This is a genomic window from Muribaculum gordoncarteri (genome assembly GCF_004803695.1).
GTDB classification, from domain to species: domain Bacteria; phylum Bacteroidota; class Bacteroidia; order Bacteroidales; family Muribaculaceae; genus Muribaculum; species Muribaculum gordoncarteri.
On sequence record NZ_CP039393.1, the window covers coordinates 346029 to 576714 of the forward strand.

193 protein-coding genes, 1 pseudogene and 2 riboswitches (2 of these 196 only partly in view) are annotated in these 230686 nt (G+C 49.2%); of the genes and pseudogenes, 107 read left to right on the top strand and 87 right to left on the bottom strand.

Translation table 11 applies throughout. The features are described from left to right. On the top strand, positions 1-1067 hold the end of the coding sequence (gene rpoC / locus E7746_RS01525) for a DNA-directed RNA polymerase subunit beta' (RefSeq protein WP_123395288.1). Its footprint begins 3223 nt before the window's first position; only the last 1067 of its 4290 coding nucleotides appear in the window; its start codon lies beyond the left edge, outside the window; it ends in the stop codon at positions 1065-1067. Positions 1068-1144: 77 nt separating this feature from the next. On the opposite strand, the gene E7746_RS01530 is transcribed toward rpoC, so the two are convergent. From E7746_RS01530 to E7746_RS01545, 4 genes are all read right to left on the bottom strand, one after another. Further along, the gene (locus E7746_RS01530; RefSeq protein ID WP_123395289.1) at positions 1145-1627 is read right to left on the bottom strand and encodes a thioredoxin family protein; all 483 of its coding nucleotides are present in this window, start codon (positions 1625-1627) and stop codon (positions 1145-1147) included. A 122-nt stretch (positions 1628-1749) separates the two neighbouring features. Next, entirely contained in the window at positions 1750-2685 is a 936-nt protein-coding gene (locus E7746_RS01535; RefSeq protein ID WP_135946557.1) for a malate dehydrogenase, read from the bottom strand. Positions 2686-2820: 135 nt separating this feature from the next. Continuing rightward, positions 2821-3429: an L-threonylcarbamoyladenylate synthase gene (locus E7746_RS01540; RefSeq protein WP_123395291.1), complete on the bottom strand. Its 609-nt coding sequence runs from the start codon at positions 3427-3429 to the stop codon at positions 2821-2823. A 145-nt stretch (positions 3430-3574) separates the two neighbouring features. Beyond that, positions 3575-6832, bottom strand: coding sequence for a S41 family peptidase (locus E7746_RS01545; protein WP_136409622.1), 3258 nt, complete (start codon positions 6830-6832; stop codon positions 3575-3577). 208 nt (positions 6833-7040) lie between these two features. Between E7746_RS01545 and E7746_RS01550 the strand changes: the two genes are divergently transcribed. From E7746_RS01550 to E7746_RS01580, 7 genes are all read left to right on the top strand, one after another. Further along, positions 7041-9491, top strand: coding sequence for a S9 family peptidase (locus E7746_RS01550; RefSeq protein ID WP_136409623.1), 2451 nt, complete (start codon positions 7041-7043; stop codon positions 9489-9491). 63 nt (positions 9492-9554) lie between these two features. Beyond that, a complete protein-coding gene (locus E7746_RS01555; RefSeq protein WP_168184275.1) occupies positions 9555-10289 on the top strand; it encodes a phosphatase PAP2 family protein in 735 nt (244 codons plus the stop codon). 82 nt (positions 10290-10371) lie between these two features. Beyond that, positions 10372-12921 (top strand): glycosyl hydrolase 115 family protein, encoded by a 2550-nt coding sequence (locus E7746_RS01560; RefSeq protein ID WP_136409625.1) that lies wholly within the window; start codon positions 10372-10374, stop codon positions 12919-12921. A gap of 18 nt (positions 12922-12939) precedes the next feature. Further along, positions 12940-14424 (top strand): MFS transporter, encoded by a 1485-nt coding sequence (locus E7746_RS01565; RefSeq protein WP_202877164.1) that lies wholly within the window; start codon positions 12940-12942, stop codon positions 14422-14424. 26 nt (positions 14425-14450) lie between these two features. Then, on the top strand, positions 14451-15863 hold the full coding sequence (uxaC, locus tag E7746_RS01570; RefSeq protein ID WP_136409626.1) for a glucuronate isomerase: 1413 nt from the start codon (positions 14451-14453) through the stop codon (positions 15861-15863). 6 nt (positions 15864-15869) lie between these two features. Further along, positions 15870-17051 (top strand): mannonate dehydratase, encoded by a 1182-nt coding sequence (gene uxuA / locus E7746_RS01575; RefSeq protein ID WP_136409627.1) that lies wholly within the window; start codon positions 15870-15872, stop codon positions 17049-17051. A gap of 17 nt (positions 17052-17068) precedes the next feature. Continuing rightward, positions 17069-17881, top strand: a complete 813-nt coding sequence (locus E7746_RS01580) for an SDR family oxidoreductase (RefSeq protein ID WP_136409628.1) — start codon at positions 17069-17071, stop codon at positions 17879-17881. A 78-nt stretch (positions 17882-17959) separates the two neighbouring features. Here the strand turns inward: E7746_RS01580 and E7746_RS01585 are convergent, their stop codons facing one another. Further along, complete coding sequence (locus E7746_RS01585; RefSeq protein ID WP_238337289.1) at positions 17960-19339, bottom strand: glycoside hydrolase family 43 protein; 1380 nt, start codon at positions 19337-19339, stop codon at positions 17960-17962. 380 nt (positions 19340-19719) lie between these two features. Between E7746_RS01585 and E7746_RS01590 the strand changes: the two genes are divergently transcribed. From E7746_RS01590 to E7746_RS01650, 13 genes are all read left to right on the top strand, one after another. Next, positions 19720-21348 carry a glycoside hydrolase family 43 protein gene (locus E7746_RS01590; protein WP_123395300.1) on the top strand — a complete coding sequence of 543 codons (1629 nt, stop codon included), beginning with the start codon at positions 19720-19722 and terminating at the stop codon, positions 21346-21348. 290 nt (positions 21349-21638) lie between these two features. After that, entirely contained in the window at positions 21639-23360 is a 1722-nt protein-coding gene (locus E7746_RS01595) for a glycoside hydrolase family 43 protein (protein WP_136409629.1), read from the top strand. A gap of 147 nt (positions 23361-23507) precedes the next feature. Beyond that, positions 23508-26642, top strand: a complete 3135-nt coding sequence (locus E7746_RS01600; RefSeq protein ID WP_123395302.1) for a SusC/RagA family TonB-linked outer membrane protein — start codon at positions 23508-23510, stop codon at positions 26640-26642. A gap of 16 nt (positions 26643-26658) precedes the next feature. Further along, the gene (locus E7746_RS01605) at positions 26659-28593 is read left to right on the top strand and encodes a RagB/SusD family nutrient uptake outer membrane protein (protein ID WP_136409630.1); all 1935 of its coding nucleotides are present in this window, start codon (positions 26659-26661) and stop codon (positions 28591-28593) included. 36 nt (positions 28594-28629) lie between these two features. Further along, positions 28630-31488 (top strand): SusC/RagA family TonB-linked outer membrane protein, encoded by a 2859-nt coding sequence (locus E7746_RS01610; protein ID WP_123395304.1) that lies wholly within the window; start codon positions 28630-28632, stop codon positions 31486-31488. A 13-nt stretch (positions 31489-31501) separates the two neighbouring features. Beyond that, complete coding sequence (locus E7746_RS01615) at positions 31502-33277, top strand: RagB/SusD family nutrient uptake outer membrane protein (RefSeq protein WP_202877165.1); 1776 nt, start codon at positions 31502-31504, stop codon at positions 33275-33277. Positions 33278-33304: 27 nt separating this feature from the next. Further along, a complete protein-coding gene (locus E7746_RS01620; protein WP_123395306.1) occupies positions 33305-34348 on the top strand; it encodes a DUF5627 domain-containing protein in 1044 nt (347 codons plus the stop codon). Between the two features lie 10 nt (positions 34349-34358). After that, complete coding sequence (locus tag E7746_RS01625; RefSeq protein WP_136409631.1) at positions 34359-36659, top strand: endo-1,4-beta-xylanase; 2301 nt, start codon at positions 34359-34361, stop codon at positions 36657-36659. Between the two features lie 90 nt (positions 36660-36749). Beyond that, positions 36750-39311 carry a xylan 1,4-beta-xylosidase gene (gene xyl3A, locus E7746_RS01630; RefSeq protein ID WP_136409632.1) on the top strand — a complete coding sequence of 854 codons (2562 nt, stop codon included), beginning with the start codon at positions 36750-36752 and terminating at the stop codon, positions 39309-39311. 30 nt (positions 39312-39341) lie between these two features. Beyond that, positions 39342-40496: an alpha/beta hydrolase-fold protein gene (locus E7746_RS01635; RefSeq protein WP_136409633.1), complete on the top strand. Its 1155-nt coding sequence runs from the start codon at positions 39342-39344 to the stop codon at positions 40494-40496. Beyond that, positions 40493-41611 carry an alpha/beta hydrolase-fold protein gene (locus E7746_RS15415; RefSeq protein ID WP_136409634.1) on the top strand — a complete coding sequence of 373 codons (1119 nt, stop codon included), beginning with the start codon at positions 40493-40495 and terminating at the stop codon, positions 41609-41611. The genes E7746_RS01635 and E7746_RS15415 overlap by 4 nt, the downstream gene beginning before the upstream one ends. Before the next feature lie 21 nt (positions 41612-41632). After that, the gene (locus E7746_RS01645) at positions 41633-44176 is read left to right on the top strand and encodes a glycosyl hydrolase family 8 (RefSeq protein ID WP_136409635.1); all 2544 of its coding nucleotides are present in this window, start codon (positions 41633-41635) and stop codon (positions 44174-44176) included. Between the two features lie 47 nt (positions 44177-44223). Next, positions 44224-45726, top strand: coding sequence for a TolB family protein (locus E7746_RS01650; protein ID WP_136409636.1), 1503 nt, complete (start codon positions 44224-44226; stop codon positions 45724-45726). A 1-nt stretch (position 45727) separates the two neighbouring features. Here the strand turns inward: E7746_RS01650 and E7746_RS01655 are convergent, their stop codons facing one another. Next, a complete protein-coding gene (locus E7746_RS01655) occupies positions 45728-47164 on the bottom strand; it encodes a DUF6057 family protein (protein WP_136409637.1) in 1437 nt (478 codons plus the stop codon). A gap of 166 nt (positions 47165-47330) precedes the next feature. Between E7746_RS01655 and E7746_RS01660 the strand changes: the two genes are divergently transcribed. From E7746_RS01660 to E7746_RS01675, 4 genes are read left to right on the top strand one after another with little or no spacing between them, the layout of a single operon-like run. Beyond that, positions 47331-49286, top strand: coding sequence for a glycoside hydrolase family 97 protein (locus E7746_RS01660; protein ID WP_136409638.1), 1956 nt, complete (start codon positions 47331-47333; stop codon positions 49284-49286). Positions 49287-49318: 32 nt separating this feature from the next. Then, positions 49319-50632, top strand: coding sequence for a glycoside hydrolase family 43 protein (locus E7746_RS01665; RefSeq protein WP_136409639.1), 1314 nt, complete (start codon positions 49319-49321; stop codon positions 50630-50632). Between the two features lie 29 nt (positions 50633-50661). Beyond that, on the top strand, positions 50662-51708 hold the full coding sequence (locus E7746_RS01670; protein ID WP_136409640.1) for a glycoside hydrolase family 43 protein: 1047 nt from the start codon (positions 50662-50664) through the stop codon (positions 51706-51708). Between the two features lie 31 nt (positions 51709-51739). Next, on the top strand, positions 51740-54979 hold the full coding sequence (locus E7746_RS01675) for a glycosyl hydrolase family 95 catalytic domain-containing protein (protein ID WP_136409641.1): 3240 nt from the start codon (positions 51740-51742) through the stop codon (positions 54977-54979). 51 nt (positions 54980-55030) lie between these two features. Here E7746_RS01675 and E7746_RS01680 read toward each other — a convergent pair whose 3' ends face one another. Continuing rightward, a complete protein-coding gene (locus tag E7746_RS01680) occupies positions 55031-59050 on the bottom strand; it encodes a hybrid sensor histidine kinase/response regulator transcription factor (RefSeq protein ID WP_136409642.1) in 4020 nt (1339 codons plus the stop codon). Between the two features lie 131 nt (positions 59051-59181). Beyond that, entirely contained in the window at positions 59182-60405 is a 1224-nt protein-coding gene (locus E7746_RS01685) for an MFS transporter (RefSeq protein WP_136409643.1), read from the bottom strand. A 79-nt stretch (positions 60406-60484) separates the two neighbouring features. Here E7746_RS01685 and dinB point away from each other — a divergent pair, with 79 nt between their 5' ends. Beyond that, the gene (gene dinB, locus E7746_RS01690) at positions 60485-61591 is read left to right on the top strand and encodes a DNA polymerase IV (RefSeq protein ID WP_136409644.1); all 1107 of its coding nucleotides are present in this window, start codon (positions 60485-60487) and stop codon (positions 61589-61591) included. A gap of 16 nt (positions 61592-61607) precedes the next feature. Here dinB and ychF read toward each other — a convergent pair whose 3' ends face one another. The 5 genes from ychF to E7746_RS01715 all read right to left on the bottom strand — a co-directional run bounded on the left by ychF (position 61608) and on the right by E7746_RS01715 (position 67814). After that, positions 61608-62711: a redox-regulated ATPase YchF gene (gene ychF, locus E7746_RS01695; RefSeq protein WP_136409645.1), complete on the bottom strand. Its 1104-nt coding sequence runs from the start codon at positions 62709-62711 to the stop codon at positions 61608-61610. A gap of 75 nt (positions 62712-62786) precedes the next feature. Beyond that, entirely contained in the window at positions 62787-63848 is a 1062-nt protein-coding gene (locus tag E7746_RS01700; protein ID WP_136409646.1) for a M20 family metallo-hydrolase, read from the bottom strand. A gap of 13 nt (positions 63849-63861) precedes the next feature. Beyond that, a complete protein-coding gene (locus E7746_RS01705) occupies positions 63862-65877 on the bottom strand; it encodes a ComEC/Rec2 family competence protein (protein WP_136409647.1) in 2016 nt (671 codons plus the stop codon). A 53-nt stretch (positions 65878-65930) separates the two neighbouring features. Beyond that, the gene (locus E7746_RS01710; RefSeq protein ID WP_136409648.1) at positions 65931-66971 is read right to left on the bottom strand and encodes a YeiH family protein; all 1041 of its coding nucleotides are present in this window, start codon (positions 66969-66971) and stop codon (positions 65931-65933) included. Between the two features lie 81 nt (positions 66972-67052). Then, positions 67053-67814, bottom strand: coding sequence for a shikimate dehydrogenase family protein (locus tag E7746_RS01715; RefSeq protein ID WP_136409649.1), 762 nt, complete (start codon positions 67812-67814; stop codon positions 67053-67055). Positions 67815-68121: 307 nt separating this feature from the next. Here E7746_RS01715 and E7746_RS15195 point away from each other — a divergent pair, with 307 nt between their 5' ends. From E7746_RS15195 to E7746_RS01735, 5 genes are read left to right on the top strand one after another with little or no spacing between them, the layout of a single operon-like run. Continuing rightward, positions 68122-68388 (top strand): carboxypeptidase-like regulatory domain-containing protein, encoded by a 267-nt coding sequence (locus tag E7746_RS15195; RefSeq protein ID WP_238337293.1) that lies wholly within the window; start codon positions 68122-68124, stop codon positions 68386-68388. Continuing rightward, entirely contained in the window at positions 68389-71283 is a 2895-nt protein-coding gene (locus tag E7746_RS01720; RefSeq protein ID WP_238337294.1) for a SusC/RagA family TonB-linked outer membrane protein, read from the top strand. A gap of 33 nt (positions 71284-71316) precedes the next feature. Then, the gene (locus E7746_RS01725; protein WP_168184276.1) at positions 71317-73080 is read left to right on the top strand and encodes a RagB/SusD family nutrient uptake outer membrane protein; all 1764 of its coding nucleotides are present in this window, start codon (positions 71317-71319) and stop codon (positions 73078-73080) included. A 23-nt stretch (positions 73081-73103) separates the two neighbouring features. Continuing rightward, on the top strand, positions 73104-74021 hold the full coding sequence (locus E7746_RS01730; RefSeq protein ID WP_136409651.1) for a hypothetical protein: 918 nt from the start codon (positions 73104-73106) through the stop codon (positions 74019-74021). A 20-nt stretch (positions 74022-74041) separates the two neighbouring features. Beyond that, a complete protein-coding gene (locus E7746_RS01735) occupies positions 74042-75403 on the top strand; it encodes a fibronectin type III domain-containing protein (RefSeq protein WP_136409652.1) in 1362 nt (453 codons plus the stop codon). A gap of 273 nt (positions 75404-75676) precedes the next feature. Continuing rightward, positions 75677-75874: riboswitch (cobalamin riboswitch) on the bottom strand. A 256-nt stretch (positions 75875-76130) separates the two neighbouring features. On the opposite strand, the gene E7746_RS01740 is transcribed toward E7746_RS01735, so the two are convergent. From E7746_RS01740 to E7746_RS01780, 9 genes are all read right to left on the bottom strand, one after another. Next, positions 76131-77633, bottom strand: coding sequence for a lipopolysaccharide biosynthesis protein (locus tag E7746_RS01740; protein WP_136409653.1), 1503 nt, complete (start codon positions 77631-77633; stop codon positions 76131-76133). A 15-nt stretch (positions 77634-77648) separates the two neighbouring features. Then, complete coding sequence (locus tag E7746_RS01745; RefSeq protein ID WP_136409654.1) at positions 77649-78356, bottom strand: GIN domain-containing protein; 708 nt, start codon at positions 78354-78356, stop codon at positions 77649-77651. Between the two features lie 31 nt (positions 78357-78387). Next, positions 78388-79272: a GIN domain-containing protein gene (locus tag E7746_RS01750; RefSeq protein ID WP_136409655.1), complete on the bottom strand. Its 885-nt coding sequence runs from the start codon at positions 79270-79272 to the stop codon at positions 78388-78390. Between the two features lie 19 nt (positions 79273-79291). Then, a complete protein-coding gene (gene dusB, locus E7746_RS01755) occupies positions 79292-80308 on the bottom strand; it encodes a tRNA dihydrouridine synthase DusB (RefSeq protein ID WP_136409656.1) in 1017 nt (338 codons plus the stop codon). Between the two features lie 107 nt (positions 80309-80415). Next, positions 80416-81654, bottom strand: a complete 1239-nt coding sequence (locus E7746_RS01760; protein ID WP_123395334.1) for a M16 family metallopeptidase — start codon at positions 81652-81654, stop codon at positions 80416-80418. Between the two features lie 258 nt (positions 81655-81912). After that, positions 81913-87642 (bottom strand): alpha-2-macroglobulin family protein, encoded by a 5730-nt coding sequence (locus E7746_RS01765; protein ID WP_136409657.1) that lies wholly within the window; start codon positions 87640-87642, stop codon positions 81913-81915. Positions 87643-87742: 100 nt separating this feature from the next. Beyond that, positions 87743-88228 (bottom strand): hypothetical protein, encoded by a 486-nt coding sequence (locus E7746_RS01770; protein ID WP_123395336.1) that lies wholly within the window; start codon positions 88226-88228, stop codon positions 87743-87745. Between the two features lie 18 nt (positions 88229-88246). After that, on the bottom strand, positions 88247-88645 hold the full coding sequence (locus E7746_RS01775; RefSeq protein WP_123395337.1) for a hypothetical protein: 399 nt from the start codon (positions 88643-88645) through the stop codon (positions 88247-88249). Between the two features lie 54 nt (positions 88646-88699). Further along, a complete protein-coding gene (locus E7746_RS01780) occupies positions 88700-89260 on the bottom strand; it encodes an RNA polymerase sigma factor (protein WP_136409658.1) in 561 nt (186 codons plus the stop codon). Positions 89261-89358: 98 nt separating this feature from the next. Between E7746_RS01780 and zupT the strand changes: the two genes are divergently transcribed. Next, the gene (gene zupT, locus E7746_RS01785; protein ID WP_136409659.1) at positions 89359-90156 is read left to right on the top strand and encodes a zinc transporter ZupT; all 798 of its coding nucleotides are present in this window, start codon (positions 89359-89361) and stop codon (positions 90154-90156) included. Here the strand turns inward: zupT and E7746_RS01790 are convergent. Continuing rightward, positions 90142-91662, bottom strand: coding sequence for a mechanosensitive ion channel family protein (locus E7746_RS01790; RefSeq protein ID WP_136409660.1), 1521 nt, complete (start codon positions 91660-91662; stop codon positions 90142-90144). The two genes, zupT and E7746_RS01790, sit on opposite strands and share 15 nt — an antisense overlap. 150 nt (positions 91663-91812) lie before the next feature. Here E7746_RS01790 and E7746_RS01795 point away from each other — a divergent pair, with 150 nt between their 5' ends. The 25 genes from E7746_RS01795 to E7746_RS01915 all read left to right on the top strand — a co-directional run bounded on the left by E7746_RS01795 (position 91813) and on the right by E7746_RS01915 (position 119379). Beyond that, positions 91813-94059, top strand: a complete 2247-nt coding sequence (locus E7746_RS01795) for a TonB-dependent receptor (protein ID WP_238337295.1) — start codon at positions 91813-91815, stop codon at positions 94057-94059. Positions 94060-94089: 30 nt separating this feature from the next. Further along, positions 94090-94929 carry a hypothetical protein gene (locus tag E7746_RS01800; RefSeq protein ID WP_135947755.1) on the top strand — a complete coding sequence of 280 codons (840 nt, stop codon included), beginning with the start codon at positions 94090-94092 and terminating at the stop codon, positions 94927-94929. A 432-nt stretch (positions 94930-95361) separates the two neighbouring features. After that, the gene (locus E7746_RS01805) at positions 95362-95736 is read left to right on the top strand and encodes an NADH-quinone oxidoreductase subunit A (protein ID WP_136409661.1); all 375 of its coding nucleotides are present in this window, start codon (positions 95362-95364) and stop codon (positions 95734-95736) included. Further along, positions 95727-96332 (top strand): NADH-quinone oxidoreductase subunit B, encoded by a 606-nt coding sequence (locus E7746_RS01810; RefSeq protein WP_123395344.1) that lies wholly within the window; start codon positions 95727-95729, stop codon positions 96330-96332. Before E7746_RS01805 ends, E7746_RS01810 begins: the two co-directional genes overlap by 10 nt. Positions 96333-96383: 51 nt before the next feature. Continuing rightward, complete coding sequence (locus tag E7746_RS01815) at positions 96384-98012, top strand: NADH-quinone oxidoreductase subunit D-related protein (protein ID WP_123395345.1); 1629 nt, start codon at positions 96384-96386, stop codon at positions 98010-98012. A gap of 33 nt (positions 98013-98045) precedes the next feature. Then, positions 98046-99122, top strand: a complete 1077-nt coding sequence (gene nuoH, locus E7746_RS01820; protein WP_135947756.1) for an NADH-quinone oxidoreductase subunit NuoH — start codon at positions 98046-98048, stop codon at positions 99120-99122. 52 nt (positions 99123-99174) lie between these two features. Next, a complete protein-coding gene (atpD, locus tag E7746_RS01825; protein WP_123395347.1) occupies positions 99175-100677 on the top strand; it encodes a F0F1 ATP synthase subunit beta in 1503 nt (500 codons plus the stop codon). 19 nt (positions 100678-100696) lie between these two features. Then, a complete protein-coding gene (atpC, locus tag E7746_RS01830) occupies positions 100697-100930 on the top strand; it encodes an ATP synthase F1 subunit epsilon (RefSeq protein WP_135947757.1) in 234 nt (77 codons plus the stop codon). Between the two features lies 1 nt (position 100931). Further along, on the top strand, positions 100932-102050 hold the full coding sequence (gene atpB, locus E7746_RS01835) for a F0F1 ATP synthase subunit A (RefSeq protein ID WP_136409662.1): 1119 nt from the start codon (positions 100932-100934) through the stop codon (positions 102048-102050). Between the two features lie 26 nt (positions 102051-102076). Beyond that, complete coding sequence (gene atpE, locus E7746_RS01840; RefSeq protein ID WP_123395350.1) at positions 102077-102322, top strand: ATP synthase F0 subunit C; 246 nt, start codon at positions 102077-102079, stop codon at positions 102320-102322. 15 nt (positions 102323-102337) lie between these two features. After that, complete coding sequence (atpF, locus tag E7746_RS01845; RefSeq protein ID WP_136409663.1) at positions 102338-102835, top strand: F0F1 ATP synthase subunit B; 498 nt, start codon at positions 102338-102340, stop codon at positions 102833-102835. Positions 102836-102841: 6 nt separating this feature from the next. Beyond that, positions 102842-103387, top strand: a complete 546-nt coding sequence (locus E7746_RS01850) for a F0F1 ATP synthase subunit delta (protein WP_136409664.1) — start codon at positions 102842-102844, stop codon at positions 103385-103387. A 9-nt stretch (positions 103388-103396) separates the two neighbouring features. Continuing rightward, positions 103397-104971, top strand: a complete 1575-nt coding sequence (gene atpA, locus E7746_RS01855) for a F0F1 ATP synthase subunit alpha (RefSeq protein WP_123395353.1) — start codon at positions 103397-103399, stop codon at positions 104969-104971. 14 nt (positions 104972-104985) lie between these two features. After that, positions 104986-105867 carry an ATP synthase F1 subunit gamma gene (gene atpG, locus E7746_RS01860; protein WP_135947760.1) on the top strand — a complete coding sequence of 294 codons (882 nt, stop codon included), beginning with the start codon at positions 104986-104988 and terminating at the stop codon, positions 105865-105867. A 132-nt stretch (positions 105868-105999) separates the two neighbouring features. Next, positions 106000-106557, top strand: coding sequence for a 4Fe-4S binding protein (locus tag E7746_RS01865; RefSeq protein WP_136409665.1), 558 nt, complete (start codon positions 106000-106002; stop codon positions 106555-106557). 44 nt (positions 106558-106601) lie between these two features. Continuing rightward, positions 106602-107093, top strand: a complete 492-nt coding sequence (locus E7746_RS01870) for an NADH-quinone oxidoreductase subunit J family protein (RefSeq protein ID WP_238337296.1) — start codon at positions 106602-106604, stop codon at positions 107091-107093. Between the two features lie 15 nt (positions 107094-107108). After that, positions 107109-107423 carry an NADH-quinone oxidoreductase subunit NuoK gene (gene nuoK, locus E7746_RS01875; RefSeq protein WP_238337297.1) on the top strand — a complete coding sequence of 105 codons (315 nt, stop codon included), beginning with the start codon at positions 107109-107111 and terminating at the stop codon, positions 107421-107423. Between the two features lie 5 nt (positions 107424-107428). After that, positions 107429-109456 carry an NADH-quinone oxidoreductase subunit L gene (gene nuoL, locus E7746_RS01880; RefSeq protein ID WP_136409667.1) on the top strand — a complete coding sequence of 676 codons (2028 nt, stop codon included), beginning with the start codon at positions 107429-107431 and terminating at the stop codon, positions 109454-109456. A gap of 31 nt (positions 109457-109487) precedes the next feature. After that, on the top strand, positions 109488-110993 hold the full coding sequence (locus tag E7746_RS01885) for a complex I subunit 4 family protein (RefSeq protein WP_135947762.1): 1506 nt from the start codon (positions 109488-109490) through the stop codon (positions 110991-110993). 14 nt (positions 110994-111007) lie between these two features. After that, entirely contained in the window at positions 111008-112486 is a 1479-nt protein-coding gene (locus tag E7746_RS01890; RefSeq protein ID WP_136409668.1) for an NADH-quinone oxidoreductase subunit N, read from the top strand. Positions 112487-112559: 73 nt separating this feature from the next. Beyond that, positions 112560-113066, top strand: coding sequence for a GNAT family N-acetyltransferase (locus E7746_RS01895; RefSeq protein ID WP_136409669.1), 507 nt, complete (start codon positions 112560-112562; stop codon positions 113064-113066). 32 nt (positions 113067-113098) lie between these two features. Then, positions 113099-114415 (top strand): glycosyltransferase family 2 protein, encoded by a 1317-nt coding sequence (locus tag E7746_RS01900; protein WP_136409670.1) that lies wholly within the window; start codon positions 113099-113101, stop codon positions 114413-114415. Then, on the top strand, positions 114405-116414 hold the full coding sequence (locus E7746_RS01905; RefSeq protein ID WP_136409671.1) for a DUF4922 domain-containing protein: 2010 nt from the start codon (positions 114405-114407) through the stop codon (positions 116412-116414). Before E7746_RS01900 ends, E7746_RS01905 begins: the two co-directional genes overlap by 11 nt. Next, positions 116389-117678 carry an MFS transporter gene (locus E7746_RS01910; RefSeq protein WP_136409672.1) on the top strand — a complete coding sequence of 430 codons (1290 nt, stop codon included), beginning with the start codon at positions 116389-116391 and terminating at the stop codon, positions 117676-117678. Before E7746_RS01905 ends, E7746_RS01910 begins: the two co-directional genes overlap by 26 nt. Positions 117679-117906: 228 nt before the next feature. Then, on the top strand, positions 117907-119379 hold the full coding sequence (locus E7746_RS01915; protein WP_136409673.1) for an ATP-binding protein: 1473 nt from the start codon (positions 117907-117909) through the stop codon (positions 119377-119379). Between the two features lie 182 nt (positions 119380-119561). On the opposite strand, the gene E7746_RS01920 is transcribed toward E7746_RS01915, so the two are convergent. After that, complete coding sequence (locus E7746_RS01920; protein ID WP_136409674.1) at positions 119562-120878, bottom strand: DEAD/DEAH box helicase; 1317 nt, start codon at positions 120876-120878, stop codon at positions 119562-119564. A 716-nt stretch (positions 120879-121594) separates the two neighbouring features. Here E7746_RS01920 and E7746_RS01925 point away from each other — a divergent pair. From E7746_RS01925 to E7746_RS01945, 5 genes are all read left to right on the top strand, one after another. Continuing rightward, positions 121595-122509 carry a helix-turn-helix transcriptional regulator gene (locus E7746_RS01925; protein WP_136409675.1) on the top strand — a complete coding sequence of 305 codons (915 nt, stop codon included), beginning with the start codon at positions 121595-121597 and terminating at the stop codon, positions 122507-122509. A 359-nt stretch (positions 122510-122868) separates the two neighbouring features. After that, positions 122869-123948 carry a reverse transcriptase family protein gene (locus E7746_RS01930; protein ID WP_136409676.1) on the top strand — a complete coding sequence of 360 codons (1080 nt, stop codon included), beginning with the start codon at positions 122869-122871 and terminating at the stop codon, positions 123946-123948. Beyond that, on the top strand, positions 123945-124127 hold the full coding sequence (locus tag E7746_RS01935; protein ID WP_136409677.1) for an alpha/beta hydrolase family protein: 183 nt from the start codon (positions 123945-123947) through the stop codon (positions 124125-124127). The genes E7746_RS01930 and E7746_RS01935 overlap by 4 nt, the downstream gene beginning before the upstream one ends. A 109-nt stretch (positions 124128-124236) precedes the next feature. Continuing rightward, a complete protein-coding gene (locus E7746_RS01940; protein ID WP_136409678.1) occupies positions 124237-124743 on the top strand; it encodes a hypothetical protein in 507 nt (168 codons plus the stop codon). Then, entirely contained in the window at positions 124734-124952 is a 219-nt protein-coding gene (locus E7746_RS01945; RefSeq protein ID WP_238337298.1) for a hypothetical protein, read from the top strand. Before E7746_RS01940 ends, E7746_RS01945 begins: the two co-directional genes overlap by 10 nt. Before the next feature lie 84 nt (positions 124953-125036). Here E7746_RS01945 and E7746_RS01950 read toward each other — a convergent pair whose 3' ends face one another. Further along, positions 125037-126215 carry an IS4 family transposase gene (locus tag E7746_RS01950; protein ID WP_136409679.1) on the bottom strand — a complete coding sequence of 393 codons (1179 nt, stop codon included), beginning with the start codon at positions 126213-126215 and terminating at the stop codon, positions 125037-125039. A 383-nt stretch (positions 126216-126598) separates the two neighbouring features. Next, a riboswitch (cobalamin riboswitch) is annotated at positions 126599-126834 on the top strand. 149 nt (positions 126835-126983) lie between these two features. On the opposite strand from E7746_RS01950, the gene E7746_RS01955 reads away from it, so the two are divergent. From E7746_RS01955 to E7746_RS01980, 6 genes are all read left to right on the top strand, one after another. Further along, entirely contained in the window at positions 126984-127937 is a 954-nt protein-coding gene (locus E7746_RS01955; protein ID WP_136409680.1) for a DUF4465 domain-containing protein, read from the top strand. A 63-nt stretch (positions 127938-128000) separates the two neighbouring features. Next, the gene (locus tag E7746_RS01960) at positions 128001-129749 is read left to right on the top strand and encodes a PKD-like domain-containing protein (protein WP_136409681.1); all 1749 of its coding nucleotides are present in this window, start codon (positions 128001-128003) and stop codon (positions 129747-129749) included. Between the two features lie 22 nt (positions 129750-129771). Next, complete coding sequence (locus E7746_RS01965; RefSeq protein WP_136409682.1) at positions 129772-131910, top strand: hypothetical protein; 2139 nt, start codon at positions 129772-129774, stop codon at positions 131908-131910. Between the two features lie 87 nt (positions 131911-131997). Beyond that, positions 131998-133071 (top strand): glutaminyl-peptide cyclotransferase, encoded by a 1074-nt coding sequence (locus E7746_RS01970; RefSeq protein ID WP_136409683.1) that lies wholly within the window; start codon positions 131998-132000, stop codon positions 133069-133071. Further along, a complete protein-coding gene (locus tag E7746_RS01975; RefSeq protein ID WP_136409684.1) occupies positions 133071-133490 on the top strand; it encodes a transposase in 420 nt (139 codons plus the stop codon). The genes E7746_RS01970 and E7746_RS01975 overlap by 1 nt, the downstream gene beginning before the upstream one ends. A gap of 100 nt (positions 133491-133590) precedes the next feature. Further along, positions 133591-135594: a TonB-dependent receptor gene (locus E7746_RS01980; RefSeq protein WP_238337299.1), complete on the top strand. Its 2004-nt coding sequence runs from the start codon at positions 133591-133593 to the stop codon at positions 135592-135594. A gap of 36 nt (positions 135595-135630) precedes the next feature. On the opposite strand, the gene E7746_RS01985 is transcribed toward E7746_RS01980, so the two are convergent. Beyond that, a complete protein-coding gene (locus E7746_RS01985) occupies positions 135631-136809 on the bottom strand; it encodes an IS4 family transposase (protein ID WP_136409686.1) in 1179 nt (392 codons plus the stop codon). Positions 136810-136957: 148 nt separating this feature from the next. Here E7746_RS01985 and E7746_RS01990 point away from each other — a divergent pair, with 148 nt between their 5' ends. From E7746_RS01990 to E7746_RS02010, 5 genes are all read left to right on the top strand, one after another. Then, positions 136958-137854 (top strand): hypothetical protein, encoded by an 897-nt coding sequence (locus tag E7746_RS01990; protein ID WP_136409687.1) that lies wholly within the window; start codon positions 136958-136960, stop codon positions 137852-137854. Between the two features lie 76 nt (positions 137855-137930). Then, on the top strand, positions 137931-138446 hold the full coding sequence (locus E7746_RS01995; protein WP_136409688.1) for a hypothetical protein: 516 nt from the start codon (positions 137931-137933) through the stop codon (positions 138444-138446). 284 nt (positions 138447-138730) lie between these two features. Beyond that, positions 138731-138904, top strand: coding sequence for a helix-turn-helix domain-containing protein (locus E7746_RS02000; RefSeq protein ID WP_238337300.1), 174 nt, complete (start codon positions 138731-138733; stop codon positions 138902-138904). Positions 138905-139136: 232 nt separating this feature from the next. After that, positions 139137-140831: a DUF262 domain-containing protein gene (locus tag E7746_RS02005; RefSeq protein ID WP_238337367.1), complete on the top strand. Its 1695-nt coding sequence runs from the start codon at positions 139137-139139 to the stop codon at positions 140829-140831. A 3-nt stretch (positions 140832-140834) separates the two neighbouring features. Continuing rightward, complete coding sequence (locus E7746_RS02010; RefSeq protein ID WP_136409691.1) at positions 140835-142757, top strand: GmrSD restriction endonuclease domain-containing protein; 1923 nt, start codon at positions 140835-140837, stop codon at positions 142755-142757. 92 nt (positions 142758-142849) lie between these two features. On the opposite strand, the gene E7746_RS02015 is transcribed toward E7746_RS02010, so the two are convergent. The 7 genes from E7746_RS02015 to E7746_RS02045 all read right to left on the bottom strand — a co-directional run bounded on the left by E7746_RS02015 (position 142850) and on the right by E7746_RS02045 (position 147287). Then, a complete protein-coding gene (locus E7746_RS02015) occupies positions 142850-143485 on the bottom strand; it encodes a hypothetical protein (RefSeq protein ID WP_136409692.1) in 636 nt (211 codons plus the stop codon). 438 nt (positions 143486-143923) lie between these two features. Then, positions 143924-144148 (bottom strand): hypothetical protein, encoded by a 225-nt coding sequence (locus tag E7746_RS02020; protein ID WP_136409693.1) that lies wholly within the window; start codon positions 144146-144148, stop codon positions 143924-143926. After that, a complete protein-coding gene (locus E7746_RS02025; protein WP_238337301.1) occupies positions 144145-144855 on the bottom strand; it encodes a hypothetical protein in 711 nt (236 codons plus the stop codon). Before E7746_RS02025 ends, E7746_RS02020 begins: the two co-directional genes overlap by 4 nt. A 120-nt stretch (positions 144856-144975) precedes the next feature. Then, entirely contained in the window at positions 144976-145353 is a 378-nt protein-coding gene (locus E7746_RS02030; RefSeq protein WP_136409695.1) for a hypothetical protein, read from the bottom strand. Between the two features lie 37 nt (positions 145354-145390). Beyond that, on the bottom strand, positions 145391-145864 hold the full coding sequence (locus E7746_RS02035) for a hypothetical protein (protein ID WP_136409696.1): 474 nt from the start codon (positions 145862-145864) through the stop codon (positions 145391-145393). 135 nt (positions 145865-145999) lie between these two features. Beyond that, positions 146000-146902 carry a helix-turn-helix transcriptional regulator gene (locus E7746_RS02040; protein ID WP_136409697.1) on the bottom strand — a complete coding sequence of 301 codons (903 nt, stop codon included), beginning with the start codon at positions 146900-146902 and terminating at the stop codon, positions 146000-146002. A gap of 91 nt (positions 146903-146993) precedes the next feature. Further along, positions 146994-147287 carry a hypothetical protein gene (locus E7746_RS02045; protein ID WP_136409698.1) on the bottom strand — a complete coding sequence of 98 codons (294 nt, stop codon included), beginning with the start codon at positions 147285-147287 and terminating at the stop codon, positions 146994-146996. Between the two features lie 402 nt (positions 147288-147689). Between E7746_RS02045 and E7746_RS15060 the strand changes: the two genes are divergently transcribed. From E7746_RS15060 to E7746_RS02055, 3 genes are all read left to right on the top strand, one after another. Continuing rightward, positions 147690-147854 (top strand): hypothetical protein, encoded by a 165-nt coding sequence (locus E7746_RS15060; RefSeq protein WP_168184277.1) that lies wholly within the window; start codon positions 147690-147692, stop codon positions 147852-147854. Continuing rightward, the gene (locus E7746_RS02050; protein ID WP_136409699.1) at positions 147851-149245 is read left to right on the top strand and encodes an MBL fold metallo-hydrolase; all 1395 of its coding nucleotides are present in this window, start codon (positions 147851-147853) and stop codon (positions 149243-149245) included. Before E7746_RS15060 ends, E7746_RS02050 begins: the two co-directional genes overlap by 4 nt. Positions 149246-149309: 64 nt before the next feature. After that, positions 149310-149501, top strand: a complete 192-nt coding sequence (locus E7746_RS02055; RefSeq protein WP_136409700.1) for a metallophosphoesterase family protein — start codon at positions 149310-149312, stop codon at positions 149499-149501. 80 nt (positions 149502-149581) lie between these two features. Here the strand turns inward: E7746_RS02055 and E7746_RS02060 are convergent, their stop codons facing one another. Next, positions 149582-149980 (bottom strand): hypothetical protein, encoded by a 399-nt coding sequence (locus tag E7746_RS02060; RefSeq protein ID WP_136409701.1) that lies wholly within the window; start codon positions 149978-149980, stop codon positions 149582-149584. A gap of 451 nt (positions 149981-150431) precedes the next feature. Here E7746_RS02060 and E7746_RS02065 point away from each other — a divergent pair, with 451 nt between their 5' ends. The 10 genes from E7746_RS02065 to E7746_RS02110 all read left to right on the top strand — a co-directional run bounded on the left by E7746_RS02065 (position 150432) and on the right by E7746_RS02110 (position 157057). After that, the gene (locus tag E7746_RS02065; RefSeq protein WP_128703390.1) at positions 150432-151796 is read left to right on the top strand and encodes a site-specific integrase; all 1365 of its coding nucleotides are present in this window, start codon (positions 150432-150434) and stop codon (positions 151794-151796) included. A 100-nt stretch (positions 151797-151896) separates the two neighbouring features. Then, complete coding sequence (locus E7746_RS02070) at positions 151897-152961, top strand: XRE family transcriptional regulator (RefSeq protein WP_128703391.1); 1065 nt, start codon at positions 151897-151899, stop codon at positions 152959-152961. A gap of 4 nt (positions 152962-152965) precedes the next feature. Continuing rightward, on the top strand, positions 152966-153475 hold the full coding sequence (locus E7746_RS02075; RefSeq protein WP_128703392.1) for a PIN domain-containing protein: 510 nt from the start codon (positions 152966-152968) through the stop codon (positions 153473-153475). 4 nt (positions 153476-153479) lie between these two features. Continuing rightward, positions 153480-154223, top strand: a complete 744-nt coding sequence (locus tag E7746_RS02080) for a hypothetical protein (RefSeq protein ID WP_136409702.1) — start codon at positions 153480-153482, stop codon at positions 154221-154223. 138 nt (positions 154224-154361) lie between these two features. After that, positions 154362-154679, top strand: coding sequence for a helix-turn-helix domain-containing protein (locus E7746_RS02085; protein ID WP_123397026.1), 318 nt, complete (start codon positions 154362-154364; stop codon positions 154677-154679). A gap of 98 nt (positions 154680-154777) precedes the next feature. Continuing rightward, positions 154778-155161, top strand: coding sequence for a hypothetical protein (locus tag E7746_RS02090; RefSeq protein WP_136409703.1), 384 nt, complete (start codon positions 154778-154780; stop codon positions 155159-155161). Next, positions 155158-155397, top strand: coding sequence for a hypothetical protein (locus tag E7746_RS02095; protein WP_136409704.1), 240 nt, complete (start codon positions 155158-155160; stop codon positions 155395-155397). Before E7746_RS02090 ends, E7746_RS02095 begins: the two co-directional genes overlap by 4 nt. Further along, a complete protein-coding gene (locus tag E7746_RS02100) occupies positions 155394-156227 on the top strand; it encodes a hypothetical protein (RefSeq protein ID WP_238337302.1) in 834 nt (277 codons plus the stop codon). Before E7746_RS02095 ends, E7746_RS02100 begins: the two co-directional genes overlap by 4 nt. Beyond that, entirely contained in the window at positions 156172-156834 is a 663-nt protein-coding gene (locus E7746_RS02105; protein ID WP_136409706.1) for a P-loop NTPase family protein, read from the top strand. Before E7746_RS02100 ends, E7746_RS02105 begins: the two co-directional genes overlap by 56 nt. Then, a complete protein-coding gene (locus E7746_RS02110) occupies positions 156827-157057 on the top strand; it encodes a hypothetical protein (RefSeq protein ID WP_123476121.1) in 231 nt (76 codons plus the stop codon). Before E7746_RS02105 ends, E7746_RS02110 begins: the two co-directional genes overlap by 8 nt. A 7-nt stretch (positions 157058-157064) precedes the next feature. Here the strand turns inward: E7746_RS02110 and E7746_RS02115 are convergent, their stop codons facing one another. The 11 genes from E7746_RS02115 to E7746_RS15200 form a co-directional block, all read right to left on the bottom strand. Then, the gene (locus E7746_RS02115; protein ID WP_136409707.1) at positions 157065-157442 is read right to left on the bottom strand and encodes a hypothetical protein; all 378 of its coding nucleotides are present in this window, start codon (positions 157440-157442) and stop codon (positions 157065-157067) included. A 71-nt stretch (positions 157443-157513) separates the two neighbouring features. Further along, on the bottom strand, positions 157514-157894 hold the full coding sequence (locus tag E7746_RS02120; RefSeq protein WP_123476125.1) for a hypothetical protein: 381 nt from the start codon (positions 157892-157894) through the stop codon (positions 157514-157516). Positions 157895-157950: 56 nt separating this feature from the next. Next, positions 157951-158313, bottom strand: a complete 363-nt coding sequence (locus tag E7746_RS02125; RefSeq protein ID WP_238337303.1) for a DUF2958 domain-containing protein — start codon at positions 158311-158313, stop codon at positions 157951-157953. A gap of 14 nt (positions 158314-158327) precedes the next feature. Continuing rightward, a complete protein-coding gene (locus tag E7746_RS02130; protein ID WP_135993058.1) occupies positions 158328-158501 on the bottom strand; it encodes a glyoxalase in 174 nt (57 codons plus the stop codon). Then, positions 158488-158823, bottom strand: a complete 336-nt coding sequence (locus E7746_RS02135; protein ID WP_136409709.1) for a sulfide:quinone reductase — start codon at positions 158821-158823, stop codon at positions 158488-158490. Before E7746_RS02135 ends, E7746_RS02130 begins: the two co-directional genes overlap by 14 nt. Positions 158824-158835: 12 nt before the next feature. Next, positions 158836-159030, bottom strand: coding sequence for a hypothetical protein (locus E7746_RS02140; protein ID WP_136409710.1), 195 nt, complete (start codon positions 159028-159030; stop codon positions 158836-158838). An 18-nt stretch (positions 159031-159048) separates the two neighbouring features. Then, positions 159049-159531, bottom strand: a complete 483-nt coding sequence (locus E7746_RS02145) for a hypothetical protein (RefSeq protein WP_136409711.1) — start codon at positions 159529-159531, stop codon at positions 159049-159051. Positions 159532-160023: 492 nt separating this feature from the next. Further along, entirely contained in the window at positions 160024-160314 is a 291-nt protein-coding gene (locus tag E7746_RS02150) for a hypothetical protein (protein ID WP_123397037.1), read from the bottom strand. Between the two features lie 15 nt (positions 160315-160329). Then, entirely contained in the window at positions 160330-160602 is a 273-nt protein-coding gene (locus tag E7746_RS02155) for a hypothetical protein (RefSeq protein ID WP_123397038.1), read from the bottom strand. Positions 160603-160659: 57 nt separating this feature from the next. Continuing rightward, positions 160660-161283 (bottom strand): hypothetical protein, encoded by a 624-nt coding sequence (locus E7746_RS02160; protein WP_123397039.1) that lies wholly within the window; start codon positions 161281-161283, stop codon positions 160660-160662. A 506-nt stretch (positions 161284-161789) separates the two neighbouring features. Continuing rightward, the gene (locus E7746_RS15200; protein ID WP_238337304.1) at positions 161790-161930 is read right to left on the bottom strand and encodes a hypothetical protein; all 141 of its coding nucleotides are present in this window, start codon (positions 161928-161930) and stop codon (positions 161790-161792) included. Between the two features lie 283 nt (positions 161931-162213). Between E7746_RS15200 and E7746_RS02165 the strand changes: the two genes are divergently transcribed. The 5 genes from E7746_RS02165 to E7746_RS02185 all read left to right on the top strand — a co-directional run bounded on the left by E7746_RS02165 (position 162214) and on the right by E7746_RS02185 (position 168477). After that, positions 162214-163014: a hypothetical protein gene (locus E7746_RS02165; protein WP_123476135.1), complete on the top strand. Its 801-nt coding sequence runs from the start codon at positions 162214-162216 to the stop codon at positions 163012-163014. Positions 163015-163126: 112 nt separating this feature from the next. After that, positions 163127-163582 (top strand): hypothetical protein, encoded by a 456-nt coding sequence (locus E7746_RS02170; RefSeq protein ID WP_136409712.1) that lies wholly within the window; start codon positions 163127-163129, stop codon positions 163580-163582. Further along, a complete protein-coding gene (locus tag E7746_RS02175) occupies positions 163579-165870 on the top strand; it encodes a TonB-dependent receptor plug domain-containing protein (RefSeq protein ID WP_123397042.1) in 2292 nt (763 codons plus the stop codon). The genes E7746_RS02170 and E7746_RS02175 overlap by 4 nt, the downstream gene beginning before the upstream one ends. A gap of 3 nt (positions 165871-165873) precedes the next feature. Next, positions 165874-166857 (top strand): DUF4249 domain-containing protein, encoded by a 984-nt coding sequence (locus E7746_RS02180; RefSeq protein WP_136409713.1) that lies wholly within the window; start codon positions 165874-165876, stop codon positions 166855-166857. Positions 166858-166872: 15 nt separating this feature from the next. Then, entirely contained in the window at positions 166873-168477 is a 1605-nt protein-coding gene (locus E7746_RS02185; RefSeq protein WP_157755851.1) for a DUF3943 domain-containing protein, read from the top strand. Between the two features lie 305 nt (positions 168478-168782). Here the strand turns inward: E7746_RS02185 and E7746_RS02190 are convergent, their stop codons facing one another. The 10 genes from E7746_RS02190 to E7746_RS02235 all read right to left on the bottom strand — a co-directional run bounded on the left by E7746_RS02190 (position 168783) and on the right by E7746_RS02235 (position 178042). Beyond that, entirely contained in the window at positions 168783-170663 is a 1881-nt protein-coding gene (locus E7746_RS02190) for a ParB/RepB/Spo0J family partition protein (RefSeq protein ID WP_068960312.1), read from the bottom strand. Between the two features lie 424 nt (positions 170664-171087). Further along, positions 171088-171279, bottom strand: a complete 192-nt coding sequence (locus E7746_RS02195) for a histone H1 (protein ID WP_068960313.1) — start codon at positions 171277-171279, stop codon at positions 171088-171090. A gap of 64 nt (positions 171280-171343) precedes the next feature. Then, positions 171344-171883, bottom strand: coding sequence for a hypothetical protein (locus tag E7746_RS02200; protein ID WP_068960314.1), 540 nt, complete (start codon positions 171881-171883; stop codon positions 171344-171346). Further along, a complete protein-coding gene (locus E7746_RS02205) occupies positions 171880-172425 on the bottom strand; it encodes a topoisomerase C-terminal repeat-containing protein (protein ID WP_068960315.1) in 546 nt (181 codons plus the stop codon). The genes E7746_RS02200 and E7746_RS02205 overlap by 4 nt, the downstream gene beginning before the upstream one ends. Positions 172426-172467: 42 nt before the next feature. After that, on the bottom strand, positions 172468-173223 hold the full coding sequence (locus tag E7746_RS02210; protein WP_123397074.1) for a hypothetical protein: 756 nt from the start codon (positions 173221-173223) through the stop codon (positions 172468-172470). A gap of 7 nt (positions 173224-173230) precedes the next feature. After that, the gene (locus E7746_RS02215) at positions 173231-174421 is read right to left on the bottom strand and encodes a toprim domain-containing protein (RefSeq protein ID WP_136409714.1); all 1191 of its coding nucleotides are present in this window, start codon (positions 174419-174421) and stop codon (positions 173231-173233) included. Between the two features lie 4 nt (positions 174422-174425). Next, the gene (locus E7746_RS02220; protein WP_128707320.1) at positions 174426-175745 is read right to left on the bottom strand and encodes an ArdC family protein; all 1320 of its coding nucleotides are present in this window, start codon (positions 175743-175745) and stop codon (positions 174426-174428) included. Next, positions 175729-175956 (bottom strand): hypothetical protein, encoded by a 228-nt coding sequence (locus tag E7746_RS02225; RefSeq protein ID WP_123397077.1) that lies wholly within the window; start codon positions 175954-175956, stop codon positions 175729-175731. Before E7746_RS02225 ends, E7746_RS02220 begins: the two co-directional genes overlap by 17 nt. 35 nt (positions 175957-175991) lie before the next feature. Then, positions 175992-177257, bottom strand: a complete 1266-nt coding sequence (locus E7746_RS02230) for a DNA mismatch repair protein MutS (protein WP_202877166.1) — start codon at positions 177255-177257, stop codon at positions 175992-175994. Continuing rightward, complete coding sequence (locus E7746_RS02235; RefSeq protein WP_123612736.1) at positions 177254-178042, bottom strand: DUF4099 domain-containing protein; 789 nt, start codon at positions 178040-178042, stop codon at positions 177254-177256. Before E7746_RS02235 ends, E7746_RS02230 begins: the two co-directional genes overlap by 4 nt. Positions 178043-178119: 77 nt before the next feature. Between E7746_RS02235 and E7746_RS02240 the strand changes: the two genes are divergently transcribed. Both E7746_RS02240 and E7746_RS02245 read left to right on the top strand, forming a co-directional pair. Continuing rightward, on the top strand, positions 178120-178722 hold the full coding sequence (locus E7746_RS02240; RefSeq protein WP_123612737.1) for a glucosaminidase domain-containing protein: 603 nt from the start codon (positions 178120-178122) through the stop codon (positions 178720-178722). Between the two features lie 105 nt (positions 178723-178827). Then, complete coding sequence (locus tag E7746_RS02245) at positions 178828-179769, top strand: Abi family protein (protein ID WP_068960318.1); 942 nt, start codon at positions 178828-178830, stop codon at positions 179767-179769. 263 nt (positions 179770-180032) lie between these two features. Here the strand turns inward: E7746_RS02245 and E7746_RS02250 are convergent, their stop codons facing one another. Then, positions 180033-180764, bottom strand: coding sequence for a TraX family protein (locus E7746_RS02250; protein ID WP_238337306.1), 732 nt, complete (start codon positions 180762-180764; stop codon positions 180033-180035). Positions 180765-180770: 6 nt separating this feature from the next. Continuing rightward, positions 180771-183080, bottom strand: coding sequence for a type IV secretory system conjugative DNA transfer family protein (locus tag E7746_RS02255; RefSeq protein WP_136409715.1), 2310 nt, complete (start codon positions 183078-183080; stop codon positions 180771-180773). A 72-nt stretch (positions 183081-183152) separates the two neighbouring features. Here E7746_RS02255 and E7746_RS02260 point away from each other — a divergent pair, with 72 nt between their 5' ends. Further along, complete coding sequence (locus tag E7746_RS02260; RefSeq protein ID WP_068960321.1) at positions 183153-183410, top strand: hypothetical protein; 258 nt, start codon at positions 183153-183155, stop codon at positions 183408-183410. Continuing rightward, positions 183407-183679: a type II toxin-antitoxin system YafQ family toxin gene (locus E7746_RS02265; RefSeq protein WP_068960322.1), complete on the top strand. Its 273-nt coding sequence runs from the start codon at positions 183407-183409 to the stop codon at positions 183677-183679. The genes E7746_RS02260 and E7746_RS02265 overlap by 4 nt, the downstream gene beginning before the upstream one ends. Positions 183680-183684: 5 nt before the next feature. Here E7746_RS02265 and E7746_RS02270 read toward each other — a convergent pair whose 3' ends face one another. The 14 genes from E7746_RS02270 to E7746_RS02335 form a co-directional block, all read right to left on the bottom strand. Then, the gene (locus E7746_RS02270; RefSeq protein ID WP_068960323.1) at positions 183685-184155 is read right to left on the bottom strand and encodes a hypothetical protein; all 471 of its coding nucleotides are present in this window, start codon (positions 184153-184155) and stop codon (positions 183685-183687) included. 21 nt (positions 184156-184176) lie between these two features. After that, positions 184177-185049: a conjugative transposon protein TraN gene (gene traN, locus E7746_RS02275; RefSeq protein ID WP_123612840.1), complete on the bottom strand. Its 873-nt coding sequence runs from the start codon at positions 185047-185049 to the stop codon at positions 184177-184179. Between the two features lie 20 nt (positions 185050-185069). Beyond that, complete coding sequence (gene traM, locus E7746_RS02280) at positions 185070-186269, bottom strand: conjugative transposon protein TraM (RefSeq protein WP_128707323.1); 1200 nt, start codon at positions 186267-186269, stop codon at positions 185070-185072. Then, on the bottom strand, positions 186256-186750 hold the full coding sequence (locus tag E7746_RS02285) for a hypothetical protein (RefSeq protein WP_107033413.1): 495 nt from the start codon (positions 186748-186750) through the stop codon (positions 186256-186258). Before E7746_RS02285 ends, traM begins: the two co-directional genes overlap by 14 nt. 8 nt (positions 186751-186758) lie before the next feature. Beyond that, the gene (locus E7746_RS02290; protein WP_136409716.1) at positions 186759-187271 is read right to left on the bottom strand and encodes a conjugal transfer protein TraK; all 513 of its coding nucleotides are present in this window, start codon (positions 187269-187271) and stop codon (positions 186759-186761) included. Positions 187272-187294: 23 nt separating this feature from the next. Then, the gene (locus E7746_RS02295) at positions 187295-187789 is read right to left on the bottom strand and encodes a hypothetical protein (RefSeq protein ID WP_136409717.1); all 495 of its coding nucleotides are present in this window, start codon (positions 187787-187789) and stop codon (positions 187295-187297) included. Positions 187790-187798: 9 nt separating this feature from the next. Beyond that, the gene (locus E7746_RS02300) at positions 187799-188995 is read right to left on the bottom strand and encodes a relaxase family protein (RefSeq protein WP_136409718.1); all 1197 of its coding nucleotides are present in this window, start codon (positions 188993-188995) and stop codon (positions 187799-187801) included. 4 nt (positions 188996-188999) lie between these two features. Beyond that, complete coding sequence (locus E7746_RS02305) at positions 189000-189455, bottom strand: plasmid mobilization protein (protein ID WP_135469531.1); 456 nt, start codon at positions 189453-189455, stop codon at positions 189000-189002. A gap of 206 nt (positions 189456-189661) precedes the next feature. Beyond that, a complete protein-coding gene (locus tag E7746_RS02310) occupies positions 189662-190069 on the bottom strand; it encodes a hypothetical protein (protein WP_135469528.1) in 408 nt (135 codons plus the stop codon). Positions 190070-190321: 252 nt separating this feature from the next. Then, a complete protein-coding gene (locus E7746_RS02315) occupies positions 190322-190813 on the bottom strand; it encodes a hypothetical protein (protein WP_123478008.1) in 492 nt (163 codons plus the stop codon). A 39-nt stretch (positions 190814-190852) separates the two neighbouring features. After that, entirely contained in the window at positions 190853-191092 is a 240-nt protein-coding gene (locus E7746_RS02320; protein WP_128703008.1) for a helix-turn-helix domain-containing protein, read from the bottom strand. 225 nt (positions 191093-191317) lie between these two features. Continuing rightward, entirely contained in the window at positions 191318-191728 is a 411-nt protein-coding gene (locus tag E7746_RS02325) for a hypothetical protein (protein WP_123478004.1), read from the bottom strand. Next, positions 191725-192342: a hypothetical protein gene (locus E7746_RS02330; protein WP_128703010.1), complete on the bottom strand. Its 618-nt coding sequence runs from the start codon at positions 192340-192342 to the stop codon at positions 191725-191727. The genes E7746_RS02325 and E7746_RS02330 overlap by 4 nt, the downstream gene beginning before the upstream one ends. A 16-nt stretch (positions 192343-192358) precedes the next feature. Next, a complete protein-coding gene (locus E7746_RS02335; protein WP_128703012.1) occupies positions 192359-193870 on the bottom strand; it encodes an RNA-binding domain-containing protein in 1512 nt (503 codons plus the stop codon). Positions 193871-194223: 353 nt separating this feature from the next. On the opposite strand from E7746_RS02335, the gene E7746_RS02340 reads away from it, so the two are divergent. From E7746_RS02340 to E7746_RS02360, 5 genes are all read left to right on the top strand, one after another. Next, the gene (locus E7746_RS02340; RefSeq protein WP_128703014.1) at positions 194224-194946 is read left to right on the top strand and encodes a hypothetical protein; all 723 of its coding nucleotides are present in this window, start codon (positions 194224-194226) and stop codon (positions 194944-194946) included. Positions 194947-195452: 506 nt separating this feature from the next. Next, positions 195453-197981: a carboxypeptidase regulatory-like domain-containing protein gene (locus tag E7746_RS02345; protein WP_168184278.1), complete on the top strand. Its 2529-nt coding sequence runs from the start codon at positions 195453-195455 to the stop codon at positions 197979-197981. Next, positions 197978-198835 (top strand): GLPGLI family protein, encoded by an 858-nt coding sequence (locus E7746_RS02350; RefSeq protein WP_135472764.1) that lies wholly within the window; start codon positions 197978-197980, stop codon positions 198833-198835. The genes E7746_RS02345 and E7746_RS02350 overlap by 4 nt, the downstream gene beginning before the upstream one ends. Then, positions 198832-199659, top strand: coding sequence for a GLPGLI family protein (locus tag E7746_RS02355; RefSeq protein ID WP_135472763.1), 828 nt, complete (start codon positions 198832-198834; stop codon positions 199657-199659). The genes E7746_RS02350 and E7746_RS02355 overlap by 4 nt, the downstream gene beginning before the upstream one ends. A gap of 10 nt (positions 199660-199669) precedes the next feature. Next, positions 199670-200416 (top strand): formylglycine-generating enzyme family protein, encoded by a 747-nt coding sequence (locus E7746_RS02360; RefSeq protein ID WP_135472762.1) that lies wholly within the window; start codon positions 199670-199672, stop codon positions 200414-200416. 66 nt (positions 200417-200482) lie between these two features. On the opposite strand, the gene E7746_RS02365 is transcribed toward E7746_RS02360, so the two are convergent. The 16 genes and pseudogenes from E7746_RS02365 to E7746_RS02440 form a co-directional block, all read right to left on the bottom strand. Next, positions 200483-201634 (bottom strand): site-specific integrase, encoded by a 1152-nt coding sequence (locus E7746_RS02365; protein WP_128703026.1) that lies wholly within the window; start codon positions 201632-201634, stop codon positions 200483-200485. A gap of 12 nt (positions 201635-201646) precedes the next feature. Beyond that, positions 201647-202771: a site-specific integrase gene (locus E7746_RS02370; RefSeq protein WP_128703028.1), complete on the bottom strand. Its 1125-nt coding sequence runs from the start codon at positions 202769-202771 to the stop codon at positions 201647-201649. 207 nt (positions 202772-202978) lie between these two features. After that, positions 202979-203230 (bottom strand): annotated as a pseudogene (locus tag E7746_RS02375) (conjugative transposon protein TraK); the annotation flags it as partial. A 24-nt stretch (positions 203231-203254) separates the two neighbouring features. Then, positions 203255-204382, bottom strand: coding sequence for a hypothetical protein (locus E7746_RS02380; RefSeq protein ID WP_136409720.1), 1128 nt, complete (start codon positions 204380-204382; stop codon positions 203255-203257). 51 nt (positions 204383-204433) lie between these two features. After that, positions 204434-205123, bottom strand: a complete 690-nt coding sequence (locus tag E7746_RS02385) for a DUF5045 domain-containing protein (protein WP_123477986.1) — start codon at positions 205121-205123, stop codon at positions 204434-204436. A 13-nt stretch (positions 205124-205136) separates the two neighbouring features. Further along, the gene (locus E7746_RS02390) at positions 205137-205826 is read right to left on the bottom strand and encodes a hypothetical protein (protein WP_128703029.1); all 690 of its coding nucleotides are present in this window, start codon (positions 205824-205826) and stop codon (positions 205137-205139) included. A 4-nt stretch (positions 205827-205830) separates the two neighbouring features. Further along, positions 205831-206559, bottom strand: a complete 729-nt coding sequence (locus E7746_RS02395) for a hypothetical protein (RefSeq protein ID WP_128703031.1) — start codon at positions 206557-206559, stop codon at positions 205831-205833. Between the two features lie 23 nt (positions 206560-206582). Continuing rightward, the gene (locus tag E7746_RS02400) at positions 206583-209426 is read right to left on the bottom strand and encodes a TraG family conjugative transposon ATPase (protein WP_128707324.1); all 2844 of its coding nucleotides are present in this window, start codon (positions 209424-209426) and stop codon (positions 206583-206585) included. Between the two features lie 3 nt (positions 209427-209429). After that, on the bottom strand, positions 209430-209717 hold the full coding sequence (locus tag E7746_RS02405; protein WP_107033144.1) for a DUF4133 domain-containing protein: 288 nt from the start codon (positions 209715-209717) through the stop codon (positions 209430-209432). A gap of 24 nt (positions 209718-209741) precedes the next feature. Further along, complete coding sequence (locus tag E7746_RS02410; protein ID WP_123397235.1) at positions 209742-210098, bottom strand: DUF4134 domain-containing protein; 357 nt, start codon at positions 210096-210098, stop codon at positions 209742-209744. 156 nt (positions 210099-210254) lie between these two features. Then, positions 210255-210611: a hypothetical protein gene (locus E7746_RS02415; protein ID WP_123397234.1), complete on the bottom strand. Its 357-nt coding sequence runs from the start codon at positions 210609-210611 to the stop codon at positions 210255-210257. Between the two features lie 4 nt (positions 210612-210615). Next, positions 210616-211203 carry a MarR family transcriptional regulator gene (locus E7746_RS02420; RefSeq protein WP_123397233.1) on the bottom strand — a complete coding sequence of 196 codons (588 nt, stop codon included), beginning with the start codon at positions 211201-211203 and terminating at the stop codon, positions 210616-210618. Further along, complete coding sequence (locus E7746_RS02425; protein ID WP_123397232.1) at positions 211200-211610, bottom strand: hypothetical protein; 411 nt, start codon at positions 211608-211610, stop codon at positions 211200-211202. The genes E7746_RS02420 and E7746_RS02425 overlap by 4 nt, the downstream gene beginning before the upstream one ends. After that, entirely contained in the window at positions 211603-212307 is a 705-nt protein-coding gene (locus E7746_RS02430; RefSeq protein WP_123397231.1) for a ParA family protein, read from the bottom strand. The genes E7746_RS02425 and E7746_RS02430 overlap by 8 nt, the downstream gene beginning before the upstream one ends. 202 nt (positions 212308-212509) lie before the next feature. Further along, on the bottom strand, positions 212510-214072 hold the full coding sequence (locus tag E7746_RS02435) for a relaxase/mobilization nuclease domain-containing protein (protein ID WP_123397230.1): 1563 nt from the start codon (positions 214070-214072) through the stop codon (positions 212510-212512). Between the two features lie 88 nt (positions 214073-214160). After that, complete coding sequence (locus E7746_RS02440) at positions 214161-214550, bottom strand: plasmid mobilization relaxosome protein MobC (RefSeq protein ID WP_107033161.1); 390 nt, start codon at positions 214548-214550, stop codon at positions 214161-214163. Between the two features lie 1570 nt (positions 214551-216120). On the opposite strand from E7746_RS02440, the gene E7746_RS02450 reads away from it, so the two are divergent. The 7 genes from E7746_RS02450 to E7746_RS02480 all read left to right on the top strand — a co-directional run. Continuing rightward, positions 216121-217548 carry a tyrosine-type recombinase/integrase gene (locus E7746_RS02450; protein WP_136409721.1) on the top strand — a complete coding sequence of 476 codons (1428 nt, stop codon included), beginning with the start codon at positions 216121-216123 and terminating at the stop codon, positions 217546-217548. Positions 217549-217601: 53 nt separating this feature from the next. Further along, on the top strand, positions 217602-219161 hold the full coding sequence (locus tag E7746_RS02455) for an ATP-binding protein (protein WP_136409722.1): 1560 nt from the start codon (positions 217602-217604) through the stop codon (positions 219159-219161). An 18-nt stretch (positions 219162-219179) separates the two neighbouring features. Next, entirely contained in the window at positions 219180-220040 is an 861-nt protein-coding gene (locus E7746_RS02460; protein ID WP_317130900.1) for a hypothetical protein, read from the top strand. Between the two features lie 125 nt (positions 220041-220165). Then, the gene (locus tag E7746_RS02465; RefSeq protein ID WP_136409723.1) at positions 220166-222976 is read left to right on the top strand and encodes a TOTE conflict system archaeo-eukaryotic primase domain-containing protein; all 2811 of its coding nucleotides are present in this window, start codon (positions 220166-220168) and stop codon (positions 222974-222976) included. Positions 222977-224097: 1121 nt separating this feature from the next. Then, entirely contained in the window at positions 224098-224361 is a 264-nt protein-coding gene (locus E7746_RS02470; protein WP_238337307.1) for a helix-turn-helix domain-containing protein, read from the top strand. 247 nt (positions 224362-224608) lie between these two features. Continuing rightward, positions 224609-228013, top strand: a complete 3405-nt coding sequence (locus E7746_RS02475; RefSeq protein WP_136409725.1) for a helicase-related protein — start codon at positions 224609-224611, stop codon at positions 228011-228013. Positions 228014-228015: 2 nt separating this feature from the next. Beyond that, positions 228016-230686: the 5' portion of an Eco57I restriction-modification methylase domain-containing protein gene (locus tag E7746_RS02480; protein WP_136409726.1), read on the top strand. The gene runs 641 nt beyond the window's last position; the window shows 2671 of its 3312 coding nt (coding positions 1-2671); it begins with the start codon at positions 228016-228018; the stop codon falls past the right edge of the window.

Below are 230686 nucleotides of genomic sequence, written 5' to 3' on the forward strand. Positions count from 1 at the left end.
CACGCGTTCCCGAGGCCAACATCGTCGATGCCAACGGTCAGGTGATTAAGACCTATGCACTGCCTGTGGGCGCTCACCTCATGGTTGAGAACGGTGCCGATGTCGCTCCCGGCGAGGTATTCGTCAAGATTCCTCGTTCGGCCGGTAATGCCGGTGATATCACCGGTGGTCTGCCCCGTGTTACCGAGCTCTTTGAGGCACGTAACCCGTCCAACCCGGCTATCGTTTCGGAAATCGACGGTGAGGTTAAGTTTGGCAAGGTTAAGCGAGGCAACCGTGAAATATCGGTTACTTCCAAGCTTGGTGAAGTCAAGAAGTACCTCGTTCCGCTGTCGAAGCAGATTCTCGTTCAGGAGAACGACTATGTGCGCGCCGGAACTCCGCTCTCCGACGGTGCCATCACTCCTGCCGACATCCTCAACATCATGGGTCCCACTGCCGTTCAGGAATACATCGTCAACGAGGTTCAGGATGTATACCGCATGCAAGGTGTGAAGATCAACGATAAGCACTTTGAAGTAATCGTGCGTCAGATGATGCGCAAGGTCAACATCCTCGATCCGGGTGACACTTGCTTCCTTGAGCAGCAGGTTGTCGACAAGCGTGAGTTCATGGAAGAGAACGACCGCATCTGGGGTAAGAAAGTGGTTGTCGATGCCGGTGACAGCGAAAATGTAAAGCCCGGTCAGATTATCACAGCACGCAAGCTGCGTGACGAGAACTCAGCCCTCAAGCGTCGCGACCTCAAGACCGTGACTGTGCGTGAAGCTGTTCCTGCTACATCCGAGCAGATACTTCAGGGTATCACTCGCGCTGCATTGCAGACCTCAAGCTTCATGTCGGCTGCATCGTTCCAGGAAACCACCAAGGTGCTCAATGAAGCCGCTATCAACGGTAAGGTGGACACTCTTGAAGGTATGAAGGAGAACGTTATCTGCGGTCACTTGATTCCTGCCGGTACCGGACTTCGTGAATACGACAGCCTTGTTGTTGCCGGAAAGGACGATATCGACACAGTGTTTGACTCAGCCGATGTAATCGACATTGCTCACACTGAAGTTAAGTAAGCACTTTTGATAAAACTATACGAGAAAAGGCTGTCGCATTTGCGGCAGCCTTTTCTGTGTTTAGGATTGTACTTGGTTTATCTCGGCTCTATCTTGGGTGCCGACGGTGCAGGCATGATTGCCGCTACAGCGCCCTCAACCTCTTCCTCGGTCATGAAACCTATGTTGCGGTTGATAACGCCTTCCTTGTCGACAAAGAGGATTGTAGGCACCGATGTCACGCCATATTGCTCGGCCAGTTGCGGAGCCTTATCGATGTCTACATATATGAAGTTTACCTTGCCCTTGTACTTTTTTGCAAGCTTGTGGAATATGGGCTTGAACTGCTTGCAGGGCGGACACCATGTCGCCGAGAAGTCGACTACTACGGGCATAGGCTGTGCACCGCCGAACTCCAGAATGTCATTGGGCCCGAGTTCTATCGGGGCGCCTTCCGATTCGTTTACGGCTTCGGCTGTGGCCTCGGCCTCTTTCACCTCCTTGGATGTCGAGTTACCGCATCCTGTAATCATTGCTCCTGAAATCAAGATCGCTGCTGCTAAAAATGCTATCTTTTTCATTACTTATGAATTTATAAATTGAGTTAATCCTATATATATAAAGAACAAGGTGTCCCAATAAATTGAAACACCTTGCGGAGAAATAAGGTTCACGCCTCATTGGAGGTGTGCCGGAATTTGCATTAGAGTGACGATGCGAGAGCGCCGTTGGTCTTGCGCACTGCTGCTGCGCTCTTGGCGAAGAGAGCTTTCTCCTCTTCGTTAAGGTTGACATCGACAATCTTCTCGATACCGTTGCGGCCAAGCAAGCAGGGAACGCCTATGCAGATGTCGCTTTCGCCATATTCACCTTCTACGAGTGCCGAGCAGGGGATTACTCGCTTCTGGTCGTGGAGCACTGCTGCTACTACGGCTGCCGATGCTGCACCGGGTGCATACCATGCCGATGTGCCGAGAAGACCGGTAAGAGTGGCTCCGCCTACCATTGTGTCGGCTGCTACCTTGTCAAGCGTTTCCTTGTCAAGGAGTGTGCTTACAGGAATACCGCGATAAGTTGCGTAGCGGGTCAAGGGAATCATTGTAGTGTCACCGTGACCGCCTATTACCATACCTTCAACTTCGTTGGGGTTGGCTCCGAGTGCTACGCTGAGGAAGTATTTGAAACGTGAGCTGTCGAGTGCGCCGCCCATACCGATGATGCGGTTCTTGGGAAGACCTGAAGTCTTGTGGATAAGATAGGTCATTGTGTCCATGGGGTTGGATACGCACAAGATCACTGCATTGGGTGAATATTTGAGTACGTTGTCGGTAACTGACTTTACGATACCTGCGTTTACTCCGATGAGCTCTTCACGAGTCATGCCCGGCTTACGGGGTATACCTGATGTGATTACTACTACATCTGAACCTGCAGTCTTCTCATAGTCGTTGGTCACGCCTACCATGTGAGTGTTGATGGTAAGCAGATTGGCGGTCTGCATGATGTCCATCGTCTTACCTTCGGCAAGACCCTGCTTGATGTCGATGAGTACGACTTCGTCAGCTACGTTGTTAGTTACAAGAACATTAGCACAAGTGGCGCCTACGTTTCCTGCGCCTACTACGGTTACCTTTGACATAATTATCTTGATTTATTTGGTTAAAGTAATTGTCATTCGTTTTATATAATTTCCGGTAATACAAAATTAGTGAATAATTCGATAAGGACGAACTATTAACTTAAATTTATGTCGATTGTAAATTAAAATGTCTGATTAGAGCTCAATTTCGCCAAGGCCTTGTCTGATTATTTCAGGATTTGAGCTGTCGGTGATGTCTATAACGGTCGACGGCTCGGTGCCTCCTTCACCTCCGTCGATTACGATATCCACAGTGTCGGAGTATCGCATCGCTATGGACTCGGGATTGATTGCTTCATCCTCGGTGTCCCATTGTATGGAAGTGGTAAGCAATGGCGAGTCCATGCGCATGGCTATTTCTCGGGCTATGGCGTTGTCGGGGATTCTCACACCTACGGTCTTTCGTCCTTTGAACACTTTGGGAAGTGTAGTGGAAGCCGGAAGCAGGAAGGTGAAAGGGCCGGGCAGATTGTCCTTCATGATTCGGAATGCGCGATTGTCGATGCGGGCATATTCGGCCGATTGCGATATATCGTGACAGATAATCGACAGGTTGGTCTTGGCCGGATTTATTCCTTTTATGCGGCATATACGCTCAATAGCCTGATTGTTGAGCGCATTGCAGCCTATCGCATATAGCGAGTCGGTGGGGTATATTATAATACCGCCGTCGCGAAGGGTGTTGATCACGAGCTCCATGTATTTTTCATTGATGCTCGTCGGATACATTGGAAGGATTGTCATGTCTATGTCCGGTTATGCCAGCACCCCCATAGTGCTGACAAAGGCAAATTTAGCAACACTTTTCCAATAATCCAAATAGAAAATACAACACCGCCGCTACGGCATTGACTCGGTAGCGGCGGTGTCGGTGTTGTTACTGTTGTTGTCAGATGGTGTTGAGCATCTCCTTAACGGCGGTTTCAAGTTGTGTGTCACCTCCTTGAAGCTGAACTTCAGGAGTGTTGTAAACCTTGATGTCGGGTTGTAGTTCGTGATTTTCAAGATAGTTTCCGTCCATATCCTTGCATCCTACTTGAGGGATGCCGAATACCAGCGATGGATCTATCTGCGTTTCCCACCACACTGCTGTCATTGTACCGGGAACGGGTGTGCCGATGAGCTTGCCTATGCCGAGTGTCTTGTAGACCCATGGGAAGCCGTGGGCATTGGAGTAGTTGTCCTCACACACGAGCACACATGACGGCTTGAGCCACTTGGTGAACGGGTCGCTGCCGATGTAGTTGTTGCGGGGAGTGTAACGTGCATACTCCTTGCCGTTGAGCAGTGTCGCGAGGTCGTCGTGCAGCCAGCCTCCACCGTTATGACGGGTGTCTACAATAACTGCGTCGCAGTTGCGATAACGGCCGAGAAGATCCGAGAACACGGTGCGGAAACTCGGGCTGTCCATGCCCTTGACATGTACATATCCCACCTTGCCTCCTGAAAGTTGTTCGACACGCTTGCGGTTTTTCTCAACCCAGCGTTTGTAGAGCAGGTCGCTTTGTGTACCGTAGCTGATGGGCTTTACCTTCTCCTCAAATCTCTTGCCTGTCGAGGGGTCGAGCACTGTCAGCATTACGTTTTTGCCTGCTTTGCCTGCGAGCATGGGGTAGTAATCCTTGCCGCGTTCGATTGTCTTTCCGTTGATTTTCTCGATTATGCAGCCTTCGGTTATCTTGTTGTCGGCCTTTGTCAACGGACCCTGTGCTATTATTTGTGCTATCTTCAGGCCGTCGCCGTCGTAGTTTTCGTCGTAGAAAGCTCCGAGTGAAGCTGTTGCGGGTGCCGATGTGGGGGCGTGGTAGCTTGCGCCGGTGTGTGAACCGTTAAGTTCGCCGAGCATCTCCGACAGCATGTCACGGAAGTCGTAGTTGTTGTTGATGTAGGGCAGGTATTTTCTGTAGTCCTCGCGGAATGAAGCCCAGTCTATGCCGTGTATTTGAGGATCGTAGAACTTGTCGTTGACCTGTCGCCATGCATGGTTGAATATATAGTCACGCTCTTCGGCCGGACGGTAGTTGAACTCGGCGGCGAAGGGGATTGACTTTGTTTTGGCATCCTTGACATTGACCTGAGTGAGTCCGCCTCTTGATATAAGATATGCTTTTTCTCCCTCTTTGTCGGTAAGTAACGGACCGTAGCCCACACCCTTTATGAGAAGCTTGGTCGAGTTCTCTTTAAGGTCATGCAGCCACAAGTCATATCCGCCTTCAAATGAGGTGCAGTAATATAGCTTGTCGCCTTTCTTGGAGAGCAGTGCGTCACCGAGGTTCGACGAATTGACAGTGAGGCGCATTATGCGGTCACGACGATTGTCGAGCTCCAGCTTGAGGGGCTTGACTTCGTCCTCTTTTTCGGCTTTGTCCTTCTTGCCTTTGCCTTTTTTATCTTTCTTGTCTTTCTTGTCGTCGTTTGCCGATGACTCCTTATCCTTTTTATCCTTTTCAGCTTCTTCGGCAAGTGCGAGCTCTTCCTTCGAGAGCTGGAACTTATCCCAGGCTTCGTCGTCGAAGAACATTATGTAGACATCGGAGTGCGCTCCCCAGCTGCCGTGGCTGCGGTAGCCGGCTCGGTCTGAATTCCATATCATGGCCTTGCCGTCAAGCACCCATTTGGGATTGGAGTCGGAGTAGCCGCTTTCGGTTAGATTTACCGTTTCACCGCTGCCGTCGGCCTTGATTAGGGCTATGTCCTTGTTGTTCCATCCGCCTATGCCTATGTATTCGGTCAGCAGCCAGCGGCTGTCGGGTGACCATGCAAATGTCTGGTCGCCGTCGGAGTAGGAGTAGTTATACTTGCCGTCCATGACTGTGCGCACCTCTTTGCTCTTCAGGTTGATTACGCGTATGGCCGAGCGGTCCTCAAGGAATGCTACCTCCTTGCCGTCGGGTGAATATAGCGGCTGGAACGATGTCTTGTCGCCTGTCACAAGCGGCTTCTCTTCTATTTCCTGTGCGTAGGTGAAGTATTTGTCGTCGTCACGTACTATCGAGCTTTCATAGATGCCCCATGTTTCACCACGCTCGGCCGAGTAGACGAGAGAGCGTCCGTCGGGGCTGAAGTCGATGTTGCGCTCCTGTTGGGGAGTGTCGGTTATCTGCTTTGTGGTGCGGTATTCTACCGATGTCACGTAGACATCGCCGTGTACGATGAATGCCACTTCTTTGCCTGATGGTGACACGGCAATGTCGGTGGCTCCGCTGCTTATGAGTTGGTTCACGAGTTTCTGCTCGGTGAGATCCGATGTTATGGCCACGTTGACCTTGGCGGGTTGTGAGCCTTCGGTCACGGTGTATATCTCGCCGTCATATCCGTAGCACAGCTTTCCGTCGTTGGAGGCGGTGAGGAATCTAACGGGATGCTTGGGATGTGATGTTATCTTTACGGGATTCTTTCCGTCGATTGTCGACTTGTAGACATTGAAGTTGCCGTCACGTTCGCTAAGATAGTAGTAGGCGCTTCCGTCGGCTTTCCACACCGGGTCGCGGTCCTCGCCGTTGAAGTCGGTGAGCTTGCGATAGCTGCGGTTGCCGTCGGTGGTGCAAAGCCATATATCGCGTGTTATTGACGATGTGTGGTGCTTGCGCCATGTGTCCTCATATCCTTTCATGTCGTTATATAGAAGCTGCTTGCCGTCGGGGCTTATCGACAGGTTCTCCATTGCCAGCGATGAATACAGCTTGGGTCGTCCGCCGGTGGTCGACACGTTGTAGATTTGCGGGAATTGTTTTGACGGGAACTGGCTGTCGTTTACATCGGGCTGTATTGAAGCCGTGTAGAGCACATGCTCGTTGTCAAGGAATGTTTCGGGCATTTCGCTTGCCGAGTGAGTGGTGAGCCGTGTGGGTGCACCTCCCTCGCGGGGCATGATGTAGATGTCAAAACTGCCTTCGCGATCCGAAGCAAAGGCGATGCTCTTTCCGTCGGGCGACCACACAGGGCGTGTGTCGTAGGCCGGATTGGTTGTCAACTGTGTGGCGCGTCCTCCCGTCGACGGGACAGTGAAAATGTCGCCCTGATAGCAGAATGCGATACTTTTTCCATCAGGTGATATGGCCGGATATCGCATCCATAGCGGTGACTCGGCTGCTTCGGCAACAGCTGCCACTGCAATAGCTCCTGCAATTAAAAATAACTTTTTCATTAGTATGTGATAATGTGATTGTATGTAATTATTCACAAAGATAATTATTTATTGTCGCTTGTAACGCTATTTACGCTACGAATTGTTGTTGATGTGACAATAATGCCTGCCGAATTTTAGGGTAGCGTTATTTTCAACTGTGTTAAGCTTTTTAGTGAAATTTTTTATAACTTTGGGGAAGAATCCAATAAATTAAGCTTTAACCTAAATGAAAAGACCAATCATTGGCATGTTGGCGTTATGTTCGTCGGTAATTGCTATGGGCGAAACGGTGGATGTCAAGACGCTTGAGTACACGGGCCCTTATCCCGTGCAGATACCATTAATGTTTGACAGTGAGGATGTTAATTCACGCAAGTTTGATGTGAAGTCACTGCTTGACACTCACGTGTCGCAGGCGACATCACGCAATCCCGTGATGTTTTCGGGTGATGTGGCTCCGGGAAGTGACGATGCCTATGCATTGCATCTGCTCGGTTTTACAGTGGAAAACCGTCACTATTCCAAGGCTTCACTGAATGTGAAGGGACTTAAGAATTACAATGTATATGTCGACGGCCGTAAACTTGAAGGCAATCAGCTTGTGCTTACTCCCGCAACTCACAAGATTACCGTGAAGTATCTCAGCGAGAAAGGTAAGAGCGACTCGATAAAGGTGAGCCTTGACTCGGAGCATCCCGAGCTGCTGAAAATAGGCACCGGAACATCACGCATGTACACGCTCGACGATGTACTGCACGGTACGAGAATATCGTCTACAAGCATCTCGCCTGACGGCAAATACATGATAACATCCTACTATCACACTCGCAAGGGTGGGGCATACGAATATGTGTACCGTATCTCCGATGTCGCTACGGGTAGTGTCGTAACTGAAACATCGGAAGCTATAAAGTGGATGCCTAAGGGAAGCCGCTACTACTATACACGCAACACCAACGACGGCCGTGCGTTATATGCAGTCGATGTCGCCACGGGACGCCGTGACCTCCTTGCGTCAGACATCCCTAATGAATGGTTCACCATATCACCTGACGAGAGCTATCTTATGATTACATCGGTTCAGATTGGTCCAAAGGAGAGCCCCGATGTGTATGAAATCATTCAGCCCGAGGATCGTCAGCCGGGTTGGCGTGACCGCTATATGTTGGCTAAATATGACCTCGCAACAGGTGTTCAGCAGCCTATTACATTCGGACATAACAGCGTTTCGCTATCTGATATATCGGACGACGGCAAGAAGTTGCTCGTGCGCACATCACGCAGTCGCTTGACATCACGCCCCACTACTCTTACATCGTTGTATGTAATCGACCTTGCTACAATGACCTCCACTCCCGTGGTCGAGAATGACGGATTTATTTCGGGTGCTGTGTTCTCACCCGATGCCACAAAGGTGCTTGCTTCGGGTTCGCCCGAATCATTTGACGGCGTAGGCCGCAACCTGCCTGAAGGACGCACTCCGAGCATGGTAGAGGAGCAGCTCTATCTCATAAACATTGCCGACCGCAAGGTGACGCCTCTTACCAAGGAGTTTGACCCCAACATTCAGCAGCGTGTCTGGAGCCGTGCCGACAACATGATCTATTTTACCGCCGAGAACCGTGACATGTATAGTCTTTACCGACTTAATCCCGCTAACGGCGACATAACCATGATTCCCGTGCCCGAAGATCTTGTAAAAGGTATATCGTTACCCGATGCAGGCCGCACTATGGCATGGTTCGGTCAGGGTGCCTCCAATTCCGACCGCCTTTACAAGCTCGACACCAAGACACTCAAGTCGACATTGATCGACGACCCTGTTAAGGATCAGCTTAAGGATGTAGTGCTTGGCGAGTGCCGCCCCTGGAGCTTCAAGAGCTCACGTGGCGACAGCATCCACGGGCGTTTCTATTTGCCGCCTAATTTCGATCCCGCATCAAGTTACCCGATGATAGTTAATTACTATGGCGGTTGCAGCCCCACAAGCCGTAACTTTGAGAGCCGCTATCCCCATCATGCCTATGCGGCGTTGGGTTACGTGGTATTTGTAATCGAGCCCAGCGGTGCTACCGGTTTCGGACAGGAATTTGCATCGCGTCACGTAAATACGGCAGGTGACGGTGTCGCTCAGGATATAATCGAGGGTACCAAGCAATTCTGTGCCGAACATCCCTATGTCAACACAAAAAAGATAGGTTGTATAGGTGCTTCCTACGGAGGATTCATGACTCAGTATCTGCAGACGAAGACCGATATTTTCGCAGCCGCCATATCTCATGCCGGAATCAGCGACCACACAAGCTATTGGGGCGAAGGTTACTGGGGATACTCCTACAGCGAAGTGTCGATGGCCAACAGCTATCCGTGGACTCACCCCGACCTCTATGTGAAGCAGAGCCCGCTGTTCAATGCCGACAAGATACACACTCCGTTGCTCTTCCTTCATGGCGATAAGGACAATAACGTGCCTGTGGGCGAGAGCATCCAGATGTTTACCGCATTGAAGCTCCTCGGTCGTGAAACTGCATTTGTGGCCGTTGCCGATCAGGATCACCATATAACCGATTACGGTAAGCGCATCAAGTGGCAGAACACCATTTATGCATGGTTTGCAAAGTGGCTTCAGGACGATCCCGAGTGGTGGAATGCCATGTATCCTGCAAAATCGTTGTAAAACAGTAAATCCGTTATGATGACGCATAATTGTTGGTCAAGTCGGTCGATCAAGTGCATTTTGATGGCACTGGCATTGTTGTGGACGAGCACGAGTGCTTATTCACAATCCGAGGCTGTCGACAGTGTGACGCTGTCATCAAGGCGGGTTGATGATAATCCTTACCGATTCTCATTGGGACAGCTGGCCGTGCCGGCTGTCCTGATTGGTGTCGGAGCCGCCGGTCTTTCGGGCACATGGCTTAAGCACAGCGGTTCGTCGGGAGGCACTCAGGCACCCGACAACATAGCGCGTTTCGTGCCTCTTGCCGCTATGTACGGTTTAAGACTTTGCGGTGTCAAGGGACGCCACAATTATGTCGACATGACAATAGTGTCGGCCACGGCTTATGCCATCATGGGTGTTACGGTCGCTTCGGTGAAGGGGATTGTGCGGTCGGAGCGGCCCGATGGAAGTGACATGCGCTCTTTCCCGTCGGGACATGCGGCAGCCGCCTTTGTGGGGGCTGAACTGCTTCGACGCGAATATTGGAACGTGTCGCCTTGGATAGGTGTCGGAGGATATGCCGTAGCTGTAGGCACCGCCGCGCTGCGACTGCATCACGGCCGGCACTGGATTAACGATGTCCTTGCCGGTGCCGGAGTGGGAATACTGAGCGCCCAGGCTGCCTATTGGCTCTATCCGGTGATATCTCATGCTCTATTCCCGCGAAGAGATAACACAAACAAGATGGCGGTGACGCTTGCTCCATGTTGGTATGGACGAGGAGGCGGCATTGCATGCGCGATGACCTTTTGATTAATTTGTGCCCATGAAAATTCACATGACAGTTAAAATATTAATGCCAATCATATAACCAAAAACATTAACGCACACAGTTATGAAGTTAATTAAAAGTCTTATCGCGTCGGCTTTTATGGCAATGTCGGTGACGGGTTTCGCTATCGACAATGTCGGAATCACTACGACATCATTGTCGCCCGACCGATTTACATTGATACAGGATGGCAGGTCGCTGCCTGTATATGTTGATGACGCCGACGATTCAGGAGTAAAAATTGCTGTACGTAACCTTGCAGCCGACTTCGGTCGAGTAACGGGGCGTGACGCAGTGCTTGCCGCTGCTCCGTCGGAATCGCGCATGATTATAGTTGGAACTCTCGATTCTCCTGTCATGCAGCGCATCGCAAAAGCGGGGAAGATAGATGCATCACAACTTAAAGGAAAGTATGAGAAATATTTGATGTCGACAGTGCAGTCGCCTCTGCCAGGAGTCGATGAGGCTCTTGTGATTGCGGGTAGTGACCGTCGAGGAGCAATATATGGCGTATACGAGCTTTCGGAGCAGATAGGTGTGTCGCCTTGGTATGACTGGGCTGATGTTCCTGTTGTTCATAACGAAAATATGTCGATGTCACGCGGTACCTACACAGCCGGCGAGCCAGCTGTGAAATATCGCGGCTTGTTCCTTAACGATGAGGCTCCGTGCCTTACCGGATGGGTGAAGAATACCTACGGAACCGATTACGGTGACCATCGTTTCTATGCACGCGTGTTTGAACTCATATTGCGTCTTCGCGGTAATATGATGTGGCCGGCCATGTGGGGCTGGGCTTTCTATGCCGATGATCCTGAAAACAGCAAGACCGCCGATGAAATGGGCGTGGTTATGGGAACATCACATCATGAACCCATGGCTCGCAACCATCAGGAGTGGGCGCGTCATCGCAAAGAATACGGTGCATGGAATTATGATACCAACCAAGAGGTGATAGACCGCTTCTTTGTTGAGGGAATCGAGCGAGCCAAGAACACCGAGGACATCGTGACTATAGGTATGCGTGGCGACGGTGACGAAGCCATGAGCGCCGAGGCCGATGTGAAGTTGCTTAAGAAAATCATAGACAATCAGCGCAAAATCATAAGCAAGGTAACGCACAAGAAAGCGTCGGCCACTCCGCAGGTGTGGGCTTTATATAAAGAGGTGCTTGAATATTACGAAAAGGGATTGCGTGCCCCCGATGATGTGATATATCTTTTGTGTGACGATAACTGGGGCAATGTGCGTCGTCTTCCCAATGCCGAGGAGCGTAAGCATCCGGGCGGATGGGGAATGTATTACCATGTCGACTATGTGGGTGCTCCCCGTAACTCGAAGTGGCTTAACGTGACTCCTATACAGAATATGTGGGAGCAGCTTAGCCTGACTTATAAATATGGTGTCGACAAGCTTTGGGTTCTCAACGTGGGCGACCTTAAGCCGATGGAGTATCCTATAACGTTGTTTATGGACATAGCATGGAGGCCTGAAAAATATTCAGCACATAATCTGCTTGAACATACTTTGGAATTCTGCTGTCAGCAATTCGGTGAAGCACAGGCTCCCGAAGCTGCCCGTATATTGAATCTCTACAGCAAATATAACGGACGAGTGACTGCCGAGATGCTTGATCGCCGCACCTATAACCTTAACACCGGCGAGTGGCGCAAGGTAGCCGACGAATATGTGCGTCTTGAGGCCGAGGCTATGCGACAGTACATGACGCTTGAACCGCAATATCGTGACGCATACAAGCAATTGATACTTTTCCCCGTTCAGGCCATGTCAAATATCTATGAAATGTATTATGCCCAGGCGATGAACCTGAAGCTCTTTGAGGAAGGCAATCCCGAGGCCAATATGTGGGCCGACAAGGTGGAGCGTTGCTTCAACCGTGACGCAGAACTCATGCGCGACTACAACGAGGTAATGGCCGATGGTAAATGGAATGGAATGATGACGCAGAAGCACATAGGCTATCGTAGTTGGAACGACAACTTCAGAGCCGATACAATGCCCATGGTAAAACGCATCGACAATCCCGATGATTGCAAGGGCGGTTATGTGTTCACTCCCTCCAACGGATTTGTGAGCATGGAAGCCGAGCATTACTATTCGCTGACCGAACCGACAAGCGATGCACGCTGGACGGTGATTCCCTACATGGGCCGCACACTTAGCGGAATTTCGGTAATGCCTCCCACCGAGCAGGTCGACGGAGCATCGCTCACCTATCGCATGACACTGCCCGACACCGTAACCAATGTGACTGTACGTGTCATCGTGAAGTCGACACTTGATTTCCTTGACAAGGGCGGACTTTGCTACACGGTGGCTCTTGATGGAGGTGACGCACAGTCGATAAACTTCAACAGCAATCTCAACGAGAATCCCGAAAACATTTACAGCGTGTTCTATCCCACCGTTGCCGGACGCGTAGTGGAGAAGAGCGTTACGCTGCCTGTAAAGAAGGGCGCCAAATATCATGACTTGGTGGTTGCTCCTTCAGATCCGGGAATCGTATTCGAGAAAATAGTCGTTGACTTTGGCGGATACATACCTTCATTCCTGTTTATGGATGAGTCGTCATGCTCACGTAATTCAAAATAACCTCATAACATAAGTATCATGAATAATATACAAGCTACAAGCGGCAAGATGACAAATTACCGTTGGGTTATTTGTACGATGCTGTTTTTCGCATTGGTCATCAACTATCTCGACCGTCAGGTGCTGTCGTTGACTTGGGTCAATTTCATAGCTCCCGAGTTTAACTGGGGCCCCGACGATTACGGATTGATAACCGGATGCTTCTCACTCGTTTATGCCGTGGGAATGTTATTTGTAGGCAAGTTTATCGACTACATAGGCACTCGCCGCGGTTATATGTGGGCGATAGGAATATGGTCGTTCGGCGCTTGCCTTCACGCCTTCTGTGGTGTGCTCACCAACGGCATAGTGTCAGGCGACTGGATTCTGTCGTTCACGGGAGCACGCGAGCACTTGATGGAGCTGCAGTCGGTGGCCAATGTGTCGATGATGATAACCACAGTGAGTGTGTGGCTGTTTCTTGTGGCACGTTGCGTACTGTCGGTGGGAGAGAGCGGAAACTTCCCTTGCTCGATCAAGGCTGTCGCCGAGTATTTTCCCAAGAAGGATCGCGGATTTGCTACAGGTGTGTTCAATTCGGGCTCACAGATAGGTGCATTGCTCGCCCCGTTCACCATACCCTTGATAGCCCGTCACTACGGATGGGAGATGGCGTTCCTGCTCATCGGAGCCCTGGGCTTCGTGTGGATGGGCGTGTGGGTGTTTGTTTACAAGGAGCCGCGCAAGAATCCCCGTGTCAATGAGGCCGAGCTTGCATATATCGAACAGGACGGCATAGGCGAGGACAATCCCGAGTGTGACGCTTCGTCGAAATGCAGCGAGCCTGAGGTGGGAGTGTTCCAGGCGTTTACTTTCCGCCAGACATGGGCGGTGATTTTCGGCCGTTTCCTTCCCGACTCGGTGTGGTGGTTCCTGCTGTTCTGGGCCCCTGCATTCATCAGCAATGTCTACGGTTATCCCACCGATTCAACTGAGGGAATGCTCGCCATATTCACCATCTACCTTATTTCGATGCTTTCGTTGGGCGGCAGTTATTTGCCTACGTTCTTCATCAACCGCAATCGTGTCAATCCTTACAAGGGTCGCATGCGCGCCATGCTGATATTCGCACTGTTCCCGCTGCTCGGAATGCTTGTGATGCCTCTCGGCCAGATGTCGATGTGGTATCCGGTAGTCATAATAGGCATAATGGCCGCCGCTCATCAGAGCTGGAGTGCCAATGTCTACAATGTGGTCAGCGACATGTTCCCGAAATCGGTTGTCGCTACGGTGACGGGTGCTGCGGGTCTTGCCAGCGGTCTTGGAAGCTTCACATCCAACTATGGTGCCGGAAAGCTTTTCAAGTACGCTACCGATACCGACATGCAGTTCCTTGGCTTTTCGGGTGAGAATGCCGGTTACATGATCGTGTTCCTGATTGCGTCGGTAGCCTATCTCGTAAGCTGGATTGTGATGAAGGTGCTTGTACCCCGCTATAAGCTTGTGGAGTTAAAAAAGAAATAGATAAACCAAAAATAAATTCATAGGCAATGAATTCAAAAATCCCATTTATGAATCCCGACTTCATGCTCCAGAACGACACCGCCAAGCGGCTCTACCGCGAGCATGCTGCCAATATGCCCATAATCGACTATCACTGCCACCTGTCGCCCAAAATGATAGCCGAGGACCATCGATTCTCGACAATTACCGAGCTGTGGCTTGGCGGCGACCACTACAAGTGGCGTGCGATGCGCACCAACGGTGTCGACGAGCGTTACATAACAGGTGACGCAAGCGACTGGGAGAAGTTTGAGAAATGGGCCGAAACCGTGTCCTACGTTATGCGTAATCCGCTCTATCACTGGAGTCACATGGAACTGCGGACCGCATTCGGCATTACCGACACGCTGAATGCACAGTCGGCTCGCCGAATCTACGATATATGTAACGAGAAGCTCGCCGGACCCGGCATGACCGCCCGCGGCCTCATGGAGCATTACAATGTAGAGGTGGTGTGTACGACCGACGACCCTGTGGATACTCTCGAATACCACAAGGCGATAGGGGAGAGCGGGTTCAAGGTCAAGGTATATCCGGCATGGCGTCCCGACAAGGCCATGGCCGTGACCGACCCTGAGGCTTATTGCGCCTACATCGCGACGCTTGGCAAGGCTGCCGATGTCGACATAACTTCTTACGCCGACCTGATGAAGGCACTGCGTGTGCGTCACGACTTCTTTGCTTCGCAGGGTTGTCGCATCGCCGATCACGGAGTGTCACAGTTCCCGTGGGCCGAGTGCAGCGAGGCTGAGGCTTCGGCATTGTTTGACAAGGTTATGAGCGGACAGATGCTTGCCTCCGACGAGGTAATCAAGCTGCAGACATCGATATTGCTCGACCTTTGTCGCATGAACCATGAGAAGGATTGGGTGCAGCAGTTCCACTTCGGAGCTATGCGTAACGTTAATACACGAATGTTCCGCAAGCTGGGACCCGACACCGGTTTCGACACGATAGGCAGCTACAACTGCACGGAAGCTGTAGCACGCTTTCTCGATGCGCTCGACCGTGACAATTGTCTTGCAAAGAGCATCCTCTATAATCTGAATCCGAGCGATAACGTTTGGCTGGCAGCCATGATTGGTAATTTCCAGGACGGTTCGGTGCCGGGAAAAATCCAGATGGGTTCGGCCTGGTGGTTCAACGACAACCGTTTCGGCATGGAAGCGCAGCTCAATGCACTGTCGATGCAGAGCCTTCTGAGCCGGTTTGTGGGTATGTTGACCGACTCCCGCTCATTTGTGTCATATCCGCGTCACGATTATTTCCGCCGCATCGTGTGCACGCTGATAGGGCGTGACATCGAGGAGGGCAAGATTCCGGTGAGCGAGCTTACACGAATAGAGAAGATGGTTGAGGATATAAGCTATTATAACGCTAAGTCATATTTTAAATTTTAAATCGATATGGAGAAAACTTGGAGATGGTTTGGCCCTAAGGATAAGATAACGCTTGACATGTTGCGCCAGATAGGCGTAGAGGGCATCGTGACATCGCTGCATCACATAGCCAACGGCGAGGTGTGGAGCCTCGACGAGGTTAACAAGATGAAGGAGTACATCGAGAGTCACGGACTGCGCTGGTCGGTTGTTGAAAGTCTGCCGGTGAGCGAATCCATAAAATACGGCGGCCCCGACCGCGATAAGCTGATTGAGAACTACAAGGAGAGCCTGCGCAATCTCGGTAAGGCCGGTGTGAAGACGATATGCTACAACTTCATGCCCGTACTCGACTGGGCGCGTACCGACCTTGAGTATCCCAACGGTGACGGCACATCCAACCTATATTTCAACAAAGCTGAATTTGCCTACTTCGACATATACATCCTGAAGCGCGAGAATGCCGAGAAGGATTATGATGCCGTGACACTGTCGCGTGTCGAGGACCTTCGTCCCGTGATGACGCCCGATGCCGAGCATCGTCTTGTGGAGAACATCATCGTAAAGACTCAGGGATTTGTCAACGGCAACATAAGCGAGGATGACGAGGCGCCTGTGGCAACTTTCAGAGAGCTCCTCAAGCTGTATGAGGGAATCGATCGTGATGCGTTACGTGCCAACATGAAGTACTTCCTGGAAGCTATCATGCCGGTGTGCAACGAATATGACATCAACATGTGCGTGCATCCCGACGATCCTCCGTTGCAGATACTCGGACTTCCGCGCATAGTGACTTGCGACGATGACATAAAGTGGTTTCTTGATGCCGTTCCCGACAAGCATAACGGCTTGACATTCTGCTCGGGCTCACTGAGCGCAGGAGCTCATAACAACGTTCCCGAGCTTGCCCGCAAATATGCCGACCGCACATGGTTTGTGCATCTGCGCAGCACATCGGTGCTCCCCAACGGCGATTTCCGCGAGGCTCCGCATCTCGGCGGCCGTGCCGACATAATCGAGCTTGTGAGAATATTCGAGAAGACCAATCCCGAGCTTCCCATGCGCGTTGACCACGCTCCGCTGATGCTTGGCGACGAGAAGATGGGCTATAATGCCGGATACTCGTTCCATGGACGAATGTTGGCTCTCGGACAGGTCGGGGGTGTTATCGCAACAGTCGACCGTGACATTAAAGAAGGTAAAATATAAAAAAATACGACATAAATATGAACGAATTGTTTTCAGTAAAGGACCGCGTGGTGGTAATCACCGGTGGAACCGGCGTGTTGGGCGCCTGCATAGGCGAATACCTTGCAAAGCAGGGCGCTAAAGTGGTGCTGATGGGCCGCCGTAAGGAAGAGGGCGACCGCATAGTCGATAAAATACGCGCCGAAGGCGGCGAGGCAATGTTCCTTGTAACGGATGTAATGAATCCCGAGGTAGTGCAGAAGAACTGCGACGACATCATGGCTGCCTACGGTCGTGTCGACGCGCTGCTGAATGCAGCCGGAGGCAACATTCCCGGCGCAACTATCGCTCCCACGGGCACAATATTCGACATAAAGGTCGAGGAGTTCCAGAAGGTGCTTAATGTAAATCTTACAGGAACTGTAATCCCCACTCAGATATTCCTTAAGCCGATGGTTGAGTCCGGTTGCGGCGCAATAGTCAACTTCTCGTCAATGGCCGCATTCCGTCCTATGACACGTGTGCTCGGATATGCTGCAGCCAAAGCCGGTATAAGCAACTTCACCGCATTCCTTGCCAACGAAGTGGCTACAAAATTCACTCCGTCGATACGAGTAAACGCGATTGCACCTGGATTTTTCCTTACCAATCAGAACCGTGCGCTACTCACCAACCCCGACGGCTCGTTGACCGAGCGCGGTGCCGATGTCATCCGTCAGACTCCGTTCAAGCGTTTCGGAAAGCCCGAAGAGCTTTGCGGTACGATTCAGTATCTGATAAGTGACGCTGCATCATTCGTAACCGGAACCGTGGCCGTGGTCGACGGCGGTTTCAACGCTTTTGCGATGTAATCATAATACAATCGGACGAAAAACAAACGGCAGCCTGCATCAACGCAGGCTGCCGTTCTTTCGTTCCAATATACCTAATCAGTGCAAAAATTGCCAAGATTTGAAATTGAACAGCTCGCCGTCGTCACCTCGGAACAGGATGAGCAGGTCGTGTACACCTGCGGCCTTTCCTTTGACTTGTGACTTGAGCTGACCCTTGCTGTCGGGGGCGATTTCGATTTTCGCGATGGGACGACCTTCGAGATTGTCAAGGTAGAATTCGACAGTGCCGTTACGTTGCGCATCGCTCACCTCTACCGTTACAGCCGAAGGAACATTGTTGCCGAAGTCGACCGAACGCACCTTAAGCCAGTCGCCGTTGTTGATGGAGGTGAGGTAGTGGTTGTCCTTTCCGGCGTTACGGTCGGTCTTAAGACCGTAGCTTTCAGCCATTGTGGGGGCCGATACCTTCTGATAGGGGTCGAAGTTGCGCAGAGGCTTCGTAACGCCCTCTTTGGTGAACGGGATGAAAGGAATCTTGTCGCCGTTCCAGTTAAACTCCTCGATCGATGTCGAGCGACGGAATCCTCCGCCGTTGGGAAGAAGTCCGTCATGATAGAACATGAAGTTGCGGCCGCCGATTTCGATGCTTCCGCCATGTATGGTGAAGCTGCCTTTTGCTTCGTCCATTATGCGGCCCTGGTATTTCCACGGGCCGTTTATGCTTGATGAGGTGGAGTAGGCCATGTGTTCGGGAACGCCTCCGGCTGCATATACAATATAATATATGCCGTTGCGCTTGAACACCCACGGGCCTTCCTCATAACCTGTCTTCATTTTGCGTTTTCCGGCCTGATAATCCATTTTCATTACCTTCGGTCCGAAACATTCGGGATCATCGAGTCCGCTCACCGGCATAACTTCGCTTCCGAGCGATATCATGTCACGGTTTAGCTTGGCATACCACAATCCGTTGTTGCCCCAGAATATATAGGCCTGTCCGTCATCGTCGATAAATACCGAGGGGTCGATGTAGCCGAAGCCTCCGGCGACGAGCGGCTTACCGAGCGGGTCGATGTAGGGGCCTTCGGGAGTGTCGGATACTCCGACTCCTATTCCGTGAAGGTGGACTGTGGTGTCCTCGGCGCAGATGTACCAATACCACTTTCCGTCACGCTCGATGGCTTGCGACGCCCACGCGTTGTCGCCCTGCTTGGCCCACTTGAATGTGGCTGTGGACATCGGGGTTCCTTCGTAGGTCCAGTTAAGCATGTCGGTAGAGGTGTAGAGCTGCCAATCCTTCATCTTGAAATATTGGGCATCGTCCTCGTCATGGTCTACAAAGAGGTAGACTGTGTCGTTGTGCACGTAGGGTGCAGGGTCGGGAGTGTAGGAGGTCTGTATGACCGGATTATTCGCCATTGACATTGAAGTCACGGCAGCCATCGCAGCGACGGCGAGCATCTTGTTGAGATTCATCGGGTGTTTATTAAGGTTAATTAACTGAAACAAAGATAACGCTATATTCTACATCATGAAAATGATGTCGTAACGTAAATCTTTGTTTATGTTACGTTGGGTAGATTAATGTGCCAATCATAGCGGATAATTGTGTTGGCGATAGTGGATAAATAAATCAGTTGGGGTGGTGAAATGAATTTATGACAGTAAAATCACGCTTTAATAAATGGCTGTATTGTAATTTATTAAGTATGCGGAGTTACGTGATAAGAGAAATTTGTTACAATGCTTTTGCATGAGGTTACATAGGGAAAGATATGTGTATCATCATAGTTTTGGAGTGTTGTGAGCGGTCATTAATTTTGCGGTACAATTTAAACCATAATTAACACGTTGTAATGCGAAAGCTACTTATTAACTTAACATTCCTTTTATTCGCCGCAACAATCACAAGCAGTGCCGCCGTAGTCGCTGACAAGTCGACATTTGCCAACCCCATGTTGTGGGCCGATGTTCCTGACCCCGATGTAATCAGGGTAGGTGATGATTTTTATATGGTCAGCACAACGATGCATCTTATGCCCGGCTGTCCTATAATGCGTTCCAAGGATTTGGTAAATTGGGAAGTAATCAGTTATGTGTTTGATACGCTTGACGATAATTCACGCTATCGCCTTATCGACGGAAATGTTTACGGACGCGGCCAATGGGCTACTTCGCTGAAGTATCATAACGGACGCTTCTATGTGCTTTTCTCGCCTAACGACCAGCCCTATCGCTCCTATATATATAGTACAGCCGATCCCACCGGAAAGTGGGAACTCGTGAGCCGTACTCCGCACTTCCATGACTCTTCGCTTTTGTTTGACGACGACGGAAGGGTATATGTTTACTCGGGAACTGGTAACCTTCGCGAGCTCAACCCCGACTTGAGCGATGTCAAGGAGGGTGGCGTGGACATGGTGATATTTGAACGTGACTCCACCGAAACCGGATTGCTCGAAGGCAGCCGTGCGTTGAAGCTTAACGGCAAATATTATCTGCTTATGATTTCGTGGCCCAACGGAAAGCCCCGCCGTCAGGTGTGCTACCGTGCCGACAAAATCACAGGCCCCTACGAGAAGAAGGTGATTCTTCAGTCGGAATTCGGCGGATTCCCCTATGCCGGCCAAGGTACCATCGTAGATGACGCCAAGGGCAACTGGTGGGGAGTGATATTCCAGGACCGCGGAGGTGTGGGTCGTGTGCTCACCTTGATGCCGTGCCGCTGGATCGACGGTTGGCCTATCCTCGGCGATGAGAACGGAAAGATTCCCGCCGTTATGGAGCGCCCCGTGGCAGGATGCCCCGACAAGAAGATTGTGACAAGCGATGACTTCGATTCCGACAAGCTCAATATAAACTGGCAGTGGAACCATTGTCCCGTCAATGAAGCATGGTCGCTCACCGACCGTCCGGGACATCTGCGTCTGACCACCTCGCGCGTTGTCGACAATCTCTATAACGCACCCAACACCATAAGCCAGCGAATGGAGGGTCCCGAATGTAACGGCGCGGTGAAGATAGATGTGTCGCACATGAAGGACGGTGACGTTGCCGGATTCGGAGCTTTCAACGGACACTCGGGTCTTCTCTCGATTGAAAAGAACAACGGCAAGACCGAGCTGGTGATGCACACCAATGTCGTGAAGATGGAGCGTCGCACCAAGAATGTGCTCGGTGTCGACAATGAGGAGATTCAGCGCGTGGCTCTGAACTCACCGGTAGTGATGCTGCGAATAAACGCCGATTTTCGTCCGGGTCGTGACATTGCCCGCTTTGCCTACAGCACCGACGGCAAGTCGTGGAATGAAATAGGCCGTGACTTCAAGATGCGATTCGATTACCAGCGACTCTTCATGGGAACCCGATTTGCCATCTACAACTACGCTACACGCGAAAAAGGCGGATATGTCGATGTGGATTATTTCAACTACGAGCGACTGTCCGATGATGCACATTCAATGTCTAAAATTGATACAAAATAGTAACCTATGGTAAAAAAGATAATTCGATTTAGTTTTGGGTAATACTAATGGCACACACATGTTTGGTAGTGAGGGGTTGCCGTCCTCGGCAACCCCATTCATTACTTTTTAGTTAAAGTGCTGTAGGCCAGATGTGGTGTTACGTGAGCAAAGAAGTCTGTTACAAAACGGAAGTGCGATGTAACGTGCGTGTAGAAAAATGAAACAACGTAACATATCTGTTAACACTCATATATCTAAATTTGTATAATTCTTCTTAACATTAAATCGTAAAGACAGTGTACCATTATATGAACTTTTATTTAACCTTAACATTTTTTGCGGTTCTGGCCTTGATGACACAATCTTGTGCAAGCAGCTCGGAGAAGGCTGCGGCAGTAGCACCTCAAGAATCGTTAGCTCTTTTCGATTCGTTCTCTTACAAGGGAATGGACGATTTTTATACCCAGAATACATTGCCCGACGACGGTTCATTCTATAATCCCATTCTGCCCGGATGGTATTCCGACCCCACGATATGCACCAACGGTGAGGGCGACTATTTCCTGGCAACATCCACATTCACCTATTTTCCCGGTGTTCCCTTGTTTCACAGCCGTGACCTTGTCAACTGGAAGCAGATAGGTCATGTGCTTACTCGTGAATCGCAGCTTGTCAACATGAACGGACAGCACGTGAGCGGCGGTATCTTCGCTCCCGCACTCAGCTACAATCCGGCCAACAAGACCTACTACATGATCACCACCAATGTAGGCGCCGGCAACTTCTTCGTGAAGACACAGGATCCCTTCGGCGAGTGGAGCGATCCCATCTACGTTCCCGAGGTGCAGGGCATCGACCCCGCATTCTTCTTTGACAAGGATGGAAAGGGTTACATCGTCAACAATGACGACGCCCCCGACGGAAAGCCCGAGTATTCGGGACACCGCACAGTGCGCATCGTCGAGTTTGATCCCGCAACCGACAAGTGCGTGGGCGAACGCAAAATCATCGTCAATAAAGGATGGCGTCCCCAGGACAAGCCCATCTGGTGTGAAGGCCCACACATATATAATATAGACGGAACATATTACCTGATGACTGCCGAAGGCGGAACCGGTGACTGGCACAGCGAAGTTATATATCGCGGCAAGTCGCCTTTCGGTCCGTTTGAACCCTGGCAGGGAAATCCCATACTCACCCAGCGTACCCTCGACAACGGCCGTCCCGAGCCTATCACCTGTGCCGGACATGCCGACCTCGAGCAGACAAAGGAGGGCGACTGGTGGGCAGTGTTCCTCGCTTGCCGTCCGCTCGACGGCCGATTCGAGAACCTCGGACGCGAAACATTCATGATGCCCGTGAAGTGGACCGATGACGGTTGGCCTTACATGACACGCGGCGAAGAGGTGGTGCCTATGGTGCTCAACCGTCCCGGCGTGAAGCGCGAAGAGAAGGTGACATTCGGTAACTTCTCCGATGTCGACGACTTCGATGCCGACACCCTCGGCCTCCAGTGGATGACGTTGCGCACGCCTGCCGCCGACCTTTACTCACTCACATCCAACCCCGGTTACCTGACTATCAACTGTGCCGACATCAACTCGTCGGAGAAGGTGGCTATACCTTATATAGGACGACGCGTGCAGCATCACAAATATGAGGCCGCAACACGACTGATATTCAACGCCGGCAATGAAAACCAGTGCGCCGGCCTGCTCGTGTTCAAGGACGAGAATCATCAGTTCCTTCTTGCCCGCGGCCGTGACGCAAAAGGCGGATGCGTGCTCCTCCATAAAATCGACGGCAAAGAAGGTGAAGAGCTTGCCAAGGAGCAGCTCAACGACTCTATCTCGGTGCTCGACCTGAAGGTGGTGTCGCAGGGTAAAACCCTCGATTTCTACTATTCGACCGACAACGGTGCAAAGTGGCAGACACTTGCCACCGGAATCGACGCCCAATACACCTCGACGGCCAACGCCGGAGGTTTCACAGGTACTACCGTAGGCCCTTACGCGACCAATAAGAAATAAATAACCTAATTAATTAACCTAAAAAACCAATAAAAACTATCAGAGAGAGAGAAAATTTAACCTTACACCATGTCGCTATTTGCTCCAATCGAGAAATCACGACGCAACCTAATGAAAAAAGTAATTATTTGATTTAAACTAATAACAATGGAAAATGTAAAGAAAATATTTCGATGCATTTCGTTTCTCCTACTCTTCATCGCAGGGACTGCTTCAGTCTATGCCGATACGGTAAGAGGAACTGTGGTAGACGATACAGGCGAACCTTTGATAGGTGCCACAATCGCTCTAAAAGGCGGTAGCGCAGCTACAGCCTCCGACATTGACGGCAACTACTCGTTGCAAGTGCCCGACCTCAAGACGGCTGTCTTGAAAGTATCTTATGTAGGATATTTACCTCAGGAAATCAAGGTTAACGGACGCTCAACTGTAGATGTCACTCTTCAAACCAACGCCGAACAGCTCGAAGAAGTCGTTGTGGTTGGTTACGGTCAGCAGAAGAAAGCCTCAGTTGTGGGTGCAATCACTCAGACAACAGGTGAAGTCCTCGAACGTGCTGCCGGTATTCATGACATCAGTGCTGCTCTTACCGGTAACCTCCCCGGCGTTGTTACAATGCAGAGCTCGGGTATGCCCGGTGAAGAAAGCGCTAAGATCACCATTCGTGGTGCCAGCTCTTGGAACAACAGCGACCCCCTCGTGCTCGTCGACGGTATCGAGCGTGACATGAACAGTGTCGATGTAGGTTCTGTAAAATCAATCTCAGTTCTTAAGGATGCATCGGCAACCGCCGTTTACGGTGTGAAGGGTGCCAATGGTGTTATCCTTATCACCACCAAGCGTGGTGAAGAGGGACGCGCCAAAATCGATGTTAGCTTCACCGCTACATTGAAGTCGGCTTCAAAGCTCCCTAACAAGTTTGACTCTTTCGATGCTCTTGCAGCTCGTAACAAGGCCGTTGTTCACGAACTCGGTCTTATGCCCAGCTCTTGGAGCTACATGACTCCTTATGAAACATTGTTGAAGTACCGCAACCCCGCCAACCTCGAAGAGTTTGAGCGTTACCCCAACGTTGACTGGCAGGACTACCTGTTCAAGGATTACGCAATGGCTTACAACGGTGCGGTTTCTATCAGTGGTGGTACTCGCTTCGTGAAGTACTTCGCCGCTATCGACTTTGTCCATGAAGGTGACCTTTTCCGCAACTTCGACAACCATCGCGGTTACGAAACAGGTTTCGGTTACAATCGTATCAACGCCCGTTCTAACCTCGACTTCCAGCTCACTAAGACTACTGTTTTCAAGGTGAACTTGTCAGGTTCTAACGGTCAGAAGCGTTCTACTTGGCCTAACGACGGTTCAGGCTTCAACCAGAGCAACTGGAACGACGTTCAGGTATGGGCAGGTGCCTACAACATTGCACCTAACGTGTTCCGTCCCGTTTACGCCGACGGTTCCTACGGTTACTACCCCGCATTCTCGTCGCAGGTTACCAACTCTGCCGACCTTCTTGCCAACGGTGGTGCCTTCAAGACAACTGCAACCCGCATCAACACTGACTTCGTTCTCGAGCAGAACCTCGACTTCATCACCAAGGGCTTGAACTTCCGCGGTATGATTTCTTGGGACAACCAGTTCCGTGAACAAGGTCGTGGTGTATCCGACCTCTACAACGGTCCCCAGTACAAGTGGATCGACCCCGCTACCGGTGCCGTTACAAAGAAGAACCCCACTGAAACTACAAGCCAGTTTGACTACCTCCCCGGTTCAAAGTGGTCGACTCAGGCAGGTAGCGTTTCCGACGGCAACACTCTTCGTAACCTCAACTATCAGCTCCAGCTCAACTGGAACCGCGAGTTTGGCGTTCACAATGTAGGCTTGACCGGTGTTTGGACCCGTCAGGAAACAGCTGTCGGTTCAATGATACCTATGTATCGTGAGGACTGGGTGTTCCGTGCAACCTACAACTTCGCCGACCGTTACTTCGTTGAGTACAACGGTGCTTACAACGGTTCCGAGAAGTTCAAGAAGGGCAAGCGTTTCGGTTTCTTCAACTCAGGCGCTATCGGTTGGCGTGTTTCTCAGGAAAAGTTCTGGGAAGGCCTCCGCGACTGGTGGGAAGAACTTAAGATTCGTGCATCTTACGGTGAAATCGGTGACGACTCGGGTGGCCGTTATCTCTACATGGACGAGTGGGGCACAGGTGGTAACACCTCTATGGACATCACCGGCTATGACAACCGTTCAATGTACACATTCTACTACCTCTCTAAGCTCGGTAACCCCGATGCAGGTTGGGAAAAGGTTAAGAAGTTCAACCTCGGTATCGACTATGCATTCCTCAACAACATGTTTGCAGGTTCAGTCGAAATATTCAAGGACAAGCGTGACGGCATCTTGATTAACGGTAACGACCGTGCGATGCCCTCTTACTTCGGTCAGACTCCTCCCACCGCCAACCTCGGTAAGGCTGAGTCAAAGGGTTTTGAAGTTGAAGTTCGCTTCTCTAAGAACATCAACCGCAACATGCGTGTATGGGCTAACTTGAGCATGACTCATGCTGCCAACAAGATTATCGACCGTGACGACCCCGCACTCAAGCCCGCTTACCAGAAGCAGGCCGGATATGTGATCGGTCAGACTCACTCTTATCTTGACAAGGGATTCCTCAACTCGTTTGACGACATCTACGGTAGTCCCTCTCATGATGTGAACGACGCTTCACGCCTCCCCGGCGACTACTATATCGTCGACTTCAACGGTGACGGTGTCGTTGACAACAAGGACTCTGTTCCCTACGGATATTCAGGCACTCCCCAGAACACCTACAACGCCACTATCGGCTTTGAGTGGAAGGGATTCAGCTGCTTCGCTCAGTTCTACGGCGTTACCAACGTTACTCGTGAGGTTAGCCTCGTAAGCTTCGGCAACCACATCGACAACGTTTACAACATCGGTGACTGGTGGAGCGGTGAAACCGGTACAGGCGACATCCTGATACCTCGTTGGTACTCTACCGTCAGCGGTTACTCCAATGGTACACAGTATCTCTATGACGGTTCTTACATCCGTCTTAAGAACGTGGAACTTGCTTATACTTTCACCAACGGATGGATTAAGAAACTCGGTCTTTCCTACATGAAGCTCTACCTCAACGGTAACAACCTTTGGGTATGGTCACGTATGCCCGACGACCGTGAATCAAACTTCTCCGGAGGTTCAGGCTCTGGTGCTTATCCTACCATGCGTCGTTTCAACTTTGGTGTTAGGTTCAGTCTATAAAAAATAGAATAACTATATGAAAACAATATATAAGTCATTTTTGACCTTAGGTGCGGCTCTCACCATGATGTGCGGATTCAGCTCCTGCGAGGACTACCTCGACAAGGACCCTGACTCCAATGTCAGCCCGGAGACTCCGTTTAAGAATTTTCAAAATGCTCAGGGTTACGTAGAGGAAATCTACAACTGTATCCCCAACATTGCACAATGCGACTGGACCACATCGTGGAATCTCGGCGATGATGAGATCCAGAATCCTCAGGCCGATGACATGATGCTTCATCAGGTCGACATAGGTAACTACTATGCTTGGCAGGGTAGTGGCGGTTTCTACTTCGGAAACAAGGCTTTCGGCGGTAACCCGCGCTCCAACAGCCCATTTGATCACGGTATCTACGCTCACGCATGGTATTGTATCGCCAAGGTTAACAAGGCTCTCAACACTTTTGAGGACTACTTCACCGGTACAAAGGAAGAGCACGACCTCATTCTCGGTCAGCTCTACTTCTTCCGTGCTTGGTGGCACTTCGAAATGATGAAGTGGCTCGGTGGTCTGCCTTATGTTGACCAGGAATTTTCAGCTTCTGAAACTCCTCAGCTCGAGCGTCTTAGCTATCTTGAGTGCGCCGATAAGGTTGCCGAGGACTTCAGCCGTGCTGCCAGCCTGCTTCCCGTTGACTGGGACAAGACTACCGCCGGTAAGAAGACCATGGGCCACAACGAACTCCGCATCAACAAGATCACCGCTCTCTGCTATCTTGGCAAGAACTACCTCTGGGCTGCAAGCCCCTTGATGCAGCATGGCGCTCAGACAGGCGGTGCCCGCACCTATGACTACGATGCAGGCTACGCTTCAAAGGCTGCCGACGCTCTCGGCGAAGTTCTCCAGATGGTTGAATCGGGTTCTACCCAGTATGCTCTCGTATCTTTCGATTACGACGACATCTACAACCACAAGAAGTCAAAGACCGCTACCAACTGCTACAGCGACCTCTTCTTCACCACAGGTCAGGCTTGGTTGCAGCCCGGTAGCACCGAAGCTATCTTCCGCGGTCCTTCTACCGGTTGGTCATTCACCCGTTACAACTACTCTCGTACATTCGGCCCCAACGCACTCTGTGCTCAGGATAACAAGATCCACCAGCCCACTGCCAACTATGTTGAGTACTACGGTATGGAGAACGGTCTGCCCCTCGACGATCCCGACTCGGGCTACGACCCCAACTATCCTTTCAAGGGACGCGACCCGCGCTTCTATCACGACATCATCTTTGACGGCGTTCAGTACATCAACGGTGACCCGGGTGCCGATGCTGCCATGAAGTATGCAGGCCTTGCTACTGGCGGTTCGATGCGTGCAGTCAGCAATGCGTCACGCACCGGCTACTTCTATCAGAAGCTCGTGCCCCACACTTGCCAGAAGATCGACCAGGGTTCAGCCGACGACTACGGTCCCAACCCCCACGCTTATATCCCCTATATGCGTCTTGCCGATATATATTTGATGTATGCTGAGGCTTGTGCAGTCAAGGGCGGCCCCGCCGGCAAGTCCGACAAGTGCTCGCTCACCTCTATCGATGCTCTTAACAAGCTCCGCGACCGCGTAGGCGCAGGACATGTAAGCACCAAATTCACCGGCAACGCCTATATGGATGAAGTTCGCCGCGAACGTGCCGTAGAGCTCGCCTTCGAGGGACACCGCTTCAACGACCTCCAGCGCTGGCTGCTCCTCACCGAGCCCAAGTACACCGTTAAGACTTCGGCCGAGTTCATCCGCGTTGAGGACGAGAGCTTCTTCAAGGACAACGACCCCCGCGACGCCCGCATCGCCGAGTATCACCAGGAGGTTATCCTTACCCGCGATTTCTCAGCCAAGCACTATTGGTTCCCCCTCATGCGTGACGACACATACATCTTTGATGGATTTGTACAGAATCCTGGATGGGAATAGTAGGCAAATATTAGTAACTATACATCACAGTCAAATATGATATCAAGAAATACAATACTTTTTCCGGCAATCATCGGAATCGTAGGCGCATCGCTCAGCGTCACGGCTGCCGAGTCGGAAGAACGGGTTGACAGCGTTAAAGCCGACGACCTGGTACAAGTAGCTTTCCGAAAGGTCGACAAGAACGAGCTGCTTGGCGGAGTGTCGGTGCTTGACATGGAAGACCTGCAGAAAACCAATTATACCTACGAGCCTCAGAATCTTGAAGGTTACATTTCAGGATGGAACGGTAATTCTATTTGGGGTATGGACGGCGACAACGACGGTGGTTATCTCGTGTTGGTTGACGGTGTTCCCCGTGACATGAACAACATCCCTTCCGATGAAATAAAGTCTATCTCTTTCCTCAAGGGCGCCCAGGCAGTTGTGCTCTACGGTAGCCGTGCCGCAAAGGGTGTGATTCTTATCACAACCAAGCGCGGTAAGGAAGGTCCCCTCACGGTGTCGGTTCGCGCCAACACCGGATGGCATGTGGCTAAGGCTTATCCCGAATATCTCGGTTCGGCCGAATACATGACTCTCTATAACGAGGCACGCCGTAACGACGGATTGAGCAATCTTTACAGCGACGAGGTTATCTACCACACCGCTGCCAAGACCAATCCCTACCGTTACTCCGATGTCAACTTCTACTCCGACGAGTATCTGAAGAAGGTGTACAACCGCACCGATGCCGACGCTGAAATCTACGGCGGTAACGAGCGCGCCCGCTTCTACACCAACATCAACTACTTCCGTCAGGGCGATTACCTCGACTTCGGCGAAGCCAAGAAGAACTACACCGACCGCTTCAGCGTTCGCGGTAATGTCGATGTCAACATCAGCAAGGTCGTTAGCGCCTACGTTGATGCATCGGCCACCTTCTACGGCTCACGCAGCGGTCACGGCAACTACTGGCAGCAGGCTGCCATGATGCGTCCCAACCGTGTGACTCCCTGGATTCCCGTTGATTTCATCAACCCCAATGTCACCGGCGCCCTTGACCTTATCAACAACAGCTTGAACATTCGCAACGGCATGTTCCCCGCCGGTACTTCAATCGACAAGACCAACATCTTCGCCGACTATGATATCGCCGGTTACACCAAGTTTACAAGCCGTCAGTTCCAGTTTGACGCAGGTGTGAACCTCGACCTCAATCCTCTTGTGAAGGGTCTTACGTTCCACACTCAGTTTGCTGTCGACTACGCTACTACTTACAACACCGCTTATAAGGACACTTACGCAGTATTCGTTCCCGTGTGGGGCAACATCAACGGTAAGGAAGAGATCGTAGGCCTCACTCAGGAAGGTCTTGACAAGCACACCGGTTCACAGTCGGTAAGCAACTCTACCAGCCGTCAGATAATCCACTTCTCGGGTAACTTCGACTACAACCGCACATTTGCCGATGTACACAATGTACACGCTCTTGCAGTGGTTTCGGGCTGGCAGCGCACTACCGCCGGTCAGTATCACCGCACAAGCTCGGCCAACATCGGTTTCGAAGTTGACTACAACTACGACCGTCGCTACTATGCCGACTTCGGCATCTCGGGCATCCACTCAGCCAAGCTGGCCCCCGGCCACCGTCAGGCATGGTCGCCCACAGGTACTATCGGATGGCGCATCTCCAATGAGGACTTCCTAAAGGATTCACAGGTAGTCAACGAGTTGATGCTCAGCGTTTCGGGCGGTATTCTCCACACCGACCTCGACATCTCCAACTTCTATATGTACTCGGCCAACTACACTCAGGGCGGATGGTTCAGCTGGGCAGCCGGCGGTTATGCAGCCACCTATCCTCAGCGTGGTGCCAACGAGGACCTTACATTCATCAAGCGTAAGGAATTTTCGGTTAACCTGCGCGGTCAGTTCTTCAACAACTTGCTCGGTCTTGAGGGTTCATTCTTCGTTATCAACAACGAGGGTCTTCTCATCAACAACTCGACCAAGTTCCCCTCCTACTTCTCGACCTACTATCCCGAGTCGTCACTCGTGCCCTGGTTGAACTTCAACAACAACCGTCGCGTGGGCTTTGACTTCGGTGTGAAGATCAACAAGCAGATAGGTGAAGTAAACCTTATCGCAGGTGTAAACGGAACTTACTACGACACCAAGGCCACCAAGCGCGACGAGTTGAACGCCGACGCTTATCAGAACCGCGAGGGCAAAGCTCTTGACGGAATCTGGGGATATCGCTGTGCAGGCTTCTTCAACTCTGAAGACGAAATCAAGGGTTGGGCCGACCAGTCAGCTCTCGGTGGATCAAACATTCAGCCCGGTGACCTGAAGTATGTCGACATGAACGACGACGGTGTCATCGACAGCAAGGACCAGGTGTTCCTCGGCAAGGGCGGATGGTATGGCAACCCCTTCACCATGGGTATCAACATCACCGCTCAGTACAAGGGCTTCTCACTCTTCATGATGGGTATCGGCCGCTTCGGCAGCTACGCTATGAAGGGCGACACTAAAGTTGACGATAACAACAGTTACAGCTACTGGTGGGTACACGGCGACCGCAAGTACTCGGCTGAAGTCCGCAACCGCTGGACTCCCGAAACTGCAGCTACCGCAACCTATCCTCGTCTGACCACGACCAACGGTGCCAACAACTTCGTTGCTTCCGACTTCTGGATGTACAGCACCGATCGTTTCAGCCTTGCTAAAGTTCAGCTCACCTACGACTTCCCGTCGCGTATGTTTACCGGCCCCATCGTTAAGGGTCTTCAGGTTTACGTTAGCGGAAGCGACCTCCTGACAATCGGCAAGAACCGCAAGATTCTTGAAATGAATGTCGGCAGCGCACCTCAGTCGCGTTTCTACAACTTGGGAGCTAAAGTAATATTCTAATGTTATGTCCAATATGAAAAATATATCGAAACTCATATTATTATCGGCCGTTACAGTATCGCTGGCTTCATGCGACGACTTGTTTGACCCGGCAATCGAGAACATCAAGGATGTTAACTCGATGTACAACGAGCCGACCTATGCCGACGGTATTCTTGGCGACGCCTACATCCTCATGCCTTACAGCAATGGTTCGGTTAACGACGTGGCCACTGACGATGCCGTTTCCAACGACAATGCCAACGGATGGCGTACGATTGCCGGAGGTGCCTGGACTTCTCAGACCGGACTCTCCAACGACAACTGGCGCGACCGTAACGCCTCTATCCAGCACCTCAACACATTCCTTGAGAATGCCGACAAGGTGACCTGGGCTGTCGACGAGAATGTCAACCAGATGTTCATCGACCGCCTTATGGGTGAGGCCTACGGACTCCGTGCGCTCAACCTCTACTTCCTCCTTCAGAACTATGGAGGCAAGACCGCATCGGGCGAGCTCATGGGTGTGCCCATCTGGACATCTTCTTTCACCGCTACTACCGACATGAATGTTCCCCGTAACACTTTTGCCGAGTGTATGCAGCAGATTTTCGATGATGTAAAGATGGCCGAGGAGCTCCTTCCCCTTGACTATGTAAACATCGCCAACGACTCGCAGGTTCCCGCCAAGTACGCCTCACTGGGTGTTAAGAACGACGCTTACAACCGCGTGTTCGGTGCTCCCGTTTGGTGCCGTATGTCGGGCCGTATCGCCAAGGCCATCCGCGCCCAGGCAGCTCTTCTTGCAGCAAGTCCCGCCTTCAACCCCGGTTCGGGTGTAAGCTGGGAGGATGCAGCCAACTATGCAGCCCAGTCGCTTAACGACATAGGCGGCGTGAGCGGTATGCCTCAGAAGGGTCATGTATGGTTCACCGCCGAAGAGGATGCTACTCTCGGTGCTTCGGAAAACCATCCCGAAATCATCTGGCGTGGCGGTTACGAGGACAACTGCTCGGTTGAAACCGACAACTTCCCCCCGAGCCTCTACGGTAAGGGCCGCGTTAACCCCACTCAGAACCTCGTCGATGCATTCCCCATGGCCAACGGCTATCCCATCAACGACGTTCACAGTGCCTATGACCCCGCCAACCCCTATGCCAACCGTGACCCGCGTCTTAGCGAGTACATCACCTACAATGGCGCAACTCAGGGTGTGAAGGGCGATGTCATCAACACTTCGGCCGACAATACCACCAACAATGACGGTATCAACAAGGAAGCCGGTTACTCAACCCGTACAGGTTACTACATGCGCAAGCACTGCCGTAGCGATGTCAACCCCAACCAGTCGTCGCTCCTCTACAAGCGTCACTATGTTAAGCGCATCCGCTACACTGAAATCTTCCTCGCTTACGCTGAGGCAGCCAATGAGGCTTGGGGTCCCACTGCAGGTGGCTCCAACGGCTACAGCGCCTATGATGTCATCAAGGCTATCCGCAAGCGTGCAGGTCTTGGTGTAGGCGGTTCCGACCCCTATCTGGAATCGGCTAAGGCAAGCAAGGAAGCCATGCGCGACCTCATCCGCAACGAGCGCCGTCTTGAACTCTGCTTTGAGAACATCCGCTTCTGGGATCTTCGACGCTGGAACGCTCCTCTCACCGAAACAGCCAAGGGTGTAAGCATCAAGGGCAACACCTACGACTACATTGAGGTAGAGCCGCGTAAGTACAGCGACTACATGATCTACGGTCCGCTGCCCTACAACGATGTATTGAAGTTCAGCAACCTTGAGCAGAATCAGGGTTGGTAATATTCACTATTAAACCTACGAAACATTATGAATCTCATGAAAAATTCGGTGAAATTAGGCATGGCCGCGCTGCTCGTTTTCGGTGTGTCGTCATGTAAGAACTCTGATGTCGATTTTCCCGATTATGAAGGTGGCATCACGGCTTATTTCGCCTATCAATATCCGGTGAGAACATTAACTCTCGGTACCGACCCCGAGCAGGACAACTCGCTCGACAATCAGCACAAGTGCCGCATCACCGCCACTCACGGCGGTAGCTACGACTCTCGCAACCTGAGCATCGACATCGTGGTTGACCCCTCATTGGTCGATAACCTCACTTTTGGCGACGGACGCCCCGTTAAGGTGATGCCCGAAAGCTACTACAAGCTTGAAAGCACCACTCTCACCAAGGTGAAGGACTTCCTCTTCGGTTCTGAGGTTACCCTTACCGACGCTTTCTTTGCCGATCCTCAGGCGCTCAGCGCCAACTACGTGATTCCCGTGCGCATGGTTGCCGCCCGCGGTGCCGATGCTATCCTCTCGGGTACTCCGCTTGAAGGTGTCACTTCTCCCGCCCGTTGCGATGCTTCGGCTTGGTCGGTGCAGCCCAAGGACTTCATGCTCTACTGTATAAAGTACATCAATCCCTGGCATGCAACTTACCTGCGTCGCGGTGTCGACAAGATCACTGAGAACGGTGCTACTTCTACCAACGTGCGTCACGCCAAGTATGTTGAGCAGGACGAGGTTGTTTCGGTAACTACTGCCGGACTCAACAAGAGCATCTTCCCCGTGAAGACTGTCATCACCGACGGTGACACAAAGACTACACTCACCTGTAATCTTGAACTCACCTTCACCGACAATGCCTGCACAATCACTACCTCTACTCCCGGCATGACCGCTTCGGGTTCAGGTAAGTTTGTGGAGAAGGGCGACAAGGACAGCTGGGACCACCGCGACCAGGATGTCATCTATCTTGACTACCAGGTTAACTTCGGCCCCCGCCAGTATGCCACCCTTGACACTCTCGTGGTTCAGTCACGTAACGTGATTATGGAAACATTCACGCCCACCTATAACAAATAAGTAACCGATTATGAATAAATACAGCAAATTACTTTGGGCACTCGCTCTTGCTCCTGCAATGGTGGGTTGCGCCGATGACATAGATACCACTTCCGGTTTCGAGGTCGAAAAACCCGAATCACTGGCTCAGTATGAGTATCTTAACAGCTACGGCACCCTGAAGTCTTATTTGGAATCAGCAAGCAAGGCATCTCCCGACTTTAAGTTGGGAGTGGCCCTTGCCGCCGATGATTACGCTAAGAAAGGGGCTGTCTATATGCTTGCCAACACCAACTTCATGGAAATGACGGCCGGCAACGAGATGAAGTATGCTTCAATCGTGGGCGACGACGGTTCTATGAACTTCGGTACTGTCGAGCAGTTTATCGACAATGCCAAGGCTGCAAATATGTCGATCTATGGTCACACTCTCTGCTGGCATGAACAGCAGAATCTGAAGTGGCTTAACTCTCTTATCGCCGATAAGGAAATTCCCGTTGATCCCGATGCTCCCGGACAGGAAGTTACAGTAGAGCGCCGTTGTATCGAGGTGTGCTCCGACGACATGGTCGATGCCGCTTGGGATACCCAGTTCTGGATTATGACCGATGCTACTTTCGCCGAAGGCGACAAGTGGGAATTGTCGATGAATGTTCGTGCCACCTACGAGGCTTCTATCGGAACCCAGACCCACAAGGGTGCAGGTGAATATCTGCACTGGGCAGGTTGCGGTACCGTTAAGTTCACTCCCCAGTGGACCGAGTACAAAGCCAGCGGTACAATGGACGCTTCAATGGCCGGCGGTCATTCGTTCGCATTCAACATCAATGACTTTGCAGCTGCCAATGAGTATTACTTCGACGACATCAGCTTGAAGATCAACGGTGTCGAGATGATTAAGAACAGCTCTTGCGACGACGACAACATGAAGGACAACTTCGTGTCGAAGGAGAAGCGCGGTGGCACAGTTCCCTCTCGCTTTGTCGACAGTTATAAGGAGATACAGGCTGCTCCCGGTGAATATGAAGTCACTGTTGACCGTCGTTGTATCCGCGTAGAAACCGACGACATGGTTGATGCAGCTTGGGACTCTCAGTTCTGGATTATGACCGATGCTACCTTCGCTGAAGGTGACAACTGGGAATTGTCAATGAACGTTCGTGCCGACTATGAGGCTTCTATCGGAACCCAGACTCACAAGGGCGCAGGTGAATATCTGCACTGGGCAGGTTGCGGTACCGTCAAGTTCACACCCAAGTGGACCGAGTACAAGGCCAGCGGTACAATGGACGGCTCAATGGCCGGCGGTCATTCATTCGCATTCAACCTCAATGACTTCGCAGCAGCCAATGCTTACTACTTCGACGACATCAGCTTGAAGATTAACGGTGTCGAGATGATTAAGAACAGCTCTTGCGACGACGACAACATGAAGGACAACTACATCGCCAAGGAGAAGCGCGGCGGAATGGTTCCTGCTACATTCGTCGACAGCTATACCGAACTTGTAAGCGGCAACTCTATTCCTTTGACTCCTGAAGAGAAGGCTGAAGCTCTTACCAACGAATTGGAGCGCTGGATCAAGGGTATGATGGAAGCCTGCGGCGGTTATGTCAAGGCTTGGGATGTTGTTAACGAGGCAGTATCAGGTGGCCCGTGGGGTCAGCGTTACGAACTGCAGTCGGCCAACAACACCGACGGTGCCGATAAGAAGTTCTTCTGGCGCGACTATCTGGGCGACGACTTCGTTCGCATCCCCGTTAAGTTTGCTCGTCAGTACTTCGAGGAATTCGGAGGCAACCCCGCCGACCTCAAGCTCTTCATCAACGACTACAACCTTGAAAGCGACTGGGACGACAACCAGAAGCTCAAGAGCTTGATTGAGTGGATTGCACGTTGGGAATCTGACGGCGAAACAGTTATCGACGGTATCGGTACTCAGATGCACGTAACCTACTACATGAATCCCGAAACTCAGAAGAGCAAGGAAGATCACGTAGTGAAGATGCTTGAGCTTCTCGCATCAACCGGCAAGCTCATCAAGATTTCTGAGCTTGACATGGGTATCGCCGACGCTGAAGGCAACAGCATCAAGACTGCCGATGTAACATTTGAACAGCAGAAGGCTATGGCCGAGTACTACAAGTTCATCGTGACCAAGTACTTCGAGATAATTCCTGCCGCTCAGCAGTACGGCATCACCCAGTGGTGCATCACCGACTCACCTGACGGATCGGGATGGCGTGCCGGAGAACCTGTAGGTCTTTGGGACATCAATTATGCCCGCAAACCCGCTTACGGAGGCTTCTGCGATGCATTGAGCCAGCAGTAATCTGAAAATTTTTTGATAGCATATTGTCGATTTATTGTCGACAATATGCTATTTTTGTATTCTTAAACTTCATAACCAATCATTTTGCCCATGAGATTCATACTGTCAACATTGTTGGCTATCGTATCGCTTGTCGCTTCAGCACAGGTTTCCGAACCTTACCGTGATGCTTCACTTGGCGCGCATGAACGTGCCGCCGATTTGTTGACTCGTCTTACTCTTGACGAAAAGATATCATTGATGATGGATGTTTCCCCGGCCATTGAAAGGCTGGGCATTCCCGAATATAATTGGTGGAACGAAGCCTTGCACGGCGTGGGCCGCGCCGGACTCGCCACCGTATTTCCTCAATCCATAGGCATGGCCGCAACATTTGACAATGATGCCGTGCTGGCAGCTTTCAACGCAGTCAGCGACGAGGCGCGTGCAAAGTACAACGGCTTCCGACGCGAAGGCCGTCACGGCCGCTATCAGGGATTGACATTCTGGACACCCAACGTCAACATTTTCCGCGACCCGCGATGGGGACGCGGCCAGGAAACCTACGGCGAGGATCCCTATCTGGCTTCGGTAATGGGCGAAGCCGTTGTCAACGGACTCCAGGGACCCGCCGACTCAAAATATATAAAGACCATTGCCGGTGCCAAGCACTATGCCGTGCACAGCGGCCCGGAGTGGAACCGTCACTCATTTGATGCGCGTGACATCGATCCGCGCGACCTTTGGGAAACCTATCTGCCCGCGTTCAAGACCCTTGTCGACGCAGGGGTGGGGCAGGTGATGTGTGCCTACAACCGTTTTGAGGGCGAGCCTTGCTGCAGCAGCAAGAAGCTCCTCATCGACATCCTGCGCAACGAGTGGGGTTACGACAAGATTATCGTGACCGACTGCTGGGCCATGAACGACTTCCACAACAAGCGCGCCCACGCTACCCATCAGTCGGGTGTCGACGCAAGTGCCGATGCAGTGCTGTCGGGCACCGATCTCGAGTGTGGCTCCGACTTTGGCAACCTGCGCGAGGCCATCGACCGCGGTCTTATCACCGAAGAGGCTATCGACGAGAGCGTCATGCGACTTCTTGAAGCGCGTTTCAGCCTCGGCGAGATGGACGATGACGCTTCATCGCCCTGGGCGTCGATTCCCATGTCGGCTGTCGACAGCAAGGCCAACCGAGCCCTCGCTCTCGACATGGCGCGCAAGTCGATGACGCTGTTGAAGAACAACGGCGTGCTTCCGCTGGCACGTAACGCTTCGGTAATCGTCATGGGCCCCAATGCCAACGACTCGGTGATGCAGTGGGGCAACTACAACGGATTTCCGTCCCACACCGTCACCGTGCTTGAAGGAGTGCGTGACATCACTGGGCGTGACATTCCCTATCTGCGTGGATGCGACCACGTGATCAACAATAATTTCGTGTCGTGCTTCAATCTCCTGTCATCTGACGGAAAGCCGGGACTCACCGCAACCTATTGGAACAACAAGTCACGCGACGGTCAATCGGTGGCCGTGGAGCGACTCACCGTTCCCGTCAACAAGTCGACCGGCGGTGCCACGGTGTTTGCCCCCGGTGTCAACCTCACCGGTTTCTCGGCGCGTTACGTGGGCACATTCAAGCCTGAGGAGTCGGGACGCTACACCATGCAGCTGCGCACCGACAACGGCTTCCGTCGCCTTTCGGTCGATGGCGTTACGCTCGTCGACAACTCGACCAAGGGCAACCGCAACACCTACACCTGCACCTTCAACGCCGAGAAGGGCAAGAGTTACGACATTGAGTTGCTCTACGGTGCCGGCGACCGCACCGCGCTGCTCAGCTTCGACATAGGCATGATCAAGGACTACGACACCAATGCAGGTGACGCCGATGTGGTGATATTCGTAGGCGGAATCGCTCCGTCGCTCGAAGGCGAGGAGATGCCCGTGAGCGTGCCCGGATTCCGAGGCGGCGACCGCGAGTCGATCGAGCTTCCGGCTATGCAGCGCAATCTGCTTAAGAGCCTCAAGGCGCAGGGCAAGAAGATTGTCTATGTCAACTGTTCGGGTTCGGCCGTTGCGCTCGCTCCCGAGGATTCGATATGCGATGCCATTCTCCAGGCATGGTATCCAGGTCAGGCCGGCGGTACTGCTGTCGCCGAGGTGCTTTACGGCGACTACAACCCTGCCGGACGACTTCCCGTGACATTCTACCGCGACGACTCGCAGCTTCCCGACTTCCTCGACTACAGCATGGATGGACGCACCTACCGTTACATGAAGGATAAGCCGCTCTATGCGTTTGGTCACGGATTGAGCTATACGACATTTGACTACGAGTCGGCTTCGCTCGACCGCAAGTCGGCCAAGTGCGGCGACAATGTCAATCTCAATATCAAGCTGCGTAACGCAGGCAAGCGTGACGGCGACGAGGTTGTGCAGGTCTACATCCGCAAGGAGGGTGACTTCGGCGGTCCCGTCAAGACGTTACGTGCCTTCAAGCGTGTGACATTGCCTGCCGGAGCAAGCCGTGACATCGCATTCACGCTCACTCCCGACGCTTTCAAGACCTACGACCAGAAGTCGGGACGCATGGCTGTCACACCCGGAAAATATGAGATTCTCTACGGCGGCTCGTCGGATAATCTTAAATCATTGCACCTAACTTTAAAATAAATACTACACCAACCAATCAATCAACCAATTATGAACCATCTAATTACCGCTGTGGTCATGACGCTACTGCCAATGACCGCGTTGGCCGTAGACGACACTCCTCACGGAACTCCCGCTTCGACCAACATCCCCGAAGCGCAGTATCCCTGTGTCGATTCACAGTCACGCGCCACGTTTAAGCTTGCTGCTAAGGATGCCAAGGATGTAAAAGTCGACATCTGCGGCAAGAAGTATGACATGACAAAGGATGCCGACGGCGTGTGGACCGGAACCACCGATCCGCTTGTCGAGGGCTTCCACTACTATTTCCTTGTTGTCGACGGTGTTTCGGTCATCGACCCCGCTACCGAGGCCTTCTTCGGCTGCGGCAAGATGTCGGGCGGCATCGAGATTCCCGAGTCAAAGGAGGCTGCCGCTTACTATACGTTTGACAAGAACGTTCCTCACGGACAGGTGCGCGAGTGCAAGTATTACTCCAATCTGGAGAATGCCGAGCGTCGCTGCTTCGTCTACACCCCCGCCGAGTATGAAACATCGCCTCAGAAGCGTTATCCCGTTCTCTACCTCCAGCACGGAATGGGCGAGGACGAGCGCGGATGGTCGCAGCAGGGCATGATGGCCAACATCATGGACAACCAGATTGCTGCCGGCAAGTGCGTGCCCATGATTGTGGTTATGGACTACGGCAACTGCGGTTACTCATTCGGAGCACGCAAGGGCGAAACGATGGAGCAGTTTGGCGCATCGTTCACTCCCATCATGCTTGAGGAGATCATTCCTTTCATCGACGGCAACTTCCGCACTCTCACCGACCGCGACAACCGTGCCATGGCAGGCCTCTCATGGGGTGGACGCGAAACATTCCAGACCGCGCTTCCCAATCTTGACAAGTTCTCGCACATAGGCACATTCAGCGGCGCGCTCTTCCTCCCGCTTGATCAGATACCCACTCTCTACGGTGGCGTGTTTGCCGATGCCGACGCTTTCAACTCCAAGGTTCACACCCTCTTCATGGGAATGGGCTCGGAGGAGAATTTCGGAAGCGACCGCATCAGCCAGGCTCTCCGCGACAACGGCATCAACTGCATCTACTATGAGTCGCCCGGCACTCATCATGAGTGGCTCACATGGCGTCGTTGCCTCAATGAATTTTTACCGTTGATATTTAAATCTGACAAGAAATGAAAAAGACATTGATATTCATAATGCTTTTGACGCTGGCACTCGGCAACACCATCGTTGCCGGGGATGCCGGCAAGCCCGAAGGGCAGGTTTCGGTAAATGCCGTGCGTCGTTCGCAGGTGCCCCGCATCCTGCCAGGCAATCGTGCGGCATTTGAGGTTAAGGCTCCCGAAGCCAAGAAGGTTCAGCTCGACCTTGGCCGTCTTTATGACATGACACGCGACGACAACGGTGTGTGGCGTTGCGTCACCGATTCGCTTATGCCCGGTTTCCACTACTATTTCCTCGTTGTTGACGGCGCAAGGGTTGCCGACCCGGCAAGCGAGTCGTTCTTCGGCTGCGGAGTCATGGCTTCGGGTCTTGAAGTGCCCTACGCCGAGGGTGACAAGCGATTTGAGTTGGCCGATGTGCCTCACGGCGAAGTGGTGCAGCGTCGCTATCACTCGTCGGTCGACAATGCCGACAAGCGCATGTTCATCTACACTCCGCCGGGCTACAACAGCTCGACCGACCGTTACCCCGTGCTCTATCTTCAGCATGGTGGAGGCGAGGACGAGCGCGGATGGTCGCAGCAGGGCCGCACCGACATAATCATGGACAACCTCATTGCCCAGGGCAAGGCCGTGCCTATGATCATCGTGATGAGCGACGGCAACAGCCGTGACTTCACCGAGGAACTTATCAAGGAATGCATTCCCTTGGTCGAGAGCAACTATCGCGTCATCGCAGGTCCCGAGGGTCGTGCCATCGCCGGCCTTTCGATGGGTGGAATCCATGCGTTGAACGCAGCTATCACGCATCCCGAGCTATTCAGCAATCTCGGCGTGTTCAGTTCGGGCTGGTGGGCCACTTCGGCCGCTCCCGGCGGTATGGGCAATGACACCGAGAAGTATTACGACCGCATCAAGAAGGATACCGATTACTTCAACCGTCAGTTCCGCAATGTGTGGATTTCGATGGGAGGTAAGGAGGATATCGCCTACAATAATTGTCAGGTTATGATGAAGCGTTTCGACGACCTGGGATTGAAGTATGAGTACTTTGAAACTCCCGGCGGCCACACATGGCCCGTTTGGCGCGAAAGCCTATATCGTTTTGCACAGCGAATTTTCAAATAATAGTAATTTTTTAAAGTCACCATGAACCACCGATTTTTAACTATCATTTCTACCGGCGCGTTAGGGTTGGCCTCGATGTTTGCGACGGCCCAGAACCCCATTGTGCGCGACCAGTTTACCGCCGACCCTACGGCGCGAGTTTTTAATGGAAAAATGTATCTTTATCCATCGCACGACATTCCCAGCCCCATCGAGAGCCTCAAGGAATGGTTCTGCATGGCCGATTATCATGTGTTCTCCTCCGACAATCTTGTCGACTGGACCGACCACGGCATGATAATAACTCAGAACAATGTGCCTTGGGTACGCCCCGACTCTTATTCGATGTGGGCGCCCGATTGCGTTTACAAAAACGGAGAGTACTTTTTCTACTTCCCCTCGGCACCCAAGGGTGAGCGTCGCGGATTCCAGATAGGTGTTGCCCGCTCGACATCGCCTACCGGCCCGTTCATGCCCATGCGTGAGGCTATCAAGGGTGTCAACGGTATCGACCCCTGTGTCCTTATTGACGACGACGGCCAGAGCTATATCTACTGGTCGGGAGGCGGCATGATGGGTGCAAAGCTCAAGGACAACATGGTTGAGCTCGCTTCCGATCCCGTGAGAATGGAAGGTCTGCCCGACGGTTTCAAGGAAGGTCCGTTTATCTTCAAGCGTAACGGAAAGTACTACTATACATTCCCCTGGGTACGCAAGGAAACCGAAACATTGGCCTATGCAATGGGTGACAATCCCCTCGGCCCGTTTGAGTTCAAGGGCGTTATAATGGAGGAATCGCCCACAGGCTGCTGGACCAACCATCACTCGATTGTAGAGTACAACGGCCAGTGGTATCTCTTCTATCATCACAACGACTACTCTCCCGAGTTTGACAAGAACCGTTCGGCTCGCATCGACTCGCTTGAGTTCAATGCCGACGGCACTATCCGTCCGGTAGTTCCCACTCTCCGTGGTGTAGGTATATCCGACGCTCGCCGTCACATTGAAATTGACCGTTACAGCTCAATAAGCCCCAAGGGTGTCAAGATTGACTTCCTCAATCCCGACAACAAGTTTGACGGCTGGAAGAGCTCGTTCAGCAAGGGCGGCTCATGGGTACGTTATAATAAGGTCAACTTCGGCGAGAAGCCCGTCAAGACCGTTTCGGCCCGCGTTAAGTCACCTGCCGGAGGCACGCTCAATGTGCTTGTCGACGGTCCCAAGGGCAAGAAGGTTGCTTCGATAAAGGTGCCCAAGTGCAATGACTGGCGTGTAGTTTCAGCCGACATCGTTGGCGATGCTCCTCTTGGCGTTCATGACCTCGTGGTGGCTCTTCAGAATGGCCGCGTCGATGTCGACTGGGTAGGCTTTGACGCTCTTCCCTGGACTGCAGGTGCTATGACCACAGGCCGCTACCGCAACATGTTTGCCGAAGCCGGATATTCTCAGGCCGAAATCGATGCCAAGCTTGCCGCTATCTACGACAGCGTTTTCCACGGTCCTAACAAGGTTTACTTCGAGGTGGGCGATTCGATGGCCTACATCTCTGACATAAAGAACCATGATGTGCGCACCGAAGGTATGTCCTACGGAATGATGATTGCCGTTCAGTTTGACAAGAAGGATGTCTTTGACCGCCTGTGGCGTTGGTGCCGCAAGTACATGCAGCACTCTTCGGGTGACATGGACGGATACTTTGCATGGAGCTGCAAGACCGATGGTACACGTAACTCTCAAGGCCCCGCTTCCGACGGTGAGCTTTATTACATCACATCGCTGATATTCGCCTCCAACCGATGGGGCAATGACACCGGCATCAACTATCTTGCCGAGGCACGCAACATCCTTGACAAGTCGATGCTCAAGACGGGTCACAACCGTGTGGCTCCGTTGATCGATGTCAACCACAAGCTCATCACCTTCACTCCCGACCGTTGGGGTGGACGCTATACCGACCCCTCTTACCATCTGCCCGCATTCTACGAAGTATGGGCCAAGTGGGCCGGCGACAACCGCTCCGAATACTGGCTTGAGTGTGCTAAGGCAAGCCGCGAATATCTGCACAAGTGTACTCATCCCGTTACCGGTCTTAACCCCGACTACAGCAACTACGACGGTACACTGCTCGGCCGCAACGGCATTTTCGGCGACGCTTTCCGCTTCGACTCTTGGCGTGTGCCCATGAACATTGCGCTTGACTACTCATGGTCATGTGCCGACGGCGATTGGCAGCGTGCCTATGGCAACCGCATTCAGGACTTCCTCTACTCTCAGGGTATCGATGACTTCGTTGACCAGTACAATGTCGACGGCTCTACAGTTGAGCGCATAGCATCAGCCGGAGGTAAGACAAAACTGCGTCACTCACTCGGTCTTGTGGCTACTTCGGCAGCTGTTTCGCTCACCTGCACCGATCCCAAGTGCTATGAGTTTATCCACAAGTTGTGGAACTCGGGTCATCAGCCTTACGATGACGGTTATTTCGACGCTTATTACGACGGATTGCTGCGACTCTTCGCATTCATGCACCTCAGCGGCAATTATCGTGTAATTTGTCCCGCTGAAAATAGCTCGGAATCAATTTAATTGTGTAACTTAGCTAAAGAAAAAATTATCACATCGATTCTTTAGTTATGGATTACATTCTCAAATGCCTTTCGGCATTTCTATGTGCGATATGTTTTGCAGGCTGTACCGCAAGTGTGCCTGTCGATAATGTGACGGATGCCGGTACGGCTCCCGAAATCACTCCCGACTATACCGGAATAGTGATACCTCCCAATATCGCGCCGATGAACTTTGAGATTGTAAATCCTGGCAAAGAATACGTAACACGCATCACAGGGGCCGACGGCGGTGAACTCACTGCCGCCGGCCGTGTGGTGAAGTGGAATATCGACGATTGGCATAAACTGCTTGAAGCCAATCGCGGAAAGACACTCGACTACGAAGTGTTTGTAAAGGACGACAGCGGCAAGTGGAAGCGTTACACGTTTTCCTGCACTGTGGCTCCCGACGATATAGACCCTTACATCTCTTACCGACTTATCGAACCATCCTATGAGCAATATGCGCTGCTCACCATCAATCAGCGTGACTTGACATCGTTTGATGAGGATGTGGTGTTCAACAACACGTTGCTTAACGACGACAGCCGAGGATTCTGCATCAACTGTCACGTGCCGCGTAACCAATATCGCGACGGCAGTTCGCAGTTTCATGTGCGTCAGTTCCATGGCGGCACGGTATTGATGACCGACGGCAAGGTGCGCAAGGTGAATCTTAAGACCGACAGCACGTTGGCGGCCGGCGTTTACCCCGCATGGCATCCCACGCTCAATCTCATTGCCTATTCGGTCAACACCACCAAGCAGCGATTCTTTTCGGTGGGCGACCGCAAGGTTGAGGTCTACGACACTAAATCCGACATGATTCTCTACGACATCGACCGCGATGAAGTGCGCAACATCGCAGCCGACACTACATTGCTGGAAACTTTCCCGGCATGGCATCCCGACGGCAAGCGCCTCTACTATTCGGTTGCCGCATATCCTGAAGGTTCCGGTCCCGGAAACATCATTGAAAAGTATGACAGTGTGCGTTACGACATAGTGTACCGTGACTTCGATCCCGAAACCTGTTTCTCCAGCCCCGACACGATTGTCAATGTAGCGTCATCGGGAAAAAGCGCGTTACTTCCCCGAGTGTCGCCTGACGGCCGTTACCTGCTCTACAGCATGGCCCCGTTCGGCACATTCCATATATGGCATCCTGAAAGCGACCTCTATGTAGTCGATTTGGCAACCGGTGAGAACCGTGAACTTACCGAAGCCAACAGTGACGACACCGAAAGTTACCATTCCTGGTCGTCCAATTCGCGATGGATAGTGTTCAGTTCGCGTCGTGACGACGGATCTTATACGCGTCCCTACATAACCTATTTTTCTCCCGAAGGAAAGGCCTCAAAGGCATTCGTCGTGCCGCAGGAGTCGCCCGACTACTATCGTCACCTGATGAAGTCCTATAACGTTCCTGAATTTTTTGTAGCGCCGGTTGAAGTGCCGCGAGCCGAGTTGCTCGATGCAATTCTCGGCGATGCATGTCCCGTAAAGTTCGTTTCCGACTCGGCTGAATAGCTTAATCGGCCGGTAGCAGTTTGGGTATCGACATGAACTCCTGACTCTGCTTCATCAATTCGGGATTCTCGATGTAACGGTTGTAATGTTCAGCCCAGTTGCGGTGAAACATTGTCGACATCAACAGGTCGTTGTAACGCTTGGCAAGTTTGAAGTCATCGTTTAGCAGCGCACATTTCACCATGTATTTGAGGAAATACACGCGTTTGCCGTATTTCACCGAGTGCTCCATCGCCCATCGGTATGACTGGTTGGTCTTGCCGAGGTGGTAGTTCACGGGAACCTGCACGAATGCGGTCATTGTGAATGATTCATTTTTTCGGGGATTGCCGTCGGGTGTGTTTCGAGGTTTTATCGTGCTGTTGGCACCTCCTCCGAGTTTTATCAATGCAGTGTTGTTGAGCAGCGTCATGTTATAGTCAGGTTGTTCCTTCACGCGTGACATAACGTTCACTACATTGTCCCATCGGTTATGGTCGATGTGATACAACATCAGCACCGTAGCACGCAGTTGTTCGCTTTTCTGTCCGGCTGAATATCCGTAGAGAGCTGTCAGCACCACACACGCTATAGTGAAATAGTTTACGCCTTTCGACGACTTGAATTTGTCGCCGATTAATTTTTGTGTCGCAGCCAATATCACCAGCAGCAGGCTTGTGGTAATCAACGGAATCCACAGATACATGTCCCATCCCTTCATCATCAGCTCGGGAAGACCTTTGACATAGAGGCAGTTGTTGTCGACCGTAGTTCCCGGCATATACCTGAAGTAGAGTTGTGGCACTGCTATTATTGCCGCAATCGTCACCACGATGGCCGTAATGCCTTGATAACGGCGCGAGAGCGTGATTGTAACCGTCTCACAGGCAATGCATATTACCCCGGCAAGCAGGGCGAAGAAACCGAAAAGCGGGTATGTCGCAACGATTATCACCCCTGTCACGGCTCTTAACATCGGATTGCCGATAGAGCGATAGGCAAGTAACGCTGCTGTCGACAGCGTAAATCCGAGTGTGTTGGAAAATAGGTAACCGGGAGTGTTGAGCGAAAGCCACGCCTCGTCGAGCTGCACTATGGTTGCAATCATCAGCAGCGGTGCTATGAGTGTGAGCGGATAGGCCGATCCGTCAAGCGAAAATGTGCGCTTGATTACCCATGACATGAAAATCCACAGCGCAACAAGTATCGTTACACCCAGCCAGGGATAGTACATGAATTGGGTTAGGAACGCGCCGATGTAACGCAATATTCCTCCCGGATAGTTCATGAATGAATCGAAGAAGAGCCGGTTGGGCAGGAAGAGTGACATCTCATCATACCATCGTAACATGTACCCGTTTTTCTCTGCAAGCAGCATATATGAGAATACAATGAATGCCGATAATGTGATGATGTTGGGCGTTAATGTGAATTTGACTTTATTTTTTATTGGTGACATAGCGTGACTTTTTTGCAAAAATAGTGAAATTTATTATTATCGGATAACGAATGAGGGTCAAATAGGCGCATCGTAACATGGGTAGAGATTTATGTTACATATTTAGTTGCCCTATTCGCATTTTAGGCTTAATTTTGTTAAATAACCAAAGATTTTCTTTATTGCAATGGATAAATTCAGTTTATTATTTTTAGGATTGGCCACGGCGTTCTCGGCATCTGCTGCGTCAGATGTCGTATCAAGCCCCGATGGCAAACTTAGTGTTGAAGTGACCGATGCAGCGGGCACTCCGAAATACAGTGTGAAATACGACGGAGTCGATTTCCTGATGCCGTCACCGCTGGGCTTTGTAAGCGACTTGGGTGACTACACTTCAGGCATGACCATGACCGAAGTGACGCCCGTGACCGAAATCCATGAGAGCTATTCACTCCCCAATATCAAGAAAAGCAACATTGATTATAACGCCAATCAGCGCACATTCAAGTTCACACGTGACGGCAAGCCCGTATATGATGTCATTTTTCAGGTTGCCGACAACGATGTAGCATTCAAGTATCACATATATCCGCAGCGCGACCGACGCAGCAGCGTCATCAAGAGCGAGGCTACCGGATTTGTCATGCCCGACGGCACAACCACATTCCTGTGTCCGCAGAGCAAGCCTATGGGCGGTTTCGCAGGCACATCGCCGAGTTACGAAACTTCCTACACCGTTGACGATGTACTTGGCAAGAACGGTTATGGCGCGGGTTACTCATTCCCCTGCCTGTTCCGTAACGGCGACAAGGGATGGACTCTCATCTCCGAAACAGGAGTCGACGGCGGTTACTGTGCAAGCCGACTCATGGGAGGTAACGGCAACACCTACAGCATTGGTTATCCCCAGGAGGGTGAGATGAACGGACTCGGCTCGGCTTTTGCCGGAATTCCTCTTCCCGGTGAAACCCCGTGGCGCATAATCACCGTGGGAACCGACCTCGCTCCCATCGTTGAAACCACCGCACCTTTTGATGTAGTGTCACGCAAATATGAACCGTCACAGGACTACGACTACGGCAAGGGTTCGTGGAGCTGGATCATAGGCATGGACGGTGCTACAAATTACGATGAGCAGCGCCGTTACATCGACTTCTCGGCAGCCATGGGCTATGAGTCGATACTTGTCGATGCGCTTTGGGACACCCAGATAGGCTATGACAAGATCGAGGAACTTGCTCGTTACGGAAAGTCAAAGGGTGTTGACCTCTATCTGTGGTACAACTCCAACGGCTACTGGAATCACGCTCCGCAGGGACCGCGTGGCATCATGGATAACGCAATCGCCCGTCGCCGTGAGATGAAGTGGATGCACGACAACGGCATTCGCGGCATAAAGGTCGACTTCTTCGGCGGTGACAAGCAGGAGATGATGCGCCTCTATGAGGAGATTCTCGCCGATGCCAATGATTACGGACTTCTCGTCATATTCCACGGCTGCACACTGCCTCGCGGATGGGAGAAAATGTATCCCAACTTCGCTGCGAGCGAAGCCGTGCTTGCAAGCGAGAACCTGCACTTCTCGCAGGGCAGCTGCGATGCCGAGGCTTTCAACGCAACACTGCATCCGTTCATTCGCAACACTGTGGGCAGCATGGACTTCGGCGGCAGCGCGCTCAACAAGTTCTACAACTATAAGAACGAACCCAACCGAGGCAGCCGACGCGTGACATCCGATGTATTCGCTCTCGCTACAGCCGTGTTGTTCCAGAGCCCCGTACAGCACTTCGCTCTTGCTCCCAACAACCTCACCGATGCTCCGGCATGGGCTATCGATTTCATGAAGAGCGTTCCCACAACATGGGACGACATCGAGTTCATCGACGGTTACCCTGGCCGTTATGTCGTTGTGGCACGCCGCAACGGCGACAAGTGGTACATTGCCGGTGTAAACGCTCAGGACGCTCCGTGCGAACTGTCGCTTGAGCTTCCCATGATTGACCGCGAGCAGCCCGTCATGATGTACACCGACGATAAGGCTCTCAACGGTACCGCCAAGGAGATGAAGCTCAACAAGAAGAAGCCGCTCAAGGTTTCTATCCCGAGCAAGGGCGGCCTTGTCGTAGTTGGCAATGCAAAATAAGTATTAACCATAAATCCATACATGTACATTTTATGAAAATTATTGATTTAATGACTTTTGGAGCACTGGTTGCTTTGGGTGCTCCATTTGCCGCGGCTCAGAATCCGTTGGTTCAGACAAAGTACACCGCCGACCCTGCGCCTATGGTGTATAATGACACTATTTACCTCTACACTACTCACGATGAGGATGATGCCGAGGGATTCAAGATGCTTGACTGGCTGCTTTACACTTCAACCGACATGGTTAACTGGACCGACCGGGGCGCTGTGGCTTCATTGAAGGATTTCAAGTGGATTGACAAGGATAACGGAGCCTGGGCCGAACAGGTTATAGAGCGTAACGGCAAGTTCTACATGTATTGCCCGATTCACGGTAACGGCATAGGCGTGCTCGTAGCCGATTCGCCTTACGGCCCGTTCAAGGATCCCATAGGTAAGTCGCTCGTGTGGCAGAAAGAGCATTGGAACGACATAGATCCTACCGTATTCATCGATGACGACGGACAGGCTTACATGTATTGGGGCAACCCCGACCTCTACTATGTGAAGCTGAACGAGGATATGATTTCCTATTCGGGCGACATCGTGAAACTGCCTCATATCGAGGATTATCAGGAGGGCCCCTGGTTCTATAAGAGAAACGGACACTACTATCTCGCGTTTGCGTCGACATGCTGCCCCGAGGGTATAGGCTATGCGATGAGCGACAGCCCCACAGGGCCTTGGGAATACAAGGGACACATCATGGACCACACTCAGCGCACTCGCGGCAACCATCCCGGTATAATCGACTATAAGGGGAAATCCTATGTGTTCGGATTGAATTATGACCTGTTGCGCATTGAAACCGACAAGCACAAGGAGCGCCGCTCGGTTTCAGCCGCCGAAATGCACTACAATCCCGATGGAACTATCAAGGAGGTTCCCTATTGGAAGGACAACGTTCTCGAGCAGATAGAATTCTTCAACCCCTATCGCAGAGTTGAAGCCGAAACAATGGCTTGGGGTTACGGATTGAAGACCGCTCCTCTCGCCGACGGAGGTATATGCGTCAACAACATCGACAATGGTGAAACGCTCACATTGCGTGGTGTCGATTTTGGCAAGAAAGGCGCCAAGAACTTCAAGGCGGCAACCCGCAACGCCAAGCAGGGAGCAGTAATCGAAGTGCGTCTTGACAGCGACAAGGGTCCCGTGGTGGCAACACTTCCTCTCAAGTCTTCAGCCGACTTCTCGCTGTCGGAGTGCAAGGTCAAGGGCGCCAAGGGTGTACACGATGTAGTGTTCTGTTTCAAAGGCGACGGTGACAATCTGTTTGAATGGGACTACTGGCAATTCAATTGAACGCAGAATAACAAGTTTTAAATAAAAAAATGAAATCTTACATTGCAATGGCTGTACTGTGCATGCTTGCAAGCTGTGCCGGTACAGGAACAAAAAAGGGTGAAGCCAATACCGAAGAGCCAAAGGACAGCACTTTTGCTTTCGTAGGCAATCCTATCGTGAAAAACAAGTTTACCGCCGACCCGGCCCCGATGGTGCATGACGGCCGTCTTTACCTCTATGTAGGACATGACGAGTACTATGCCGGTCAGGACTCGGCTTCGGGCGGCAAGGAGTTCAACATCACCGAATGGTTGTGCTACTCTACTCCCGACATGAAGGAGTGGACCGACCACGGTGTTGTGTTGCGTCCCTCCGACTTTGCTTGGTCGCAGAAGACCCGTGAAGTGGGCGATGCCTGGGCTTCGCAGGTGGTTGAGCGTGACGGTAAGTTCTACTACTATACAACTCTGCAGGGCAACGAGGAGTATCCCGGCTATGCGGTTGGTGTTGCCGTGAGCGACAGCCCCACAGGGCCGTTTGTCGATGCAATAGGCAAGCCTCTTGTGTCGGATGACATGACCGACAACGGTAAGCGCGGATGGTGGAACGACATCGATCCCACTGTGCTTATCGACGGTGACGATGCATGGCTGTGCTGGGGTAACGGAACCTGCTTCCTTGCCAAGCTGAAGCCCAACATGATCGAAATCGACGGCGACATAAAGGTTGTCGATGTACCTCGTTACGTTGAGGGCCCCTGGCTGCACAAGCGCGGCGACATCTACTACCTTACCTATGCTTCAATAGGTAACGGAGGTGAAACTATCGCTTATGCCACAGCCGACAGTGTCAATGGTGAGTGGACTCCGCGCGGTGAGGTGACCGGCGCTGCCAAAAACAGCTTCACAATACATCCGGGAATCGCCGATTTCAATGGCCAGACCTATCTCTTCTATCACAATGCCGATCTTACAATCGACAGCATTCCCGGTGCAATCGGTCGTCGTGCAGTGTGTGTCGACAAGCTCAATTACGATGAAAACGGCTTGATGATACCTGTAGAGCAGACAGTAGGCGGCGGTATCCTTGAATAATTAAAAAGTAACGAATATGAAAATAACGAATATGAAAAGAAGTATTTGGATTTTGTTGATGGTGATGGCTCTTGGCTTGTCGGCCAAGAGTCATCCCGACAAAAACTTTCACATATACCTTTGTTTAGGACAGTCCAACATGGAAGGTAACGCTCCCATTGAAGAGTGTGACCGACTTGGCATAAGCCCGCGACAGCTGATGATGTCGGCGGTGGATTGTCCCGACCTCGGACGCGAAAAGGGCAAGTGGTACACAGCCGTTCCGCCGTTGGCACGTTGCAACACCGGATTGACTCCGGCCGATTATTTCGGACGCACTTTGGTCGCCAATCTTCCCGAGGATGTAAGGGTGGGCGTGATTAATGTCGCAATTGGCGGCTGTAAGATAGAGCTGTTTGACGAAGATATATGCGAAGAATATCTTTCCAAGCAGGCCGACTGGATGAAGAATTTTGCGTCATCCTACGACGGTCATCCCTATCGTCATCTTGTTGAACTTGCCCGTTCAGCTCAGAAGGATGGTGTAATCAAGGGCATATTGGTTCATCAGGGCGAGTCAAATAACGGCGAAATCGAGTGGCTCGACAAGGTCAAGAAAGTCTACAACCGACTGTTGAAGGACTTGAAGCTCAAGGCCAAGGATGTGCCGTTGCTTGTAGGCGAGATGCTTCCTGCCGAATCGGGCGGCCACTGTGCCGGCATGAATACGATCATTGCCAAGATTCCCGAGGTTATACCTACGGGCCATGTCATATCGTCGGCCGGATGCCAGGGTGCTCCCGACGGACTGCATTTCACCGCTCAGGGCTATCGTAAGCTCGGCGAGCGCTATGCGCTTAAGATGCTCGAACTTATGGGCATTCCCGCCGAGGTGTCGATTGTGCCCGGCGACATGAGGCTCACCTACAATGAGCCGGCCAAGACCTGGGTTGAGGCTCTGCCTATCGGAAACTCCAAGATGGGTGCCATGATATACGGCGGAGTGCCGCGTGACGAGATTCAGCTGAACGAGGAAACTTTCTGGGCCGGCGGTCCCTACAGCAACAACAACCCCGCTGCCCGTCAGGCTCTTGACTCGATACGCGGACTGGTGTTTGCCGACAAGTTCGGCGAGGCCCAGAAACTCATCGATGCTACATTCATGACTCCGCAGCACGGAATGCGTTATCTTCCCTTCGGAAGCCTGTTCCTCAATTTCCCCGGACAAAACAACTACAGCGACTACTCCCGTACACTCGACCTTGACAACGCCATGGCAGCCACTACCTATGTTGTCGACGGTGTGCGTTATCGTCGCACAGCTTTTGCTCCATTTGGCAACGACATAATCGTTATGACAGTCGAGGCCGACCGCAAGGGTGCGCTCAATTTCAATCTCGGTTACTCTTGTCAGCTTGAGCACACAGTCAAGGCTTCGGGCGACTCTCTCACTATATCGATAAACGGGGTAGAGCAGGAGGGTGTTCCCGCCGCATTGCATGCTGCTGCAATTGTCAAGGTTGTAACCGACGGACAGCTGTCGTGCAGCGGTGATTCGCTCATGGTAAAGGATGCGGGCAATGCCACAATCTACATTTCGGGTGCCACCAACTTTGTAAGTTACAACAACACAAGCGGCGATGCCCTTGCCTCGGCATCAAAGACACTGGCTGCGGCCATGAAGCGTCCCTATTTCATGCTTGCGGCCATGCACGTGCGCAACTACAAAAACATGATGGGTCGTGTGACACTGAATCTTCCCGGCAGTTCCAAGTCGAAGGCCGACACACGCAGCCGCATTGCGGCCTATCGTGACGGAGGCGACGAGCAGCTTGCCGCGCTGTTGTTCCAGTATGGCCGTTACCTGCTCATCAGCTCTTCCCAGCCCGGCGGACAGCCTGCCAATCTTCAGGGTATATGGAATGCAAGCTCAAATGCTCCGTGGGACAGCAAGTACACTCTCAACATAAATGCCGAGATGAACTATTGGCCCGCCGAGGTTACCAACCTGAGCGAAACACATCAGCCGTTGTTTGACATGATTACCGATCTGTCGAAAACTGGTGCCGTTACCGCCTCCGAGCTATACGGTGCAAAAGGATGGGTTGCCCATCACAACACCGATATATGGCGCGCTTGCGGTCCTGTTGATGCCGCTGCCTGGGGCATGTGGCCCAATGGCGGTGCATGGCTTGCTACCCACTTGTGGCAGCACTACCTCTATACCGGCGACAAGGAGTTCTTGAAGAAGTACTATCCCATAATGAAGGGTTGTGCCGATTTCTGCATGAGCAATATGGTGGAGCATCCCCGTCACGGATGGCTTGTTACCGTTCCCTCTACATCGCCCGAGCACGGTTACAGCAGTGATGGCTCTACAATTATAGCAGGATGCACGATGGACAATCAGATAGCGTTTGACGCGATGAACAACGTTATGCTGGCTGCCGAGGTTCTCGGAGTGGATGCCGCTTACCGTGATTCGCTGCGCCACACCATCGACCGTCTGCCTCCCATGCAGGTGGGCCGTCACGGACAGCTGCAGGAATGGCTTGTCGACGCCGATAATCCACGTGACGAGCATCGCCATGTGTCACATCTCTATGGACTCTATCCGAGCAATCAGATTTCGCCTTATGCCAATCCCGTTCTTTTCGCAGGCTCACGTAACACATTGAACCAGCGCGGTGACAAGGCTACCGGATGGAGTATAGGATGGAAGCTTAACCTGTGGGCGCGACTGCTCGACGGCAACCATGCCTACGAAATCGTGCGCAATCTCATCTCCCTGCTTCCCGACGACCGCAGCGCACGCAAATATCCTGACGGACGATTGTATCCCAACATGTTTGACGCGCATCCGCCGTTCCAGATCGACGGTAACTTCGGATTTACTGCCGGTGTGGCCGAGATGCTTCTTCAGAGTCACGATGGAGCTGTGCAGTTGCTGCCCGCTCTTCCCGACGCATGGAGCGCCGGAAGCGTGACCGGACTGAAGGCTCGCGGAAACTTCGATGTCAACATGACATGGAACGATGGAAAACTCAGTGAGGCGCGCATTGCCTCGCGTAACGGCGGTGTTCTGCGCTTGCGCTCCTATGTGCCGCTGAAGGGCGACAATCTGCGCAAGGCTTCGGGTCCTTGCCCCAATCCGCTTTATGCAAGCGCCAAGGTGGCTAAGCCCATTGTCAACGGTAATGCGGCTGATGCACGTGTCGACCTCCCCGAAATATACGAATACGACATTGACACCGCCCCGGGCGATGTAATAACTGTATATGCCGACCTGTAGCAGGACGGCATTGCGGCTTTTTTATTAATGAAAATTGGGATGACACCCCGCTCACTCTTCCGGTGAGTCGGGGTGTTGTTCCATATATACGGTTGGAGAAACGCCAAACAACTCCTTGAACGATGTAGCGAAGTTGTTGGGATTGCGGAATCCTGTAAGGTCGGCCACTTCGGCCACTGTGAGCTTCTTCTCGACAAGAAGTTTGGCGGCCTTGCGCAGGCGTGTGTTGCGAATGAAGTCGCGGGGTGACTGATTGGTAAGCTCTTTCAGCTTGCGGTGGAGGTGTACGCGGCTTATGCCTATCTCGTTGGCGAGTGTTTCCACCGTTATGTCGGGATTGCCGAGATTCTTGTTGAGAACCTTCATGATGCGCTCCATGAGCTTGTCGTCGCTCGATGTCGTGTCGATGTCGTCGACTTTCTCGTCATGTGTCTGGTTGCCGCTGAATGTGTTGCGTAACCGCTGATGGCTCTTGAGCAGGTTGTTGACTGTCTTTATGAGGATGTCGATGTTGAACGGTTTGGTCAGGTAGGCGTCGGCGCCGGTTTCAAGTCCTTCAAGATTGTCCTCCTCGCGGCTCTTGGCAGTAAGCAGCACTACGGGTATGTGGTTGAGGTTGATATTCTTCTTTATGCGTCGTGTCAGCTCAAGACCGTCCATTTCAGGCATCATCACATCGCTTATCACGAGATCGGGTTGCTGCTTGAATATTATGTCAAGCGCCTCTTTGCCGTTGGCACACGTATCTACCTTGTAGTGGGTCGACAATTCGTGAGCCACGTAGTTGCGAATCTCCTCGTCATCCTCGACCACCAGTACGCGTTCACTCACCTTTACCTTCACGTTGTCGTTGTCGGTTTCATTGATGTCGGGCACGAGTACCATGCTTGTTGTGTGCTTGGGCACTGACGACTGCGCCATAGGGATGTTGAGCTGGTTGACAGGCAGATGCTCGTGTCCGAGCGGTATTCTCACGACGAAGCGGGTGCCTTGTCCCTCTGGATTGTCCTCAATGTTGATTGTGCCGTAATGGAGCTTTATAAGAGAGCTTGTGAGGTGGAGTCCCACGCCGGTGCCTCCGGTCTGGTTGTTGCGCACCTGATAGAAACGCTTGAATATGTGCTGTCGTTCCGATTCGGGTATGCCTATACCCGTGTCGGTGACGCTGATTTCGGCATATTGGTGCAGCGGTCCGGTGGTGTTGTCGTCGGTTCCCGATGTAAGCTTTATGTCAATCTTGCCGCCGTTGGGGGTGTATTTCACCGCATTCGACAGCAGGTTCATGATGATTTTGTCGAAGTTGGCCGGGTCAACCCACAGCTCCATGTCGTCATGCCCCTCGTGGTCAAATGTCAGGGTGATGTCCTTGCTGTCGGCTACGGGTTTAAAGAGGTCGCAGAGGTCGTCGATAAACGGCACTATGGGGGTGTCGGTAAACGACAGCAGCATCTTGCCCTTGTCGATTTTCCTGATGTCCATCAGTTCGTTTACAAGTCGCAGAACTCGTTTGGCGTTTCGGTTGATGGTGCGGTAGTCCTTCTGGCGTGCCGGATTGTCGTCGGATGCCATGAGCTTTTGCAACGGACTCATCACGAGCGTCATAGGAGTGCGTATCTCATGCGATATGTTTATAAAGAACTGGAGCTTGGCCTCGTTGATTTGTGCCTCGTAGTTTCGCTCGATTGCCTCTCTCTTGCGGCGGGCGCGCATCTGAATCACGTAGTAGGCGTAGTATATCACGCCAAGCACGATTATGAGGTAGATCAGCTTGGTCCACCATGAGTTATACCACACCGGGGCGATGTTGATTGTAATCACCGATTCATCTGACTGGATGCCGTTGTCCACGGCTACTATGCGCAGCGTGTGGTTTCCGGGCGACATGTCGCTGAAGTTTACGGCATTGGTTCCGTGGGGTAGGTCGATCCACTTTTCATTGTCGAGCGAATAGCGGTAGATCAGCGATTCGGGACGGTTGTACTCGCGTGTGCCGAATTCAATTGAGAATGAGTTGTCGGTATGGGCGAGCTTAAACTCCTGAGCCTTGAACACCGGAGTTTTTATTATAGTCCTGGAGCCTGATTTCATGCCCGCTTTTATCGCGTTGCCGTGAACATAGAAGTCGGTTATTCTCACTGTCCACTTGCGACCCGGAATTATCACATTCTTGGGATTGAAGTAGGTGATTCCGTTCATTCCGCCGAAGTAGATAGTGCCGTTGGCGTCCTTGAACGACGCGTTTTTGTAGAACTCGTTGCTCTGCAGACCCTCTTCGACATAGAACGTAGTGAATGTTTCCTTTTCGGGATTGAACTGTGCGAGTCCGGCGTTCATGCTTATCCACAGCGATGACGCGTCATCCTCCTGAATTGCATAGATCACATTGCTCGGAAGCCCGTTTTCGGTGGTATAGAGCTTTTCGCTGTTGGTTTTCGGGTCGAAGCGTATCAGGCCGTTGGACGACGCTACCCATATTATGCCCGATTTGCTCTCGAGCATGGAGTATATGATGCTCGACGGCGAGAATTGGCTTATCTTGCGATCACCCGACGGATTCTCTATCTTGTAGAGGCCGCTGTAGGTGCCGAGATAGAGTACATCGTTGGCGGGCGAGTAGTGCAGGGTGCATATCCATGACTCTATTTTGCCCAACAGGTCGTCACAATGCTTGGTCGTCTTTGTGTCGAGATTGTAGCTGAACAATCCCTGACCCATTGTGGCTATCCAGATGTTTCCTTTGTTGTCCTCCGAGAAAGCATAGCATCGCTGCACGTCGCGGTTGTAGATGTCGTGCAGCTTGATGAACTCTATCTGTCCGGTCTTGCGGTTCAGTATGCCGGCTCCGTTCAGATAAGTGCCGAGCCACAGGTTTTGGCGTGAGTCCTCGAAGATGTTTATCACCACCTCGGGCACCGGATTGAGATAGTGGGCATGCTGTGTTCCGTCGGGATTGACTCCATACACGCCGTCGTTGTCGATTCCCACCCACAGGATGCCGTTGGCGTCGCGGCACATCGTCGTGACGCAGTTGGAGCCGATGACATTGTTGGCTACCGACTTGTGGCCGATGTACTTGAATGAGTTGGGATGAGCCGGCAGCATCACGAGCCCCTTCTGGTATATTCCGAGCCACAGGTTGTTGCTGTCGTCCTTGGTCACGCTGTGTACTTTCTGCTTGTGGTAGTCGAGGTCGCCGTTTCCGAATTTCACATCGCTTATCTTATTGCTCATGGGGTTGAATACTTTCAACCCTCGTCCATCTGTGGCGAGATATATTTCACCGTTTACATCGGTGTAAAGTTCTTTAACAAACGAATGGTCGTTATTGGGCGTATTTACAGGTATGAATTTGTCGGACTTCTTGTCAAATTGAAAAAGTCCGTGCTTCATGCTTCCCGCATATATTACACCGTTGCGACCTATGGTAATTGAGGTGAGTACGGGGTCGCCGGGGCGTCCGAAATAGCGATATATGTTATTGTCGGAATCAAGTCGGTAGGTTCCCATCTCCTCTTTCAGTAGCCACAGGTCGCCGTCAATGTCCTCAATGCCGTTGTGGACATACTCTATCTCGGGGTGGTCGGTAAATGCAGGCTCTATTACTATGCCCTTGTTGTCGGCCTTGACTATGCGACCTACTTTGTTGCCTATTACGATTATTTCACCGTTCTTGCGGAATATCAGGTCGTTGATGGCGCTTGCAAACGTTTGTCCGTCAGGTGTCTTTGCCAGCGGTGAAAATGTGTCGGTGGCCGGGTCATGCAACTGCAGACCGGCGTAGGAGCCGATGAATGTGCGACCTTTACTGTCGACATTTATGGTGTTGACAAGGTTGCTTGCGAGCGATGTCGAGTCGCCCGGTATGTTTCGGAACACAATGAATTTGGATCCGTCATATCGGTTCAGTCCGTCTTCGGTGGCTACCCAAATCATCCCGTTATTGTCTTGGCACACTTTCATGACGAGGCTGCTCGATATGTCATGGTCGGAGGTGAACAGCTTATAAGATTGACCAGAGCAAATTAGACAATTTAAGGTGATGAATAGCAAAATCACTAAAGGTCTTATCATATTTTATGTCGGTCTAAGGCTAATTTTTGCTTAATCGGTAGTTCAAAAATATGAAAATATCCCAATTAATCGGTGAAACAGAACTCTGTTTTAAGCTTTTTTAACGGCATTATGACAATGTTAAAATCGCACTAAAGAGTTGTTACTCCATCTTTTTTCAAGTTGGGAAGGAAGTAGGCCACAAGTCCGAGCAGCGGCATGTAGGCGCATGCGTGATACACGGTTTCGATGCCGTAACTGTCGGCGAAATTACCCAATACGGCCGAGGCCACTCCGGCTATGCCGAAGGCAAACCCGAAAAACAGTCCCGAAACGAGTCCGAGCTTGTTGGGAAGCAGTTCCTGTGAGTAAAGCAGTATGGCGGGAAAGGCCGACGACAGCATGAATCCCACGCAGAAGCTGAGAACAACCGTCATTGCGAGTCCGGTGTAGGGCATGAGCATGCTGAACGGTGCCGTACCGAGAATCGATACCCATATCACGGGCTTGCGTCCGTAACGGTCGCCGATCGGGCCGCCCACGAGGGTGCCGACTGCTGTCGACACAAGGAATACGAAGAGGAATATCTGGGAATGTTGGATGCTGACGCCGAATTTGTCGATAAGATAGAAGGTGTAGTAGTTGGTGAGGCTCGCCATGTAGATGTACTTGGAGAAGATAAGCACAAGAAGCACTCCGATCACGAATATCGTGCGCCTCTTGGACAATGGTAGCGGCAGGTGGTGCTGCGACTTGCCGCTTGTGCGTGACTTGATGCCGTTGAGGTAACCGCGATACCAGCGGCATATAGGGCGCATGGCGTAGAAAGCGAGTGCCGATATGATGAGAAACCACATCACGTGATGGCGTCCGTAGGGTGCTACGAGCAGGGCCACAAGCAACGGGCCTGTCGATGTGCCGAGGTTGCCGCCCACCTGGAATATGGATTGCGCAAGGCCGCGCCGGCCGTGACTTGCGAGCGATGTTATGCGTGACGCTTCGGGATGTAGTGTCGACGAACCTACGCCCACAAGGAATACCGACACAAGTACCATGGCAAGCGATGACGACCATGCAAACAGGATGATGCCGAGCGTGGTGGAGCACATTCCCATTGGCAGGCTCCCTACAAAGGGGCGCTTGTCAAATGCCAATCCCACAGCCGGCTGAAACACTGATGCTGCTATCTGGTAAACGAGAGTTATCAGACCTATCTGGGCAAAGTTGAGCGACAGATCGTCCTTCAGCATGGGATACACGGCCGAAATGACGGCTTGAAGAAGGTCGTTGAAGCAGTGTACACAGCACAATGCCATGAGTATGGGGAAATTGGAGTCGGAAGCAATATTCTTAAGCTTAAGTGACAGGTTTGACATAGGTGATATCGTGAAAAAAACAGTGCAAAGTTATAAAAAAATGGGTAAATTTGCACACCCACCAATGATTGCAGGGGCTATGAATGAACGCAAGATAATTCACATCGACATGGACGCTTTCTACGCTTCGGTCGAGCAGCGCGACAATCCCGAGCTGCGAGGCCGTCCGGTTGCTGTTGGTCACGCCGAGCGTCGCGGGGTGGTGGCTGCTGCAAGTTATGAGGCGCGCCGCTACGGTGTGAGGTCGGCCATGTCGTCGCAGAAAGCCAAGCGTATATGCCCCGAACTTATTTTCGTTCATGGACGAATGGATGTCTACAAGAGCGTATCGCAGAGCATCCATGACATATTTCATGAATACACCGACATTATCGAACCTATATCGCTCGACGAGGCGTTTCTCGATGTCACGGTCAACAAGCCGGGCATAGAACTGGGTGTCGACATTGCCCGCGAGATAAAGCGCAAAATTCGCGAGCGTCTTAATCTCGTGGCCTCGGCGGGAGTGTCCTACAACAAGTTTCTTGCAAAGATTGCGTCGGATTACCGTAAGCCCGACGGGTTGTGTACGATACATCCGTCACAGGCGCTTGACTTTATTGCCAGGTTGCCGATTGAGGATTTCTGGGGAGTGGGGCCCGTGACGGCCGGAAAGATGCACTCGATGGGCATTCACAACGGGGCGCAGCTGCGCGACTGTCCCAAGCGCATACTGACGCGTGCTTTCGGAAAGGCCGGATTGGTCTACTACGACTTTGCTCGAGGTATCGACAATCGTCCTGTCGAAGCTGTGAGAATCAGAAAGTCGATAGGGTGTGAGCACACTCTTGACGAGGATATAAACGACTCGTCGTCGGTCGACATCGAGTTTGTCAAGGCCGCCGAGGAGTTGTACAGCCGTCTTGAGCGCAAAGGATTCCAAGGCTCTACGCTGACGCTGAAGGTGAAGTTTCACGATTTTGTGCAGATAACGCGCAGTGTCACGCTGCCGGGACATGAGGCCGTCGACACTCTCGAAAAGATTATCGCCAACGGACGCAAACTTGTCAATGAGGTGGACTATGCGTCACATCCCATAAGACTTATAGGCCTTTCTGTTTCAAATCCGCGTGACATGACAGCCGTCGGGCCTGTGTGGCGTCAGCTGTGCTTCGACTTCGACAATCCCGACGGTGTGGACTCTTGAATGGATGTGGGGGTGACTATACGTTGAATCGGAAATGCATTATGTCGCCGTCCTGTACTACATACTCTTTGCCTTCGATGCTCAGCTTGCCGGCTTCCTTCACGCCGCCTTCTCCTCCGAGTGTCACGTAGTCGTCATATTTTATGACTTCGGCACGTATGAATCCCTTCTCAAAGTCAGTATGTATGATTCCTGCGCATTGGGGAGTCTTGGAGCCGCGCATGAATGTCCATGCTCTCACTTCGTCGGGACCTGCTGTGAAATAGGTCTGCAGGTTGAGCAGCGCGTAGGCCGAGCGTATCAGTCGGCTCACGCCCGACTCCTCAAGACCGATTTCATTTAGGAACTCCTGACGCTCTTCCCAGGTGTCGAGTTCGGCGATGTCGGCTTCGGTCTGTGCGGCAACGATGAGTATCTGGGCGTTTTCGTCCTTGACGGCTTCGCGCACGGCTTCGACATACTTGTTGCCGTTGACTGCCGATGCGTCGTCGACATTGCACACGTAGAGCACGGGCTTGTTGGTGAGCAGGAACAGGTCGCGGGCGAACTTTTGCTCGTCGACGCTCTCAAACTGCACCGAGCGTGCAGGCTTGCCTTGGTCGAGGGCCTCCTTGTACTGTCGCAGTACCTCATATTGCATCTTGGCTACCTTGTCACCTCCGGTCTGAGCCTGTTTCTGAGTCTTGGCCATTCGTGCCTCCACTGTTTCAAGGTCCTTTAGCTGAAGCTCATAGTCGATTATCTCCTTGTCACGCACGGGGTCAACGCTTCCGTCGACATGGGTTATGTTGTCGTCGTCGAAGCAGCGCAGCACGTGAAGTATGGCATCGGTTTCACGTATGTTGGCGAGGAACTTGTTGCCGAGTCCTTCACCCTTGCTTGCGCCTTTCACGAGTCCGGCTATGTCGACGATTTCGACGGTGGCCGGCACCACGCTGCGGGGTTCACACATCTCGACAAGCTTGTTGAGTCGCTCGTCGGGCACGGTTATTACTCCCACATTGGGCTCGATTGTGCAGAACGGGAAATTGGCCGATTGAGCCTTCGCATTGGATAAACAGTTGAAAAGTGTCGACTTGCCCACATTGGGTAGTCCTACTATGCCGCATTGTAAAGCCATGAATATTCGAGTTTAAAAATTTTCTGCAAAGTTACGAAATTCAATCCTTAATATGAAATATTGAAGAACGGAGTCTTAGATGTTCAGTCCGTCGAGCAGGGCTATATATGTAGCTATGGCTTCGCGTATTTCGTCAAGAGTTATGTACTCGTCGGCTGTGTGGGAGCGTGACGAGTCACCGGGGCCAAGCTTTACCGACTGCCAGGGCATAAGTGCCTGATCGCTGAGGGTTGGCGATCCGAAAGGCTCGGCTCCTAATATTGTCATACGCCTTATTATGGGGTGATCGGGCGATATTCCCGACGGGTTAAGGCGTGTTGAGCGTGGCGTGAGCCTGCATTGCGGCACCGCTTCGCGCAGCAAGGCAAGCGTTTTCTCGTTGGTGTAGGCATCGGTTGTGCGAACATCGACAACCATCTTGCACAGCGAAGGCACTACGTTGTGTTGTGTGCCGGCGTTTATCTGCGTCACGCTTATCTTTACCGGGCCGAGAGTCGCCGACTCCTTCGGCAGTCGCAGGTTGCGCAGTGTTTCGATTACGGGAATTGCCTGATAGATTGCGTTTAAGCCCTCGTTGCGGGCTGCGTGTCCGGCTACTCCGTCGATTTCGGCATCAAGCACCATCAGCCCCTTTTCGGCGATGGCGGGATTCATCCCTGTGGGTTCGCCCACGATTGCCACATCGATGTGGGGCAACAGCGGAATCGCAGCTTCGATTCCGTCACGCCCGCTGACCTCCTCCTCACATGATGCGAGAAACACGAGGTTGTAGCTGCGTTGTTGACCGCTCATGAACAGATAGGCGGCAAGAAGCGATACAAGTGACGCTCCGGCATCGTTGCTGCCGAGCCCGAAAAGCCGGCTTTCATCGTCGACTTGCGGAGTGAAGGGGTCGTGCTGCCATCCCGGTGCGGGCTTCACGGTGTCGATGTGGGAGTTTAACAGCAGAGTGGGGCGGCTCGGGTCGTAGTCGTCGGCTATTGTCCACACATTATTATTGTGACGCCGGGTTTGATGTCCCGCATTGTTGATGAATTGTTCCACGATGTCGGCCGCGGCGGCTTCGTCACGGCTTATCGAGGGAGTGGATATGAGTTGCTTGAGCAGGTCAACTGCTTGATAAAATAGTTCGTCCATGATGCAAAATTAGTCATTTTCGCTTAATATGATGCAATGTCGACTGCCTCAGTGAGCGGTGGGGTATGTCGTAACGTTGCAGACTGTCGAGGTAACGGTCGTGACGGCGCACGTGGAGGTCGGCGCTCAGCATTATCGAGTCGGGCTTCAGCCGCCGGTGCGCGTCGAGCACGTTGCCTCGGAATCCACGGCACACTATGGCATAATCTACATGGCTGTAATCACGGTTGAGCAGGGAGTCGGCATTTATCAGCGCATATCTTATTCCGTCGACATCTACAACTGCGTCATGTCGCGACATTCCGGCAACGGTGATCGATGCGGGGGCGAGCTGCAGCGAGTCGACTCCGCGCATGGCGAGAAAGTCACGGTGACGGTTGCGTGAGTTTTCCAGCCGTGACGATGCGTTACGTTCGCCCGCCGTGGTTATTAGCCATGCCTCGGTGCCGTTACGGTAAATTATGTCGGTGGCGTAGCTGTCACGCGCTATGAAGTGTTCCGATTCAGGAAACTTGCGCTGCGTTACGTTCAACGTGACGATGATTGCCACGACACCGGCTGCCGCGACACACCATCCTGCCGCCTTGCGGCGCCATAGCGCCCATGCCACGGCTCCTGCCGAGATAAAATAGGGGATCATGACCCATCCCGAAAAGTATATGCCGCTTACCGCCGAGTGTGGTATGTCGCTCACCATGCGGGCGAAAGCGAATATTGCGTTATACATTGCGTCGATGGCCGAGCATAGCCACACCGGGTTGTAACCCGCCGCTTCGCACACGATCAGCAGCACTCCGGCTCCCATGATGAATGGGAGCATGAGCAGCACGGGCGTGTTGGCTATTACAAAGCACAAGGGGAATGTGTGGAAATAGTAGGCGGCTATAGCACCCGAACCTATCGTGGCCGCGATTGACACTACGACAAGCGATGTGATGTAGTAGAGCAGCCGTTGTCGCGGACTCACAGGGTTGAGCAGCGGCGTGAATAGCAGAATTGCCGCCACCGAGGCAAATGACAGCTGAAATCCTACATTGAACAGCTGCAGCGGATCGAAGGCCAGGATAATCAAGGCGGCCAGGAGCAGCGCGTTCATCGACACGTAACGGCGTTGCAGGATATAGCCTATACCGAGGGTTGTAGCCATGATGACGGCACGTGTTACCGAAGGCGACAGTCCGGTGACGATGGCATATAACCACAGGATTACGATGAGCGACGCCGTCATGGCGTTACGTTTTCGGGCGAGATAGAGGGGCAGCAGGGCTATGCCGACGACAACCGACAATATGCCCACATGAAGTCCGCTGAGAGCAAGGATGTGGGCAAGGCCCGATGCGGTGAAAGTGGCACGTGACTCCTCGGGCATCAATGAATCGTCGCCGGTGAGCGTGGCTGTCAGGAACTCGCATGACCTGCGATCAAGCGAACTGCGCTTCAACAGGTTGCCCATCACGGGACGCAGTCGCTTTATGCGCCACAGCAGCGAATTGTCGGTGGAGGTAACGTGTATGTCACCCGGTCTTACGAATGCGGTAGCCGTGACGCCTCTCTTCATGAGTATTGCTGCATAGTCGGGAGAGTCGGGCGAATCGTCACGACGAGGAGCAGTGAATTTTGCCGTCAACTCCACATTGTCGCCGGGGTTGATTTCCGGGATGAGCGACGGCACCGTTATCACGGCCTTGAAGCGCACCCCGGCGGAGTCGCGTGTGGTTATGTTGAGGTGCTGTCCGCTTTCATTGCACGTTACATCATCGACCGTTGCAGTGTAGACTCCTGCATCGTCAGGCAGCGACAGCTCCTGAATTTGCGGCGGCGATTGCATGAGCATGTCGCCCATTGCCAGTGCCGCGGCCAGCAGTAGCCCTCCTATAGGGCGTAACCCTCTTATGCACAGCAGTGTAATGCCGCCTACCAGTAGCGCGGCAATCCACCATGCAGGTAATCCGTAATACGCAGCCAATATGCCGACGACTACACCTGTGGTCGCCGGCAGAAGCGGAATATAGGAGAGAGGAGGACGCATAATGTGATGATGTTAGTTCCGACGGCCTATGTCGGATAGCCTTAGGTCAGCTTCTATAGCCAGATAGGGGCAAGATACTTGGCCAGCATATACCCGCCGAATATCAGCCAGACATATAGCCAGAACGCGAGGATAAACGGCTTTGCTCCCGCTTTCTTGAATTTGTCGATGCTTGTTTCGGCACCAAGGGCGGCCATTGCCATTGTTAGCAGGAATGTATCTACGTAGTTGATGGCATCCACCACAGGAACGGGGAGCAAGTCAAATGAATTGAAGCCGATTACTGCAAGGAATCCAACCGCAAACCAAGGAACGGCGACTTTTGTTTTCTGGACGCTTCCGTCGGCATTCATTCCTGATTTTGCCTTTTTAGCAACCCAATAGCCTAAAATCAGCAATACGGGTACAAGCATCATGACGCGTATCATCTTCACGATTATTGAAACGTTGGAGATTTCTTGTCCCATTGCGTTGCCGGCACCTACGGCATGTGCCACTTCGTGCAATGTCGCCCCTGAGAATATTCCCATCTGCTGGGGAGTGAGGTCAAGCCATCCTGACCGATAGGCTATAGGATATAAGAACATGGATATTGTTCCGAATATTACGACAGTGGCCACCGCCACGGCTGTTTTATATGGCTTTGTCTGTATGGTCGATTCCGCGCCGAGCACTGCTGCGGCACCGCATATACCGCTGCCTATTGATGTAAGCAATGCGATGTCTTTATCCATCTTCATCAGCTTGCCTATGTAAATTCCTCCGAGTATTGTTACGGCCACTATAATCGAGTCGACGGCGATTCCGGCCATGCCTACATTTACGACATCCTGGAATGTAAGCCTGAATCCGTAAAGGATAATACCGAGCCTAAGGATTTTTTTTGAGCAGAATTGAATGCCGGGCACCCATGTTTCAGGCAGGTGGTTTCGAAGACTGTTGGCATACAACATACCCAAAATAATGCCTATGATCATAGGACTGAATGAAATCTCTTTTAATACCTGTGCTTCGCCTATGTAAAATGCAGCACAAGAAAACAACGCAATAAGCAGTACTCCGTGGAGCATGCTGCTTCTTTTTTCGGTGAACATTGATTGTTTAATGTTTAATGTTTAATTATTCTTGATTTGTAAGCGAAAAAATATACTCGTATTTTCTATACAAACAGATATCTAATCTTGTTCATTCCAGATGTTCCACGATGCGAATGCCTGAAGCAGCAGCATTTCAAGCCCGTTTTTTACCTCGGCTCCGTGTTCTGATGCTTTTTTCATGAACAGGGTGATGTCGGGATTGTAAAGTAGGTCGTAACACAGATGCTTGGATGTCAACAGATTGTAGGGTATGTCGGGACACTCGTCGATGTGAGGATACATTCCCAGGGGAGTGGTGTTGACTATAATTTTGTGCTCATCCATGACTTCGGGGGTGAGGTCGGAATAGGTCAGTATTCCGGGGCGTGCCGTGCGTGAAACATAGGAAGGAGTGATGCCCATGTTCAGAAGCCCTTGATGAACAGCTTTGGCCGCTCCACCCGTGCCGAGAATCAGTGCTTTTTCACGCTCGGGGGTGAGCAACGGGCGAATTGAGTCGCAGAAGCCTATTATGTCGGAGTTGTAGCCCTTGAATTTAAGGTCGCCCTTTTTGCGGATGAACTTTATTACATTCACCGCACCTATCTTGGCCGCGTCGGCATCCATCTCGTCCATGTAGGGAAGCACAAGCTCCTTATAGGGTATAGTCACGTTAAGTCCGCAAAGATTGGGATGCTCGGCAACGACTTCCATAAGGTCGCCTATGTCGGGAATCTCAAAATTTATGTATCGTGCATTGATATTTTCCGATTCAAATTTCTGATTGAAATAGTTTTGGGAAAAAGAGTGGGTCAAGGGATAGCCTATGAGCCCGTACAGACGTTCATTCTTATCGGCCATGATTTATTCAAGTTTTTATTTTCAGATTGCAAAAATACACAAATGTGGATAAATATACATGGATTTTGGCAATAAAATGATGCTAATTTATTATATGCGCGAAAAAGGATATTTTTAGGGAAAATATAAAAATGCCATGGTTTTATTACTATTAAGTTAATTTGGAGCTACTGTAGCGACAAAATGATACTTTTTTTATAAAAAATCAGTGAAAAAATGTTTACGATAAAGAATTGTCATTACATTTGCAATAGTAAATGAAGTCATACATATAAAAACGAATTTAATTCAAACATTTCTTGTTAGTATGAGAAAATTAATATTGATGATGGTGTTGCTGCTTCTTATGGCAGGCAATGCAATGGCGCAAGTAACGCGCACATCAGGACAAGTGCTCTCGCAAGACGACGGCTTGCCCATAATCGGTGCCACCGTAAGGATACAGGGCTCTGATATTGCGACCGCTACCGATGCCGACGGTCGATTCTCTCTTAGCGGATTCAAAGCTTCGAGTAAGTACCTGGAGGTATCGTCTATAGGTTACGAAACGAAAGTTGTGGAGATTAAGCCCTAAGTGACTGTTCATCTTGCCGTGAAGTCGGAGATGATGGACGAGGTCATGGTGGTGGCTTTCGGTAAGCAGAAGCGTGAATCGTTTACCGGTTCGGCAAGCGTGCTTAGCGCCGATGCCATTTCAAAGCAGCAGGTGACAAACCCCATCGAGGCTTTGGACGGACTTGTTACCGGATTGCAGATGACGCAGACCAATTCATTCGGTTCCGATCCCTCGATACTTATTCGCGGTATCGGCTCTATAAACGCGTCAACCGCGCCGCTTATCGTGCTTGACGGACTTCCTTACAACGGTTATTGGAATGACATCAACCCCGCTGACATCCAGAACATAACGGTGTTGAAGGATGCCGCATCCAACGCACTTTACGGTGCCCGCGGTGCCAACGGTGTCATCCTCATTACCACCAAGAGCGCACAGCGTGGAGAAACAAGAGTCAACATCACGGCGAAGTGGGGTGTCAACACCGACGGTCGCATACAGTATGACTACATCGACAATCCCGGTGAATACTATGCCGCTCACTACACGGCATTGCGCAACTACCTTGTAAATGTAAAGAAGCAGAATCCCGGTCAGGCTCACATAAATGCCAACCGTTACATCGGTGAGTCGGCTTCGGAAGGTCACGGCGGTCTTGGCTATATGGTCTACAACGTACCTGCAGGCGAGTTCCTGATCGGTACAAACGGTCAGCTTAATCCCAATGCCGTTCTTGGTAACCGCGTAGCCTATCAGGGGCGGATTTACACGCTCTATCCCGACAATTGGCTTGAGAACGGTACACGTAACGGATTCCGTCAGGAGTACAACGTAAACATAACCGGCGGTAACGACCGTTACACCATACTTGGTAACTTCGGTTACCTTAAGGAGGACGGATTGACCTACGGAAATGATTTCGATCGTATATCGGCACGTATAAAGACCGACTACCAGGCCTATGACTTCTTGCGCATAGGAGGTAACGCAAGTTACAACCACACCGTGACCAACGTGCAGAGTGCGGCTTTCGGAACAACTTACACAGCCCCCATCTACCCTTTGTTCATCCGTGACGCCGACGGTAATATAATGAGTGACGCTCACGGTCTTAGCTACGATTACGGTAACGGTGTCAACGGCGGTCTTACCCGACCTGTCGACACCAATTACAACCCTGTCCAGAATGACTTGCTGTCGGTCAACAACAATAGCAGTAACGCATTCAGTATTCAGGGTTATGCCACAGCCGATTTCTTGAAATATTTCAAACTTACGGTAAACGGTAGTGTGTATGTGACCGAAAACCGTATGAATACGGCTTACGACCCGTGGTACGGTTACAATGCGCTCGTGAAAGGCGGCGTGTGGGTAGGACATTACCGCACAACCGATACCAACTATCAGCAGCTGCTTAACTTCAATCATGTCATAGGAATGCACAGCATCGACGTGTTGCTCGGACATGAGTATTCGATGCGGAGCCAGACATCGCTCTCGGCCGACAAAAAGAACGTAGCACTTTATGGTACAAACTATGAATTGTCGGGCGCCATCATTAACGGTGACATGGGCAGCGACATCAGCAAATACAATGTAGAGGGATTCTTCATGCGTGCCCAGTATGACTACGACAACCGTTACTTCGGTTCGGTTTCATTCCGTCGCGACGGTTCGTCACGCTTTGCTCCCGGTCATCGCTGGGGTAACTTCTGGTCGGTAGGCGGCGCATGGATCATGACCAAAGAGGAGTGGTTCCCCAAAAGCAACATGGTTAATATGTTGAAGTACAAGATATCTTACGGTGAGCAAGGTAACGATGGTATAGGTAACTACCGATATACCGACCGTTACAACATCACCAACTCCAATAATGAAGTGGCATTTGTGTTCAGCTCAAAAGGTAACCGTAACATCACATGGGAAACCGTTGGAAGTTTCAATACAGGAATTGAGTTTGAACTGTTCAACAGCCGTCTGCGCGGTACGGTTGACTATTACGACCGCAAGACACGCGACATGCTGATATGGTTCTCGGCTCCTACTTCAATCGGTTACAGCGGATACTACGACAACGTGGGTGACATGGTGAACCGAGGCGTTGAAATCGACCTTTCGGGCGATATAATCGCAACACGTGACTTCACTTGGACCGTGGGCCTCAACATGTCATGGCAGCATAACGAAGTTACCTACCTGCCCGAGGACAAGAAGGGATACAGCTGTGACGGATATAACGGTTACTCCGACTCCTATTACTTTGTGGGAGAGGGCCTGCCCATGTACACATGGCGAGTTAAGCGTTACGCCGGTGTGAACGACCAGGGCGAACCACTTTACTACCGCACAAATGCCAAAGGCGAGCTTGAAACAACCAATGTTTACTCCAACGGTGACTACTACCTGTGTGGCTCGGCTCTTCCCGACCTCTTTGGCGGATTCAATACTTCGATCAAGGCATTCGGTTTTGACCTCAGCGCACAGTTCAACTACTCAATCGGAGGCCGCAAATGGTATAGCGGTTATCAGTCGTTGATGACTCCCCCTTACGGACAGATAGTGGGACGTTCCTATCATCGTGACATTTACAATGCATGGACGCCCGAGAACCCCGACAGCAATATCCCTCGCTGGCAGTATGACGACATGACATTCGCCAATGCATCCGACCGATGGCTGATCGACGGAAGTTATCTCTCATTGCGCAACATTACGCTGGGCTACACTTTCCCGCGCAGCATAACATCCAAGCTTAAGATGCAGTCGCTTCGCATATATGCATCATGTGAGAATCTATATTACTGGACCAAGCGCAAGGGCTTTGACCCGCGTATGTCGTTGGTAGCAGGAAGCTATAGCGACGACTATTCGCCGATGCGTAACATATCAGGCGGTATATCAGTGCAATTCTAAGTAAAAAATAATACATCATACACAATGATAAATATGAAACGTTATTTAAAACTCATTATATCGGCCGGATTGCTCGGAGTATCGATGACAAGCTGTCTTGAGGAAACATTCCCCACCGACGGGGCAACGAGCGGACAGCTTGAAAGTGCCGACAAGAGCGCGTTCAATGCTGCAATAGCATCTTATATGAACACCATGTCGCTCTATGGTGACGGCGGCGATGCAAGTGATGCGGGTTTTTCGTCGTTCATTATATGGCGTGACGCAATGACTGCCGATTTTGCCATAGTGAACACCGGTTACGATTATTTCTCTTATTATAACCAGCAGCTGTATATTGGAAACGACGGAATATCGGCCACATTTTGGCAGCGTTATTATTATCTGATACAGAAGTGCAACAACCTGTTAAGCATATCGGATCTCGACCCCGACGGATTTGACGCCCTGTATGTGGGAAATGCACTTTCCTATCGAGCTATGGCTTATATGGACTTGGCGCGAATGTTTGAGTTCAAGCGCACAGGCGTTGCTTCGCTTGACGAAGAGGCTGCCAGTCGCGGCATATACGGATTGACAGTTCCTATCGTGACTGAAAATACTACCGAGCGTGAGAGCCGCGACAATCCCCGTGCGCCCTTCTATAAGATGTACCGATTCATAATGGACGACCTGAATCTTGCCGAGGCTTGTCTTGCCGATGTACATTCAGTTGCGGCAAAGAACGATGCATCGCTGGGTGTGGTATATGGCTTGAAGGCTCGCCTTTGGCTGGAAATGGGTTCGCGTTTTGAGCGTTATGCCGAAGACCTGAACACTCTTATAAGCCATGAGGCCGATGAGGATCTTGCCGATTTCGACAAGCTCGGCATCACTACCGCCAACGATTGCTTCGCTCACGCTGCCGAGTATGCCCGCAAGGCCATCAACGAAGGTTATTCGCCGTTGAGCGAAAGCCAGTGGTTTGACCCCAACAGCGGTTTCAATACACCCAACAACTCATGGCTCTGGGCCAACATAATATCGACCAACGACATCGCAGCAACATCGGGTGAATGGCAATCGTTTGTGTCATTCCAGTGTATCGAGGCCAACTGGGGTATCGCTGTTTATCTGGATGAGATAAACTATGCTCACGGATGGATGATAGATGCCCGCCTCTATAGCCGAATCGATGAAGGCGACTGGCGCAAGACCACTTGGATTGATCCCGAAGACGCAGGAGCAAGCAACGCTTTCACAACCAAGTATTCGCGCGGCACCAATCTCTCCTATGACGAGTGGCGCAACTATCAGGGATATGTCGGTATAAAATACCACCCGGCCAACGGCGAGCGCAACACAAGTACTCTCGGTAATGCGGTGAGCATTCCGTTGATGCGAATTGAGGAGATGTATCTTATCGAGGCCGAGGCTACCGCTCACACATCGGGAGTGGGTGCCGGCAAGCAGCTCCTTGAGTCGTTCATGAACACCTACCGCATGTCGGTCGGCGCAAGCTATACCTGCAAAGCCGGTGATATGGAGTCGTTTACCGATGAGCTCTTCAAGCAGAAGCGCGTTGAGTTCTGGGGTGAGGGTCTTGTATATTGGGATTATCGCCGTCTTGAGCTTCCTATCGAGCGCGGATATCCCGGTTCAAATCATGCTCACCAGTATTGGTTCAACTCTTATCCCAATCATGTGGCTCCATGGACCAACTTCTACATACCCGATCATGAGCGTGACCTCAACAAGGGTGTTATTCTGAATCCCGATCCCTCACAGGCAATTCCGTTGTGGGAAGGAGGCAATTAATTAATCAGCTTACTAAATAAATTATGAAATCGATATATAAATTTGCGATTGCGGTGCTGGCACTGCCCTTTGTGCTCATGTCATGCTCCGACGACGATGACTATGAGCCGGGACCTGCACCTGCCGAAAACTGCATGTCGGTCTATTTCCCGATGCAGGCATCGTATAATTATGAGTTTCTTGCCGATGATGATTGCATAGTTCCTGTCACGGTGAAACGTGCAGTGAGCGATGAGGCCGTCACTATTCCGTTGACGGTGACCTCCAGCGAAGATTCACAGGGCGCGTTTGTGATACCCTCTCAGGTGGAGTTTGCCGCCGGAGAGAAGGAAGCAGTGTTCTATGTCGATTGCAGCAAGCTGCCGGTAAGGGCCAAATGCTCGTTTACGGTTAAGCTTCCCGCCGAATATGTGAATCCCTATTCCGAGGGAACCGGCGACCTCACCATGTATGCTTCAATAATAGGCGCATGGGAGCTGTGGGCCGAGAACGTGCCTTTCACCTTCCAGGAGAAATACAACACCGTGTACTCCAACATATATGCCATGCGTGGTACCGGCAAGTTCAAGATTGAGAATTTCATCGGTTCGGGCATCGACCTTCCGTTTGTCGTAGAGGATCCTTCCAAGGAGTATGCCATCATTACTCCCACATCCAACTATGACGACTACTCCAACTATGTCGATCAGGATGATTTCAATTGCTGGTATTTTTACGACTCCGAGAATGCTTATTGGCCTTCATGGAGTCCTGACGGAGTTACGTTCCCGGGTATATCCTATGCTCTCGTGTATGGATATGATGATTCCTACGCTTATACTTATATGCGTCTAAGCAAAAACGAAGGACGATTCTATTTCTCGATGACCTACGATGACGGCACGTTTGGTTGGAACTATGTCGACTTCAGTTATGAGCCGTTGTTTGACCCGTTTGAATGACAAATAAAAATTTTTGAGAAATGAAAAATATCAAGATAATAGCTTTCGCTCTTTTCGGCTTGCTTTCATCGGGACTGGCTGCATGTAGCGATGACGATTACAAGGCGCCGCTTGAGGCGGCCAAGCCAGTTCATGACGGCGCGACCTACAATTCGCTGACATTTCATTGGGACAAGGTGCCGGGTGCGGTTCAATACGGCTATCAGCTGACAGGCCCCGGCGATGTCGAGGTTGTTACCGATGTCACAAATCTCACCGAAGTTTCAATAACCGGTCTTGAGCCTGCCACGACCTACAAGCTGAGCGTGTGGGCCTATGCATTCTTTGAAAGCGACAATACCACCTCGGTGGCTACTTTGGAGGCTACCACCGCTCCCATCATAAAGCTGTCAACTCCGGTGCTTACCGTTACTAATGAGGGTAGGGCGATAGTTGTGACATGGGATGCCGACGAGAATGCCAAGGAGTATGCCTACTCATGCATGATTGGAAATATACTGTATGACGAAGGTACGGTCACCTCTCCGTCAGTTACCTTCCGCAATCTGCCCAAGGGCGACTACTCGGTGAGCGTGACAGCAGTAACCGATGAAGGCGGTTATGAGTCGAGTGCTCCAGGCGTGGCGACATTTGCAGTTACACGTAGTGAACTTTGGCGTGTCAAAGGCACTTATGAGGCTGCATCGGGCAGCAGCTGGGATGCTACACTTGTAGCTTACGACGACAATTCCTACGTGTTGTTGGCGTGGTATGGGGTCGAAGGTTACAACCTTGAGTTTGCCATTGACGAGAACGATGCCGACGGCCCGATGATTCTCACCGGTGATTATAGCTATGACAGCAGTACGGGTTACTATTATGTGCCTGTAGATGACCAGAATGGTGTCTACGTATATCCTTGGAGCGGTTACAGTAACCTCTCGGGCGATGCTGTAGCCGGCGAGCTGACGCTGTCGGTTTATTCAAGTGATTATGGAACCGATGTATTTGTGTGGGGATTGTCTATTGATTCGCTTGTGGGTGAATACGACTATGTTACCGAAGGCAATGATATGTATCTAAGCAATCCTGATTCCGATTGGAATTCATTCAGTTATTCGGGTACGGTAAATGTTGAGAAGGTAGGCGACGATTCGCTGTCGTTTGACGGACTCTTCTGGTCGGGTTATCCCATTGTTGGGAAAGTAGATCTCGATAACCGCACTATAACATTTGAGCCGCAGTCTTGGGGAACCTACGTTTTTGCATCCGAGATTGATTCCAATCAGGCTGTAGTTGCTACAATAGGCGATGACATGAGTGTTACGATAGCAGGTTGGTCGGCATGGTATGATGGATATCCTTATATATATGACAGCCGTTCGGTCTACACCAAGCAATAATTTATCATAGTTATACAGTTTAAGGCAGCCCGGGCATCGGTTACGATGTCCGGGCTGTGTCGTATGTGGCGGGACTAATTGCAAATGTAAACAACAGTGCTCCGAGCTAATCACTTAGACCGGAGCACTCGCATTTTCCTAAAACCTTGAGGCTTGGTTGCAGTCGTCATGCAAGCCTCGATTAGACTATGACCTGTGCATCGACGCACAGAAAAGCGAATTAGTGGGAATAAAGTGATTGACGGTCATCATCGCTATCCCACGAGCGGCGATGCCTGAGTGATGAATGAGGCAGGTATTCTGACTTGCTCGGTGTGCCTGAAGCCTTCCCGGTGATTAACCAGTGGCGATGGGGTGGGGCAACCGTTTAAATGAGCTTACAGCAGCGGGACTGTTGAGGATTTTCACCTCATTCCCTTTTAATGTCGTCGGGCGGATGCCGTCGTGACAACCTCATTCGGTGCAAAATTATATAAAATTCATGAGATTCGGAAATTTTTGTGGAGGGCATGAAATAACAAAGACAGGCTCCCTCATCGGGAACATGTCTTCAACCAACTTAGAGATTATGTGAATATCTTAAAAAAGTGAATCACAGGCAATCCAAATATCCATAAACAGATAGAAAAGATAAAGGTTGTCTTATATATTCATTTTATTAACTGTGCAAAGATAGGAATTTGTCTTGAAAAATGTGTTATAAAACACATAAAAAGATTGTATAAATTTATAATTTAACATCTTTCTTATTTTTGACAAAGCGATAAAAGATGTATTGCAGCATTTCGTGCTGTATTGTTGAATGAAGTATCGCGTTGATTCCCAGATATATTATTGCCGCTGCTGCAAACTGGGCGCATAGCAGCGGAATGTTGCCGGTGATGACATTGCTTAGAGCGAGCATCACAATCGTGATCAGTGCGCCTTGCATCAGGTAAGGCACCAGGTCAACAATGAATCGTCCGGTGCCGCGGCCTGTAAGATTAGATACCATCTTCAGCGTTACAAACCATGTGATAACCGATGCGGCAAGCTGTCCCCACAACATTATGCGCAGTCCCTGAGTGGGGTCGTCGGGTGTTGAGAGCCCCATGTAGGGAAGGGTCGCCACAATTGCTATGATGGAGGCTATGTCCTTGACAAGTTCGGCCACGATGATTTTGGAAGAGCGTCCGAGGGCTACGATGTAGTTGTTGTAGAGCGAAGTCAGTATGGTGAATATGCCACGCAGCAGCAAAATCTGGAATAAGGCGATCGAGGCATCCCATTTTGTGCCGAACAGGAGGTGAAATATGGGTGTGGCCATTGCTATGAGCATGCACATCGCCGGGAATGTCACGTAGGCTGTGAAGCGGTTCATCTTGGCCGCGGCACGGCTGAATCGTTCCCTGTCGTCTTGAAATTGCGACAGTACCGGAAGAAACGAGGCTGTGACGACTTGCGAAAGCGATGCTGTGCCCATTACGCTCCACTTGTCGGCTTGGGTGTAGTAACCGAGCGCACGCATTCCGGTGAAGATGCCTATGATGATTGAGCATATTTTTTGCGACAACGTGTTGAGCAGCGAGCTGCCCATTACGCCTACGCCCACGCCGATTATGCACTTGATTGACTCGAAAGAGAAGGCGAGCGAGGGCAACCAGCGGCTTGTAATCCACAGAATAAGTGACTTTACAGTGGCGAGTGTGATCGTTTGCCACACCACCGCCCATGCTCCGAAGTCGTTAAGTGCGAGATATATGCCTACCACCGAACTTACGATAAGTCCGATGAAGTTGGATATGGCTATCATGCGCACTGTCATCTGCTTCATCAGCCTGTTGGTCTGCACGATGGCGGTTGCATTGATGATGAATGCGAGAAACATGACCCTTGACAGGTCGACAAGCCGCTCGTCGTTGAATGTCAGGGCAATCAGTGGAGCGGCAAGCCATAGGACCGCATAAATGAGTGTGGCTACGGTGATGTTGAACCAAAGCACCGAGCTGTAGTCGAGTTGTGACGGATTTTTGCGCTGAAGCAGTGCCGACGAGAATCCGCTGTCGACAAATATGTTGGCAAATGCCTGGAAAATGAGCACTGTGCCAACGAGTCCGAAGTCCTCCTGCGACAGCCTGTTGGCCAGCACCCAGCCTGTCACGGCATAGAGCACCTGTGATGAAACCTTGTCGATGAGGTTCCATTTTATGGTGCGTGCCGTGCGTAATTTCAGGCTTGGTTCTTCGGCCATCAGCGGGGTGACGGATTATTGGGCGTTATCGATGGGGATGACTTTCACGCCTATGGCCCGTGACTTTATCTTGGGCGAGCCTTTGTGATATACTTTGCCCGAGCTTGCGCCTACCACGTTGAGGGTCTTGAGGGGATTACATTCGATGTAGCCGGTACCGAGAAGCGAACATTTTATGTCGTCGGCATCAAGCTCGTCGGCTTGAATCGAACCGGTGCCTACGAGGCTCAATTTGGCACTTGCAGCCTTGCCGTAGAGCACGAGCACTCCGTTGCCGGTGTCGAGCGATCCGTCAAGGGTGTTGGTGTCGACTCCGCGCACCGACAGTGTGCCGTTGCCTATGAGGCGTGCCTTGAATGAGGGCGAGGGGGCTACCGAGAGCACTCTTACCAGTGAGTCACCGCTGTTTTCCACCTTGTTCAGGAAGCGTGAGTAGACAGTGATTTTGGGTAGGCCATGGTAGTCGATTCCGTCGGTGGAAATCTGAATCTCCAGCTTGTTCTTGTTGTTGGTGAACATGAGGAGCGATGCCATGTCGGGCGATGTCGTGAATACAGCCATGCCGGCTGAATCCTCGCTGCACTTGTAGTCGACCGTCAGGCCTTCGATAACCTTGAGTTCGCTGAAGTCTTTTACATCGATTTCGTAACGCTTCAACTCCTCGGCATTTACGGCGAGGATCGAGGCGGTGATTGCGATTAATGATAGTATCCGTTTAAGCATAGGTATATTTGTGATGAAAGTGAGTTGTCGCTTACTTTATATGAATGTTTTTGGTGCGTCCCGACAGTTTTGTCGTGGCAGGATTGCCGTGACATGTGATTTCGCCTGACAATTCTGTCTTTGCGGTAATTGATTCGCTTGCATGGCAAGTGATGTCGCCTGAACCTGAACAGTTTGCATTAACATCCTTGGCCTTTAACGGGCTGCATGAAATGTCGCCCGAGCCGTTTAGTGCGTAGTTTGCCGAAGAGGTGGTGCCCGACATTGTGAGGTCGCCCGAGCCGTTGACCGATGCATTTACGGTGTTGGCGGTTACCTGCTTAAGCTCGAGGTCGCCCGAACCGTTGACCGATGCGTTGATAGTTTCGCTTTTCAGGGTTGAAACTTCAATGTCGCCCGAACCGTTGACCGAAGCCTGAAGACTGTTTACAGTTATGTTTGCACCGTTGATGTCACCTGAACCGTTTACATTGAGATTCAACTCATTGATGTTCATTGAGGGCAGATTGATGTCACCCGAACCGTTGACTGATGCTGATAAGTTGGATGAGAGTGTCACCTTCTTGCACACCTTTATGTCGCCCGAGCCGTTTACAGCTACTCTCTTCAAGGGAGAGTTGGCAAATATGGTGATGCGGGATATGTTTTCCTTGGTCAATTTCACTCCTCGGTCGGTGGTACATTCAAGTGTGCCGTTCTTTACGATGAAGTGAATTTTGTCTTTTATCTCGGGAGCTATATGATAGACTATCATTCCGGCCGAGTCGGGCTTTTGACACAGCTTTATGTCAGCGGCACAATTAAGGGTTATCGATGAGAATGATTTGGCCTTGAGTGTGATGCGTTGTAGATTCGCTGCCGACAGTGTCATTGTTGCTGTAATGGCGAGCGCAAGAGCAATAAAATACTTTTTCATAATGTATTCGTCTTTTTGTTTAGGTATAATGTGTTGATGTATTGTTCATGAAAGCCGGTATGATATCGGCTTCGATGTGTTGCAGTATGCGGTCGAGTTCATCCCACGTGTCGGCACGTAACATGGCTATGCGGGTGTCGCGGAAGTGGGGTATTCCCTTGAACAGTGGCGATGCCGCAAGGTGACGCCTTATGTGCAGTATGCCTCGATGTTCATCGATATTGGCGATGCTCTCGGTGATTTGTCGTCGCAGAAGGCTGAATTTTTCGGCGGTCGACAGCTGGTTGTCGGTCGAGCCGTTGACGAGCAGTTGCTTGATGTCGTGGAACACCCATGGCGCACCTATGGAGGCGCGACCTACCATAACGCCGTCAACGCCATAACGCGTGAACGCTTCGAGGGCCTTTTGCGGAATAGTGATGTCGCCGTTGCCTATTACCGGGATGTGCAGTCGGGGATTCTCCTTTACGCGGGCTATCATCTCCCAGTCGGCTTCGCCGTTGTACATCTGTGCGCGTGTGCGTCCGTGTACGGTTAGAGCCTGTATTCCGCAGTCCTGAAGCTGCTCGGCAAGCTCGACGATTATGCGGCTGTCATGGTCCCATCCGAGGCGGGTTTTCACTGTCACGGGCAACTTAACGGCGTTGACTACGGCACGTGTTATCTCAAGCATCTTGGGAATGTCACGCAACATACCTGCTCCGGCACCTTTTCCGGCAACTTTCTTTACGGGGCATCCGAAGTTTATGTCAAGAATGTCGGGTGCGGCCTCCTCGACTATCTTGGCGGCCTCTACCATCGGTTCGGTTTCCCGACCGTAAATCTGTATTGCCGTGGGGCGTTCAGCCGGGTTTATGTGGAGCTTGCGTGTTGTAGCGCTTATGTTGCGTATGAGAGCATCGGCCGATACGAATTCGGTGTAGACCATGTCGGCTCCCTGTTCCTTACAGATGAGCCGAAACGAGTGGTCGGTGACATCCTCCATTGGAGCGAGCATCACCGGGCGTTCTCCTAAGTCGATTTGTCCGATTTTCATTTTCCCGATTACAATTTACTTTATTAGACGATTCTTTTGGGCGAATCGGTTTACGAAGATACTAAAAATTAGACAAATTTAAGAATTTATAGGATATAATGGTGAATTTACTGCCCAAATGTTAGAATCGAGCAGCGTGACGGCGTGAGCTTTTCGGCTGCAAGCCTTATATCCTCGGGCGTTATGCCCATTATGCGTTCAATTATTTCATCGGGATGCAGCGCGTGACGGTGAAATAGCGTTGAGCGTCCGGTGGCGAGGGCTACCTGCTCGGCGTTGGCTCCCGCAACGATGGTCTGTCCGAGATACTGCTTCTTTGCCGCATCGAGCGCGCGCATGCTCATTGTCGACTGGGCCAGCTCGTCGAGAGTCCTGAAGATGAGTCGCCGACATGGCTTTACATGGTTTTCATCGCATCCGAAGTAGACGGTGAAGAGCCCGCAATCGGTGAATGACGATATGTAAGAGTCTACTGAATATACGTAGCCGTGACGCTCACGCAGCAACACATTAAGGCGAGAGTTCATGCATGGGCCTCCTATTATATTGTTCAGGAGCGCATAGGTGTGGTTGCTTCGGCTGTATATTCCCGGAATTCGAGCGCCTATCACGGTGTGTGACTGGTGTGTGCCGAGCTTCTTCCTAATGTCGAAGGGCGTTACTTCGCGAGGCGTTTCGTCATGAAGTTCCTTGACGGAATGGTTGAGGAATCCGAGATGACGCTCGACAGTTGACATGACGCGTGAAGGAGCGGTGGGACCGGTGTAGAAAAATACCATGTTGCCGGGCGTGTAGTGGGTCGACAGGAAGTCACGGCAACTCTCGGGCGTGAAGGTTTCTATGGTTTCGGCAGTACCGAGAATGTTGTGTCCGAGTGATGACCCTGCGAATATGAGGTCGTTGAAGTCGTCGAATATTGCATCGGAAGGTGAGTCGAGGTACGAGTCTATCTCGTCGAGCACAACTTCCCGCTCTCGGTCGATTTCGTTTTCGGGGAATCGGGAGTAACCTATAAGGTCGGCCATCAGCTCGACGGCTCTTGTGAGGTTGCCCTTGGGGAAGCATGAATAGAGCATCGTTACCTCCTCTGATGTATATGCGTTGATTTCACCGCCCACCGATTCCATACGATTTACTATGTGCCATGAGCGGCGGCGGTCGGTGCCTTTGAATATGGTGTGCTCGACGAAGTGTGCAAGGCCGTAGTCGGCCGATGATTCGTTGCGACTTCCTGCCTTTATGGCCACGCCGCAATGCTCCACATCGGCAGCCGACGCACGATGCACAATGCGCAGTCCGTTAGCAAGGGTATGGTAGGTGAATATGTCGTTGCTATTGTTTGTCATTGTGTTTTAATTAAACGGGTAATTTTATTGCAAAAAAAAATTACTCGTCATCACGACGAATAATCTTTTTACCTTAAATCTAATACCATGAAAAACTGATGCAAAGGTAATGCTTAATTTTTAAACACAAAAAATATTAGAAATAAATTAGTGTACTATTAACACTAATTAACCTAAAATGCCCGTTGTCGGGCATTTTAGGGATTCATAATACTTAAAACGATATTTATATTGAGTATTTTCACTTAAAATTAGTGATTATTGGGGCATGACTTCTATCATGCTTCCCGACGAGTGGGCCGACAATGCCGGAGCATATTGGCTTTGCAGTGTGGCGATACCCGATGAGTAGGTGCCCGAGTTGTTGACATAGAGCTCGTAGCTCAATCGGTACACACCCTTGGGAAGATGAGTGACAAACATGTTGGTCGATGCGTCACGGTTCTCGCGATAGAAGCATATTCCTTCGCTGAACAACGGCTTTGGAAGTTGCTCGACAGGCTCGAAGCATGCGCCGCGGTCGTCGGTTATTGCCACGTAGTCCATGTCACGTTTTACTGTTATGGTGAGGTTGACCTGAACTATGTCGCCGGTCTTCAGTGAGTCGGCATTCTGCCATGTCACGCCATTCTCGGTGGTGACGCGGCGATAGAGAGCCTTGTCAATGGAAACCTCGGGGCATGACGCGGCTTTTATTTCCGACATCTCGCTGCGGTACTGGCAGTATACGGCTCCCCATGAAGGTGTCTTACCTGACTTTTCGACATAGAGTGTCGCGCCTGAGGGTGACATCGAGGATATGTTTTCACGGAAATAACCGAGCAGTCGGTCGGTCTTGCCCGCGTTGACTTCGCGGTTGTTGACCGTTACGGTTGCCTTTGCAGCGGGGGTTGTCCACTTGCTGCCGGTGAGCAATATCGATGCTATAGCCTGAGAGGTCGTGACCGATGTGCCCCAATCCTTAGCCTCTTTCTGTAGAATGAGCCATTGTCGTATCTTGTCGACATCGGGACTTTGGGGATATATGGCTGCGAATGCGTCGAGCACTATTGATGTAGCACCAATCTTGCCCATCGACCATGTTGTCATGTCATCGAGCGACGGCCACCACATGCCCTGAGAGGGATTTGACACTGAATACTCGTTGAGCGATGCTAAAACGGAGGTGGCAAGTGTGCGGTAGCCGTGATTCTTGAGGGTTATCGCGTTCATTGCCTTTACGGGAATCGAGCGTTTCTTCCACTCCTTAACTATGCGCTGCACTTCGCGTGATGTGAGCGAAGAGAGTGTTGTCGATTTCTTTATATCGGGATAGAAGTCACGCAGGTACACGTAGTAATAGTAGTCGCCGTCGGGGTACTTGGCGTATTCCTCCTGGGTGACACGGTCGATGTATTTAACTGCATTGTCGAGCATTGAACGCAGGCGATTATTGTCGGGCAGGAATCCGAGCTGCTTGAGGTGTCCCATGGTGAGCAGCACGTTCTCGGTTATCCACTGTGAAGGCTCGTCGATGTTGTCAATCCATGTCCAACCGCCGTTACGCACGAGCTTAGACAGTCGGTCGATGTTGCGCGAGTAGGTGTCGTTGATTACTTTTCGGTCAAAGAGGAGCGAAAGGCGAGTCATGCGCTCGGTGTCGCTCTTGGCATCCATAACCCAGGGGGTGGAGTTGAGCAGCACCGTCTTCAGGTCGGCGTTACGTTCAAGCATCGACACGAGCGTTGAGTCGCTGCGGTCGCTTGAATTCCACTCTTTCAATGCTTCGGCAATCTCGGGGCATGTGCGCAGGATTCCGTCGGCTACGGCGGCCGAGAATATAGCTGCCGAGGCGGCCAATGCACTCTCAGAGTCATCGTTACGCAATCCGGGAAGCGCTGTTGCTACATACCACACGGGGTTTTCGCAGAATTGCAGCGTGACGCGGGCATCGGAGGGCATTTCGGGAAGCTGCATGGTAAATGTCGTCGAATCGGGCGAAATGTAGAACGGCTTGGTTTCGATGACGGGTGTGACGGAGGAAAGCACGGGAATAACCGACTGCTCTCCATCGGTGAATCGGCCGTTACCTGCCTTTATGCGATATCCAATCATGTTGGAGTCCCATCCTGCATCGACCGTCACGTTGACCACTTTCGCTTCGCCTGGAGCCATGTCGTCGGAGAAGTCGTTACGTGATATTACGGCACCTGTAGCTGGGTCGAATATCTCCACTACGGTGGTTATCGCAGTCGAGTCGTCGGAGTTATTCATCACCGATGCGCTGATCAAAGCCTTGTCGCCTGTGCGCAGGAAGCGCGGCAGGTTGGGCTGCACCATAACGGGCTTGTTGGATATGATTTCGCGTGACATGGTTGAGGTGAGCATGTCGTCGGTGAAAGCGAGTGCGCAAAGTTTCCATGTGGTGTTGGCGTTGGGGGCGGTGAATGAGAATGTCATATTGCCCTTGTCGTCGGTTGTCAGCATGGGGCGGAAGAATGCAAGCGGCATTTCGGCATCACGGTATTCATTATTGTCACGTGACGCGTCATTGTCAGGGGCTTCGCTCTCGGCATCGGCGGCTTCCTCAACCGCTTCGTCCTCAACGATGGCCAAGTCGGCGGCTCCTGCTCCCGTGTCGGCGGTCGCGGCCATTTTACTTGTTCCTCGTATCATTCTCGGGGCTGCTGATTTTTCCTCACCCATCTCTTCCTCGGTGTTTAGACTGAAATACACGTTGCTGCGAGTGAACGCGTAATTAGGGTGTAGGAACGACCGACCCCATGTTTGCAGGTCAGGCAGAGATATCGGTTCATATTTCAACCACTCGAATGGTATCTCCACACCGGACATGAACTTGCCGAGAGGCGAGTATACCGATATATTGTAGCTGTTGACATGGCCGAATCTCGGATATATTCTGAAATTGTGCATCGACAGCCGGTCGAGGGCCTTGGCATACATATCGAGCAGGATAGCGCTCTTGGTGCCCTTGCCGTTGTTATCGGTCACGTAGAATGTCCATTTTTCGTTGTCGCCCGGCGCGATTTTGTCACGGAAGCTTTCGATGGCTATATTGATTCGGTCGACTGTGCCGCTTGCTGTTGCTGTAACCTCGAAGTCGCTGACTTTATAATCGTTTACTCCGGTGAATTTCACTTTTATGCGGTCGGCGTCGGCCGGTATGTCGTAGTCGAAGTGGTGCATTCCTGCCGCAGCTTCTATCCAACCTTGCTTCAGCAGGGCTTTGTCGGTGTAGACTGCATAATGTATCCATGTAGAGTCGGCCGATGTGCCGTAGAGTATCGAGGCATGTCGACGGTCGGCGGTGTAAGTGGTCACAGGCAGCCATATAGGCATGTCGGTCACGGGTGGCTTGGCATCGGTGACGCGGTAGAGATTCACGTTGTCGACAGTGAAAGTGTCGGCGAGTGACTTGTCGGCGGTGGCAAACACCATGGAGTAGCTGCCGCTTGCCACATCGTTGAAATCGACTGTGGCCACAGGAGGTGTCATGGTGCCTTCCTTGACTACGTGACGGTCGCTCTTGTCAATGAGTTGATAGGTTATGGTGGAGTCAACCGCTTCACCGAGCAGATTGGTGAGCGAAACGTTCATGCGATAAGGCTTTGACGCGTCGATGTCGGCGGGAAGTGACGCATTTATCACACACGACGCTCCTTGCGAGAATGAGCGTGATGCCTGCTGATTCTCGCCTGTGGGCGATGTCGCTGTTAGCGATGCAGAGAATATGCCGCCGGGTATCGGTGACTGTTTAAGTAGCTCGGCCGGGAATTCGATGCTGAAGCAACCTTCGGAATCGGTTGTCACCTCGGTGGAGTAGAACGAAACACCGTTGCCTGCGCTTCTCCACCACCATATACGCGGATTTGCGCTTAGATCAACTGCTATGCGGCAGTCGGCAAGAGGGAATCCGGAGTAGGTCACGGTTTTGCCTTTCAGCGTCACGGCACCTTTGGCGGGCTTGTCAGTGAGCAGTTCGGTAAATTCTATTTCATAGGTGGGGAGCTTGTAGTCCGACACGGTGAATGATGTAGTGCCGTAGCTGTTCCAGCGGTCAGGCTTCAGTGGATCCTTTTTGCGGAACTCAATCGAGAAGTTTCCGGTAAGTCCGTCGGAGGGGAGCTTGAACGAACCCGCAATGCGGCCGTATTCATCGGTCGTGGCGACGTCAGTGTCACACGGTTCATAGTTGGCGTCACGCAACACTACCGAGATTTTGTTGCCGGGCACAACCCGTGCTTCAGCTCCGAGATAGCTTTGCAGGATGCCGACCCACTGCACTGTGTCACCGGGATGATAGATGGCAAGGTCGGTCAATCCATGCATGGCAAATTGCTTATTTTCGTTGCCCGACGGAATGTAGCCGAGGTATTTGCTCATAGAATAGCGGTCGGTGCCTTTCGATGCTGATGCGTTGAAAGCCTTGGATTCCTTTATCAATGCAGTTCCGTCCTTGTCGGTCTCGTAGTTGCGCACTGTGTTGCCGTTGCGGTTAAGGGTTACGGTGAGAGTGGCATTGTCGACCGGACGGCCTGTCTTAGGATTGATTACGATTCCCCATCGCGAAGAGCCGTAATTGGCGCTCTCGACCAATAGGCCGGTGCAGTGTATTATGCTGTAGTAACCAAGATCGGCATCGCGTTTTTGTCCGGTAATGGAGGGCACAACGATGTAACATCCGGGTTGGGTGAGCACAACTTTCTCAGTCGAACTTGATGAAAAAGGCACCTGCTTGTCGGTCACCTTGCGTGATATGGTGTAGAGCGGGGCCGGAAGGTTGGTAGACGGTGTTATTTTGAACGACTCACCGTTGTTTCTGTTGTACGGTATTCTATACACGTTTATCGTGTAGTCGACAGTATTGTTGTTCTTTATGTCAATGGTAAGAGTGTCGCCAGGTGACAGAATCTGGCTGTAACGTGCATTTATGCGCGGTTGACTTAGCGACTTGACGATGTTGTGCAACGCATTGTTGCGGAAATATTCGGGATAGCGTTTTAGCTGATTGTTGACTAATGAATAGTATTCGGCAATGCTCACGGGCATCTCCTCCTTATTGTAGTTGTCCAAATCAATAAGGTAGAAGAGCGATATGAGAGGCTCTGCAGCATATTCGCTTTGGCTGAATCGGTTGTAGAGGTCGAGCATAAGCTTGGCTTCGTTGTCGCGGACGGCATTGTAGCTCGACATGTCGCGATAGACATGCTGTGAGATGAATTTGATGCGCTCGATGTCCCACATTATGAATGGTGCAGCATTGCCGGCATGAGCATCCAACAGTTGTCGGTACAGCTTGAGGATGCGTTGTGCTGCAGGCGACTGATAGTTGAAATTCATCTTTGAGTAGACTGTGAACGGCGACAACATGTCGATGGCGAATATCGGTTGCTGTTCGCCCATGTTCGACAGTATCGCTATGGCTTTTCCTGCTATGAAGTCAAATAGTGTGGGGTAGAAAGTATAATCGTTGTTTCCGGCCTTAAGCAGTTCCTTGAAGTCGATGAGTCTTGCTTCATGGAGTGGTTTTGGATTGGCAAGCGCCGAGTCGAGCAGCGACATTATGCGGGCTCTGAACTGTCGGCCGCTCCACAGCAGGTAGTCATCGGGCAGGGGAGTGTCGGGGATTTCGCGACGGTCATATTTCCATCGGTCATATTGATAAATGTCGTTGTAAATCCTTGCCTTAAGCAGCGTAAGCATTGCCTTGATGCACGGGTCGGTTTCCTTTGACTCCACGGTGGATATGCGTTGCAGGACTTCAGGCAGGCTGTCGTTGTCGACGGCGCATTGTGCAAGTCCGTAGTTGACCAATGCTCTCACGGCAAGTTTGCCGTCGCCGTCGGCTACAGCCTTTTCGAGCATTTCCGAAGCTTGTGACGATACCTGTTTGGGGAATGCGAAGTCAGGTTCGGAATATTGTTTCTGGGAAGCGTTGATTGACATTGAGAATAGAGCTATTAGGATGTATAGAAACTGTTGTTTCATAGCACTTGAAATTTTATAAGTTAATAAAATGTGACAGATACTCTCCCCGAGAGGAAAGTATCTGTCACAGTATCAGGGAGAAAAATAATAACTTTACAGTTTACTTATGTTTGCCCGCTCTCATGCGCGAATGTTGCATCATGAGCTCGTTGGTGAATTTCCGTTCGGCTATCTTGAGCATGAACATCTGCTTGGGAGTCAGCGCTTTCTTGAATTTCGGATAATACTTCATTTCTATATCGGCTTCCTTCCCCTTGATTTCAAACATTGCTTCGGATGCTTTTTCGTATTCAAGGTCCGATATTTCGCCTTTTGTGTTTCTTACCCGGTGTTCAATGTCGCGTGTCTGCTTTTGCAGTTGATATACACTGCTTTCCATCTCATCGTAGAGGGGGAAGAAACTCTCCTGTTGCTCCTTGGTGAGCTTCAGCTCCTTTGTTAGGAAGTCGTGCTTGTATTGACGCAGTTCCTTGAACCACTCCTTACGCTCGACAGGACGCTGGCGTCTTTCGCCGGGCTGCTGGGCGTAGCTTGAAAACGATACAAAAAGCGCTAATATTAATGAGATCAGCGTTAGACGTTTCATATAACTCGATTATTGGTTTTATTTTAAGTTCTCGAGGGTTACACCTTCGTTGTACATCTCTTCCATGAGGTCATACTCGTCGACATTATCGATGCTGTAGTAGTCGTAGAAGTGATCACTGCTTAGAACGCTTGCCATTACAGGATTGTTTTCAATCGACATATCTGCGGTGCGGCTGCCTATGTCGTTAAACACCTTCATCATGCACCATATTCCGGCAAACATGGCTGCAAGATATACATAGGGACGGCAACGCTGCCACCAAGTGCGTGGCAGAATCTTCTTGTCGGTTGATTCAAACTCTTTTTCAGGCAGCTGCTGCATCATTTGCCGAGCAAAGTTGGCAAAATAGTCATCAGGGACGGTCATTCCCGACCGCCTGTCGACTTGCTTGAGTATGTCATTGTCCGGTTTCATACCTGAGTTCTTTTAAGTTATTTTAATGGTTAGACTTAGGCTGTGTCAATAGGTTTAATCATTATCGGCAAAATATTGCTCAATTTTTTTTGCAGCGAGATGATAGGATGCTTTCAGGGCACCTACCGAGGTACCTAAAATCTCCGACATCTGCTCATATTTCATTTCATCGTAGTAGCGCATATTGAACACCAGCCTTTGCTTTTCGGGCAGTGAGGCGATTGCCTTGCGCAGTTTCAGCGCGAGCTGGTCGCCGTCGATGTAGGTGTCGGCTTCTATGAGGTTGACAAGGTGCGACTCCTCGTCGTCGATTGAAATGTTCATCCGTTTACGCTCCTTGGCAAGGAATGTTATGCTCTCGTTGATTGCAATCTTGTAGAGCCATGTCGACAACTTGGCTTCGCCCCTGAAGTTTTCGATTGAACTCCATGCTTTCATGAATGTGTTCTGCAGCAAATCATTGGCATCGTCATGGTCCTCGACCATGCGTCGAATCTGCCAATACAGCGGTTCACTGTACCGGGCAATCACCTTGCCGAAAGCGGTTCGGCAAGTAGAGCTGTCGCGAAGACGCTTCACGAGTTCAGGATCATCGATTGGTGTATCTTTGCTCATTCGGGGAAGAGTAATTGCTTATTGAGTGTCAAAAGTACATAAACTTTTTATAACTTCAACCCCCGATAAGCTTAAATTGTTATAAAAAGAAAAATTTTATGGATACGGTATTGACCACGCAAAATATTTTGACGGCCTTGCTGCTCACTCTCGTGGCCGGACTTTCGACCGGTATAGGCAGCCTCATGGCATTTTTCACAAAGACCTCCAACACCAAATTCCTGTCGGGCGCATTGGGCCTTTCGGCGGGTGTGATGGTCTATGTTTCATTCATGGAGCTGATGCCCGAGTCGCTTGAGGCCATGACCGATGTCTACGGCGACAAGCCCGGCACAATCTACATGCTGCTGTCGTTTTTCGGGGGCATGGGACTTATAGCGTTGATTGACTTCCTGATTCCCGAGGATGAGAACCCTCACGAGCTTCATAATGTAAACACCGGCGGCAACCGGTTGAAACGCACTGGTATAATGCTTGCGCTCGCGATAGGAGTGCACAATTTCCCCGAAGGAATCGCCACATTCGTGTCGGGACTTGAGGGGCTCGACATCGCGCTGCCCATCGTCATAGCTATAGCCATCCATAATATCCCCGAGGGAATTGCCGTGTCGGTGCCTATATATCACGCTACGGGGAGCCGTCGCAAGGCTTTGCTCTACTCGTTTCTCTCGGGACTTGCCGAGCCTGTAGGTGCTGTTTTCGCGTTGATATTCCTGATGCCTATATGGACTCCGCTTGTCAACTCGGTGTGCCTTGCCGCCGTGTCGGGCATCATGGTGTTTATCGCCTTTGACGAGCTGCTGCCCAGTGCCGAGGAGTATGGACACCATCATTATGCCATATCGGGTGTGATACTGGGCATGCTCGTAATGGGGTTCGGACTATTGCTGTTTTGAACCCGAGCCTGAGGCGGGTTGTGACGGAGCCGACGGCTGTGACTGCAGTTTCGGTTCCACCGGCCAATTCTCGGGGCCGACGGGCGATGATGCGTCCCTGTTGAAGAAGGGGTAGGGCATTCCGAACACTCTCTCGACTTTTCCGCCGGGGCTGAGGAAGCCGTCGATGACGGTGTCGCGGCCCGAAGGCTGCTCGAAGCAGTAGAGTCTGAATCGTGACAGCATGGCTGCGAGGTGCTCGAATATGGTGTCCTGCATGGCTTCGTAGGGCAACCATGCCGAAGTGCTTGTGAAACAGTAGATCTGGAACGGGATGCCGCCTCCTGTCTGCTGAAGTGTCGACACGAAGCAGGTGCTGTTGCTATCGACAAACTTGTTGTTGTCGAGCCACATTTTCATGTAGGCGCGGAACAAGCCGAGGTTGGTGTCGATTGTTCCGTCGGGAAGTCCCTCGGAGTTGTTCACATCCTCCACCTTTCCGGCAGCCTTCTGGGCGAGTTTGCGCGTTATGAAGTCGTCCATGAAGGGTATCTTGCGGAATTCGTCGAGCATTTCGGGAGTCAGCGGCAGCACGCTGTCGGCGTCGATCATGTAGGACCGCTGTATGCGTCGTGTGTTGCTCACCTGCATGCTGCGGTAGTTGGTGAAGCTTCCGCTGATGAGGCTGTAGGGCGGCAGCATGGTCGTGGTCTTGTCCCAGTTTTCCACCTTTACCGAGGTCAGCGTCACTTCGGTCACGGTTCCGTTGGCGTCGGTGCCGTTTACTTTTATCCAGTCGCCCACATGAAGGCTGTCGTTTTCCGAAAGCTGCACGCCGGCCACAAGACCGAGTATGCTGTCCTTGAAAATCAACATCAGCACGGCTGCAAATGCGCCGAGGCCGGCAAGCAGTGAGGCGGGCGACTTGTCGACGAGCACGGCCACCGCTATAATTACAGCCACTATGCAGATGATTCCGCGCACGAGCTGTACGAGACCTCGCAATGGCAGATGCCTTTTGTTGCGACTCGCATTGAAGTGTGCCCATATCGCACCCACAAGTGCCGACAAGGCTATCGCCGTTACGTATATTACATATAATAATGTAAGTTTTGTGAGTAAGTTGGCGAGTGTGGAGCGTGTGTATACAAGAGTGAACTGAATCAGAATCAAAAATACTATCGCCGGAATCATGCGACAAAGCTTCAGGAAGAAGTTCTCCTGTCGCAGATATTTATAGAGATCGCTTTGAGTGTGGTTCCCGAAATGCCTTACTGCTCCTATTATTATCCATTTTGCGATGTAGCCTACGATAAAGGCGATTGCAAACACGACAATGGCATAGGCCCATGTTACGGCTGAAGTGCTGTGTTGAAGTCCCAGGGGGCTGAGAATCCAGTCGGATATTTTCATTGCCAGTGATGCAATGAAGTGGCTTCCATTGGTGTCGATGTTCAGTGCATTGAGAGTGCTCTCCGATATGCTTTGCGTGGTCGATGGCTCGGTGTTGGCTAAAAGATACGACATTATGTAATTTTTGGGTTAAAATGTGTTGATATTGTTTATCTAATAGACAATCGACAAGTGGAAATTGTTCTATGTCCGGAATTATGCCTGCGCTGCAACTCACTATAAATAGTGATTGCAGATGACGAAAATATGAACTAATTTTGCACCGTGAGAATAAAGGGTTGTACATCATCAATGTTTTTCTTTGTCACGCTGCTTGCCGGCGTGAGCGCATTGTCGGCTTCGGCGCATAACGTTGCGGTTGAGGAGCCCGACACCATATTGTCGCTTGACGAGGTATCGGTTACGGCCATAAAGCAGTCGGCCGATATGCGTCGTCTGCCCGTGGCCTCGACTGTCGTGGGCGCCTCAGAGGTCGAGCGGCTAAATATTGTGACGATGAAGGATGTGAGCGAGGTAGCGCCGAATTTCTATATTCCCGACTACGGCTCGCGCATGACATCGTCGATATATGTGCGTGGCATAGGTGCGCGCATCGATCAGCCCGTGGTGGGATTGAATGTCGATAATGTGCCGTTCATGAACAAGGACAACTATGACTTCGACCTTGTCGATATAGAGCGCATCGAAATTCTGAGAGGACCACAGAGTACGCTTTACGGACGAAATACCATGGGCGGACTCATTAATATATATACATTGTCGCCGATGCGATATCAGGGATTGCGTGTGATGGGTGAATACGGATCCTACAACAGCGTGAAGGCTGCGGTGTCATATTATACAAAGTTAAACTCCCGCCTCGGAATGTCATGGGCCGGATACTTCACCCACACCGACGGGCATTTCACCAACATGAACAATGGCAAAAAGTGTGACCACGAAAATCAGGGCAGTCTGCGATGGAAAACAGTGTGGAACCCGATGGCCAACCTGAGCGTGGAGAACACTCTCGGAGTACAGATTTCGCGACAGGGAGGATACCCCTACGAGTTTGTCGAAACCGGCGAGATAAACTATAACGACACCTGCTTCTACAAGCGCACGGGAATAACCGACGGACTCACTGCGCGTTGGACGCTTGACAACGTGGTGCTGTCGAGCATCACCAGTTTCCAGTATATCGACGACAACATGACCCTTGACCAGGATTTCCTTCCCGACTCCTACTTCACGTTGACTCAGAAGCGCAAGGAGTGGGCGTTGACGCAGGACTTCATAGGCCGTGGTGCAATAGGCGACTACAGTTGGCTCGGAGGCTTGTTTGCCTTTTACAAGCACACCGACATGAATGCTCCCGTTACATTCCGTGAAACAGGTATAAAGGAGCTTATCGTGGACCATCGTAACGATGCCAATCCTTACTATCCGATTCAGTGGAATGAAGACTCGTTTGTTCTCGGCAGCGACTTCCTGAACAGTGTCTACGGAGTGGCATTGTACCATCAGAGCGCCTATGTCCTCGGGGCGTGGAATGTAGCATTGGGAATGCGCCTCGACCTTGAACACAACCGGTTGCGTTACAACAGTCGATGCAATACGAGCTACACAATATATGACATAACCAAGGATGAACCCGAGGTGTATCGCGTCGATCCCGTAAACATCGATGACGGCGGTAGGCTTTCCAAGACTTTCCTCCAATTTCTGCCTAAGCTGACGCTAACCTATAATTTTGATGCCGGAAACATATATGGCTCGGTGGCTCGGGGATACAAGGCCGGAGGATTCAACACCCAGATGTTCAGCGATGTGCTTCAGCAGCGCATAATGGGGCTGATGGGACTGAGCGAGAAATATGATGTGAACGAGATTATATCCTACAAGCCCGAAACGAGCTGGAACTACGAGATAGGCGCTCACTTCTCGTCGACCGACCGACGGTTTACGGCCGACATGGCGCTCTTCTACATCGACTGTCGCGACCAGCAGCTCACGGTGTTTCCCGACGGAGTGACTACGGGCCGAATCATGACCAATGCTGGCCGCACCCGTAGCTTCGGAGCCGAGCTGTCGATGAGCTTCCGTCCGGCCGACCGATGGTTGCTAAATGCAAGTTACGGATACACAAATGCCAAATTCAGTAAATTTAACAATGGCATAGCCGATTACTCGGGCAACTATATACCCTACGCTCCGCACAACACCGTGTTTGCCGGAGTCAACTACACACAGCCGGTTAAGTCGAAGCTGCTCGATGCTATTGCGCTGAATGTCAACGCGCGAGGCGTGGGTGAAATCGTGTGGGACGAAGCCAACAAAGTGCGCCAGCCCTTCTACGCGCTGCTCGGAGCATCGGTGCGATTTGAAAAAAATGATTTTTCACTTACTTTTTGGGGTGAAAACATCACCGGTACACAATATGACACGTTTTATTTCGTTTCTATAGGGAACACATTCCTGCAGAGGGGTAAACCGCGACATATAGGAGCCACCCTCCGATTACAATTCTAAAATAAATTAAACCTAATATTAACGACAACAATGAACAAAACAAAAACGATTTTAATGTCGGCTCTCGTAGCCGTTGCAATGACAGCCTGTGACACAGACAGCAAAAACGAAAGAACATTCTCATTCCCGATGGCTAACTATGCCGCTCAAGCAGGAGGTGAAGCAGCTTTCTCAAACAGCGCTACAACTACCCGCATTGACTATGAGAACAGCCTTGGAGAAATCAATTATCCTACAATAAGCCTTCCCAACATGTCGTCGGGCAGCATGAAGATAAGCGGCCTTAAGCTTTCGTCACTCCCCAAGGGCGAGGGCCTTCAGCTTTCGGGCACCGGCGTGACTCCTGTAGTAAACGGAGCTACTTCACTCGGCTCGGCCAACGTAACCGCTTACTTCAAGGGTTATAACGGATATTATATGATTGACTTTGCCGACGGAACTTCGGTGACCAGCTTCTCTATCCCCTTGAATTACTTCAGTACAACCACCGTTACTTCGGCTGATCAAAATCCTTATACTACAAATACTGCCGACAAGAACCGCTATTCGGTTATAATCAATGCCGAGAAGAAGACTGCCAACATCGACATCCTCGCTGCAAGTTTTGCTGAAAAGATGCCCTCGATGAGCTTGCGATTCAAGGATGTAAAGGTGTTTATGAACAAGAACTCGGTGACTCTTGAAGCCGACGAACTCATCCCCGTAACCTACAATTCAAGCAATCTTGAGGATCCCCAGCCCAAGTACAAGATTACCAATCTTAAAGCTCACGGCACACCCGAGCATGGCATGTCGCTCACCTTTGAGTGCGCAGGAACATTCCATGTAACGGCTGCCCTCGTTGATGTGTACACCAACAATCAGCAGTAATCGCTAAGAAAAAGTAACTGATAAAATAGAGTTACCATCCCTAAAGAAAGTCCGTCGGCTTCCGTCAAAGGTTGCCGTCGGACTTCTTTTATTGTGTCATATAGGGAGATAATTGAGGCTTTTTGGTGAAAATAAAGACAATCGCTGAGGCGTGCTATTCAAAAAAGTTTTATTATATTTGCATGAGATTTTTGGCAGAATTTAATAAAATGTTAACCTTGAATATTTATTTTGCTGAGAATCAATTTGTTTAATGCAGTTAAGCTACCATTGATGCAGTGCTCTATTTCAAATATTATTTTGGCTCCGGCTTCTCGCATTGGCGGGAAACAGGTGAACCGTGCATGCGTCGGGGAAGAAATATATGTCCGGGTCGCTGTCGGAAACTGTTCCGAAGTGGCCTTTTTTGTTTGAGGAAATTAGATTAACAATATGGTATCAGTAATTTTTGGTATTCAGAATTCGACTCTTGCCGTAGTTGCCGCCCTCACCGGTGTGGCACTTGTGGCATTGGCATTGGTGACTGCCGGATTAATATCGCCGAAGTCCTACAATGCACAGAAAGGTGAAGCGTATGAGTGCGGTATCCCCACACGAGGTGTGAGCATGGCCCAGTTCAAGGTCGGCTACTATCTCTATGCAATCCTGTTTCTTATGTTTGATGTGGAAACGGTGTTTCTGTATCTCTGGGCAGTGCGTATGCGCGAGCTCGGTGTTGAAGGATTGCTTTGTATCGCCTTGTTTTTTGGAATTTTAGTGCTGGGCCTCGTTTATGCCTGGCGGAAAGGAGCATTGGAATGGAAGTAACTACAAAAGGCATGCCCTATTCCGAATGGAAGGACAATGAATATATCGAAAAACTCGTCAAGGAGCTCAAGGACAACGGTACCAACGTTGTTGTAGGCACGCTTGACAACATAATCAACTGGGGGCGTTCCAATTCTATCTGGCCGCTCACTTTCGCCACCAGTTGTTGCGGTATCGAGTTTATCGCACTTGGAGCGGCGCGTTATGACATGGCGCGCTTTGGCTGGGAAGTGGCACGTGCCTCACCACGTCAGGCCGACTTCATGATGGTAGCCGGAACGATCGTTCACCGCATGGCTCCGGTGGTGCGTCGTCTTTACGATCAGCTCGCCGAGCCCAAGTATGTGATTGCCTGCGGTGGATGCGCAATATCGGGCGGTCCGTTCAAGAACTCCTATCACGTAGTGAAGGGTGTCGAGGAGATAATCCCCGTCGATGTCTACGTGCCCGGATGTCCGCCTCGTCCCGAAGCAATGATTTACGGTATAATGCAGCTCTCACGCAAAATTAAGGTAGAGAAGTTCTTCGGTGGAGTGAACCGTCAGGAAAAGCAACGCGATTTCCTTGAAAGCCATCCCATCGACGATGCGCAGTAACAGAGTGACTATAAACGAATTTTAAGAATAATACCCAATATTATCACAATTATGGCAAACATTCAGGAAAAAATAGCCAAACTGTTCCCCGAAGCAACATTTGAGGAGGGCGAATGTCTGTTGGTGAATATTCCCGATGCCAAATGGCATGCTCTTGCTAAGACTTTGAAGGAGGATTCCGAGCTTAGCTACGACTATCTTGTGGCTATAGTAGGTGTCGACTGGACCGAAACACTCGGTTGCATGTACTACCTCACTTCAACCAAATACAACACCCACATATCGGTGCGCGTGTCAACTGCCGACCGTGAGAAGCCCATGCTTCACAGCATAACCGACCTTTGGGCCGTGGCCAATCTCTATGAGCGTGAAGTTTATGATTACTTCGGCATAATCTTCATCAATCACCCCGATATGCGCCGACTGTTCCTGCGCAATGACTGGGTAGGTTACCCCTTGCGCAAGGACTACGATGCGAGTCCCGAGGTGAATCCCGTGCGTCTTGACCATGAAGAGGTCGAGGATACTTCGGTTACCTACGTTGAGGAAGCCGACGGAACTATCGTGAAGAAGGATGTAACCATCTTCGCACCCGAGGACTTCGTTGTCAACATCGGTCCGCAGCACCCCGCAACCCACGGCGTATTGCGATTCCGCACAGCCGTCGACGGTGAAACCATCAAGAAAATCGACCTTTACCTCGGTTATATCCACCGCGGTATCGAGAAACTTTGTGAGGGACTCGGCTATCCCCAGACCTTGCATTTCACCGACCGTCTTGACTACCTCTCGGCTCAGCAGAACCGTCATTGCCTGTGCCTGTGTATAGAGAAGGCTCTCGGAATTGAGGTGCCCCGTCGCGCTCAGGTGATACGCGTCATGATGGACGAGCTTATGCGTATATCATCGCACCTGCTGTTCATCGGCACATTCTGTATGGACCTCGGAGCCACTACAATGCTCTTCTATGCAATGCGTGAGCGTGAACGCGTGCTCGACATATTTGAACGTACTTGCGGAGCCCGCATGACATTCAACTACAACTGTATCGGCGGTATAATGGACGACCTCGATGCCGGATTTGTTGACGATGTCAAGGCTCTTATCGAAATAATGCCCAAGTGCCTCAAGGAGTATGACACCATATTCACCGGCAATGTAATCGCACACAACCGTATGGACGGGGTAGGCGTGCTGTCGCGCGAGGATGCCATATCCTATTCGGTTACCGGTCCTGCCGGCCGTGCTTCGGGTTGGGCCTGCGATGTGCGCAAGACCACTCCCTACGGCATATATTCCGAACTTGACTTCGAGGAGGTTGTGCTCCACGAGGGTGACTCGATGGCTCGCTTCAAGGCTCGTATTGAGGAGATCCGTCAGTCGATTCGCATCCTTGAGCAGCTTGTTGACAAAATCCCCGAAGGCGAAATATGTGCAAAGGTTCCCAAGATTGTCAAGTTGCCTGCCGGACACTGGTTCCAGCAGGTGGAGGCAAGTCGTGGCGCATTCGGGGTCTACATCGAGAGCACCGGCGGCACCAGCCCCATGCGCCTGAAGTTCAATTCGCCCTGCTTCAACCTTGCAGGTGTCGTTGACCACATAACCCGTGGCGGAAAGATTGCCGACCTTATCACCATTGGCGGTACGCTCGACTACGTAGTACCCGATATAGACCGATAGTAAGATTAAGAAAAAGTAAAGACAAAAACCGATATGTACGATTTATCAAAAGGAGCCGACTGGCTCAACCAGTTTCTCACGACCTATATGTCGCCATGGCTTGCGGTCGTAGTGGAATGTGTCATCATAGGAGTGGTTTTACTCTTGGCTTACGCCCTGCTCGCTCTTTTCTACATCTACTTCGAGCGTAAGGTGTGTGCCGCTTTCCAGTGCCGTCTTGGCCCGAACCGCGTAGGTCCCTTCGGAATATTCCAGAGTGTTGCCGATATGTTCAAGATTCTCATCAAGGAGCTCATATCGCTCAACCACATCGACAAGTTCCTCTTCGCGCTCGCGCCCTACCTTGTAATCATTGCTTCGATGCTCTGCTTCGCAGTGCTTCCGTGGGGCAAAGGCATTCAGGTCATTGACTTCAACATCGGTATATTCTTCCTGGTTGCCGTGTCGTCGATAGGCGTGCTCGGTATACTTCTTGCCGGATGGTCGAGTAACAATAAGTTCACACTCATCGGCGCCCTCCGTTCAGGAGCCCAGATGATAAGCTACGAGCTCTCAATCGGCTTGTCGGTAATCACGATGGTGGCTTTTGCCGGCTCGATGTCAATCTCCGATATCGTGAATCAGCAGCAGGATCTCTGGTTCATCTTCTCGGGACACATACCCGCAATCATCGCATTTATCATCTACCTCATAGCAGGAACGGCCGAAACCAACCGTGGCCCGTTTGACCTTCCCGAGGCCGAGAGTGAGTTGACTGCAGGTTACCACACCGAATATTCAGGTATCCATTTCGGATTCTTTTATTTGGCCGAGTACTTGAACCTTTTCATCGTCGCAGGTGTTGCTTCATTGTTGTTCTTTGGAGGCTGGATGCCCCTCCACATCCCCGGATGGGACGCATTCAACCATGTTATGGACTTCATTCCGTCCATAGTGTGGTTCCTCATTAAGGCAATAGCTCTTTCATTTGTGATAATATGGTTCAAGTGGACATTCCCGCGCCTTCGCATCGACCAGCTCTTGTCATTGGAGTGGAAATATTTGCTTCCCATCAATTTGGCTAACCTCGTACTTATGGTAGTGGTAATCTGCTATGGATTGCACTTCTGATAAGTCTGTTTGATAAAAATATAAATCTATATAAACCCTGATTTTCGTAAAGATGAGCGATAAATTCGGAACAGTGACTCAGGTTATCGGCCCCGTGGTCGATGTTACCTTCGAGGGAAAGGACAATGTGATTCCTCCCATTTATACCGCGCTCAAGGTTGACCGCCCCGACGGTTCCACTCTTATTCTTGAAGTGGAGCAGCACATCGGAGAGGACACTGTGCGTTGTGTGGCAATGGAAAGTACCGACGGATTGCAGCGAGGTGTACGTGTTGACAACCTCGGCCGTCCGATTGCGGTGCCCACCGGCGATCAGGTTAAGGGACGACTCCTTAACGTTATCGGTGAAGCCATCGACCACCTTGCGCCTTTGAAGCGCGACAATCTGCGTCCGATTCACCAGCCGGCTCCTCCGTTTGACGACCTCACTATAGGCACCGAGATACTCTATACCGGTATAAAGGTGATTGACCTTCTTGAGCCCTATAGCAAAGGTGGTAAAATCGGTCTGTTCGGTGGCGCCGGTGTGGGCAAGACAGTGCTCATCATGGAGCTTATCAACAACATCGCCAAGGGTCACAACGGATTCTCGGTATTCACCGGAGTGGGAGAGCGTACTCGTGAGGGTAACGACCTCCTGCGTGAGATGATCGAGAGCGGCGTTATGAAGTATGGCGAAAAGTTCCGCGAAGGAATGGAGAAAGGCGAGTGGAATCTTGCTGATGTCAACATGGACGATGTGGCAAATTCTCAGGCTACGCTCGTGTTCGGTCAGATGAACGAGCCACCGGGTGCGCGTCTTCGTGTTGCCCTTTCAGGTCTTACGGTTGCTGAGCAGTTCCGCGACCAGGACGGAGGCGGTAAGGAGATTCTGCTGTTCATCGACAACATATTCCGTTTTACCCAGGCAGGTTCCGAGGTTTCGGCTCTTCTTGGCCGTATGCCTTCGGCTGTGGGTTATCAGCCTACGCTTGCATCGGAGATGGGTGCCCTTCAGGAGCGCATCACCTCGACCAAGCAGGGCTCAATCACTTCGGTTCAGGCCATCTACGTGCCTGCCGACGACTTGACCGACCCAGCGCCCGCCACCACATTCAGCTTCCTTGATGCCACCACGGTGCTCAGCCGTAAGATTGCCGAGCTTGGTATATATCCCGCTGTTGACCCGCTGGAGTCGACTTCGCGTATCCTCGACCCCCACATCATCGGCGAGGACCACTACCAGACTGCACAGGCTGTAAAGCAGCTGCTCCAGAAGTACAACGAGCTTCAGGACATCATCGCCATCCTCGGTGTCGACGAACTTTCGGATGAGGACAAGCTTGTTGTTGCACGCGCTCGCCGCGCACAGCGATTCCTCTCTCAGCCCTTCTTCGTGGCCGAGCAGTTTACCGGCCTTCCCGGCGTGATGGTGCCGCTTAGCGAAACAATCCGCGGATTCAAGATGATTCTGAGCGGTGAGATGGACGAATACCCCGAACAGGCATTCCTTAACGTTGGCACAATCGACGAGGCCATCGAAAAGGGTAAGAAGATGCTTGCCGAGGTGAAATAAGTAAAAGATATTAACGACTATGATACTCAAGGTTATATCGGCACAAGACATTCTCTTTCAGGGTGAGGTTGACAGCGTGACGCTTCCCGGAACCGAAGGAGAGTTCACCGTATTGCGCAATCATGCGTCACTGATCTCCACGCTCGAACCCGGCACCGTCACCTATCATCACGACGGACGAAGCGGCGAGGTGCAGGTCAACGGCGGAATCGTCGATGTCGATAACAATGTAGTGTCAGTGTGCATTTATTGATATGAAGCGTATTGTTTTCTTACTGTCGCTTATATGCCTGGTGATTGCATCGCCGTTGTGCATGTCGGCCGAAGATAACGCCGAGGAGAAAGTCGAGAAGAAAATCAACCCCAAGGAGATTATCTTCGAGCACCTCGGTGACGGTTATGGGTGGGAAGTCCCTTTCTCCCATGACCTGCGTATACCCCTGCCTGTGATAGTGCGCGACTATGAAGGTCATTGGCACTGTTTCAGCTCAAGCCGCATTCAGCACGGCAAGGAGTATGACGGATTCCGGCTCGGCGGTAAGGACAGCAAGTGGCACAATAAGCTCGTGGGGATGAAGCCTGTGACTCAGCCCGACGGCAAGGTGGTGATGGAAGAGTATCGTCCTTGGGACATCTCCATAACCAAGAATGTGCTCGCAATCTTCATCTCGGTATTTATCGTAATGTGGATGGTGCTGAAGGTGGCCGCATGGTATCGCTCGGCCGGCTACAAGGCGCCCCGCAAGTTCACCGGCGCAATCGAGGCTATGATAGAGTTCATCTACAAGGGTGTCATCAAGCCCACCCTCGGAGAGCAGGCACCGCGTTTCGCGCCCTATCTGCTCACGGTGTTCTTCTTCATCCTCGTCATGAATCTGCTGGGATTGATCGTCATCTTCCCCGGCGGCGCCAACCTTACCGGCAACATTGCCGTTACGCTCGTGTTGTCGGTGATAACATTCCTGATTGTAAACATATTCGGAACAAAGCACTACTGGAAGGAGATATTCTGGCCCGATGTTCCGCTGTGGCTGAAGTTCCCGATTCCCATCATGCCCGTAATCGAGCTCTTCGGAATCTTCACCAAGCCGGCGGCTCTGACTGTGCGTCTGTTTGCCAACATGATGGGCGGACACATAATCGTCATCGTGCTCACCCTGTTGATCTTCATCCTTGCCGTCATGGGACCTGTGGTTACCGGCGCAACGACCGTGGTTTCGATTCTGTTCTCCATATTCATGTTGCTCATCGACGTGCTGGTGAGCTTCGTACAAGCCTACGTGTTCACGATGCTGTCGACGCTGTTTATAGCGCTCGCACAGGAGAAGGGACATGAAGAACATAAAACCCCTGAAACAAAAACAAACAAATAATTAATAACTTCAAAAAATTTATCTCTATGTTAGCAATGATTTTAGCAGCCATCGAAGGCACATTGGGAATTGGCGCATGTATCGGCGCAGCTATCGCAGCAATCGGTGCAGGTATTGGTATCGGTAAAATCGGTGCATCAGCCATGGAAGCTATCGCTCGCCAGCCCGAAGCTACCGGCGACATCCGCAGTAACATGATTGTGATTGCAGCTCTTGTCGAAGGTGTTGCCCTGTTTGCGGTTATCGTCTGCCTGCTCTCGTTCTTCCTCTAATATCAAGCTCTAACCATGGAACTTTTCACGCCTGAATTCGGCCTGATATTCTGGATGTTTGTCGCCTTCGCGGTACTGTTCTTTATACTCGCAAAATGGGGGTGGCCGGCTATCATGAAGAGTGTCGAAGGCCGTGCCGACCTTATCGACAAGGGTGTGGAGTACGCTCAAAATGCAAAGGAGCAGCTTGACCATGCCCGTGAAGAGGCCGACAAATACATAGACGAAGCTCGCAAGCAGCAAGCTGAAATGCTACGCGAAGCCGACCGCATGAAGACTCAGATTATTGAGGAAGCACGCGCCGCTGCTTCAAAGGAAGCTCAAAAGGTGATGGATGCCGCAAGGATTTCCATCGAGCAGTCGCGTAAAGAGGCTGAACTGCGCTTCCGCGATGAGGTCAGCTCATTTGCCCTCGACATTGCCACCAAAGTGGTGCGCAAGCAAATGGCCGATGAGAAGGCCCAGACCCAATTAGTGAACTCACTGTTGGATGAAATTGAAAATAAAAACTAAAACGCAATGAACCAAGGTCTTATTCCATCTCGTTACGCCAAGGCGCTGTACAAGTTTGCCGTTGAAAAAGGCAAAGCCGACAGGGTCTATGTGCTGATGAAAAATCTGGAGGCGGCTTTTGCCGCACAGCCTCGACTGCAGGAGGTGATGAACAATCCCTACATCGCCGTCGACGATAAGACCCGTCTGTTGATGACTGCGGCAAAGGCCGAGAAGACCGACAGTTGCTATGTCGACTTCCTGAAGCTTCTTGTCGAAAACAAGCGCATCGATTTTTCGAGAGGCATCGCTATCGCTTATCTCGACATATATCGTGAGGAAAACAACATCTACCTCGTGAAGCTGATTACTGCAGACGACCTGCCGCAGACCGAGATTGACAAGCTGCACGATCTCGTGAAGCGTCATCTCAACGGGGCTTCGATGGAGTTCTCGCGCACTGTCGACCCGGAGCTGATTGGCGGATTTGTCATAAACATCAACTCCGAGCGCCTCGATGCATCAATCAGTAACGAACTCAAGCAATTGCGTCTTAAACTATTAAGCAACTAACACAAACTAATGATTAACCCAAGCGAAATATCGGAAGTATTAAAGCAACAACTTGAGAATGTCAACAACAAGGTGTCATTCGAGGAAGTTGGAACGGTCCTTGAGGTAGGTGACGGTGTCGCCCATGTCTATGGACTTGAGAATGTACGCGCCAACGAGCTTGTAGAGTTTGAAAACGGCGTCAAGGGTGTTGCCATGAACCTTGAGGAGAGCAATGTCGGTGTGATTTTGCTTAACAACATTGACCGCGTGACTGAAAATATGACCGTCCGTCGCACCGGCGAGATTGCTTCAATCCCCGTCGGCGAAGGCCTCTTGGGTCGCGTAATCAATGTGTTGGGTGAACCGATTGACGGTGCCGGCCCCATATCGGGCGACCTCTACCGCATGCCCTTGGAGCGAAAGGCCCCCGGAGTTATATTCCGTCAGCCTGTAAAGCAGCCGCTGCAGACCGGTATCAAGGCCGTAGACTCGATGGTGCCTATAGGCCGCGGACAGCGTGAGTTGATTATCGGCGACCGTCAGATAGGTAAGACCGCAATCGCTATCGACACTATAATCAATCAGCGCAAGAACTACGAGGACGGAAAGCCCGTCTATTGTATATATGTCGCTATAGGACAGAAGGCATCGTCGGTGGCCGCACTTGTGCAGACTCTCCGCGACAACGGTGCGCTTCCCTATACCGTAGTCGTGGCCGCCAATGCGTCCGACTCGGCTGCGATGCGCTACTACTCTCCCTTTGCGGGTGTTGCTATCGGTGAGTTCTTCCGCGACACCGGCCGTGACGCGCTCATCGTCTACGACGACCTCTCGAAGCAGGCCGTGTCCTACCGCGAGATTTCGTTGATTCTTAAGCGTCCTTCGGGTCGTGAAGCCTATCCGGGTGATATCTTCTACCTCCATTCGCGTCTTCTTGAGCGCGCCGCCAAGATTATCGACAATCAGGAAGTGGCCGCTGCCATGAACGACCTCCCCGAGGTACTGAAGGACAAGGTGAAGGGTGGTGGTTCGCTGACCGCACTTCCTATCATCGAAACTCAGGCAGGCGACGTGTCGGCCTACATCCCCACCAACGTGATTTCAATCACCGACGGACAGATATTCCTTGAAACGGCTCTGTTCAACCGTGGTATCCGTCCCGCCATCAACGTGGGTATATCGGTTTCTCGTGTGGGTGGTAACGCTCAGATCAAATCGATGAAGAAGGTAGCCGGTACGCTGAAAATCGACCAGGCACAGTTCCGTGAGTTGGAGTCGTTCACCAAGTTTGGCGGCGACATCGACCCCGTTACAGCCCGCGTCATCGACAAAGGCCGCAAGAATGAGCAGCTCCTTATCCAGCCTCAGTACAGCCCTATGGCCGTTGAGGAGGAAGTGGCTATAATATTCTGCGGAACAAAGGGATTGCTCGAGAATGTACCGCTTGAGAAGGTTTCAGAATTTGAAAAACTCTTCTTGCAGTTGATTCGCGCAAAATATCAGAAGGAAGTGCTCGATGTCATCAAGGCCGGTCAGCTGACCGACGATGTTGTCGAAAAACTCACTGAATGCGCCAAGGAGATTGCAAGCCGCTATAAATAAACAACAATACCGAAATGGCAACATTACGCGAACTTAAAGGAAGAATCGGCTCGGTGAAGTCATCTGAAAAGATCACCGGAGCCATGAAGATGATTTCATCGGCAAAGATGCACAAGGCCGAGCAGGCCCTCAAGCGTCTTCTGCCCTTCCGCGGACAGATACAGACTATCATCGGCAATCTGCTTTCGGCCGATGCCGAGTTCTCGTCGCCGTTAATCGAGAATCGCGAAGTGAAGCGCATCGGTATTGTCGTATTCGGTTCCGACGACGGTCTTTGCGGTGCCTACAACATGAATGTCTTCAAGGGACTGCTTCAGAAGTTGCACTCCATGCGTGAAAAGCACGGTCAGGATGTGGACTTCGTGATATATCCCGTAGGAGGCAAGATGTTCAAGGCCGCCCGCCGCCTGTCAGGCGCCCACATCGAGGTTCGACAGCTTGTCGAGGTCAACTCCAAGAGCTCGGGGAAGGAGATACGCAACTTCACCTTCTCCCTGCAGCAGGAGTATCTTGACGGCAATATCGACCTGCTCGAAATAATCTACATGAGCTACAAGAGCGTGAGTCGTCAGATTCTGCGCGCCGAGCAGTTGCTCCCCGTGGCTCAGGAAACACTGACCGACAACTCCATCACCGTGCAGTGTCGGCCCTACATTTTCGAGCCCGATGCCAACGCCATCTTCACCTCGGTATTGCCACTCTTCGTGCTTGCCGTGATGCAGGAAACGTTTACCGAAAACCAGGCCTCCGAGCAGGCCGCGCGTGTCATGGCGATGCAGAGCGCCAACGACAACGCGAAGAAGCTGCTTGATCAGCTGCAGCTCGAATACAACAAGCTCCGTCAGCAGGCCATCACCTCCGAGTTGCTCGACATTCTCGGCGGTCAGGTCAAGTGACGGGTTTGAATTGGGAAAAGTAATGCGGGCGATACCGGAGGTTACACATACCGATACTCTGGTCGGCCGCGACAACGAATATATTGTCAATCGGTATGCATATTTTAAAGTAATAAAGACCAATCATAATCTATGGGCAGTGTAAAAGATTATTTTTCATCACTGGGAACAGGCATTACAAGCCTATTGAAGGGTATGGGTGTCACCGGAAAGGAGTTCTTGACCCCGAAGGTGACCGAGTCCTATCCTGACGATCGCAAGACGATACAGTACGCCGCTCCGCGTTTCCGTGCAAAGCTCGTCTTGAAGTATGACGCTGAAGGTCATCACAAGTGTATAGCATGCGGAATTTGTCAGCGCAACTGTCCCAACGGCACTATCAGCCTGACAACCAAGATGGTTGACCTCCCCGACGGTAAAAAGAAGCGCAAACTCGATGCCTACATGTACGACCTCGGTAGCTGCACATTCTGCGAGCTCTGTGTCACCACATGTCCCCAAAATGCGCTTGAGTTCTCCAACGACTTCGAGCAGGCCGTATTCACCCGTTCGATGCTTGTCGAGAAACTTAATTATCTGCCCGAACCGGCTGAACCGGCACCGGCTCCCAAGCCCGCCGAGGCACCCAAGCCCGCCGAAGCCCCCAAGGCTCCTGAGGCTCCCGCTCAGTCTAATGTCGCTGAAAAGTAAAAAGAAAAATCAGATATAATATGGAATCAGTTGGAAGTATCATTATGTATTGCGTAATCGTTGCGGCGATTATCGTATTCTCGATACTCACTGTCACCACTCGCAGGATTCTGCGTGCGGCAACCTACCTGTTGTTTGTGCTCTTCGCTACGGCGGGCATATACTTCAAGCTCGACTACGAGTTCCTGGGGGCCGTCCAGATTGCCGTATATGCGGGTGGTATCGTAGTATTGTTTGTGTTCTCAATTTTGCTCACATCCAATCCCGGCGACAGTAGTGCGAGACTTGCTTCAAAACGACGCGTCATGGGTATCATCGCAGCCCTCCTGTCCTTTGTGGTCATGGGCTTCGCCCTGTGCCGTCACGAGTTCTGGACAGCGTTGAGCCGTCCGTTCACTACGGATCTCACTATGCAGGAAATCGGCCAAGTGCTTCTCGGCACTGAAAAGTGGCAGTACCTGCTCCCCTTTGAAGCAGTGAGTGTGTTGTTATTGGCATGTATAATCGGTGGCGTGGTAGTCGCCCGCAAGCGTTAATCATTGGTGCAGATTATGGACAATTTATCTATGATGATGTACATTATCCCCAGCATGATTATGTTCTGCTGCGGTGTTTACGGATTCATCACCCGTAAAAACATGATTGCGATTCTGATATCGCTTGAGTTGATGCTCAATTCGGTCGACATCAACTTTGTGGTGTTTAACCGCTTCTTGTTCCCCGGACAACTCGAAGGAATGATGTTCACCCTTTTTGCCATCGCTATTGCAGCTGCCGAAACAGCTCTTGCCATTGCAATTATAGTCAACATTTTCCGCGTTGCCCGAAATATTGATATACGCGACCTCACTAAAATGAAATTTTAATAGTTATGGAACATATATCAATCTTCATATTAGCTATTCCTCTCTTCATGTTCCTCTTGCTCGGCTTGCTGGGCATGAAGATGAGCCATAAGTTGGCCGGTACTCTCGGTACTCTCGGTATGGGTACCACTCTTGTACTCGCCTATACTGTTGCGTTTACCTATTTCTTCAGCGGCGACGCTCAGTTCATCAACGCTGCAGGCGAGCGTCTGCAGTCGATTCTCTGGAATGTGACATGGCTGCAGTTTACCGACTCGCTCGTTATCCGTCTTGGATTCCTCCTCGATCCCATCTCGGCCATGCTGCTTGTGGTCATCACCACTATATCATTCATGGTGCATCTCTACAGCTTGGGTTACATGCGCGACCATCACGGAGTGTATGAGAGAGGTTTCCAGCGTTTCTACGCTTTCCTTTCATTGTTCAGCTTCTCGATGCTCGGACTCGTTGTCGCAACCAACATTTTCCAGATGTACATCTTCTGGGAGCTTGTGGGTGCTTCATCCTACCTCCTCATCGGTTTCTACTATGTGAAGCCGTCGGCTGTTTCAGCTTCAAAGAAGGCGTTTATCGTAACTCGTTTTGCCGACCTCGGATTCCTCATCGGTATCCTCGTGTTGTCCTACTTCACCGGTACGTTCAACTTCACCGAACTCACTTCGGTTCCCGTTGACGGACTCGCCAATGTATATCAGGTGAGCGAAGCTACTGCCGAAGGTGTCAAGAACATCTTTGCAGGAAGTGCAACTCCCATGTTTATGGGCGCTTCGGTTATGACATGGGCTCTCGTGCTCATCTTCATGGGAGGTATGGGTAAGTCGGCCATGATGCCGCTCCACATCTGGCTTCCCGATGCAATGGAAGGTCCCACCCCGGTTTCTGCCCTCATCCACGCCGCTACAATGGTTGTGGCCGGTGTATATCTTGTGGCCCGTCTGTTCCCGCTCTACTTGATGGAGATTCGTTCGCTTGAGATTGTAACTGTTGTAGGTGCCGTCACCGCACTCTATGCGGCAATGGTGGCTTGTACGCAGATCGACATCAAGCGCGTGCTCGCCTTCTCGACAATATCGCAGATTGCGTTCATGATGGTTTCGCTTGGTGTTGCCCGTCCCGAGTTCCACCACGGCATCGGTTACATGGCCGGTATGTTCCATCTGTTCACTCATGCTATGTTCAAGGCGTTGTTGTTCCTCTGTGCAGGTGCTTTGATTCACGCCATAGGCTCCAACGACTACACAGCCATGCACGGTCTGCGCAAGCACATGCCCATCACCCACATCACATTCCTTATTGGCTGTCTTGCTATCGCGGGTATCATCCCGTTTGCAGGATTCTTCTCCAAGGATGAGATTCTCACCGCTTGCTTCGGCAACTCGGCTCTGTGGTATGTGTGGATGTCGCTTGTAGCCGGTCTTACCGCCTTCTACATGTTCCGCCTCTACTACCTCATCTTCTGGTGGAAGGAACACAAGGTGCCCGAAGGTCATCACGCTCCTCACGATCAGCCCTGGACTATGACACTCCCGTTGGTTATCCTTGCCGTTATCTCATGTTTTGCCGGCTTCGTTCCCTTCGGAAACCTCGTTACATGGAATGGTCACCCGATGTTTGATCACGTTGGATTCTTCACCAACCTTGAGCATCTCGACTGGTCGGTGGCTGCAGTGTCACTTGCCGTTGCCATAATCGCAATCGCAATTGCCACCGTGATGTATAAGAAGGAGAATCCGCTTCCCGCCAAGTTCAAGAATGCACTTCCCACGCTTTGGGACTGGTGTCATCACCGTTTCTACTGGGACGAACTCTATATGTTCATCACTCACCGCATAATTTTTAACGGCATCTGCAAGCCCATCGCATGGTTTGACCGTCACATTATCGACGGTACGATGGATATGTTTGCCCGCGTTACTCAGAAGGCTTCGTTCTCAATACGCGGACTTCAGTCGGGCAACCTCCAGATGTATGTATGGGTTTACCTGATCGGCGCACTTCTGCTTGCCTCGATTACATGGGTTTGTCTTCTCTAATAAATAGTGCAATTAGAAAAATATAGTAATTATGATATTCTCTAATATTCTGATATACTTTGTGGTCATCCCTCTGCTGATGCTTGGATGCCTGTTCCTTTGCCGGAACATGAAGCAGATACGCACGGTGGCCGTTGTTGGCTCTACTGCACTTGTGGCATTGGCCGTATATCTTGTGGTTGATTTCTGCCAACTGCGTGCTGCCGGTGCCGACGACATCATGCTTTATCAAGGCTCGTGGATGTGGTTTGAACCGCTTAACATCCATCTTGCTGTCGGTGTCGACGGTATATCCGTTGCAATGCTGCTGCTTTCGGCAATCATCGTTTTCGCAGGCTCTTTCGCCTCGTGGAAAATCAATCCGCTGCCCAAGGACTTCTTCCTGTGGTTGATTCTGCTTTCAACCGGTGTGTTCGGATTCTTTATCTCCATCGACCTCTTTACCATGTTCATGTTCTATGAGGTGGCTCTTATCCCCATGTACCTTCTCATCGGTCTTTGGGGTACAGGTCGCAAGGAGTATTCGGCGATGAAGCTTACACTTATGCTCATGGGTGGTTCGGCATTCCTCTTGCTCGGAATCCTCGGTATATACTATCATTCGGCTCCCGCAGGAAGCCCGCTGACCATGAACCTGCTTGAGATTTCGGCCAATGACGCCATCTCGCATGACTGGCAGTACTTCCTGTTCCCCATCACCTTTGTAGGTTTTGGTGTTCTCGGTGCCATGTTCCCGTTCCACACTTGGAGCCCCGACGGTCACGCTTCAGCGCCTACCGCCGTGTCGATGCTCCATGCCGGTGTGCTCATGAAGCTTGGAGGTTACGGATGCTTCCGTGTTGCAATCTACCTGATGCCCTTCGCCGCCAATGAGCTGGCTTGGATATTCTTGATTCTTACAGGTATTTCGGTTGTTTACGGTGCGTTCAGCGCTTGTGTGCAGACCGACCTCAAATACATCAACGCCTACTCTTCGGTTAGCCACTGCGGACTCGTGCTCTTCGCGATATTGATGCTCAATACAACCGCGATGACAGGTGCCGTGATGCAGATGCTTTCCCACGGTCTTATGACGGCTCTCTTCTTCGCATTGATCGGTATGATTTACGGTCGTACCCACACCCGCGACATCCGTCTTATGGGAGGCTTGATGAAGATTATGCCTTTCCTTGCAGTGTGCTACGTGATTGCCGGTATGGCATCGCTCGGTCTTCCCGGTCTTAGCGGTTTCGTTGCCGAAATGACCATCTTCGTTGGTTCGTTCCAGGAAGCCGACCTCTTCCACCGCACCTTCACCATCATCGCATGCTGCTCTATTGTGATAACCGCCGTCTACATCCTCCGCGTTGTGGGCAAGCTCCTTCTCGGCCCCGTTCAGGACGAGCATCACTTGTCGTTGACCGATGCCGAGTGGTGGGAACGCCTTTCGGTTATCACGCTTATCGTGTGCGTTGCAGGCATCGGTTGCTTCCCCAACTGGATTAGCAACCTGCTCCACAACTCATTTTTACCCATCATTGAAGTGTTGACTAAATAAAGGATTTATAAGATATGGATTATTCACAGTTTTTGGTCATGCATCAAGAGATAGGATTGCTGGTCCTCATCTTATTGGTCTTTTTATTTGATACATTCAGCTCGCGCCCTGCACCCAAGGGATTCACCATGTTCACTGTGTGTCTTTTCGGTTTGCTCACTGCGCTGGGCTTCGTATTCCCCATCGACAAGCAGGTAGCTTCGGCCTTTGGTGGCATGTATGTTACTTCACCCGTGATGATAGGCATCAAGAATGTCCTCAACATCGGTGTGTTCATCGTTATTCTTCAGTCAATCAAGTGGGCCGACTCCGAGTTCATGCGTGTGCGTCGCGGCGAGTTCTACGAGCTGCTGCTCATCACCCTTTTCGGTATGTACCTCATGATTTCGGCTCGTCACTTCCTGCTGTTCATCATCGGCCTCGAAACGGCTTCTCTTCCGCTTGCCGCTCTCGTGGCATTTGACAAGAACCGTTATGAGAGCCATGAGGCTGCCGTTAAGTACATCCTCACCGCTGTATTCTCGTCGGCTATCTTCATGATGGGATTGAGCTTTGTCTATGCACTTTCGGGAACTCTCTACTTCAGCGATGTTGCCGCTTCGATTGTCGACGGCGGTGCGTTGCTCATCGTTGCCATCGCGTTTGTCATTGGCGGTATGGGATTCAAGCTCTCGCTGGTTCCCTTCCACCTTTGGACTGCCGATGTCTATCAGGGTGCTCCCACTTCGGTTACCTCCTATCTTTCGGTTATCTCAAAGGGTGCTGCCGCATTTGCATTCTTCGTGATTCTCGTGCAGGTATTCGGTCCGTTCTACAACGGCATCTGGGAGTGGATGCTCTATGCACTCATCATCCTCACTATCACAATCGGTAACCTCTTTGCTCTGCGTCAGAAGAATCTTAAGCGATTCCTCGCATTCTCCTCAATCTCCCAGGCCGGTTATATCATGCTTGGTGTGATTGCAGGAAGCGCTCAGGGTCTTGGTTCGTTGATTTTCTACATCCTTGTCTACATCTTCTCCAACCTTGCCGCATTCGGTGTCATCTCAGCCATCGAAAACAAGACCGGTCGTGTCGACATGGACGATTACAACAATCTCTACAGCACCAATCCCAAGCTTGCCTTCACGATGATGCTTGCCATGTTCTCGCTTGCGGGTATTCCTCCGTTTGCCGGTTTCTTCAGCAAGTTCTTCATCTTCACCTCGGCTGTCGCTCCCGGAACTCCGGCGCTCTACATCCTCGTGCTCATTGCGTTGATCAACACCATCATCTCGCTCTACTACTACTTGCTCGTGGTTAAGGCGATGTTCATCAACAATCAGCAGGAGTGTGTCATCCCCGCTTTCCGTTCGGCATCATCCGAGCGTGTTGCAATGTGGATTTGTGTTGCAGGCATTATCCTTGTTGGTGTTGTAAGCTGCATCTACAACGGACTCATCGATTCTTCGGTTGCCAATCCCGAATACATCTTCACGATGTTTGCCAACTAATTGAAACTTAACACTCAATTTTAATACGAAGGGTGGCTCGTAAGGGTCGCCCTTCACTGTTTAATCTTCTTGTATGATTTTTAGAATTGCCGTTGAGTCCGACATCCCTCGCATCTGGACCATCATCAATCAGGCCAAGGCACAGATGTATCGCGAGGGCAAGCACCAGTGGAGCGAGAGTTATCCCGCGGTTGCCGACATCGAGCGTGACATCGCGTCGGGCTATGGTTATGTCCTTGACAATGGTGACGGCGTTGTCGCTTATGGGGCCGTGGTTTTTGACGGAGAGCCGGCCTATGACATGCTCGACGGCCGCTGGCTGGCCGATGTGCCTTATGTTGTCGTTCATCGCCTTGCCGTGGCCGATGAGGCGAAGCGACGCGGTGTCGCCGTAAGGTTCATGTCGTCGGTTGAGGAGCTTGCCCGTGACAGGGGTGTGACATCGTTCAGGGTCGACACCAATTACGACAATTTCTACATGCTGCGCATATTCGATAAACTCGGATTCATCTATTGCGGTGAGGTACGTTACGATTCGGGGCTGCGACGGGCCTATGAAAAGCTTCTCGCTCCTGCCTGAATCATGAATATTTTTTCGTAGATTTGCGTATTATGATTGAATTGGATTTTTTGTGCTCGTCCGAGGCCATTATGCCTCTTGTCGGGCAGGTTGACGAATATATATTCATTGTGCGTCGCGGCGTGACGGTGCATCTGTCGGACAATGCGCTGCATCGTATGCGTCAGGTGGCGCGCATGACCGGCGCATCGGTTGTCTACTCCGACTACTACGAGCGGCGCGACGGTCTGTTGTCGCCGCATAGGCTCATTGACTGCAGCCGTGGCGGAGTGCTTCGTGACGATTTCGATTTCGGGCATCTGATGCTCGTTGACTCTCGTGCGCTTGAAAGCGCGTTGGCTTCGGTTCAGCGTCACTATGACTATGCTGCGTTCTATGCTCTGCGGCTTGCCCTGTCGCGTCAGGGTAAAGTGGTGCATTGTCCCGAGTTGCTCTACGCCTCTGAGGGTGTGTCCGGCGGTGGTTCGCAGTTTGACTATGTTGATCCGCGCAATCGCGCCGTGCAGGTCGAGATGGAGCAGGCCTGTACCGAGCACCTCAAGGCCGTTGGCGCGTGGCTTGAACCCGAGTTCCGCAAGGTCGACCTCTCCGGAAGCTGGCCTGTTGAAGCGTCGGTGGTTATCCCCGTGCGCAATCGTGTCAGCACCGTGGCCGATGCCGTCAAGAGTGCATTGTCGCAGGAGGCTCCGTTCCGCTTCAATGTTATAGTTGTCGACAATCACTCCACCGATGGAACTACCGAGGTCGTAGCGTCGATTGCGGCTGCCGACGACCGCGTGATTCACATCGTCCCCGAGTCGGACACTCTCGGTATTGGCGGATGCTGGAACCGTGCTTTGACCGACAGCCAATGTGGCAAGTTTGCCGTGCAGCTCGACAGCGACGATGTCTACAGCGACACTTCAGTTCTGACGCGCATCGTTGACGAGTTTTATCGCAGCAACTGCGCAATGGTGGTGGGCAGTTACATGTTGACCGATTTCGACAAAAATCCTATACCGCCCGGTGTCATCGACCATCGTGAATGGACCGATGCTAACGGGCGTAACAATGCCTTGCGTGTCAACGGGCTTGGAGCGCCTCGTGCGTTCTTCACCCCGGTTGTGCGTGACATTCTGTTCCCCGACACCTGTTACGGTGAGGATTATGCGATGGGACTTGCCGTGTCACGCGAATACCGCATAGGACGCATCTACGATGTGCTCTATCTGTGCCGCAGGTGGGAAGGAAATTCCGATGCATCATTGTCACTCGACCGCTTGAACGCCAACAACCTCTATAAGGACACCCTGAGGTCGTGGGAACTTGAGGCGCGCATCAACCTTAACCGTGACCGACATGAAGCGTGACGCTATTGACCGGCTGGTCGATGATCAGCTGCGTGACTGGGAGGAGGTGAGGTTGCGCACCATGTCGCTGCGCGATGTGAAGATCAAGGATGTGACGGTCGACGGTATTCCGTGGCGGGTTCAGTCCAATCCTGCACGTGTCGTAAGCACCGGTGCCAAGGTTGACAAGGCATCCATTGCCGCTCGTCCATGCTTCCTGTGCCGTGACAACCGTCCTCAGTGTCAGCATATACATCAATGGGGCGACTATGAAATTCTGGTCAATCCGTTCCCTATATTTCCCGGTCATCTCACCATTGCCTCGTGCCATCATGAGCCGCAGTCGGTCAATGGTCATGTAGGCGACATGTTGAGGCTCGCCTGTGACCTTGAAGGCTACACGGTGTTCTACAACGGGCCGCAATGCGGTGCGTCGGCTCCCGATCATCTTCACTTTCAGGCTGTTCCGTCGGAGTATATGCCGCTTGACAGGCGTTATCCGTTCAAGCGTCACTACTTCATTGATTCGCAGGAGCGTGTAGGCGAAGCGTTGTCTGAGTTGCTCGACTCTTTGTCGGCCTACGGTGACGAGCCCATGGTCAACATAGCCCTGCGTGCTGTCGACTCCTCGACAATCGAGGCGGTTGTAGTGCCGAGGCGTGCGCATCGTCCTCTGTGTTACGACACCGTCAAGGTGAGCCCCGGTGCCGTTGATGTGTTCGGCACTCTTATTACCGTTTCCGAGGCCGATTTCGATGCTGTCGACTCATCGTTGGCGGCTGCGATATTCAACGATGTCGCCTTTGCGTCACATGAGCTGTCGGTCAATGTCGGCATCATGTCGGCACCCGAAATACAATATGAGTTGCACGGCCCTTTTGAGGCCGATGCCGAAGGCGCTGAGTTCCGTCCGCTTTCCTCCGACTCCTATTTCACGCTAAAGGATGTCACGATAGGTGTTGACTTCCATTGGCAGCGCAAGGAGGATCAGTCATTCCTTGGCAATCTTAAATTGAAAAAGTCGGGCGACCTCACTTTGGCTTTGAACATTGTGTCAGTCGAGGACTATCTCACGAGCGTTATCTCGTCGGAGATGAGTGCCGACGCGTCGCTTGAATTGCTGAAGGCCCATGCCGTTATATCGCGCAGCTGGGTTCTGGCCCAGATTCGTCACAAGGCATCGGCTTCAGGTCATGTCGACATGCTCGACACCCCCGAAGAGCGTGTAAAGTGGTACGACCACGACGACCATGTCGACTTTGATGTGTGTGCCGACGACCATTGCCAGCGTTATCAGGGCATAACAAGGGCGAGCCGCGCTCAGGTGCGCAGTGCCATTCTGTCGACTTGGGGCGAAGTGCTTATGCACGGCGACGAGCTGTGCGATACCCGCTTCTCAAAGTGTTGCGGAGGCGCGTTTGAAGAGTTTCAGTACTGTTGGGAGCCACGGCGGCATGACTATCTCGTGGCCGCGTGTGACGCTGTTGACGGTGCCCCGTTGCCCGACCTGACAGTCGAGGCCAATGCCCGTGAGTGGATTCTCGGTCGTCCCGATGCTTTTTGCTCCGATGTCGACGAGTCTATTCTTGCCCAGGTGCTCAACAACTACGACCGTGAAACTGTCGACTTCTATCGCTGGACAGTCGATTACGATGTCGATGAGCTGTCGGCGATTGTGCGTGAACGGTCGGGAATTGATTTTGGTGAGATAAGTGACCTCGTTCCGCTTGCACGCGGCACATCGGGGCGCATCTATCGGTTGAAAATTGTAGGCTCCAAGCGCACTATGATTGTCGGCAAGGAGCTCGAAATAAGGAAGTGGCTGTCGCGCAGTCACCTCTACAGCTCGGCTTTCGTGGTTGAGCGCACCCTGCATGGATTCCGTCTTCATGGCGCAGGATGGGGGCATGGAGTGGGGTTATGTCAGATAGGGGCCGCCGTGATGGGTGAGCGTGGCTTCAATTATCGTCAAATTTTGTCACATTACTTCAAAGATGCTGAAATCAGGTCAATCTATTAATAGGGCGGCCAAGTGGCCGTGGATGTGGATATCCACACTCTATTTTGCTCAGGCGTTGCCCTATGTGGCTGTGATGACACTCTCGGTCATCATGTATAAGCGCATGGGGATAAGCAACACCGATATAGCCCTTTACACCTCATGGCTCTATCTGCCGTGGGTCATAAAACCATTTTGGAGCCCTCTTGTCGACCTTATACGCACCAAGCGGTGGTGGACTGTGACGATGGAGCTTTTTATCGGCATCGGGTTGGGTGCTCTCGCATTCACTTTGCCGCTGTCGTGCTTCTTTCAGGCTACATTGGCTGTGTTCTGGGTCGTGGCGTTTATGAGCGCTACCCACGACATTGCCGCCGACGGATTCTACATGCTCGCTCTCACCGAGCATCAGCAGTCGTTCTACGTGGGAATACGCAGCACCTTCTACCGCATTGCGACCATCGTAGGGCAGGGGTTGCTCGTTATGCTCGCCGGAGTCATTGAGGAGCGCACGGGCGACATTCCGCTTGCGTGGATGGCCGTCATGCTTGCGTTGTCGCTTTTCTTCCTGCTTGTAAGCCTCTACCACGGCGTTATATTGCCTCGCCCGGCAATCGACCGTCCTGCTCCGGGCGTTACGGCACGCAACATCATGCGTGAGTTTCTGGCTACATTTGCATCGTTCTTCAAGAAGAAGCAGGCTTGGGTGGCTATCGCATTCATGTTGCTCTACCGACTTCCCGAGGCGCAGCTTGTCAAGCTCATCAATCCGTTTCTGCTCGATTCACGCGAGGCGGGAGGACTTGGCCTCTCCACTTCGGAGGTGGGATTTGTCTACGGCACCGTAGGCATTATCGGACTTACACTCGGAGGCATCATCGGCGGCTTCGTGGCAGCCCACGGCGGCCTCAAGAAGTGGATTTGGCCTATGGCGTGGAGCATCTCGCTCACATGCGGCACATTCTGTTATCTGGCCATTGTGCAGCCTTCCGATATGCTCTCGATCAATGCCTGTGTATTTGTCGAGCAGTTTGGCTACGGATTCGGCTTCACGGCCTATATGCTCTATCTCATCTACTTCAGTGAAGGCCCGTTCCGCACGGCTCACTATGCGATATGCACTGGCTTCATGGCTCTCGGCATGATGCTCCCCGGCATGGCCGCCGGATGGCTCCAGGAAACGATGGGTTATGTCAACTTCTTCTGGTGGGTGATGGGATGCTGCATCGTCACGATTGCCGTTACCGCCTTCATAAAGGTCCCCGCATCCTTCGGCCGCAAATAACCCCTGCGCCTCTCTCTCCCGCATTTACCCAACGCCATTCTCTCCCGACAGCTTCCCCAACCTCATAACTATCGAAATTGTTTTCGTAGTAATATACTTTGGTTTATCTTTGCAATAGTTCCGTTTAATCTCTTAAAGAAGAAAATATTAATTTCGAGTATATAAATAGGTATGCAAGCGTGATGGAGTAAAGCTAAAAACAATTATAATGATTACCCAATAATTGACATGAACATAGATATACGTACTCTGATAGGTGAATCTACAGCCTATGACAAAAAGCAAATGCTTGAGGTCAAGCGTCCTAAAAGCTGGCTTAAAAGTGTATCTGCCTTTGCCAATGGCGAAGGGGGAATGTTGATTTTTGGCATCAGTGATGATAATCAGGTAGTAGGACTTGCAGATGCAGAAGGTGATGCAGAGAGGATTAGTGAAGAGGTAAAAAGTAAACTTGATCCGGTTCCGGCTATTAATCTTGAATACAAGGAAATAGACGGGAAAAAGCTGGTGCAAATACAAGTGTATCCGGGACAGGAAACTCCGTATTATTACATTGGAGATAAGCAACGCATTGCATTTGTCCGTGTTGGCAATGAATCGGTTACTGCTGACCGCATGCAACTGAAAAGTCTTGTATTAAAAGGCTCCGGTCGCACTTACGATAGTTTGCCTTCCAACTATAGATTTGAGGATATGGCATTCTCTAAACTTAAATCAGTCCATTACAAAAGGTTACAACGCTCGTTTGAAGACAATGAGTTTGTTTCCTGGGGAATTGTTGATGAAAACGCCAAGTTGACAAATGCAGGTGCATTATTGGCTGATGAATCTCCCATACGCCAATCTCGTATATTCTGTACCCGATGGAATGGATTGGATATGACTAATGGTTTGGGCGAAGCGATTGATGATGTTGAATTGGAAGGATGTATAATCGGTCAATTACAGGATGCCGTATCTTTTGTAAGAAATAATTCTCGGAGGAAATGGTGGAAGGAAAATGATTATCGTGAAGAACTTCCGGATTATCCTGAACGTGCTGTAACGGAAGCTATAGCGAATGCAATTATTCATCGTGATTATATGCTGATGGGAAGTGAAATACACATTGATATGTATGATGACCGTTTGGAAATCTACTCTCCGGGCGGTATGTTGGATGGCAAACTCATCCAGCAGCTAAATCCGCTTACGGTGCCGTCCAAAAGAAGGAATCCGTTATTGGCTGATTTTTTCAGCCGATTGGGCCTAATGGAAAGGCGAGGTAGCGGAATGAAAAAGATAATTGATTCCTATAAGAGGTTTGAGCGTCGATCTAATTATCATATTCCTGAATTTCAGTCAAATGCATCTGAATTTCATGTGGTGTTATGGAATTTGAATTATGTAAGCGATAGCATAATATATGAGAAAGAGTTCCAGAAAGATGTTATAGGAATGGGAAAAGAGTTCCTAAAAGGGAATAATAAGTTCCGAAAAGAGTTCCTAAAAGCACAGCGGATGATTTATAAAATGATTTCGGCAAATCCAGGAATCACTATTGCCGAAATGGCTGTAAATATAGGCGTTTCTGACCGACAAGTGCGTAAATACATAAAGAGAATGACTGATATGAAGTTCATTGTTAGGGATGGAGGCCGAAAAAACGGGGTATGGAAAATAATTGACGGTGATTATGAAGACTTTTTTGATAGAATATGACCGTATTGCTCAATATTGATGCTATTGATCTGCGAAGAATCCATTACATTGCTGTATGTTCACGATAAAAAGGCGGAACACGAAGCTGTGATTGCCATGTAGCTAACATTTGTTGAGCTGTTTGCATGACAGGATGCTCTCGACTTTCGGTGAGCCGGGGGAATTGCGGGGATGTTGCGGGGTTAGCGGAGTAGGGATGTGCGGACGCGCTTGCCTTTGAGCTTTTCGGGGGCGATGCGCGACAGGAGCGCGGCGGCTTCGGCTGCCGGTACTGCGGCAAGTGCGCTGTGATCCTTGACGATTATGCGGCCTATCGACTCGGGCTTCATGCCTCCCTGCTTGATGAGGAATCCGGCTATGTCGCCGCGTGATATTTTCTCCTTTTTGCCTGCGTTGAAGTATATTGTGGCTGTCGATGCCTTTATGGGGTCGGTCGAAGTGCCTGTGGGCGAATAGCTACGGTCGAATGTAATGTATTCAGGCAGATTATCGGCTTCGGAAGTGATGACATATACTGTGCCCGATGCGTCGACACGTGCCGTGCGTCCGTTGCGGTGAGTCCAAGTTTCCTCGGTAAGCGGCAGGTGGTAGTGTATTATCGAGTGTACCGAGTCGATGTCGAGGCCGCGTGCGCCGAGGTCGGTCGACACGAGTATAGGTGTCGTACCGTTGTTGAGCAGGTCGATAGCCTTCTCGCGGTCGGGCTGGTCGAGAGCGCCGTGATACAGCCCCACGGGCAGTCCTGCTTTCTTAAGGTGGTCGAATACTCTCACGGCGCTTTCACGGTGGTTTACAAAGATGATGGCTTTGCCGTTGTTGAGCGACTTAAGCAGGTCGATGAGAGTGTCGATTTTGTCGCGTGCCGGACTCTCTACTTCAACGATGGCGGTGCGTTCCCTCGGTTTTTGACCTTGTTCCAGGAAGTCGATAACCTCGGGCGACGACATATTCAGGAAGTCAGGCATGTCGACAAGTCGGGTGGCCGATGTGAGAATGATGCGCGACAGATTGGGCATCGTGCGTATCACCTTGCGCATCTCGTCATGGAATCCCAGCTCAAGTGATTTGTCATACTCGTCGAGCACAAGCACTTTTGTCGTATAAAGGTCGACATGCTTGCGGTTGATGTGGTCGAGCAGTCGGCCCGGAGTCGCCACTATTATGTCGGGGGCCGGAGTAAGCGAATTTTTCTCGTCGGCCATCGGATGTCCTCCATAGAGTGCCACCGTCTTATAGCCGGTGGCTATTTCGCGCACTACCCGGTAAATCTGCATCACCAGCTCACGCGACGGAGCGATTACCACGGCCTTGACTTCGCCCGACGGCTTGCCGAGCGCTCGCAGCATGGCTATCGTGAACGCAATCGTTTTGCCCGACCCTGTAGGTGACAGCAGCAGGTTGTTGGCCGATGTTGATTCCGTCACGCGCTTTTGCATGGGATTGAGTTCGGCTATGCCGAGTCGTGATTTGATATTGTCGAGTATGAGCGATAGTTTCATTTCGGTTATGATGTTTTTTTCGTTACAAAGTTAAGCATTAGGCGGCAAATCTGAAATATTTGCTTCCTCGCTTATAGGATATAACAACACAGATGGGTTGATAAATGTTAAATAGTGGCAATCTGACATTATAATGAACTTTTTTTACCAAAAAATATGTTAAACATTAGTGAAATATTTTGAACGTATGTGGAAAAATGTGTACATTTGTATGTGTGTTTTTCATAGTATTAGATTAAGATAAAGGTTTAAACGGAAAGAGATGTCGTGAGACATCTCTTTCTTATTATATCCAATCGCTCCATTCCCCAATCAATAACACATTTTCACTTAATAAAAACTATGTCTGTTTCGCTTGCGGTTCTTCATTGTAGATAAGGCGTGACACCGAAATATTATAGCGCATACTCGTTATTTGGGACTATCTTCGCAACAAAGAACAACCGCATCATCGACCTCATCAATGACAGCCTATTTCTTCAAAGTAAGTGTAACGGCATAAATGTTTTTTTAGCGAAGTGATGAATTGATTATATGGGCGGAATTGGGGACATCGCGATGACATGGTTTCGCCTATTTTGCAAAAATTTAGGTAGATAAAAGGCGGCAATGTGAACTGAAATAGTTTACCTTATTTTAAACTACAAAAAAGTGAATGTATGAAAATCATCTTCACACATTATGGTTATCTTTGTAATCGTATAAAGTTGTGAATTATGGCTGACTCGACATTACGCAAATATATCTGGCTTATTAATACCATTCTTGATGCCGGTAAATTGACCTTTAGGGAGATCAGTGAAAAATGGGACAACTCTTCCCTGAACTATAAGGGTGTGGAATTGTCAAAGCGCACATTCCATAATCATAGGATGGCTATTCTTACGGAACTGGGGGTTGATATTCAATGCACTTCCAAGAGAGAAAACAGTCAGTATTATATCGCCAATCAGGATGAAATAGAGAAGAATGATGTTCTGAACTGGCTTACCGACAGTATGGCTACTGAGCAGTTGCTCCTTGAAAACAAGTCAATAGCCAATAAAATTGTTCTCGAACCGATTCCCGGAGGACGCGAATGGCTGACATTGCTTTTGCAGGCGTTGAGGGACAATGTGAGAATAGTCTTCCAATATACCTCGTTTCATTCCTCGACGAAAAACGACACCAATAGAACGTTGGAGCCACTGTGCCTCAAATTGTTCAAGAGAAGGTGGTATATGCTTGGTCAAACCATTGATAGCGGCAAGCGACTGATTTTCGCGCTTGACCGAATTACGAATCTTGAACTTACCACGGAACGATTTGAATATCCGGAGGATTTTTCGGCTAAGGATTTCTTTGCAAATTTCTATGGAATCTGTTCCGATGAATATTCGCGACCCACACGAGTGATTTTGAAATGCTACCGAGAATTTCCCAAGTATATGAGGTCGCTGCCACTGCATCATTCACAGGAGGAACTGGAAAATGGAGAGGATTTCACTACGTTCGGCTTTTATATGTCGCCGGCATATGATTTTGTTCAGGAGATTTTAAGCCACGGGAGCGATATAGAAGTGCTTGCTCCTGTTTGGCTGCGCAATTTAATAAAAGAAAAGACCGAGGCTTTGACTGCCTTGTACAAATAGATTCAGCAATTTCTGAAAATCGTTTCATATATGAAACGATTTTTCATATGTCCTCTATATTTTTGCGTCATAAACAAGAAAAGAGGACATTGAAAACATCGGTCTAACCTTTGCAACCTGTCTGCTGCATCCGGCAGACTTCGTCCTGATTTACATCAAGACGCCACCCAATGTCAGTTACTCGGCATCGGCCCTGCACGCTGTTCACTCCAGTCGTGCATGCTCCATCACCTTCGCTTCGCTCCCGGTGATGTGAAATGCACTCCCTCGTTCACAGCGCACATTGTCGAAGCCTCGACCATCCGGCGAACACGAAAGTAAGACCGATGTTTTCTCTGCTCTCGCAAAATGATTGAAATATGCGAACCCAAATTGCAGATTATCTCAAGGATTTAACCATCGGTAACCGCAAGGAATTATTTGAGGTGCTGAATTTCATAGCACCGCTTGTCGACTGCTGGAGCTTGGCCGAGCCCAAATCCGGCAAGCAGATAATGCGGTATGCGTCAGCCAATGCGAGAAAATCCGCTTATGTCGAGTTTTCAATCCCCAAAAAATCCGGAGGGCAGCGCACAATCAGCGCTCCGATAAAGCCGCTAAAGGCTATCCAGTCAGCAATAAACATTCTCCTGCAATCTATATTCGTGCCCGACAACCATGCCACCGGTTTTGTATTAGATAGAAGTGTCAAGGATAATGCATTGATACATGTCGGTCAAACCTGCATATTTAATACGGATCTTGAAAATTTCTTTCCGAGCATAACTAAAATTATGATTCGCAAGGCGCTTCATAGGGAACTTGGTGACAAATTGCAAAGCAAAGAAGTCATCAATATTATATGCAGACTATGCACCGTTCCTAACAGTTCGGGTATCGAAGTACTTCCGCAAGGCGCTCCGACATCGCCGGCATTGTCTAATATTGTGCTGAAAAGCTTTGATAAAGATATGTCAAAGCTCGCCGAACGGATGGGGTGTAAGTATTCCCGCTATGCCGATGATATAACATTCAGCCACAGCAAATCAATTCGACGAATGAGCCTGTTCTGGCAATCAAGGATTTATAACATCATAGCGGGATATGGATTAAAAGTGAACGAGAAGAAAACAAAGACATTAGTCCGTGGCACACGCCAAGAAGTTACCGGAGTCGTTGTAGGCGATAAAATCAACGTTCCACGCTCCTGCGTAAAACATCTGCGAGTGCTTTTGCACTTGTGGAAGAAATATGGTTATACACAGGCTCAGATTATCTTCACCCGCGACTTCTGCAAGGGCAAGGAAAAGAACCTTGTCAATGTAATAGATGGTAAAATAAACTATCTTGAAATGATCAAAGGCAAAGATGACTCGACTTATAGAAAGTTGAAAAGCTGGTTCAATCGTCTTCAATGGAAAGAGAAACAAAGGTCAAACCAAATGCAAAAAGCAATATGAACATCATTTATTTACATGGACTCTCCTCATCGGGTCAGTCCAACACAGCAAAAAAGCTTCGGGAACTGCTTCCTGACGACAATGTTGTCACTCCCGACATCCCTGTCAGCCCCATTGAGGCTCTTCAATTGTTGCTGCGTCTTGCCGGAGAGTATAGGGCTGATGACACACAATCGTAGTCGGTACATCTATGGGTGCCATGTCCTGCTCTTACTGAAGACGCAAATGAAGATGCTGTCCAACTTGTCTATGGCAATCGGTGGTGTCAGGCCCCCTCGGTAGAGATCTATGGAGAGGGCTGAGGCTCTATTTCTCCAACGACTTGATCCTGCAATAGTGGAACTTGCAAAGAGAATCGGACGAGGAAGCGAGGATGCCGGTTGCATTTCCGGGAAATTCAAGACGGCATCGCGGAGCGATATAAGCGGTATTACAGTCGGCAATGACGAGAACCGGCTTTTTGATTTCATTTTTAAAAAGATGCCTGATAACCCACGATACCGACAATTCACTAATTCATTCACAGGTGCTGACATATTGGTCGTTTCTGATTTTGAATGGAGTTATCTGTCTGATAAAAACAAGAAATTGATAGCCGAAGCACGTACGGAGGGTATGAAATTCTATGGTCTTGGAATTCATACAAGGGAATATGAACTCGACAAGATTGAAGACTCGAACGATAACGATTGGATTAACGGATATAGATTCCTGAAGCAGTGTGATTATCGTTATCTGTATGAGAAAGGCAAAGTTGTTGAATATTTTGAACGACCAAATATATTATGGAACTGAAAATGCGACTTGAAGATGCAATGGTGTATGTACTTGCCACTGCCGGATATGGAATGACCACCCGACGAATAGCCGAGGTTATCAACCGAGAGAAACTTCATGTGCGGACTGATGGAAATCCCGTCACCGACAGGCAGGTTTATGCCGCTGTATACCGGAATCCGCAGACTTTTGTCAAAGAAGGCGGTCGAATACTGTTTGCCATGTGATTTTATTTTGTGCTGTATCGCGAGTTGCAACAGGCTGACGCTTATTTTGCAACAATACTACTGGTGCGATAAAATCGCGTTAGTTTAGAAATCATCAAATAAAGAGAGTTCTTTGACATTTTGATTTGAATTGGTTGACAAGTCTTGGGTGGTTAGAAGTTGTCGTAACTCGACACGTTCCAAAGCAGAGATTCTGATAAGGGTCGCCACTTCGGTTATAGAATAGCAGCTTTTATAATCGGCCTTTATTCGAGCTACCGTAAGATAGGCAATGACAGCAGTCCAAAGATGGATTTTTACCGCGTTCTCGGAAAATCCCCAAAGGGTCTTCACGACAATATTCTGTTTGATCCATTTGAAGAAAACTTCTATATCCCAGCGATGGCGGTAGAGATTGGATATTTCCAAGGCACTGATTTCAAAGTTATTGGATATGAAATCCACAATTGTGTCATTGTCCGGGTCATATACTCGTACAAACCGCATGTCATCAGGATAGAGTTTACTCGATTTATATCCGGTGACACGAATCCGAGAGTCTTCTATGATGCCGGACTTTGCATCGGGTATTTCCATTTGCCCGATTGTCATGAACTTCATGTTCTCTTTCGGACGGGATACCCAGAATGCCTGTGACTGATGGAATCTGAACAAAGCCTTGAAATCAACATAAGCCTTGTCCATCACATAGAAGGCGAATGGTTCCGGCAACAGTATGTCAAGTTCGTTGCTGTCATGCCATTTTCCATCGGTAATATGAATGTTTGCCGGTATGCTTCCACGCAAATCAAGCAATGTGTGCATCTTTACAGCGCCTTTGCTGTATTTGCCCAATGCCCATGTCGCAAGTTTTATGCTGGTTGATATGGTTGTGGAGTCCAACGCATAGATTACGTTGTCTATGGTTATCTCGGATAGTTTAGCCTTTGAATACATGGGCCTTACCAATCCTATTAGATAAATTCCCAGTCCCTCAAAAATTCGATAGTCCCGACTTTCGTTAGCCCGCGACAAAGATGTGTGGTTGACTGTTTTCCGAAAACCGAGATGATATAGCATTTTTGAATGGGCCTCCAGACATAGACAGATGTCCCGTAGCGAATCACAGCCTGTCAGCTGTCCGAAGAGCAGATGAAGGAGGTGATTGTAACTGTTGAGATTCTTTACATGCCAGTCTCCTTTATACAGCCTTACGAGCTTATCGAACTGGTAGCGCGGTATAAATTCGATTACTTGGGAGAAAACATACTTACCCTGATTCATAATCTTGATGTTTGGGAACAACAAGACTAATAAATCAATTTCAAATCAAAAAATCAATGTTCTCTTGTATTTGACTAAATATTAATATTTTAATAACAGTGGTAAGATTTTTATCGCACCACTACTAATTTAGGATATAGAATTTCATAATCAGACTCGATTAAGCAGTATGGACATAAAGGCGGGGAAACCTGCCTTTATGTATATCTAATGTACTTATAAATAATTTATAATGGACAAAGATTTTAACCACTCCATTAAGAATAGTTTAACAGCTTATTGAGGTACAAAGTCTTCATCCTCAATTTGAATAAATTAGATATTTGCGGTTTTTGCTGTTCGGTTAAAAAAATGAAATATTTGGTGGTAATGGTTATTTTTTGTATTTTTGCGGCTGAAATGGTTGCTCTGCCGTCCAAGAGTGGAGGCGTGAAGGAGCATTAAAAGGGAATGAGGTGAGATTCCTCGACAGTACCCGCTGCTGTAATTCCCGTTCTTTGACGATGTATATGCGTTATTGAACAAGGTTTTTCGCAACCTGCCACTGGTCTCCGTAAGACTGGGAAGGCGCGATTGAACCGGGATAAGTCAGAAGACCTGCCATTTTCGCCAAGTGATACCGCCTACGGGACTATGGGCTTAGGTTGTCTGACTTCTTACCTCGTAAGTTGTTTTTAACGACTATAATTCTATCTATTCCCGTTATAGCTTCACTAAGCGTTATCGGGAATATTTATTTTTTAATATTAACTAAAAACAACAACGAGTATGAAAAAACTCCTACGTTTCGCAGCTTACGGCTTCGCTTTGGTCGTAGCTGCAACCATCACCGGGTGTTCCAATGAGGATGCCTTAGTCGATAACTTCGACGTAGCGGACGGCAAGCCGTTGAGCCGCTCAGCATCAAGTCAGGTCATAATTGACTTCGAGAATTTGATGTCCTTTGAAGATGTCGATGTCTTGGCTGGTCCAACATCCTATGGACGCAATTATTATTCAGACTACAGTGGTACCCAGATTACGGGTATAATGAATTTGGATGGATCTTTTACATCCATGGAAAATGAAGGCTCATGGCCTACCGGAAACCCCATTGCTCCATCCTATATGTTTGGTGGTATCGCAGTTTCGGATTGGGCAATGACTTCAAATCCTTCTTCAAACCCCAATCCCGGTAAGCCTTTCACTGATAAATGGTGGATGTCTGAATACAACCAGATGAGTGTATATAATACGGCTCGTACTGCCACCGGTAATCGAGGCGGAGCAGGTGCTAATGGCTCGAACAACTTCGGTGTAGTTTACGGTTTTGATGACTCCTACGGTTATGCTAAAGAAGCTTCATTCGAAATTTCTTCAATGACTCTTAAATCCCTTAAGATCTGTAATACCGCTTATACTTATGGAGTTATCCAGAATGGGAATACGTGGATTGGAGAGAATGGCGTGGAAGTTACGGCTAAATCCCTTAAAGATTCAAAAGGCTATTTTAATCTCATTATAAAGTGTTTCGATGCAAGTGGCAATATTGTTAAACGCATAGAAACTCCACTTGCGGACTATCGTAATGGCAAAAACATCTGTGTGACTACTTGGACGACAATTACGGTTAATGCCGCCAATGTAGCTAAAGTTCAGTTCGGTTTCTGGGGATCTGACATCCATGAAGGAGGTCCTACTACCCCATGCTATGTTGCGATTGATGATATAGTATTGGAATAATAATATAAAGAAGCTGTTTGTGATAACTTGATCACAAACAGCTTCATTCGGTTGACAAAACAAATGAATAGATATTTACTCGCAATTTTTATCATCTTTATTGCATTGACATCATGCAATAAAGATGATAACTTGTACGACAATAACGGGCTGCCTTCAGTAGAGTTTGACTCTGAGACAGGAATCTACACTGTTAAGCAGGGACGTTCAATTACGATAACACCGGAATATAAAAATGTCAATAACGCCGTTTTTGCTTGGACTATTGACGGTCGGTTGGTTTCTACATCACAGTCTCTCACTTTCTCATCTGATGAAATAGGCGATTATTTCGTGACTTTGCGAGTGGATACCGAAGTCGGTTCAGTAAAAGACGAAATAAAGATTGAAGTAGTTGATCTGCTTCCACCAACAATCTCGTTCCTACTACCGCCTCAGGGTCTGAAAGTAAAAAAAGGTACAGATTATACTTTGGCTCCGGAAATCCAGAATGATGAAGATGATAATTTCGAAATCGAATGGATAATTGACAACAAAGTTGTCGGCAGAGAAAAAACTTATGTTTTCAATGAGGATAAGATTGGTGAATATACCGTCACCATCAACGCCTCAAACGATGATGGTAAGACTTCCTATGACCTAAAAATTCAGGTTTTGGAGTCGGATCCATTTGTGGTCAGCTTCTTGAAACCTTACTATCTGGCTGAGGAAAATGTAAGATATGTTTATCCCGATCAGTCTGTTTTCCTAAGACCTCATCTTGAATATTTCACAAATCCTACTTTCAAGTGGAGTGTGAACGGAAAGGAAATAGCGGACGCTTCCTCTCAAACATACGCTTTTACTCCTACATCTCCCGGCAACTACATGGTGACAGTGACCGTTACTGAAAAGTCTGAACATTCTGATGCATCAGTAAGCACAACTGTAAAGGTTGTTTGTGTGACCGGCAGTCCTGCTGATAGATTCAGGCCCCTGACAGCTTCAAGTGCAAAAAAAAGCAACAAAGTATATGAATTTTCTCCAGCTCCGGGTCAGTTTATTAATACAACTATGGGCTCCAATGGCTATACGGGAAACGAAACAACAATGGAACTGGCGTGTGCATTTGCAGAGCGTAACTTATCGAACGGATGGTACGTTTCATTGGGAGCGTGGGGAGGGTCGTTGATAGTAGGCTTTGACCATAGTATAAAGAATCAAAAAGGAAATGAATATGACTTTGCAACTCTAGGAAATGCCTTTGGCACTTCAAATGAACCCGGAATTGTTTGGGTGATGCAGGACACCAACGGAAATGGTTTACCTGATGACGAATGGTATGAGCTCCGAGCTTCAGAAACCGGGAAAGCGACTACAATTCAGGATTACGAGGTGACTTATTTCCGTCCGGGGCCATATGCCATGGATAATTTTTGGATTGATTGCTTCGGTAAAGAAGGAAGTGTTAAAAGAAATCAGTATCATGGGCAGGAATATTATTATCCAATATGGATGCCGGAATCTTACACCGTCAGAGGAACACTCATACCCGGAACAATGAGTAATGAGGGGCATGCACCTTATCCTTGGGGGTATGTGGATAATGTTGGTAGTGATTGCGTTTGGGAGCCAATACCTGGGGTTAGCGGTGGACAGAAGAACGGTTTTAAAATATCAAATGCTATGTATCCTGACGGAACTCCGATAAAGTTGGACTATATAGATTTTGTTAAGGTTCAGTGTGCTGTTCAGGAATATCATGTTTCATTTGGGGAAGTCTCAACCGAAGTTTTCTCAATAGAAGATAGAAATTCACTCGAAAATAAATAATATTAATACGATTGCATAACAAATGAAAAAAGTTTGGTCTATACTTATCGTTACATTCTCGCTTTTCATAGCGGGATGTTCCGATGATGACAAAATGCCGGCAGATGCTGATGATAACTTCATCACAACTCTGACTTTGACAAAAGACGGAAAATCATATGATGCCGTCATTGAAGGTAATGACATTGTAATGACAGTGCCATATACTGTAGATCTCAATGGTGCTACCGCATCCATGGTCTATACTCCGTCTGCGAAAATTCTTCCTAACCCCCAGACTGTCACTGACTGGGATAGCGAAATGATTTTCCGCGTCACCTCCTTCAATGGGAAAGTAAATGAATATACTTATAAAGTAATCAAGTCTGAAATAGAATCGGATGGCGATGTTGTCTTGAAATCTCAGGCTGACGTGGATGCGTTTGCCGAGACAAAAGTATCTGTCATCAAGGGCAACCTTATAATCGGCAATAATGCCGAGAATGCGGCTGCAATCAACACTCTTGAAGCGTTGTCAGGTATTAAGGAAATAACAGGTTCGCTACAGATCCTTAACAATTACAAAGGGGAAGCTCTTGATGGATTGGTTTTCACTAAAGTCGGTGGAATTCAGTTCGGTACGAAAGAGACACCATCACCATGTACTGACACTTACCGATTTCGCCTTGAGCAGCTTCAGGAAATTACAGGAAATCTGGAGCTGAACAACAATGCGGTTCAGTTTATTGAGTTTGACAATCTCACGAAAGTTGAGGGTGACATTTATATCAAAGATGATGCCCTTACTACACTCTATTTCCCGAAACTTGCAGAAGTCGGAGGAGACCTTGATATGAGCGATAACTCAGTTGTCAATCGTGAATATGGCACGAGTGATATCAAAGATACGCCATTAGCTCAGTTGGAATTCCCTGCGTTGGAAAATGTCTCAGGCAAATTCTCAATAAATATGCCATCAGATAATTTCCAGTCCTTAAAATTACCGAAATTGCAAACCGCAGGTGAAATAGACTTTTTAGTTGGCTGGCAATTCAAAACATTGGAGATTCTTGAGATTTCAGAAGTAAACGGTAATTTATTATTATCCGGACGTTATGAATCTACTGCGTATGCTAAGTATTTAAATCAAACATTAGAGAGAATCGTAGGGTTAAATAATCTTAAACAAGTAAAAGGTACGCTGAATATCTCCAATTTTGGTGCGATATCTGAATTACCGAATTTATCCTCTCTTTCTTTGGTTGGTGGAGTTTTCATTGAAAATTTATGGGGTCTTCAAGGGAAGAGTACGGTTTGTGACTTAAGCAATGCATCTTTTCAATCATTTAATGATGTTAATCCGTTTATACACATAGGTGGTACAGCATTCGACAAATTAAAGACGAAAGATGATTTATCCAATGTGAATATTGAAATGTCTATAATATGCTATGCTGACAGATGTATACCGGATATCAATTTTAAAAAGGCTTCGGATTTCACATGTAAATTTGACTTTTCCAATCTTGCAGCTAACGAAAAGAATCAGACATTTGCTTTAGAAGAAATTCTTGGTGACGCAAATTTTAGTGTAATTGCCTGCTCAGGCAAATCAGTTGATCTGTCTAATATCAAATCGGTTGAAGGAAGTTTTTCCTTTATTTGTCCAACAGCAAAGTCACTTGATATTTCCTCTTTGGAAGAAGTTGGAGGATATTTTTATTTGCAGCCTTTAATGGTTAAAAGCCCCGTGAAACTTGATAAATTAAAATCTGTGAATATGTCCAATGGTAGAGGTAGTAGAGCTATTCCGACTGAAGATAGATCTAAAGGTCTATTTATTGGAGGCTGTCATATGGATCTCAATCTCCCGGAATTAGAATCTGTGGGTGGGATATTCGGAATTATGAATTCCACCTTAATAAACTGTCCCAAACTTAAATCAGTTTCGGAAAAATTATTTATAAGTACCGCCCCCAAATGTACGCAGGTTTCTTTCCCCGTATTAAATTCTGTACCTAACATCAAAATTGAAAGTATGGGTAAACTTTCTGACTTCTCTACTTTTGCCTCAGTCATTGAAAACGGTTCAGTGACTGATGGGAATTGGGAGGTAACAGGCTGCGCATATAATCCTACATGGCAAGACATGAAGGATGGTCGTTACAAACCTGCTGAATAAAACAGCTCAAACAGTTAAAATTTTTCTGCCAAACCTCGGCTCGTATATTACCTTGAATAGCGGGCCGAGGTTTTTCCAATTATTAAAATGAAATTCAAACCGAAACTCTTATATATCCTGACAACTCTGCTGTCGCTCTCATTTGCTTCCTGCATGGAGTGGGATTATGGCGATGTGGTAGAAGACTTTAATGCAACAGGCTCCGGACTTTTCATTACCAACGAGGGTAACTTCCAGTATGGCAACGCGACGCTTTCCTATTATGATCCGGCAACGAATCAAGTTCAGAATGAGGTGTTTTTCCGTGCAAACGGTATGAGACTCGGGGACGTAGCGCAGTCCATGAGTATCTATGACAACAAAGGGTGGATAGTGGTGAACAATTCCCATGTCATCTTTGCTATCGACCTCAATACGTTCAAGGAAGTGGGGCGCATCGAGGATCTGACCTCTCCGCGTTATATCTACTTCCTGAGCGATGAAAAGGCTTACGTCACGCAGCTTTGGGACAACCGCATCTTCATTGTCAATCCCAAGAAATATGAAATTACGGGCTACATTCAAGTGCCTGACATGACGATGGAGAGCGGCTCAACGGAACAGATGGTGCAATACGGCAAGTATGTCTATTGCAACTGCTGGAGCTACCAGAACCGCATCATCAAGATAGATACTGAGACGGACGAGGTGGTGGACCAGTTGACGGTGGGCATACAGCCTACATCGCTTGTCCTGGATAAAAACGACAAGATGTGGACTATCACCGACGGCGGTTATGAAGGCTCGCCATACGGATATGAGACACCTTCGCTCTATAAGATTGATGCCTCAACTTTTACTGTTGAAAAACAGTGGAAATTCAAACTCGGTGATGCTCCGAGCGAGCTGCAGCTCAACGGCGAACGTGACAAGCTGTACTGGATCAACAATGACATCTGGAGTATGGACGTGACGGCAAACCGTGTTCCTGTCCGTCCTTTCCTCGAATACCGCGACACGAAGTATTACGGACTTACCGTAAATCCTGTGAACGGCGAAGTGTATGTAGCCGATGCCATCGACTACCAACAGCAGGGCATGATCTACCGATACTCGCCCGAAGGAAAACTGATTGATGAATTTTATGTCGGCATAATACCCGGCGCATTCTGCTGGAAGTGATGGAGGCATTAGGAAACATATATCATCTGATTTTTCAGACAAGAGACTTTGGAGTTGCGATACCGCCTCTCCACAGGGATGAATTCTTTGATGCCATCGCACTTCTCTTCAGCAACCGCCACTGCCCGGTTTATGCCGTCGGAGGAGATATGCACCATGTCCATATCCTTACAGAAATCCCGCTCCGCAAAAACGTGAAGAAGCTGATTGAGAAAATCAAAAATATCAGTTGTTTCAGGGCTGCCGGCATTCTGGATATGGAAAGATTCGGAGGATGGCTCAAAGGCTGTCTGTCCTTTATTATCGAACGTGACCGACTGCCATTCTGGGCCGATTACATTGAACAGCAAGATACAATACACTCTAAAATAAGCTGGATGCAGGAGAAACGTCAGTTTATGAACTATAATCTTTTTTAAGCCGCCAATTATGAGAACAGACCGGTCATACATATATCTTTTTCTGTGCATTTTGAATTTTGCATTGTGCACCGGAACTTACGCACAGTCTTCACAGAGAATGCACAATCTGCGTGAGGTCGTGGTGTGGGGCAAACGCCCGATGAAGGATATCGGAGTGCAGAAAACAACTTTTGATTCCATCGCCCTCAAAGAGAATATCGCCCTCTCTATGGCGGACATCCTTACGTTCAATTCTTCAGTCTTCGTCAAGAGCTACGGTCGAGCCACACTCTCCACCGTCGCCTTCCGTGGAACCTCCCCCAGCCATACGCAGGTGACGTGGAACGGCATGCGCATTAACAATCCCATGCTCGGCATGACCGACTTCTCCACCATTCCGTCCTATTTCATAGACCAGGCATCGCTGCTCCACGGCACTTCATCAGTCAACGAGACAGGCGGCGGTCTGGGCGGTCTTGTCAAACTCGGAACGATTCCCGATGTGGCGGAAGGTGTCAATCTGCAATATGTGCAGGGAGTGGGCTCATTCAGCACATTCGACGAGTTCGCCCGGTTTACCTATGGCAGTGAACACTGGCACGTTTCAAGCCGTGTAGTATATTCATCTTCACCAAACGACTACAAGTACATCAACCACGACAAGAAGGTGAACATCTACGACGATGACAAGAACATAATAGGTCAGTATCATCCGACGGAACGGAACCGCAGCGGTGCCTACAAAGATTTCCATGCGCTGCAGGAGGTGTACTACAACACCAATAATGGTGACCGTTTCGGGTTCAACGCATGGTACATCAACTCCAACCGCGAACTGCCCATGCTCACCACCGACTACGGCAACGAGCGCAACTTCGAGAACCGTCAGCGTGAACAGACCCTGCGCAGCGTCCTCTCATGGGATCATCGGCGCGATGGCTGGAAATTTGCAGCAAAAGGGGGATATATCCACACATGGATGGCGTATGACTACAAGCGTGAGGTAGCTGAAAACAACTGGTCGTCCATGACACGCTCACGAAGCAGGGTAAACACTTTCTACGGTCAGGCAGAGGGTGAGTATAATCCCACAAGGAAATGGTATTTTACCGCCAATATTTCGGCACATCAGCATTTCGTCCGCTCCGAGGATAAGAACATTATCCTTCAGGATGGTGACAAAGCCATTGTCGGTTACGACAAGGGGCGCATCGAACTCTCCGGCTCCGCTTCAGCTAAATGGCAGCCGATCAATCCGCTGGGCTTGTCACTCGTACTGCGTCAGGAGATGTTCGGCGACAAATGGGCTCCCGTAATCCCGGCTTTCTTCATCGACGGTCTTCTGTCAAGGAAAGGGAACGTCATGCTGAAAGCGTCCGTATCACGCAACCACAAGTTTCCTACGCTCAATGACCTCTATTTTCTCCCCGGCGGCAATCCTGACCTGAAGAGCGAGCATGGTTGGACGTATGACGCCGGTGCATCGTTCGATGTGGGTTGGAAAGCTCCCTTCCCGGTGTCGATGGGAGGAAGTGTCACATGGTTTGACAGCCGTATCGATGACTGGATTATATGGCTTCCCACAACCAAAGGGTTCTTCTCGCCGCGCAATGTAAAGAAGGTACACGCCTACGGCATCGAGGGAAAGCTCAATATCGCTTTCGAACCTTTCAAGGGGTGGATTTTCGACCTGAACGGGTCATATTCATGGACACCCTCCATCAACGAGGGTGAAAAGATGTCACCTGCCGACCAGTCTGTAGGCAAACAGCTCCCATACGTCCCCAAGCACTCGGCTTCGCTCACGGGGCGTCTTACATGGAAGTCATGGAGCTTCCTGTATAAATGGGCTTACTATTCAGAGAGATTCACCATGTCAAGCAACGACTATACTATCACAGGGCACCTCCCTAAGTATTACATGAGCAACGTATCCCTTGAAAAAGGGCTGAAGTTCAAACCTGTCGATTTACAGCTGAAACTGGCTGTGAACAATCTCTTCAACGAGGACTATCTCTCAGTCCTCTCGCGTCCCATGCCCGGCATCAACTTCGAGTTCTTTGTCGGAATAACACCAAAGTTCGGAAAGAAAAAGACTGAACCGAAAACAGATAATTATTGAAACAAACTACTACTGGTGCGATAAAATCGCGTTGGTTTAGAAATCATCAAATAAAGAGATATCTTTGACATTTTGATTTGAATTGGTTGACAAGTCTTGCTTGGTTAGAAGTTGTCGTAACTCGACACGTTCCAAAGCAGAGATTCTGATAAGGGTCGCCACTTCGGTTATAGAATAGCAGCTTTTATAATCGGCCTTTATTCGAGCTACCGTAAGATAGGCAATGACAGCAGTCCAAAGATGGATTTTTACCGCGTTCTCGGAAAATCCCCAAAGGGTCTTCACGACAATATTCTGTTTGATCCATTTGAAGAAAACTTCTATATCCCAGCGATGGCGGTAGAGATTGGATATTTCCAAGGCACTGATTTCAAAGTTATTGGATATGAAATCCACAATTGTGTCATTGTCCGGGTCATATACTCGTACAAACCGCATGTCATCAGGATAGAGTTTACTCGACTTATATCCGGTTACCCGAATACGGGAGTCTTCTATGATGCCTGACTTTGCATTGGGGATTTCCATTTGCCCGATTGTCATGAACTTCATGTTCTCTTTCGGACGGGATACCCAGAATGCCTGTGACTGATGGAATCTGAACAAAGCCTTGAAGTCAACATAAGCCTTGTCCATCACATAGAATGCGAATGGTTCCGGCGAAAGCATGTCAAGTTCGTTGCTGTCATGCCATTTTCCATCGGTAATATGAATGTTTGCCGGTATGCTTCCACGCAAATCAAGCAATGTGTGCATCTTTACAGCGCCTTTGCTGTATTTGCCCAATGCCCATGTCGCAAGTTTTATGCTGGTTGATATGGTTGTGGAGTCCAACGCATAGATTACGTTGTCTATGGTTATCTCGGATAGTTTAGCCTTTGAATACATGGGTCTTACCAATCCTATTAGATAAATTCCCAGTCCCTCAAAAATTCGATAGTCCCGACTTTCGTTAGCCCGCGACAAAGATGTGTGGTTGACTGTTTTCCGAAAACCGAGATGATATAGCATCTTTGAATGGGCCTCCAGACATAGACAGATGTCTCGTAGCGAATCACAGCCCGTCAACAGTCCGAAGAGCAGATGAAGGAGGTGATTGTAACTGTTGAGATTCTTTACATGCCAATCTCCTTTATACAGCCTTACAAGCTTATCGAACTGGTAACGCGGTATAAATTCAATTACCTGGGAGAAAACATACTTACCCTGATTCATAATCTTGATGTTTGGGAACAACAAGACTAATAAATCAATTTCAAATCAAAAAATCAATGTTCTCTTGTATTTGACTAAATATTAATATTTTAATAACAGTGGTAAGATTTTTATCGCACCACTACTATTGCAACAAAAACAATTAGATATGACTTATCAAGACTATTTCCGCAATTCCGACTTTGAGGATATATGGATTATATTGAGCGGCTTTTACATGGAGCATGAGGCACTCAAGTCGCAATATTGTTCTCTTGTAGAGGCCCTCAAGTCATTGCCCGCCGATTCAGCACACTCCACAGCGCCCATTGAAATGTGCCTCGATTATGATAATGAAATTATGGTCAAGGGCGCGCCCGACCCCCAGGAATGGCTTCTTGGTCGTGAGGTGATGATAGATTTTTCATCGTGGAGATATGGACGAGATGAAGAAACTGCCGTCGAAACTACCGGACTCAAGACATTCGATATGCTTTCGGGTCGGGAGAAACGGCAATTGGCACGTGAAAGCGATACGGCCACACTTGCCGCACATCTGCTTTATTGGTCAACTCTCTATGCCATAAATACGCAGGAGCAGCATCGGCAGGACTTTTCCGCTTGGTTCGATTCTCTTATGAATGGAAAGCCCAAATATGAAATGGAAAAGGAGTATGTGTCGGAAAGTTTTCGCAGAAAGCAGTGTAAATATTGGCGAGAAACCGTGGCAAATGATTCCGCAATTGACTGGACTTGGAATCTTGGTATTCTGAAAAAGAAACTGGAATATAATATAGGATACTGGCGATATGTGCAGCGACATGTGGGCTGGGAAGAGGATGTCAACCGGATGTTGATTGCTATAAATCTTATAGAAATAGCAAGAACCGACTGGCCTGATATAAAAGATAAGCACATAAATCTTCGTACAGCCGAAAGATACACCCATGAGCACGACCATGGAGGTGACTTGCACGAGTCGTATCTCGCTAAGTTATATCGTGACAAGGCCTTTCATATCCTCTGGAAATGGCTTGATCATAATATGAAAAATTGGTGGGATTGAAAAATTTTTAATCGTGTATCGCAGTTTGATACAGCATGAGCATAATTTTGCAGTGTAACATTAAAATCATAACAATATGGAATCAATGACAAACAATGATTTTTTGAATTCGGTACTTGAATCCGAAGCATGGAAAGAGGTGTCAAGCCGTGAATCATTCAGCATGGAAATGATTGAAAAGTTTGCTGATAAACTCGATTGGGAAGAAGTCAGCGGCAATCAGAGTATTCTTTGGACAGTCGACGGCATATCAAAATATGCCAACAAAATTCATTGGGAAGATTTTTCCAACTCATGTCCCGATAACATAATAACAGAAACAACTCTCAACAAATTTTCCGGCAAATGGGACTGGAAATGCCTTTCCAACCGCGATGCGCTCTACAATAACTGGAGCCTGCTCGAAAAGTTTGCCGACAAAGTGAATTGGGGCGAAATCATCACCAACTGGAACATAGAGAAACCGGTAGAGTTCTTCGCACGTTTCCAACAGTACATACCGATGTCCAAGCTGCAGGATTCCTCTCTATGGCGAGCCATGGTGGAGGCCCGCTCTAAAAAGATTATGCAAGAAGCAATCGGTATCAATTAATGCTATCGGGCTAAGTCTATGGAAGTTAATGTCTAACCCACAGACTATAAGGATTAACGGTCGGGAAGTGTTGCGTGAACTTCCCGACCTTCTTGTGTCCCATTGCGGCTAATCCTTATGTCACGGCATGGCATTGTGACGCTCTAATGCACTGAACTTCTTCCTCCGAAAATTTTTGTCCGCAGCTAATTATTGTCTTGGGCATCTCTAAACTTATTAGTAAATTTGCATTAGAAGCCAATTAGTTGAATATGAAAATCGTTAAACTCAATAGGATAAAGACTATGCTTGCCGAAATTGACAAGCAAGGAAAGTGGTTGGCTCAACAACTTGGCAAAGGCCCAGCAACGGTTTCCAAATGGTGTACCAACGCCATTCAGCCTGACTTGAAAACACTTGTCGAGATGGCCGAAATTCTTAATATAAACATCCGAGAATTGATCGTTAATACCAAATAAGCCCATGGCCAGTCATTTCACTTCCCCTCTTCTATACTTTGAAGATTTGAAAAGTAGTATAATTTGGGGGAATCATAACCTTTGAATCTGAAATTAGCTTTATAAATAGATTTTTTAGATAACGATAACGTAGTAAGAACAACAGCAAATAATATGGAACCAATAAGTGACGAACAAAAGTTGGAATTTGCGAATAGCTCATTTCCCGGCAAAACAGTAAACCTTGGCAACGGTGATTGGTGGTTTATTCAAGCTGGTAACATATTTAGGAGATAATCTTCACTATGAGTACTGGGATGGACAAGTGAGCCTTCATATTGAAGGCCCAAATTGGCGCCCATTGCGCAATTATTTATGGAGAGAAGTATCAGATTCTCGAGTTGTTTCAAAAGAGTGGGGGCGTCAAGGTTGCTGCTGGACATTACAAAGAACCCCCTCTTCATGGGAGGAGATTCAAGAAGCTTTTTTGGAACTTAATCGCATAATGCTGCCTCACATCCTTGATTTTGAGGCTGAACAAGGTTTTGACAAGATATATGAATGTGAAGAAATGGATGTTTCCGCCCATAAGATCAAAATAGACGATCTGCTACATTCTGAAAATCTTCATATCCCGGAGTACCAACGACCATACAGATGGACGACAAAAAATGTTGAACAACTACTTCAAGATGTAAACATCGCAAGGATATCAGGTAAATTGGATTATTTGATTGGAAGTGTCATACTCCATAGAAATATAAGTAACAAAAATGTATGTATAAACGATATTGTTGACGGCCAACAGCGTATTACTACAATAATGTTAATAATCAAAGCCTTGGACATGTGTGTGGAGATTCCGCCACTTACCTATGGACATTCCGACTCTTATAGGCATATACAAGAAAATTTTAAGTTTATACAAGAATGGTTTGATTTTAACTTATCGGGCTCGGAGCGCAAGGATTTTGGTAATTATTTGTTGACTAATTGTCGTGTAGTCCGTATATCCGTGAAACGTTTGCCGGAAGCATTTCAACTATTTGAAACCCAAAACGGTCGAGGTAAAGAGTTAGAAGCCTATAATCTACTAAAAGCCTACCATATCAGGGCTATGGCGGATGCACCCAAGAAGGATAAAATCGAATGCGATGTAAGATGGGAGGATGCCGCATTATTCATAGACATGGACGGCGCACGAAAAGATTTGTTGCGTCAAGTGATTAATGAACATTTGTTCCGTATCAGAAAGTGGTCGAGAGAAGGATACGCATCGACATTCAGTAAGCATGAAATTGGAGAGTTCAAGGGGCTTACGCTCGGACGCGATAATAATCTGGAATATGCGTATCAGAATATCCTTGTCCAACAACAAATTGCGTTAAGCTTCATGCAATCCATGAACAGTGGATTGTTCAAAGTGAGATACCGTTTTGAACATGGTGACCCCGACAACATCTCTCCCTTTGCATCCATTAATCAGTTGTTGGTAAATGGCCGCCCATTTTTCGAATATATAGAAACCTATGTGGAAATTTACAAACGCCTATTCTTGAACAGCAATTCATCGCAGTTATACCGCTTCAAAGATTTCTATCATGAGTACTGTAAGTATAGAGGAAGCAGGCGAAAGGGCGACACTTACATACGCCAAGTATATAAATCGGCCATAATCCTAATATTTGACCGCTTCGGTGAGAAAGGAGTGGATTCCCTTTTCGAGGCTGTGTACGCCTGCCTATATCGCATAAGATTGGAAAAACAAAAGATTTTTCTAAACACAATGTGCGGCAAAGGCGAATCGGGATGGCTTTTTACAGCAATACAAAATGCGAAGAATCTATCCGATTTCTCCGTCATAAAAAGTCGTGCCGAAGAATTTAAACGGAACCTGAGAGTGAATTTTGAAGTGGACGAGGTTAAATCATTCTTTAAAAATAAGTAAGTTATGAGTAAGGTAGAACAGCTGAACAGAACCATAGAAGAAGTATGGAGGGAGCGCTATGTTGTACTATTGTATCAGCGCAATTTCGCATGGACTGAGGACCAGCTAGGACAATTGCTGCAGGACCTATATGATCACTCTCCTAACGGTTATCTCGGAAAAGGCGAGTGCGATAACTACTATCTTGGAAGCCTTGTGCTGTTGCAACGTAGGGATGGCATATGGGAAGTTATAGATGGTCAGCAACGCCTCACGGCCTTACATATAATATGCCGTTATCTTGGTATTCTTTCCTCGCCGCGCATTACATATGATTCTCGACCTTCTGTTGAACGTTTTTTAGACTGTCTTTTTAATTCCCCTTCATGGGACACCTTCAAGAGTGAATGCCAAAGGAGGACAGACGGCAAAATCGCCCGATTGACAGAATCACTTGATATTGTCGAAAGCTATGAAATACAGGCCGGCGAGATAAAATCCTCTATCACATTGAAAGGTATGTCGGATGGCGAAAAGGCTCTTCTTTCTGAGTATATACGCAACAAAGTAATATTGGTGTGCACACCTCTGCCTGAAGATACGGATGTGGCAGCATATTTCGAAATAATGAACAACCGCGGAGAACAGTTGCAAGCACATGAGGTTATAAAGGCATTGTTGATGTCCGATCTTGGCACAAGTCAGCGTTATATTTTTTCAACAGTATGGGACGCCTGTTCCCAAATGGACATACCAATCCAAAAGACTCTCTCCAAATTGAGAAATAAGGGCTTGTTTGGGGAACAATTCGATGGTCTTAATCTTGAAATTATTGACAATGTAGATTTTGTGGGCAGCTCAATCAAGAACGAGTATACGATTGACAGGATTCTTGACAGTGGGTTCACGTATGACAATCATGACGCAGAGGACATGAAGGAGGAAACGGACACAGATCTGAAGTCGATTATCGATTTCCCCAATTTCCTTATGCATGCCATGCGTCTGTATGCCGAGGCTGAAAAGAAGATGGTTAATGCAGTTCCGCTGAATGCAGACAAAATGCCCGTGACGAAACCGGAATTTATTTCAGATTCAATGGACTTTATTAAAGCATTGTTAAGAATCAGAGTGCTTTTTGACCGGTATGTAGTGAAAATTCAAGGCGATGCTGATGACGAAGAAAATGACCTAAAGTGGCGTCTGCAACGTCCCTCAAAATATGAGTATAACAAGAACGGCAATACATATTTTCGAGTAGGACTGGTTAACACTTTCTCCAACGGTACTTCCACGGATAATGACGAACGAGAAGATATCAACAATCGAATTGTTAAATTGGAGTCTATGCTTCAAGTTACTTTCAAGACTCCAAAATACAAAGAATGGCTTTATTCAGTACTCATGTGGATGTACAAAGAAACGAAGGATAACATAAACATTGAGCACGATTCATTACTCCGGGTTATTGAACAATGGTCTTTGAATTATTATGAGATGTTACAGAAAAAATGGGACAGTGAAAGCAGACCCCTCCTTGCTGCCGGCACTGATACCCCTCGTTTTTTGCTTAATTTCATTGATTATCTTTATTGGCTTGCATCAAAGCAAGAAAAGTCTATTGTGCGTTTTGCAAATAAGATAAGCGATTTCCAATTCAGATACTATAATTCTGTGGAACATCATCTTCCTCAGTCTTACAAAAACACCGATGTAGATATGGATTCAATAGGTAATCTGTGCCTTATAAGCCGACATAAAAACTCAAGCCTGAACGATAAAGGTCCCGAGGAGAAGGCAAAGATTGAAGAAGGGTTACAGCCCAAACGATTGATAATGTATCGTATTACAAGAGCCAAACAACATTGGGGTAAAGTTGAAATTGAAGAACATCAAAAAGACATAGAAGATCTTCTTGATCAAATTTATAATTTACTCTCAGTCTGAATTCATATACAATATAAACCATCATTTGATGAGGTCGCTTTTGCCACGACCTTGTCATAATGGTCTATATCTGTTATAGATTCGACTAACATTTAAAATTGTCCGAGTTTAGTTTCGGATGTAATCTCAACCTCATCGTATGGTGTAATAACTACTGCACCTCTACGAACCATACGATTGTAAAATGACTCGACCATTTCTGTCAAACGCAATTTATATCCAAGTTTCTCACACACTAAGAATATATCACTTATCAACTTTAGTCCAATATCTTGCCGTCGTAAATCTCGAGGCAAAAGAATATTCGTCATATATACGATCTTTTGATTTCTGAATGGCAGTAATCTGACAACGCCGTTGCTTTTAAGTTCTATTTCACGTTTGTTGCAAAATAGGAAAGGTTCTTTTATGGCACCCTCGTTGTCAACCTGCCGTAGTGATAATGTATATTTTTCTTTGAAGTCGTAGATTATTTTCTCCAGATATTTATGAATAAACCATTCTTGCGGAAATGATTCGGCCGGATATAGCATATCTTCATTAATATCAAAAACGAAATGATCGCCATTATCAAAAACAAAACAACGGCAAGGATTACCATTGTCTATAATATCAGAAACAAATCCACCATTGATTCGTGTACCAAGAAATTCATCGTCAATGGGCGCAAATTGTGGGTTGGCGGCATTAAATTCAATTGCTTTATTGAAACGTTCGATTACATTCATTTCGTTACCTTTTTTGCAAAGGTACTAAGTTTTTGTGAGGTATAGGTAATAATTATATTACGGTGACATTGTTATATCGTCTTTCACCTTTGCCATTTTTGAGCCTTCGCTTATGAGTGTAGAAAGGTAGTCCAAAAATGACTTGTGGAGATGCTTCTATTTGTACACTCAACAGTGAACTTATCGACACAATGCCACGCAACCGACAAGTGTTTTGTCGTTAGCCGGGATCGTGGATTTTTCTTGAACGTTCGTCCTTCTACACTACCTATATTTTATCCGTTACATTGTTATATAATTCGACTACGTATCTGCCGATTTTAAGACCACAAAATCGGGCGCTAATGATTGTGACATCCATTCAATCAGTTGACGGGTGTCACAGGGTGTTGATGGGAGTCGGGATTTAGTTTTGACTTTCTTTGCCATAGATAGTTATCACCGAAACATATCATCTGTAAACTCTTCGGTAATTTCATAGAGTTCTTTCAAGGCCGCAGGAAGTCTGTTCCCGAGTAACATTGCACCAATCACAATTCCTATGCCGGCTTTAATCAAACCATGGCGAGGCGGCCCGATGAATGTGGCGATTCCGCCAAGGATACCCATAAACATGGCATATTTTATAAGCCGAAGATAGACAGTGGCAATACGTTTTTTCATAGTTCTCGGCCTGACATAATGAATGTCAATCTGATTATATCATCAGATAATGTATTATCAAAATTCACTCCCCAGATTACATCGATTGACTCCGGTAGACCGGAGATTATATTATTAAATGGAGCCATATCATCCATCGTTATAGCAGCTAACCTCTCACGATTGAAATATAAAAGAGCAGAAATAAATTCAATTTTATCTACGGCGACATTCTCCATCTTTCTCTGCATGTTAATGACCGCATCCTCAATGCTTTTACCATCAGCGACCAAAGTTTTTAAAAAGCGGCGGTTACGTAATGTCGTGCATAGATCATTAAAGTCGTAGCATATATAACCCATTGTTGCTAAAGGAGCAAGCAATATCCTTATTACTTCCGGAATGTTTTCACTATCTATAGCAATACTATCGTAACAAGAGATGTCGGCATCATAGACCAATCCTATGGTCAGTACGCCGGCATCATGATAGGTCTTGGCTATCGCATTGGCGAGTTCTTCGTTATCTTGTGCTACGATGATTGCCATTTTATCATCGTCCATGGGAATACAATCATCGGTAGACTTTGCGACAAGACTGCCGACGCAGTTATAACCGAAAGATTCTACTTCCTTGATTATGTCGATTGCTCCTGTGCCAATTCCTATTACTTTGAAACTCACTGGAAACGGCTGTTGAAAATTTTCAAGAATACATGAATCAGTCATTTTTGTCATCATTAATTGGTGTTTTAGATATGATTATAAACTGTAGAGCAATGTCGGCTTTAGCCTCATTGTCAACTCCTTTGATAAATGTAATCGGCGGTTTTTTGTCAAATGATTGAATCATTGACCTAAGGTGTTGTTCTTCTTCGACCGCCAAGGGAGTCGCATCCGATGTATAAGCGACTCCTCTCCGCCGTCAAATATATCATGTAACGTGGGGAAGTAATTCATCAGCAAGTCTTCAAGATAGTTGATTCGGGAAGACAAATCAGCTACATGGGAATCTCGCCAAGTTTCGTTGATAGTGCCGGCTTTCATTATCCGGTTCTCAAGTTGTTGGTCATAGAATCCGCATTTTTCGTGAATCGTATCAATCAGATGCTGACGCTTATCAAGGCGCTTTAGCTCGGCAATGCGACTTTTGATACGATAAAATCTCTTACGCTTAGCGCGGTTCTGATGCTTTTCTCTATGATGAATCTGATGCCATACTTCCATAGGGAAGGCAATACCGTAAGGCATTTCCTCCTTGCTCTTAAGTTTGCGTTTTTTTTAGCTTGTTCCGTATATAAGGAAGATACAGTCGGCGTTTAAGTTTTTCAGCCTGTTCTCCGTATGATGTATAGTGTTCTTCAAGTGGAGTCCAACCTGTATGTCGGGTAAAGCCATAGAAAGTCATGCCCCACAGGATTGCACCGGCTAGTTCGGCATCGGTAAAAGGATTGTCGTCCGGCTTTACTACAGTTTTTCCTACTGTGTTTTTCCAAAAATCCCCTTCTACGTTATTCGCAAGTAGTGGCAATGAGTGTGGCTCAAACCATTCTTCCCTCGGGGTAACATCAAACGATACCTCTCCGCCTGCACCCTCAAATTCTGTCAGACAGATAGTATCAAACGCTTCCTTATAGCTTGCGACACTTTTTATCGAACGGCAGGTGCGATGTGTATTACGCAATGCATTGAGAACATTATCGAATCCTATGGAGAGGAACAATTCTTTTACTGTCATGTGTGTGATTTATTGGGTCGTGGTTGATTAGAGTTACTCTGCAAAGTTATACTCCTGTTGTATCGGATTTGGTGACAGAATCTGATTTTGTTCTCCGTGTGCTATCATAACGCCGACACTGCACAGGCTGCATCGTCATACATTTCTATATAGTTCATACATTTCCGAAATCCAGCCTTTCATCGTCTTGCGGAGTGGTGCCGGACTTACAACCTCAATCATCGAACCGACTTGTAGGAGTTTCATCACGAAATCGTAAGTCGGAGCGAGAAACAGCTCAAAGTCGGCATATTCGCCGCAGTCCTCGATTTCGCGCTGGCTGGAATGTAATGGCAACGAGCGGAGATAATGTTTATGGTCTTCGTTTGCACGAATCACGATACGTTCGGGCTTTGTGCCGTCGCCTATGACGACTCCAAAATATGTGGCGAAGAACTCGGCTGCGTCAAAATCTTTCGGAAGCTTGAACGTTGCGTCGGTGGTTAGTGTTTCTTCCAGCCGGTCAAGGCCGTAGATTTTAATCTCGCCACGGTTGTTGCGACCGAGTACGTACCATCGGTTCTCAAACAGTTTGACGCAATATGGCTCGATTGTGAATGTATAGCTGTGCGATCGTTTGAAAGGGCGGTAGGAGATTTCTACAATGCGGTTCTCCTTCATCGCCTCAAGGATTGTGGTAAGATGGTCGCGGCCCGAAGGTATTTCATCAACAAGGATTCGTCCCTTTAGCGAGAGATTCTCTCCGATGATATTGCCGACAGCAAACGAGTCGAGCATCCATTTTTTTAGCTTGTCCTCGTCGATATTTTCCGGGTTGGCTATATAGTAGAGGTATCCGCCAACCTTCTGACAGTCGATCATAATTCCGAATTGCTCGTATATTGCATCACGCCAGCGATTGAATGTGGCACGGTGGAGCGGCCTACAGTCGCTCAGATCCTTGCAGCGTTCCCATTTGTCGGACAAATCTCTGTGAGAAATTTTCCCGGCGCGACGGATTGTGTCGATCAACCAGGTGTATTTTTGCAGTTGGTTCATATTTGTTTAATTTTTCTTTGTCATGGCAAAGCGCCAAGGGGGTTATTTATCGCAAAGATAATCAAAACCTGTCGCATTTAGCGATACATCTTCATTGGGCTGTATGAATTGAGGTCAGAATTTCCTCTTCATCAACCGATTTTTCAGTGAAAATATTAATATCATCATTATAGCAATAAGGATCTTGCCAAGATACAACTTCGCTGACCGTTAATTTGCCGTCATTACCGGGGATGATATAATATGTTTCATATTCATCGTAGTCGAGCTGCATATAAAGAGAAATAGCATTTGTGCCAAGAGTCATTTCTATTCCCAATATGGCAAACCATTCATCTTTTTCTTTGGCAAACTCCTCCAGTGAAGTATAGGATTTTACAATCACATTAGAAAGGAATGACGTTTGCGCATCATGGCATACCTTTCTTCCCTGGGCATATCTATCAAATTCATGATTTGTAAAATTTTTCGGGTTAATAATTGGGGTGAGTGCTCTCTTGCGTTTTTAGACGAGCTTCAGCCGGTTCTTCAGTGGGTGGTGGAAATTCAACCACAGAAGATATTGTCAGTTCATATCCTTCTAATGTCTTCATATTTTGTGGGTTTATGATTTATGTCGGAAAGTTAGACAACCGCTACGCAACCATTCTGCACATATAATGTCTGACTTTCCTTCGACAAAAGTAAAGCAGGCATGGCGCATTTTGCGATACAGGAATAAGAATATCGAAAATTTTGGATTGTATCACAAATTGAGACACTTGTCGGATATATTTGCATTGAAATTATGGAAGAGAAATATAGTAATGGAGTAGAATGGTGGTTTGCCGAGCTTGGTTCAGAAAGCGAAGTTGACAAGCGTATTGCGCTGTTTCTTGAACTTAACAGCCGGTTGCCTAAATTCGTTATCGGCTTTATTGAAATTTCCACAAATCTAAAATTGAAGAAATGAAGATTACAGTTTATCGCGGCAATGACCGGATTGGCGGATGCGTCACCGAGTATGAATCAAACGGCTGGAAACTGTTCGTTGATTGTGGCGAGCAGTTGTCAGGCGAGCCGGTGTTTAATAATGCTCTTGAAATAGACGGCCTGACCTGCGGAGATCTAAGCAAAAGCGCGTTGCTGATAACTCACTATCACGGCAATCATATTGGCAAAATTGCTGATTTAGCTCCCGAATTGCCTATATTTGTGGGCGGGATTTCCAATGAGATTGCACAGGAACTTTTGGATAATTTGAATCCGGGAAATGAGGAATCTCGTTCAATGGCTGAGCATCTTGGCTTTGTAAAGACTTTTGTCTCGGGCGAACAATTTTCTTTTGGTGAGTTCTGTATTATGCCGATTATTGTCGACCATTATGCTTTTGACGCATACGCATTTTGTATAGATGCAGAGAACCTGAAGGTGTTCCACACCGGGAATTTTTGCGTGCATGGTTTCAGAAGCGGCAAGCTGCCGCAGCTAATTGAAAAGTATGTAGGCAGGGTCGATTATGTGGTATGTGAGGCTACGAATGTCAATCGTCCTGCGGCAACCATAAAGTCGGAGCATGAACTTCAAAAAGAGTTCGACAGCGGGCATTGCGATATGGCAAGTCTTGACAGTCTTTTGGATATGTTGACGCCGAAAGCGATAATTTCGATACATACTGACAATCCACGCCATTTTGCCGACATGTTCTGCGAGAAATGGCCGGTGATTTTGCTTGAAGATGGTGAATCCTTTTCAGCTATCCGAGATCCGGGGTTCGACAGGACTACAGCCTTTGTTATTGCATTTCAGACTCCAGACAATTCTTATGAGGTCATCGATAATCCTGAAAACTTACAGTGGTGGACGGTCGATAAAAAATTTCTCGGTGAATTCTTGTGGTGGAATGACGCGGATTCTGCTCTGCATCACGTTGTGTATGCGCCAAAGCGGTTACTTGGCTATTCTATAGAATCGGATGAAGATATGGCTCCATTTCTGTATGTTGTTTATAATCCGGACTTCACAAAACACTCGGAATATACTGAAGGCGGACATAAGCCCGACGACGAAGGCAAACAGGCAGATTGCGGATATATCCCCGGCCAACGTGTCCTCGCCGTCATCGATGATGTGCTGCTTCCATGTGAAGTTATCGATCCGCTAACGGAGGATTTTCTGAGAAAAGACTTTAATCAGGATGGCTCGCGGAGTGAGGAAGATTTCCAAGAATATAAGTCCGATTTATGGGATTGGGACTGGGACGAAGTCGTGGTTCATCCACTTGTAAAAATCAAAACTGAGTTTGGCGAAATCGTTTCCGATACCACTGCAAAAAGAATCTTTATCTTCCCATATAAGGAATGAAAATTTTGCATCTCTCTGACACACATAACTGCCACCGTCGGCTCTGGGGATTTACCGGAAGCCGATGTGGTGGTACATTCGGGTGATTCCTGTATGGTTGGCACTGGATTTCCTCAACTGGTTCTGTGGCCTGCCATATCGCCACAAGGCTTTCATCGGAGGCAACCATGACGACTGTCTTTATAGAGCCAATATCGGCGGACTTGACGACAATGGCATTACCTGTGTAGTTCCGGCATTGAAATTGACGGAGTGAAATCTCGATTTTGACGATGATATCAATTACGGCTCAGAAGAAATACTTGCAAAAATCCATTGACCCATAAATACGTATATTTAGATATAAGTCTTAAGAAAATTAAGCACTCTCTCAAAACTTTGGAATACGAGAATGCCTTCATTTAGTTGATTGAATAAATCGCTTAATACATTATATTGTCGTTCTGATATTCTGTGTGCTATTTTAATATTTTTGATATGGATATACATTTTCTCAATTTTATCGCCTGTTGGGCTTACAAATCTGCACAAACCACTGAACGTATTAGAGCTTGGATAATACATTCTAATTTTTTGGATACATAAGATTCCACCAGACAACTCATAGAGAAAACATTTGCCTATACCTACATTTCTATGTTCTTTATAACTTGCTTTTGTTTTGTGAGTGTGGGGTAGACAGTTCTCTAATTCTTCGTTAGTTATATGAGCCTTATTAAGAGTTTCTATATCCATGATGAAACGTAATTGATAACCTGAAGTGACATTTCTTTCTTTTTGTGACCGTCCTTGGCAGTACACTTTCGCATTGAGTACACTTTTAGTACACTTCGGAAATAAGAAACCCCTTGAAAATCTGTCGATTATCAAGGGGTTGGGGTGCCCAGAACAGAAGCAACCAAATGAAAGACTATGCAAGGATATGGAAGTGGGTTCGAGTTTTGGAAAAATTGACAAATATTTGTATATCATAATATTACAAAATTGAAATTGTAAAAATAGGTGTCATTCGCTTTCATAAAGAATCGGTAGAAATCAAATAGGAGGACAAAAGGAGGACAAAATATTTTGCCGTTAAAGAATTAATTGCTAACTTTGTAAATGAGGATACGGAGCGTTGATGCGGCATAAAACGCATTTTAACACTTAATTTTTTGTCCTCTCCACCATAAAATTTTTGTCCTCCATGGCAAGTATCAAACGTTATTTATCTTCCAAAGTGGAAGGAAATGGCAGGTCTGAAATACAATTCAGGCTTAGCCTCACCAAAGACATAAAACTCCGCCTGAAGAGCGGCATATATATCAAGCCGTCACGTTTCAATGCAGGAACGATAGTCAAGCCTCGCGCCAACCAGGAAGAGATTGCTGAATTGAAAGAACTTGAACGAAAGATTCGAGATCTTGAAGATTACATCTATGCGTTGTGCGAGGACAATCCCGTAGAGCGTCTTACCAAAGAATTTCTTACCAAGGAGATCGACCGCTTTCATCATCCCAAGCGCGAGCGCAAGCCTAAGGAGGTTGAGGAGAAGCTGCAAAAGAAGTTCATCGAGCTTGTGGAGGAATTTCCGACAAAGCGCGGACTTTCGGAGTGGCGTCACCGCAGATATGGTGTATTGAGCCGTAGCCTGCACAGGTTTGAACTTTACCGGAAAGTGAAGCGTCAGCTACCTGCAAAACTTGACTTCGAGATGTTCACAACCGACATACTGGAGGATTATGAACGTTTCCTGCGCAACGAGCCAGAGATATTTGACAAATACCCCAGGATATTCGAGCAATACCCGGCGGAAACGAGAAAGGCGCGAAAATCACGCCGTCCGTTCCCCAAAGGCGACAATACCATAATAAACATATTCGCCTGTCTGCGCACATTCTTCCACTGGGCCATTGAGGAAGGACTTACCACCAACAATCCGTTTGTGAAATACAAAGGTAAGACCACGGAGCATTACGGCACACCTTACTACATAACTCTTGAAGAACGCGACCGCATTGCGGATTTTGACCTGTCGGCCAACAAGTCGCTTGCAGTCCAGCGTGACATCTTCATATTCCATTGCTGCATAGGCTGCCGCATATCCGACCTTATGCGCCTTACTCCGGCCAACATTATAAATGACGCGGTGGAGTATATCGCCAGCAAGACCAAGGGGGAGCGTCCTAATGTGATACGTGTGCCACTTACCCAAAGGGCAAAGGATATTCTCGAACGCTACAAGGGAGAGGACAGCGAGGGGCGGATCTTGCCGTTCATAAGCTCGCAGAAATACAACGTGGCCATCAAGAAGATATTTAAGGAGTGTGGGATAACGAGAATCGTTACGATTCTCAACCCCACCACCGGGGAGGAGGAGCAGCGTCCTATAAACGAGATAGCAAGCAGTCACCTTGCCCGGCGCACATTCGTAGGCAACCTTTACAAGAAGGTGAAAGACCCGAATCTCGTCGGTGCGTTGAGCGGCCACAAAGAAGGCAGCAGGGCATTCTCGCGATACCGCGACATAGACGACGATATGAAGAAAGAGCTTATCGGGCTTATGGAATAATCGCATAGGGAGGGGATAATTCGCGGAATGCGAACATTTCCCCTCTTATTGTGGTTGACAAATAAAATATATTTACTAACTTTGTCAACTAAATTATAGCATGGATATGAACAAGCAAGCCAACGATATATTTTCACGCCGGTTGCGTCAGGCAAGGCTGATGAAGGGATTTTCTTTGGAAAAACTCTCTCAATCAGTCACTCCGGCAATTACTCGCCAGTCCATAAACAAGTATGAGAAAGGTCTTATGATGCCTGACAGTCGGGTGCTTATAGCACTCGCCGCCGCGCTGGGTGTCAAGATTGACTATTTCTTTCGTCCGTTCACTGTGGAGGTCAATCATGTGGAGTTCCGCAAAAAGCCGCGTTTCCCGGAACGGATGGCCTCTGCCGTGAGGGAGAGGGTACGAGAGGAACTGGAGCGTTATCTGGAGGTTGAACAGCTTTGTGGCTGCTCGACCGATTTCTCCATGCCGCGCAAGACAGTGCGTACCGCCGAAGAGGCTGCTGTCCATGCCATGGAGATAAGGAATTATCTCGGACTCGGCAATGACGGTGTTTCAAATGTCATTGAGGTTCTTGAAGAAAACGGCGTCAAGGTCATAGAGATTGCCGAAGACAAGGATTTCGACGGACTCAGCGGATATGCCAACGGCTCAATACCTCTCATTGTCATAAACGGCGGTTTTGTCACTGAGCGCAAACGCTTCACTGCCCTGCATGAACTGGGGCATCTTCTGTTTGATATTCCTGATGACGTTCCGTCAAAAGAGGTGGAGAATATCTGTAATGTTTTCGCCAGTGAGTTCCTGCTGCCTGTAAGCGTACTGAAGGCCAAGGTCGGCAATACCCGACATGACATATCATTGTCGGAGCTTACCGACATACAGCGTCAGTTCGGAATATCGGTGGATGACATAATGGCTGCGCTCCATGCGAATGGTGTCATTACTGCCAAACGTTATTCCGGCTACCAGACCAAGAAGAACAGGCTGCCCGATTTCAAGGCGTTGGCCGAAAAGTCACGGGCTGTCGCCGAGAGATCCGGACGCTTCGCCCGTATGGTTTATCGCGCGCTGGCCGATGAAGCCATTACCTTCTCCAAGGCCGCAGTGTTGCTGAACACCTCCGTCGAGAGCGTCAAGTCACATCTTCAATTAGTGTGACGGGATGGAGATAATAGTCAATGACACAAACATATTCATCGACCTGCATTCAATCGGGCTGCTGGATTGTTTATGTGAACTGCCCTATGAGATCCGCACGGTGGACTTCGTAATGGCTGAGATTTCCGAACCACGGCAACGCGGGGAAATGGAGCGTCTGGCGGCGGCAGGCAAGATAAAAGTGGAGAGTTTCACGCCTGAGGAACTGATGGAGATTGTCGATGAGCATTCGGCGGTGTCCGGCAATCTTTCAATCCCGGACTGCTCGGTATGCTATTACGCGAGGAAACACGGTATCACCCTTCTGACCGGTGACAGGCAGCTCCGGAAATATGCCGAGGCTGAAAAGCTGACTGTCAGGGGCATATTGTTCGTGTTTGATGAGCTGGTGGCATATTCCGTTGTCTCATCGGAAGTTGCCGCAGCTAAACTTAAAGAATTATACTCTATTAATGTCCGCCTCCCGAAATCGGAGATACAGCGTCGTATAGACCTATGGGACAAAGCTGAATGAATGTATGGATATTGATGTAGTGGAAATACAGCACAATCTTGGCTGCATTATTGCTAAACTTGGGCTGATACATAATGATACTGCTTCCGTTTCAACTGACAGGTTGCAAAGACTGTCTGACTATCTTATAGATAATCAGCTCGCGTTTGAAAAGGCCATACGGAACGAAGTCCGGGATAAAGGCAGTGATTATTATGTTACACAGCTTTACAGGTCGCTTTCATCATATCTGAAATGGTATGTGGCCGAACATGGGCGTGAAAGCGCGAAGATGGCTGTTGCAAAACGGATATATGACCGTATTGTGTTCCTATGGATGCCGCCTATTGAGAGCCTGTTTCCTAATGTATCCAAATCGGCAGGGATTGTTGTCAACCCTATGTCAGACAATAAAGACCCGAAAGGATATAACAAGCTTTTTGAATTGGCCGGAGAACACTACCGAAGCATCCGCTATGACATTACTGAGAATCCGGATTATCCCCACCTCACATCCGATGAGATATACAGGCGACTGAAAGAGCTGGTTGCCCCGGTGTGCGGTGAGGGGGTAAGAATCGGAATGATACTCAACATCGCGATAAAACACCGCCTTCTGCTGAAAAAGCCACAAGGCAAATCATTGGAGCGAGAGCTTGGAATGACCTGCTCGTATCCTGCCGTTGCAAATGTGATCGACACGCCGAGCGATTACTTCAACATTGACGACTGGGGAAAGGATATGGAAGCCAAGTTGCTGAAACAATAGACGTTCATAACCAACATATATCATTCCGCGTTGTCGCTTATACTTTAATTGCTTAAATAAAAGCGTTAGCGGAAAAAGTTAAAGGAGTCCTGTACGTACAGGGCTCTATTTTTGTGCCGTAATTCAAAACAATAGATTATGGCAGCAGAAATAATCAGTTCCATACTGGACGGCCCAAAGGGCGTATATCTGGTAGTTGACGCCACCGACATGAAGGCGGCGTTTCAGGAATTTCTACGCATTACACGTGAAGCCGAGGACGAGCAGAGGGCTTATGACGACGAGCTTGCGACGGTTACGCGCGAGGAGGCCTGCAAAATTTTCAACCGTTCATACAGTACCCTTCTCCGCTGGGAGAAGGACGGTTACCTTGTGCCCGTAAAGATAGGCAAGACACCGCTTTACAAGATGTCGGATATAAAAGACGTGTTGAATCAGAAATTCGGTAACTCGTGAGATTCCGGGTTGTAAAAACTTTAGCCGAGCGCGACTTATTAAAATTTAATTAAGGCTCCATCCAGGAAAGTCTTGGTTCCCTTATAACCTGACTCACGATGATAGCGGATTGTTTATATACACTTGGTGCCGAATCTTCTAAAAAACAGGCATATGTCCTGTCGTATTTGGAAGATGCAGACTCTTGTGGTATCCGTGTCCGGAATTATCTGGGTTCTGGAGTGTCACTGCTCTTTAATAGAGAATGCGCGGTATGTCTGATAGTTTATTTGTTCAATCCATTCCCAGTTATAGGGAGTGCAGCCGCCGGAATAATCATTCGACTGGTCTGGGTGGAACCGGCGGGTTTATCTAAAAAGGATAAGTATTCAAAGTGCGATCAAATGGCTTCACTGCAAAAGGAAACTGCGACCGATGGATGTGAGGCAGGTATTAACCCGCTTGCCATTTCATTATGGAAGGCACAACACTTATGCTTATGAGAAATTCTCTACCAGCCGTTGAGCCGTCGCGACTCTACACCCGTCAGGAGGTTGCAGCCATGTTCGCCCTCTCCGACATCGAATTGTTCAGCTATGCCAGTGATCCTGAAGGATTGCGCTATGAGATTGTTCCGGCCAGTCCTTACCCGCTTTTCCGTGGAAGCGAACTGCTGCGGTTCTTCTCAAACACCTACAAGCTATGCCAAGATGGATGCCTGTCTATGAAGACGATATGACACACTGGCTATGGGATAACGCGCAACGTTACCAGTGGTGGCTTGAAATAAGGTTTCGAGCCGCCAAGACTCCCGGCATGAGGTATGTGGGTGACACAAACATCCGCATACGGGTGACTTACGGAGAATGGCCTGTGACTATTGCCTATCTTGGTACGCGATGGCACGCAGATGAGAGAGCTGTCATATCTTTTCTGGAGGCATTGGAGGAGGACGGTCTGATTACCCGTAGGAAAAACGGGCTTGTAACCGTTATATCCGTCTGCGGCTTTGAAAAGTATTGCTTCAATATGCAGAACAACGGAAAAGCACCATTGCCGGAAGGTTCGGTGGATATTGAGTATGAAATGCAAAATCCGGAGCATGATACTCCGCTGGGCTGTATATCTGATGAAACGCAAATCGAAAAGCACTATGCAACGCGGAGTGATACGGCAGACGAAACGCAGAGCCGGACGCGGCCATATTTACATAAAAGAAAAGAAATAAAAGAACTTTTAATTGATGGTAAACGCGAGCGCGAAAAAGATTTTTTAGAAAAACTGAAAAAATCGGAATCCACGCTTGAAGGGATGGCTATGAGCCTGCACTGCGAGTTGTCGGATCTGCTGGCGGTAGCCGATGATTTCAGTAATGCAACAATCACTACCGAGGACTGGCATCCCACGTTCTCGGCTTTCAAGAAACACTTTCTCAACTGGGCCCGGATGAGAATAAAAAAATCAAAAGATGAAGTACCCCAAAAGAATAAATCCGCAGGAGGCTATCAGCCAAATGCGGTACGCCGCAGAGGGCCGGTTACACCCGATTGCGGACTTAACGAAGATTGACGCCTACAAGCAGTTCTTCCTTGGATGCGCAAAAAAGGTATGCCCTGGCTATGTTGTCCGCGACGACCAGCGCAAGATTCTCAACGACATCGTGCATTGGGCGTTGAAAGACTATCACGGCAACCTCGATCCGGACCGGGGGCTATTGCTGTGGGGCGACATAGGCACCGGAAAGTCAACGCTCCTAAGGGTAGTCCGGCAATTCTGCAACGAGGTACACCCTCCCCGTGACGGTATGCGCTACTGGTTTCGCATGACAAACGTAATCGACATCTGCGCCGAGTTTTCCGATGAATCGCGCGACGGCGGCTATTATGCCCTCCAGACCTACATCACAAGCTCCCGCCAGGCTTTCGATGAACTTGGTAGCGAAACAATACCCACCGGACGGTGGGGCAACTTTGAGAATGTGATGCAATATGTCCTCCAGCGGCGTTATGACCTGCGCGACAATCAGTTCACACACGCCACTACCAATCTTTCCCTGCAACAGCTTTCTCAAGTCTATTCACCCAGAATCTATGACCGCTGCAAGGAAATGTTCAATTTTGTGGAGATTCGCGGCAATACTTTCCGAAAAACCTACACTCCGGGGGGCGATGGCTAAACGAAGATACGAAAAAAAGGTCAATATCTCTATGATTGACCGTAACAGGCTATATACCATTTCAGAGGTGGCCCGGATAATCGGAATCAGTCGGTCGTATTTCTACTATTGTTTCGACCATGACGAGCGGTTTCCCAAACCAACGTTCATCAACGGAATCACACGCCTGACAGGTAGCGACCTGATAGAGATTATAGCCCTGCGGCGGCGCAAGGGGCTATAATCCCGGTTCAGTTCCAGATATGCCACGGCGGGGTGCGGCGTTCCGGGGAGGCTATGGTCTCCGACAGCTCAACGGCGAGAAGCCATGCCTCGGTTCGCATATCGTCCATTTCCGCCAATGCCCTCGCTTCAAGGCTATCCCCGGCACCCGATAGCTCGCACCACTGCCGGGCAAAGGTAGAGGGTTGGAAAGCGTCTATGAACGAGAGTATCTCATCAAGGAGTGTTGCCGGGTTGCCGCCTGTCATGTCGGCGCAAAAGCAGAACGGCACGCCGCTCCGAGTCCTGCGCCGGAAATCGAAAGCGGTACAGTCGATGTCTATCACGCTGACGGTCACGCTCCAGCCGCATTTGGCGGCAATATCTATAATGGTCTGTAACAACATATCTAAAAACATGGTTATGTCTGCCACAACCGAAAAGATTGTGGCAGACCGGGTTATATTCCTGAACGGGTCTATTCCTCCGTCGGGTCGAAATCGGTTTCTTCAAGGGCGGCGAGCAGGTCAAGCACCATGCTCTCCGCGTCCTCCATATCAGCCACTATGTCGCGGATATGGTACGGTGCGCCGTTCCTGCCGTGTCCGTCCTCGCCTATCCAGAGGTAGGCTTCCTCGTCGGGGTCGAAGCCCTCGTAATACTCCCTCACTGACTTTATGAGGCTGTCGGGGTCGCCGTCTTTCATTTCGGCGGAGAAGTTGAAATCCTGCCCTGCCTTGGTGGATTGGGAAAACTCGAACTGCCATATCTCGGCCTTGGGATTCTTTGATGTATGGACGCTCCAGCCTTTGGCTTCGGCACATTCGGTTATGCGGTCTATCGTATCTTGAATATCCATGTCGGTATAAGGTTGTGTCAGCCGTGGCACGGTCGCCACGGCTGACGGGTTATCTGTCATTCATCGGGGCGGTCATGCAGTCGGGAGAGGAAAGACTGCAACCGCTTGTCGGCTATCTCCCCTATGGGTCGGGGCTTGAAATACGGCACCTCCGTGACTTGGAGTATTCCGTAGCCATGCTCCCGGCAATCTATCTCAATCCCTGCAAGCTCGTTGAGCGAAACATAGCCATATTCGTCCTCTGCGAGTCCCACGACAATGCAGAACATTATCGTGTCATCGCCCTCCTTGCTCCCCTCAAGCACAAACCACCAGGCGTTTCCTATGGCGAATATCGCCACGCATACGGCGTCCTTGCCCTTTCCGTCCTGGGAGTAGAGGGGGAAGCCCTTGAAGGCTTCCTCCAGTCTTGGTGTCATCAGTCTGTTCATAATCAGTCAAATTCTATTTCATCTTCATACAATTCTATGGTCGCTCCGCTGCTCACCTCTATTATGAAGCGGTAGCCGTTGCGTCCTACAATCGTTCCTCTGCGGTAGCCGCGCCACGGCTCTTTGAGGTCGCACTGCCGTCCGTATTCGGGAAAGTCGGTATCAGTATCGTACATAGTCAGCGGCGTTTTTGAGTTTGGCAAATTCGGGGTCGTAGATGAGTTCCTTGTCTATGAAGTGGCTGTAAGCCTCGGCAGCGAGGCGCGAGGCCCACTCGTTGCGGTCGTCATAGCGTCCTCTGCGGTAGTTGTATGCGAGGGCTTTCATATAGCCGAGAAAGACCTTGAACGCCTGCTGCTGCAGGTAGCGGTGCATGGCAGTCATAGCCATACCGGTCTTTTCGGTGCTGCTCACTCTGCCGTTGACAAAGTTCTCGAAAGTCTTTACAAACTCCTTGTCGCCCTCGGCAATATTAATGAAATCAATGTCTGTGTTCATATCGTTTGGAATTTAGATGGTTGCCTGATTGTAGATTTGAGGTTCTGACGACACATTATAGATATAGTCGCCACAACGCACCAAAAGGCAGTGCTGTCCGTAATACAGCTTTTTCATGCCCCGTACACTCCCGGTCTTGTGGAAGTTCGGGAAGCGGCTTATACCTACTCGCCTCCCTTCTTCAATTGTCATTCTCTTTACTCGCATGGTCGTGTAATACCGGTGTCATAGATAATAGTCTGCTATCATTCCTGCATACAGTTTGTTTCCGGGCGTAAGCCGTTCCACGAAGCGCATAAATTCTGCGGAGTGTTCAGCCGTTCCAAAGTTGGAGCCGAAGTCGGTGATGAAAAGGCTGTCGGTGTCAAGAGGATTGATTATAGCTTTTTGGAGTTGATAGACTGGCCCGGTCCATTCCGTTACGTTATCGGTGTCTATGGCCTCCGCCCTCTCTCTTATAAGCCGTGCATAATGGTGCCGCCATTCGTTGATGCCTCCATTGTAGGTTAGGGTAAGGTCGTTGTTGAGTGTGAACATGCCTTTGGGGAGTATTTCAACAAGTTCCTCCATTTGGCTTTTACGTTCTGCCTCCGCTATTTCGTCCGCATAGCCGATGCATACAGATTCTCCCTCCGAAATGGTTTCGGGATTCATATATTCGTCCTCGTTTATCGGACTTGTGCCTAACTGATAGATTGTGCCGTGCATTGTCTTAAAATGTTTGAGTTGTTATTTTTTTCCCTTTTGTGAAGCTCTTTGAGCTTCCCGGCAGGGCTGGCCGTTTTTCGTGCAATTCGCAACTGCGGCCAAAGGGAGGATAAGGCAAGGGTGAGGTCAGCGGCAAGACCGGGATACCCAAATTTTGGAGGCACGAGAAAATTTGAAACCGAAGGCTCGGTTTCGAGCTGAAGGTTGCGGAGGCTCACGGGCGCAGTCCGCCGACCTCAAACGAAGTGGCCTTTGCCGTTCCTCCCGGACGCGGTAATTTCGCACGGAAAAACGCCAATCCTGTCGGCAGCGAATAATTCACAGGAAAAAATCTTCATAAAAACATCCGCTCCAAAGCGTCAGCCTTGAAGCGGATCAGGGCCATCGTTCCGAGAGCGGTCATCCAAAGACCCGGCGGCACATTGGTATTCCATAGACCCGCGCCCAAAACAGCAAGGCGTGACACGTATATACGCCTCACGCCCCACTGTTCTATAATTCGGGTACTGCCAGCCAGCTCACATTGTCGCCTTGCGGCATGGGTAGTAACGGGTCATACTGCATTAGCTGATATGAGGCTATCTTGAAATCAGCCTCGATTACGGCATATATTATCACCTGTCCTTTTTCCGGCACACACTCCGAAAACCTATGCCATTCGGGACATGGATTTTTGTCAGCCCATTCCGCGCCCTCTATGAAGCAATACATATTAGGCACACGAAAATCGCTGTCCTTATACCGCTCGGCGGCTTCTTTTCGTATTTCCTCTTTTCGGTTCATAATCGTTTCGCTTTGTCAATCAAACCATTCCGGATTATCCTCTTTAAGTTCCTCGATTAATGCGTCATCGGGCAGACCGAGGTTGCTGTCAGCGGTATAGAAGAAAATATCTTCATCGACCTTTTCAGCCTCCTTGTCGGCGAAGCCGTCCGAGCCGTCGGTTGCAGGATAAGGCATAAGGACATCAAGCAGGCTTGTTCCCGCGATTATCAGTTCCTCGCCCTCGTTGCTTCTCACGATACGGCAGGTGTATTCCTTGCCCTTGTAGTTGATTTCAGTTGTAATCATATCGGTATTGTGTTTATGCTCCCTGCGCCTCTGACCGCGCAGGGAGCGGTTTATAAATCAGTCTATATCAACTCCTATAAAGTGCTCGTTGTCAATCAACAGATAGTAGTAGCCGTTGCCACAGCCGCGATACTCCTTGCTAAGTCCGGCTTTGATGTCGCCCTTGCGATAATATCCGTCGTCCTTGTCGGCTATCTCTATCCATAGGGTGCCGTCATAGCCCCGGAAGTCGAACCTGCCGGAATGATAGGCGCACCTTTCGGCAAGTGCCTTGCGAAATTCCTCTACCGCCCACGGCGCATGACGCTCCACGGCTTTGAGGGAGATAATCTCACCATCTATGCGAGTGCCGGTTGTGAGCCGGTTTTCGTAACAGCCCTTTGTAGGGTCTGCCATGAGGCATTTTCGCACGAAAGCCGAGGGGAAGGTGGCACGCGAGGCGTAACGCCTGAACTTTTCCACAATATTTGCTTCAGGCTTCTCCACTTTCACTACTCCGAGCCAGTTGGCTACGGTTGACTGCGGTATGATGTAGCCGCGTCTGCGTGAGCGTGGAGCGAACTCGCATATATAGCCCTGTGTGGAGAAAAACAGGCGTCTGCGTTCTCTGCCCTCGTTGGTGGTAATGTCGTAAAGACCCGAATTGCGGTCGATGATGGTTGCTGCTGCTTGATAGTCCATGTTTTAGTGTTTGAATTTGTTTTTTCCCTTTTGGCTTGAAGCTCCGGGCTTCATCCGCAGGGGGTATGTTTTTTGTGCATACACCACGGCGGACCACCGGGGCGGATTAGACAAGTGTGAAGTCAGAGGGCAAGCGCGGGATACCCATTTTTTGAGCGACAAAAAATGCGGAGGCTCACGGGCGCGGAACTCCGACCTCAAGCGCGGCGTCACTTGTCGTTCCGCCCGTCCGCCGTAGCTTCGCACACAAAAACGCCGCCGCAGGTGAAGCCCGCAGGGTTTTCAAACAAAAAAGTATATCCGGCGACCTTAACCGGCAGGTTGCGGCAGGCCGGATGCCGTTCACGGCATCGGGGTTGCGGTGTTCCGGGCATAGAGCGCGGATCAAGTCGGAAGCCGCCTTCACGGAGGCTTCAGTCTTGTGGCGCGGCCGGTTTACACACGAAAGGCTATATGTGATGTCGGTGTGCCTCCCGGCTCACGGACATGGCATATAGCCCGGATTATCAGGTATTCGGGAGGGAGCGGAGGAATGCAAGGTAGTGAGGCGTGATGCGCTCCATGCGCCCACACCTCGCTCCGCTTTGCCTCGGCTTCAGCCCGGTAGGTTTCCCTAAGATGTATAGATAGATGTCAGAACTCCTCATCGTTGTAGTGGCAAAGGGCACTAATGATATTATCTGCTAATTTACAGAGAGTTATGTTATATTTAGGCTTTAATCCAAATGCTATTTGTGCTACTGTTTGTGGTTCGCAAATCAAAAAAACAATTTTATATTTGGAGGGTTAGAAAATAATTTATAACTTTGCAAAATAATTCATCAAGAAGAAGTAACGCTCTAAATGTTAATTATTCCTAAGATTTTTACACTGCTGAACAATTATCCTCTTGTTGCGTTATACTATAAAAACATATACAACAACTAACAGATGAAGAAAACATTATTGTATTCTTTGCTCGTTGCTTCAATCGCGGGACTTTGGTCTTGTAGTAACGATGCGGATGTTCCTGTCCCACAGGACGAAGAAATTTCGACCAGATCTGGTGAATTGGTCGAATGCCTTAATATTACATATAAAGGCAAAACTTACCAGAATGTGCCAACTTCTTATGACGAGAATGGGGACTTCTTGTTCCTTGACTCGGAGTTCTCGGCAATCTATGCCGAAGAGCTTGCGAACGATTTGGATTGGTCTATCTCTGCCAAAGATTCGCACAACATTACATTCTATCCTGATTTGAAGAATAATCTCGATTCGAATGGTATAGAGGTGGATGAGAGTATTGAGGCTGTTGATGCTGCTCTTGCCGTAGCCCTTACGCGTGCAGGGTACAATGACTTGGCTGAGGTTACATTATATGATGATAGAGACTTCAAGGATAGAAACTATTCTTTCCAGTTGAATGACTCGATTATCTATACTGAGGTGGCCAACTTAAAAAATAAGCCTTGGGAGTTTAACGATAAGTGTTCGTCTCTAATCTTGACAAACAACATGCCCGATGATCCCAATAAAATCTTTAAATTGGGTTATTTTGAATACCCCTGTTCTGAAATTGAGGCTGTATTTATCGGCTACGATGATCGTAATTTCAGTGATCGCACCATTACTTGTGTAGCTCCTCCTACTTCGGTAAAAAAATATCCGAGCCTTCCGGGATTTAATGATAAGATGTCTTCTTTCAAATTATTATTTGCGAAGAAAGGTCAATACCAGCCCTCAATTTAAGGGTGTGATGTATAAATATTATGATTTACCCCTGCCGCAGTAATATGTAGCAGGGGTAAATTTCTAAAATGTAGCTTTGATTCGCTAAACCCCAGTTTTATAAGAATAAATAATGAAATTGATATATAGGATTTGGCTCTTTATAGTACCATTAGTAATATTGTCTTGCAATAATGAGGAGACTGAGCCATCACTCCCCAATTCTCCAAGCTATCGCGACGGCATTTATTCGGGGAAACAACTTGAGTTCAGTGTTGACGGAAAAGAGACCATGACAGTATCCTCTGTAACATTGACTTCAAGGCTTTTAGATGCCAATTTAGACCCCGATAAGGATCTGGACCAAATAGCCCATCCGTCGGATCCGACTTATACGACTACCGTATCGATTGCCGGCTTCCCCTTGGAAGGCGATAAGTCGTCGTTTGTGACTGTCTCCAATATAATGGGGTTCAAAGGCACGACCATGATACAGAATATAGAATATGAGTACGTCGGCGAGTTTACCGGCGATCCCCTCTCGCATCACGAGAATAAAGGTCTTATCCTTAAGCTAACTACAAAATGACATTAAGGATAATCGCCATTATGGCAGGGCTGTTTTGCTTCCCTGCCATCTGTGTTTTAGGTCAAGACGGCTTTGCCACGTCCGATTCAGTCGGCAAAGTCAATGTACTGAAAGAAGTGGAAGTACGGGGTTATGGTGCCGACCGCAACCTCAACGCTCCGGAAATGGGAAGGATAAGCCTAAGTAACAAGATGGTAATGGACTTACCAGTGATGTTTGGCGAACCTGATATTGTCAAGGCATTGCAGACTCTGCCTGGGGTCTCCCAGGGTGTCGAAGGATTCACGGGAATGTATGTGAGAGGCGGAGACAATGACCAGAACCTTTTTCTCTACCAAGGTTTACCGCTTTATCATGTTAGCCATCTTGGAGGCATATTCTCGTCGTTCAATGTCCCGACTGTAAGCCGTGTTGACTTCTACAAGGCCGCATTTCCTGCGCGCTACGGAGGGAGAATATCTTCAATAACTGATGTTGCCATGAAGCGTTCTGATTTTGAAAAGTTTCATGGAAAGTTTTCCGTGGGGTTGCTCAGCGCCAATATCTTCCTTACCGGACCTGTTATAAAAGACCGTACGGCATTTACCATAGGTGTCAGGCGTTCATGGATTGACCTGGTCTCGGCACCGACACTTGCAATAATGAACGCGGTTGAAAAGAAAAAAGGAAAGAAACATATTGCCGGATATAGCTTCACTGACCTCAATCTCCGTCTTGACCACAAGTTTAACCAAGACATGACGGCTTATATAATAGGATATTATGGTCATGACCGCCTCAAAATAGGCCTGCGTGAATTTGAGGGTAAGAATGAGAGCTATGTAGTGGGGCCTGACGGCATACCGGTGCCTGACGACACTGAGTCAACCACCCGTTTCTTTGATGAGGATGTCAATCGTCTGTCATGGGGCAACTGGGGTGTGCTCGGTGCATTCGACTACAGACTCGGACCAGGGATATGGAATACATCTGTATATTACTCCAAATATTCTTCCACCTACCGTCAGGAAAGGGAATATCAGAGTGATCTGGAGGATTCTGACACATACGGATATAACAAAAGTCGGACAAAAAACAGCATCGCCGACATCGGTGTCAGGACAAGCTATCTTGCCGATTTCTCCAAAACTTACAGGCTTCGAGCCGGAATAGAGTTTGTCAGCCACGACTATCTGCCGGAAGGTCTTGTAAACCAATTCTATTCCGACGGGGAATGCAGTGAGGATGACAATAACAGCCCTCATATCTCATCCAATGAACTGGCTGCATACCTTGACAACACTCTAAACTTCAATGACAAGATAGCGTTCAACTTAGGTCTTAGAGGGACATTTTGCCGAATTCAGGGACACACATTTTCCAATATTGAACCAAGGGCATCTCTGAAGATAGCCATAGGGACAAACTATAGCGTCAAGGCAAGCTATGCGAGAATGCACCAATATGTGCAGCAGGTTTCAAACAACTATATAAGTCTTCCAACCGACCTTTGGCAACCCGTCGCCGCAGGGTTCAAGCCTCTAAGAAGTGACCAGTATTCACTGGGATTTTACGGCAACCTTCCATGGTATATGTATTTCTCTTTTGAGGGATGGTATAAGGACATGGACAATCTTCTCGAATATCGTGAAGGCGTATCTGTACTGAATCCCGGACTCTCATGGAATGAGAAACTCACTTCCGGGAAAGGGTGGTCTTACGGGCTGGATTTTAGTGTTACAAAGGAGGCGGGCAGGTTTACAGGCTCGCTCGGTTACGGGCTGATGTGGAACTGGCGCAAGTTTGAGGATTTGAATATCGGAAGAAAGTTCCCTGCAAAGTTTGACAACCGTCACAAAATCAATATAAACCTGTCTTACAAGCTCAACGACAAAATAGATTTCAATGCCGGGTGGACTTATATGACCGGCAACCGGCTCACACTCTCGATGTATAACTATGACATACCTGGGAGCCAGTTCCCCGACGCGCCTACAGTAGGTCCTCCGGGATACGGCAACGAAGTTGACGGAATAGACTATTATTCATCGAGAAACAATGTGCGTCTTCCGGCATACCACAGGCTTGACCTCGGCATGAGCATCTACAAGACATATAAGAACGGACGTTCCGGGGTTTGGAATTTCAGTCTCTACAATGCCTATTGTCGGATGAATGCCATAACTATCAAGAAAGACAATGAGAACAACATTATTGACTCCGCCAACAAAGATAACTGGCACAGAGCGTTCAAGACGTTGAGCTTCATTCCTATAATTCCATCAGTCTCCTATACATATTCATTCTAAAAAATGCGAAACAAACAATATCTGCTTTCAGCCTTGTTCCCGGTCATGCTTATCTCGTGCTATCACGAGGTGGATCTTGACGAATACCGCGACAAGGACGGCGAGAATATCCTTACCATCAATTCTTTGGTATGTCCGGATTCTTCACTGCAGGTGTCGGCGACAAAGACCTATTTCTTTTCCGACATCCATAACGACAGGACATACGTGAAAGACCTTAACATATTGGTTAAGGTAAACGAAGTTGGAAGAGGAATCATGGAATATGATAAAACAAGAAATCTATATATATCGGATATAAAAATACAGTCTGGTGACAGGGTTACTATCAGCACCGAATACTCAGAGACCTTCGTCTCCGCATCCGACATTATGCCGGATGCGGCCAGCATAGAAGGAGTCTCGGTAGAGCGGCAGGGTCCGGTAAGTATCTATACCAACTCAGACTTTATATTCACGTATGGCATTACGTTTACAGACCGTCCGGATGAAGACAATTATTATTTTCTGCAATGGGACGCGGTGGAGCGAGGCAAGGACATCAGGATGGGAGAACGAGACTTTACCCATGAGCTTGTATTTCAGCAGCTTGCCAGCCAAATCCATTCCACACTTCCAGGATGGGAGCCATATTCACCATACGGGCTTCCTTTTTCTGACAAAGGGATTGATGGTAAAGAACACACCATTGTAGTCAAGGAAATAGTGCAGATGGTAAAAGGGTCTAATGAATGGAGAAAAACACAGATGAAGCGTGGATTCAGACTTTATGCAATCTCCAAGGCATATTATGACTATCTTGTAAGCGTTCTGATAAACCAGACGGGAGAAAAAGGGCTGCAGGGTGGTATGATTGACCTCGGCATTGCTGACCCGGTAAAGGTTTTCTCTAACATAGAGGGCGGAGTTGGCATATTGGGGTGCTATACTATGGCAGAAAGTGAGATTGATGTAATGAAGATTGTAGGACCATTTCCAACTGAATAAGATGAGATGAACAATATGAAAAGACTTTTGCTTTTAGTAATTATATCAGTATATGCTGCAATATTGCCGGCTTACTCCCAGATTGACACCGACACATTAGAGAAGGCGGATACCTTATCTGTTATATCTTCGGGCAAACTCCGGTTTCAAGACTCACACACTGTCTCGGAGGTGGTTCCTCCAGACAGTATTGATGTTGCAAGGTATCGAAAGAAGCATTTCTGGCGCGCTGCCGGAGAGACTGTCGGTTTCAATATCGGTTTATGGGCGTTCGACCGTTATGTGCTTGACGGGCACTATGCCTATATATCATGGAGCACCATCAAAGAGAATTTCCGGCACGGCTTCGAGTGGGATGACGACCATCTGCATACCAATATGTTCGACCATCCCTATAATGGATCAATTTTCTTCAATGCAGGGCGTTCCAACGGCTATAATTTCTGGCAGTCGGAACTGTTTGCCATAGGAGGCAGTGCCATGTGGGAGATGTTCATGGAGTGTGAATACCCCTCTACAAACGATATAATAGCCACCCCTGTGGGCGGTGCCGCTATCGGAGAGGTGCTTTACAGGGCTTCCGACCTTATCATCGACGACCGAGCATCGGGTGGGGAAAGATTTGGAAGGGAGCTTGCTGCATTCGTTGTTAACCCCATGAGGGGACTTACCCGTATATTTTCCGGTGATGCCTGGAAAAAGCGCAATACTCCCGGACGCAATTTCGGAATTCCCCCAATCAGTGTAGAGCTATCGTTAGGCGGACGATTGCTTACATTGTGGGATAATGACGAGGGTACCAAGGCAGGCGTTGCGGCGGAAGTAAATATAGAGTATGGCGACAAATTTGCTGAGACAACGAAAGCTCCATACGATTATTTTACTTTCTTGCTTGAAGTACAGGGAATAAAATCTCAGCCGCTTTTAAGTCGTGCAGAGATTGTCGGCAGACTTCTTTCAAAGGAGATTGTGGATAAAAAAGATTTAAACCTAAATGTTGGTCTATACCAGCATTTTGACTTTTTTGACTCTGACACAATCCGCGAAGAGAGAAACAGCTCGAAACTGTTTCCATGCGCCGTACCGTACAAGCTGGGTGCCCCAGCTTCGGTCGGAGGCGGCGTTATGTTCAGATACAAGCCATTGCCGATAATGAGAATTGACGGTTTTCTGCATCTAAACGGTATAGCTTTGGCGGGAATCCTTACCGACTTCTATCGTGACTATCACCGCAACTACAACTGGGGATCAGGATTCTCAATAAAGGCGGGAGCAAATCTTAATCTTTGGAATGACAGGCTGTCGTTAAGGCTTGCAAACCAGTTTTACAAGATTTATACATGGAATGGCTATGATTCTGATTTTGATTGGTCAACTACACCAGAAGGCAAGCCTGTCAATGTGCAAGGTGATTCCTCTAATTCTTCATTCAATCATTTTGAGGCATCATTTAGCTATGACATTTGGAAAAGGTTGTATTTCACGGCAGGATTCGATATGTATATCAGAAATACCAATTATGATGGATTGACCATAAGAGATGGGGGAACATCAACCATAAGTCCTCATATAGAGAGCAAGCAGCTTGGGTTTCACTTGATGCTGACATACAAGTTTTGAGTCCATATATAATATAGGTATTCACAAACCTATTATCTTGTTTTACTAAATTGGTCAGCAATGAATGTTATTCACTAATTAAAATAGTCTCCCTCGTTTTTCAGATACAGAAATCTGTCAATTAGTAGCAGTCTTCCCCGACATCCTGATTATATGTAATATCCTATGGGGCTTATTTGATAAACAATTTTCCAAATCAGTCTGGCTGACAGGTTTCCAAAACCGGCGGCTTTTGGTCGGGTACGAGCAAAAGCCACCCCGCACCATTCGGTTTGGGGTGGCTTGCTCAAACATTTGCCTATCGCTTAGGCGGCAGCTTCTTCGGTGTCGTTGTCAGTTCCCTGCGGTGCGTCCTCGGCAGGGTCGGGTTGAATGACCTCGGCTTCTTCGGTGGTTTCTTCGGTGGTTTCTTCGGGTGCTTTATCGGCAGGTTCAGCCGCAATTTCCTCGGCAGGGTCGGTCACGGCTTCCTCCGGCTCGTCGGCTTCGGGCGTTTCGGCAGTTTCGGGAGCCTCGGGTTCAGCCTCCGGCAAGTCGGTAGGTCTGAGTTGCGCTATGCGCTCTTCAAGGCGTTTGTGACGCTTCTCGTATATCTCGTTGTATTGGCTCTCGATTGCCGCGAACTCGTCCGGCATGTGCTTCTTGGCGAAAGCGAAAAGGAGGCCGGATATTGCGTTGGTGCGGTATGCGCCTTGGAAATTGGCGATAAGGAAATCCCTGCGGATAATCGCCTTGGTCTTGGCGTTGAGTTTGGCGATGATTGCCATTTTCTCCATGTCGTCGAGAGCCTTGTATGGGTCACGGTCGGTCAGACCCACGGCCTCGTAATGCTCCCTGCGAAGCGATGAGAGCAGGAAGAAATATATCATCTTGTCTTCCTCGTTGGAGAATTTCGCCTCGGTGATGTCAACCTTTTTGATTTGCTCCTTTGTGTCGGCGATTGTATGCTCAACGGCTATCTCCTTGTTACGCATATCCTTTGCCTTCAAGTCGGCTATTATCGCGGTGGAGGCACTGCCGTCCTCGCGCTGTTTTACGGGCACAGCCTTGTAGCCGAGGGTCACGTCATTGCGCCCAACCCATATATAGAGGGTTATTTCTCCTGCCTCGCTCTTTGAGAGCAGTTCGGCACGTTCAGTGTAATACTCCTGCATTTCCTCTTGATAGTCCTGCACCATATCCGCGTATTCCTCGTCGGTATCATCTTCCTCCCTCTGCGGTGCGTCGGGTTCGGTCGGGAAGCGTTTGGGATAATCGCTTACGGTCTCTATCTCGTAGCCCATTTCGGCAAGGCGCGAGGCAACCGCCTCGTTGGTGTCGTATTGGTATTGGCAGAGGTTGGCTTCGGGGTATTCGGCAAGCATGGATACTGCCTTTTCGGCGAGGTATGCGGTGTGCTTCTCTTTGAGGCATGAGGATTTTGCGCATTTTCCCTCGTAGCCCTCTTCCACGAAAAGGAGCAGATTGCAGGTGTTGTGGGGGCATGAGGCACACGCTGATTTGTCGAAGCTGTAACGGCAAAGCTCGGTTGTGAAGTCGCGCTCTATCATCTGCGCCACCTTAGAGGCGTTCATGCCACGCCAACTATTGTACGGCAGACCGTCTTTGAGGTGCTTTTCGTAAACCTCACGCTGGATGTCCTCGCCGTAACGGCATATCTCGGAGGCCACGCTGACGGTGATGTCGTCCGTGTCAAGCAATGAGGCTATTTCGGGTATGAGGGTCGTAAGTTTCATTCGGGTGCGGATATAGGCCACGCTCTTGCCTACCTGCACGGCGAGTGACTGCGCGTCGTAGCGTCCGCTCTCTATGAGGCGACGGAAAGCCGAGGCTTCCTCCATAGGGGCGATGTCCTGCCGTTGCAGATTCTCGGTAATCGCCATTTCCTCCGCCTCCTTGTCGGAAAGGTTGTCATATATCTCTGCCGGGATTCCCGTCTGCTCGGCTATGAGCGAGGCGCGGTAACGCCTTTCGCCGAACACTATCTCGTATCGGTCGGTGCCGGGTATGGGGCGCAACCCTACAGGCTGTATCACCCCGTGCTGACGGATAGAATCGGCAAGTTCGGTAAGAGCCTGCTCGTCGAAACTCTTTCGGGGGTTGAAGCCACTCGGCTGAATGAGCGAGAGGGCGATTGTGGTCACGTTTACTGCGTTGTTGGCGTTGGTATGGTTTGCTGCTTCCATAATTAAAAGGGTTTTAGATGTTTGAGAAATGTTTGTTTTTTCCCTTTTGTCTGAAGCCTTGCGGCTTCTCGCGTCCGGGTGATTTTTTCGATACAATCAGGACGGAGGGCACAGGGGGCGCAAGGCAAGCGTGGCAAGCGAAAAAATACGGAATACCCGATTTGGCACAAATCGCGGAAGGCTGCCGGATTTTTTCACGCAGGCAAGCCGAAGGCGGTCGCTTGCCGCCGTCACCGCCAGCCGTAACTTTGTAACGAAAAATACACGGGCGCGAGAGCCACGGGCCGACAGAAGAGAGAATCCCCATGCTCGCGCACAGAGATTCCCGGATAGCAAAGAAATTGTCCTATTATTTGGAATGGCAGTAAAATGGAAGCCGCAATAATGAGTGGATAATGAATGTCCCTGCCAGAACATCCTGATGCTAATCTTGTCTTTTGCCGGAGGCTGCAGCCGCCAGTGACAGTTTGCGGAACCGCTTTAGCAGCGGCTCCAGCTCCAGGGAGGCGCGACGGGCGCGAAGCCCCGCCGCCTTGTTACCCTTGTCAAGCTGCGACGAGGCGTCCTTCATAAACGAGGTGGTGAGAGTTTCGATTTGATTAAGAAGATCCTTCATAAGCGTTAGTTGTTTTGGAGTTGATATAATCGTGTTTACGGGTTGGTTGAATGATGAATATTGTTTACAGCAACGGTATCTCGAAAGAGCTTACCACGCACTGCGCGTCGCGGTCGGTGATAAACCAGTATTCCGAGCGGTAGGGAGTGCCGCTTTCCGATACGGCCTCGTACTCTATCTTGACCTTCCAGCCGCTGAACGGCTTTCGGGGAGCGTCCGGGCCTTCCAACGACATAAGGGAGCGCATGGCCGACATAGAGGACATCTGCCTCTCGACAAGCTCCCGGAGGGCGGGATTGTCAAAGTCCATGCTGCCGAGGTTGTCGGTCTGCGACATCACCCTCTCGTTTACCTTCATCATAGACACGGCTATCGCCATCTTTTCCTCGTCGTCGATGTAGCAGCGTCCGAAAACGCTGTCCGGATCGCTGACGGCAATCACCTTCACCGATTCAGGATTGTCAACCGAGGCATGGAGGGCGGTCTGCGCCACTCTTACGGCCCGCTTCTGCGGCTTCTCGCGCCAGCACACGGCCATCGCTATAATCCCCCAGACCAACGCGCCGGAGGCGAGCATTATTGCGAGTTTCGTTCCCGGCCTCATACCTTGATAACCTTTGTCTTGTCGGGTGATAGGCCGAGCTTGCGGCGGTATATCGCGCCGTTCTCGCCATACATCTCTATCTCGCGTGATGTAACGCCGTCGGCGCATATCTCGCGCACGTCGTCGAGCGTCATCAGGTGGCCGCCTATGTTGCGCCATATCACGAAATCGCAGGGATTCCCCTCCTGACGGTAGTTGGAGCAGTTGAACGCCTTTGCTCCGACACGGATCTCTCCGCCGCACCGGGGGCAACGCGCCACAATAGACTCCATTGATATAACCCCGTCGTCACCCATGACAAGCACCGTTGGAAAAGCCTTCCACTCCTTGGTGGCGAAGCCGTCGAGCAATATGCTCCGCTTCTCAAGCAGTTTCGCAATCTCGTCATCGGACATCTTGCGGTTGCCGATCACACCGTTGATGAAGAGGCCGCACTTGCCGTCCTCCCCGGTATTGTTCTCGCAGCGGTAGCCCTTGCAGGTCTTTACCACGTTGCCGCCGCACACCGGGCAGCGGCCGATAATCTTTGTTTCGTTATCCATATTGAAATGTAAAAAATTTGATTGTCTTCAACTGTATTCTCGTTATCTGTATTTGATGGTGTTCCACTCCCACACAAGATTTTCGGCGATAGCCTTTCCCGACATCACCGAGGCCCAGCCGTCCGGGTCGAGAGAAAACCAAAGGTCGTTCCATGAGAGCGTGCGCACCTGCCATGCCAGCAGCCACAGGTCGGTGTTTATCGTTTCGAGGCGCGTAACGACCTCGTTGGCGATATAGTACCGCTCGGCGGAGTTGAGCAGGTTGACCTTGTGTTTTTCCTTGCTGTCGTCGGCTCCGGTCACAGTGTAGCTCCCGGAGGTCACAAGCTGTTTCATAAAGGGATATAGAGCAGCCATCTGGGTCGCCGCGTCGGTCAGCTCGTCCGACACCAGCAGGGCTATCGCCGTGCCTTTGAGGTGTCCCGGCACCGATTTTCTCAGCAGGTCGCAGTTTTTGGGGATCTCCGTCAGCACCAGTTCGCCCGCGCGCTTTATCTGATAAAGGTTCTGCATCGCGCCCTGGGCGTTGGAAAGATACTCCAGCATCTTGTTTTCCACGGAGTGAACCCGGTCGAGGGCCACTGTCACGGCTGCCTCGGCAGCTATTATCCGCTCCTGGGTGGTCTTGCGCTTCTTGTGTATGCTTTTCAGCTCGGCGGTCTGCGCTATCACCGCCGCCGTGAGCGTAGGGTCGGTCTGCTGCGCCGTTATCTGCGCTCCCGGAACCGACAGGAGGGAGAAAGCGAGCAACGCCGGAATCCCGACCTTATATGGCTGTAATATTGTCGTTATCTTCATCGGTCAGTCACATTTTAATGCCGGAATTGCGTCTTTCGGCAAGGTTATCGTCACGTTCATGCTTGGTAGGCATTATCTTAGGCTCGGTGCGTCTGCCTAAAAGACAGTCGTTCCAGTCCTTGAAATCCTTTGGAGGCTGCCACTGCCCCATACGGTAGCGCACCGGGATATGGGTGCCCACCTGCGTGTATATGGAGCGTTCAGGTGACACATCGAAGTTCTTTCCTTTCGCCTCCACCATAAGCCCGGAGTCGGTCTTGGTGATTTTCAGCGGAATATCCTCCACCAGTGCCATGAGGCGCAGGCCGTTGACACGCCCGGCAAGGTCGTTGTCGAAGCAGTCATACGCCCGTGCGTTGGGAAAACGCTCCATCACCCCCTGCACCTGACGGTCGGAGAAAGTGCCGCCGAGCGACACAAGGGCGATGTCCTCGCCCAGCCGTGTGCGGTTCATCTGAAAGAAGGCCATAGCGTCGAAGGCCGATTCACAGAAGAACACATGGCGCACAAGCCCGTTCCTGCCGTGCGAGAGGTCGGCCACCCATTCGGCGGTGGAAGAGTCGGTGCCAGCCGCCTTGGACTTGTAGCCGCCCATACCCCGGATTTCATAGCCCCTTATCTTGTCGCTGTCGGCGGCAGTATAGGGAAAGCCGATATTGAAGCCGTTGAAATTCTCGTTGCGGCGGTCTGAAACGAGGTAGATAAAGGGAGAAAGTGCCTTAACCGTATCAGCCGAGAGGCCGCGCTGCGAGAAGAGGCATGGAATCCGGTCGGGGTCTATCGGACGGACGCTGTAACGCTTCGAGTCGAACACCTGCGGTGCCGACGCGGCCCTCACATAGTCGCGCTCCCTGCCGTAGTCAGGTTCAGGCATATTGGCGAACTGCGCCATAACCTTGGCTATGCGCTGCCACTCATTCTGCCCGGAGGCGTTGAATGAGTTGAGATTCTCGCGTATGAAGCTCACCACGTCACCCTTGGAGCCGTCGCGCCGGAAGAATGTCTGCGAAGCCTTGTCACGGCGGTTGCTTACAATTATCGTATCGCGTTTATCCTTGCCCTCGCCCAGCACAAGCTCTATGTAGCGTCCGACCCCGGCCTTGCGGTCGAGGCGGTAGCCCAGCGAATAGGCCACGTCATCGATGCCGACACGCGCCTTCAACGCCTTGAAATCTATTCTGTAGTCACCCGGTGCCATAGGATTATGCGATTGACAGTGATTTGGACGCCTTGCGTTCTATGCCGGCAATCTCCGACCCGTAGTGCTTGCGGATGGTGCTGCCGAGAAATGCGTGCTTCTCGCGCTCGTCCGTGAGTTGGAAATACATACGGGCTGTTGACCGCTCAATCGGTTTCATTCCGAGATCGACGCCGTTGTAGGAGGCGCGTATGGCGAAATCGCCGGAGCGGGTCTTCACTATGGAGGCGTTCTTGAAAGGGCATATCTCGTCCTCCAACGGAGGCACCCACGGGTCATTCTTCGCGAGATATGGCTGCTCGCCCAGGGCAAGACGCTGTGCGTCCACCCTGTCGAGTATCATTTCCGAAGCCTTGTTGACATCGGCCATCACCGACACTATGAATTTCGGTTCCTGCTTCAGCACCGTAATCCAGGAATCGAGATAGGCGGCCGAATTGTCGGTGACGCTCGTGTCGAATCCCATCGAGTGGGAGATCATCGCGGCGGTAAGCTCCGCCACAAGCTCTTCCTTGGCATATTTCGGGTCGCCGAACTTCGACCCCGCCTCGCGGTTGAGCCTTTCGGGTGTCATCGTCGAGTGGGCCATCTCGTGGAGCATGGTCGAATAGAACTCCATGCCGTCGCGATATACCTCCTCCGGCGTCGTGCCGGTGTTGAACTGCGCCTTCATCGGAAGCATCACTATGTCGCGCGATGGGGAATAGTATGCCCCCTTCTCCTTGCGGTCGGCCTGTATGGGGCAGAGCCAAGTCTGCTGCGCCACCATGTTGTCGAGGGCGGAGTGCGCGTACATCCCTTGCGTGTCGCGTATCTCCGGCACCTTGAAGCGGTCGAGGAGCTTCTGCATACGCTCCGGCTGCGCCTCGCGGAAATTGGTCTGGTCGAGGTTATACACCGGAAACGCCTTGATGAACGGTATCACGTCAAGTTTTTTCCGTTCCTCCTGCGACATGGCCCTGTACTCGTCCGAACTAATCTTCTTTCCGTCCTTGTCACGCACCAGCATATCCCAGTATATTACGGGAAAGGCCTTCTCGCCTTTGAGGACGTGCGCCTTGAAGTTGTGCGCCTGCTTGAAGGTCAGGAAAACCGGAAGCTCGTAGCCCTTCATGGCCGAATGTAGCTGGAGGAAGAAGGAGTTTGAGCCGGAGTAGTTGCGCCCGGTCACGTTCTGGGGCAGGCCGACGGAGGACGCGCCCCCGATCCATCCCTGCCGCCAGTCCGACGCCTTCATACTCTCCATGCGCTCTATCATCATCTGTGCGAAGCGGTCGAGGGCCTGCTGTCCGGAACTGTTGAACCCGTCAGTTCCAGATGCCATAGTTCTCGTCGTCTATGAGCTGTCGCTCCATCATGTCAATCTCGGTTTCGTCGTAGTAGAACTCCGCCGACTCGTCGGACGGCTCAATGCCATGCTGTTCGCACCATTCGAGGTATGACTCTGCGTTGTCGCTCTCCAGCATGAAGCGGAGATGTCCTATCTGTCCGTCCTGGAGGAGCTGCACAAGCTCGTCGTATTCTAATCTTGCCATTGTGGTATTGGTATTCTGTTAAGTGATATGATGTGTTATACTTTCATGGAGGCAGACTTCTCCATTGACAGCGGCGCGGCCAGTTTTGCAGTTATCTCCTGTCCGAGATATTTGGCGGCTATCTGCTCGCGGGTCGCGCTCTTGGCCTTGAAGAGCGAATAGCCGTCGTCGAAGGAGATTTCCTGCTTCGACGTGCGCCCGCGTCCTTCGCCGAGGTCGGCCGACACGCGCCATCTGCCGTCCGAGCGGTCTTTGGCGACGCGGACACCCTTGGGGTCTATCCCTTCGGGGAGCCGGAACTGCGCGTAGTGGGAAGGCAGATGCAGACGCTCGCCGAAATTGCGCTCTACGAGCTGGCCGGGCGTCATAACGCGGTCGAAGTAGGCGTTGAGGTCTTCGCGCGACGCGGGGGTTGACATCTTCTTGTCGCCCACCTGAGCGTAGAACTTGTACCTGCCGTAGTCGGCGCGTGTTTCGTCGGTTTCCTTATACACGTTGAACTTGTCTATCGTGATGGGGCCGGACGGCCCGGCAAGTCCGTTGGGATATTTGAAGGCCTCCTCGGGTACCCTCGGCATGAGCTTTGTCGGGTAGTAACGCTGCATTAGCTCCGGCACGGTGATTTCTTTCTTGTCGTAGGCGGCTACATCGGCGGGATCCATCTTCTGCGGCTTCAACTGCTCGCCGTTGAGCCTGGCGGTGAAATACCAGTCCTGCGGGTTGACATTGCTTTGGTAGGCGTGGCCGTGCGTCACCTTGTCGCCGTTGACAGTCACCATCTGCGGCTCGCGGGGCTTGCGCTCCGCCTGGGTCTCGCCCTGTGCGGCTGACTGTGATTCGGCTTTCTTTTCCTTCGGGGTTTCGCCGTCGGACGATGCCCTGACGGTCTTTGCCGGCTCCTCCTGGGGAGCTTTCTCTTTCTTTTTCTTTGGCATATCTTTTTCTTTATGGGTTGGTTCCTTTGTTTCCTTAAATTTGCGGATATTATAGCTTGGGCTGTTGGAGCGGAGCATATCGACAGTATCCTTTGCATACATGAGGTATGGCTCCACTCCGTCGTAGCCGGGAAAATCACTTATCCGTTTTTCCTCCTTGTCAATCCATTGCTTGATCCTGTCGGCCCTGCGGTCACAATCCCCTTTCAGCAGAGATTCCTTTGTCTGGATTCTTTTTGTCAATGGATTGTAGAAGGATTCTCCGTTAACTATTTTCTTGGCGATTTTACGAGGCACATTGAGGATTTCTTCTACAAAGCTGCAATCTTCCTCGAACATGGCCTTGTCAAATTTACCCTTCATCATCGCAGTTTCATTCCCGACTGCCTGTGCTCCTTTTGTGTGGGATCAAGCTTTATGGCGCGTTCCTTGGAATCATGCTCGACTATTTTCTGATACTCCCAGCGGTTCTTGTCTGTCATTACCAGACCGATATATTCGGGGTGGAGGTCGTCGTAGCGGAGCTTCTGCTGACGCTCCCATTCCTTCATGTCGCCCTGCACGACCCTGAAGCCCTGCGGTTCCCTGAGGTCGATGCCTACGGTGACTTTCTCGCCGCCTACGTTGAGTTCCATAGGCTTCCCCTCACGCACCTGCTGCTTCTGCTGCGTGCCGAGTTCGATGTCATTCACCTTTTCCATGTCCTTGAGCCGCTGTTCAATCTGCACCTCAGTCACACGGCGGTGGATTATGGACTTTGTTTCCGGGTCGAGCTGGAGATAGCGGCGTGTTTTCTCGCCGTCAATATCGACGGTCTTTTGCAGCACGTCGCCACGACGGAGCGCGTCTATCTCCTGCTGTGACAGCCGGAGTTCATTGTTTCTTTCAGGTGAAAGCTCACGCTGCACCGGATAGGCTATCAGTGTCGGGTTGCCGTCCCTGTCGGCGGCGAGCTGGAGTTTGAGGGGTAATGTTATCACCATGCCATTCCTGGCAGGTAACGACACCTCCATAAGCGGCGTCACTTCTCCTTTAATCAGCTTTTCCTTAACCTCTTGCGGTAATTTTTCAACTTTTTCACGGTCAAGGCCCAGTTTTGCCAACTGTTCATATGGGAGCTGATTCGATAAAATTGTGTCCGAATCTTTCATACGGGTTCTTTAATAGGGTTAAATTCGTGGCGTCAACCACTTGTCAGCGACAAAATTATTTTACAGGAAATACGCATATGAACACTTTGGACACAATTCTGACACTTGCCGCCATGATTGCGGTTCCCTTTTCGTCTATAGCCCAGTTCCATACCATCACCAAGGATTGCCCCATTGTGGGTCACAATCTTGTCAAGACGGATAAAGTCATTGAAAAAGAAATAATTACCAATATCAAGCCTCTGCAAGAATGCAAATCTGACAGTAATCAAATAAATGATAACAACTCGGTATTCCGCAATTCTGGCACAGTGAGCAAATCCCGGACGGATAGCGGGCATAACCGTAATTTGCCTGAGCTGACGATTCCGAATCTCGTTGAAGAGATAAGGAGGAACGGAATCAAGTTTCCGAAGATAGTGCTGGCCCAGGCGATTCTTGAAACCGGATGGTTCAAGTCGTCAGTCTGCCGAAACAAGCATAACCTTTTCGGGCTTACCAATCCGAGGACGGGCGAATACTACGAGTTCTCCCATTGGACGGAGAGCGTCAAAGCCTACTATACCAAAGTGCAGTACCGCTATAAGGGCGGAAACTATCTGCTGTGGCTGAAAAACATCGGCTATGCCGAGGATCCGGGATACATCCGCGCCGTTATCCGGGTACTCCGACAGATTTAGCACGGAATAGCACATACAGGCCTTGAATCCTTATATTTAGGTCCTCCCGGATACCCAAAATGTCAGAATAATTGCTTAATTTTGTAGCTGATTTAACAATAATAAATGGCAAGAAGAAAAATACCATATAATAAAAGGGCCACGACCTATGAGGAGCAAATTACAATACTCCGTAGGCATGGTGTGGTAATCTCCGATGAGGCCAAGGCAAGGGAGTATCTGGCGGACATCGGATACTATCGGCTGGGGTTCTATCTGTATCCTTTTGAGAAAACTTATCCACGTCTGGACTCCGGACGAAGCCACAATGTAATACTGGGCACACGGATTGAGGATGCGGTCGCCCTGTATTATTTTGATTTGGATTTAAGAAATATACTCCATAAATATCTGTCAAGGATTGAGGTGGCAATCCGCACTGTATTCATATACGAGCTGTCCACAAAATACAGCGGCGATCCAACGTGGTTCGTATGTCCCTCGGTAGTAAAACCGGACTTTATCGCAAACTTCCCAACAGCTGCCTACAATTCCATAAAAAGGAACGATGTAATTAAAAGACACCACAAAATATATCTCGGCCAGTATGCTCCTGCATGGAAAACCATGGAGTATATGACTCTCGGCAATATTGAGATTCTATATGACAGCCTGATATTGAATAAAGACAAGAAATTGGTAAGCAATCGTTTCGGAGAGCCTGCAACAGCCACATTCAAAAGTTACCTGTCAGCCATAAGGGAGGTTCGTAATGCCTGCGCTCATGGTAAAACATTGTTTGACCTGAATCTGTTTACAGGTATCCGAAGAGGCAAGGCCGGAAATTTCCAAGGTATTAACCGGCACACATTCCGTGAGGCCATGGCTGTAGTCGATTATCTGCTAAAGAAAATTTCAGTCAACAGGGTAAAAGATATGTGGGATGATATATACAGGGTGACAGAGCTGCTGTATGCTAAAGCACCTTCTTTAAGACCACTTATAGAGGATAAGACCGGTATCATAATACCCGAGATAGAGGAGAAATCTGAGATTCAGAATAGCTGACAGCATAATAATTGTTAAAAAACCGACAAATCACTCAGGATATTTGTTCATTACAATAGAAAAGCCTATCTTTGCAGACAGAAAGTGTACTTGGAAAGCCCAGTTGCGTCCAACTGCACTATAAAAAAGATTAAATCGAGTCCAGCTCCATGGGTTGGGCTCGTACCTTTTCTATAAAAGTGCCGGTAATGACTTTAAGGCTCATTGCCAACACTATAAAAGGGAAAAAAGAGGTCGTGCATTTCGCTGCACGACCTCGCTCTTTATATCAGAGCCGCAATGAGCAGCAGATGAGCAGGATAGACTGAGTAGAAGGCGTATTTGGCGGCGTTGCCCCTTATGAAGCCCCTTGTACCGTCATATAGGAAGATGACAGCGGAGGCAAGAACCGCTCCGGCTATGCCGTAGTGGGCCATAAGGGGGAATGTGAAGATAATCTGCAAGAGGGCCTGCGAGGGGAAATGCGTCGATGAACGCTCCAGCCACGGGCGCATGGTGCCGTGCCGGAGGATGTAGAAAAGAAAAATCATCAACACACCCCGCCAGTCATAATCCGTGCCGAGCCACCATGCGAGAGCGGCCACGCCTGACACCCCGACGAATGACAGCGGCCCGTGTTCGCAAAGCCGGTCGAACACCGCAAGAGCCGCCACGCCCAGGGCGAGCGTGAACATCACGTTATGCGTGCCGTCGGCCCCGTTGAGCATAAGCCACGGAATTTCGCTTACCATCCCGGCAAATGCCAGGATAAGGAAATATCTCATTCTATCGCGGCTGTGGGCGAAGCCCTCCGCCACAAGGAAAGCGAACACCGGAAACGCGATACGCCCGAAAGAGCGGAGCACGCCGTAAAACGGCGCGTCCGGCTCCATCAGAAAATAAGCGCAGTGGTCGGCCACCATCGAGAGAATCGCGATAATCTTCAATGCGCTTCCGCTTGCCCGGAGGGAGAGGGGTATGCTGAATGAGGCGGTGTTATTCATTGATAATGGCATTATATATTATTGCATTCCGAGAAGTTCCTTCACCATGTCCTCGACCTCCAGGTTCACGCGCTTGAAATTGCGGTTTAGCATAATCTCCTTCTCGCGCTCGTTGGCGAATGTATATATTTTGGGAAGCTCCACATAGTGGGATTCCTCCTCCTTTATCCGTGCCATATCGAAGTTGGTCTTGCAGAAATATTTTGTGGTCTTGAACTCCTCCGACTGCTCGATGTCGAAATGCGACATCATGCTCTTGTCTGTAGCCGTGAAGTCACGCGCCGCCTGACCCGCGAGCCAGCCCGTCGCCATGTCAGCTATCTTTGCCGCCGGAACGAGATAGTCCATCTTTTCGGAGATTGATGTAGATACCTTGGAGTCGTTGATGGTTATGGAGGTTGATGTCTGCTTCGCCTTTCCGAACACGTCATTCTGCGCCCATTCGAGAGTTTCCTTGTTTCGTGCCGCGCCCATGAAGATGTTGCCGCAGGTTGTGATGATTTTCTGCATACCCACCTTGCCGTAGTCGGCCTCAAGTTGCGGAAGCTCCTGAAATCCTAAAGTCACGGCGACCTTGTTGCTTCGCGCCGTACCGATTAGTCGGTCTATCTTGTGGAAATACAGGGTCGGCAGCTCGTCAACGATAATGCTCACCGGGATATTCCCCTTGGAATTGACACGGGTAATAAGACGGTTAAGCACAAGGGCGTTGAGCGAGCCTATGACCTGCTCCTTCTCCGGGTCGTTGGCAATCACGAGATAGCTCGGATTCGTCGGGTCTGAAATCTTCAGGTCGAAATCGTCACCGGTGAACACCCAGTAGGCTTCCGGCGACACAAGCCTTGCGGCGTTGACGCGCAACGTGCCCACCATGCCTTCCAACTGGTCGTTGGCCTTGTTCTCGTATGCCGATTTGAAGGGTGCCATCAGCGAGGCTATCTTGTCATCCATCATCAGAATGTCGAACACCTCCGAATACTTGCGTCCGAGGAACGAAAGCACATGGGGCATATCGGAAAACTCCCCGGTCACGGTGTCCGGCACCACCTCGTTGCCGGCCTCGTCCTCGTACCAGCAGCGGTCAATCAGTATCAGCTTGCCGAGGCGGTCTATATAGGAGAATCCGTTAAGGTCAACAAACATCCTGTCCTCGTCGGTCGATACGTCGTTGCCGTTGCTGTCCACGAAGTCAAGCACCACCGCTCCGTTTTCATCTATGGCGTTATAGTCGTCCCAATTGCGTATCACAAGTTCCAGCCTCTTCCCCTCATATGAGATAAATCGTCTGAGCTTCTTCCCTTTAAGAAACCCCGTCGGATGGAAATTTACGAAGAAATATATGATGGCCGCAAGAAAGTTCTCCGCCGAATTGGTGAAGAACGCCTCCGAGCCGCCCTTCTTCTCGCCGCCTCCCTTGTTTAGCGAGGCAAGCAGCGTCGCCGCCGTTTCAGAAGCCGCAGCAAGGTCGGGTATATACTTGCGCTGAATAGGATTTATGCGGTTTGAATACTCCACGTTGGTAAAGTTTACCTGACGGAATCCGCAGTTTGCGGGCAGATGGCCGTAGTGCCGGTTCTTGCAGTATTGGTAGAAAAGCGTCTTTGCCAATGTGGGCCACTTGTAATCATATACCATCATCGCAAAACCTTTCCGGGAGTGTTGCCGTATGAAAGGGTCTATGATTCCGAAAGACTTGCCGGAGCCGGGAGTGCCTAACACTATCGTGCCACGAAACGGGTTGATAATGTTGATCCAACCGTTGTGCATCCGCCGCTTGTAATAGTATATCATAGGGATATTCACCGAATATGGAGTTTCCGCAATCTTCTCAGACTGTTGGAACGATTCGTTCTCGAAATTGAACCTGTCCTCGCCGACCTTGTGGTTATAGTATTTGGCGATTCCGTCAAGCCCCTGATGCACAAGCATGGTGCCGACAACCGAGCAGAAGGCATACACTATGCGGTTTGCCGGGAAGCCGAATATCGACAAGCCCCATTCTCCGGCATGGAAGATGAAGCACAGTGCGACAAGCGTAAGCCCGGCCAGCACCGGATATATCACCATAGTCCTGAGATTGAACTTCAAAGCCTTCTTAGCCTTGGTGCCGATGCACACGACGCATATACATATCAGCTCCGCTACCTTACACCCTGCCACGGAACAGAACACCTTGAAGCGTCCGAGCAGGTCGAGGATGAACTGCGTCACACGGTTGTCCGCCGTTATCGGCAGATTCATCACAATCTCGATTATCAGGAAGATGTAGATGCAGCTACGGAAGTAGTTATACATCTGCTGCTGTTCCTTTGTTTCCTCAAAAGCCATACAACTTATGTTCTAAAGATGTTGTTATTGTAATATAAAAGCATTAACTTTGCAGTATAAAAGATTACCGATATGGATATAGCTATTGAAAAGAAGAATCAGAGTTTCCGTCTTTCCGTTGACCTGATCGAGCGGCTGAAGCGGATTGCAAAGCGTCAGAACCGCAGCCTTAACAATTATGTCGAAACGCTGTTGCTTGACGCCGCCTATCACGAGCCTAATGCCACGACTCTCGCCGCGATGAAGGAGGCCGAGAGCGGAGCGTTGCGTGATGAGCCCGCCCTTGACCTGACTTCCATCGAAGCAATGGAGAAATCCATGGGGCTATGAAAAAGCTGAAAGCGTCCTCTCAATATAAGAAGGACTACAAGCGGTTCAGAAACAACCCTAAGAAGGTCATGGAGCTTAAAGAGATCCTGAACAGGCTCGCAAACGAGGAGCCGATTCCGGAAAAGCACAACCCACACATGCTGACCGGTGATTACAAGGGTTATATGGAATGTCATATAGAGAGTGACTTCCTCCTTATATGGTTTGACCCCGACACTGACCAGATAGACCTTGTGCGTCTTGGCTCCCACTCGGAGCTATTCGGATAATCCGGTTATAACGGCATCTTGAATCCGAGCATGAGGCCGTTCCGGAATGTGTCGCCATGCAGGAAATTCACATTGTTTTTCTGTATGATTGAGAACTCGCACCCGTTTTGGAACACATAGTTATATTCAAAACCGCCCTCAATGCCGATGAAAAACCTGCGCTCCACCGCTCCGAACTGCGGGCCGAAGCGGACACGGAAGCTGCCGTTTTTGTAACGGTGCAGACGGTGCTTGTAGATCAGGCCGCCGTCCCAGTAATATCCTTTCCAGAATTGATCGGGGCCGGATTTCCAGTGATTGCCGATTTCACCATATATCTCCACGGCATTGCCGTAGGTGAATGAACGCTCGTAGCCGACGGTGGAGTTGAGCGTCGAGGGGAAGAGGAATCCGGCGTTTACGGTGAGCTTGCTGTCCTGCGCCGAGGCTCCGAGGGAGGCGACGGCGCATATCATGGCGAGAATAATCTTCTTCATAATGATTCGGTATTATCGGTATTATTTGTAGATGTGGGGAGTATATGAGTAAGGCAGGTGCCTGAGTATGTCGGAGTCGAAACCGTCGGCATTGAGAATGTCGTCATACTCGATAGTGAGCGTGATTACGCGGCCACTTATCTGATTCTCGGATATTTCGATGCGCAATACCTTCTCGTCCGGGAATGTCAGTTTGTCGAGCACAAGCACGTTGCGGTAATTCTTTTTGAACTTCCGGGCGAGATTGAGCGAGTATGCCGGGGTCAGCTCCACGGTCTGCGAGTTGGTGGCCTTCACCTCCTTCTTGTCGGTGAGCTTCACGCGCACCTCGGCGATGTTGTATGGGATTTTCGTCCGATTCTGCAACGAGTAGTCAATGAAGAAATAGTCGTCCACCGAATAGATGTTGTTGACAATCGCCTTCATGCCATGAGCCTTAGACACGACCTGGTTGTACCTGCGTCCGCTGCCATAGACAGCCCAGGCATAGCGGGCCATCTCCGACTGCGGCATTGATACCTCCGGATTGATGTAAGAGTCCATGCCCGAATATGGAACGCGGTGTATGGAGGCGGCACGGGAGGGTACGGAGGTATATACCACCTCGTACTGCGCGAGGTGACGCTCACCTATGAGCGTCAGCGTCCCCATCAGCTCACCCTCGCGGTAGCCGGAGGGGAGCGAGTCGGATTCCATGAACGGCTTTACACGCACTATGTTGTCGGCACACTGGTTGCCGATAATCTTGGCGGTGGAAAGATCCACCATCTTTATGTTCTCCGGCATGACGATGTGGGTGGTTACATCGGAGTTGACATAGATTTTCTCCTTGGCCGAAGCCTGCGATGCGACGGCGCACAGCGCGGCAGCCGCGATAATTATTCTGATATTCATAATGATATGTTGTTTGTCTTTCAATAAGCCTCGTCTGAGTTGATGAGATAAACGATTGTGTTGTACTTGATTTTCGCCTTGTTCTTGCGGATATTGGCTGACACGGCGGAAGTGGCCGAGTTATACATATTCTGTAAAGCCTGAAGTGCTATAGCCTCGCCAGATATTCCGGAGCCGTAGCCGCTCTCCGATTCAAAGCTGATGTTCTGCTGCACCGTGCTTGCCCCGGCCTCCTTCATAAAGTCACGGAAAGCGGATTCAGGCACATAAAAGCCCTCCATGCCGTCGTTGTCGAACACCGAGAGGTTAACTTTCAGGAATTTTCCTCCCACGAGTATTGAGGTTATGGCCGCGCGGACGCGCTGCTGCCCGAACCCCGTTACCGTCCCATATAGATATGTGCCTTTCGGAAGCCTCACATCGTGTATAGTCACATCGTCAAGGAGCTTGAAGCGGAGCCTCGTGCCCTCGTGCGCCTTGGTGGTCTTGTCGATCATGGCGCGTATGAGCGGAGCGTCGGCATTTTCAGCAATGCCTGACACGGTGTTGAACTTGTCGGCGTTGGTGTCACGCGATTTCAGCACAAGCAAGGGGCGGTTCCTCTCGCGCTCCGCAGCCTTAGCCCTGGCGATGGAGTCTGCCCGGTGCTTCTTTTCCTTGTCCTCCGTGTCAGGCTGTCCGATACCTAACCCGGCTTCGATGGCCTTCTGCCTCTCGTAGCTGCGCTGCTGTATCGCCTCAATATCGCGGACATACTCACTTCTCGGATCAAGGACGGACTCATAATCGGCCGGATTGTAGCCGTCGCCGTAGGCGTAGGAATTGATATGCCGCCGTGATTCGGCAAGCGACCGCTCCAGTTCCTCCAATTCCTGCTGCTGGCGCATACGCTCTGCCTCGGCGGCGTCGATGCGGTCAAGCTCGTCATCGGAATAGCCGTGTTCCAGGGCCTCGCGCTCCTCCTGTTCCTCGCCGAGCGCGCCCACCGCTGTGAAGGCGTCCTCGTCGCCGAAGCGTCGCGACATCTCGAACATCTTGTCACCGGGAGCCTCGGCGTTTGCCTCCGGCAGTGTCGAGTTGATACGGTCGGTCGCCACGGCCTGTCTGTCGTCACCGCCAGCTCCGAAAGTCTGCATTACGAAGTATATCAGGAAGCACAGCGGAACGAATATCGCTGCCGGAAAGATATACTTCGGCTGTTTGAAATTAATCTTTTTCATTATCGTGTTGTTTGAGTGATTCGACAATCTTTTCGAGCTGCCTGTAACGCCTTATTATCCCGATGGAATCGGCGTGTGTCTTGCGCGGAATCGCCATCAGCGAGTCCAGCTCGTGCTTCACGGCCTGGCCGTCGCCCGTAATCTCCAGTAGCCTCCTGCGCTGAGCCTCCTTGTTGGCCTGTATGGTGCGGAAGCCGCTGAAGATAGGCTCCACCTTGGCGATTGAGTGAAGATTCGGGTCTTTCGATTCCATGCGCGCCCCGGCAACAATTATGTCGCACACCAGTATCAGCAACAGGGAGCCGACGACGTATCCGAAAGTGCGTCGGGGGTGCCGGGTGGCCCATGAGTTGGCCTTGCGGATTCTCGCTGCCAGACGGTAGCGTGCGCCTATGGCACCCATCTTCGGACGGAGCCATGAGCCTAAGGCGTTCCCGGCCTTGCTCCTGCCGTCCCGTATTGTCTTTCTTAATGATTTCATAACCGTTGTCAATAATCGAGGTCTTTGTTTTCAAGTGTGCGCCAGTTGGTTATCATAAGGCCGTGGGGATTGTTCTGCGTCCTCGGCACGTTCTCTATGGAGCCGGTGGTGAGCATGGAGCGTTTCAGGTCGCGTGTGCGCCTCTTGATGATCTGCGTGCCGTAGTAGTTGAAGCGGCGTGTATGCTCGTCGAACTGTATCGAGTCGCAGATTATGGTGCATACGGCCGACGACGATATTATGTCGGAATAAAATCCGTTCTCGTCAAGGGCCTGCTTCTGCTTCAAGGCCGTGCCGTCGGCCATATACATGGCCTTTCCGACAGTCCACTTGATATAGTCGTTGTCGGGAGGCAGGTTGAAAAAATATTGGTGGAAATTTTCGATATATCCATGCTTAGCATTGATTATCAACGGGTAACAAATTGTTATTTTTGAGTGGGTAACAAAACAGCCCCGACGGAGGTGTTTTATCGGCATTGTTGGGAATGTATCGGAACAGAGCATATTTAGGCTGATCATTGTTTTTGTTACTTGTACAATCATTACCATTTGAATTTGCGTGAGAGGTAAACGATGGCTGCAGTGGAGACAAGCCAGAAGAAGAAAGTCGTCCCGATTATGCCTGGCAGTGTTTCCGATACATTGGGCTGACAGAAGGCATAGACTACCAATGCAAAGAATATGAGCAGCCATATCAGCGTGTCAAATGCCACATAGAACACAATACTTGGAAGGGAAACTCGTTGCCTGTTGTCAATCCGGTCAACCGTGGGCTTGACCCCGGCGATGAAAGATCTCGTCATTTCGCTGACGGTCTTCTTCATGCCGTCGTTTACCGAAGATGAGAATTTTTGAGCGTCCAGTTTCAACAGTGCATTATCCAATGCTTCTATAATGTTTGGAGCCTCCTTTACGAAGATTCGGATCTGTCCGGCAAGATTGTTTTGCGCGGCGATTTCGTTCTGTCGCAGTTCATCGTTCCTTTCGTCAGCCCCGGCTTTGTTGACCTCCGATATGTCGAATTTTTTGAGTGCCATAATTCGTGCTTATCTTCTGAATCCTCGTTTTCTTACAATTCCTATCTTGGAGCGGGCTGCCTCGGCACAACGACGGGCACGGGCGATCTCTTCCTCCAGGTCGTCGCGCTTCCTCGGAAGGTCGTTGCCCGATGACCCACCGCCACCTGAAACGTGGGCCGGTGCGTTGAGAAACGCCATATAGCCCATAGCCACGGCGAAATGGTAGCACGCTTCGTTGATAAGGTCGACCCAGTTGTCCACCTCGTTGCTGTCGAACTCGTTATCAAACATCTGCATGACCTGTTCGGGGATAAAACGGGTGTAGGAATTGCCTTCATGCTCGAAATTGACTCGCCGGGTATCAGGTCTGTAAGCGGTATAGTCGGGTCGATTATAGTATTCCTCGCTGTCGGCTTTTGTCTGCTGTCCATGCGTCGGGTGCAGTTTATTCCATGTTGCTTCAAGTTTGGATGCCATGAGGTTGCGACCCTTGCCTAACTCGGATGCCTTGAACTTCGCATTTCCTTTTTTCAGTATATATCCTCGGATTACGCCTTTCTCATCAGTCCTTACCTTGAAACTATATCCTTTCGCCTCAAGCCGGGCGAAATAATCGTCAATCGACCATTCACTCATTCTGTACAGGACATCGAGACAGTCGCGGCTGACAGACTGACGGTTTATGTCGTGGATATTGGCCGCTGTCTGCCAGCCCCGTTTTCTCGCGACACGTTCCGCCGCCCGTTGTGCCCGCAAATGGATGTTGCTGTCGTTGTTGATGTTTCCGTCTTCGTCAAGACGGCTCACTATCGCGTGGAGGTGCGGAGTCCCGCTGTCGGATTCAAGGTGCAGCCACACGGTTGACTTGCTTCCTGCGAGATTGGTTCTTGGAGAGAGCAAGCGGCCTTTCCTGTCTTTCATCTCCTGACGGTCAAACTCCGTGACGAAATCCTGCCAGAGCTGTTTCCAGTCCTCCGGCGTGAAATCACGTGTATGTTCCACCGCCGGGCTTATCTCTATCCTTATGAGGTTGTTCTTCATTCGTGGACGGCACAAGGAGTCCAGCTTTACCGAGTTCCATATCCCCAAAGGGTCTATGCCGGGAGGGAGAAGGCTGTCGCAGATGTGAAATATATTCTCCGGGTGCTTCTTGTTCGCCGACACGCCTGTTATGTAGTTCAGCGCGTTTATGCCGTGCGATATTGATTTGGCTTTCGCTATCATGTTTTCAGTTGTCTTTATTCTTTCTGGTTGTCCTTATCCTGATTCTGCCGCTGCTCGTAACGACGTTAATAAACTCGGTGACGGCATTGGTAATAGGCACTACCTGCTTGTACCAGTCGAGCATGAACGACACCTTTTGGAAAAGCCGTATTCTCTCGTCATGCCCCATTCCGGCGAGTGCATTGGCGAAGTTGAGAATGTCCAAGCGGCATCCGTCAAGGTTGCGCAGCAATGCCTTTTCCTCGGTCGTCAGTGCCGACGGCGGCTCATAGCCGAGTGCCCTATGCCTCATGTAGTCGCTTGGAGTCAGTCCGCATCCTCCGGCCATTTCGTGTATCTTCCGACGCTCGGCGGCTGTCATCTTTGTGGTGACTGTGCAGGAGCGCACGGCCTCTGGCGGCAGCTTCTTTCGCTTTGTCTTTCCGGCGTTCTTGTCGGGGCTGTTATCTGTATGATTCATATAAGCGGATATTCGGTGATATGTAAAACTGATTATCGGGTGCGAGCCTGCGAGCGGCCATGACCCTGACCGCAGGGAGGGCGAGGCGTTTTGGTGCAACCGGGCGGAGCCGGGTGTAACACCAAAACATATCTCGCAACACTTCTCAAAAAACGCGGTCTTCAAACCTGGACTTCTGGATATTCATGGCACATCTGATTCGGCTCTCAATCTGCAAAGAATCCGTTAGATACCAGCTCTCCGACGGAGTTCTTCCAGCCCATTATGCAGGAGAACGAGACTGCCGAGCCGACACGGGAGTTGTATATGCCGACCAGTCCTGCGGCCTCCATTTTTGCAAGGATATTGTGCATCTTCTTCCGTCCAAAATTCCATTTGTCGGCGATACCGATTTCCGAGAATTGAGCCTGACCGGGCTTCAGGTTGAGCGGCCTGCGGAATGTATCGTCATATCCGGGCGTTGTTCTCATGTCTTTCAGCAGTCTGCTGAAGATGGCAATGTTGCGAACTTCGTTGCCGTCGTTGTCGGTGGTTGTTCCCGACAGCCATTCGACGGCTTCCGATGTCAGCCGGATGTTTACAGATGAAAATGGATATTGATTTTGTGGTTCCATGTTCCTTGTTTTCTGATAGATGGTTTATTGGCGAAATGCCAAAGATTGGAAATTTCAAAACAGAAAATTTGTGTATGAAAATTTCTCGGCGGTTCTCCTTGTCCCCTCTGCTCGTCAGTCAGTATATCTATGATATTCAATTCATATAAGATTGCGTTTTCAAATATCCTTCAAACATCAGTTCCGACTTTTTATAATTAAGGATAGAGAAACAACGAAAACGGAGGGGAAAAGAGGACTGACGATGATTCTCTATTTCGGCATCGACGCATTAGACGGCACGTTTCCGATATTATGACTGGTGCCCGATGTCTGCAATTTCGGAAGATTGTTCAACACCGTCTGTATGTCCTGCCTGTCGGAAGATACGGTGAGCAGCGCGGTGGTGATGTCAATAATCTCCTCCTTCCCCACATATTGTGACACGGATTTCATCAGCTCCAGTGCCCGGGTCTGTCGATGCGCCCGTACACTGTCGGTTCCGGTGGCTTCCTTGTCGCATCCGAAGTTGAGATAGCGGTTGAGCGCGGAGCGGTCATACTGCGGCATGGTCTCCACCGTGCTTTTCCCTGCGGCAATCGAGAGCATGGCGCGGAGTGCGTCGGCCTCGTATGGCGTACATTCGTGAAGGAACTCCATGATAATTTGGGTTTTCTTTGGATTTGCGGTTCTTGAGTCCTTGGATTTGGTGTCCGTTGATTTGCCGGACTTGGTACCCGGTACGATTGTAATGTCTGTAGGCATAGTCTTGAACGATTGGATTTGTAGGTGATTTGTAGGTGGTTAAAGAGGTTTCTTGTTCGCGAGATAGCGGGCTGCTTCGGCTTCAATCTCGTCATGCGACGATATGCGGACGCTCTTGAGATATGCGTCAAGGTCGTCGGGATCGAAAAAGCAGAGTTTGCCGCTCGGCTTATACATGGGGATTACGCGCCGCATCATCATCTTGCGGAAGTAGGACAGGGAGAAGCCGAGATAGTCGGCGGCTTCCTGCGAGTTGAGTAATTTTCGTTTTGTCTGCATCGACAATGAAATGTTTTAGTTGATATTTTTGATTTTGGAATGTGCTGATTGATAGACTTGTCAGCCTTTGTGTTCCGATGCAAAATTACAGCCGTTCCCATGTGGCTCAATGTGGCGGCCGCGGGGAAAGGTTAAAAATGGCAAACGCACTATACGCTGAATTTCAGTCGCATAGTGCGTTTGCAAAGTTTCTTAATATGTTACAAATGGGGAGAAGCCGGATTTTTACGGGGTTTTCCGCCTTGAACGCCATCCCTCGATGGCTCCGTCTATGGATTTGCGGTAGTTTTGGTTGTCCTCTGTGGCATAATCGGCGCAGATGTCGGAGCGGTGCTTGTCGTAGTAAGACCTGGCGATGCCGCAGCGTTGAAGGAACAACCGCGTCCATGTCTCCGCCTCGTTCCTCGGACTGATATTCCGCGCCACGGCAAAGACCATGTAGCATACCCGTAGTTTCTCTTTCGGCAACACGGCTATGGATTTTGTCACTTCCCTTACGTTAAGGAAATTGGCAAAGTCGAGAGGTGTGCAGTTTTCAAACTGGCTGTCGTTGCATACGTCGTGGATCGCCATGCACAGCCCTAATTCAACCACATCCCGCCACTTGGCGGTTTCAAGCAGCTGGCTTCCGCTCATTGGCCTTCTCCTTTCTCCATACGGTCAAGGTCGTTGAGTATGCTTCCGGCAATGCCATTAAGTTTAGCCGCGAGAGCGTACAGATATGGGGCTTTTAGGGAAAAGACATCCCCGGCGCGCCGGTTCTCACGCTCATATTCCGCATATATCCTCCTGACATCGGTCTGCCGTCTGTCATGCTCCGCCTTTGCCGCATCGCACTCCTTTTCGGCCTCGGCATACTCCTTTGAGTCGATAGGTAGATAGTCAAGACGGTTGTTCAGCTCGCAATACCGCTTCCAGTATGGGTTAAGCTCGTCCGAATCCTCTTGGAATATGGCATGATAATATCGGGAGTGCGTGTTTGCAATCCCCCGGAAATCAACACCGTCCAGCCGTCCTATATTATTAAGGAGTGTCGCGGTCTCTGCTTTGAGGGAAAGTGCTGTCTCTTTCAGCTGTTCCGGATTCTCACCGGCCATAACCTCCGCATCGGCTATAAGCGCGTTGGTATCCTGAAAGTCATAGTAGAACCGTGCAAGCGCAAACGCCTGTTCAAAAGGCATCATACCACCGTCATAACCGCTGATGATTCCATTGACCTCTTTAAGCCGTGTTGTTATTTCCTTCATCATGCTTATCATAACCAAATTATTTCAACACTTTCCAGAGTCCTTTTCGATCGCTGCCGAGACGGATAATGATTTCTGCTTCTTTGAGGTGTTCGATATGCTTTTGAATGGCTGACGGGGATATACCTATTATATCGGCAAGCTCCCGACGCGAAATTTCAGGCTTTTTCCGCATCGCCTCAACAATCCTGGCTCTCGTTTCCTCTCCTTGGTTCTGACCACTGTTTCTGACCACCTCTTTCTGGCCACCTTTACTATGTGTATTACATTGATTGTCAGCGGAAATATTTTCATTGTCTATGTTTATCTGACCACCTTTCTGACCACCTTTTTGTGATGGCAATGGGTAGGTGACAGTCGATGATGTTATATCGCTTTCAAAATCAACTTCAAGACCTGTGAGTTTTGTCCAACGCATTATCTTGTCAATACCATATCCGGCATTTTCGCCTTGTCTTGCGTAGCGGAAGAAGGCTATGATATTGGGATTGCGCGGCACCGATTTCACCTTACCGGGCTTGTCGGAGATACGCACGGCGAAGCGTCCGGGATTTTGGAATTCGATTCTGTCATTGAATACCCTTATGGTAGAGTGCATCGGGCTGAAATAGTCTGCATGAGCGAGAAGATTAACAAGCCCCTCCCTGAGACAATACAACTGGGAATTATCTTCCGGCGAAAAACCGTCCGGCCCCGCCATAAATGGATTGTCAACATACAGGCGCAGCCGTTGCAAGAGCACCTTGAAATATTCCCAGATATTTTCCTGCTCAGGCATACGGTATGTGTAACGACAGTCCGCATCAGAATATGTCGTGCCCGGGATCTCGATGTAATCAATCCAAAAATGAGGTATATATTCCTGCACGATCTCTCCTTTGCCAAGCATAAGCAAGCCACCGTAAGTCAGCTTCCCACGGCTGATTATTCCGGTCTTGATGCAGAACTGCTCGTCATCGAGATCATTGTAACGGAAATCGGGGTTGTAGTCCTTTATTCGGCGGCGGTATGTCTGGAGCGACTGCGTGTTGAGGTCTCCGAACCCCGTACCGTCAACCTCCATTTCAGATTTCATGCCGAATGTCTTTTCACGCATCAGTATGTCTATCTCAATGTCGGTAGCGCGTTGGTCGCCACTGCCGACTCGGACAAACGTATTATTCAGGTTGTTGCCGAAATAGACAGGCTTGTTGGCCGACGTTGGTATATAAAAGGCGAGAACGGCCTTTCCGTCAAAATCAAGGAGCTGTGCGGTGGCGAGAATAGGCACGTTGAACTTAGAGACGGAACGCAGGGTGCTTATGATGTCCTGTTCCATCTTCTCGGCCTTTTCAATGCCCGTTATCTCGTATGTTGACACGCTCTTGACCTTTGTCTCCTTTACACCGAGAATTATCCATCCTCCGGTCGTGTTGGAGAATGCCCCCACGGTCTCCCACATGGATTTGGGAATACCGCCGGACGCTTCCTTGACCTCAAAGTCGTCCCATTCTATATCATTGAGTCTGCCGAGCAGTTCTTCTTTTGTCATTTTTGCGTGTATTAGACTGCAAAGTTACTAATTTTTCGGCGATTATAGCTTAGGATTCAGATATTTTGGCTAAATTTGCAGTCGGAATGGCATCGCGTCGGAATGGCATCGCCTTTCCACGACATTTTGGAAAAAAAGAAGCGTTATGCTTATCTTGTAGTTTGTGAACGTAGGAAATTCAGAAACCGATGCAAGGGATAGCATAGTGGTTCTCACGCATATAGCGTGGGTCACTATTGTTACATCTGCATCAAAGGTTTCCTACGACCTACAAACTAAGACGTGGCATAGTTGGCTCACGTTTTCTTTAATTAATCTTTCCACCGAGTCAGTGGAATAATTGGCTATAGGTTATGAATAAACTGATTCTTACCTCCTTGATTGGCACAGCCCTCTTGATAACGGCGTGCAGTGATGACAACACAGTTTTCAACGAACCAACCCCTATAAGGGCTTATGAGACGGATGTCGAAGTCCTTTCGCAGTTTGTCGAGGTGAACAGTAGCACAGGGCTATTCTCCATCAATCCTGACAGGAAGGTTACGGCAACCGACTACGTTGTCAACCGCTCACGGGAACAACTGCTGGAGGTCAGCTCCATAAACCGGGTTCGGTTTGAGCGCGAAATGGAGCAGGCGAACAATCTTATAGAAGCATATAGAAATGCCGAGAATGTCAGTGTGATATACACAACCCGGACATCGGGATTGGTACGGAACAATGGCGGAGGGACAATGCGTCTGTCAAAAGTTCAGTCAGATAAGATGGGCGGAAAAACAGTGGCCCGGCTGTCGGTGTCAGGCGATGATATTTGCCGAACTGGCTTTTTCTCTATGGAAAATGACAAACGACTTACTGTAAGTTCCGGTAATACATCCACGTTTTATGTATCACAAATCTCTTTTGTGACATCTGACAAAGCTAACAAGGGTACAATCCTTATAGTCGGATTAGGTATGAATACACTGCCATACAATTATTCTATGGAATTGCCGGAGGCTGATGGTGAATATCTTAACATTCAGGGCAAGTCCCTAATTGGAAACGGCACTGTGACAATAGGAATATCCGAATGAAACATATACAGCTTCTCATAATCATATTATCCTGTGTGCTTCTTGCCTCGTGTGAGGAACGCACAGGTTATTATGACGCTGACCAGAAAGAGATAATCAATCTCCTTACCGGCGTAGAGTGGAAACAGACATACGAATATCGACCTGATTTCGAGCCAACTGAGTATAGAGAGGAAGGCCGGATCTATAAGTTCAACGTCAACGGTACCGGCTCATATAAATGGGCAAATTGGAACGACGAGACAATCAAGGGCGATCTGGTTTATTTCCGTTGGACTTTCACTACTGATAATTTCACTGTCATATATATTGACAAGTCAGAACAGTTTTGGCTAATAGACAAGCTCACACCCTCGGAATTATCCGTAACAAGTGCTTTTCAAGACCCTGTGCTTTATCCAAATACCGATAAAATTGTTTGTCGATTCACACCTCTAAGGTAACGTTAGTTTAAATTGTCTCGATTCATAACATATCTACTTTGTCTATTTGTTACAGCAATAGCCGTGGCGCAGGTCAATGTGTCGGGTACTGTGGTTGACAAGGATAGCAATGAGCCATTGACCGGGGCGTCTGTCATAGTAAAGGGCGCGGATGGCAAGATAAAGAAATATGCCACGTCGAAAGGCGATGGTGGCTTTGCTATGTCGTTGCCGTCGGTTGCCGGTTGTCGGTTGGAGGTGTCGATGATGAGCTTCGCCAAGCAATCGATACCGCTCGATAGCGTTTCTTTTCCGATAACCGTTCAGCTTGAACCGGGAACTACACTGCTTAAAGAGGTTACGGTCAAGGCTGACCGCATACATGAGCAGGGTGATACTATCACATATAATGTAGGAAGCTTCGCCCAGCAGCAGGACCGCTCAATCGGTGATGTGCTCAAACGTATGCCGGGAATCAACGTGGAGCAATCCGGCAAGATACAGTACCAGGGAGAGGACATCAACAAATTCTATATCGAAGGCTCCGACCTCCTCGGCGGCAAATACGGCATAGCAACAAACGGCATAAGCCATGAGGATGTGGGCGCGGTCGAGGTGATGGAGAACCATCAGCCGATGCAGGTGCTGTCGGGCATATCTTTCTCAGACAAGGCGGCTATCAACCTCAAACTGAAAAACAAGGCAAAGGCAACGTGGAGTTTCCACGGCGATGCCGGAGGCGGCTACTCATGGCAGCCCGACGGTGCGATATGGGATGGTGAACTGTTCGCTATGGCGGTGATGCCAAATTTTCAGAACATAACCACATTCAAGACCAACAACATCGGCGAAGACCTGTCGGCACAGGCCACGGACTTTTTCGCTTCCCGCCGTGGAACTGACCTGAGCCGATATGTCGGTGTGTCGCTCCCCGGAGTACCTAATCTCAGCCGTAAACGCACACTGTTCAATCGCTCGGCACTTGTTTCGACCAATGCCCTTTGGAAACTCGGACGCGGAGAGTTCAAGACACAGATTGACTACTCATTCAACCGTATCACGGCAGAGGCGGCAAACGTAACGACCTACTTTCTCAACGATGGCAACCGTGTCGTTACTGAAGACCGCAACGGCGTTGACCGCTCACACTCGCTGTCGGGCAAATTTATCTATGAACTGAACCAGAAGACTGCATTCATCAACAACACCCTGAAAACCAATATCGACTGGGATGATGTGCGCCTGGGCGTCACCGGTTCACTGTCCAACAACCAGACGGCATCGCTTCCCGACTACTATGTCGGCAATGATTTCAAGCTTATAAAGAGATTCAACGGCAAGCACCTCGTCACTTTCATAAGCAAAAACGAATGGGAGTCACTGCCGCAGACGCTTTCCGTGTCGATAAATGACGGATTTATGCGTCAGCATGTCAAAGACCATGCTTTCTATACCAACGAGAGTGCCGCATACGCTTTCTCCGTCAAGTGTATCACAATCAGTCTTGAAGGAGGTGTCAAAGGATATGTCAGAACTATGAGGTCAGAGTTACTGGACATGCCGGAGGAAATACCGGGCGAGACAACGAATGTGCTGAACACAAACTATTTCACGGTTTATGCTACCCCGAAATTCGAGTATTGGGTTAGACGTGTCAACTTCACTCTAAATGCTCCCGTCAGCTTTGCCCATTATACCTTTGACAAGGCTCTTGCCAACCGTAGCGAGGTTTATTTCTCGCCGTCATTGAGCATGAACTGGAAACCCAATAACCGCTTTGAGATGAGCGTGAGCGGTGGCACCGGACGTTCGCCGATGGATCTCAACATGATTCAGCCCGGATATGTGATGACAAACTACCGCTCGTTCCGTCGAGGTATCGATGACTTCTATAATTCGTCCTCCCAACGGGTATCCGGCAGACTATCCTACAAACACACCCGTCGCGGAATATTCGCAAACGCTATGGTGATGCAGTCATGGAGTCACAGACCCTACACTTTGGCACAGCAGCTTTATGGCGACTATGTGGTTTATTCCTACACCGATGCCGAAAGCGACGGACAGATGCTGATGGCAAGCGGCAACATAGGCAAGACACTTGACTTCATGCGAGGTAGCGCAAACATCAACGGTTCGTTCAGCCGCAATGAATCGCATCTGATTTCAGAGAATACCAATGTCAACTCGGTCGGCACTTCGTGGTCGGTAGGCGCAAAAATCAACGGAGCGCCGCTGCGCTGGTTCAGTTTCGACTACCGTTTCGAGTGGGCATCGAGCCGTATGTCCATGAACGGCACAAATGCCTCGTGGCTCGGAAATATGGAGAACGAGCTTCTGCTCAACATCATGCCCCACCGCAAATGGGAATGGCACATAAGCGGCGAACACTACCGCAACGAACTGACTGCTGATCAGTTCAAAAACGTGTTCCTTCTCGACACCAAGGTGATCTTCAAGCTCAACAAGCGACTTGAGCTGTCCGCCTCGTTGAGCAACATCTTCAATCAGCGCACATACAACTACACAACATACAATCAGCTCACCTCCTTCGAGAGCCAACGCTGGCTCCGAGGCCGCGAGCTGTTAATCTCAATATCTCTCAGAAAATGAACAAACTACTCACCTCAATCTTCATGTGCTTAGTGGCTATATCTGCAATGGCACAGAACAAAGCTGAAATCATTGTCAGCTATGATTCATCGTTCCCCAACAAATTCGGTAAAATCAACACCGGCAAAATGTCGCTTTTGGCTTCTACAACGGAAGCTAAGTATTTCAACGACCTAAGCCTTTGGGTGGATTCGTTGAAATCGACACCGGAGGGGAAGGCTCAATACATGGAGATAATCAAAAAGGCGTGTATGACTGTCGAGCCTGACGGTTCAGTCTCGTTTGACATGAGAAAAGGTCCAACCAAACCTACTAACAGCTATGTTTTCACTGACCTCGCACAGGACTGTCTGACGCATTACAATAAATTTGGTGAAGATAACGGATATTACACCGAGCCGCTTTCCGAAATGCAATGGACAATAGTGGAAGATTCTACCGCAACAGTCCTCGGTTACGAATGTATCATGGCTGAAAGCGATTATCATGGCCGCCATTGGAAAGCATGGTTTGCAACGGAACTGCCGATGCCATTCGGTCCGTGGAAACTTCACGGACTGCCCGGTCTAATCCTTAAAGCCGAAGCCAATGGTGGCTTCTCGTTTGTAGCTACGGGACTTGAACGTACCGACCGCATTATGACACCTATGTATATGCAAGGCGATTATTCGAAGGTTGACCGCAAGGAAGCTCTGAAAAATGCCGAATATTTTGCCAATAATGAAGAGAGCATTATGAATGCCCAAGGTCAGAATGTGAAAATATACTCCACCGACGACCAAGGCAACAAAATCGAGACCCCTAAATATGACGGCCTTAAACACAACATCGAACCTGACTACAAAATGAAATGAAAAAGATACTTACATCAATCATCGTGTGTTTTGTGGCGATAGCCGTGAGCGCGCAACAGAAGGCTGTCATTGAAGTCAGTTATTCAGAAATCTCTTTCTATGAGAACGGTGTGGAAAGAGGCAACAAATATCATCTTCTTGCAAATGCAGGGCAGTCAAAATTTTTTAATCCACGTTCCGAAGAGATAGATTCGCTGACATCAACCCCCGAAGGACTTGCCAACTTCAAAAAGACGCAGGAGGCAGCGTTTCAGGCCATGATAGCGCAGGGCGCGATAGACGTGACCAAACTGCCACGCAAAAAGGAGACTTTATATGTCGTGAAGTCAGCGGCCGATTCCACTATCACTGTCTATGATGTGATCGGCACTGACGAGCCTGTATATTACACGGAACCCTTCTCGGAAATGGTTTGGGAAATCGGTGACAGCACCAAGACCATACTCGATTACGAGTGCATACAGGCTGAAACTGATTATCATGGCCGTCATTGGACTGCATGGTTCACCCCCGAGATCCCTATTCAGGATGGACCATGGAAATTCCATGGACTCCCCGGCCTGATACTTGAGGCAAGAACTGGCGAAGGTAGGTATGGTTATGTCGCTGATGGGATTGAGAGATCCGACAAGATAATAAACGGAATATATGGAGCCGACACGTATGAGAAACGAGACCGAAAGGCAATATTACGGGCTATGAGAGCCATGCGCGACAATCCCATGGGGCATCTTAACGCCAAGGGAATTAAAGTGGAAATCTTACCGGAAACTTTGTCAAAGGAATCAAAGGGCGGAGATTTTATAGAAACGGATTATCGTTAATTTGATTGCTATGAGATTATTTTCTCTGATAATGCCTGCTATACTTGCAATAGTCTTTTCAATTGCCGTCAGCGCAAAAGAGCTGACAGTCATTCCGGAAATTGAAATGGTTGATGTGGAAGGTGGCACTTTCACAATGGGGCTTGATGAAAGCGAGGCTGAACACCTGTATGAGACCCCTAAACATGAGGTAATATTGTCCGATTTCCGTATAGGTAAATATGAAGTGACACAAGAATTGTGGGAAGCCTTTATGGGTGATAATCCGAGCATTTCCAAAGGAGATAAATTACCGGTAGAAAACATCTCATGGTATGACATACAGGTGTTCATAAAGAAACTCAACAAGCTGACAGGAAAAAAATATCGTCTGCCAACGGAAGCCGAATGGGAGTTTGCTGCAAGAGGTGGAAATAAGACCGCCGGATATTCTTTTATCGGTAGTGATAATCCAGACTCTACGGCATGGAGTTCCTACAATTCATGGATGCAGCCGCATCCAGTTGGTACAAAAATGCCAAACGAACTTGGTATATATGATATGGGCGGAAATGTGTCTGAATGGGTGCAGGACTGGTACGGAAATTATTCAGAGAAAAACCAAAGGAATCCCCATGGAGCTAAGAAGTCAGACATAGGAAAGATATTCCGTGGAGGTAGTTGGAATGTCATTCCGGATTATAACAACCCCGGTTGTCGGTTTGTAAGCAATCCGAATTTCAAATCTCCGTATATCGGTTTTAGATTGGCAGAATGAATACAGCTGAAAAAGACAACGACAGGCAACCCCAGCAGTGATGTCGGGGTTGTCTTTTTCTATTTATCACTTGAAAATTTCGTCCACGCGGTTGACGGCATCGTCTTTCTTCTGGTCGATGATTTTCGCGTATATCTGCGTTGTGGCAATATTCTTGTGGCCCAGCAGCTTGCTTGTTGTGTATAGGTCAACATCAAGAGTAAGCATGAGGGTAGCGAAGGTATGGCGGCTCACATGAAAAGTGATTTCCTTCTTCACCCCGGCAGCTTTCGCCCAGTTGCCGAGTATTATGCTGACACGACTTGTGGTCGGCAGGCTGAAAACCTTGTCATCATCGGAGGCATCGCCGCGTTCCGGCAGCCACCGCATTGCCTGTGACGAAAGGGGAAGATAAATCGGAGTGTCGGTTTTCTTCATCACTACCGACACTCGCCACTGTTCGCCGTCCTTGTGAATCTGCCCCCACCGCAAGGCGCGGATGTCGCTTGTGCGGAGTCCGCAGTAACATGAGAAAAGGAACGCCCGCTTCACATGCTCGCGTGTCGGACAGTCGGTGGCAATCAGTCGTTTCAGCTCGTCAATCTCCAGATAGTTGCGCTGGCTCTCGACATGATACACGCGGTCGTTAGACGATATACGGTCAAAGGGATTTTCCCTGAGATAGTCGTTTCGGACAGCCCAGTTGAATGTCGCGCTTAGAGAAGCCGTGAGTGAAGCAATGGAGTTGATTGCAAGCGGTCTCTTCGTGCGGGATTTATAATCATTGCGCAGGAAATGGGTAAACGCTATGCAGTAGTCCTTGTCGGCCTGTTTCAAGGTCACACCGTCACCCCGGAACTGTATCAGTGCCTTTTTCAGTCCGCTGAAAGCCGACGACCCCATAGACTTGCCGTTGTCATCAATCCATTTCTTGTAGAGGTCTATAAGGTCAAGCAGCCTCATGCGTGAGTGGAGCATGGAGTTGGTGACACCTTTCTCGTTGTTGGTAAGCTGAATAATGCGGTCAGCCTTAACCTTGTTGGCAAGGGCAAGGTTATGTTCGTTCAACGCCCGGCTCGCAGGGTCAAGCTCCGGGACTATGTAGAGTTTCAGGAACTCGTATGTGCGTTTGCCGTCGCGGTATATGTCAAGATAAATCGACTTGTTGCCGTTCTTCAGTTCCTTGAAGCGGATTCTTACAGGCTCTTTCGCCTTGACTGTTTTCTTTGGTCGTGCCATATTCAGAGAGATTTAATCGAGTTGTAATGCTTTAAGTTTTTCATCCATCGGGGCAATCTTGCGCTCGGTCATGGCGAGATAGCCTTTGGCATTTTTCGATGCGATTCCCATGAGTGAGCAGAATGTGGCGACATCAGCACCGGTGGATAATATAAGATAGGCGAATGTGTTTCGCGCCAGAGTGAAGTTGAGCCGTTTCTCAATCCCGGACTTGTTCTGCCACAGTTTCAATATGTTGTTTATCTCGGTATCTTTCGGCAAGCCTTTGAATATTAGCCCCCGATGGTTCGATGTTTCGGGAAGCCAGCGCAAGGCGTTTGACGAAAGGGGAATGAATATCTTTCGGGATTGACACCAGACCGACATCCTGCCGTCGTTATCGTTCTTTATGTCTTTCCATTTCAGGTTGACAATATCGAGAGCCGTCAGCCCGGTAAAAATGGAGAATAGATAAGCCTGTTTCACCTGTGGACGGGATATAACAGGGCACTGGGTATCCATGAGTAACTTGATTTCGCCAACCGACAGATGTAATTTCTTTGGCCGCTCACGGGTTATGCGGTCATGGATTTTAACAAAGAAAAGAGGATTGCGCCTCATCAGCCCGTTCTCGACGGCGAGATTTAACGCCGCGCTGAAAAGATAGATGTACGCCCTCGCGGTTGTCATCTTGAGTTTGCCGTGGACGCTGTGGTACTCATTGCGCAGGAAATCCACAAGACCGTCGCAATATTCCACATCAACAGACGACAACAAGACATTCTCGCCTCGAAAAGCCACAACCGCCCGATACATCCCCATGATATTGCCCGCTGTGGATTTATCCCCTCGCTCCAATATCAAAGTATGATAATCCTTGATTACCTTTGCAAGAGGAATGTCTGGCATTGCAGCATCAATCTCGATGCCATTCTCTCCGGCTGTCAGTTCTTCAATGCGGCTACGCCTGATATCTTCTGCCTTTCTCATAACCGCCTTGTTCCCGGCAGCGGTCTTACGGCTGGTCTCGGGTAACAGATACAGGCGCAGGCTCTCGCGGACGCGCTTTCCGTCCTTGTAGTAGTCAAGGTATATGGACTTGCGACCGCCGTCTATATCCTTGTATTTCAGGTTGATTCTTGATTTGGAGAGATTCATGCGACAGTTATTTGTTACTTATTAGTCATTTTACAGATACAAAATTACGAATTAATTTCATAAGTAACAAACAAGTTGCAATTAAAGTAACAAAATTATCCTCCTCGCGGAGAATAAAGGAATCACAAACTCAATGCGTATATTATTTATAGCATTGTATATCAATATACATATACTCCAATTCATTCTTATAAATTACACTATGTAGAGAATGTAAACAGTTTGGTGGAAGAGCTGGATATGAGCCTTCGCCTCCATTATGAAGTTGGATTCCAGCTTCGCACGCTCCGCAAGGAAGGGTATGTCGCCGTCGAGGATGTATATCTGCTGACGCTCCTCGCTGACAAGCGACACGCACCGCCATACGGTGAATCCGCATATCAGGACACAGCCCGCGACGGTCGCCATGACCGTCATAAGCGCAAGCCGCGTTTTCTGTTCAAGTGATTTGATAAGCATATTTATAAGGTGTTGCGGTTAGTGTTATTTGACAAGTGCCTTCGCGCCTCTGACACCGAGGCCGACGGTGGTGCCGACAGCCGAGCCTGCTGCGGAACCCGCCATAGTGGCAGCTCCCATAGCCACCGACCCTGCCGGGGATGCCGCGCCGCTGCTTATGCCGCCGGGAATGAGCCATGAGGCCACCTCCGGGACGAAGCGGATTATATACGCCCCCACGAGCATACCCATAGCGTACATACAGTTGGAGCCTATGCCCTGCAAGCCGAGCGCGCCTATCTGCTCCCACGAGTTGACCGTTCCGTGCAGGAGGTGGTTGTATGCCACCAGATCCTCCTGGAGATTATACATGAGTATGAAGTCGATATAGTAAAGGCACATATAGGTCACGAACCCCCACAGTGTCAGGGAGAGGAACTTCGACATCCACTGGCTCCACGCCGAGTTCCAAGGCGGGGCCAGCGACAGGGCGAACATTATCGGACAGAACACAATCATTATCGCTATGAATATCCTCTGCGCCACGAGTATGCCGTAATAGGACATCTGGAAAATCAGCTCCCCGACAAATCGTATCACGTCGTTAATCCATTCGCTTACCTTTGTCTCGGCGGCCACCGCCGCGCGCTGGGCGTAGTTGTTGATTGTTGTTCCGAGATTCTCCACATTGTATATCAGCTTGTCCCACCAGTTGGCGTCCTCGCCGATTTCGGCTATCTGCTTGGCGGTTGATATGGAATCCTGTACGGCACGCAGCCTTTCAAGGTATTCGCCCTGCTTCTGCGCCACTTTCAGCTCCAGGGCCGCCACTTCCCTGTTTTTCGCCATAGCCATAGCCTTTGTGGTGGATTCCAAAGACTTGCCCGGCACCTGCAAGGCAGAGCATATCCATGAGGAAGAGGATATGCACATGGAAATGCCTATTATCCTGAGCAGCTTCATCACGTCCATGCCGCGCCGTCCGAGCATCATCATCCAGCACTCGTATGAGCCGACGCACAGCGCGAGAAGCAGGCCGAGGACACAGGCGAAGCCGATGGTGTTGCCGAGAATAGCCACATTCGGAAAAGCCTCCATCGCCACAAGAAGCCTGTCAAGGCTCTCGTCGATGGCCGGAAGCCCCATCGTGCATAATATTGAAAGTAAAGTCATAATTTTGTATTTATCGGATTATTGTTTCATCGTCATTATCATTTCCGGCCATCAGTAATGTGTTGCAGCCACCGCCGCAAGCCTCGCCGTGCGGCTCACAAGCTCGCCCATAGCGGTCTTTGCCTCTTCGTATGCCTGCTGACGCTTCGCGTTCTCCAATCCATATCCCACCCCCTGTTTATGTATGTAGGCTATGTTGGCGCATATTACCTCGTTCTGCCTCGAAAGCTCGTCAACCTGGTACTTCATCTTACCCTTGCTCTTGTTTAGGCAGTAGAGCAATCCGTCGGCGATGCAGTCCTGCATACGGCTGAACTCATCTTTGTATATGGAATAGGTGACATCTACCGCACGGTCAGCCTCGCGTGCCAGCTCCTCCTTGTAGAGTGATTCGACATGGGCGCGTTCCTTCTCGACCTTGGCGAGCTTCTGCCGCTGGGTTTCCTCGGCCGTGACGCGCACGGGCATTATACGCTTGACATTGGATTTCTCCTCCTTGAACCTCACCCGGTAGCCGGATTTGAAGCCGGCCCATTTCCAGTACATCTCCGCTCCGGAATAATTCTTGTGCAGGAAATAATAGTACCAGTCGGGGGCGAACCACCACGGGCCGTTCTCCATCGAGAGCCATTGCTTCTCCTTCTGGTCGTCGTGTATTTTCTTTGTCTTGGCCGGACACGCCGCAGGTGCCACGGCTATCAGGGCGGCCACCGCCGCCAGCGTGAAAATTCTGAATCTCATATATGCGTTGTTGTTAAAGTGGCGTTCTTTTGTTCCATCTGCCGATTACCGCCGACACGATCTCGTCCTTGACATCCGAGGTCAGTATCTCCCAGATGTAGTCGGGCTTCCAGCCGCAGTCGGTCACAAGGTAGCAGTAGAGGTTGGCGTTGTCGATAATGCGCCGGGCGTTCTCTATGGTGTCCTTCAGCGACATCACGAGGTTCAGCTTCTCGTCCATCGAGGCTTTCATAAGGTTTATGCCGGAGGCGGCAACCGTGGCATATAGCTTTTGAGCGTGCTTTATCTCCCTCGTTATCGCCACGTTTGCCTCCGCATAGTACCATGCCACAAAAGGCTTCTTCGACACATATTTGTATGTGTTGGCGGTAAAATCCTTGTATTCCTTTGCAAGAAGATAAAGGGAGCTTGCGGTGGACGATATTGCGGCGGCAAGCACGACGTATGAGTATACGTTGTTGAGCCTTGTGTCGAGCGTCGAGCGAACATCGTTGAACTTCTCCGCTCCCTTTGTGACAAGTGACTGCTCGCCGAAGCTGGTGGCTATACGGGCGAGGGCCTGATCCTCGTCCTTCTTCACCGCCTTGTGGAGTGCCATAAGGGCCTCGAATGTCGGGAGGTCTTTGGGGAAGTCGAAGGCGAGTGACTTAAAGGGAAGAAGCATTGCAATCAGTATAATGACCGGGAACTTTTGCGCTGTCATATAATCACTGTTTAATTATATTAAGCCCGTTCCAGTTGAGAATGAGCATACCGACCTGATTCTGCATCACCTTCATGTTGGCCCAGCCCTCCGGGTCTATCGCGAAAAGAAGGTCATCCTTTGTGGCATATTGCGCCATCGCCATCATAGCCTGCACCTTGTAGCGAATCTCCAGGAGGTCGGTATATATCTTGTTGGCTACCGTCAGCCTGTCGTAGCGGTCAAGGAAGTTGTAGCCGTCGGACTTGGTTTCGGCGGTGGCCGCTCCTTTGAGCGGGTTCCTCACCTTGCCGTTGTTGACTATGTTGATGAAGTCGGCCACAAGCTGCTGCGTCTGTGCCGTGAGGTTGCCGAGTTCGTTAAGGCACAGGGCCTTATTCGCGAAATCGGCCTTTCCTACGGTCTTTACCAATTCCGGCACACTCCTGACAATATCGAAGGCGCACAGCCCTATCTCCACATAATATTTGCTCTCGGTGCCGAAGCCGGATATGTTCTCCATCGTCACCTTGTAAAGCTCGGTGATTGTCGCCATGCTCACGGTGTACTGCTCCAGCTTGTTCTGCTTGGATGATATGGAGTCGAGCCTCTTGTTGTGCTGATCCTCTATCGCCTTTTGCGTCGCGAGGTTGGTCGTCACCGCTTTTAGGCAGTAAGGGTCAATCACCACTTTCCATGCCGAGGCGGAATGAACGGCCAACAATATAGCCGTCGTAGCCAATAGATTGCGCATAAGGCATTGTGAATTTCCGTTTGTCATTGATTTTCCCATAGCGTCATTACTTTTTGGTGTTGGTTGACTTTCCGGGCGAAATCGAGGTATTTCGCGATTCCGGTTTTCTTGCGGTCTATCTCGATACGGGTGATTGCCTCCTGCATGGTGCCGTAGTGGGCGAGATAGATTTTCAAGGCCTCTTTTTCGGATCGCTCTGTCGTATAGGCCCAGTAACATTCCGGCGGCTCCTCGACACCGAACACGTCCGAGTTCTGGCCCCGGCATATCCACACCTCCTTGAAGTAGTTGCGACCCTCCTTGTTGTTGAGGGCGTTGATGGTGAATATCTGCTGCTTCTGTATGGGGGTCAGTCCGAGAATGGCCGCTATGTCGTCGTATCTGTCCTTGAACTTGGACTGGTCAAGCAGTATCTTCACGTCAGAATTGTTGATAATTGCCTCCTTGACAATCGGGGAGTCTATCACATCGTTAAGCTCTTGAGTGACAACCCCGGCGATACCGTGAAATTTCCTGACGGTCTTGTAGAGAAACTTGATATACTCGGCCATTGTGGGTGAGGCTATTGCTTTCCACGCCTCTTCGATTATAAGAGCCTTGCGCCCTTTCTTGATACGCATTTTCTGGAGAAACACGTCCATTATTATGAGCACCACGATAGGGAAAAGAACGGGGTCATCCTTAATCTTGTCGATTTCAAAGACTATGAAACGCTCGTCGAAAAGGTTTGCGTCTATGTCGGAGTTAAGCGTCATCTCCAGCTCGCCGCCACGGTAGAACTGCTTGAGTATCGCCGCGAAGTCGCGTATGTCGAAATGTATCTTTTCAAGAGAGGTTATCTGCGGTATGCGTTCAAGGGCGAACTCGTAATAGGAGTTGAACGACAGGCTTCTGACTTTAAGCCTGCGTTTCTGTTCCTCGATATGGTCGATCTGTTTGTCAATCTTCACAAGCATTGATGCCTCATAGAGTTCCTTCTTGTAAACCTCTATCTTGTTGGCCGCCTTTTCTTTCTCTGCCGGGGTAGATGCCCTGTCAAGCACCACGGCGCGGAAGGCGCGGCACTGGCGTATCAGTTTCAGCCTCCGTTCCTCCGAGGGAAGCACGAGGGCCTTGCTCTCTATCTGAGCCGGAGGTTCCGGACTGCTTATCTGTTCCTCTATGTCGTCCATCTTTTCGGCGTACCTGTCGTAGTCGTTCTCCATTTTGGCAGCTACAAGGAGCTTCTGCCTCAGGCCGTCGCGCTCATCGGGAGTGAATGAGTCGAATGGGTGGAAGTAAGCCTCGTAATATTCCACGATGGTCTGGTTGACAAGCATATCCTCAATTTTAGACGGGGCTTCGCTACCCTTGAAAATCAGGAATATAAGCGATTTGAGAAAGTTTTTCTTCTCGCCGAAATTGAGGTCGTATTCCTCCCTCGTCACCTTAAACGGGTTCATCGAGATTGGTTTCTCCTTTGAGTAGCTTATATATGTGCCTCCGAAATAGCCGCATATACCCTCGTAGGAATCGCCCGTATCGACCATCACCACGTCCGTGTCCTGTTCCAACAACTGACGCACGACGCTGTTCATGTGGAAACTCTTGCCGCTGCCCGAAGGCCCGATGCAGAAGAAGTTGGCGTTGTCGGTCATCTTTAACTTGCCCTCCTTGCCGGTTATGTCGATGCACACCGGTAGCCCCCGGCGGTCGGTGTAATAGGTGGTGAGAGGCGTGTCCTCGCATCCTTTGAGGTGTTCCTTGAAAAAGAGGCACAGGGCGGCGTCCGATAACGTGAGGAAGAGGTCGTAGTCGGGGTTGAAGCCATAGGCGTTGCCCGGAAAGGAGTCGATGAAAAGCTCAAGCTGGTTGTAGGCCGTGCGCGACGGCATTATGCCGCACTCGTAGAGCTTGGTTTCGAGGTACGAAGTCACGGGAGTAACCTTGTCCGGGGCGCAGCTCACTATGATGTTGAAGTTTGTATTTACAAGCAATGATGAATCCACAGCCAGGATGTTCAGCACCTCCTCGATGTCAGCCTTGGCGATTTTATTGCTGGGGTCGGGCATCGAGCCGTGACGCTTCGCCTTACCTTGGAGCTTGCGGAGCAGTTTCCGCTGCCCCGGTATCTGCACCACCTGGTTGAACACCACGCAGTCGGCGTGCGGCACCTCAGCGAGAAACGACAGCACGTCGGTGGCTATCGGGTAGCCGTTGACGCTTGTTTCGGTATATGGCCTCACCACCGACGGCAGGTTTATCTCGTCTATATCCACCAGAGGATACGAGCGGATTATGCGGTTCCCTGTCCTGAGATATTCGTCGGAGGCCTTGAAATTGGTCATGGAGAAAGCCCCGTGCCTGAAGTGTAAGGCCATGAAGCGGTGTATGTACTCGGCGACCTCCGGCTTGGAGAGCCTGCGGTGCCGGATACCTTTCTCGGAAAGTATGTCGTCCACCTTTGACACCTTGGAATGAAAGTCGAGCCACCGCTTGGGGTCGTACTGTACGAACTGCCCTTTGGGAGCTTCCTGCGTTATTATGAGATATGTCTTTATCTCGGTGTACCCGCGTCCATCGAAGTATGCGAAATAGCTGCGTGTCAGGTATTCCGCGCCGTCGGGTATCTCGTGGTGGTAGCTCTGGCGGCAGAATATGTCCTGCTTCTGAAGGGCGTACCCTTCGCCGAGGGTCTGCACTATGTTTGCGAGGACATCCTGAAAGAGCATATAACGCTCCGGGTCGGTGCATAGGCGCGGCACCGGATTAGTCATTGAGAATATCACCGAGGGGGAGCCCTTGGCGTCGAACAGCACAACGTCGCCGTCCGTTTCCTCCAGTTGGGCGAATATGCCGTCAAAGACTTTTTTATGCGTTTTTGCCATCTGTCAGCGTTTGAACAGGTTGTGATAAATGAAAATTCCGCGGTCACGTTTCTTGTTGTGGAGTCCGCCGCGCTGTTTGACATAGATTGTCACCAGCCCGACGGCGGCCATGACAAGCATGGCGACAAACCCGGCGAGCTTCCCCAGCGCGATTGAGAACACGATGAATCCCACGAATGACACGCCTATCGCCGCTGCCGCAAGCGTCAGGAAGCGTCCACGGATTCCCATGAACTCCAGTGGTTTCTGTAACCCTTTGAAAACAGGGTAGCCGTCGTTGTATGCCGCCATGAATGTATGGTTTTCCGCTTCCGGCTACTTGAAGAATAGGGGCAACGCCTCACTCAAGGCGATGAACGCGATACATCCGCCGATGGTGAGCATGATGGTTTTCTTCACGTCCTGGTCGCCGTTTTGCATCTTGAAATAGACGTTAAAAGCTCCTACCAAGACAATTACGGCTGCGATTGCCTTCATAAGATTGGAAACCGGGGTCTGGTAGGAGCTGACCTCCTGCGTGGCTTTCGTGAAGCCTGCGGCACCCTTGCTGGCGGCCATAGCGTTGCCGACGGCCACGGTCACGGCGGCGAGCGCGAGCGTGCCCTTGCGGGCGAACCCTGAGCGGCTGAAACGAGCCAACGCCCTCAGGCATTTTGTTTTAATCTTCTGCATTTGCGATGATATTCGTTTTTGAAAAAAGTTATCGGGCGGTAAAGGCAATGCAGGGCGTTAAAGACAGCTTCGGGCGATAAAGGCAGTATTATAAAGAGAGAGTAGAATGGGATTTATTTACATAGTGATAAGTCAGGCCGGTGGCCGGGGCAAGAGTTATGCCGCCTCACACTTATATACAAGATTGTCGAGGTCGTCATATCTACCGGATTCAATGGCATTTTTTGTCTTGCTTATCAGGCTATCTACGGGATAGCCGTTTGTCATTACAGGCTCCTTATACCTGACCGCACCCATATTCTGCGGTACTGTCGTGGGCCGGGAATTGTCGCGATTGATCTCAACTGGTTCAAAACCGCCCGCAAGTCCGGATATGTCAATTTCGGCTTCCTCGTTTTTGGCTTCCTCGGATGCTTTCATTCGTTTTGCGGCCATAATATCCATAGTTACCAGACCTGCATAATATAGAATCAGCAGAATGAACAGCAGCGTTATGATTTGTCCGTATGTCATAGTGTCAGAGCTTTACGCATAGTTTGTTATCTATTGTTTCCCACGGCTCAAAGCTGAGGCCGACGCTTCTTCCGGCATTCTCGCGCCGATGGTCGCGCTCCATTTCCGGATGATAATACATCACATTCTGGCCGCGCTGTACTATATATCCGGCTTTCTTCAAGGCGTGCCGCAACTTTATCCGGTGCTTGTTGGTGACAACCTTTATTCTCGTCAGAGGGGCGAGCCCGAAGATGACGCGCCGTTTCTCCCGGTCGGTAATGTTTCTCCTTATACGTGAGCGTATTCGGTTCTCCTCTCTTTTTGAACGGTTAAGCCCCAGTTTGGAAATGATCCTTGCGACGGAACGTAGGGGGATGCCGGTTTCCAACGCGATTTCAGTATATGAGCGTGAGCTGTAAAGCCCGCGCACTTTTTCAGCGCGCTCCAGCCATTCCGGGTTGATGCCCTTGTCAAGACCAAGCTCATGAGCCTTGTTCGATAATGTCCTGCGGGATACGCCGAGCCGTGCGGCCATAACCGTGTCCGATATAGCCGGGTAGTTCTCCATGAGATAAGTGGTTTCAGCCTCAGTCCAGTTTTTTCTTTTCATATATTGTCGTTTTTGTCAAGCAGTGACTTGTTTTTCTTTCTATAAGTCCTTAGCCGGGGAAGGAATGCTGTTATGAATGTCCTCACGATGGCATTGATTACGTCGGAGCGGCATTTGCGGTCGATGTCGCACTCATCGAGGGAGTCGGCAATATCCTTGTCAATCATGCAGACCTTCCGCTCGTCTTTCCGTTCACGAAAACCGTAGGACGAAAGGTTTTCCATGAAAGCCTCCCATACCGGATCTGCGGCATCAATATTGATGCAGGATTCGGCAGTATTACCGGGTTCCTGTATCCCGGCAGCCTCACGCGACGTAGTTGTTCCGGCAGCATGGCCGACAGGCGTAGCCACATTACGGATGCTTCCGAGCAGTCCGTCTATATCAGGGAAATTATTGTTATCCATTTTCAGTGTCAGCTTCGATGTGTCCGAATATTTCTTTGAAGATTGTGTCGAAAGCGGCCTGTGTGACCTCTAATTGTCCGTCCAGATCCGATAATGTGCAGAAGCGTTCCATATCTGCCCTTGAATTGATTTTAGGAGTCACAAGACCATAGCGGCTGAATGTTTCCCTTGTTTCCTCCCACAGCATAAGCTCGCTACGGCGTCCGACCCTCGCGTCATGTCGGTTCGGCACGAGAATCAGACGGGCGTTCATTTTCCCGGCCATGACGTTTTTCAGCTTTTGCAGAAATGCGATGAATGTGGCGGTCGAGGGGATGGTGGTCCTGTCGTAGTGGTAGGGACAAATTATATAGTCGGAGTTGGCGAACAATGTCACGAGTCCCTGCTGTTTTAGATTCCCTGGAGAATCGAATATTGCCACACACCGTGTTTTGCGGATGTTGCCTATGAACCCGAATAGGGCTTCTTCCTTATTCAATGAAAAAGGAAGAACCTCATAGGGGATGGCGGTATCTCCCGAAGGATAGCGTTTCAGGTCGCTCTCACGCCGTTGCGCCAGACTCTCCTGCGAATCGCAGTCAATGACAATCACCGGGAGCCCCTTCTTTACAAGATAGTTGGCAAAAGTGACGCATAGAGTTGTTTTCCCTACGCCCCCTTTCTGATTGGCAAATGTTATGATTATTGATTCGTCCATTACACCCTGGTTCAATGATTCATATGGCAAAATTACCACGGTGCTTCATCGCGATATGTAACTTTGGACACCTTTCTTCAAATCTTGGGACTTTATTGTGATACAGTTTTGCCGTCATAAAAGGATAAAGCCTTGCAGACATCATATACTGCTGTCTGCAAGGCTTTATGTCGCAATCGCGGCATGGTGACAAAATCCCTTGTCACATCTTTATGCTGTTTTCATCATCTATGCGGTTATAGTCGCCACGGTAGCCAACTTCCCACTCACGGTTTTCCCCACGTCCGGAAGCCGCGTCACGCATACCTCTTATGCCGCGTCCGGTTGTTTTGTCACGAGGCTTTTCAGTTGATTGTCTGCGACGGAGTTTTTCAAATCTCCTGTATTCGAGCTTACGGGTGTCAAATCCGACTTCCGAAAGATTGATGATTGTTTTTGATGAAAAATCTATTGCGAACCATTCATCGCCTTCATGTCTGATGTGGAACCCTGAAGAACGTATGGCGGCACGGAGATTTGTTATACTGTCATCATCAAAGAGCAGGTTCAGGTTATTCACCGCGTCATGGTAGCCGTTATCTCGTGACGGGGTGAGCCTTACAAGTTCCGGAGTATTCACCTTATATATACGGCAGAGCAGGTCGCGCTCGGACGCTGAGCCGGGATGGAAAGACTCTATCCTCCGAATCTTGTCATTCCGTAGAATTGTGGAGGCCATAAAATCCTTTAGCGGCCGTGTGATTCCTCCGCAATATATCACGCCTCGTCTTATGTATGCGTTACTGCGGAATAGTTTTTTGTTGATGGCCCATGTGTCTATTGTCGGATTATCCTCCAGCAGCCTGTCAATGAAAGCGTCGATACGTGCGAGTTTTTCTTCCGGTGTGGAGAAATCAAGAAGTGATTTTATAGACAACACCCATGCGCCGTTATATACGGTTTTGTTCGCATGATCCACTATCATGTAGCCATAGGGATTGTCAGAGCGTCCGAAGAAAACGAGATCAATTCCCAGCTTGCGTTTAACCGCATCCTGTAGTTCCCGGCGGTCGGAGCTTACATCCCGGTATTTCCGCAGCATGGCCCACAACTGCCTCCTGCGTTTGTCGTCAACACTGACCCTCTGGAATCTGTCGCTTATCTCGGCAAAGTTAATCTTTACCTGCACTGCACCGTCGCGCTTGATATACACAACATCGTTCTTCTCATACACCTCATAGCCCATCGAGGACATCAGGGCCTTGTATTGCGCGAATGTGGAGAATGTATAGGTCAGTGAGGCTGCAAGATCCTCACCGGCCTTTGCCTTTACATCATTTCCGACAAGCCTGTTCAACACAGCTTGTGACCTAACCCTTTCATGGTGGTCGCTGATTTTCTTTCCGTCTGGAGAAATGCGGGAGGTGATTATATGTATATGTGTGTTGTCGGTATCGGTATGTGAATATACCAGCAAAGGCTGCCCCTCGCTTCCATATCCCATTTCACCGAGATACCTGTGGGCGAAATCCAGCAGCTCATCTTCCGATTTTTCATGTCCTTTGCAGGATATGGCCAGATGGAACTGGGCTTTTTTGATTCTCGAATTTCGGGAAGAGTAGGCTATCAAATAGTCCTGAAGCTCTTTCGGTGTCGGCTGTGAGAGTACCCCGACATGGCCGAAATTGCTCATCTCAAGAAGGCGTGCCACTCCCAGGGCCACCTTTTTCTCATTATATGCAACTGCGTGAAAGTTGGAACTTGACGGAAGTATTGTAGCTATCATATATTATGTTTATATCTCTATATGTCTTGAAACCATTATCTCTATATGTTTTGAGCCGATAATGTAAGACAGACTGTATGACTTGCGGCTAAGAGCGTAGCCTTGTCGCTTTCTTGGCAATGTGAGCCTGTTCCTCCTTTATCGACACCACGAGCCTCGATACTTTTTCAATCAGGGGGGATAGATTATCCCTGAAATAACTCTCGGACAGGATGCCGGCTACGGCAAGTTCGTTGGCTCGTTTGACAGCCTGATTCAGATTGCTTCCCATCCAGGACAGCTCATCTTGGAATTTGCGGCACAGCCGGGCTGTGTCGTTACACAATTCAAGGCGCGTCTTTGCATCGGTATCCGAAAACTCGTTGACTGCCATCCTTATAAAGTTGCTCACGCTGTGGTAGCGTTTCGATTTTTCACGGATTCCGGCAATTTCCTCAGGCGTAAGCCTCATTTCAAATCTTTCAGTTCGCTGCTTCATATCCATATCATTAATTCACGAGGAACGATGTGATTCTCCACCGCCGCGCAGTGGTCGGCAAGTCGCTTTTCCACGGGCAAAACTCGGTTTTGTACGGAGAAAAGCACAACTTGCTACCCAATCTCTGCACGACAGGGCTATTACTCCCCATCGTTCACTCCGGCCACGAAGTTAGGCACCCCATGACATACAGGCATTAACTTTGGACACCTTTAATGTTTCAAGACCCGGTTATATCAAGATTGTAAGACTTAAAGACATCAAGCCATGCGGTAAATAATCATACAAGCGATAAAAGGGGTATGTTTTCAATATTTGCGGACTTGCAAGGATACTATCTATAAGATTATATATTGCCAAAAGATGTGACCTGCGTATCATAAAGACATGGGGTCTTAATCTATTCAAGTCATACAGTCTTTATATCTTCAAGACAATATATCCGCTATTCTTGATGTGATACAATGAATATGGCTTTAAGGGAAAAAGAGATTGTGTTATCAACTGTCATTAATCTGGTGCGTCGGATAATTGTCAAAACTTCAACGGGTTAGGCTGAATTTTATCGCTTGGAAATTTGCATAAGTCGTTGAAATTTAGTATATTTACATTCCAATAATAGTGTTGGAACGAGTTAATATGCATTTGATATGTTTGAGCTTTTACTGATTATATACCTGCTCCCTGTGGTTATTGTCGCAGCCTTGCTGTTGCGGCTGGCATTGTTCCTGCTCAAAAAGTCGATTAGGGTTGCGCTATGGGTAATCCGGAAGTCTGCACTGCTCCTGAAACTGCTTGTAGTCTGGCTTTGGAACCGTACCGTCCGCAATCGTCCGCTTTCTCAATATCCGTAATAGGGTGGAGCGGCGACGCTATGATATGAGCCTTGGAATGTGGGTTTGTTCCCTGCTGTGGATGCTTGTTTTAACGCTGGCCTTTGTGCGGCATTGTACGCGAGTGTTACCGCAAATGCAAACGGATGGTCAGATGTGGAGGCAAATGCGCAACTGAAAGCTGAACCAAACGCAGGACTAAACGCAGAGGTGGACGCGCTATTAATTCGGTTGCCCTAAGACTTGTGATTGTTCGGACTCGAACCTAATGAAATTCTTATGAAATGTAATAGAGGGCTGTGGCGAGAAGTGGAAAATTCGCACACTAATTTTAATACTATTTAATAATTGATGGTGGCGAATTTTTCATAATCTCTATTGATGACGATTAAAGGAGGCTATAAAATTAGGCCAAATCTGCGCTTTGCGGAGGACGAAAAATCGGTAAAATTGAAATAGGAGGACAAAAGGAGGACAAAAATCAAAAGAGAAATCCCGCAACTCTTGATTTTCAATGAGTTGCGGGATTTTACAGTGCCCAGAACAGAACTACCGATATTGCTTCCTGATATTTTTAATTACATTTTAATTATATTGATTATTAATGAGTTATACTTATGTAGTTTTCAATTGAGTTTCTTTTAGTGTAAGGAAAAGCAAGATTTTTGCACGTAAAATTGCACGTAAAATTTATTCGTAGTATCTTTGCAGAGTAAAACCTTTATACTCTCCGAAAGATGGCAACATTTAGATTTGAACTCGACCATAAGCCGACCCGCAATAAGACCTACAACCTCTATCTGATGGTGACGGCTGCGGGTAAACGCACAAAAAAGAAGACCGGTATTCAGTTGAAACGCATTGACGACTTCAATCCTCAATGCAAGGGAAACAACTGGATTCGAGCGAATGTTCCCGAGGCAAAAGTCCTCAATGAGCAGTTGCGCCTTATGCTCGCGCAAGCTAACGAGGCTTATCAGGAATTGGCATCAGATGGCGATGTTTCATCCGCCAAGGTTATAAAGAATCTGGATGCTGAATATGTGTCGCCGTCTTTTATGGCGTTTGCCCGTGAGCGTGCGCAGATGATTTATGACAACGGGGGATGGAGAAACTGGCGCAAGTATTGTGGCCTCATCAATAAGCTCGATGCCTTCCGCAAGAAACGCCGTATGGCTGATATAACCGTCGATGACCTGACTGTTGATTTGTTGACTCGCTTTGACAACTTCCTCCACAAATGGGAGAATGAACGTGAACCGGGCAAATTGCTCCATCCTAACACAATCGAAGTTCAGTTTAACATTTTGCGTACACTTGTTCATCGAGCAATCGAGGTCGGTATAATGGAAGCGTCAAAGGATCCCTTCCTCGTATTCAAATACAAGGGAGTAAAGACAACGAAAGAAAAGTTGAGCGATACGGAAATGGAGCGCATTATTGCGCTTGAACTTGAAGAAGGTTCGCTAATATGGCATTGCAAGAATTATTTCCTGTTCAGTTATTATTGTGCCGGAATCCGTGCCGCCGACTTGATTCAGCTTCGTTGGCGTAATGTTACCGAAAATGGGCGACTTCATTATCAGATGGGCAAAAACCACAAAGACCGAGACCTCTTACTCGTCGACCAAGCGTTGGATATTCTTCGGTATTATCACAATGAAGACGTGAAACCGGATGATTATATATTCCCGCTGCTTGACAATGATGCGCCGTTTGTCAAATTTGTAATGCAGGCGGATAAGGACAGGATGAAACCGGAGCTGCGCCACCAGCTGTATCAGCAGATTTCAGCCAAAAATGCCCTCATAAACAAGTATCTCAAAAAGATTGCTGAAAGAGCCGAGATTACCACCAATCTCACGATGCACATCAGCCGTCATGCTTTTGCTCACATCGCACAAGAAGCCGGGGCTGAATCATCCGCTATCAAGAACATTCTCGGGCATAGCAATCTCGCCACGACCGAGCGTTACATGGGTAGTTTCGATACATCCAAAACCGATAATACTCTGCGCACTCTCTTCAAAAAGAAATCTGGGTCCAAGATGGCGCCACAGGAGGGAGCAGATAGTTCAATGTCGAAAGAAGAGAAAGCCATCGAACTGCTGAAAGGCATGACTCCTGAGCAAATAATGGCTGTGATTTCGGCAATCAACAAATAGCGGTTGTGTAACTGGCGAATTATGAGTATATTTGCACATATAATTACAAAAATATGCCTCTGACAAAAGATGAAATAAGGTCGCTGTTGAGCGACATAGAGAATGAGCGCGTAGAACGCACATTATCCACTGACAATACAAAGAAAATGTCGGAGGCAATCTGTTCGTTTGCCAACGATATACGCAACACGAAGAAACCGGGATATTTTCTTATTGGTGCCGATGATAATGGAAATCTCGATGGACAGATGTTCACGGATGAGCAGTTGCGTTCATACGCAGGACTCCGCAATTCAGGAACAATACTTCCTCCGCCGGCAATGATGGTATATAAGGAGTCTTTTCCTGAAGGAGAAGTGGCGGTTATCGAAGTTCAGCCAAGCGAAGATACTCCAATCAGGTACAAGGGCGTGATTTGGATTAGAATAGGCGCAAGAAAAGCCGAGGCAAATACGGAGGAAGAACGTATATTGACCGAAAAAGGGCAGGTACATAGTTCTTCTTTCGATGGCCGTCCGTGCCGCGAGGCCTCGATTGATGACATTGATGTGGAGTTGTTCAAGAATGAGTATCTGCCAAAAGCCGTGTCGCCCGCGACATTAGCTAAGGATAAGCGCACGCCTATCCAGCAGATGGCATCGTTGCGCCTTTTCGACACACGGTTTAATTGCCCGACCAACGCCGGGTTACTTCTGCTCGGACACGACCCCCAATATTTCATTCCCGGCGCATACATTCAGTATGTTAAGTTTGCCGGGACAAACCGTGCCACAAAGGTTTTGAAAGAAAACCGCTTCAAGGGGAATCTAATTTCAATGCTAAAAGAGTTGGAGTATTTCATTAAATATTCCATTGAAAGCAAGCGCCCTGAATTTGTCAGCGTGTTGCGCGAAGAGCCACGCATCAACTATCCGTGGGAAGCTATCCGCGAGCTCGCTATGAACGCCGTGATGCACCGCGCCTATAACGGCAACAATTCCCCGATAAAATTCTACGAGTATAGCGACCGCATAGAGATTGACAATCCGGGCAACTTATATGGCAAGGTGAACTTAGAGAACTTTCCCAACGAAACAGACTATCGCAATCCCAACATAGCCGAGATAATGCTCAATCTTGGTTATGTCAACCGTTTCGGCAGCGGTGTGAATACAGTTTCGACGCTTCTTGAAGAGAATAAAAGTAATCCTGCTGAGTTCCTACTTGGTGATTATACCACATTCAAAGTTGTTGTTCAGAACGCTGATGTCATAGAAAAAGGCACCGATGTCACAGTAAAAGCTCCGGCTGTTATACTTAATTCTACTGAAAGTGGCACCAATGTCACCAATAATGTCACCAATGGAATGAAGCGAAACAATAGCGGAACAACAGCGGAACAATCCGGAACAATGAGCGGAACAATCCGGAACAATGATGATTCGCTTGACAACATACAGGATTTAGTATTGAATCAGATTAGGAAGGACAAACGAATAAGCATAAAACAATTGTCAAAAATGTTCAATAAAACCCGAGCTTCGATGTTCCGAATAATTGAAAAGCTTAAAGCCGACGGTAGACTTCGTAGAGTCGGATCTCTTAAATCCGGTACATGGGAAGTCATTGAATAAAATTATAAAATCATTCGTATGGAAGATTCCGTACTCTCAAAAGAATTGATAAAGGCGTTTCGTCCTATAGCGGAGATGAATAATGCCCGGTTTCGGCAAGTCAAAACGATGCTTGCCGGATTTATTGCTCTTCAGGAAAGAGATTTGAACTATATGGACGAGTATATGGATACTCTTTTTGATTTCATGGACCCGATGTCGGATACCGAGATGCTTATGCGTCAATATTATGATTATATCGCTACATTTGATCCAAAGGAAGCTAAAGAACGTCTTAACAGCCTGGAAAATGACATGGGCTATATGACAAAAATTGTTTATGCCGCAGGATTGGTGGCTCAAAAGCTGCACAATGGTCAGACGGATAAAGGAGGAAACGATTACTTTGAATCTCATCTCCTGAAAGTAGCATCATCCGGATACGATTGGAAAGAAAAAGTCGTAGGCTTTCTGCATGACGCTTCTGAGGATTACAATGTGACCGTAGAAGATGTTATGAATTTGCTTGATAAAGAAATATCGAGACTCCTGAATAATCCAATAGAAAATTGGTGGGAGGAAGACTGGTGGGAAGATTGGATGGAAGACATTGATAAATATCCATGCGAAACAACACACGTCATAACCAATGAAGAGCGCGATGAAATAAAAACGGCATTGACCCTTCTCAACCATCATACCGCATCATCAAGAGAAGAATACATCAACCGTATCTCAAGGAATTTTCTCGCTTTGAAAATCAAGCTACAGGATTTAGAGAGTAATATAGATATAAGCCGAATTCAAAAGCCGACGGAGAAAGATTATGCCCGTATTGAACGCTACAAGAAAGAATATCATATACTGATGGAAGCGTTAAGAAATCGCTTAAACATTTGAGACGACTGTTGACTTTTTGTTAACAATGGTTAATTGATAAAATATAATCCTCTGATTCTATGTAGTTTATGTGCGATTAGGGCAAATTCAGGCAAATATAGGCCTTGCAATCAAAGGATTTTCTTATGAATGAATCTGAGTATAACGAACTGGAAAAGTTGCGAATTGAGAATGCCCGACTTAGGGCATTGCTGGCGAAGCATGGAATTGTTGTAGAAGAATCAACTTCGTCAGTAGTATCAACGCTATCCTTGGAGGAGAAGGTCATGCTGTTTCGCAGTTTGTTTCAGGGACGAGAGGATGTGTTTGCCCGTAGGTGGTTTAGTCCAACAACTGGTAAAAGCGGTTATCAGCCGGTATGCGCTCGGGAATGGAATCGGCAATATTGCGATAAGAAAAAGTATAAATGTGCTGAATGTCCCAACCGCGAATTCCAGCCGCTTGGATATAATGACATTTACCGGCATCTTGAAGGGAAAGACCCAAATGGACGTGATGTTGTAGGAGTTTATGCTATTTTAGAGGATAGTACTTGCAGTTTTCTTTGTTGCGACTTCGATGACAAGAGTTGCGAGCATGGGTATCAAGATGATGTAAGAGCATATGTGTCTGTCTGTCGCGAGTGGGGCGTTCCGGCATATATCGAGCGATCTCGCTCCGGCAATGGCGCTCATGTCTGGATTTTGTTTGTCGAACCGATAAAAGCTCAGACGGCACGGCGATTGGGCAATGCAATCCTGACAGAGGCGATGGAGCGAGAGGGAAGAATGTCTTTCAAATCATACGACCGTTTCTTTCCCAACCAAGACCTTATGCCTACGGGCGGATTCGGCAACCTCGTTGCCTTGCCACTGCAAGGGAGAGCGCGTAAAGACGGTAACAGCGTGTTTGTGGATGATGACTTCATCCCCTTTACTGACCAATGGGAATATCTGCAAGGAATGACGAAGATGACAGCCGCAGAGGTTGAGAAGTTAGTGGCGAGATATGACCGGGAGCCGCTTGGCGAACTGTCAAAGTCCAGCGAATCCGCACCATGGGAACGCCCGTTGCCAAAGCCTATGAATAAGGCTGATTTCCCTAATAGCATCACCATTATACGCTCATCCGGCATTTATATTCCGACAAAGGATTTGTCTGCCAAAGCTATAAATCATCTTAAGCGTCTGGCAGCGTTCAAGAACCCTGAATTTTATGCGAAACTCGGAATGCGACTGCCTGTCTATAATCTTCCACGCATAATATCATGCTCGGAGATAACTGACGAATATCTCATTCTGCCAAGAGGTTGTGAAGATTCCGCCATGGATTTCCTCAGAGAAAATAATGTGGACGTTGAGATTCAGGATAAGGCAAACCCGGGAATGCCTATTACGGTAGAGTTCAATGGACAGCTGTATCCTGAGCAAGAACAAGCGATTGTTGAACTTGCCCGGCATCGTTGTGGAACCCTGTATGCTACAACAGCCTTTGGCAAAACCGTTACCGCTGCCGCTATGATTGCACGAAAGGAGGTCAACACTCTGATATTGGTACATACCAAGGCATTGCTCGACCAATGGCGCGAACGTCTGTCGGAATACTTGATAACAGATTTTCAACCGGAGGAACAACCCAAAGGTCGTGGCCGGCGTAAGAAATTTCAACAATTCGGAGCATTATCATCTGCTGAGAACACTCTCAATGGCAAAATTGACATCGCTCTACTACAATCGTGCATTAATGACAATGAGGTAAAACCGTTTGTGCGCGAGTATGGCGTGGTGATAGTCGATGAGTGCCATCATGCCCCGGCGGTCAACTTTGAGCGCGTTCTCCGTGAGGTGAGCGCTCGTTATGTCTATGGACTTACCGCCACGCCAATACGCAAAGACGGCCACCAGCCGATCATCTTTATGCAATGCGGTGAAATCCGTTATACGTCCGATGCAAAAGCACAGTTGTCTAAACAATCATTCCGGCGACTTCTTATCCCGCGTTTTACTTCTCATCGCAATCTCAATGCCGATGGCAGCAACTACGCTCAGATTCTCGATGAGCTAACCGAAAACGAATCGCGAAATAAGCTCATACTGGATGATGTCGCTGCCAACCTCGCCGAAGGACGCACTCCGATAATTTTGACTGCTCGAACGGCTCACGTTGATATCCTTACCGAACAATGTCGTAAGATCTGTCCGAATGTCATACGACTCGTAGGCAATGATTCAGCAAAAGCCAAGCGAGAGGTGATGTCTCGACTGAACGATATTCCGGCAAACGAACTATTGATTATTGTCGCCACCGGCAAATACGTCGGAGAAGGTTTCGACCTTCCGCGGCTCGACACTCTGATGCTTGCCCTCCCTGTGTCATGGAAAGGACTTATTGCACAATACACTGGACGACTGCATCGCAACTATCCCGGTAAAAACGAAACCCGTATCTACGACTACATCGACCTGCGCGTTCCGGTCTGTGACTCGATGTATCGTAAGCGTCTTCAAGGTTACAAAGCGGTAGGCTATTCCATCGCTGTCGCTAACGAAGGGCTGTTTGCCGAACCTACAACTGAGACCATCTTCGATGCGTCGGATTTTGAAAAACCATTCCATGACGATCTTGCATCAGCGAAACAAAGTATCGTAATTTCGACAATGCGTTTGCGCTGGAATAAGACACCACGAATCATCGACCTGCTCGCCGCCACCACACTACGCGGTATAAGTGTCACAATCGCCATCTCTGAAACAGGCCATCGAGAAACCGAACTTCAGGCGATGGGCTTCAACATCATTCACCGTCCGGAATGCAAGATGCAATGCGCCATCATAGACCAATGTATAGGGTGGTACGGCAGCGTCAACCTCATCGGTCGTTCTCTTGCTGACACCAATGTTATACGGATGGCCTCATCTGATTTGGCGAATGCCTTAATGGATGCTTTGAGGCTGTGAAACTATAAGAAAACATGGGGACTGCGACTTCGGAGCGGTCCCAAGCCCCGGCACGGCAAGGTCATTTCGTGGTAACGGCAGAGTTACCCGAAATCCAAACGGTAACTGTTTGGACACCTTGCTGTGCTCCAATGGGCACACTCTCCTATAAGAAAACCTGAATGGATTGCCTCTGTCGTAGTCCCTGTTCAGAGGCTGTGCAGATGTCGAGGGTAAAGATTTCGGATGGAACGATGCTGGAGACGGGGCTATATCTATTGTATATAGCGATATACATGTACAACCTTATGCTATATCTGGCCAAAAATGTTTGGAGGGAATGAAAAATTATCCCTTACTTTGCAACGGCAACGACACGAAACGCCTCCGACGGGAGGCTCTCAAATCGGGTCGATGATACGAGATGTCTCTTAATAATACTATGACACCCGACGGTGATTGACTGTGGCCAACCACGAAGTGCTCGCGTGTGGGCTTGACCCACCGCAATCAGTCGCACAACTGAATCCCCGTCAAGTCACAATTGATTTTCAGCGCGATAGGCTCACGCCTATGCGTGGATGGTAAATGTTACCGCCCCTATGACCGTCGATTGCTGCCGCCCATGTTGTCCCACGGCAATTCAATCGACACTTCACCCAACTGATTATACACCTGTTTGATTGACCGGGTAAAGCATCAATCATTCAGTTGATTGCCTGCCTCGCCAAACAAGCGATTGAGTGACTGATTGGTTAGTCAGAACGTCAGTATCGCTAATGTCCAAAGTGGCAGAACTGCAACTGACTGATTGGCTAATCAGGCAGAATACCGCTCGCTTGATTGACTGAAGCCATACCCAATCAATCGCCCACCCAATCATCTGACTGCGCAGTTGCGCGATTAACCGGTTGATTGGTTGAAGACCTGATTAGTCAGCACTTCAACCAATCAGTCAATCGCCTGTGCAACCGACTGATTGAGTGGTCAGGCAGTTGCATATTCAGTTGAGTGAGCGGTCAAGCGATTAGACAACTGAATTATCAACCGGATTTCATCTTCTTTGTAGATGGAGTCAGAACCCTCACGCCCTAATGCAAAGTACCTCGCAAAATATCAACCCATCAACTCTATTGTTCGTAGTGCCGGAAGAAGAATGGCGCAACCTCCATGCCACACTGGAGCAAATCATCGACCTCATCACCCGGCGCAACGCCGACGACTCCAGCAGCGAATGGATAGAATCCGAAGCTGCTCGAAAGCTCCTCGGCATATCCCCCAAGACGTGGCAGAACTACCGCGACCAACGCCTCATCCCCTTCTCGCAGATAGGCCGCAAAATCTACGTCAACCGCACCGACCTCGACGCTTTCCTCCGTAAGCATCGCATCGCGCCGAGAAAATAGCAACCTGCGTAGCAACCTTCCCATTGGCAATCGGTTGTGTTTTACAGCATAACCGATTGCCATCTCGAAAATTCTTTGTAACTTTGCATAAATAGCAACCATAAAAATCTGAATATGGCCGAAACGGTTTAAACCCTCAGGCAGCGATGCCGCCAAACCACTCAAATTCCGAAACTCCCAAGCAGTCGTTGCAGGCTCGGCCAGCCCTCAGATAACTGCCACCGGAGTTTTAATTTTTTTCATAGATATGGCGAATGCCTTAATAGATAATTCCGAGCAGTTTAAGCTCGTCAAATATATTAAAGAGTTGGTCTCACGACCTGATTGTAATCATATTATGATTGCGACTGGTTATTGGGACTTACCCGGCACTGCTTTAGTCTATGAAGAACTTAAGGACTTTTTTTCAAGGGGTGGGAAACTTGACTTACTGATAGGTCAGGAGCCACAATTGCAATATTATCAAGCCTCTCGTGAGGCGCATCAATTCCCGGATTTCTATATTCAGAGAGATGTCGAATCTCTTACCGATGAGTATAAACCCATTGGTAAGCTGATTATTGATAATGCCTTGACAGAAGAGAATCCGGATGGAAAGTTTGAGATTCGTGTGTATGGTCAGGGGGAACATAAAGAATTCCTCCATGCTAAGTGTTACATTTTTCTTGGTAATGGATTAGGAACCGGTATTATCGGCAGCTCGAACTTTACAGCAAAAGGTCTTCAGAGTAATGCGGAATTGAACTACCTTGAAGAAAATAGCAACTGCGTTACAGCAGATTTCACACTATATTCAAATACGAAATCTCACAAAGCATGGTTTGAGGAGCTATGGCAGAACAGCGAATTATGGTCTGGCAAGTTTATTAAAAATATTCTTAAGCCATCACCTATCGGTGTAGAAATTGAGAAAGACAATGAGACTGAAAATCCTCTTACTCCTTACGATGTCTATATCAAGTATCTACAATTGCAATTTGGAGATATGGTAGATGCGAATACATCTGAAATTCTTAAATCCTATTTGCCACCGTCATTCAATACTCTTGAATATCAGCTTGACGCGGTAAAACAATGCTTCTCGGTGATGAAACGATTTGGGGGTTTTATTCTTGGTGATGTTGTAGGACTTGGCAAAACTGTTGTAGGTGTATTGCTTATCCGTCATTTCCTTGAAAATGCCGAATCTCTCGGTCGCGCTCGTAAAGTGCTGATTGTAACTCCGCCAGCGATTAAGAAAGCATGGGAAAAGACAATCCAGGATTTTGACAATGATAATCCTCGTAATAATATTGGTCTATGTGTCGAATTTGTGACAACCGGAAGCATCGGTAAAATTACTGATGAATTGGAGGATGTCGATGATGTTGATGATAGTGACGAAATTGATAACATTGAGGTTGGGAACTATGGTTTGGTACTAATTGACGAGAGCCACAATTTCCGCAACTCTGATACTCAAAAATACAAGGCGATTGATGACCTGATTGGCATTATCAATCCCACTCCCTACGTTGCACTATTATCTGCAACTCCACAGAATAACTCGCCTAAAGATCTTTATAATCAAATACGCTTATTTCAACGCACACCCAACAACTCTAACTTGCCTAATGTCGAGGGTGGCAAGCTTGACTCTCTATTTAATGCGATGGAAAGACGCTTTAAAGAAGCACGAGCCATTTCTCAGGATACAGATGAGGGTAAAATTCAAGCACGCACTATTGTTAAGGAGGTCTCAGAAAAAATCCGAAACAGTGTCCTTAATGACCTCGTAGTTCGTCGTACCCGTACCGATATTAGAAATCTATATGGAGAAGATGCAGAATTACTGAAGTTCCCCACTGTCAAAGGGCCACATAAGCTCGAATATAAGATGGATGAGGAACTATCAAAGCTCTTTTCTGATACCGTAGATGCCATATGTCCTCCTGCCTTAGGAGAGTCTTTTGACCCGAATAAACATATCGGCTTTTACCGTTATGCCGCAATTACACACTTCGTCGATGAGGGCAACAAGAAACTGTATGAGAAACGAAACCTTACGGTTGATAGCATTACGCAAAGACTTCAGCGTATTATGCGGATTCTATTGGTAAAGCGTCTGGAAAGCAGTCTTGCCGCATTCAAGAAGACGCTTGAAAATCTGAACCGATACAATGAGGTTATGATAGATATGCTCCAACACGACTGTGTATTTATATGTCCTGATATAGATGTAAACAAATTGCACAACGAGTCCAAGGGTAATTTTGCCGCTTTCAAAACTGCGGTAGAAACTATCATAGCTCGTAAAGGTGGTAACAACAGGTGTTTTAAGTCCTCTGATTTTAAGGAATCGTATCTCGCAGACTTGCAAAATGACAAACTACTTATCGGTTCTTTACTTGAACGGTGGAGAGAAAACACGGAAGATCCAAAATTCGACCGGTTCAAGGACGCTATAAATCCCGAACTTTTCAATCCTGAAATTAATAATCCATCGGGAGCGAATAAACCTCGCTTAGTTATATTTACTGAAGCTATTGACACTCTCAAATCATTGGAGAGAGCATTGAAAGCTAAAGGTCATAAAGTTTTGAGTATTTCGGCAGGGAATCGGACTGAAAGACAAGAAGAAATTGAAGCCAACTTCGATGCAAACTGTAAGCCGGATAAGCGTCGTGATGATTACGATGTTATCGTTACAACCGAAGTTCTTGCTGAGGGAGTGAATCTACACCGTTCTAATGTCATTCTCAATTATGATGCACCATGGAACGCGACACGTTTGATGCAGCGCATAGGTCGTGTGAACCGAATAGGCTCTACTGAAAACTTTGTCCATGTATTCAACTTCTTCCCATCAGACGAAGGCAACAGTCAAATTCGTCTGATTGAAAAAGCATACGCTAAACTCCAGTCTTTCCATGAGATGTTTGGCGAAGATAATAAGGTTTTCAGTGAGCGCGAAGAACTTGTTGAGCATGACCTGCAACATTTCGTTGATGGTGATGAATCTCCGTTTGGGCCATTTATCAAAGAACTGAAAGCATTTCGGGATAATTCATCGGAACGATATGATTATATCGCCTCCGTAGATGCTAACGGACTTGGAGGTGTTTTAGAGATTCGTGATGAAAACGCTCATGGTTTTTTCGTATTCACAGACGACTCGCAAGAATTGATTTCAGTAGATGTAGAGAAAACTCAGGAAGATACTTCTTCTAACATAATCTCCTCATTGTCTACTATGCAGCGATTGAAATGTGAGCCTGATGCGGAGTTTTTCAATATGCAATGTGATGACACACTTGCTGAAATAGCTAAGCGAGCCTATCAAAAACACGTTGCCCACTATATTACAGCCGCTGATTCAAGCAGAAAGTCTGCGAATGCACTTGCCGTGTTATCATCCTTACGCTCTCGTTCGGATGTGACACAAGAGTCGAAAAAACTCTTAAAACAGATTGAAAAACTTGTCAGAGCAAAAGATAACTATGTCATCAAACAGGTTATGAGATTCGAGAACTACCAAGGTTCGCTCTTTGGTGCTAATGACGATATAAATGCTTTGCTTGATACAGCTCTATCAAATTTAGCTCACCGCGCTCAAGCGAAACGTGGAGACGCTAAACTAGTAATTTATTCTGAAACGAAATACAATAACTAACTATGGAACTCAAGCATAAGTTAGAAAAAATATTTAACGATGATTATCCCGGAACTGAACGTTTCATAGCGGATGTTATTGAACCAATCTTCGGTAATGAAATCGAAAATATTAACGATGACCTTGCCGAAAGAGATGAGTATGCAGAAAAAGCTAAAAAAGCCGGCATCAAGCACATCAAATATATCGGAAACCTCACAGAAAAGAACTACAATGCTGATAATATTGCACTTCTTGATGTAACTCTTGATGACTCAAAGAACATAGAGCGTTCACGCGTCAATATTCAGCAACTTATCCGCTCTATAATGGATTATCGTCAACATCTTATGATTGTATTCCATTACGAAGATGTCGCAGATAGACAATGGAGATTTTCTTACGCATATAAAGGAGATTCTTTAAAGGATTCCACCTCTGCCAAACGCTACACTTACGTTTTTGGCAAAGGCTACCATGGTCGTACCGCAGCCGAGCGCTTTCAAACTCTTGCTGAAAGTCCACGTAATAATGAAGACTTTGAAAAAGCATTCTCCGTTGCGACTCTAAGCAATGAGTTTTTCGGTAAATACCGTGATATCTATGCTGATTTTGTCCAATATATCACTGGAAAACGATACGAGAAAATTAAAAACAAGTGGGAGGAAGTAAAAAAAGAAGACCCTAACACTGAAATTTTCTCGCAATTCAAGAATGATAATAAAAGAGTAAGAGATTACGTTAAGAAGATGCTTGGTCGTCTGACATTCCTCTGCTTCCTGCAAAGGAAAGGTTGGATGAATAACGACCGAAACTTTTTGCAGAATCTTTATCAATCGTCTCCTCTTCAGGATGACTTCCTTGATGCCGTTCTAGAACCTTTATTCTTTGGTGTGCTGAATACTCCACCTGAAAAACGCAAGGAAATATTTGCAAAAAATGGATGGAATACAGATTTAGCAGATGAATGGAACGAAATTCCATATCTCAACGGAGGCCTTTTCGAACAGACACGTGAAGATAAACTCACTGTCAAGTTCCCTAAAAAGCTATTCCAAGAACTGTTTAAGTTTTTAGGAGAATATAATTTCACTATTGACGAGAATGATCCGGATGATGCTGAAATTGGCATTGACCCGGAAATGTTAGGACGTGTATTCGAAAGTCTTCTTGAAGATAATAAAGACAAGGGAGCTTTCTATACTCCTAAAGAGATAGTTCAGTATATGTGTCGCCAGAGCATTATTGAACATCTAAAGACTCATACAGCCGAATCGCTTCACCCGGATATCGAAGACTTGATTAATCAGGGTCTTGTCAATCATGCTCTGCAAAATAAGGATAATGCGAGAGCAATTTATAAGCTTCTTAAAGAGATAACTGTATGCGATCCGGCAATTGGTTCCGGGGCATTCCCCATGGGCATTCTCAATATCCTTTTTACTGCGCGTCAGCACCTATATGGCTTCCTTAAAGAATCAGAACCGTTTAATCCTCTCGAAGTGAAGAAGGCTATTATTCGGGATAATATATACGGGGTCGATATTGAACAAGGAGCGGTTGACATTGCTCGACTCAGATTTTGGCTTGCCATTCTTTTGGAGGAACAACAAAAACTCCCGCTTCCTAATCTTGATTACAGGATTGTGCGTGGCAACTCTCTTATCACTACATTTAACGATGAATATATAGCACTACCAGAAAAACCGAAAGGCAGCACAAGACTTGGTAAACTTAAGAAAGAGCTTCATCTTTTTCAAAACGATTTATTTGACTTGAACGGAGATAAGAAATTCCAACGCGAAATAGAAATCAAATGTAAGATACTGGATATTCTTAAAGTTCAACTTGGCATTGATAAAGCTAATGCTCAGGTAGAAAGTAGAATTGAATCTGATATATTTGAGGATAAAAAGTTATCCGGAAAGGCGTTAAAGAAAGCCAAACAAGCTCGTGCGATTGAAGAAGTTAAGAGTAAAAGCCTTTTTGCCCTGAATAATCTTATAACTTCGTTGACTACACCTGCAACCTCTTTAGCAGATAGAGCACAGATTGACATTAAATTCTTTGACTGGAAAATTGTATTTAGCAATATCTTTAGTGATGATGCTAATGCCTCCGGTTTTGACATTGTTATTGGGAATCCGCCGTATATAGTATATGAGGGTACAAATACATCGGATTTGCCAATTCTAAAAGCTATTCGAGAATATAAATCTGCGTTTGGGGGAAAGCTTAACGCATATAAGGTTTTTGTCGCTAGCGCTTTTAATATTTTGTGTAAACCGAATGGTATTGTGGATTTAATATTTCAGAACTCATTTTTGGCTGATAAACAGGCAACGCTGTTAAGACGCGATATTCTTTCGACTCATAAGGTTATTGGACTCGATTCTTTCCCAGAGCGTGATAATAAAAAGAAACGCGTTTTTGAAAGTGCAAAAATGAGCGTGTGTATATTATGTGCCCAAAAAGGCCTCTCTTCGTCTGAAAGTTTCACTGTGAATTTTTGGGATGATAGGCATATGACATCTGGTCTTAAAACTCGGTTCTCATTTAATGACATTCAATCAATAGATCCCGTAAACTATAGTATTCCTAGATTGGCCTTGGCTAACATTCCTTTAATTGCTAAAATGGCAAAGAAGAATGATATACATTTAAATTGCTACCAAGGAGAACTCAACGTGTCTG

Excerpts from the sequence above, each read along its gene's own strand:
- E7746_RS01530 (WP_123395289.1), bottom strand. The coding sequence starts at position 1,627 with ATGAAAAAGATAGCATTTTTAGCAGCAGCGATCTTGATTTCAGGAGCA.
- E7746_RS01535 (WP_135946557.1), bottom strand. The coding sequence starts at position 2,685 with ATGTCAAAGGTAACCGTAGTAGGCGCAGGAAACGTAGGCGCCACTTGT.
- E7746_RS01540 (WP_123395291.1), bottom strand. The coding sequence starts at position 3,429 with ATGACAATCCTTCCAATGTATCCGACGAGCATCAATGAAAAATACATG.
- E7746_RS01545 (WP_136409622.1), bottom strand. The coding sequence starts at position 6,832 with ATGAAAAAGTTATTTTTAATTGCAGGAGCTATTGCAGTGGCAGCTGTT.
- E7746_RS01550 (WP_136409623.1), top strand. The coding sequence starts at position 7,041 with ATGAAAAGACCAATCATTGGCATGTTGGCGTTATGTTCGTCGGTAATT.
- E7746_RS01555 (WP_168184275.1), top strand. The coding sequence starts at position 9,555 with ATGGCACTGGCATTGTTGTGGACGAGCACGAGTGCTTATTCACAATCC.
- E7746_RS01560 (WP_136409625.1), top strand. The coding sequence starts at position 10,372 with ATGAAGTTAATTAAAAGTCTTATCGCGTCGGCTTTTATGGCAATGTCG.
- E7746_RS01565 (WP_202877164.1), top strand. The coding sequence starts at position 12,940 with ATGAATAATATACAAGCTACAAGCGGCAAGATGACAAATTACCGTTGG.
- uxaC (WP_136409626.1), top strand. The coding sequence starts at position 14,451 with ATGAATTCAAAAATCCCATTTATGAATCCCGACTTCATGCTCCAGAAC.
- uxuA (WP_136409627.1), top strand. The coding sequence starts at position 15,870 with ATGGAGAAAACTTGGAGATGGTTTGGCCCTAAGGATAAGATAACGCTT.
- E7746_RS01580 (WP_136409628.1), top strand. The coding sequence starts at position 17,069 with ATGAACGAATTGTTTTCAGTAAAGGACCGCGTGGTGGTAATCACCGGT.
- E7746_RS01585 (WP_238337289.1), bottom strand. The coding sequence starts at position 19,339 with ATGAATCTCAACAAGATGCTCGCCGTCGCTGCGATGGCTGCCGTGACT.
- E7746_RS01590 (WP_123395300.1), top strand. The coding sequence starts at position 19,720 with ATGCGAAAGCTACTTATTAACTTAACATTCCTTTTATTCGCCGCAACA.
- E7746_RS01595 (WP_136409629.1), top strand. The coding sequence starts at position 21,639 with ATGAACTTTTATTTAACCTTAACATTTTTTGCGGTTCTGGCCTTGATG.
- E7746_RS01600 (WP_123395302.1), top strand. The coding sequence starts at position 23,508 with ATGGAAAATGTAAAGAAAATATTTCGATGCATTTCGTTTCTCCTACTC.
- E7746_RS01605 (WP_136409630.1), top strand. The coding sequence starts at position 26,659 with ATGAAAACAATATATAAGTCATTTTTGACCTTAGGTGCGGCTCTCACC.
- E7746_RS01610 (WP_123395304.1), top strand. The coding sequence starts at position 28,630 with ATGATATCAAGAAATACAATACTTTTTCCGGCAATCATCGGAATCGTA.
- E7746_RS01615 (WP_202877165.1), top strand. The coding sequence starts at position 31,502 with ATGAAAAATATATCGAAACTCATATTATTATCGGCCGTTACAGTATCG.
- E7746_RS01620 (WP_123395306.1), top strand. The coding sequence starts at position 33,305 with ATGAATCTCATGAAAAATTCGGTGAAATTAGGCATGGCCGCGCTGCTC.
- E7746_RS01625 (WP_136409631.1), top strand. The coding sequence starts at position 34,359 with ATGAATAAATACAGCAAATTACTTTGGGCACTCGCTCTTGCTCCTGCA.
- xyl3A (WP_136409632.1), top strand. The coding sequence starts at position 36,750 with ATGAGATTCATACTGTCAACATTGTTGGCTATCGTATCGCTTGTCGCT.
- E7746_RS01635 (WP_136409633.1), top strand. The coding sequence starts at position 39,342 with ATGAACCATCTAATTACCGCTGTGGTCATGACGCTACTGCCAATGACC.
- E7746_RS15415 (WP_136409634.1), top strand. The coding sequence starts at position 40,493 with ATGAAAAAGACATTGATATTCATAATGCTTTTGACGCTGGCACTCGGC.
- E7746_RS01645 (WP_136409635.1), top strand. The coding sequence starts at position 41,633 with ATGAACCACCGATTTTTAACTATCATTTCTACCGGCGCGTTAGGGTTG.
- E7746_RS01650 (WP_136409636.1), top strand. The coding sequence starts at position 44,224 with ATGGATTACATTCTCAAATGCCTTTCGGCATTTCTATGTGCGATATGT.
- E7746_RS01655 (WP_136409637.1), bottom strand. The coding sequence starts at position 47,164 with ATGTCACCAATAAAAAATAAAGTCAAATTCACATTAACGCCCAACATC.
- E7746_RS01660 (WP_136409638.1), top strand. The coding sequence starts at position 47,331 with ATGGATAAATTCAGTTTATTATTTTTAGGATTGGCCACGGCGTTCTCG.
- E7746_RS01665 (WP_136409639.1), top strand. The coding sequence starts at position 49,319 with ATGAAAATTATTGATTTAATGACTTTTGGAGCACTGGTTGCTTTGGGT.
- E7746_RS01670 (WP_136409640.1), top strand. The coding sequence starts at position 50,662 with ATGAAATCTTACATTGCAATGGCTGTACTGTGCATGCTTGCAAGCTGT.
- E7746_RS01675 (WP_136409641.1), top strand. The coding sequence starts at position 51,740 with ATGAAAAGAAGTATTTGGATTTTGTTGATGGTGATGGCTCTTGGCTTG.
- E7746_RS01680 (WP_136409642.1), bottom strand. The coding sequence starts at position 59,050 with ATGATAAGACCTTTAGTGATTTTGCTATTCATCACCTTAAATTGTCTA.
- E7746_RS01685 (WP_136409643.1), bottom strand. The coding sequence starts at position 60,405 with ATGTCAAACCTGTCACTTAAGCTTAAGAATATTGCTTCCGACTCCAAT.
- dinB (WP_136409644.1), top strand. The coding sequence starts at position 60,485 with ATGAATGAACGCAAGATAATTCACATCGACATGGACGCTTTCTACGCT.
- ychF (WP_136409645.1), bottom strand. The coding sequence starts at position 62,711 with ATGGCTTTACAATGCGGCATAGTAGGACTACCCAATGTGGGCAAGTCG.
- E7746_RS01700 (WP_136409646.1), bottom strand. The coding sequence starts at position 63,848 with ATGGACGAACTATTTTATCAAGCAGTTGACCTGCTCAAGCAACTCATA.
- E7746_RS01705 (WP_136409647.1), bottom strand. The coding sequence starts at position 65,877 with ATGCGTCCTCCTCTCTCCTATATTCCGCTTCTGCCGGCGACCACAGGT.
- E7746_RS01710 (WP_136409648.1), bottom strand. The coding sequence starts at position 66,971 with ATGTTCACCGAAAAAAGAAGCAGCATGCTCCACGGAGTACTGCTTATT.
- E7746_RS01715 (WP_136409649.1), bottom strand. The coding sequence starts at position 67,814 with ATGGCCGATAAGAATGAACGTCTGTACGGGCTCATAGGCTATCCCTTG.
- E7746_RS15195 (WP_238337293.1), top strand. The coding sequence starts at position 68,122 with ATGAGAAAATTAATATTGATGATGGTGTTGCTGCTTCTTATGGCAGGC.
- E7746_RS01725 (WP_168184276.1), top strand. The coding sequence starts at position 71,317 with ATGAAACGTTATTTAAAACTCATTATATCGGCCGGATTGCTCGGAGTA.
- E7746_RS01730 (WP_136409651.1), top strand. The coding sequence starts at position 73,104 with ATGAAATCGATATATAAATTTGCGATTGCGGTGCTGGCACTGCCCTTT.
- E7746_RS01735 (WP_136409652.1), top strand. The coding sequence starts at position 74,042 with ATGAAAAATATCAAGATAATAGCTTTCGCTCTTTTCGGCTTGCTTTCA.
- E7746_RS01740 (WP_136409653.1), bottom strand. The coding sequence starts at position 77,633 with ATGGCCGAAGAACCAAGCCTGAAATTACGCACGGCACGCACCATAAAA.
- E7746_RS01745 (WP_136409654.1), bottom strand. The coding sequence starts at position 78,356 with ATGCTTAAACGGATACTATCATTAATCGCAATCACCGCCTCGATCCTC.
- E7746_RS01750 (WP_136409655.1), bottom strand. The coding sequence starts at position 79,272 with ATGAAAAAGTATTTTATTGCTCTTGCGCTCGCCATTACAGCAACAATG.
- dusB (WP_136409656.1), bottom strand. The coding sequence starts at position 80,308 with ATGAAAATCGGACAAATCGACTTAGGAGAACGCCCGGTGATGCTCGCT.
- E7746_RS01760 (WP_123395334.1), bottom strand. The coding sequence starts at position 81,654 with ATGACAAACAATAGCAACGACATATTCACCTACCATACCCTTGCTAAC.
- E7746_RS01765 (WP_136409657.1), bottom strand. The coding sequence starts at position 87,642 with ATGAAACAACAGTTTCTATACATCCTAATAGCTCTATTCTCAATGTCA.
- E7746_RS01770 (WP_123395336.1), bottom strand. The coding sequence starts at position 88,228 with ATGAAACGTCTAACGCTGATCTCATTAATATTAGCGCTTTTTGTATCG.
- E7746_RS01775 (WP_123395337.1), bottom strand. The coding sequence starts at position 88,645 with ATGAAACCGGACAATGACATACTCAAGCAAGTCGACAGGCGGTCGGGA.
- E7746_RS01780 (WP_136409658.1), bottom strand. The coding sequence starts at position 89,260 with ATGAGCAAAGATACACCAATCGATGATCCTGAACTCGTGAAGCGTCTT.
- zupT (WP_136409659.1), top strand. The coding sequence starts at position 89,359 with ATGGATACGGTATTGACCACGCAAAATATTTTGACGGCCTTGCTGCTC.
- E7746_RS01790 (WP_136409660.1), bottom strand. The coding sequence starts at position 91,662 with ATGTCGTATCTTTTAGCCAACACCGAGCCATCGACCACGCAAAGCATA.
- E7746_RS01800 (WP_135947755.1), top strand. The coding sequence starts at position 94,090 with ATGAACAAAACAAAAACGATTTTAATGTCGGCTCTCGTAGCCGTTGCA.
- E7746_RS01805 (WP_136409661.1), top strand. The coding sequence starts at position 95,362 with ATGGTATCAGTAATTTTTGGTATTCAGAATTCGACTCTTGCCGTAGTT.
- E7746_RS01810 (WP_123395344.1), top strand. The coding sequence starts at position 95,727 with ATGGAAGTAACTACAAAAGGCATGCCCTATTCCGAATGGAAGGACAAT.
- E7746_RS01815 (WP_123395345.1), top strand. The coding sequence starts at position 96,384 with ATGGCAAACATTCAGGAAAAAATAGCCAAACTGTTCCCCGAAGCAACA.
- nuoH (WP_135947756.1), top strand. The coding sequence starts at position 98,046 with ATGTACGATTTATCAAAAGGAGCCGACTGGCTCAACCAGTTTCTCACG.
- atpD (WP_123395347.1), top strand. The coding sequence starts at position 99,175 with ATGAGCGATAAATTCGGAACAGTGACTCAGGTTATCGGCCCCGTGGTC.
- atpC (WP_135947757.1), top strand. The coding sequence starts at position 100,697 with ATGATACTCAAGGTTATATCGGCACAAGACATTCTCTTTCAGGGTGAG.
- atpB (WP_136409662.1), top strand. The coding sequence starts at position 100,932 with ATGAAGCGTATTGTTTTCTTACTGTCGCTTATATGCCTGGTGATTGCA.
- atpE (WP_123395350.1), top strand. The coding sequence starts at position 102,077 with ATGTTAGCAATGATTTTAGCAGCCATCGAAGGCACATTGGGAATTGGC.
- atpF (WP_136409663.1), top strand. The coding sequence starts at position 102,338 with ATGGAACTTTTCACGCCTGAATTCGGCCTGATATTCTGGATGTTTGTC.
- E7746_RS01850 (WP_136409664.1), top strand. The coding sequence starts at position 102,842 with ATGAACCAAGGTCTTATTCCATCTCGTTACGCCAAGGCGCTGTACAAG.
- atpA (WP_123395353.1), top strand. The coding sequence starts at position 103,397 with ATGATTAACCCAAGCGAAATATCGGAAGTATTAAAGCAACAACTTGAG.
- atpG (WP_135947760.1), top strand. The coding sequence starts at position 104,986 with ATGGCAACATTACGCGAACTTAAAGGAAGAATCGGCTCGGTGAAGTCA.
- E7746_RS01865 (WP_136409665.1), top strand. The coding sequence starts at position 106,000 with ATGGGCAGTGTAAAAGATTATTTTTCATCACTGGGAACAGGCATTACA.
- E7746_RS01870 (WP_238337296.1), top strand. The coding sequence starts at position 106,602 with ATGTATTGCGTAATCGTTGCGGCGATTATCGTATTCTCGATACTCACT.
- nuoK (WP_238337297.1), top strand. The coding sequence starts at position 107,109 with ATGGACAATTTATCTATGATGATGTACATTATCCCCAGCATGATTATG.
- nuoL (WP_136409667.1), top strand. The coding sequence starts at position 107,429 with ATGGAACATATATCAATCTTCATATTAGCTATTCCTCTCTTCATGTTC.
- E7746_RS01885 (WP_135947762.1), top strand. The coding sequence starts at position 109,488 with ATGATATTCTCTAATATTCTGATATACTTTGTGGTCATCCCTCTGCTG.
- E7746_RS01890 (WP_136409668.1), top strand. The coding sequence starts at position 111,008 with ATGGATTATTCACAGTTTTTGGTCATGCATCAAGAGATAGGATTGCTG.
- E7746_RS01895 (WP_136409669.1), top strand. The coding sequence starts at position 112,560 with ATGATTTTTAGAATTGCCGTTGAGTCCGACATCCCTCGCATCTGGACC.
- E7746_RS01900 (WP_136409670.1), top strand. The coding sequence starts at position 113,099 with ATGATTGAATTGGATTTTTTGTGCTCGTCCGAGGCCATTATGCCTCTT.
- E7746_RS01905 (WP_136409671.1), top strand. The coding sequence starts at position 114,405 with ATGAAGCGTGACGCTATTGACCGGCTGGTCGATGATCAGCTGCGTGAC.
- E7746_RS01910 (WP_136409672.1), top strand. The coding sequence starts at position 116,389 with ATGCTGAAATCAGGTCAATCTATTAATAGGGCGGCCAAGTGGCCGTGG.
- E7746_RS01915 (WP_136409673.1), top strand. The coding sequence starts at position 117,907 with ATGAACATAGATATACGTACTCTGATAGGTGAATCTACAGCCTATGAC.
- E7746_RS01920 (WP_136409674.1), bottom strand. The coding sequence starts at position 120,878 with ATGAAACTATCGCTCATACTCGACAATATCAAATCACGACTCGGCATA.
- E7746_RS01925 (WP_136409675.1), top strand. The coding sequence starts at position 121,595 with ATGGCTGACTCGACATTACGCAAATATATCTGGCTTATTAATACCATT.
- E7746_RS01930 (WP_136409676.1), top strand. The coding sequence starts at position 122,869 with ATGCGAACCCAAATTGCAGATTATCTCAAGGATTTAACCATCGGTAAC.
- E7746_RS01935 (WP_136409677.1), top strand. The coding sequence starts at position 123,945 with ATGAACATCATTTATTTACATGGACTCTCCTCATCGGGTCAGTCCAAC.
- E7746_RS01940 (WP_136409678.1), top strand. The coding sequence starts at position 124,237 with ATGGAGAGGGCTGAGGCTCTATTTCTCCAACGACTTGATCCTGCAATA.
- E7746_RS01945 (WP_238337298.1), top strand. The coding sequence starts at position 124,734 with ATGGAACTGAAAATGCGACTTGAAGATGCAATGGTGTATGTACTTGCC.
- E7746_RS01950 (WP_136409679.1), bottom strand. The coding sequence starts at position 126,215 with ATGAATCAGGGTAAGTATGTTTTCTCCCAAGTAATCGAATTTATACCG.
- E7746_RS01955 (WP_136409680.1), top strand. The coding sequence starts at position 126,984 with ATGAAAAAACTCCTACGTTTCGCAGCTTACGGCTTCGCTTTGGTCGTA.
- E7746_RS01960 (WP_136409681.1), top strand. The coding sequence starts at position 128,001 with ATGAATAGATATTTACTCGCAATTTTTATCATCTTTATTGCATTGACA.
- E7746_RS01965 (WP_136409682.1), top strand. The coding sequence starts at position 129,772 with ATGAAAAAAGTTTGGTCTATACTTATCGTTACATTCTCGCTTTTCATA.
- E7746_RS01970 (WP_136409683.1), top strand. The coding sequence starts at position 131,998 with ATGAAATTCAAACCGAAACTCTTATATATCCTGACAACTCTGCTGTCG.
- E7746_RS01975 (WP_136409684.1), top strand. The coding sequence starts at position 133,071 with ATGGAGGCATTAGGAAACATATATCATCTGATTTTTCAGACAAGAGAC.
- E7746_RS01980 (WP_238337299.1), top strand. The coding sequence starts at position 133,591 with ATGCACAATCTGCGTGAGGTCGTGGTGTGGGGCAAACGCCCGATGAAG.
- E7746_RS01985 (WP_136409686.1), bottom strand. The coding sequence starts at position 136,809 with ATGAATCAGGGTAAGTATGTTTTCTCCCAGGTAATTGAATTTATACCG.
- E7746_RS01990 (WP_136409687.1), top strand. The coding sequence starts at position 136,958 with ATGACTTATCAAGACTATTTCCGCAATTCCGACTTTGAGGATATATGG.
- E7746_RS01995 (WP_136409688.1), top strand. The coding sequence starts at position 137,931 with ATGGAATCAATGACAAACAATGATTTTTTGAATTCGGTACTTGAATCC.
- E7746_RS02000 (WP_238337300.1), top strand. The coding sequence starts at position 138,731 with ATGCTTGCCGAAATTGACAAGCAAGGAAAGTGGTTGGCTCAACAACTT.
- E7746_RS02010 (WP_136409691.1), top strand. The coding sequence starts at position 140,835 with ATGAGTAAGGTAGAACAGCTGAACAGAACCATAGAAGAAGTATGGAGG.
- E7746_RS02015 (WP_136409692.1), bottom strand. The coding sequence starts at position 143,485 with ATGAATGTAATCGAACGTTTCAATAAAGCAATTGAATTTAATGCCGCC.
- E7746_RS02020 (WP_136409693.1), bottom strand. The coding sequence starts at position 144,148 with ATGAAAAAACGTATTGCCACTGTCTATCTTCGGCTTATAAAATATGCC.
- E7746_RS02025 (WP_238337301.1), bottom strand. The coding sequence starts at position 144,855 with ATGACTGATTCATGTATTCTTGAAAATTTTCAACAGCCGTTTCCAGTG.
- E7746_RS02030 (WP_136409695.1), bottom strand. The coding sequence starts at position 145,353 with ATGGAAGTATGGCATCAGATTCATCATAGAGAAAAGCATCAGAACCGC.
- E7746_RS02035 (WP_136409696.1), bottom strand. The coding sequence starts at position 145,864 with ATGACAGTAAAAGAATTGTTCCTCTCCATAGGATTCGATAATGTTCTC.
- E7746_RS02040 (WP_136409697.1), bottom strand. The coding sequence starts at position 146,902 with ATGAACCAACTGCAAAAATACACCTGGTTGATCGACACAATCCGTCGC.
- E7746_RS15060 (WP_168184277.1), top strand. The coding sequence starts at position 147,690 with ATGGAAGAGAAATATAGTAATGGAGTAGAATGGTGGTTTGCCGAGCTT.
- E7746_RS02050 (WP_136409699.1), top strand. The coding sequence starts at position 147,851 with ATGAAGATTACAGTTTATCGCGGCAATGACCGGATTGGCGGATGCGTC.
- E7746_RS02055 (WP_136409700.1), top strand. The coding sequence starts at position 149,310 with ATGTGGTGGTACATTCGGGTGATTCCTGTATGGTTGGCACTGGATTTC.
- E7746_RS02060 (WP_136409701.1), bottom strand. The coding sequence starts at position 149,980 with ATGGATATAGAAACTCTTAATAAGGCTCATATAACTAACGAAGAATTA.
- E7746_RS02065 (WP_128703390.1), top strand. The coding sequence starts at position 150,432 with ATGGCAAGTATCAAACGTTATTTATCTTCCAAAGTGGAAGGAAATGGC.
- E7746_RS02070 (WP_128703391.1), top strand. The coding sequence starts at position 151,897 with ATGGATATGAACAAGCAAGCCAACGATATATTTTCACGCCGGTTGCGT.
- E7746_RS02075 (WP_128703392.1), top strand. The coding sequence starts at position 152,966 with ATGGAGATAATAGTCAATGACACAAACATATTCATCGACCTGCATTCA.
- E7746_RS02080 (WP_136409702.1), top strand. The coding sequence starts at position 153,480 with ATGGATATTGATGTAGTGGAAATACAGCACAATCTTGGCTGCATTATT.
- E7746_RS02085 (WP_123397026.1), top strand. The coding sequence starts at position 154,362 with ATGGCAGCAGAAATAATCAGTTCCATACTGGACGGCCCAAAGGGCGTA.
- E7746_RS02090 (WP_136409703.1), top strand. The coding sequence starts at position 154,778 with ATGATAGCGGATTGTTTATATACACTTGGTGCCGAATCTTCTAAAAAA.
- E7746_RS02095 (WP_136409704.1), top strand. The coding sequence starts at position 155,158 with ATGAGAAATTCTCTACCAGCCGTTGAGCCGTCGCGACTCTACACCCGT.
- E7746_RS02100 (WP_238337302.1), top strand. The coding sequence starts at position 155,394 with ATGACACACTGGCTATGGGATAACGCGCAACGTTACCAGTGGTGGCTT.
- E7746_RS02105 (WP_136409706.1), top strand. The coding sequence starts at position 156,172 with ATGCGGTACGCCGCAGAGGGCCGGTTACACCCGATTGCGGACTTAACG.
- E7746_RS02110 (WP_123476121.1), top strand. The coding sequence starts at position 156,827 with ATGGCTAAACGAAGATACGAAAAAAAGGTCAATATCTCTATGATTGAC.
- E7746_RS02115 (WP_136409707.1), bottom strand. The coding sequence starts at position 157,442 with ATGTTGTTACAGACCATTATAGATATTGCCGCCAAATGCGGCTGGAGC.
- E7746_RS02120 (WP_123476125.1), bottom strand. The coding sequence starts at position 157,894 with ATGGATATTCAAGATACGATAGACCGCATAACCGAATGTGCCGAAGCC.
- E7746_RS02125 (WP_238337303.1), bottom strand. The coding sequence starts at position 158,313 with ATGACACCAAGACTGGAGGAAGCCTTCAAGGGCTTCCCCCTCTACTCC.
- E7746_RS02130 (WP_135993058.1), bottom strand. The coding sequence starts at position 158,501 with ATGTACGATACTGATACCGACTTTCCCGAATACGGACGGCAGTGCGAC.
- E7746_RS02135 (WP_136409709.1), bottom strand. The coding sequence starts at position 158,823 with ATGAACACAGACATTGATTTCATTAATATTGCCGAGGGCGACAAGGAG.
- E7746_RS02140 (WP_136409710.1), bottom strand. The coding sequence starts at position 159,030 with ATGCGAGTAAAGAGAATGACAATTGAAGAAGGGAGGCGAGTAGGTATA.
- E7746_RS02145 (WP_136409711.1), bottom strand. The coding sequence starts at position 159,531 with ATGCACGGCACAATCTATCAGTTAGGCACAAGTCCGATAAACGAGGAC.
- E7746_RS02150 (WP_123397037.1), bottom strand. The coding sequence starts at position 160,314 with ATGAACCGAAAAGAGGAAATACGAAAAGAAGCCGCCGAGCGGTATAAG.
- E7746_RS02155 (WP_123397038.1), bottom strand. The coding sequence starts at position 160,602 with ATGATTACAACTGAAATCAACTACAAGGGCAAGGAATACACCTGCCGT.
- E7746_RS02160 (WP_123397039.1), bottom strand. The coding sequence starts at position 161,283 with ATGGACTATCAAGCAGCAGCAACCATCATCGACCGCAATTCGGGTCTT.
- E7746_RS15200 (WP_238337304.1), bottom strand. The coding sequence starts at position 161,930 with ATGAGGAGTTCTGACATCTATCTATACATCTTAGGGAAACCTACCGGG.
- E7746_RS02165 (WP_123476135.1), top strand. The coding sequence starts at position 162,214 with ATGAAGAAAACATTATTGTATTCTTTGCTCGTTGCTTCAATCGCGGGA.
- E7746_RS02170 (WP_136409712.1), top strand. The coding sequence starts at position 163,127 with ATGAAATTGATATATAGGATTTGGCTCTTTATAGTACCATTAGTAATA.
- E7746_RS02175 (WP_123397042.1), top strand. The coding sequence starts at position 163,579 with ATGACATTAAGGATAATCGCCATTATGGCAGGGCTGTTTTGCTTCCCT.
- E7746_RS02180 (WP_136409713.1), top strand. The coding sequence starts at position 165,874 with ATGCGAAACAAACAATATCTGCTTTCAGCCTTGTTCCCGGTCATGCTT.
- E7746_RS02185 (WP_157755851.1), top strand. The coding sequence starts at position 166,873 with ATGAAAAGACTTTTGCTTTTAGTAATTATATCAGTATATGCTGCAATA.
- E7746_RS02190 (WP_068960312.1), bottom strand. The coding sequence starts at position 170,663 with ATGGAAGCAGCAAACCATACCAACGCCAACAACGCAGTAAACGTGACC.
- E7746_RS02195 (WP_068960313.1), bottom strand. The coding sequence starts at position 171,279 with ATGAAGGATCTTCTTAATCAAATCGAAACTCTCACCACCTCGTTTATG.
- E7746_RS02200 (WP_068960314.1), bottom strand. The coding sequence starts at position 171,883 with ATGAGGCCGGGAACGAAACTCGCAATAATGCTCGCCTCCGGCGCGTTG.
- E7746_RS02205 (WP_068960315.1), bottom strand. The coding sequence starts at position 172,425 with ATGGATAACGAAACAAAGATTATCGGCCGCTGCCCGGTGTGCGGCGGC.
- E7746_RS02210 (WP_123397074.1), bottom strand. The coding sequence starts at position 173,223 with ATGAAGATAACGACAATATTACAGCCATATAAGGTCGGGATTCCGGCG.
- E7746_RS02215 (WP_136409714.1), bottom strand. The coding sequence starts at position 174,421 with ATGGCACCGGGTGACTACAGAATAGATTTCAAGGCGTTGAAGGCGCGT.
- E7746_RS02220 (WP_128707320.1), bottom strand. The coding sequence starts at position 175,745 with ATGGCATCTGGAACTGACGGGTTCAACAGTTCCGGACAGCAGGCCCTC.
- E7746_RS02225 (WP_123397077.1), bottom strand. The coding sequence starts at position 175,956 with ATGGCAAGATTAGAATACGACGAGCTTGTGCAGCTCCTCCAGGACGGA.
- E7746_RS02230 (WP_202877166.1), bottom strand. The coding sequence starts at position 177,257 with ATGATGAAGGGTAAATTTGACAAGGCCATGTTCGAGGAAGATTGCAGC.
- E7746_RS02235 (WP_123612736.1), bottom strand. The coding sequence starts at position 178,042 with ATGAAAGATTCGGACACAATTTTATCGAATCAGCTCCCATATGAACAG.
- E7746_RS02240 (WP_123612737.1), top strand. The coding sequence starts at position 178,120 with ATGAACACTTTGGACACAATTCTGACACTTGCCGCCATGATTGCGGTT.
- E7746_RS02245 (WP_068960318.1), top strand. The coding sequence starts at position 178,828 with ATGGCAAGAAGAAAAATACCATATAATAAAAGGGCCACGACCTATGAG.
- E7746_RS02250 (WP_238337306.1), bottom strand. The coding sequence starts at position 180,764 with ATGCCATTATCAATGAATAACACCGCCTCATTCAGCATACCCCTCTCC.
- E7746_RS02255 (WP_136409715.1), bottom strand. The coding sequence starts at position 183,080 with ATGGCTTTTGAGGAAACAAAGGAACAGCAGCAGATGTATAACTACTTC.
- E7746_RS02260 (WP_068960321.1), top strand. The coding sequence starts at position 183,153 with ATGGATATAGCTATTGAAAAGAAGAATCAGAGTTTCCGTCTTTCCGTT.
- E7746_RS02265 (WP_068960322.1), top strand. The coding sequence starts at position 183,407 with ATGAAAAAGCTGAAAGCGTCCTCTCAATATAAGAAGGACTACAAGCGG.
- E7746_RS02270 (WP_068960323.1), bottom strand. The coding sequence starts at position 184,155 with ATGAAGAAGATTATTCTCGCCATGATATGCGCCGTCGCCTCCCTCGGA.
- traN (WP_123612840.1), bottom strand. The coding sequence starts at position 185,049 with ATGAATATCAGAATAATTATCGCGGCTGCCGCGCTGTGCGCCGTCGCA.
- traM (WP_128707323.1), bottom strand. The coding sequence starts at position 186,269 with ATGAAAAAGATTAATTTCAAACAGCCGAAGTATATCTTTCCGGCAGCG.
- E7746_RS02285 (WP_107033413.1), bottom strand. The coding sequence starts at position 186,750 with ATGAAATCATTAAGAAAGACAATACGGGACGGCAGGAGCAAGGCCGGG.
- E7746_RS02290 (WP_136409716.1), bottom strand. The coding sequence starts at position 187,271 with ATGATCAGCCTAAATATGCTCTGTTCCGATACATTCCCAACAATGCCG.
- E7746_RS02295 (WP_136409717.1), bottom strand. The coding sequence starts at position 187,789 with ATGGCACTCAAAAAATTCGACATATCGGAGGTCAACAAAGCCGGGGCT.
- E7746_RS02300 (WP_136409718.1), bottom strand. The coding sequence starts at position 188,995 with ATGATAGCGAAAGCCAAATCAATATCGCACGGCATAAACGCGCTGAAC.
- E7746_RS02305 (WP_135469531.1), bottom strand. The coding sequence starts at position 189,455 with ATGAATCATACAGATAACAGCCCCGACAAGAACGCCGGAAAGACAAAG.
- E7746_RS02310 (WP_135469528.1), bottom strand. The coding sequence starts at position 190,069 with ATGGAACCACAAAATCAATATCCATTTTCATCTGTAAACATCCGGCTG.
- E7746_RS02315 (WP_123478008.1), bottom strand. The coding sequence starts at position 190,813 with ATGCCTACAGACATTACAATCGTACCGGGTACCAAGTCCGGCAAATCA.
- E7746_RS02320 (WP_128703008.1), bottom strand. The coding sequence starts at position 191,092 with ATGCAGACAAAACGAAAATTACTCAACTCGCAGGAAGCCGCCGACTAT.
- E7746_RS02325 (WP_123478004.1), bottom strand. The coding sequence starts at position 191,728 with ATGAGCGGAAGCCAGCTGCTTGAAACCGCCAAGTGGCGGGATGTGGTT.
- E7746_RS02330 (WP_128703010.1), bottom strand. The coding sequence starts at position 192,342 with ATGATGAAGGAAATAACAACACGGCTTAAAGAGGTCAATGGAATCATC.
- E7746_RS02335 (WP_128703012.1), bottom strand. The coding sequence starts at position 193,870 with ATGACAAAAGAAGAACTGCTCGGCAGACTCAATGATATAGAATGGGAC.
- E7746_RS02340 (WP_128703014.1), top strand. The coding sequence starts at position 194,224 with ATGAATAAACTGATTCTTACCTCCTTGATTGGCACAGCCCTCTTGATA.
- E7746_RS02350 (WP_135472764.1), top strand. The coding sequence starts at position 197,978 with ATGAACAAACTACTCACCTCAATCTTCATGTGCTTAGTGGCTATATCT.
- E7746_RS02355 (WP_135472763.1), top strand. The coding sequence starts at position 198,832 with ATGAAAAAGATACTTACATCAATCATCGTGTGTTTTGTGGCGATAGCC.
- E7746_RS02360 (WP_135472762.1), top strand. The coding sequence starts at position 199,670 with ATGAGATTATTTTCTCTGATAATGCCTGCTATACTTGCAATAGTCTTT.
- E7746_RS02365 (WP_128703026.1), bottom strand. The coding sequence starts at position 201,634 with ATGGCACGACCAAAGAAAACAGTCAAGGCGAAAGAGCCTGTAAGAATC.
- E7746_RS02370 (WP_128703028.1), bottom strand. The coding sequence starts at position 202,771 with ATGAATCTCTCCAAATCAAGAATCAACCTGAAATACAAGGATATAGAC.
- E7746_RS02380 (WP_136409720.1), bottom strand. The coding sequence starts at position 204,382 with ATGACTTTACTTTCAATATTATGCACGATGGGGCTTCCGGCCATCGAC.
- E7746_RS02385 (WP_123477986.1), bottom strand. The coding sequence starts at position 205,123 with ATGAGATTCAGAATTTTCACGCTGGCGGCGGTGGCCGCCCTGATAGCC.
- E7746_RS02390 (WP_128703029.1), bottom strand. The coding sequence starts at position 205,826 with ATGACAGCGCAAAAGTTCCCGGTCATTATACTGATTGCAATGCTTCTT.
- E7746_RS02395 (WP_128703031.1), bottom strand. The coding sequence starts at position 206,559 with ATGCGCAATCTATTGGCTACGACGGCTATATTGTTGGCCGTTCATTCC.
- E7746_RS02400 (WP_128707324.1), bottom strand. The coding sequence starts at position 209,426 with ATGGCAAAAACGCATAAAAAAGTCTTTGACGGCATATTCGCCCAACTG.
- E7746_RS02405 (WP_107033144.1), bottom strand. The coding sequence starts at position 209,717 with ATGGCGGCATACAACGACGGCTACCCTGTTTTCAAAGGGTTACAGAAA.
- E7746_RS02410 (WP_123397235.1), bottom strand. The coding sequence starts at position 210,098 with ATGCAGAAGATTAAAACAAAATGCCTGAGGGCGTTGGCTCGTTTCAGC.
- E7746_RS02415 (WP_123397234.1), bottom strand. The coding sequence starts at position 210,611 with ATGACATACGGACAAATCATAACGCTGCTGTTCATTCTGCTGATTCTA.
- E7746_RS02420 (WP_123397233.1), bottom strand. The coding sequence starts at position 211,203 with ATGAAAAGAAAAAACTGGACTGAGGCTGAAACCACTTATCTCATGGAG.
- E7746_RS02425 (WP_123397232.1), bottom strand. The coding sequence starts at position 211,610 with ATGGATAACAATAATTTCCCTGATATAGACGGACTGCTCGGAAGCATC.
- E7746_RS02430 (WP_123397231.1), bottom strand. The coding sequence starts at position 212,307 with ATGGACGAATCAATAATCATAACATTTGCCAATCAGAAAGGGGGCGTA.
- E7746_RS02435 (WP_123397230.1), bottom strand. The coding sequence starts at position 214,072 with ATGATAGCTACAATACTTCCGTCAAGTTCCAACTTTCACGCAGTTGCA.
- E7746_RS02440 (WP_107033161.1), bottom strand. The coding sequence starts at position 214,550 with ATGAAGCAGCGAACTGAAAGATTTGAAATGAGGCTTACGCCTGAGGAA.
- E7746_RS02450 (WP_136409721.1), top strand. The coding sequence starts at position 216,121 with ATGGCAACATTTAGATTTGAACTCGACCATAAGCCGACCCGCAATAAG.
- E7746_RS02455 (WP_136409722.1), top strand. The coding sequence starts at position 217,602 with ATGCCTCTGACAAAAGATGAAATAAGGTCGCTGTTGAGCGACATAGAG.
- E7746_RS02460 (WP_317130900.1), top strand. The coding sequence starts at position 219,180 with ATGGAAGATTCCGTACTCTCAAAAGAATTGATAAAGGCGTTTCGTCCT.
- E7746_RS02465 (WP_136409723.1), top strand. The coding sequence starts at position 220,166 with ATGAATGAATCTGAGTATAACGAACTGGAAAAGTTGCGAATTGAGAAT.
- E7746_RS02475 (WP_136409725.1), top strand. The coding sequence starts at position 224,609 with ATGGCGAATGCCTTAATAGATAATTCCGAGCAGTTTAAGCTCGTCAAA.